Origin of the sequence: Shinella curvata (assembly GCF_022899935.1) — a bacterium.
Taxonomy (GTDB): Bacteria; Pseudomonadota; Alphaproteobacteria; order Rhizobiales; family Rhizobiaceae; genus Shinella; species Shinella curvata.
Map to the genome: position 1 here is coordinate 779,308 of NZ_JALJCJ010000002.1, position 222,568 is coordinate 1,001,875.

Annotated in this window: 224 protein-coding genes and 11 tRNA genes (2 of these 235 running past the window's edge); 132 read left to right on the forward strand and 103 right to left on the reverse strand. The window is 62.2% G+C overall.

Features of this window, described 5'->3' with window-relative positions:
* A protein-coding gene (locus MUU55_RS09835; protein ID WP_244760592.1) for a sodium-translocating pyrophosphatase crosses the window boundary here: on the forward strand, window positions 1-1,867 show its 3' portion. It extends 269 nt beyond the left edge of the window; the window shows 1,867 of its 2,136 coding nt (coding positions 270-2,136); its start codon lies beyond the left edge, outside the window; its stop codon occupies window positions 1,865-1,867.
* Between the two features lie 80 nt (window positions 1,868-1,947).
* Here MUU55_RS09835 and MUU55_RS09840 read toward each other — a convergent pair whose 3' ends face one another.
* Window positions 1,948-2,418, reverse strand: coding sequence for an outer membrane protein assembly factor BamE (locus MUU55_RS09840; RefSeq protein ID WP_244760908.1), 471 nt, complete (start codon window positions 2,416-2,418; stop codon window positions 1,948-1,950).
* A gap of 152 nt (window positions 2,419-2,570) precedes the next feature.
* Between MUU55_RS09840 and MUU55_RS09845 the strand changes: the two genes are divergently transcribed.
* The 6 genes from MUU55_RS09845 (at window position 2,571) to MUU55_RS09870 (ending at window position 7,039) form a co-directional block, all read left to right on the forward strand.
* Entirely contained in the window at window positions 2,571-3,125 is a 555-nt protein-coding gene (locus MUU55_RS09845) for a ubiquinol-cytochrome C chaperone family protein (protein ID WP_244760909.1), read from the forward strand.
* 20 nt (window positions 3,126-3,145) lie between these two features.
* Window positions 3,146-3,700, forward strand: a complete 555-nt coding sequence (locus MUU55_RS09850; RefSeq protein WP_244760593.1) for a YceD family protein — start codon at window positions 3,146-3,148, stop codon at window positions 3,698-3,700.
* Window positions 3,701-3,819: 119 nt separating this feature from the next.
* Window positions 3,820-4,878 (forward strand): phosphate acyltransferase PlsX, encoded by a 1,059-nt coding sequence (gene plsX, locus MUU55_RS09855; RefSeq protein ID WP_244760594.1) that lies wholly within the window; start codon window positions 3,820-3,822, stop codon window positions 4,876-4,878.
* 3 nt (window positions 4,879-4,881) lie between these two features.
* Window positions 4,882-5,853, forward strand: a complete 972-nt coding sequence (locus tag MUU55_RS09860) for a beta-ketoacyl-ACP synthase III (protein ID WP_244760595.1) — start codon at window positions 4,882-4,884, stop codon at window positions 5,851-5,853.
* Window positions 5,854-5,952: 99 nt separating this feature from the next.
* On the forward strand, window positions 5,953-6,291 hold the full coding sequence (locus MUU55_RS09865; RefSeq protein WP_244760596.1) for an integration host factor subunit alpha: 339 nt from the start codon (window positions 5,953-5,955) through the stop codon (window positions 6,289-6,291).
* A gap of 217 nt (window positions 6,292-6,508) precedes the next feature.
* Window positions 6,509-7,039, forward strand: a complete 531-nt coding sequence (locus tag MUU55_RS09870; RefSeq protein ID WP_244760597.1) for a MerR family transcriptional regulator — start codon at window positions 6,509-6,511, stop codon at window positions 7,037-7,039.
* A 150-nt stretch (window positions 7,040-7,189) separates the two neighbouring features.
* Here MUU55_RS09870 and MUU55_RS09875 read toward each other — a convergent pair whose 3' ends face one another.
* Window positions 7,190-7,462, reverse strand: coding sequence for a hypothetical protein (locus MUU55_RS09875; protein ID WP_342346051.1), 273 nt, complete (start codon window positions 7,460-7,462; stop codon window positions 7,190-7,192).
* A 454-nt stretch (window positions 7,463-7,916) separates the two neighbouring features.
* Here MUU55_RS09875 and MUU55_RS09880 point away from each other — a divergent pair, with 454 nt between their 5' ends.
* A complete protein-coding gene (locus MUU55_RS09880; RefSeq protein WP_244760598.1) occupies window positions 7,917-8,930 on the forward strand; it encodes a porin in 1,014 nt (337 codons plus the stop codon).
* Window positions 8,931-9,092: 162 nt separating this feature from the next.
* Here the strand turns inward: MUU55_RS09880 and MUU55_RS09885 are convergent, their stop codons facing one another.
* Window positions 9,093-9,344, reverse strand: coding sequence for a GlsB/YeaQ/YmgE family stress response membrane protein (locus MUU55_RS09885; RefSeq protein ID WP_244760599.1), 252 nt, complete (start codon window positions 9,342-9,344; stop codon window positions 9,093-9,095).
* Window positions 9,345-9,551: 207 nt separating this feature from the next.
* Here MUU55_RS09885 and MUU55_RS09890 point away from each other — a divergent pair, with 207 nt between their 5' ends.
* A complete protein-coding gene (locus MUU55_RS09890) occupies window positions 9,552-9,926 on the forward strand; it encodes a YbhB/YbcL family Raf kinase inhibitor-like protein (RefSeq protein WP_244760600.1) in 375 nt (124 codons plus the stop codon).
* A 112-nt stretch (window positions 9,927-10,038) separates the two neighbouring features.
* Here the strand turns inward: MUU55_RS09890 and MUU55_RS09895 are convergent, their stop codons facing one another.
* Window positions 10,039-10,344, reverse strand: coding sequence for a hypothetical protein (locus MUU55_RS09895; RefSeq protein ID WP_244760911.1), 306 nt, complete (start codon window positions 10,342-10,344; stop codon window positions 10,039-10,041).
* 273 nt (window positions 10,345-10,617) lie between these two features.
* Between MUU55_RS09895 and MUU55_RS09900 the strand changes: the two genes are divergently transcribed.
* Window positions 10,618-10,694, forward strand: a tRNA-Pro gene (locus MUU55_RS09900).
* A 262-nt stretch (window positions 10,695-10,956) separates the two neighbouring features.
* A complete protein-coding gene (locus MUU55_RS09905) occupies window positions 10,957-11,877 on the forward strand; it encodes a calcium-binding protein (RefSeq protein ID WP_244760601.1) in 921 nt (306 codons plus the stop codon).
* 269 nt (window positions 11,878-12,146) lie between these two features.
* Here the strand turns inward: MUU55_RS09905 and MUU55_RS09910 are convergent, their stop codons facing one another.
* The 6 genes from MUU55_RS09910 to MUU55_RS09935 all read right to left on the reverse strand — a co-directional run bounded on the left by MUU55_RS09910 (window position 12,147) and on the right by MUU55_RS09935 (window position 18,984).
* Window positions 12,147-13,019, reverse strand: coding sequence for an acyltransferase (locus MUU55_RS09910; RefSeq protein WP_244760602.1), 873 nt, complete (start codon window positions 13,017-13,019; stop codon window positions 12,147-12,149).
* 169 nt (window positions 13,020-13,188) lie between these two features.
* Window positions 13,189-14,310: a glycosyltransferase gene (locus tag MUU55_RS09915; protein WP_244760603.1), complete on the reverse strand. Its 1,122-nt coding sequence runs from the start codon at window positions 14,308-14,310 to the stop codon at window positions 13,189-13,191.
* Between the two features lie 40 nt (window positions 14,311-14,350).
* The gene (locus MUU55_RS09920) at window positions 14,351-15,586 is read right to left on the reverse strand and encodes an O-antigen ligase family protein (protein ID WP_244760604.1); all 1,236 of its coding nucleotides are present in this window, start codon (window positions 15,584-15,586) and stop codon (window positions 14,351-14,353) included.
* Window positions 15,583-17,157: an undecaprenyl-phosphate glucose phosphotransferase gene (locus MUU55_RS09925; RefSeq protein WP_244760605.1), complete on the reverse strand. Its 1,575-nt coding sequence runs from the start codon at window positions 17,155-17,157 to the stop codon at window positions 15,583-15,585. Before MUU55_RS09925 ends, MUU55_RS09920 begins: the two co-directional genes overlap by 4 nt.
* A gap of 79 nt (window positions 17,158-17,236) precedes the next feature.
* Complete coding sequence (locus MUU55_RS09930; RefSeq protein WP_244760606.1) at window positions 17,237-18,403, reverse strand: glycosyltransferase family 4 protein; 1,167 nt, start codon at window positions 18,401-18,403, stop codon at window positions 17,237-17,239.
* 5 nt (window positions 18,404-18,408) lie between these two features.
* Window positions 18,409-18,984, reverse strand: a complete 576-nt coding sequence (locus tag MUU55_RS09935) for a polysaccharide biosynthesis/export family protein (RefSeq protein ID WP_244760607.1) — start codon at window positions 18,982-18,984, stop codon at window positions 18,409-18,411.
* Window positions 18,985-19,196: 212 nt separating this feature from the next.
* Here MUU55_RS09935 and MUU55_RS09940 point away from each other — a divergent pair, with 212 nt between their 5' ends.
* Window positions 19,197-21,455 carry an exopolysaccharide transport family protein gene (locus MUU55_RS09940; protein ID WP_244760608.1) on the forward strand — a complete coding sequence of 753 codons (2,259 nt, stop codon included), beginning with the start codon at window positions 19,197-19,199 and terminating at the stop codon, window positions 21,453-21,455.
* Between the two features lie 10 nt (window positions 21,456-21,465).
* Here the strand turns inward: MUU55_RS09940 and MUU55_RS09945 are convergent, their stop codons facing one another.
* From MUU55_RS09945 to MUU55_RS09955, 3 genes are all read right to left on the reverse strand, one after another.
* Window positions 21,466-22,728, reverse strand: a complete 1,263-nt coding sequence (locus MUU55_RS09945; RefSeq protein WP_244760609.1) for a GNAT family N-acetyltransferase — start codon at window positions 22,726-22,728, stop codon at window positions 21,466-21,468.
* 182 nt (window positions 22,729-22,910) lie between these two features.
* Window positions 22,911-23,663: a metallophosphoesterase family protein gene (locus MUU55_RS09950; RefSeq protein WP_244760610.1), complete on the reverse strand. Its 753-nt coding sequence runs from the start codon at window positions 23,661-23,663 to the stop codon at window positions 22,911-22,913.
* Complete coding sequence (locus MUU55_RS09955) at window positions 23,660-23,878, reverse strand: DUF2842 domain-containing protein (protein WP_244760611.1); 219 nt, start codon at window positions 23,876-23,878, stop codon at window positions 23,660-23,662. The genes MUU55_RS09950 and MUU55_RS09955 overlap by 4 nt, the downstream gene beginning before the upstream one ends.
* Before the next feature lie 212 nt (window positions 23,879-24,090).
* Here MUU55_RS09955 and MUU55_RS09960 point away from each other — a divergent pair, with 212 nt between their 5' ends.
* Window positions 24,091-25,170 carry a COX15/CtaA family protein gene (locus MUU55_RS09960; protein ID WP_244760612.1) on the forward strand — a complete coding sequence of 360 codons (1,080 nt, stop codon included), beginning with the start codon at window positions 24,091-24,093 and terminating at the stop codon, window positions 25,168-25,170.
* A 3-nt stretch (window positions 25,171-25,173) separates the two neighbouring features.
* On the opposite strand, the gene MUU55_RS09965 is transcribed toward MUU55_RS09960, so the two are convergent.
* The 6 genes from MUU55_RS09965 to MUU55_RS09990 all read right to left on the reverse strand — a co-directional run bounded on the left by MUU55_RS09965 (window position 25,174) and on the right by MUU55_RS09990 (window position 29,739).
* The gene (locus MUU55_RS09965) at window positions 25,174-26,016 is read right to left on the reverse strand and encodes an aminoglycoside phosphotransferase family protein (protein ID WP_244760613.1); all 843 of its coding nucleotides are present in this window, start codon (window positions 26,014-26,016) and stop codon (window positions 25,174-25,176) included.
* On the reverse strand, window positions 26,013-26,945 hold the full coding sequence (argC, locus tag MUU55_RS09970) for an N-acetyl-gamma-glutamyl-phosphate reductase (protein ID WP_244760614.1): 933 nt from the start codon (window positions 26,943-26,945) through the stop codon (window positions 26,013-26,015). Before argC ends, MUU55_RS09965 begins: the two co-directional genes overlap by 4 nt.
* Before the next feature lie 71 nt (window positions 26,946-27,016).
* Complete coding sequence (gene speB / locus MUU55_RS09975) at window positions 27,017-27,970, reverse strand: agmatinase (protein ID WP_244760615.1); 954 nt, start codon at window positions 27,968-27,970, stop codon at window positions 27,017-27,019.
* Window positions 27,971-28,135: 165 nt separating this feature from the next.
* Window positions 28,136-28,612, reverse strand: a complete 477-nt coding sequence (gene rpsI, locus MUU55_RS09980) for a 30S ribosomal protein S9 (protein WP_023513728.1) — start codon at window positions 28,610-28,612, stop codon at window positions 28,136-28,138.
* Window position 28,613: 1 nt separating this feature from the next.
* A complete protein-coding gene (gene rplM / locus MUU55_RS09985; RefSeq protein ID WP_244760616.1) occupies window positions 28,614-29,078 on the reverse strand; it encodes a 50S ribosomal protein L13 in 465 nt (154 codons plus the stop codon).
* A 229-nt stretch (window positions 29,079-29,307) separates the two neighbouring features.
* Window positions 29,308-29,739: a PaaI family thioesterase gene (locus MUU55_RS09990; protein ID WP_244760617.1), complete on the reverse strand. Its 432-nt coding sequence runs from the start codon at window positions 29,737-29,739 to the stop codon at window positions 29,308-29,310.
* Between the two features lie 135 nt (window positions 29,740-29,874).
* Between MUU55_RS09990 and MUU55_RS09995 the strand changes: the two genes are divergently transcribed.
* A complete protein-coding gene (locus MUU55_RS09995) occupies window positions 29,875-30,696 on the forward strand; it encodes an enoyl-CoA hydratase (RefSeq protein WP_244760618.1) in 822 nt (273 codons plus the stop codon).
* A gap of 1 nt (window position 30,697) precedes the next feature.
* Here the strand turns inward: MUU55_RS09995 and MUU55_RS10000 are convergent, their stop codons facing one another.
* A complete protein-coding gene (locus MUU55_RS10000; protein ID WP_244760619.1) occupies window positions 30,698-31,534 on the reverse strand; it encodes an EamA family transporter in 837 nt (278 codons plus the stop codon).
* A 252-nt stretch (window positions 31,535-31,786) separates the two neighbouring features.
* Between MUU55_RS10000 and MUU55_RS10005 the strand changes: the two genes are divergently transcribed.
* The 4 genes from MUU55_RS10005 to MUU55_RS10020 all read left to right on the forward strand — a co-directional run bounded on the left by MUU55_RS10005 (window position 31,787) and on the right by MUU55_RS10020 (window position 34,527).
* Window positions 31,787-32,224 carry a CoA-binding protein gene (locus MUU55_RS10005; RefSeq protein ID WP_244760620.1) on the forward strand — a complete coding sequence of 146 codons (438 nt, stop codon included), beginning with the start codon at window positions 31,787-31,789 and terminating at the stop codon, window positions 32,222-32,224.
* Window positions 32,225-32,289: 65 nt separating this feature from the next.
* Entirely contained in the window at window positions 32,290-32,718 is a 429-nt protein-coding gene (locus MUU55_RS10010) for a CoA-binding protein (protein WP_244760621.1), read from the forward strand.
* Between the two features lie 116 nt (window positions 32,719-32,834).
* Entirely contained in the window at window positions 32,835-34,118 is a 1,284-nt protein-coding gene (locus MUU55_RS10015) for an O-acetylhomoserine aminocarboxypropyltransferase (RefSeq protein WP_244760622.1), read from the forward strand.
* Window positions 34,119-34,182: 64 nt separating this feature from the next.
* Window positions 34,183-34,527, forward strand: a complete 345-nt coding sequence (locus MUU55_RS10020; RefSeq protein WP_244760623.1) for a cupin domain-containing protein — start codon at window positions 34,183-34,185, stop codon at window positions 34,525-34,527.
* Window positions 34,528-34,548: 21 nt separating this feature from the next.
* Here the strand turns inward: MUU55_RS10020 and MUU55_RS10025 are convergent, their stop codons facing one another.
* The 3 genes from MUU55_RS10025 to ggt all read right to left on the reverse strand — a co-directional run bounded on the left by MUU55_RS10025 (window position 34,549) and on the right by ggt (window position 38,196).
* Window positions 34,549-35,118 carry a hypothetical protein gene (locus tag MUU55_RS10025; protein ID WP_244760624.1) on the reverse strand — a complete coding sequence of 190 codons (570 nt, stop codon included), beginning with the start codon at window positions 35,116-35,118 and terminating at the stop codon, window positions 34,549-34,551.
* An 8-nt stretch (window positions 35,119-35,126) separates the two neighbouring features.
* A complete protein-coding gene (locus MUU55_RS10030; protein WP_244760625.1) occupies window positions 35,127-36,377 on the reverse strand; it encodes a cytochrome P450 in 1,251 nt (416 codons plus the stop codon).
* 67 nt (window positions 36,378-36,444) lie between these two features.
* Window positions 36,445-38,196 carry a gamma-glutamyltransferase gene (gene ggt, locus MUU55_RS10035; protein WP_244760626.1) on the reverse strand — a complete coding sequence of 584 codons (1,752 nt, stop codon included), beginning with the start codon at window positions 38,194-38,196 and terminating at the stop codon, window positions 36,445-36,447.
* Between the two features lie 275 nt (window positions 38,197-38,471).
* Between ggt and clpP the strand changes: the two genes are divergently transcribed.
* The 6 genes from clpP (at window position 38,472) to MUU55_RS10065 (ending at window position 46,939) form a co-directional block, all read left to right on the forward strand.
* Complete coding sequence (gene clpP / locus MUU55_RS10040; RefSeq protein ID WP_244760627.1) at window positions 38,472-39,104, forward strand: ATP-dependent Clp endopeptidase proteolytic subunit ClpP; 633 nt, start codon at window positions 38,472-38,474, stop codon at window positions 39,102-39,104.
* 25 nt (window positions 39,105-39,129) lie between these two features.
* Window positions 39,130-39,495, forward strand: coding sequence for an MmcQ/YjbR family DNA-binding protein (locus tag MUU55_RS10045; RefSeq protein ID WP_244760628.1), 366 nt, complete (start codon window positions 39,130-39,132; stop codon window positions 39,493-39,495).
* A gap of 263 nt (window positions 39,496-39,758) precedes the next feature.
* Window positions 39,759-41,036: an ATP-dependent Clp protease ATP-binding subunit ClpX gene (gene clpX, locus MUU55_RS10050; RefSeq protein WP_244760629.1), complete on the forward strand. Its 1,278-nt coding sequence runs from the start codon at window positions 39,759-39,761 to the stop codon at window positions 41,034-41,036.
* Window positions 41,037-41,551: 515 nt separating this feature from the next.
* Window positions 41,552-43,978 (forward strand): endopeptidase La, encoded by a 2,427-nt coding sequence (gene lon / locus MUU55_RS10055; RefSeq protein ID WP_244760630.1) that lies wholly within the window; start codon window positions 41,552-41,554, stop codon window positions 43,976-43,978.
* Window positions 43,979-44,184: 206 nt separating this feature from the next.
* The gene (hupB, locus tag MUU55_RS10060; protein WP_023516583.1) at window positions 44,185-44,460 is read left to right on the forward strand and encodes a DNA-binding protein HupB; all 276 of its coding nucleotides are present in this window, start codon (window positions 44,185-44,187) and stop codon (window positions 44,458-44,460) included.
* A gap of 286 nt (window positions 44,461-44,746) precedes the next feature.
* The gene (locus MUU55_RS10065) at window positions 44,747-46,939 is read left to right on the forward strand and encodes an esterase-like activity of phytase family protein (protein ID WP_244760631.1); all 2,193 of its coding nucleotides are present in this window, start codon (window positions 44,747-44,749) and stop codon (window positions 46,937-46,939) included.
* 115 nt (window positions 46,940-47,054) lie between these two features.
* On the opposite strand, the gene MUU55_RS10070 is transcribed toward MUU55_RS10065, so the two are convergent.
* A complete protein-coding gene (locus tag MUU55_RS10070; protein ID WP_244760632.1) occupies window positions 47,055-47,519 on the reverse strand; it encodes a MarR family winged helix-turn-helix transcriptional regulator in 465 nt (154 codons plus the stop codon).
* 258 nt (window positions 47,520-47,777) lie between these two features.
* On the opposite strand from MUU55_RS10070, the gene MUU55_RS10075 reads away from it, so the two are divergent.
* The 4 genes from MUU55_RS10075 (at window position 47,778) to secD (ending at window position 55,704) form a co-directional block, all read left to right on the forward strand.
* A complete protein-coding gene (locus tag MUU55_RS10075; RefSeq protein WP_244760633.1) occupies window positions 47,778-49,046 on the forward strand; it encodes a metallophosphoesterase family protein in 1,269 nt (422 codons plus the stop codon).
* Window positions 49,046-52,516 (forward strand): ATP-binding protein, encoded by a 3,471-nt coding sequence (locus tag MUU55_RS10080; protein ID WP_244760634.1) that lies wholly within the window; start codon window positions 49,046-49,048, stop codon window positions 52,514-52,516. The genes MUU55_RS10075 and MUU55_RS10080 overlap by 1 nt, the downstream gene beginning before the upstream one ends.
* A 139-nt stretch (window positions 52,517-52,655) precedes the next feature.
* Window positions 52,656-53,072 (forward strand): hypothetical protein, encoded by a 417-nt coding sequence (locus MUU55_RS10085; protein ID WP_244760635.1) that lies wholly within the window; start codon window positions 52,656-52,658, stop codon window positions 53,070-53,072.
* Window positions 53,073-53,175: 103 nt separating this feature from the next.
* Complete coding sequence (secD, locus tag MUU55_RS10090) at window positions 53,176-55,704, forward strand: protein translocase subunit SecD (RefSeq protein WP_244760636.1); 2,529 nt, start codon at window positions 53,176-53,178, stop codon at window positions 55,702-55,704.
* 196 nt (window positions 55,705-55,900) lie between these two features.
* Here secD and MUU55_RS10095 read toward each other — a convergent pair whose 3' ends face one another.
* From MUU55_RS10095 to uxuA, 4 genes are all read right to left on the reverse strand, one after another.
* Complete coding sequence (locus MUU55_RS10095; RefSeq protein WP_244760637.1) at window positions 55,901-57,025, reverse strand: NAD(P)/FAD-dependent oxidoreductase; 1,125 nt, start codon at window positions 57,023-57,025, stop codon at window positions 55,901-55,903.
* Window positions 57,026-57,109: 84 nt separating this feature from the next.
* The gene (locus MUU55_RS10100) at window positions 57,110-58,060 is read right to left on the reverse strand and encodes a LysR family transcriptional regulator (RefSeq protein ID WP_244760638.1); all 951 of its coding nucleotides are present in this window, start codon (window positions 58,058-58,060) and stop codon (window positions 57,110-57,112) included.
* A gap of 400 nt (window positions 58,061-58,460) precedes the next feature.
* Window positions 58,461-59,237: an ABC transporter substrate-binding protein gene (locus tag MUU55_RS10105; protein ID WP_244760639.1), complete on the reverse strand. Its 777-nt coding sequence runs from the start codon at window positions 59,235-59,237 to the stop codon at window positions 58,461-58,463.
* A 114-nt stretch (window positions 59,238-59,351) separates the two neighbouring features.
* Window positions 59,352-60,536, reverse strand: a complete 1,185-nt coding sequence (uxuA, locus tag MUU55_RS10110) for a mannonate dehydratase (protein WP_244760912.1) — start codon at window positions 60,534-60,536, stop codon at window positions 59,352-59,354.
* Between the two features lie 167 nt (window positions 60,537-60,703).
* Between uxuA and MUU55_RS10115 the strand changes: the two genes are divergently transcribed.
* Complete coding sequence (locus tag MUU55_RS10115) at window positions 60,704-61,492, forward strand: SDR family NAD(P)-dependent oxidoreductase (protein ID WP_244760640.1); 789 nt, start codon at window positions 60,704-60,706, stop codon at window positions 61,490-61,492.
* A gap of 6 nt (window positions 61,493-61,498) precedes the next feature.
* On the opposite strand, the gene MUU55_RS10120 is transcribed toward MUU55_RS10115, so the two are convergent.
* The 6 genes from MUU55_RS10120 to hutI all read right to left on the reverse strand — a co-directional run bounded on the left by MUU55_RS10120 (window position 61,499) and on the right by hutI (window position 68,496).
* Complete coding sequence (locus tag MUU55_RS10120; protein WP_244760641.1) at window positions 61,499-62,485, reverse strand: aldo/keto reductase; 987 nt, start codon at window positions 62,483-62,485, stop codon at window positions 61,499-61,501.
* 84 nt (window positions 62,486-62,569) lie between these two features.
* Window positions 62,570-63,157 carry a HutD/Ves family protein gene (locus tag MUU55_RS10125; RefSeq protein WP_244760642.1) on the reverse strand — a complete coding sequence of 196 codons (588 nt, stop codon included), beginning with the start codon at window positions 63,155-63,157 and terminating at the stop codon, window positions 62,570-62,572.
* Between the two features lie 42 nt (window positions 63,158-63,199).
* A complete protein-coding gene (gene hutU / locus MUU55_RS10130) occupies window positions 63,200-64,876 on the reverse strand; it encodes a urocanate hydratase (RefSeq protein ID WP_244760643.1) in 1,677 nt (558 codons plus the stop codon).
* 17 nt (window positions 64,877-64,893) lie between these two features.
* Window positions 64,894-65,694 carry an N-formylglutamate deformylase gene (gene hutG / locus MUU55_RS10135; protein WP_244760644.1) on the reverse strand — a complete coding sequence of 267 codons (801 nt, stop codon included), beginning with the start codon at window positions 65,692-65,694 and terminating at the stop codon, window positions 64,894-64,896.
* A gap of 1 nt (window position 65,695) precedes the next feature.
* The gene (hutH, locus tag MUU55_RS10140; RefSeq protein WP_244760645.1) at window positions 65,696-67,231 is read right to left on the reverse strand and encodes a histidine ammonia-lyase; all 1,536 of its coding nucleotides are present in this window, start codon (window positions 67,229-67,231) and stop codon (window positions 65,696-65,698) included.
* A 41-nt stretch (window positions 67,232-67,272) separates the two neighbouring features.
* A complete protein-coding gene (gene hutI, locus MUU55_RS10145) occupies window positions 67,273-68,496 on the reverse strand; it encodes an imidazolonepropionase (protein ID WP_244760646.1) in 1,224 nt (407 codons plus the stop codon).
* A 115-nt stretch (window positions 68,497-68,611) separates the two neighbouring features.
* Between hutI and MUU55_RS10150 the strand changes: the two genes are divergently transcribed.
* Window positions 68,612-69,958, forward strand: a complete 1,347-nt coding sequence (locus MUU55_RS10150) for a formimidoylglutamate deiminase (RefSeq protein WP_244760647.1) — start codon at window positions 68,612-68,614, stop codon at window positions 69,956-69,958.
* A gap of 19 nt (window positions 69,959-69,977) precedes the next feature.
* Window positions 69,978-70,784 (forward strand): histidine utilization transcriptional repressor HutC, encoded by an 807-nt coding sequence (gene hutC, locus MUU55_RS10155; protein WP_244760648.1) that lies wholly within the window; start codon window positions 69,978-69,980, stop codon window positions 70,782-70,784.
* 2 nt (window positions 70,785-70,786) lie between these two features.
* On the opposite strand, the gene MUU55_RS10160 is transcribed toward hutC, so the two are convergent.
* The 3 genes from MUU55_RS10160 to MUU55_RS10170 form a co-directional block, all read right to left on the reverse strand.
* Entirely contained in the window at window positions 70,787-72,745 is a 1,959-nt protein-coding gene (locus tag MUU55_RS10160) for a CHASE2 domain-containing protein (protein ID WP_244760649.1), read from the reverse strand.
* A 241-nt stretch (window positions 72,746-72,986) separates the two neighbouring features.
* A complete protein-coding gene (locus MUU55_RS10165; RefSeq protein WP_244760650.1) occupies window positions 72,987-73,436 on the reverse strand; it encodes a DUF3597 domain-containing protein in 450 nt (149 codons plus the stop codon).
* Between the two features lie 235 nt (window positions 73,437-73,671).
* A tRNA-Val gene (locus MUU55_RS10170) sits at window positions 73,672-73,747 on the reverse strand.
* A 242-nt stretch (window positions 73,748-73,989) separates the two neighbouring features.
* Between MUU55_RS10170 and MUU55_RS10175 the strand changes: the two genes are divergently transcribed.
* The 26 genes from MUU55_RS10175 to MUU55_RS10300 all read left to right on the forward strand — a co-directional run bounded on the left by MUU55_RS10175 (window position 73,990) and on the right by MUU55_RS10300 (window position 98,812).
* Window positions 73,990-74,066: transfer RNA gene (locus tag MUU55_RS10175), tRNA-Asp, on the forward strand.
* Window positions 74,067-74,113: 47 nt separating this feature from the next.
* Window positions 74,114-74,190 (forward strand) — tRNA-Asp (locus tag MUU55_RS10180).
* A gap of 136 nt (window positions 74,191-74,326) precedes the next feature.
* Window positions 74,327-75,214: a prohibitin family protein gene (locus MUU55_RS10185; protein WP_244760651.1), complete on the forward strand. Its 888-nt coding sequence runs from the start codon at window positions 74,327-74,329 to the stop codon at window positions 75,212-75,214.
* Window positions 75,215-75,480: 266 nt separating this feature from the next.
* Window positions 75,481-75,846 (forward strand): NADH-quinone oxidoreductase subunit A, encoded by a 366-nt coding sequence (locus tag MUU55_RS10190; RefSeq protein WP_117371859.1) that lies wholly within the window; start codon window positions 75,481-75,483, stop codon window positions 75,844-75,846.
* Window positions 75,837-76,418 carry a NuoB/complex I 20 kDa subunit family protein gene (locus tag MUU55_RS10195; RefSeq protein ID WP_244760652.1) on the forward strand — a complete coding sequence of 194 codons (582 nt, stop codon included), beginning with the start codon at window positions 75,837-75,839 and terminating at the stop codon, window positions 76,416-76,418. Before MUU55_RS10190 ends, MUU55_RS10195 begins: the two co-directional genes overlap by 10 nt.
* An 18-nt stretch (window positions 76,419-76,436) precedes the next feature.
* Window positions 76,437-77,042 carry an NADH-quinone oxidoreductase subunit C gene (locus tag MUU55_RS10200; RefSeq protein ID WP_244760653.1) on the forward strand — a complete coding sequence of 202 codons (606 nt, stop codon included), beginning with the start codon at window positions 76,437-76,439 and terminating at the stop codon, window positions 77,040-77,042.
* Between the two features lie 48 nt (window positions 77,043-77,090).
* Window positions 77,091-78,281 (forward strand): NADH-quinone oxidoreductase subunit D, encoded by a 1,191-nt coding sequence (locus MUU55_RS10205; RefSeq protein ID WP_244760654.1) that lies wholly within the window; start codon window positions 77,091-77,093, stop codon window positions 78,279-78,281.
* A complete protein-coding gene (locus tag MUU55_RS10210) occupies window positions 78,281-78,517 on the forward strand; it encodes a hypothetical protein (RefSeq protein ID WP_244760655.1) in 237 nt (78 codons plus the stop codon). Before MUU55_RS10205 ends, MUU55_RS10210 begins: the two co-directional genes overlap by 1 nt.
* Window positions 78,518-78,533: 16 nt before the next feature.
* Entirely contained in the window at window positions 78,534-79,670 is a 1,137-nt protein-coding gene (locus tag MUU55_RS10215; RefSeq protein ID WP_244760656.1) for an NADH-quinone oxidoreductase subunit E, read from the forward strand.
* 11 nt (window positions 79,671-79,681) lie between these two features.
* Window positions 79,682-80,986, forward strand: coding sequence for an NADH-quinone oxidoreductase subunit NuoF (nuoF, locus tag MUU55_RS10220; RefSeq protein ID WP_244760657.1), 1,305 nt, complete (start codon window positions 79,682-79,684; stop codon window positions 80,984-80,986).
* A 4-nt stretch (window positions 80,987-80,990) separates the two neighbouring features.
* The gene (locus tag MUU55_RS10225; RefSeq protein ID WP_244760658.1) at window positions 80,991-81,665 is read left to right on the forward strand and encodes an NADH:ubiquinone oxidoreductase; all 675 of its coding nucleotides are present in this window, start codon (window positions 80,991-80,993) and stop codon (window positions 81,663-81,665) included.
* 116 nt (window positions 81,666-81,781) lie between these two features.
* Window positions 81,782-83,860 (forward strand): NADH-quinone oxidoreductase subunit NuoG, encoded by a 2,079-nt coding sequence (gene nuoG / locus MUU55_RS10230; protein ID WP_244760659.1) that lies wholly within the window; start codon window positions 81,782-81,784, stop codon window positions 83,858-83,860.
* Window positions 83,861-83,880: 20 nt separating this feature from the next.
* A complete protein-coding gene (gene nuoH, locus MUU55_RS10235) occupies window positions 83,881-84,924 on the forward strand; it encodes an NADH-quinone oxidoreductase subunit NuoH (RefSeq protein ID WP_244760660.1) in 1,044 nt (347 codons plus the stop codon).
* Window positions 84,925-84,961: 37 nt separating this feature from the next.
* Window positions 84,962-85,453 carry an NADH-quinone oxidoreductase subunit NuoI gene (gene nuoI / locus MUU55_RS10240; RefSeq protein ID WP_023513863.1) on the forward strand — a complete coding sequence of 164 codons (492 nt, stop codon included), beginning with the start codon at window positions 84,962-84,964 and terminating at the stop codon, window positions 85,451-85,453.
* 101 nt (window positions 85,454-85,554) lie between these two features.
* Window positions 85,555-86,169 (forward strand): NADH-quinone oxidoreductase subunit J, encoded by a 615-nt coding sequence (locus MUU55_RS10245; protein ID WP_244760661.1) that lies wholly within the window; start codon window positions 85,555-85,557, stop codon window positions 86,167-86,169.
* Window positions 86,170-86,196: 27 nt separating this feature from the next.
* On the forward strand, window positions 86,197-86,505 hold the full coding sequence (gene nuoK / locus MUU55_RS10250; protein ID WP_024270868.1) for an NADH-quinone oxidoreductase subunit NuoK: 309 nt from the start codon (window positions 86,197-86,199) through the stop codon (window positions 86,503-86,505).
* Between the two features lie 7 nt (window positions 86,506-86,512).
* Complete coding sequence (gene nuoL, locus MUU55_RS10255; protein WP_244760662.1) at window positions 86,513-88,510, forward strand: NADH-quinone oxidoreductase subunit L; 1,998 nt, start codon at window positions 86,513-86,515, stop codon at window positions 88,508-88,510.
* Window positions 88,510-90,021 carry an NADH-quinone oxidoreductase subunit M gene (locus tag MUU55_RS10260; RefSeq protein ID WP_244760663.1) on the forward strand — a complete coding sequence of 504 codons (1,512 nt, stop codon included), beginning with the start codon at window positions 88,510-88,512 and terminating at the stop codon, window positions 90,019-90,021. Before nuoL ends, MUU55_RS10260 begins: the two co-directional genes overlap by 1 nt.
* 15 nt (window positions 90,022-90,036) lie before the next feature.
* The gene (nuoN, locus tag MUU55_RS10265) at window positions 90,037-91,479 is read left to right on the forward strand and encodes an NADH-quinone oxidoreductase subunit NuoN (protein WP_244760664.1); all 1,443 of its coding nucleotides are present in this window, start codon (window positions 90,037-90,039) and stop codon (window positions 91,477-91,479) included.
* Between the two features lie 23 nt (window positions 91,480-91,502).
* Window positions 91,503-92,243: a biotin--[acetyl-CoA-carboxylase] ligase gene (locus tag MUU55_RS10270; protein ID WP_244760913.1), complete on the forward strand. Its 741-nt coding sequence runs from the start codon at window positions 91,503-91,505 to the stop codon at window positions 92,241-92,243.
* A gap of 15 nt (window positions 92,244-92,258) precedes the next feature.
* Window positions 92,259-93,926 (forward strand): ribonuclease J, encoded by a 1,668-nt coding sequence (locus MUU55_RS10275; protein WP_244760665.1) that lies wholly within the window; start codon window positions 92,259-92,261, stop codon window positions 93,924-93,926.
* A 54-nt stretch (window positions 93,927-93,980) separates the two neighbouring features.
* Complete coding sequence (gene mce, locus MUU55_RS10280) at window positions 93,981-94,385, forward strand: methylmalonyl-CoA epimerase (protein ID WP_244760666.1); 405 nt, start codon at window positions 93,981-93,983, stop codon at window positions 94,383-94,385.
* A 77-nt stretch (window positions 94,386-94,462) separates the two neighbouring features.
* Window positions 94,463-94,732, forward strand: a complete 270-nt coding sequence (locus MUU55_RS10285) for a DUF1467 family protein (protein WP_244760667.1) — start codon at window positions 94,463-94,465, stop codon at window positions 94,730-94,732.
* 716 nt (window positions 94,733-95,448) lie between these two features.
* Entirely contained in the window at window positions 95,449-96,777 is a 1,329-nt protein-coding gene (proS, locus tag MUU55_RS10290) for a proline--tRNA ligase (RefSeq protein WP_244760668.1), read from the forward strand.
* Window positions 96,778-96,813: 36 nt separating this feature from the next.
* On the forward strand, window positions 96,814-98,115 hold the full coding sequence (locus MUU55_RS10295) for a lipoprotein-releasing ABC transporter permease subunit (protein WP_244760669.1): 1,302 nt from the start codon (window positions 96,814-96,816) through the stop codon (window positions 98,113-98,115).
* A 10-nt stretch (window positions 98,116-98,125) separates the two neighbouring features.
* The gene (locus MUU55_RS10300) at window positions 98,126-98,812 is read left to right on the forward strand and encodes an ABC transporter ATP-binding protein (RefSeq protein ID WP_244760670.1); all 687 of its coding nucleotides are present in this window, start codon (window positions 98,126-98,128) and stop codon (window positions 98,810-98,812) included.
* 6 nt (window positions 98,813-98,818) lie between these two features.
* On the opposite strand, the gene MUU55_RS10305 is transcribed toward MUU55_RS10300, so the two are convergent.
* Genes MUU55_RS10305 through MUU55_RS10315 form a run of 3 tightly spaced genes read right to left on the reverse strand, consistent with a single transcriptional unit; the run spans window position 98,819 to window position 100,116 of the window.
* Window positions 98,819-99,256 (reverse strand): VOC family protein, encoded by a 438-nt coding sequence (locus tag MUU55_RS10305; protein WP_244760671.1) that lies wholly within the window; start codon window positions 99,254-99,256, stop codon window positions 98,819-98,821.
* Window positions 99,257-99,296: 40 nt separating this feature from the next.
* Window positions 99,297-99,875 (reverse strand): hypothetical protein, encoded by a 579-nt coding sequence (locus MUU55_RS10310; RefSeq protein ID WP_244760672.1) that lies wholly within the window; start codon window positions 99,873-99,875, stop codon window positions 99,297-99,299.
* A gap of 1 nt (window position 99,876) precedes the next feature.
* Entirely contained in the window at window positions 99,877-100,116 is a 240-nt protein-coding gene (locus MUU55_RS10315) for a hypothetical protein (RefSeq protein WP_244760673.1), read from the reverse strand.
* Between the two features lie 116 nt (window positions 100,117-100,232).
* Between MUU55_RS10315 and dnaE the strand changes: the two genes are divergently transcribed.
* Window positions 100,233-103,727 carry a DNA polymerase III subunit alpha gene (gene dnaE, locus MUU55_RS10320; RefSeq protein ID WP_244760674.1) on the forward strand — a complete coding sequence of 1,165 codons (3,495 nt, stop codon included), beginning with the start codon at window positions 100,233-100,235 and terminating at the stop codon, window positions 103,725-103,727.
* A gap of 42 nt (window positions 103,728-103,769) precedes the next feature.
* Here dnaE and MUU55_RS10325 read toward each other — a convergent pair whose 3' ends face one another.
* Window positions 103,770-104,168: a RidA family protein gene (locus MUU55_RS10325; RefSeq protein ID WP_244760675.1), complete on the reverse strand. Its 399-nt coding sequence runs from the start codon at window positions 104,166-104,168 to the stop codon at window positions 103,770-103,772.
* Between the two features lie 169 nt (window positions 104,169-104,337).
* Here MUU55_RS10325 and MUU55_RS10330 point away from each other — a divergent pair, with 169 nt between their 5' ends.
* On the forward strand, window positions 104,338-104,907 hold the full coding sequence (locus MUU55_RS10330) for a TetR/AcrR family transcriptional regulator (protein WP_244760914.1): 570 nt from the start codon (window positions 104,338-104,340) through the stop codon (window positions 104,905-104,907).
* A 162-nt stretch (window positions 104,908-105,069) separates the two neighbouring features.
* Complete coding sequence (locus MUU55_RS10335; RefSeq protein WP_244760676.1) at window positions 105,070-105,957, forward strand: tetratricopeptide repeat protein; 888 nt, start codon at window positions 105,070-105,072, stop codon at window positions 105,955-105,957.
* 64 nt (window positions 105,958-106,021) lie between these two features.
* Here the strand turns inward: MUU55_RS10335 and MUU55_RS10340 are convergent, their stop codons facing one another.
* From MUU55_RS10340 to MUU55_RS10350, 3 genes are all read right to left on the reverse strand, one after another.
* The gene (locus tag MUU55_RS10340; RefSeq protein ID WP_244760677.1) at window positions 106,022-107,335 is read right to left on the reverse strand and encodes a L,D-transpeptidase family protein; all 1,314 of its coding nucleotides are present in this window, start codon (window positions 107,333-107,335) and stop codon (window positions 106,022-106,024) included.
* Between the two features lie 131 nt (window positions 107,336-107,466).
* The gene (locus tag MUU55_RS10345) at window positions 107,467-108,813 is read right to left on the reverse strand and encodes a DNA polymerase IV (RefSeq protein ID WP_244760915.1); all 1,347 of its coding nucleotides are present in this window, start codon (window positions 108,811-108,813) and stop codon (window positions 107,467-107,469) included.
* Between the two features lie 123 nt (window positions 108,814-108,936).
* Window positions 108,937-109,227: a DUF3572 domain-containing protein gene (locus MUU55_RS10350; protein ID WP_244760678.1), complete on the reverse strand. Its 291-nt coding sequence runs from the start codon at window positions 109,225-109,227 to the stop codon at window positions 108,937-108,939.
* A gap of 141 nt (window positions 109,228-109,368) precedes the next feature.
* Between MUU55_RS10350 and MUU55_RS10355 the strand changes: the two genes are divergently transcribed.
* Together MUU55_RS10355 and MUU55_RS10360 are read left to right on the forward strand one after the other, a co-directional pair.
* Window positions 109,369-109,740, forward strand: coding sequence for a response regulator (locus MUU55_RS10355; protein WP_010065708.1), 372 nt, complete (start codon window positions 109,369-109,371; stop codon window positions 109,738-109,740).
* 15 nt (window positions 109,741-109,755) lie between these two features.
* A complete protein-coding gene (locus MUU55_RS10360; protein ID WP_244760679.1) occupies window positions 109,756-111,123 on the forward strand; it encodes a PleD family two-component system response regulator in 1,368 nt (455 codons plus the stop codon).
* A gap of 692 nt (window positions 111,124-111,815) precedes the next feature.
* Here the strand turns inward: MUU55_RS10360 and rpmG are convergent.
* The 6 genes from rpmG to topA all read right to left on the reverse strand — a co-directional run bounded on the left by rpmG (window position 111,816) and on the right by topA (window position 119,468).
* Window positions 111,816-111,983, reverse strand: a complete 168-nt coding sequence (rpmG, locus tag MUU55_RS10365; RefSeq protein ID WP_003547442.1) for a 50S ribosomal protein L33 — start codon at window positions 111,981-111,983, stop codon at window positions 111,816-111,818.
* 93 nt (window positions 111,984-112,076) lie between these two features.
* Complete coding sequence (locus MUU55_RS10370) at window positions 112,077-113,261, reverse strand: MFS transporter (protein ID WP_244760680.1); 1,185 nt, start codon at window positions 113,259-113,261, stop codon at window positions 112,077-112,079.
* Between the two features lie 13 nt (window positions 113,262-113,274).
* On the reverse strand, window positions 113,275-113,934 hold the full coding sequence (locus MUU55_RS10375) for an NUDIX hydrolase (protein ID WP_244760681.1): 660 nt from the start codon (window positions 113,932-113,934) through the stop codon (window positions 113,275-113,277).
* The gene (locus MUU55_RS10380) at window positions 113,931-114,404 is read right to left on the reverse strand and encodes a DUF983 domain-containing protein (RefSeq protein ID WP_244760682.1); all 474 of its coding nucleotides are present in this window, start codon (window positions 114,402-114,404) and stop codon (window positions 113,931-113,933) included. The genes MUU55_RS10375 and MUU55_RS10380 overlap by 4 nt, the downstream gene beginning before the upstream one ends.
* A 26-nt stretch (window positions 114,405-114,430) precedes the next feature.
* Window positions 114,431-116,782, reverse strand: coding sequence for a ribonuclease R (gene rnr, locus MUU55_RS10385; protein WP_244760683.1), 2,352 nt, complete (start codon window positions 116,780-116,782; stop codon window positions 114,431-114,433).
* A gap of 4 nt (window positions 116,783-116,786) precedes the next feature.
* Window positions 116,787-119,468 carry a type I DNA topoisomerase gene (gene topA / locus MUU55_RS10390; RefSeq protein ID WP_244760684.1) on the reverse strand — a complete coding sequence of 894 codons (2,682 nt, stop codon included), beginning with the start codon at window positions 119,466-119,468 and terminating at the stop codon, window positions 116,787-116,789.
* Window positions 119,469-119,788: 320 nt separating this feature from the next.
* Here topA and MUU55_RS10395 point away from each other — a divergent pair, with 320 nt between their 5' ends.
* Window positions 119,789-120,043 carry a hypothetical protein gene (locus MUU55_RS10395; RefSeq protein ID WP_244760685.1) on the forward strand — a complete coding sequence of 85 codons (255 nt, stop codon included), beginning with the start codon at window positions 119,789-119,791 and terminating at the stop codon, window positions 120,041-120,043.
* Here the strand turns inward: MUU55_RS10395 and dprA are convergent.
* The 4 genes from dprA to MUU55_RS10415 all read right to left on the reverse strand — a co-directional run bounded on the left by dprA (window position 119,975) and on the right by MUU55_RS10415 (window position 124,054).
* On the reverse strand, window positions 119,975-121,126 hold the full coding sequence (dprA, locus tag MUU55_RS10400; RefSeq protein ID WP_244760686.1) for a DNA-processing protein DprA: 1,152 nt from the start codon (window positions 121,124-121,126) through the stop codon (window positions 119,975-119,977). The two genes, MUU55_RS10395 and dprA, sit on opposite strands and share 69 nt — an antisense overlap.
* A gap of 2 nt (window positions 121,127-121,128) precedes the next feature.
* Complete coding sequence (gene plsY / locus MUU55_RS10405) at window positions 121,129-121,734, reverse strand: glycerol-3-phosphate 1-O-acyltransferase PlsY (protein ID WP_244760916.1); 606 nt, start codon at window positions 121,732-121,734, stop codon at window positions 121,129-121,131.
* A gap of 89 nt (window positions 121,735-121,823) precedes the next feature.
* Window positions 121,824-123,116: a dihydroorotase gene (locus tag MUU55_RS10410; RefSeq protein ID WP_244760687.1), complete on the reverse strand. Its 1,293-nt coding sequence runs from the start codon at window positions 123,114-123,116 to the stop codon at window positions 121,824-121,826.
* Window positions 123,113-124,054 carry an aspartate carbamoyltransferase catalytic subunit gene (locus MUU55_RS10415; protein ID WP_244760688.1) on the reverse strand — a complete coding sequence of 314 codons (942 nt, stop codon included), beginning with the start codon at window positions 124,052-124,054 and terminating at the stop codon, window positions 123,113-123,115. Before MUU55_RS10415 ends, MUU55_RS10410 begins: the two co-directional genes overlap by 4 nt.
* 172 nt (window positions 124,055-124,226) lie before the next feature.
* Between MUU55_RS10415 and MUU55_RS10420 the strand changes: the two genes are divergently transcribed.
* Window positions 124,227-125,873, forward strand: a complete 1,647-nt coding sequence (locus MUU55_RS10420) for an acyl-CoA dehydrogenase family protein (protein WP_244760689.1) — start codon at window positions 124,227-124,229, stop codon at window positions 125,871-125,873.
* On the opposite strand, the gene MUU55_RS10425 is transcribed toward MUU55_RS10420, so the two are convergent.
* Window positions 125,855-126,790 carry an AEC family transporter gene (locus tag MUU55_RS10425; RefSeq protein ID WP_244760690.1) on the reverse strand — a complete coding sequence of 312 codons (936 nt, stop codon included), beginning with the start codon at window positions 126,788-126,790 and terminating at the stop codon, window positions 125,855-125,857. The genes MUU55_RS10420 and MUU55_RS10425 overlap by 19 nt on opposite strands.
* A 182-nt stretch (window positions 126,791-126,972) precedes the next feature.
* Here MUU55_RS10425 and MUU55_RS10430 point away from each other — a divergent pair, with 182 nt between their 5' ends.
* Together MUU55_RS10430 and MUU55_RS10435 are read left to right on the forward strand one after the other, a co-directional pair.
* The gene (locus MUU55_RS10430; RefSeq protein WP_244760691.1) at window positions 126,973-127,131 is read left to right on the forward strand and encodes a hypothetical protein; all 159 of its coding nucleotides are present in this window, start codon (window positions 126,973-126,975) and stop codon (window positions 127,129-127,131) included.
* On the forward strand, window positions 127,128-127,454 hold the full coding sequence (locus tag MUU55_RS10435) for a DUF6105 family protein (protein ID WP_244760692.1): 327 nt from the start codon (window positions 127,128-127,130) through the stop codon (window positions 127,452-127,454). Before MUU55_RS10430 ends, MUU55_RS10435 begins: the two co-directional genes overlap by 4 nt.
* On the opposite strand, the gene ruvX is transcribed toward MUU55_RS10435, so the two are convergent.
* Complete coding sequence (gene ruvX / locus MUU55_RS10440) at window positions 127,400-127,885, reverse strand: Holliday junction resolvase RuvX (RefSeq protein WP_244760693.1); 486 nt, start codon at window positions 127,883-127,885, stop codon at window positions 127,400-127,402. The genes MUU55_RS10435 and ruvX overlap by 55 nt on opposite strands.
* Window positions 127,886-127,896: 11 nt before the next feature.
* On the reverse strand, window positions 127,897-128,193 hold the full coding sequence (locus MUU55_RS10445) for an alkylphosphonate utilization protein (RefSeq protein WP_244760694.1): 297 nt from the start codon (window positions 128,191-128,193) through the stop codon (window positions 127,897-127,899).
* 110 nt (window positions 128,194-128,303) lie between these two features.
* Here MUU55_RS10445 and MUU55_RS10450 point away from each other — a divergent pair, with 110 nt between their 5' ends.
* From MUU55_RS10450 to MUU55_RS10480, 7 genes are all read left to right on the forward strand, one after another.
* On the forward strand, window positions 128,304-129,008 hold the full coding sequence (locus MUU55_RS10450) for a metal-dependent hydrolase (protein ID WP_244760695.1): 705 nt from the start codon (window positions 128,304-128,306) through the stop codon (window positions 129,006-129,008).
* A gap of 105 nt (window positions 129,009-129,113) precedes the next feature.
* Complete coding sequence (gatC, locus tag MUU55_RS10455; RefSeq protein ID WP_244760696.1) at window positions 129,114-129,401, forward strand: Asp-tRNA(Asn)/Glu-tRNA(Gln) amidotransferase subunit GatC; 288 nt, start codon at window positions 129,114-129,116, stop codon at window positions 129,399-129,401.
* A 44-nt stretch (window positions 129,402-129,445) separates the two neighbouring features.
* The gene (gene gatA / locus MUU55_RS10460; protein WP_244760697.1) at window positions 129,446-130,927 is read left to right on the forward strand and encodes an Asp-tRNA(Asn)/Glu-tRNA(Gln) amidotransferase subunit GatA; all 1,482 of its coding nucleotides are present in this window, start codon (window positions 129,446-129,448) and stop codon (window positions 130,925-130,927) included.
* A gap of 240 nt (window positions 130,928-131,167) precedes the next feature.
* Window positions 131,168-131,242 (forward strand) — tRNA-Ser (locus MUU55_RS10465).
* Window positions 131,241-131,311, forward strand: a tRNA-Leu gene (locus MUU55_RS10470). Before MUU55_RS10465 ends, MUU55_RS10470 begins: the two co-directional genes overlap by 2 nt.
* Window positions 131,312-131,693: 382 nt before the next feature.
* Window positions 131,694-132,839, forward strand: a complete 1,146-nt coding sequence (locus MUU55_RS10475; protein WP_244760698.1) for a slipin family protein — start codon at window positions 131,694-131,696, stop codon at window positions 132,837-132,839.
* 124 nt (window positions 132,840-132,963) lie between these two features.
* Window positions 132,964-133,476: a GNAT family N-acetyltransferase gene (locus MUU55_RS10480; RefSeq protein WP_244760699.1), complete on the forward strand. Its 513-nt coding sequence runs from the start codon at window positions 132,964-132,966 to the stop codon at window positions 133,474-133,476.
* Window positions 133,477-133,523: 47 nt separating this feature from the next.
* Here MUU55_RS10480 and MUU55_RS10485 read toward each other — a convergent pair whose 3' ends face one another.
* From MUU55_RS10485 to MUU55_RS10500, 4 genes are all read right to left on the reverse strand, one after another.
* A complete protein-coding gene (locus MUU55_RS10485; RefSeq protein WP_117371813.1) occupies window positions 133,524-133,781 on the reverse strand; it encodes a YjhX family toxin in 258 nt (85 codons plus the stop codon).
* A 193-nt stretch (window positions 133,782-133,974) separates the two neighbouring features.
* A complete protein-coding gene (locus MUU55_RS10490) occupies window positions 133,975-134,877 on the reverse strand; it encodes an NAD(P)/FAD-dependent oxidoreductase (RefSeq protein ID WP_244760700.1) in 903 nt (300 codons plus the stop codon).
* Between the two features lie 84 nt (window positions 134,878-134,961).
* A complete protein-coding gene (locus tag MUU55_RS10495; RefSeq protein ID WP_244760701.1) occupies window positions 134,962-135,405 on the reverse strand; it encodes an RrF2 family transcriptional regulator in 444 nt (147 codons plus the stop codon).
* Between the two features lie 57 nt (window positions 135,406-135,462).
* Entirely contained in the window at window positions 135,463-135,768 is a 306-nt protein-coding gene (locus MUU55_RS10500; RefSeq protein WP_244760702.1) for a DUF1294 domain-containing protein, read from the reverse strand.
* Between the two features lie 129 nt (window positions 135,769-135,897).
* Between MUU55_RS10500 and gatB the strand changes: the two genes are divergently transcribed.
* From gatB to MUU55_RS10525, 5 genes are all read left to right on the forward strand, one after another.
* Window positions 135,898-137,400 (forward strand): Asp-tRNA(Asn)/Glu-tRNA(Gln) amidotransferase subunit GatB, encoded by a 1,503-nt coding sequence (gene gatB, locus MUU55_RS10505; RefSeq protein ID WP_244760703.1) that lies wholly within the window; start codon window positions 135,898-135,900, stop codon window positions 137,398-137,400.
* 4 nt (window positions 137,401-137,404) lie between these two features.
* Window positions 137,405-137,905, forward strand: a complete 501-nt coding sequence (locus MUU55_RS10510; protein WP_244760704.1) for a GNAT family N-acetyltransferase — start codon at window positions 137,405-137,407, stop codon at window positions 137,903-137,905.
* Between the two features lie 129 nt (window positions 137,906-138,034).
* Window positions 138,035-138,433: an NADH:ubiquinone oxidoreductase subunit NDUFA12 gene (locus MUU55_RS10515; RefSeq protein WP_244760705.1), complete on the forward strand. Its 399-nt coding sequence runs from the start codon at window positions 138,035-138,037 to the stop codon at window positions 138,431-138,433.
* A 74-nt stretch (window positions 138,434-138,507) separates the two neighbouring features.
* The gene (locus tag MUU55_RS10520; RefSeq protein WP_425314162.1) at window positions 138,508-138,948 is read left to right on the forward strand and encodes a DUF2155 domain-containing protein; all 441 of its coding nucleotides are present in this window, start codon (window positions 138,508-138,510) and stop codon (window positions 138,946-138,948) included.
* A gap of 2 nt (window positions 138,949-138,950) precedes the next feature.
* Complete coding sequence (locus tag MUU55_RS10525; RefSeq protein WP_244760706.1) at window positions 138,951-139,130, forward strand: hypothetical protein; 180 nt, start codon at window positions 138,951-138,953, stop codon at window positions 139,128-139,130.
* 2 nt (window positions 139,131-139,132) lie between these two features.
* Here the strand turns inward: MUU55_RS10525 and aat are convergent, their stop codons facing one another.
* From aat to MUU55_RS10550, 5 genes are all read right to left on the reverse strand, one after another.
* Entirely contained in the window at window positions 139,133-139,747 is a 615-nt protein-coding gene (gene aat, locus MUU55_RS10530; protein WP_244760707.1) for a leucyl/phenylalanyl-tRNA--protein transferase, read from the reverse strand.
* 13 nt (window positions 139,748-139,760) lie between these two features.
* Entirely contained in the window at window positions 139,761-141,107 is a 1,347-nt protein-coding gene (gene accC / locus MUU55_RS10535; protein ID WP_244760708.1) for an acetyl-CoA carboxylase biotin carboxylase subunit, read from the reverse strand.
* A gap of 10 nt (window positions 141,108-141,117) precedes the next feature.
* A complete protein-coding gene (gene accB / locus MUU55_RS10540; protein ID WP_244760709.1) occupies window positions 141,118-141,594 on the reverse strand; it encodes an acetyl-CoA carboxylase biotin carboxyl carrier protein in 477 nt (158 codons plus the stop codon).
* A 22-nt stretch (window positions 141,595-141,616) separates the two neighbouring features.
* Window positions 141,617-142,054, reverse strand: coding sequence for a type II 3-dehydroquinate dehydratase (aroQ, locus tag MUU55_RS10545; RefSeq protein ID WP_244760710.1), 438 nt, complete (start codon window positions 142,052-142,054; stop codon window positions 141,617-141,619).
* A gap of 146 nt (window positions 142,055-142,200) precedes the next feature.
* Window positions 142,201-142,962, reverse strand: coding sequence for a DsbA family protein (locus MUU55_RS10550; protein ID WP_244760711.1), 762 nt, complete (start codon window positions 142,960-142,962; stop codon window positions 142,201-142,203).
* A gap of 207 nt (window positions 142,963-143,169) precedes the next feature.
* Between MUU55_RS10550 and MUU55_RS10555 the strand changes: the two genes are divergently transcribed.
* On the forward strand, window positions 143,170-144,309 hold the full coding sequence (locus MUU55_RS10555) for a pyridoxal phosphate-dependent aminotransferase (RefSeq protein WP_244760712.1): 1,140 nt from the start codon (window positions 143,170-143,172) through the stop codon (window positions 144,307-144,309).
* A 75-nt stretch (window positions 144,310-144,384) separates the two neighbouring features.
* On the opposite strand, the gene MUU55_RS10560 is transcribed toward MUU55_RS10555, so the two are convergent.
* Both MUU55_RS10560 and MUU55_RS10565 read right to left on the reverse strand, forming a co-directional pair.
* Window positions 144,385-145,149 carry an SDR family oxidoreductase gene (locus MUU55_RS10560; protein ID WP_244760713.1) on the reverse strand — a complete coding sequence of 255 codons (765 nt, stop codon included), beginning with the start codon at window positions 145,147-145,149 and terminating at the stop codon, window positions 144,385-144,387.
* 132 nt (window positions 145,150-145,281) lie between these two features.
* Window positions 145,282-148,152, reverse strand: a complete 2,871-nt coding sequence (locus MUU55_RS10565) for an Rne/Rng family ribonuclease (protein ID WP_244760714.1) — start codon at window positions 148,150-148,152, stop codon at window positions 145,282-145,284.
* A gap of 634 nt (window positions 148,153-148,786) precedes the next feature.
* Between MUU55_RS10565 and MUU55_RS10570 the strand changes: the two genes are divergently transcribed.
* From MUU55_RS10570 to prfB, 3 genes are all read left to right on the forward strand, one after another.
* Complete coding sequence (locus tag MUU55_RS10570; RefSeq protein WP_244760918.1) at window positions 148,787-150,028, forward strand: N-acetylmuramoyl-L-alanine amidase; 1,242 nt, start codon at window positions 148,787-148,789, stop codon at window positions 150,026-150,028.
* 281 nt (window positions 150,029-150,309) lie between these two features.
* Window positions 150,310-152,760 (forward strand): penicillin-binding protein 1A, encoded by a 2,451-nt coding sequence (locus MUU55_RS10575; RefSeq protein ID WP_244760715.1) that lies wholly within the window; start codon window positions 150,310-150,312, stop codon window positions 152,758-152,760.
* A 98-nt stretch (window positions 152,761-152,858) separates the two neighbouring features.
* Window positions 152,859-153,990, forward strand: a protein-coding gene (gene prfB / locus MUU55_RS10580; protein ID WP_244760716.1) for a peptide chain release factor 2 whose coding sequence is annotated in 2 segments (ribosomal slippage) — window positions 152,859-152,927 and window positions 152,929-153,990 — 1,131 coding nt in all. Because the reading frame shifts where the segments join, the coding sequence is not laid out codon by codon here.
* 63 nt (window positions 153,991-154,053) lie between these two features.
* On the opposite strand, the gene MUU55_RS10585 is transcribed toward prfB, so the two are convergent.
* The 6 genes from MUU55_RS10585 to MUU55_RS10610 form a co-directional block, all read right to left on the reverse strand.
* Window positions 154,054-154,560 carry a hypothetical protein gene (locus MUU55_RS10585; protein WP_244760717.1) on the reverse strand — a complete coding sequence of 169 codons (507 nt, stop codon included), beginning with the start codon at window positions 154,558-154,560 and terminating at the stop codon, window positions 154,054-154,056.
* Window positions 154,561-154,593: 33 nt separating this feature from the next.
* Window positions 154,594-155,367 (reverse strand): NAD kinase, encoded by a 774-nt coding sequence (locus MUU55_RS10590; RefSeq protein WP_244760718.1) that lies wholly within the window; start codon window positions 155,365-155,367, stop codon window positions 154,594-154,596.
* Between the two features lie 138 nt (window positions 155,368-155,505).
* Complete coding sequence (locus tag MUU55_RS10595; protein ID WP_244760719.1) at window positions 155,506-155,796, reverse strand: hypothetical protein; 291 nt, start codon at window positions 155,794-155,796, stop codon at window positions 155,506-155,508.
* Between the two features lie 136 nt (window positions 155,797-155,932).
* On the reverse strand, window positions 155,933-156,223 hold the full coding sequence (locus tag MUU55_RS10600) for a hypothetical protein (protein ID WP_244760720.1): 291 nt from the start codon (window positions 156,221-156,223) through the stop codon (window positions 155,933-155,935).
* Window positions 156,224-156,551: 328 nt separating this feature from the next.
* Window positions 156,552-156,627, reverse strand: a tRNA-Thr gene (locus tag MUU55_RS10605).
* A 55-nt stretch (window positions 156,628-156,682) separates the two neighbouring features.
* A complete protein-coding gene (locus MUU55_RS10610) occupies window positions 156,683-157,630 on the reverse strand; it encodes a LysR family transcriptional regulator (protein WP_244760721.1) in 948 nt (315 codons plus the stop codon).
* A 128-nt stretch (window positions 157,631-157,758) separates the two neighbouring features.
* Between MUU55_RS10610 and MUU55_RS10615 the strand changes: the two genes are divergently transcribed.
* On the forward strand, window positions 157,759-158,382 hold the full coding sequence (locus MUU55_RS10615; RefSeq protein ID WP_244760722.1) for an FMN-dependent NADH-azoreductase: 624 nt from the start codon (window positions 157,759-157,761) through the stop codon (window positions 158,380-158,382).
* A 76-nt stretch (window positions 158,383-158,458) separates the two neighbouring features.
* Here the strand turns inward: MUU55_RS10615 and rlmB are convergent, their stop codons facing one another.
* Entirely contained in the window at window positions 158,459-159,334 is an 876-nt protein-coding gene (rlmB, locus tag MUU55_RS10620; RefSeq protein ID WP_244760723.1) for a 23S rRNA (guanosine(2251)-2'-O)-methyltransferase RlmB, read from the reverse strand.
* A gap of 205 nt (window positions 159,335-159,539) precedes the next feature.
* On the opposite strand from rlmB, the gene MUU55_RS10625 reads away from it, so the two are divergent.
* A tRNA-Tyr gene (locus MUU55_RS10625) sits at window positions 159,540-159,624 on the forward strand.
* Between the two features lie 25 nt (window positions 159,625-159,649).
* Window positions 159,650-159,723 (forward strand) — tRNA-Gly (locus tag MUU55_RS10630).
* An 8-nt stretch (window positions 159,724-159,731) separates the two neighbouring features.
* Here MUU55_RS10630 and MUU55_RS10635 read toward each other — a convergent pair.
* Window positions 159,732-160,421, reverse strand: coding sequence for a CatB-related O-acetyltransferase (locus MUU55_RS10635; protein WP_244760724.1), 690 nt, complete (start codon window positions 160,419-160,421; stop codon window positions 159,732-159,734).
* Between the two features lie 333 nt (window positions 160,422-160,754).
* On the opposite strand from MUU55_RS10635, the gene tuf (MUU55_RS10640) reads away from it, so the two are divergent.
* From tuf (MUU55_RS10640) to rpoC, 11 genes are all read left to right on the forward strand, one after another.
* Entirely contained in the window at window positions 160,755-161,930 is a 1,176-nt protein-coding gene (gene tuf, locus MUU55_RS10640) for an elongation factor Tu (protein ID WP_244760725.1), read from the forward strand.
* Between the two features lie 299 nt (window positions 161,931-162,229).
* Entirely contained in the window at window positions 162,230-162,886 is a 657-nt protein-coding gene (locus MUU55_RS10645; RefSeq protein WP_244760726.1) for a hypothetical protein, read from the forward strand.
* Between the two features lie 136 nt (window positions 162,887-163,022).
* A tRNA-Trp gene (locus MUU55_RS10650) sits at window positions 163,023-163,098 on the forward strand.
* 189 nt (window positions 163,099-163,287) lie between these two features.
* Window positions 163,288-163,488, forward strand: a complete 201-nt coding sequence (gene secE, locus MUU55_RS10655) for a preprotein translocase subunit SecE (protein ID WP_244760727.1) — start codon at window positions 163,288-163,290, stop codon at window positions 163,486-163,488.
* Between the two features lie 16 nt (window positions 163,489-163,504).
* Window positions 163,505-164,035, forward strand: coding sequence for a transcription termination/antitermination protein NusG (nusG, locus tag MUU55_RS10660; protein WP_064329841.1), 531 nt, complete (start codon window positions 163,505-163,507; stop codon window positions 164,033-164,035).
* 200 nt (window positions 164,036-164,235) lie between these two features.
* Entirely contained in the window at window positions 164,236-164,667 is a 432-nt protein-coding gene (gene rplK / locus MUU55_RS10665) for a 50S ribosomal protein L11 (RefSeq protein ID WP_023517311.1), read from the forward strand.
* A gap of 4 nt (window positions 164,668-164,671) precedes the next feature.
* A complete protein-coding gene (gene rplA, locus MUU55_RS10670; protein ID WP_244760728.1) occupies window positions 164,672-165,364 on the forward strand; it encodes a 50S ribosomal protein L1 in 693 nt (230 codons plus the stop codon).
* Window positions 165,365-165,707: 343 nt separating this feature from the next.
* A complete protein-coding gene (gene rplJ / locus MUU55_RS10675) occupies window positions 165,708-166,226 on the forward strand; it encodes a 50S ribosomal protein L10 (RefSeq protein ID WP_244760729.1) in 519 nt (172 codons plus the stop codon).
* A gap of 60 nt (window positions 166,227-166,286) precedes the next feature.
* Complete coding sequence (rplL, locus tag MUU55_RS10680) at window positions 166,287-166,664, forward strand: 50S ribosomal protein L7/L12 (protein WP_244760730.1); 378 nt, start codon at window positions 166,287-166,289, stop codon at window positions 166,662-166,664.
* 253 nt (window positions 166,665-166,917) lie between these two features.
* A complete protein-coding gene (gene rpoB, locus MUU55_RS10685) occupies window positions 166,918-171,057 on the forward strand; it encodes a DNA-directed RNA polymerase subunit beta (RefSeq protein WP_244760731.1) in 4,140 nt (1,379 codons plus the stop codon).
* 153 nt (window positions 171,058-171,210) lie between these two features.
* Complete coding sequence (gene rpoC / locus MUU55_RS10690) at window positions 171,211-175,422, forward strand: DNA-directed RNA polymerase subunit beta' (protein WP_244760732.1); 4,212 nt, start codon at window positions 171,211-171,213, stop codon at window positions 175,420-175,422.
* A gap of 137 nt (window positions 175,423-175,559) precedes the next feature.
* On the opposite strand, the gene MUU55_RS10695 is transcribed toward rpoC, so the two are convergent.
* Together MUU55_RS10695 and MUU55_RS10700 are read right to left on the reverse strand one after the other, a co-directional pair.
* Window positions 175,560-176,672: a helix-turn-helix transcriptional regulator gene (locus MUU55_RS10695; RefSeq protein ID WP_244760733.1), complete on the reverse strand. Its 1,113-nt coding sequence runs from the start codon at window positions 176,670-176,672 to the stop codon at window positions 175,560-175,562.
* A gap of 424 nt (window positions 176,673-177,096) precedes the next feature.
* Window positions 177,097-177,399 (reverse strand): transcriptional regulator, encoded by a 303-nt coding sequence (locus tag MUU55_RS10700; protein WP_244760734.1) that lies wholly within the window; start codon window positions 177,397-177,399, stop codon window positions 177,097-177,099.
* A gap of 548 nt (window positions 177,400-177,947) precedes the next feature.
* Between MUU55_RS10700 and rpsL the strand changes: the two genes are divergently transcribed.
* The 32 genes from rpsL (at window position 177,948) to MUU55_RS10860 (ending at window position 198,684) form a co-directional block, all read left to right on the forward strand.
* Complete coding sequence (gene rpsL / locus MUU55_RS10705; RefSeq protein WP_022719193.1) at window positions 177,948-178,319, forward strand: 30S ribosomal protein S12; 372 nt, start codon at window positions 177,948-177,950, stop codon at window positions 178,317-178,319.
* A gap of 57 nt (window positions 178,320-178,376) precedes the next feature.
* Entirely contained in the window at window positions 178,377-178,847 is a 471-nt protein-coding gene (gene rpsG, locus MUU55_RS10710; protein WP_023516514.1) for a 30S ribosomal protein S7, read from the forward strand.
* A gap of 30 nt (window positions 178,848-178,877) precedes the next feature.
* Complete coding sequence (gene fusA, locus MUU55_RS10715) at window positions 178,878-180,977, forward strand: elongation factor G (RefSeq protein WP_244760735.1); 2,100 nt, start codon at window positions 178,878-178,880, stop codon at window positions 180,975-180,977.
* A 66-nt stretch (window positions 180,978-181,043) separates the two neighbouring features.
* Entirely contained in the window at window positions 181,044-182,219 is a 1,176-nt protein-coding gene (gene tuf / locus MUU55_RS10720; protein WP_244760725.1) for an elongation factor Tu, read from the forward strand.
* Window positions 182,220-182,407: 188 nt separating this feature from the next.
* Window positions 182,408-182,716 carry a 30S ribosomal protein S10 gene (gene rpsJ, locus MUU55_RS10725; protein ID WP_003507767.1) on the forward strand — a complete coding sequence of 103 codons (309 nt, stop codon included), beginning with the start codon at window positions 182,408-182,410 and terminating at the stop codon, window positions 182,714-182,716.
* Between the two features lie 158 nt (window positions 182,717-182,874).
* Window positions 182,875-183,558: a 50S ribosomal protein L3 gene (gene rplC, locus MUU55_RS10730; protein ID WP_024270438.1), complete on the forward strand. Its 684-nt coding sequence runs from the start codon at window positions 182,875-182,877 to the stop codon at window positions 183,556-183,558.
* 12 nt (window positions 183,559-183,570) lie between these two features.
* Entirely contained in the window at window positions 183,571-184,191 is a 621-nt protein-coding gene (gene rplD / locus MUU55_RS10735; protein ID WP_244760736.1) for a 50S ribosomal protein L4, read from the forward strand.
* A complete protein-coding gene (locus tag MUU55_RS10740; RefSeq protein WP_117372286.1) occupies window positions 184,188-184,481 on the forward strand; it encodes a 50S ribosomal protein L23 in 294 nt (97 codons plus the stop codon). The genes rplD and MUU55_RS10740 overlap by 4 nt, the downstream gene beginning before the upstream one ends.
* 31 nt (window positions 184,482-184,512) lie before the next feature.
* Complete coding sequence (rplB, locus tag MUU55_RS10745; RefSeq protein WP_117372287.1) at window positions 184,513-185,349, forward strand: 50S ribosomal protein L2; 837 nt, start codon at window positions 184,513-184,515, stop codon at window positions 185,347-185,349.
* A 16-nt stretch (window positions 185,350-185,365) separates the two neighbouring features.
* Complete coding sequence (rpsS, locus tag MUU55_RS10750; protein ID WP_023517272.1) at window positions 185,366-185,644, forward strand: 30S ribosomal protein S19; 279 nt, start codon at window positions 185,366-185,368, stop codon at window positions 185,642-185,644.
* Between the two features lie 2 nt (window positions 185,645-185,646).
* On the forward strand, window positions 185,647-186,036 hold the full coding sequence (gene rplV / locus MUU55_RS10755; protein ID WP_117372288.1) for a 50S ribosomal protein L22: 390 nt from the start codon (window positions 185,647-185,649) through the stop codon (window positions 186,034-186,036).
* Window positions 186,036-186,767: a 30S ribosomal protein S3 gene (gene rpsC / locus MUU55_RS10760; protein WP_117372289.1), complete on the forward strand. Its 732-nt coding sequence runs from the start codon at window positions 186,036-186,038 to the stop codon at window positions 186,765-186,767. Before rplV ends, rpsC begins: the two co-directional genes overlap by 1 nt.
* 38 nt (window positions 186,768-186,805) lie before the next feature.
* A complete protein-coding gene (gene rplP / locus MUU55_RS10765; protein ID WP_117372290.1) occupies window positions 186,806-187,219 on the forward strand; it encodes a 50S ribosomal protein L16 in 414 nt (137 codons plus the stop codon).
* 12 nt (window positions 187,220-187,231) lie between these two features.
* Window positions 187,232-187,432, forward strand: coding sequence for a 50S ribosomal protein L29 (gene rpmC, locus MUU55_RS10770; RefSeq protein ID WP_024270441.1), 201 nt, complete (start codon window positions 187,232-187,234; stop codon window positions 187,430-187,432).
* A gap of 12 nt (window positions 187,433-187,444) precedes the next feature.
* Window positions 187,445-187,681: a 30S ribosomal protein S17 gene (gene rpsQ, locus MUU55_RS10775; RefSeq protein WP_117372292.1), complete on the forward strand. Its 237-nt coding sequence runs from the start codon at window positions 187,445-187,447 to the stop codon at window positions 187,679-187,681.
* A 248-nt stretch (window positions 187,682-187,929) separates the two neighbouring features.
* Window positions 187,930-188,298, forward strand: coding sequence for a 50S ribosomal protein L14 (rplN, locus tag MUU55_RS10780; RefSeq protein ID WP_117372293.1), 369 nt, complete (start codon window positions 187,930-187,932; stop codon window positions 188,296-188,298).
* Between the two features lie 12 nt (window positions 188,299-188,310).
* On the forward strand, window positions 188,311-188,622 hold the full coding sequence (gene rplX / locus MUU55_RS10785; protein WP_024270443.1) for a 50S ribosomal protein L24: 312 nt from the start codon (window positions 188,311-188,313) through the stop codon (window positions 188,620-188,622).
* The gene (rplE, locus tag MUU55_RS10790; protein ID WP_117372295.1) at window positions 188,615-189,172 is read left to right on the forward strand and encodes a 50S ribosomal protein L5; all 558 of its coding nucleotides are present in this window, start codon (window positions 188,615-188,617) and stop codon (window positions 189,170-189,172) included. The genes rplX and rplE overlap by 8 nt, the downstream gene beginning before the upstream one ends.
* Before the next feature lie 33 nt (window positions 189,173-189,205).
* Window positions 189,206-189,511 carry a 30S ribosomal protein S14 gene (gene rpsN, locus MUU55_RS10795; protein WP_244760737.1) on the forward strand — a complete coding sequence of 102 codons (306 nt, stop codon included), beginning with the start codon at window positions 189,206-189,208 and terminating at the stop codon, window positions 189,509-189,511.
* 12 nt (window positions 189,512-189,523) lie between these two features.
* Window positions 189,524-189,922 carry a 30S ribosomal protein S8 gene (gene rpsH, locus MUU55_RS10800; protein ID WP_117372297.1) on the forward strand — a complete coding sequence of 133 codons (399 nt, stop codon included), beginning with the start codon at window positions 189,524-189,526 and terminating at the stop codon, window positions 189,920-189,922.
* Between the two features lie 42 nt (window positions 189,923-189,964).
* Window positions 189,965-190,498, forward strand: coding sequence for a 50S ribosomal protein L6 (rplF, locus tag MUU55_RS10805; protein ID WP_244760738.1), 534 nt, complete (start codon window positions 189,965-189,967; stop codon window positions 190,496-190,498).
* A 12-nt stretch (window positions 190,499-190,510) separates the two neighbouring features.
* A complete protein-coding gene (gene rplR, locus MUU55_RS10810; protein WP_244760739.1) occupies window positions 190,511-190,873 on the forward strand; it encodes a 50S ribosomal protein L18 in 363 nt (120 codons plus the stop codon).
* Window positions 190,874-190,999: 126 nt separating this feature from the next.
* Window positions 191,000-191,566 carry a 30S ribosomal protein S5 gene (gene rpsE, locus MUU55_RS10815; protein ID WP_244760740.1) on the forward strand — a complete coding sequence of 189 codons (567 nt, stop codon included), beginning with the start codon at window positions 191,000-191,002 and terminating at the stop codon, window positions 191,564-191,566.
* 12 nt (window positions 191,567-191,578) lie between these two features.
* Window positions 191,579-191,782, forward strand: coding sequence for a 50S ribosomal protein L30 (rpmD, locus tag MUU55_RS10820; RefSeq protein ID WP_064329863.1), 204 nt, complete (start codon window positions 191,579-191,581; stop codon window positions 191,780-191,782).
* 11 nt (window positions 191,783-191,793) lie between these two features.
* On the forward strand, window positions 191,794-192,273 hold the full coding sequence (rplO, locus tag MUU55_RS10825) for a 50S ribosomal protein L15 (protein WP_244760741.1): 480 nt from the start codon (window positions 191,794-191,796) through the stop codon (window positions 192,271-192,273).
* 318 nt (window positions 192,274-192,591) lie between these two features.
* Entirely contained in the window at window positions 192,592-193,932 is a 1,341-nt protein-coding gene (secY, locus tag MUU55_RS10830) for a preprotein translocase subunit SecY (RefSeq protein ID WP_244760742.1), read from the forward strand.
* Window positions 193,929-194,513: an adenylate kinase gene (locus MUU55_RS10835; RefSeq protein WP_244760743.1), complete on the forward strand. Its 585-nt coding sequence runs from the start codon at window positions 193,929-193,931 to the stop codon at window positions 194,511-194,513. Before secY ends, MUU55_RS10835 begins: the two co-directional genes overlap by 4 nt.
* 228 nt (window positions 194,514-194,741) lie before the next feature.
* A complete protein-coding gene (gene rpsM / locus MUU55_RS10840) occupies window positions 194,742-195,110 on the forward strand; it encodes a 30S ribosomal protein S13 (protein ID WP_117372304.1) in 369 nt (122 codons plus the stop codon).
* A 242-nt stretch (window positions 195,111-195,352) separates the two neighbouring features.
* Window positions 195,353-195,742: a 30S ribosomal protein S11 gene (gene rpsK, locus MUU55_RS10845; protein WP_023513823.1), complete on the forward strand. Its 390-nt coding sequence runs from the start codon at window positions 195,353-195,355 to the stop codon at window positions 195,740-195,742.
* Between the two features lie 100 nt (window positions 195,743-195,842).
* On the forward strand, window positions 195,843-196,853 hold the full coding sequence (locus MUU55_RS10850) for a DNA-directed RNA polymerase subunit alpha (protein ID WP_117372305.1): 1,011 nt from the start codon (window positions 195,843-195,845) through the stop codon (window positions 196,851-196,853).
* 44 nt (window positions 196,854-196,897) lie between these two features.
* Entirely contained in the window at window positions 196,898-197,323 is a 426-nt protein-coding gene (gene rplQ / locus MUU55_RS10855; RefSeq protein WP_117372306.1) for a 50S ribosomal protein L17, read from the forward strand.
* A 161-nt stretch (window positions 197,324-197,484) separates the two neighbouring features.
* Window positions 197,485-198,684 carry a GGDEF domain-containing protein gene (locus MUU55_RS10860; protein ID WP_244760744.1) on the forward strand — a complete coding sequence of 400 codons (1,200 nt, stop codon included), beginning with the start codon at window positions 197,485-197,487 and terminating at the stop codon, window positions 198,682-198,684.
* Here MUU55_RS10860 and msrQ read toward each other — a convergent pair.
* Together msrQ and msrP are read right to left on the reverse strand one after the other, a co-directional pair.
* A complete protein-coding gene (msrQ, locus tag MUU55_RS10865) occupies window positions 198,681-199,328 on the reverse strand; it encodes a protein-methionine-sulfoxide reductase heme-binding subunit MsrQ (protein WP_244760745.1) in 648 nt (215 codons plus the stop codon). The genes MUU55_RS10860 and msrQ overlap by 4 nt on opposite strands.
* The gene (gene msrP, locus MUU55_RS10870; RefSeq protein ID WP_244760746.1) at window positions 199,328-200,269 is read right to left on the reverse strand and encodes a protein-methionine-sulfoxide reductase catalytic subunit MsrP; all 942 of its coding nucleotides are present in this window, start codon (window positions 200,267-200,269) and stop codon (window positions 199,328-199,330) included. The genes msrQ and msrP overlap by 1 nt, the downstream gene beginning before the upstream one ends.
* Window positions 200,270-200,470: 201 nt before the next feature.
* On the opposite strand from msrP, the gene MUU55_RS10875 reads away from it, so the two are divergent.
* Together MUU55_RS10875 and MUU55_RS10880 are read left to right on the forward strand one after the other, a co-directional pair.
* The gene (locus tag MUU55_RS10875) at window positions 200,471-201,877 is read left to right on the forward strand and encodes a DegQ family serine endoprotease (RefSeq protein WP_425314163.1); all 1,407 of its coding nucleotides are present in this window, start codon (window positions 200,471-200,473) and stop codon (window positions 201,875-201,877) included.
* Entirely contained in the window at window positions 201,874-203,187 is a 1,314-nt protein-coding gene (locus tag MUU55_RS10880) for a replication-associated recombination protein A (protein WP_244760747.1), read from the forward strand. Before MUU55_RS10875 ends, MUU55_RS10880 begins: the two co-directional genes overlap by 4 nt.
* On the opposite strand, the gene MUU55_RS10885 is transcribed toward MUU55_RS10880, so the two are convergent.
* Window positions 203,184-203,498 (reverse strand): DUF1883 domain-containing protein, encoded by a 315-nt coding sequence (locus tag MUU55_RS10885; RefSeq protein WP_244760748.1) that lies wholly within the window; start codon window positions 203,496-203,498, stop codon window positions 203,184-203,186. The two genes, MUU55_RS10880 and MUU55_RS10885, sit on opposite strands and share 4 nt — an antisense overlap.
* A 265-nt stretch (window positions 203,499-203,763) precedes the next feature.
* On the opposite strand from MUU55_RS10885, the gene MUU55_RS10890 reads away from it, so the two are divergent.
* Window positions 203,764-204,708, forward strand: coding sequence for an alpha/beta fold hydrolase (locus MUU55_RS10890; RefSeq protein ID WP_244760749.1), 945 nt, complete (start codon window positions 203,764-203,766; stop codon window positions 204,706-204,708).
* Window positions 204,709-204,815: 107 nt separating this feature from the next.
* Here the strand turns inward: MUU55_RS10890 and MUU55_RS10895 are convergent, their stop codons facing one another.
* The 10 genes from MUU55_RS10895 to MUU55_RS10940 all read right to left on the reverse strand — a co-directional run bounded on the left by MUU55_RS10895 (window position 204,816) and on the right by MUU55_RS10940 (window position 215,504).
* Window positions 204,816-204,992, reverse strand: coding sequence for a hypothetical protein (locus tag MUU55_RS10895; protein ID WP_244760750.1), 177 nt, complete (start codon window positions 204,990-204,992; stop codon window positions 204,816-204,818).
* A gap of 101 nt (window positions 204,993-205,093) precedes the next feature.
* A complete protein-coding gene (locus tag MUU55_RS10900; protein ID WP_244760751.1) occupies window positions 205,094-205,732 on the reverse strand; it encodes an alpha/beta hydrolase family protein in 639 nt (212 codons plus the stop codon).
* Between the two features lie 33 nt (window positions 205,733-205,765).
* Window positions 205,766-205,936 carry a hypothetical protein gene (locus tag MUU55_RS10905; RefSeq protein ID WP_244760752.1) on the reverse strand — a complete coding sequence of 57 codons (171 nt, stop codon included), beginning with the start codon at window positions 205,934-205,936 and terminating at the stop codon, window positions 205,766-205,768.
* A 58-nt stretch (window positions 205,937-205,994) separates the two neighbouring features.
* The gene (locus tag MUU55_RS10910; protein WP_244760753.1) at window positions 205,995-206,987 is read right to left on the reverse strand and encodes an endonuclease/exonuclease/phosphatase family protein; all 993 of its coding nucleotides are present in this window, start codon (window positions 206,985-206,987) and stop codon (window positions 205,995-205,997) included.
* A gap of 144 nt (window positions 206,988-207,131) precedes the next feature.
* Entirely contained in the window at window positions 207,132-207,746 is a 615-nt protein-coding gene (locus MUU55_RS10915) for a GIY-YIG nuclease family protein (RefSeq protein WP_244760754.1), read from the reverse strand.
* A gap of 280 nt (window positions 207,747-208,026) precedes the next feature.
* A complete protein-coding gene (locus MUU55_RS10920; RefSeq protein ID WP_244760755.1) occupies window positions 208,027-211,845 on the reverse strand; it encodes a vitamin B12-dependent ribonucleotide reductase in 3,819 nt (1,272 codons plus the stop codon).
* A 622-nt stretch (window positions 211,846-212,467) separates the two neighbouring features.
* Entirely contained in the window at window positions 212,468-213,049 is a 582-nt protein-coding gene (locus tag MUU55_RS10925) for a cache domain-containing protein (protein ID WP_244760756.1), read from the reverse strand.
* 182 nt (window positions 213,050-213,231) lie between these two features.
* Window positions 213,232-213,729 carry a xanthine phosphoribosyltransferase gene (gpt, locus tag MUU55_RS10930; protein ID WP_244760757.1) on the reverse strand — a complete coding sequence of 166 codons (498 nt, stop codon included), beginning with the start codon at window positions 213,727-213,729 and terminating at the stop codon, window positions 213,232-213,234.
* A gap of 112 nt (window positions 213,730-213,841) precedes the next feature.
* Complete coding sequence (locus MUU55_RS10935; protein ID WP_244760758.1) at window positions 213,842-214,684, reverse strand: universal stress protein; 843 nt, start codon at window positions 214,682-214,684, stop codon at window positions 213,842-213,844.
* Window positions 214,685-214,748: 64 nt separating this feature from the next.
* Window positions 214,749-215,504 (reverse strand): competence/damage-inducible protein A, encoded by a 756-nt coding sequence (locus tag MUU55_RS10940; protein WP_244760759.1) that lies wholly within the window; start codon window positions 215,502-215,504, stop codon window positions 214,749-214,751.
* A gap of 167 nt (window positions 215,505-215,671) precedes the next feature.
* Between MUU55_RS10940 and wrbA the strand changes: the two genes are divergently transcribed.
* Window positions 215,672-216,271 carry an NAD(P)H:quinone oxidoreductase type IV gene (gene wrbA / locus MUU55_RS10945; RefSeq protein ID WP_244760760.1) on the forward strand — a complete coding sequence of 200 codons (600 nt, stop codon included), beginning with the start codon at window positions 215,672-215,674 and terminating at the stop codon, window positions 216,269-216,271.
* 85 nt (window positions 216,272-216,356) lie between these two features.
* On the opposite strand, the gene MUU55_RS10950 is transcribed toward wrbA, so the two are convergent.
* The 12 genes from MUU55_RS10950 to MUU55_RS11005 all read right to left on the reverse strand — a co-directional run.
* Window positions 216,357-216,441 (reverse strand) — tRNA-Leu (locus MUU55_RS10950).
* An 85-nt stretch (window positions 216,442-216,526) separates the two neighbouring features.
* Window positions 216,527-217,606: a tyrosine-type recombinase/integrase gene (locus MUU55_RS10955; RefSeq protein WP_244760761.1), complete on the reverse strand. Its 1,080-nt coding sequence runs from the start codon at window positions 217,604-217,606 to the stop codon at window positions 216,527-216,529.
* Window positions 217,575-217,838, reverse strand: coding sequence for a hypothetical protein (locus MUU55_RS10960; RefSeq protein WP_244760762.1), 264 nt, complete (start codon window positions 217,836-217,838; stop codon window positions 217,575-217,577). Before MUU55_RS10960 ends, MUU55_RS10955 begins: the two co-directional genes overlap by 32 nt.
* On the reverse strand, window positions 217,831-219,099 hold the full coding sequence (locus tag MUU55_RS10965; RefSeq protein WP_244760763.1) for a DNA cytosine methyltransferase: 1,269 nt from the start codon (window positions 219,097-219,099) through the stop codon (window positions 217,831-217,833). Before MUU55_RS10965 ends, MUU55_RS10960 begins: the two co-directional genes overlap by 8 nt.
* Entirely contained in the window at window positions 219,096-219,638 is a 543-nt protein-coding gene (locus tag MUU55_RS10970; RefSeq protein WP_244760764.1) for a DUF3850 domain-containing protein, read from the reverse strand. The genes MUU55_RS10965 and MUU55_RS10970 overlap by 4 nt, the downstream gene beginning before the upstream one ends.
* Window positions 219,635-219,997, reverse strand: a complete 363-nt coding sequence (locus MUU55_RS10975) for a hypothetical protein (protein WP_244760765.1) — start codon at window positions 219,995-219,997, stop codon at window positions 219,635-219,637. The genes MUU55_RS10970 and MUU55_RS10975 overlap by 4 nt, the downstream gene beginning before the upstream one ends.
* Complete coding sequence (locus tag MUU55_RS10980; RefSeq protein WP_244760766.1) at window positions 219,984-220,874, reverse strand: phosphoadenosine phosphosulfate reductase domain-containing protein; 891 nt, start codon at window positions 220,872-220,874, stop codon at window positions 219,984-219,986. Before MUU55_RS10980 ends, MUU55_RS10975 begins: the two co-directional genes overlap by 14 nt.
* On the reverse strand, window positions 220,874-221,536 hold the full coding sequence (locus tag MUU55_RS10985; protein ID WP_244760767.1) for a hypothetical protein: 663 nt from the start codon (window positions 221,534-221,536) through the stop codon (window positions 220,874-220,876). Before MUU55_RS10985 ends, MUU55_RS10980 begins: the two co-directional genes overlap by 1 nt.
* The gene (locus MUU55_RS10990; RefSeq protein ID WP_244760768.1) at window positions 221,523-221,972 is read right to left on the reverse strand and encodes a hypothetical protein; all 450 of its coding nucleotides are present in this window, start codon (window positions 221,970-221,972) and stop codon (window positions 221,523-221,525) included. The genes MUU55_RS10985 and MUU55_RS10990 overlap by 14 nt, the downstream gene beginning before the upstream one ends.
* Before the next feature lie 38 nt (window positions 221,973-222,010).
* Window positions 222,011-222,235, reverse strand: coding sequence for a hypothetical protein (locus MUU55_RS10995; RefSeq protein ID WP_244760769.1), 225 nt, complete (start codon window positions 222,233-222,235; stop codon window positions 222,011-222,013).
* Complete coding sequence (locus tag MUU55_RS11000; RefSeq protein WP_244760770.1) at window positions 222,235-222,558, reverse strand: hypothetical protein; 324 nt, start codon at window positions 222,556-222,558, stop codon at window positions 222,235-222,237. The genes MUU55_RS10995 and MUU55_RS11000 overlap by 1 nt, the downstream gene beginning before the upstream one ends.
* Window positions 222,559-222,568 carry the final stretch of a hypothetical protein gene (locus MUU55_RS11005; RefSeq protein ID WP_244760771.1) on the reverse strand. It continues 476 nt past the right edge of the window, so the window shows 10 of its 486 coding nt (coding positions 477-486); its start codon lies beyond the right edge, outside the window; it ends in the stop codon at window positions 222,559-222,561. It abuts the gene before it with no gap.

The window sequence follows — 222,568 nt, forward strand, 5'->3', positions numbered from 1 at the left end:
CGGGTTTATCGGCATGCATGTGTCCGTCCGCGCCAATGTGCGCACGGCGCAGGCCGCGTCGGTCAGTCTGTCCTCCGGTCTCGACATCGCCTTCAAGTCGGGTGCGATCACCGGCATGCTGGTGGCCGGCCTCGCCCTTCTCGGCGTGTCCATCTACTACTGGATTCTCACCGGCGTTCTCGGCCAGGAGCCGGCCTCCCGCGAAGTCATCGATGCGCTCGTCGCGCTCGGTTTCGGCGCTTCGCTGATCTCCATCTTCGCCCGTCTCGGCGGCGGCATCTTCACCAAGGGTGCTGATGTCGGCGGCGACCTCGTCGGCAAGGTGGAAGCTGGCATTCCCGAAGACGATCCGCGCAACCCGGCGACCATCGCCGACAATGTGGGCGATAATGTCGGCGACTGCGCCGGCATGGCGGCCGACCTCTTCGAGACCTATGCGGTGACCGTCGTCGCCACCATGGTTCTCGCTGCCATCTTCTTTGCCGGCGCACCGATCCTGGCTTCCGCCATGATCTACCCGCTGGCCATCTGCGGCGCCTGCATCATCACTTCGATCATCGGTTCGTTCTTCGTCAAGCTCGGCTCGAACGGCTCGATCATGGGCGCGCTCTACAAGGGCCTCATCGTCACCGGCGTGCTTTCCATCGCGGGCCTTGCCGCCGCGACGTCGCTGACGATCGGCTGGGGTCCCATCGGCACGGTCGCCGGCAAGGAGATTACCGGCACGAACCTCTTCATCTGCGGCCTTCTCGGCCTCGTGGTGACGGCGCTCATCGTCGTGATCACCGAATACTACACGGGCACCAACAAGCGTCCGGTGAACTCCATCGCGCAGGCCTCGGTGACCGGTCACGGCACCAACGTCATCCAGGGCCTTGCCGTCTCGCTGGAATCGACGGCTCTGCCGGCGATCGTCATCGTCGGCGGCATCATCGCCACCTACCAGCTCGCCGGCCTGTTCGGAACCGGCATCGCGGTGACGGGCATGCTCGGCATTGCCGGCATGATCGTGGCGCTCGACGCTTTCGGTCCGGTGACGGACAATGCCGGCGGCATCGCCGAAATGTCCCATCTGCCACCGGAAGTGCGCAAGTCGACCGACGCGCTCGATGCCGTCGGCAACACGACCAAGGCCGTCACCAAGGGCTATGCGATCGGTTCGGCGGGTCTGGGCGCGCTGGTGCTCTTCGCCGCCTATTCGAACGACCTCGCTTACTTTGCGGCGAACGGTGACAAGTATCCCTACTTCGCCGATGTCGGCTCGATCTCCTTCGATCTCTCCAACCCCTATGTGGTGGCTGGCCTGATCTTCGGCGGTCTCATCCCGTATCTCTTCGGCGGTATCGCCATGACGGCCGTCGGCCGTGCGGCGGGGTCGATCGTCGAGGAAGTGCGCCGGCAGTTCCGCGAAAAGCCCGGCATCATGGCGGGCACCGAGCGTCCGGATTACGGTCGCGCGGTCGACCTTCTGACCAAGGCGGCGATCCGCGAAATGGTCGTGCCGTCGCTGCTGCCGGTGCTGGCGCCGCTCGTCGTCTATTTCGGCGTGCTGCTGATCTCCGGTTCTAAGGCCTCGGCCTTTGCGGCACTCGGCGCCTCGCTTCTCGGCGTCATCGTCAACGGCCTCTTCGTGGCGATCTCCATGACCTCGGGCGGCGGCGCCTGGGACAATGCCAAGAAGAGCTTCGAGGACGGTTTCGTCGACAAGGACGGCACGCGTCACCTGAAGGGTTCGGAAGCCCACAAGGCCTCCGTCACCGGCGACACCGTCGGCGACCCGTACAAGGACACCGCCGGCCCCGCCGTCAACCCGGCCATCAAGATCACCAATATCGTGGCCTTGCTGCTGCTCGCCGTTCTCGCCTGACCGGCATGGTGCTCAAAAGAAAACCGCGGGGAGCGATCCCCGCGGTTTTTTGATTCCGTTCCGGTCGAAAAGGCTCAGATTTACTTCTGAGCGCCGATTGCGTTCTGGATCATGCTGGCCGGGTTTGCGCCACCCTTCAGCAACTGGCCGAGGAAGGTCGTTTCCGCACCGCCCGTCGGCGTGACGCGGGCGATCATGTCGAAGACCTTGCCGTCCTGCAGCGTATAGTGCGCCAGGCGCTCCACATTGCCGTCCTTGTTGAAATAGACGGCGAGAATGCTCTGTTCGACGAGCTTCGGCTTCATGAAGGCGACCGGGCGGGTGCGCTTCTGCGAGACGTAGTAGAAGACCTCGTTGTCGAAGGTCGCAGTCGAGGATGGCGAACCCAGCGAAAGCAGAACCTGCTCGCGGGAGGAGCCGACGGGCGCAAGCGCGAGCGTTTCCTGGTCGACGACGTAACCCTGGTGCAGAACTTCGCCGGCGCCCTGGCAACCCGCGAGGATGGACGCGGAGAGGGTGGCGGCAATGGCGGCGTTACGCAACAGCTTCATCTTCACAGAATCTCTCTTCACAACATCCCAGGGACTATGATGGCCGCGCAGCCATTGCAATTCATGCCTGCTTCGGTAAACCAGCTTCGAGCCTCATGCAACATGACTTGCAATGGCTCCATGGTTTGAATCGGGCAAAACTAGGCTTTATGATGATTTTCGGCCTGTTCGGCAAAAAAAACGGCAACCGGCGCATCGTCGAAAAGCAGTACGCGACGCTTACAACGGCCGCGCGGCATCCCTATCTCTATGAAGCGCTTGAAGTTCCCGACACGGTGATGGGGCGCTTCGAGATGCTTTCGGCGGTGCTGATCCTCTACTTTCGCCGTACCCGGACAAGCGGTACGTCCGGTCAGGAGATCGCCCAGGAGATCGTCGATGCCTTTTTCGAGGACGTCGATCACTCGATTCGCGAACTAGGTGTCGGCGATGTCGGCGTGCCCAAGCGCATGAAGAAATTCGCCGGCATGTTTTATGGCCGGCTGGAATCCTATGCGGCAGCGCTCGACAGCGGCAACCGGGAAGGGCTCGCGGCGGCGCTCCGGCGGAACATCTATCCGGAGGCCGGTGAGGCCGCGCCCACCATGGCGGGCCTTGCAGGCTACCTCTTCGCCGCCGAAGCCGCGATGGCTGAAGTCGGCGACGATGACATAAAGGCGGGCGCGCTTGCGGTTGTTGAGCCCGGCCGCGACGAACACGCCGCCTGAGGGCGGCCGGAAGGCAAGTGATGAAGAAAGACGACGAACCGCCATTTTCCTATCCCGTCAAGGTCGCCCATATCTCGGCCAACGCGGTCGAGGTGAAATTGAGCGCGAACGACAGGGAGAGGATCGGCCTGGCCGACCTCTGGTCCGTGCTCGAGGTCAAGGCGCTCGAAGCGACCTTCACCGTTCAGCGTTGGAAGCGCGATGGCGTGCGGCTGAAGGGGCGCGTCACCGCGGATATCGTACAGGCCTGCGTGGTCACGCTTGATCCGGTCGAATCCCATATCGACGAGCCGGTCGAGGTTGTTTTCGTGCCGGAGGGTTCCAAACTCGCGCGGATGCCGGTCGCCATCGAGACAGGTGAGATGCTGCTGGACCCCAATGGGCCGGACGCACCGGAAATCTTCACCGGCGATACGATCGATGCCGGCGCGGTGGCCGCCGAATATGCCGCACTCGCCATCGACCCCTATCCCCGCAAGGCAAATGTCGACTTTTCCGGCCATATCGAAGGCACTGACAAGGACGACAAAAAACCGTCGCCTTTTGCCGTTCTGAAGGACTGGAAAAAAGACTGAACGGCTCTAAAAGTGGCCGATAATTCAGTTGTCACCCCCGCGAAAAGCGGTATTTTGGCCGAATTCCGCCCTGGCAGCCCGGCTGCCGGCCGGACATGAATCAAAAAGGCAAGGCACGCGTGGTCAGAATTTCCGTCGATGTCATGGGTGGCGATTTCGGCCCGAAGGTCGCAATCCCTGGCGCAGCCAAGGCCCTTGAGCGCCATCCCGACATCCGCTTCGTGCTGTTTGGCAATGCCGCCGAATGTGAACCGCTCCTGGCGCAATACCCCAAGCTGAAGGCCGCAAGCACCTTCCATCATTGTGACGTCGCCGTCGCCATGGACGAGAAGCCGAGCCAGGCCTTGCGCCGCGGCCGTGGCAAATCCTCCATGTGGCAGGCGGTCGATGCGGTCGCCAAGGACCAGGCCGACGTCGCGGTTTCCGCCGGCAATACCGGCGCGCTGATGGCCATGTCGAAGTTCTGCCTGCGCATGATGGCCAATATCGAGCGCCCGGCAATCGCCGGCATCTGGCCGACGCTGAAAGGCGAAAGCATCGTGCTCGATATCGGCGCCACCATCGGCGCAGACGCCAACCAACTCTTCGACTTCGCCCTGATGGGCGGCGCCATGGCGCGTGCTTTGTTCGAGGTCGACAAGCCGACGCTTGGTCTGCTCAATGTGGGCGTGGAGGAAATCAAGGGCCAGGAAGAGGTGAAGGCTGCCGGTCAGCTGATCCGCGAGGCCAATTTCGACACGATTGACTACTATGGCTTCGTGGAAGGCGACGATATCGGTCGCGGCACGGTGGACGTGGTGGTCACGGAAGGGTTTGCCGGCAACATCGCGCTCAAGGCTGCGGAAGGCACGGCGCGGCAGATCGCGGAGTACTTGCGTGCCGCCATGTCGCGCACATGGCTTGCCAAGCTCGGCTACATCCTCGCGAAAAGCGCGTTCGACCGCGTGCGCGAAAAGATGGACCCGCGCAAGGTGAATGGCGGCGTGTTCCTCGGCCTCAACGGCATCGTCATCAAGAGCCATGGCGGCACGGATGCCGAGGGTTTTGCCGCAGCGGTGGACGTCGGCTACGACATGGCCCGCAACGGCCTGAAACAAAAGATCGAAAACGATTTGCAGAAGTATCATGCCGGCCGTCCCGTTGAGGGCGCCGCCCAGGCCATGAGCGACGAGGAATAGAGAATGATCCGTTCAGTGGTCCGCGGTTTCGGGACAGCGCTTCCGAAGCGGGTGCTCACCAATGCCGAACTGGAAAGCATGGTCGACACGTCCGACGAGTGGATCGTGCAGCGCACCGGCATCCGCCAGCGCTACATTGCCGGCGAGGGGGAGACGACGGCCTCGCTGGGCGAGGGGGCCGCGCGCGCCGCACTCGACAAGGCCGGCCTGACGGCCGCCGACATCGATCTCATCATCGTCGCGACCTCGACGCCGGACAACACGTTCCCGGCGACGGCGGTCAACATCCAGAACCGCCTGGGCATGCACCACGGTTTTGCCTTCGACGTGCAGGCGGTCTGTTCCGGTTTCGTCTATGCGGTCACGACGGCGGATGCCTATATCCGCGGCGGTCTTGCCAAGCGCGTGCTCGTCATCGGTGCTGAAACCTTTTCACGCATCCTCGACTGGACGGACCGCACGACCTGCGTTCTCTTCGGCGACGGGGCCGGTGCCATCGTGCTGGAAGCCCAGGAAGGCGCCGGCACCAATGCCGACCGCGGCGTGCTGACGACACAACTGCGCTCCGACGGCGCGCACCGCGACAAACTCTTCGTCGATGGCGGCCCGTCCACGACGGGCACGGTCGGTCATCTGCGCATGGAGGGGCGCGAGGTCTTCAAACACGCCGTAGGCATGATCACCGACGTGGTCATCTCGTCCTTCGATGCGACCGGCTTCACGGCCGACGATATCGACTGGCTGGTACCGCACCAGGCCAACAAGCGCATCATCGACGGTTCGGCCAAGAAACTCGGCATTCCGCTCGAAAAAGTCGTCGTCACCGTCGATCAGCACGGCAATACGTCGGCCGCCTCGATTCCGCTGGCGCTCGCCGCGGCAGCGGGCGACGGGCGAATCAAGGAAGGCGATATCGTGCTTCTGGAGGCCATGGGCGGCGGCTTTACCTGGGGTGCGGTGCTGCTTCGCTGGTAAGGGCACGGCGTTGCCGTCGCGCCGCTTGACCACAGGGGGCAAGGACAATACTCTCCCGCCACTAACCATACGCTTTCAATAGGAAATCGGTGAGGAACGATGAGCGGCAAGACGGTGACACGTGCAGATTTGGCCGAATCGGTTTTCCGTAAGGTCGGCCTTTCCAGAACCGAATCGGCGGAACTCGTCGAAACCGTGATCGACGAGATCTGCAATGCCATCGTCCGGGGCGAGAGCGTGAAACTCTCCTCCTTCGCGACGTTCCAGGTGCGCGACAAGAATGAGCGCATCGGGCGCAATCCGAAGACCGGCGAGGAAGTACCGATCTCGCCACGCCGTGTCATGACCTTCAAGGCATCGAACGTGTTGAAGCAGCGGGTGCTGAAGCAGCATCTTTCGCGCAAGGCGAAGCAGAAGCCGGCTTCCCCCGCCTCCTGAGCCGAAGCCTCCATCGCCCAAAGCCGCGTTCCGGGCGGCAATCTTGTCGCGAAGGCGGGCGGCCGCTATCCGTTTCCTACCGAATTTGGTGGTTTTTGCGTCGATTGATGCTCCGCAAGCAATTTGAAACTTGAATATAGCCCGGCAAGCCGCTGAAATGAATACGATTCGGCAGAGCGTCTTTCGCCCGTCGCCGTAAGCTTTCATCGAGGACAGAATGGACAAGAGTCCGGACGCTTTCCGTACCATCAGCGAGGTCGCCGACGATCTCGATCTGCCGCAGCACGTGCTGCGCTTCTGGGAAACGCGCTTCACGCAGATCAAGCCGATGAAGCGTGGCGGAGGCCGGCGCTATTATCGTCCCGAGGACGTGGATCTCCTGAAGGGCATCCGTCATCTGCTCTACGATCACGGGTATACGATCAAGGGCGTGCAGAAACTGTTGAAGCTCAATGGCAACAGGTTCGTCGCGGCAATCGCCAGCGGTGATTTGGCGACCGTCGAGGCATTGGCCGCAGCCAGCCACGAGGAGCCGACGCCACCGAAGGCCGGAAGTGACGAGGACCAGATCGTCGGCCGCGCCAAGGCGCCAACCAGCCGGCGCTTCTTCTCCTTTGTCGGCGGTGGTGACGACACGCCGGAAATCTCGCTTGGCAAGACCAGTGTCGGCAAGGAAGACCGTGCCCTCCTCCAGGAGGCGCTCTACGATCTCCTCGAGTGCAAGCGGCTTCTCGACCAGGTCCGCTGAGGCGATTGGCAGGGACCGCGAAGCGCGCCACCTTGTGCCGTCACCGGTTTCCTTCTGAGGGAGCCGTATCCCGTCCAGCGAACGCCACAAACGGTGCTGGCGCGCTGATGACTGGGCCGAGCGATCGAAAGGGCCGTGGACGTCTCGTTGTTAGCCTTCGTCGCGCCACCCGACAGTTTTGGCGTCTTGTGCTCCGTTGTCCGGCGGTGGATTTGGCAGGCGATCGGGATCGGGAACCCAGCCTCTCGAGTAACCGTGGCCCATCATGCGCGAGGCCAGGGCGAGCTGGTTGCGCAGATGTCCGCAATCGGCAAGCAGGCCGGCAATAACGGCATGGGCATCGCCATCATATTTCTCCAGTGCCTGCTGTACGGCGCTGTCTTCCAGCGTCGGTTTCATCTCGTGCGGGGTGTTCGGTTGCATCTCGTTCTTCCGTTGAAAGGGCGGCCGGCCCTCATGAGTGTTCTTATTATGTTCCTGTTGTCCGTTCAGTCAAGCAGAGGTGCGGCAAGAGGAGGAGGGGAATCGATTGGTCACTTGGTCGGCTCCCGTTTGCCTGAATGTGTCATGAGAAATTCTACCAATGCGCGTGACGCTTCCTGTTATAATGTTGAAATAACTTCATAAAATTCACAAAAGTCCGTCATGAAAATGTCACATACGCGAAATGCGTGTCTTTCCGGCAACGCCTCGTCGGTCGCCGACCGTCACACTTCCGTCACAATTCGCTTTGGCGATTGAGACCATTCTCCGTCTGGGTAATTTCCCGGCAGCCGGCTGCGGGATTGCACTTCCGCCGCCCGGTGGCCGGGGCATCCGCGGGACAGATCGTTTTGCGGAGAGGGGCCCGGCCCAATGAATCTAACGGAGATTGAAAATGAACATCAAGGGCCTCCTCATCGGCTCGGCCGCCGCCCTCGTCACGGTTTCGGGCGCTCACGCTGCAGACGCGATCGTCGCTGCTGAGCCTGAGCCGATGGAATATGTTCGCGTCTGCGACGCGTTCGGCAAGGGTTACTTCTACATCCCGGGCACGGAAACCTGCCTCAAGATCGGCGGCTACGTTCGCATGGACGTCCGTGGCGGCGAACTTCTCGGCCTCAACGCCAACCAGGCAAACGGTTCGCTCGGCGACGAGTGGGATACGCGTTCGCGCTTTGACCTCCGCGTCTCGACGGCTTCGGACACCGAATACGGTGCGCTGAAGACCTACACCGAACTCCGCTTCAACTGGCGCCAGGGCAACAACACGACCGACGTCCGTCACGCCTATATCGACCTCGCGGGTTTCCGCGTCGGTAAGACGGAATCGGCGTTCATCACCTACACCGGCAATGCTGGCTCGGTTCTGATCGATGACCTCATCGACTTCGGTCCGGATGAAGCCAACGTCATCCAGTACAACTACAAGTCTGACAACGGCATCACGGCCATCCTTAGCCTTGAAGACTTCCCGGACGCAGGCAACGACTACGTTCCGAACATCGTCGCTGGCGTTGGCTACGAAGGCGAGACTTTCAAGGTGCGCGTGCTCGGCGGCTTCGATTCGAGCCTCGAAGAAGGCGCGATCAAGGCCCGCCTCGATGGTACGTTCGGCGGCATCTCGGCCTTTGTCATGGCTGGCTGGAACACCGAAGGCGCCTTCCGCAACGACTACGCAACGTGGGATGGCGACTGGGCTGTCTGGGGTGGCGTTTCTGCACCGGTCACCGAGCGCCTGACGTTCAACACGCAGCTTTCCTATGACGACAGCGAAACCTTCGTGGCCGCCGCCAACGTCGCTTTCACGGTCGTTCCGGGCTTCGTTGTCACGCCGGAAGTGGTCTACCGCGACCGCGAATCCGACGGCAATGCATGGGGTGGCATCGTCCGCTTCCAGCGTTCGTTCTAAGTTGGCCTGATCCTCCAGTCGGCTGACCGTCCGGCCTCCCGCAAAACGCGAGGCCGGGCACAGTTCTTAAGTCCCGGCCCGCTGGTCTGGCGGCCTCTTGTTGCCGACCCTACAGGCAGGCCGTCATTTTTTGAAATGCGCTGTTCGCGATCCTTGACCGATTTAGCGCCGTATGGCGCGCGCGATGGCTATAAGGACGCAGGCGCCGATAAAGCCGGCGACGAGATAGCCTAGCCATCCACCGAGGGAGACGCCGATCAGACCGAGCAGCAGGTTTGCGACCGCTGCGCCGACGATGCCAAGCACGATGTTCATCAGCACGCCCATGTTGCTTTTCATGAACATCTCGGCGAGCCAGCCGGCGATGCCGCCGATAATGATGGCTGCGATCCAGCCGATCCCTGCATCTTCCATTCCCGTCTCCTCACGCCTGATTGCTACCCATGTAAGTAGCCGGCGCGGAAATGCGCGAGAGGCAGAAAAGTTCCGCAAGGCCTGAAAAATACGGGCGAGGCGCTATGGAAGTCGTTAAAAAAATGACTGTCTATCTGCAATTTTGAGTCGCATTTAGATCGAGAAATCGCCTAGTCTGCCTCCGATCAACACATAATGGAGGCGTGCATGCGTATATTCCTGGCTGGCTTGATTTCTCTCGGCATGTGCTCCGCCGCATTTGCAGCCGACATGGCGGCGTCCTTCGACTGGGGGCCGACCAAAAAGTGCTTCGACGGCAAGTCTCCACCGTTCAAATTGTCAGGCGTGCCGGATGGAACGGTCAAGCTCGACATCCGCATGACGGACCTCAATGCGCCCGGCTTTTCACATGGCGGCGGAAAGGTGGCTTATAGCGGTCAGAAGACGCTCGCATACGGTGCCTTCCGATATAAAGGCCCATGCCCGCCCACCGGTCGACACAAGTACCGGTTTACGATCAAGGCACTGGACGCCAAGGGCAAGAAAATCGCCGCGGCGACCGCCACGAAATTGTTTCCCTAAAGCCGGGCGCGCAAGTGGCAGGCGCGTGACGTCGGACAGCCGGACCGCACACGGCCCGGCTGTCCGGATTGAGGCTGTTGCATTGCACGGCCGGAAGACGGCGCCGACGGAACTACTTGGTCGGCTTCACCAGTGAGACCACACGCGGCTTGGATGGCGCATCCAGCCACTCGATCCACGTGTCCCGTTCTTCGAGCGTGTCGAAAAACCGCCAAAGCTTGTATTCTTCGTCGGTGGTCTCGAGCATCTCGCCGATCGAGACGAGTTCAAGGGGAAGCGTCACTTCCGTGCCGTCGTAGCGAATGAAGTAGATGCCTTCGGCTGCGAGGCGGATGACCTGGCCGGTTCCATAGCTTCCATCGGGAGCATCGACCGTGAAGTACATGCCGGTCAGGGTATCGAAGATTTTGTCGGTCATAGGTTTCCAATGCCAGTCCTGAAAATGCGCAGCGTAAGAAGGTTGCGCAAGCGCACCGCAAACGCAAGAGCCCGCCGCAATGAACCATACTGCAACGCCGCGTGCCGGTTTGTTGCGGGCCGCACGCGCCGGCTGCCACACCATGCGTAAGCACAGCGCGGCCGCCGTCGCCAGCCCCCATGCTGCCTGCATGGATAATTCCCCACTTTTGTTCCCCGGGCATGTTTTTGGGCTTGCATCGAAATCCCCGAGACTATAGGGGTTTCGTCGGTCCGGAATGTAGCGCAGCCCGGTAGCGCACTTGACTGGGGGTCAAGGGGTCGTGGGTTCGAATCCCGCCATTCCGACCATTTTAACACCTTGAAAATCATGGTGTTCGCGCGAAGCACAGCCTTTGGCGCTATCCCTCCTGCAGCAGCATCAATGAATTCAGAGTATGGGTCTTTCCGCCGAATTTTGCAGAAAATTCGCCAGTCGAAGAGATAGCGCAACTCGTTCGCTTCGTAGGGCTTCCATCCTTCAATCGCGAGCCGCGGTACACCCAATAGGATCCGTTGCGCGCATTCGTTGCTTGCGCTAATACTATATTAGGAATCTACTTTGGAGGGTGTGATGGCTTCTATTAAGGTTGGCGGCGACTATTCAATCGACATGGCGGACTTCGATTTCTATGTAGGAGATTTGGAGTCCGCGAAGATCACAAAGTTCACCAGTACCTTGATCACCGGCACAATTGATGGAACCAAGATCACGATCAAAGGATCCGGTTTCCAGGCCGACAGCAACGGCGTTCCCGTGGCGGGTACGATCAAGAGCATCGGTGGCGTCGAGGGGGGCAAGACGGTGTTCTTGCTTTCCGGTGTTTCCATCTCGGTCCCGAAGATCTTGGATCTTGTCGAAAATGGAACGGCCGCAGCGGTAAAAGCTTTCGTGCAAAGCACTTTCAAAGGTGGTGACATCATTCACGGTGGCGCTTCGGACGACGTGATCCTGGGCTATGCCGGCGATGACAGCCTCTTCGGCGGCGGCGATGCGGACAAAATCTACGGCGGCTCCGGCAAGGATTACCTCAACGGCGGCGACGGCGCGGATATGCTGAACGGTGGTGCCGGCAATGATACGCTTCTGGGCGGTGTGGGCAACGATATCCTCAAGGGCAGTTCCGGCAACGACCTGCTGCAGGGCAGTGCCGGCGCCGACAGGCTCTGGGGTGGAGCGGGAGCGGATATCTTCCAGTTCAAATCGATCGCCAATTCCATGCTGACCAGCCAAGACACGATCTACGACTTTGCCCGTTCAGAGGGCGACAAAATCGACCTGAAGGCGATCGACGCCAATGTGAAGGTGGGCGGAAACCAGGCGTTTTCCTTCATCGGATCGGACGGCTTCCACAAGAAAGCCGGCGAGCTTCGCTACGAACACAAGTCGGGCGATACCTTTATACAGGGCGACGTGAACGGCGACGGCAAGATCGACTTCTCCGTCAAGGTGGATGCCCTCGTCAATTTTGCAAAGGGCGATTTCATCCTCTAGCGGCTGTCAGCGACAGCATCTGATCAAACCGCAGGTTGCTTGTACCTTCCATGCCCCGCCCCGAGCGGGGCATGTCGTTTCGCAGATTGGGCAGGTTGGGGCCTGCGAACGCCATACGCCGTGCGGGAAGCCAGCGTCTCGAGGCTCGCAGGAGCGAAATCGCTGGGCTGCGTATTCGAAAGAGGCGTGGCGGGAATGTTGGAGCCGCGGCTTGCAGGATCAGGCCGTTGTCCAGCGTTTTACGGTGAAGGAGCGGGCTGTCGCGCAATTTACTCCGCTGACGATTTCATCTCGTTGCGCAAACGCAGTATATATTGCTTTTCATCATCCATGATGACGGACCGTCGCTGCGTCCACGTCACGCGCTCCTTGATGACTTTCGCCGGGATACCGGCGACGGCGCATGCTTTGGGGACATCCTTCACGACGAGGGCCGCAGCGCCGACGATGGCGCCTTCTTCTATCGTGACATTCTTCATGACGCTCGCGCCGCGCCCCAGCCAGACCCTTCGCTTCAGCGTGATGTGCTTCGGCACGTTGTTGATGATCCGCATTGTATCGAGATCGACGATCCCGTGGCTGTCCGTCCCCTGCAGAAGAACGCCGTCAGACCACAGGCCGCCGGCGGCAATCGTCACGGTCGTCCGGCCAAGCGACAATTCACCGCCGCCGATATAGGTGTTTTCACCGATGGTGAGCGTGTTGCCGGCGTCCACCATTGTTGCGTTGAAGCGCATGATCCGCTCCGAAAACAAAACCGCCGTCTGGTTGTCGCCCCGAAGGGTGAACCTGATTTTCGAAGTGGGAGCAGGCACCCGAAAAAAGTAGAAATTGCAGTCCTTTATGGGCTTGGGAGCGGCAAATTTCACAACGGCCCTGATCGCCGACCAGGACCCGACCGGACACCATAGCCAACAATTCGTCGCCGGCTGCTTGCCTTTGGCGGAGAAATGGAAATGCTCCAGTTCTATCCGCTCATATTGGCAGTCGGGGAAGTCCTCTCCCCAAAGCAGAAGCGACCTGTCGGGAGCCGTGCCCTCCTGAAAGGCATGTTCGAACAACCTGTGCGCCGAAATCGGCTCGCCGGAAGCCTTGCGCCCCCCCAACGCGGCTTCGATCAGCCCACGTGCCGATTGTTTCATGCAATATGTCCTCCAGATGCCGACCAGATTGGGATAACGGCGCGTCGCCGCCATTGCAAGGCGGCAATCGCCATCTCTATTTCGGAACGTTCGCCATCGGTCCCGGCAAAGCCGACGGCGATGGAACCAATCGAGGCCCGTCATCGCGTCCGTGACGCTTCGTGGTGCTTCAGGCGATCAATCCGCGATAGATCGCTTCCGTCTCGCTGATCATGCGGTCCAGGCCGTAGTCGTGGCTGCGGGCGAGGGCAGCCCTGGTATGGCTGGCAAGGCGGTCTGTGTCGGTGAGGTGGAGCATCGCGGCGGCAAGGCGTTCCGGGTTGTCGTCGTTTTCCACCAACACGCCGTTCTCGCCGTCCTTCAGCACCATGGAGGCACCCCCGACATCCGTCAGCACCATCGGCTTGCCGGCGGCGGCAGCCTCCAGCATGACATAGGACATTGCCTCATAGCGACTTGGCATCGCCAGCGCGTCGATGGCGGCCATGGCCTGCGGGCCGGTGAAACGGGTGGTAAGGCAGATGCGGTCGGCAAAGCCGCTTGCTGCGATCCGTTGGCGAACCGTGTCTTCCATTTCACCGGTCCCCACCATCAGGAGATAGGCATTCGGCGCGCGTGCGGCGAGAAGCTGGAAGGCGGCGATCAGGCGTTCGGGGGCCTTCTGGTGGCAAAGACGGCCGACGAAGCCGAAGACGAGGGCGTCGGCGGGGATGGCCAGCGCGCTGCGCACGGCCTCGCGCATATCCGTTGGCGGTGTCCCGACGCCATTGACGACGATCGACAGCTTTTCACGGGGCATGCCCAGAGCGCGGGCGTGGGCGTATTCGTCGGCGGAGACGCAAATCAGCCGCTCGGTGAAGGCGCGGGCAAGGAGCCTTTCGATCGAGCCGTAGATCTTGCGGCCGAGATTGCCCAGGCCGGGATCCATGGTGCGAAAGGCGTGCGGCGTATAGACCCGCGCTATGGGACGGCCGGACAAGCGCAGCCGCGAAAGCGCGCCGGCCTTCGACGAGTGGCCGTGGATGATATCGAAAGGCCCCGCACGACGCACGACGGCGTTGAGCGACCGCCATGCTGCGAGATCCGAAGGTCCCGGCGAGCGCGCCATGGGGACGGAATGCACGCCGGCGAGGCCGAGCCCCCGCAGCTCTTCGACGAAACGTTCTTCGGCACGAACAGGCGAATAGACGGCATGCACGATATGGCCGCGTGCCTGCATACCACGGCACAGGTCGATGAAGTGCCGGCCGGAGCCGCCGCCGCTTGGCTCCAGCACCTCCATGAGACGCATTTGCCGCGGGTTCCTGTCCTGTAAGGGTGTCATGATGCGATCAGCCCGATCCGGTCTTTCTGTTGTGACGCTTTTCGAGCGCGATGCATCCCCAGAGCACGCCGATCTGCAGATAGGCGTGGCGCCAGTGGTCCGTGTCGATGACGAAGCCGATCGCCGTGTGTCCGACAACGGTGATGAAGGCGATCATGAGATAGGGTTGCCAGGGCCGGTTGCGCAGGAGCATTTTGAACCCCGCCCACAGGCTCCAGACGATGAGGGTTAAGTAGCAGGCAAAACCCAGCCAGCCGTAGGAGGTCAGCGATTTCAGCCAGATGTTGTGTTCGTCTTCGGGAAAGATCTGGCTGAACACCATGGGACCGATGCCGAGCGGCTTTTCCATCGCCATGAGGAAACCGATGCGATGGCGGTCGAACCGGCCGAGATGACCGCCGTCGTAGTCCTGCACGAGCTGCGTGCGACTGGAGAAGAGGTCGGCGACCTTGTCGAACTGAAGCGCGACAAGCAGCGCAATGATCATCAACCCGGCGGCCGAAAGGCTGAGGACCAGGATCTTCAGGCGAAAGGCACCCGTGCGCTCCTTGAGCAGCATGATGAAGACGAGGGCGACCACCGAGAAAAGGTAGAGTGCCCAGGCCGCGCGGGAAAAGGACAGGAACAGGCCGAGGGCGAGAATGAGAACGCCGACGATCTTCAGCGGTGCGCCAAGGATGCGGCCGGCGAGCAGCCCGTGCACGAGGTAGAGCGAGGGGGCAACGAGGAAGGGGCCAAAGACGTTCGGATCCTGGAAGGCGCCCTTGGCGCGGTCGTAGAGCGTGAAGGCCTCGCTGCCGGGAAAGGCATGGAAATAGCCGAGGATGCCGAGCAGCGAGGTGATGATGGCGCTGGCCACCCAGGCGCGGAAGATGAGGTCTAGCCGCTCGTGCCTGGCCTCGACGATGGAGGCGAAGAAGATGCTGGAAAGCGCCAGGAACAGCGAGACGGCGATATACATCGGGCCGACCGAAAGGTCATCCAGCATCGTCAGCGAGAGCATGCCGCCGACATTGAAAAGCAGGATGAGCACCACGAGGGGCGCGATGTAGCGCGAGATGCGCAGGCCGACGATCGCCCAGAGGCCGATGAGAGCGGCCATGAAGAGTTCATAGGGCGCAGGCTCGCTGATGACGAAGCCGGAGAGAAAGACGCCCACGGCCACCAGCATCGATCCCACGACGCCGAGGGCCGCAAGCTGCGGCCGGAAAGGCGGGGCATAGGGGAGGGCCGTGTCGCTCAATAGGCGTTTTCCGTGTTGAGCAGCCGGAAGGGCGTGAGCACCAGGATTTTCAGGTCCAGCCAGAGCGACCAGTTCTCGATGTAATAGAGATCGAATTCCGTGCGGAAGCGGATCTTGTCGTCATGGTCGATCTCGCCGCGCCAGCCGTTGATCTGCGCCCAGCCGGTAACACCGGGTTTGACGCGGTGGCGTGCGAAATAGCCTTCGACCACATCGACATATTTCCGGTCGTGCGATTGGGCCTGGATGGCATGCGGGCGCGGGCCGACGAGCGAGAGTTCCCCCTTCAGCACGTTGAAGATCTGCGGCAATTCGTCGATCGAGGACTTGCGGATGAAGCGTCCAACGGCGGTCACACGCGGGTCGCCCTTCGTCACCGCGGCGCGCGCCGTCGGATCGGAAAGGTGCGTGTACATCGAGCGGAACTTGTAGACCTCGATGACCTCGTTGTTGAAACCGTGACGCTTCTGCTTGAAGAGGATCGGGCCGGGCGAGGAAAGCTTTACGGCGAGCGCTGCACCAAGGAAGACCGGCCAGAGCAGCAGCAGCGCCACGACGGAGAAGAAAATGTCGAAGATGCGTTTTGCGACATTGTCCCAGTCGGCGATCGGCTTGTCGAAGATATCGAGCATCGGCAGGTTGCCGACCTGCGAATAGCTGCGCGGTCTGAAACGCAGACCCTTGGCATGGGCTGCAAGGCGGATGTCGACGGGCAGCACCCAGAGTTTCTTGAGGAGCGAGAGAATGCGCGCCTCCGCCGAAAGCGGCAGCGAGATGATCAGCATGTCGATGCGTGCGAGGCGGGCGAATTCGACGAGCTCGGCGACGTTGCCCAGCTTGGGATAGCCGGCGATGATCGAGGGGGAGCGGCGCTCGTCACGGTCGTCGAAGATGCCGCAGATGCGGATATCGTTTTCCGGCTGGTGTTCCAGCGTCCGGATGAGCTCCTTGGCGGGTTCGCCGCCGCCGACGATCACCGCGCGGCGCTCCATGGTGCCGTTGCGGGCCCAGCGGCGGATCGAATAGGCGATGATCTGGCGCTCGACGAGCAGGTAGACCGCACCGCCCGCAAACCAGGAGGCGAACCAGACGCGGGAATATTCCTCGCCGGACTTAAAGAAGAAGACGACGAGCGCCATTGCGCCGAAGGCGGCGGCCCATGCGGCAAGAATGCGCGGCGTCATGCGCCAGGGCGAACGCAGGGCCGGCACCTGGTAGGCGTCGGCCAGCTGCAACAGCAGAACGCCGACGGCCGAGCCACCGAACAGCACCGACAGGTAGAAGACGGTCATGTTCATGCCGGGCGCGCTGACATAGGCAAGGTGGATAGCGTAGCCGACCGTCAGCAGGGCGATGAATTCGAGCAAGCGCAGCAGGCCGATGATCATGCTCGGCGAATAGGTGTCCGCACGAAACTGTAGCGCGATCTTCTGGGCAAGCGGGTTCAGTTCGACCGTTCGGCCGCCGTCATAGTCCGACGGAGGACTGTTGGCCGCGATCGTCCGGATTTCGGAAACTTTCCGCCTCAGTTCTTCGGGATCGAAGGAGTCGGGTTTGTCGACATGGTTCATGGCACGCACCTGTAGGGGCTTTGTACCGGAGATAGCACGAAGCCCCTAAGAAACGTTTACGTGGCGGAAGGCTGGCCGCTCAGGGGGCGTATCGTTTTCCGCCAGCCTGGCCGGCGAGGATGTCGCGGTAGAGATCGAGCAACGAGGACGACATCGTCGATGCCGAGAACGTATTCTTGAAGGTCTGGGGCTCCGGCATGACCTTGTGGAACCAGTCGGGATCGTTGACGGCTTCCCGCATCACGTTGGCGAGCGAATCCGCATCGCCTGGCTCGGCAAGCGCGATGCTGTTCTGGCCGAGAACTTCCGGAATGCCGCCGACACGGCTCGCGATGACCGGTTTGCGCGCGGCAAGCGCTTCAAGCACGATATAGGGCATGGCCTCCGCGCGCGACGGCACGACGACGTTGCGGGTGAGAGCAAAGGCCTCGCGGGCGCGCATGGCGGGCATCATGGCGATGCGTCGGCCGAGCCCCCAGCGCAGCATCATATTCTCATACTTTTCCTTGTCCGGTCCGTCGCCGATCATCAGAGCGGAGAGCGGCCGGCCGACGAGGCGTTCCGTCCGAGCGAAGGCATCGACGAAAACGTCCGGCCCCTTCAGGTCGCGCAGCATGCCGATATAGAGGAAATCGACCGCATCCTCGCGTGGGTGCACGATCTCGAAATCCCGGTCATGGATGCCGTTGTAGATGCGTTCGGCGCGTTTGCGGGGCTTTCCCACCTTTGTGGCGTAAGCGTCGCGCTCGAAATCGCAGACGAAGACCAGGCTGTCGCCGAGCCGTTCGAGCAGCCGCTCCGCCGTCAGAATCGAAAGACCCGTGACGGTGCGGCGGTCGTAGTGCAGGCTGCCGCCATGCGGCGAATAGAGGCGGGCTACGCGATACCTGTTGACCCGCAGGGCTGAGCCGATGAGCCGGGCAATGGCGCCGCCTTTGGCGCCATGACCGTGCAACACATCCGGCTGCAAACTTTTGATTTCACGGTAACTATGCCTGAACGCCGCGATATCGCGCAGGCTGACGGCGCGGCTGATCGGCAGGCGGACGAGGCCAAGGGAAAGATAGGGACGGATCTCGTCGAACAGCGCATCCTCGAACGAGCCGCCCGTGAGGCTGTCACAGACGATGCCGACATCGTGCCCGGCCTTGGCATGGAATTCGGCGAGATCGCGCACATGGCGAAAGATCCCGCCGATGGGCGACCGGAAACAATGAATGATGCGCAGAGGCCCATCGTCCGCCATAACGCTCAGAACAGCCGTTCGCGGACGTAGATGGTGTCTCCGGCCAGCACGGGATCGGAGATGGAGACGCGGCCCGTGATGATCTTGCCGTTGATCTTGCGCGTGACGTCCACATCGCCCTGATTGGCGCGCGGAGAGAAGCCGCCGGCCACCGCGATGGCGTTCTGGATCGTCATGCCGGCGACATAGCTGTATTGCCCGGCCTGACCGACTTCACCCATGATATAGATGGATCGATAGCGGTCGACCTCGATGGAAACGTCGGGATCGCGAAGGTAGCCCTGTCGCAATTTCGTGGCGATAACCCGTTCGAGTTCCTGGATCGTCTGGCCGCGTGCAGGGACGGCGCCGACCAGCGGGAAGGCGATGTAGCCGGCCTGATCGATCGTATAGGTATTGCTGAGGCCGGGCTGTTCGAAGACGGTGACGCGCAGCCGATCGCCGCTGTCGAGACGATAGGGCTGGATGGTCGCCTCGTGGAAGGCCTTGGGGGCAGGGCGGTAGCCGCTGCAGCCCGAAACGGCCGGCACGATAAGTGCCAGCGCGAGCAGCATGCCCTTGTTGATCGTTGCGAACGTCATTCGCTTTCCCAATCCGGAAATCAGAAGTCTTGTGCCCGTTATCGATCCGTTAGGGTTAATGGCTGGTAAAGGATCGCACACGAACCGGATCAGGACGGAGACTTTTTCGCGAAACGGGTACGGGAAGGGGTCTCGGCAACCGGCGATAATTAACCCTTGCGTTACCATGTTTGTTTACCGTGCGGGCAAATCGTCGTGTTTGGAGCAGGGATATGTCGGGCGTTCACGAGAGCCAGCAGGATGTCGATATCGACCTTGGCAGCCTTTTCGGTGCGATCTGGCGTAACCGTATGCGCGTGCTGCTGGCGACCGTTGCCGGCGCGGGCATCGCCTTCGTCGGTGCGAGCCTCATCACGCCGAAATACAAGAGCGAATCCCGCCTTCTCATCGAAACGCGCGAGCCGGCCTTCACCACGGGCACGGACCGCACGCAGGGCCGTGAACAGCCGGCCTTCGACGAACTCGGCATCGCCAGCCAGGTGCAGCTCCTCAAGTCCGCCGATCTCGTCAAGCAGGTCGCGCGCAATATGAAACTGCATGAACTGGAGGAATTCGATGCGGCCGCCAAGCCGTCTGCGATTTCCGACCTCCTTGTGCTGCTGGGCGTGAAGAAGAGCCCGCTCGATCTCGCGCCGGAAGATCGCGTGCTGAAGGAATTCAACGAGAAGCTCGCCGTCTACCAGGTGGAGAAATCGCGCGTCATCGCCATCGAGTTCACGTCGAAAGACCCGGCACTTGCCGCAGCCATTCCGAACGAGATGGCCAAGGTTTATCTGTCGCTGCAGAGCGGCGCCAAGCTCGACACCAATTCCGAGGCGACGCGCTGGCTGGAGCCGGAGATCGCCAATCTGCGTGAAAAGGTGCGGGAGGCCGAGCAGAAGGTCGCCGAATACCGTTCGCAAGCCGACCTGCTGCCGACGGGCGAGAATTCCACTTTCGCGGTGCGTCAGCTGAACGACATTTCCACGGAACTGGCGCGCGTGCGCGGTGAACGCGCGACGGCCGAGGCGCGTGCGGAAGGCGTTCGCGCCGTGCTGAAGTCCGGCGGTGCGCCCGATACGTTGAGCGAGGTCGTCGGTTCGCAGATGATCCAGCGCCTGAAGGAAACCGAGGCGCAGATCCAGAGCCAGATTTCCGATCTTTCCACCTCGATGCTCGAAGGCCATCCGCGCCTCAAGGGGCTGCGTTCCCAGCTGGCGGGCATTCGCACGCAGATCAAGTCGGAAACGCAGAAGATCTTGTCGAGCCTGGAAAACGAGGCGAAGACCGCGCGGCTTCGCGAAACGCAGCTGACACAGCAGCTCAATACGGTGAAGGCCGATACGGCGCGCGCTGGCGAGGACGAGGTGGGTCTGAAGGCGCTGGAGCGTGAGGCGACGGCCCAGCGCCAGCTTCTCGAAACCTATCTCGCGCGCTATCGCGAGGCGACGTCACGCACCGACAACAATTCGACGCCGGCCGACGCCCGCATTATCTCCGCCGCCGTCGCACCCACGGAAGTCGATTTCCCGAAGATTATTCCCATCACCATCGTCGGTGGCATCGCCGGCTTTGCGCTGAGCTCCATCGTGATCCTGCTCGCCGAACTGTTCAGCGGCCGCGCGCTGAAGCCGATCGGTGGTGTTGCCGTCGCGTCGCGCCGACGCGAGGAGGAGGAGGTTGCGGTCGAGCCGGTCGTGGTCGAGGCAGCGGCGGATGAGCCGGCGGTCCGAAAGGTCCCGGTCAGCCGCCTGGACCCCGGCGCGGTCAAGGATATCCGGGCGCCCGCAAAATCCCTGCTGTCCGGCATTGAGTTGGAACCGGAGCCGGAAGAGGAAGAGGACGAGGAGGTCGCGCGGTCGTCGCTGGTCGATGCGATCGCCCTCGATGAGGAAAGCGATTTCTCCGTCGCTGCCGTTGCGCGCCATATCATCGAGAACAACATTTCCGTGGCGGTCTCGGTATCGCCATCGGGTGACAGCGGCTCGACGGCGACCGTCATGCTGGCCCGCCGCATCGCGGAAGAATACCGCAAGACGCTGATCATCGATCTCACCGGCTCGGCCTGCCCGACGCGACTCATGGCCCAGTCCACCCATGTGCCCGGGATCACGGACCTGCTGGTGGGCGACGCGGCCTTCAGCGAGATCATCCATGGTGACCGCCTGTCGAGCGCCCATATCATCCCGCGCGGCAATGCCAATATCAAGCGCGCCATGCGCGGCATAGACCGTCTCTCGATGGTGATCGATTCGCTGTCGGACGCTTATGACACGGTCATCGTGGAATGCGGCCCGGCGGAAGTCGAAGGCGTGCGCCGCCTGACACGCGATCGCGATACCGATATCATTCTGTCCATTCCGGATGCGGACGAAGACGCGATCGTGGATCTGATCGGCGCCTTCGGCGAGGCCGGCTATACCGAGATCGTGCTGATGACCGGCGAGGAGGGCGAACCGCCGCACTATCCGGGTCACCGGGTCGCCGCCTAGGGCGTTTCTGCTAGTCGACGTCTTCCGCGCGAACGAATTCCGTCTTGCCGGAGCGCATGCGCTGCAGGAACGAATAGACCTGCGGATTCTGTTTGATGATGCGCTTGGCACCGGCTTTCGCCCGGTGCACGGCCGCCACCGCCGTGCCGGCCACCGTCGTTGGCCAGAGCAGGTCGTGCTGCGGCGTTTCGATCGTGCACCAGGAGCGCTTGTAGGGCTGGTCGCCGATGCCGAAATCGAACAGGCGCACGCCCTCGCCGCAGAGCTTGCGGATCGCCAGATAGAACAGGAATTCCCCCGGGCTCGCATCGGCGGCGATCGTATCGTCGATCGAGCCGAACTGGCAGACCACGTGGTCGCCCTTGCGCGACAGGCCGGCGATCGCAACGATACGGCCTTCGTTCTCGCCCTTGAGGCGCACGGCATGGAGCTGAAGCGGATAGTTGCCATCAAGCGATGGCACCGCGACAAGCGTGCGGAAGAAGCTGCGCGTCTCCTCGTTGCGGAAGACGTCCGGAAGGCCCATCGTGTCGAACCGGGCGGCCTTCTGGCGGAAGAAGACTTCGAGCAGGGCGCGACTATCTTCCGCCGTCTCCGCCACGACATGCTCGTAACCGCCAAGCATTTCCAGCCGGCGCTCAGAGGTGCGGAATTTCTTGCGGCGACGCTTGGCGTTGACCTGCGCGAGCGTACGCTCGAAATCCTCGAAGAGTTCGAGCTGGAAGGCGGCATTCTGGTTCAGCGTCGCGGGGAGGTCGGCGAAGGAATTCGTCTCGCCACGCCAATCGAGCGGCACCTTCTCCAGCATGAAGAGATCGAAGTAACGCGAAAACTGGCCGCGCGCCTGTTCAAGCGCCTGGCGCAGGCGCGGCGGGGCGGCGAGGAAGCGGAATTCTTCGGTGTAGAGGCCCGTATTGATGTTGCTGAAGGCGGTGCCGAGAAAGCGCGCGATGCGCACCGGCCCATGGCGCATGATTTCGAGTGGGAGGATCAGATGGGTCTTGCCACCGGCAAACCCTTCGACGATCAAAAGCTTGCATGCGTGGGTCCCGGCCCAGGCACGGCACCAGTCGTAGCTCTGATGGAGCGACAGGTTGTTGTCCGCCTCCAGGGCGCGCCATTGGGCTTCCAGGGGCTCCATGCGGTCGTGCAGGCGGATGGAGAGGGGGACGAGCGAGGGCGTGCGCTCCTCGCCGGCAAGGATTCCCATATACCGGGTCGCGAGCTCGCGCTCTGACGGCATGATCTGGAAATTGAGTTGCATCGCTCCCATGGGGCGTCCCTAACATCCTGGCCAGCGGCCGCATCGCCGCGCTGTAACCATAGGCACTAGGCTTGGGAAAAGAGTTTAAATCCAGCGCCGGCGCCGGAGGGCCCCGGCAAAATTGGCAAGAGCGGTTAGCGATTTCATAACGGAAAAAGGAAAAGCCGAGGCGTTGGCGGACGAGCCGCGCGTCAGCGCAGCCAGCCCGTGGCAAGGGCACTTGCCCAGGCGTGCTGGTCGCGGCTTTCCGCGAGCCGGGCCATCGCCATATGATCATAGGCGACAAGGTGGAACGCCGCGTCCCACAATCCGTCCCTGTTTTCCAGGACCGCATAGCGCGCGTGCGGCGAGCCGGTTTCGACCTTGTGCGGCACGGGTGTGTCGTCGTCATAGGCGGGCGAGCCCACGCTGCCCGGATTGACGATCAGGCGCCCGTCAGGCAGACGAACCGCACGGGCAATATGCGTGTGGCCGCACAGCAGCACGGGGTTTGCGAAGTCTCCCGCCAGGCTTTCGATTCGTTCGATGGAGGCGAGCTGCATGCCGCCGTCGCTGGTGGCTTCGTCGAGCCAGTAGATCGTATCCGACGTCGGCGTGCCGTGGCAGAGAAGGATATCGTCCTGTGCGGTTCTGCGCGAGGGCAGGTCGGCCAGCCAGTTCAGGTGATGGGGGGCAAGCTGCTCGTGGGCGATGCGATCCCAATCGCCCATGTCAGCGCGCGGTTTTTCGAGGAGCCAGCGGTCGTGGTTGCCGGCAATGCACAGAATATCGGGCCGCGCCATGAGGATGTCGGCCGTGCGGGCCGCGTTGAGCGCGCCGCTCAGATGATCGCCGAGATTGACGATCCGTGTGATGCCGCGCCGCTCGATATCGGCCAGCACCGCCTCGAGCGCGAAATCGTTGCCATGGATGTCGGCGATGACCGCGATGCCTGTTTCGCTCATTCGTCACGCACCTTTTCTGGCTTTTCCATCCACTTGATGATCACCATCGCCGGCAGGATCCAGAGCAGGCCCGTCGCTGCGAAATAGAGAAGGTGGATATACCATGGCGACGCCCCAAGCGTCGCGGCGGCGACCGTGGTGGCAACCAGCGCATAAACCAGAACGAGGATGATGATCAGCACCGTTCCGATCAGTTTTCTGAGGCGAGGGGGCATTTTCGGTCTTTCGATCTCTGGCGCGGCAAAGCCGGCATAGGGGCGCGACGGCATGCCGCAAAGCTTCGGGCCTTGTTTTGCACGGCCCGGTCAGGCAAATCAACGCCGGAGCGAGACCTGTAAAAGCGCAAAACACGGTTTTGCAGGCAGGACTGCCAAGACCATCGACCTGAAACGGCCGCATACCGCCTTTCAGGAAAGGAGCCGAGACGATGAGCGCGACCACCGCGACCGCATACCGCAGCAACGACGACACGGATAGGACGGACCGCCACCGCCGCCAGGTGCGCCGGTGGCTGGGCTTCGTGCTGTTCACGCTGTTCGTGCTCGTGCTTGTCGGCGGCGCGACACGCCTGACCGAATCCGGCCTCTCGATTACCGAATGGAAGCCCATTCACGGCGTCATTCCGCCGATCACCGCGGCAGAATGGCAGGAGGAGTTCGACCTCTACAAGCGCATTCCGCAATATGAGCAGGTCAACAAGGGCATGACGGTCGACGAGTTCAAGACGATCTTCTGGTGGGAATGGGCGCACCGGTTGATCGCCCGCTCCATCGGCTTCGTCTTCGCCGTGCCGCTTGCTCTCTTCTGGTTGACCGGCCGCATCGAGAAGAGGCTGCGCTGGCCGCTCGTCGGCCTGCTGGCGCTCGGCGGTTTTCAGGGCTTCATCGGCTGGTGGATGGTATCGTCGGGCCTTGCGGATCGCGTCTCCGTCAGCCAGTACCGTCTCGCCACGCACCTCACTATCGCCTGTCTGATCTTCGCCTGGACCGTTTGGCTGATGCGGGCGCTCTCGCCGCACAGCGACGATGCGCCGCCAACCGAGGGCGCTCGCCGTATGGCCGGCATCATCGCCTGCATGGCGATCTTCCAGATCTATCTCGGCGCGCTGGTCGCCGGCCTCGATGCCGGTCTTTCCTACAACACCTGGCCGTTGATGGACGGCAGCGTCGTGCCCGGTGGGCTCTTCCTGCAGCAGCCCTGGTGGATCAATCTTTTCGAGAACCCGAAGACCGTGCAGTTCGTGCACCGTATCGGCGCCTATGTGCTTTTCGCACTCGTCGTGATCCACCTGATCTCGTCGTTGCGGGCCGCGCCGGAAACGACGCACACCCGCCGCGCCCTCGTGCTCTTCGGCCTCGTCTGTCTTCAGGCGACGATCGGCATCCTGACGCTGATATGGCAGGTGCCGCTCGGCTGGGCGCTGGCGCATCAGGGTGGGGCGCTCGTCGTGCTCGGCTTTGCCGTCGCCCATTGGCGCGGCTTTGCCGGCGAATATCCGAAGGATTAAAGATCAGACCTGTTTGAGGACATTCCGGATGGCGGCGGCGACGGCGAGTTCGTTGTCGCGTTCCTCCGCATTGTCGTCCTCGTCATGCCATGCGGCCGACAAGCAGCCATAGGCGACGCCGTAACGCAGGATGGTGCGGACGTCGCGCCCGAGCGTTTCGGCGAAAATCTCTGCCATCGCGGCAATCCGCTCCTCGCTGCGGGTCAGGTCGAAACGGTCAAGCGGGTTTGAGAACATGTTGGCGACATCGAGCGCGGCGTCGCCAATCAATCCGGCGGGGTCGATGATCAGCCAGCCGCGCGGGCCGTGGACGATGTTTTCGTGGTGTAGGTCGCCGTGCAGCGGCTTGATGTCCTGCTGATTGGCAATCAGCATCTCGGCGAATTCAGCCGCCTCGGCATAGGGACCGGGAATACCTCCTTTGCGATCCCGCTCGGCCTTGGCGAACAGGCTCACGAAATAGCGCTGTAGCGATTGCAGGCTTGCCGGCGGTGGCGTGTCGGATGGGCGGTGATATTCTCGCAGCACTGTAGCAGCGATGCGCGTTGCATCCTCGTCGCCGTGGATCTCCATGTGATCCCGGAGCGTCGTCCTGCCGGCATGTTCCATCAGAAGCATGTCAGCGGATCGAGCAAGCAGCCTGACGCAGCCGGTGCCGTCACGCCAGGTCAAAAAATCCGCGCCGCGCAGGCTGTCTTCCAGAACCTTCAGCTTGAGCTGCTTGACGATTGCTTCGCTACCGTCGGCAAGCTTCACGTCATAGACGTTGCCGGCAGGCGTATCGGCGATGAGGCGGGCGTCTTCGATCCGCCATTCGACCGGGAAGGGCGGGTGGCCAGTCGTCATGCCTTCAGCATCAGGTCCATGTTCTGGACGGCCGCACCCGAAGCCCCCTTGCCGAGATTGTCGAGCAGGGCGACGAGGTTGACATGCGGGCTGCCTGCCGTGCCGAAGACGTAGAGCTTCATGCGGTCCGTATCGGCCAGCTCCACGGCATTGACGCGGGCGAGGTTGGCGCTTTCCTTGAGATCGACGACCTCGACGATATCCTGGCCGGCATAGTGATCAGCCAGCGCGGCATGGATCGAACCGAGCGAGGCGTTATCGTTGAGGTCGGCGAGGTAGAGCGGCACCTGCACGATCATGCCCTGCGGGAATTTCCCGACGGAGGGCGAGAAGATCGGCGCGCGGTCGAGAAGGCCGTGCACCTGCATTTCCGGCACGTGCTTGTGCTTGAGCGTCAGGCCGTAAAGGAAGTGCGGCGCGTCGATGTGCTCGGGATGATTTTCATCCTCCATCTGCGCGATCATCTGCTTGCCGCCGCCAGTATAGCCGGAGACCGCGTTGACCGTGACCGGATAGTCCTGCGGCAGCAGGCCGGCGAGGCGCAGCGGCCGGATGAGGCCGATGGCGCCCGTCGGGTAGCAGCCGGGATTGGCGACATAGCGCGCATCCGCGATTTTCTTCGGCTGCGCCTTGTCCATTTCGGCAAAGCCATAGGCCCAGTCCGGGTGGACGCGGTGCGCCGTCGAGGTGTCGATGATGCGCACCGAATTGTTGCCCGAGACCATGGCGACGGCTTCCTTGGCCGCATCGTCCGGCAGGCAAAGGATGGCGACATCGGCGCTGTTGAGCAGGTCTTCGCGCAGCCGCGCATTGCGGCGCTCGGCTTCCGGAATGGACAAGAGTTCGACATCGTCGCGGCCGGCCATGCGGGTGCGGATCTGCAGACCCGTCGTGCCGTGTTCGCCATCGATGAAGATCTTCGGTTTCATCTCTCGTCCAATCCTGTTTTTGCCTTCGCGGCGGATATAGCCCCTTGTCCTGTCGTATTCAACGCCGCGTTTCAGCGTCGCTCCGCCAGCGCTTCGGCATGCAGGCCGAGCATGTACATGGCGATATTGGAGGCGGCGATGGCGGTGATGTCGGCATGGTCATAGGCCGGCGCGACTTCGACGACATCCGAACCGACGATGTTGAGCGCGCCGAGCTTGCGCAGCACCGAGAGGATGCGCGCGCTGGTCGGGCCGCCGGAGACCGGCGTGCCGGTGCCGGGCGCAAAGGCCGGGTCGAGGCAGTCGATATCGAAGGTCAGATAGGTCGGCTTGTCACCGACATGGTGGATGATCGCATCGGCGAGCTGGCCGGCGCTCATCTCCTCCACGTCGTAGCCATAGAGAATGCGGATGCCGCAATCCTCGGGCGCATGGGTACGGATACCGATCTGGATCGACGTCTCGGGGTCGATCAGCCCCTCACGAACGGCCGTGCCGACGAAGGAGCCGTGATCGATGCGGCCTTTCTCATCGGCCCAGGTATCCTGATGCGCATCGAACTGCACGAGGGAGAGGGGGCCGTATTTCTCGGCATGGGCGCGCAAGAGCGGCAGCGTGATGAAATGATCGCCGCCGAGCGTCAGCATATAGGCGCCGGATTTCAGGATCTTCTTCGCCTCGCGCTCGATGGTCGCCGGCGTCCTGGAGTGATTGCCGTAGTCGAGCAGGCAGTCGCCGTAGTCGATGACGGCCATGTCCTCGAACAGGTCGCGCTCGAAGGGATATTGCGGATCGTTGTCCATGATGACAGAGGCGCGGCGGATCGCCTGCGGCCCGAAACGCGTGCCGGGCCGGTTGGAAGTGGCGGCATCGAAGGGAATGCCCCAGACGACGGCATCGACATCCTTCAGCACCTTACTGTAGCGCCGGCGCATGAACGAGAGGATGCCCGCATGGGTCGGGTCCGATGCTGCACTCTTCAGCGATTTGGCGGTGATGGCGTGGTCGATGGACTTGTTGGCCAAGGTTCTGCTCCCGTTCTGTACGCCCCTCAGTGGCGCCCGACTGTTTCAGCAAAATGCCGCGTGGACGGCAAGAGCGGATTGTCGCACTTGGCGTGGGAACAAAGAAAAACCGGCCGCAGAGACTGCGACCGGTTCCAGATACGGATCGATCCGTTCGAAAAGCGATTAACGCTTGGAGAACTGGAACGAACGACGGGCCTTGGCCTTGCCGTACTTCTTGCGTTCGACGACGCGCGAGTCGCGGGTCAGGAAGCCGCCCTTCTTCAGGACCGAGCGCAGGCCCGGCTCGAAGTAGGTGAGTGCCTTGGAGATGCCGTGACGAACGGCACCGGCCTGGCCGGACAGGCCGCCGCCGGCAACGGTCGCGTCGATGTCGAACTGGCCGTCACGGGCAGCTGCGACGATCGGCTGCTGCAGGATCATCTGCAGGACCGGGCGTGCGAAGTAGGCTTCGAACGACTTGCCGTTGACGGTGATCTTGCCGGAGCCCGGCTTGACCCACACGCGGGCGACGGCGTCCTTGCGCTTGCCGGTGGCGTAGGAACGGCCCTGGGCGTCAACCTTCTTGACGTGAACCGGGGCGGAAGCGGCCGGAGCTGCAGCGGCGACGCCGAGGTCCTTGAGCGAGGAGAGGTCGGCCATATCAGGCGCTCCTTGTGTTCTTGCTGTTCAGCGCGGCGACGTCGAGGGTGACGGGCTGCTGGGCTTCATGCGGGTGGTTCGAGCCGGCGTAAACGCGCAGGTTCTTCATCTGGCGACGGCCGAGCGGGCCGCGCGGAACCATGCGCTCGACTGCCTTCTCGAGAACGCGCTCCGGGAAGCGGCCTTCGATGATCTGGCGAGCCGTACGCTCCTTGATGCCGCCCGGATAACCGGTGTGCCAGTAGTACTTCTTGTCGGAGTACTTCTTGCCGGTGAACACGACCTTGTCGGCGTTGATTACGATGATGTTGTCACCGTCGTCGACGTGGGGCGTGAAGGTGGCCTTGTGCTTGCCGCGCAGGCGGTTCGCGATGAGGGTAGCGAGACGACCAACAACGAGGCCTTCGGCGTCGATGAGGATCCACTTCTTCTCTACCTCGGCGGGCTTCTGTACGAAAGTACCCATGGGAGTAGCTCTTTCTTTAGGGTCCCGAAGCCTTGTGGGCTTGGGCGCTTCTTGTTGCTTGGTTTGGACCCTTGCAGGTGCCAAAAATCGAACGCGCCCCGTGGGGAGCGCGATCTGCGGCGGTGTATAAGCGAGACATAGCAGAGCGTCAAGAGATGGTGTCCGGGCGGCGTTAGTAATAATGCAGCAAAAACAATTGCTTATGATCAAGGTATTTTAATACCACAAATTATTGCGGTGGAATCGAATAGGTCGCGGTCGCATGCGCCACCAGATCGGCGTCGTCCGAACCGAAAATGGAGGCTTCCACGACGGCCAGCCGCTTGCCGAGCTTGAGGATCCGGCAGGTGCAGGAGAGCGGGCCGGGCTCGGGCTTGCGCAGGAAATTGATGTTGAGATTGGTGGTGACGGCGAGCGCCACCGGGCCGATATGGGCCAGCACCGCACACCAGGCGCCGACATCGGCAAGCGCGAAAAGGGTAGGGCCGGAAATCGTGCCGCCGGGGCGAAGGTGCCGCTCATTCGGTTCGAGGCGCATGGTGATGGTGCCGGGGCCGACCGCCATCACCTCGAACACTTTGCCATCCGTATGAAGCTGCGGAAAGTCGGCTTCGAGGAAGCGGTTCAGCGCTTCCGGGCTCATGATCGGCGTCAGGTCCATCGCGTGTCTCTCCTTTACGTCGTTTACAGACTGGTTTGCCTGCGGCCGCAAGCCCTCTGAAAGTCTATCTCCCCGTGCTTGAAACGATCCCGCGCGCGGCGTAGGACCGCAGACGACGCAAAGATGGAGGTGGATATGGCTGATGTGGTGGAATTCCGGAAAGACGGATCGGGCGCTCTGGTGCGGATGGAAAGAGCCGAACCGATCCTGCGGATCACGCTCAACAATCCGCCGGCCAACGCGCTTTCCATCGCCACAATGGAGGCGCTCGGCGAGGCGCTGGATGCCGCTGCAAAGGACGATGCGATCCGCATCGTCGTGCTGGCCTCCACCGGCAAGGTCTTTTCCGCCGGCCATGACCTCAAGGAGATGACCGCGCACCGCGAGGATGCCGATGGCGGCCGCGCCTTCTTCGAAAAGACCATGCGCATGGCGGCGGATATCATGTTGAAGATCGCCGCGCTGCCGCAGCCCGTCGTGGCCGAAATCGATGGTCTCGCCACCGCCGCAGGCTGCCAGCTCGTCGCCAGTTGCGACCTTGCGATCTGCACCGACACCTCAACCTTCTGCACGCCCGGCGTCAATATCGGCCTGTTCTGCTCGACCCCGATGGTCGCCGTCGTCAGGGCGGCCCATTCCAAGCAGGCCATGGAAATGCTGTTGACCGGCGAAACCATCGACGCCTCGACCGCCAAGGATTTCGGTCTCATCAACCGCATCGTGCCGCAGCAATATCTGCGCCAGATCATCGACAAATACGCCGCCGTCATCGCCGCCAAATCCCCGCAGGCGCTGCGCATAGGCAAGGCCGCCATCCGCGCCCAGGCCGGCCTGCCGGTGGCGGAAGCCTATGACGTGGCGGTCGCGACGATGGTGGAGAACATGATGGCGGATGACGCCAAGGAAGGCATCGGCGCTTTTTTGAACAAGCGTATGCCGGAGTGGGATCGCAAATAGCTCAGGCCAGCTTCAGCACCAGCACGCCGCAGGCAATCACGGCTCCCGCCACATAGCGCCAGATACTCGCGGTCTCCTTCAGGATGAACACTGAGATCAGCAGCGCAAAGAGGATGGCGGTTTCGCGTAGCGCCGCGACGGTGGCGACGGGGGCTTTGGTCATAGCCCAGAGCGCCAGGCCGTAGGAGGCGATTGAGCCGGCGCCGCCGAAGAGGCCGCGCGCCCAGTTGCGGCGAACATGGGTCCAGACGGCGGTGGTGCCGCGGCGGTAGATCGCCCATGAAAACAGCAGGACAGGCGGCAGCAGCGCCATCCAGAGCGTGTAGGAGATGGCGTTGCCGGAGGCACGGGCACCCGCACCGTCCACGAAGGTATAGGTGGCGATGACGATGGCGTTCGCCAGCGCCAGCAGGATGGCATGGCGGCCACCGTGGCGCGATTCGAAGGCAAGCGTCAGCACGCCGGCCGAGATGACGAGCACGCCGATCATCGCCGTCACGGTCAGGTGCTCGCCGAGCACCACGCCGCTCGTCATGGCCACGAGCAAGGGGGCGGTACCGCGCATCAGTGGATAGACGAGGCCGATATCGCCGGCCCGGTAGGCACCGGCCACCAGCTGGAAATAGGCAAATTGCAGGAAGGCCGAGACGAAGATGAACGGCCAGGCTTCCGGCTTGGGCAGGGGCACGAAGGGCAGGAAGAACAGGCCGACGGCACCCGCGCCGAGCGCGACCATCGCCGCGTCCAGCGACTTGTCCGTCCCGGCCTTGACGATGGCATTCCAGGTCGCATGCAGAGCCGCGCCGAACAGCACGAGAAAGAGAACGTCTAACGGCAATCTGGGACCTCGGAGGGGCAGGCGGGCGGGATGGGGAGTGATGTCTTCATCTGCCCAAAAACGCTGATTTGCAATCGCCATTTTTTACGATAATTGCGCTGGCGGGGGGCAAACAAGCCGGGAATGATCCGATTTGGCACAATCGGTGGTCGGAAGCGGGCGAAAGCGCGGTCGTCTTGTTTAGGGTTCTGCGCTAGAATGAGGTCGCAAAAGAGAAGTGAGAAACGGTCGCAAACGCCGGAGGAGGCTGCGATGAACCACGATCGCTATCCCGACAGCTACATCCGCACTATCCTGTCATCCGTACACACCATTGCCGTGCTCGGCGCTTCGCCGAATGACGGCAGGCCGAGCCATGGCGTGATGGGGTTCCTGCTCGGTAAAGGGTATCGCGTTATTCCGGTCAATCCCGGCCACGCCGGCAAGACTATTCTCGGCCAGACTGTCTACGCGCATCTTGCCGATATCCCCGAGGCCATCGACATGGTCGACGTGTTTCGCGCGGCGAACCAGCTCGATGCTGTCGTCGACGAGGTTCTGGCAATGAAACCGATGCCGAAAGTGTTGTGGGGCCAGTTCTCCGTGCGCGACGATGCGGCGGCGGCGCGGGCGGAAGCGGCGGGCATCCAGGTTGTCATGGATCGCTGCCCGGTGACCGAATATCCGGTGCTGATGCTGAAGGCGTCCTGACGTCTGTCAAATCTTGACTTCACCCAACGTTACCCCAATTCTCCCCGGAGAAACGGGGCAGCGCCATGAATCACGATTCCTATCCGGACTACTATATCGCCGACATCCTGCGTTCCACGAAGGTCATAGCGCTTGTCGGCGCCTCACCGAATCCGGAACGCCCGAGCCATCGGGTCATGGCTTTCCTGCTGCGCAAGGGCTACCGCGTCATTCCGGTCAATCCCGGCCAAGCCGGCAAGGAAATCCTCGGCCAGCCGGTCGTCGCGCGCCTTGCCGATATCGTCGAGCCGATCGACATGGTGGACGTGTTTCGCGCGGCGGATGCGCTGCCGGATCTCGTCGATGAGGTTCTGGCGCTGTCTCCGCTGCCGAAGGCGATCTGGGGCCAGCTTTCCGTGCGTCATGACGCGGCGGCGGCAAAAGCGGAAGCGGCCGGCATCAAGGTGGTGATGGATCGCTGCCCGGCCATCGAATATCCGCGACTCGTGGCCTGAAGTCTTCGGTCGCGAAAAGCGCTTTGTCGCACCGGCGCGTTTCCGGAAAATCTTTCTTTGACCGGCCCTTAGCTCTCTGAAATAGTGCCCCGACTTTAGCCAGGGAGGGTTATTTCATGACGAAGAACAAGCCAGGATTTTCCACACTCGCCGTACACGCCGGCGCCCAGCCGGACCCCACGACCGGCGCGCGCGCGACGCCGATCTACCAGACGACCAGCTTCGTTTTCAACGACACCGATCACGCCGCCTCGCTCTTCGGCCTGCAGGCCTTCGGCAATATCTACACCCGCATCATGAACCCGACGCAGGCCGTGCTCGAAGAGCGCGTCGCTGCCCTTGAAGGCGGCACGGCCGCACTCGCTGTCGCCTCGGGCCACGCCGCCCAGCTCCTCGTCTTCCACACGATCATGCGTCCGGGCGATAATTTCATCGCGGCGCGCCAGCTCTACGGCGGCTCGGTCAACCAGTTCGGCAATGCCTTCAAGAGCTTCGACTGGCACGTGCGCTGGGCCGATGCCGCCGATCTTGCAAGCTTCGAAAGCCAGATCGACGACAAGACCAAGGCGATCTTCATCGAGAGCCTGGCCAATCCCGGCGGCACGTTCGTCGATATCGCCGGCATTGCCGAAGTGGCGCATCGCCACGGCCTGCCGCTGATCGTCGACAACACCATGGCGACGCCCTATCTCGTGCGCCCGCTGGAACATGGCGCCGACATCGTCGTGCATTCGCTGACCAAGTTCATGGGCGGCCACGGCAATTCCATGGGCGGCGTCATCGTTGATGGTGGCACCTTCGACTGGACGGCATCGGGCAAGTATCCGGCCCTCTCCGAGCCGCGCCCGGAATATGCCGGGATGGTTCTGCATGCGACCTTCGGCAATTTCGCCTTCGCGATCGCCTGCCGCGTGCTCGGCCTGCGCGATTTCGGTCCCGCCATCTCGCCGTTCAACGCCTTCCAGATCCTCAATGGCATCGAGACGCTGCCGCTTCGGATGCAGCGTCATTCCGACAACGCGCTTGCTGTGGCCAAGTGGCTGAAGTCCAACGACAAGATAGCCTGGGTCAACTATTCCGGCCTGGAGGATCATGCCAACCATGCGCTGCAGCAGCGCTATTCGCCGAAGGGCGCGGGCGCCGTCTTCACCTTCGGCCTGAAGGGTGGTTACGAGGCCGGCAAGCGTTTCGTCGAAGGACTGGAAATGCTGTCGCACCTCGCCAATATCGGCGACACGCGATCGCTGGTCATCCACCCGGCCTCCACCACGCACCGCCAGCTGTCGGAAGAGCAGCAGGTCGCTGCCGGTGCCGGCCCTGACGTCGTGCGCCTGTCGATCGGCATCGAAGACGCCGCCGACATCATCGCCGATATCGAACAGGCACTGGCCAAGGCCTGATTTCAAAATCCCCCTGCGGGCGGCCCTCGGGCCGCCCGTTTCATATCAGCGAGCGGACAAAAGCATGAGCACGGTAAAATCCTTCGATACGACGGGCGTCACCCCGGAAGAGGGCCGCCCGGCCGCCGACCGGCTGATCGCAGGCGACCCGGTCTTCACCACCTGGAATATCGAGGAAGCCGAGGGCGGCATCTATGCCGGCATCTGGCAATCGACGCCGGGCAAGTGGCGCATCCAGTATGACGAGTGGGAATATTTCCATATCCTCGAGGGCCACTCGATCGTCGTCTCTGAAAACGGCGAAACCACCCACCTGAAAGCCGGCGACCGCCTGATCCTGAGGCCCGGCTTCAAGGGAACCTGGGAAGTCGTTGAAACGACTCGCAAGGACTACGTCATCCGCGTCTAGGGTGCGTCTTGCTCTTGCGTGCTAGGGCGTTGCCTGTAGCGGGAAGAAATTGGCCAAGAACGTCGCGATACCCAATGTCCCGGCGAGCGATAAGCATATGAGGCCGTAGGTGTCGAAAGGCCGCGTCGGCCGCAGCCTGCTGCGGCCTGACTTGGCCTGGTAGAGCAGGAAGGCCGTCAACAAGACGAGCACGATTGTCACGCCGATATGTGGTCGGTGGGTGAAGAGACCCATGTGGCTAAGGAGCGTGAGTGGCATCGGAACACCGACGGCGAACCCTGTCAGCATGCGGCCCATACCTGATGGCTCCGTGCCGGATGGCGGGCGAAAAAAGCGCGCCACGCCGCCGCCGATCGATGTCAGAACAACCAGACACAGATACGGAAAAGAAAGGTCCCAGGCCAAACTGCCCTGATCTGTGGACGTCGTGAAGACGACCCAGAGCGCGAGATTGGCGCCGACAAGGACTGGGAACGTCCACTCATCGCCGCGCGACCTCAGAAAGCCGGAGGCCAGCGTGGCAATGGGAACGAAGAGATGGACCGCGACGAGGATCGCACCGATGATGAGGATATTGTCGCTCTGCGCCACTCAGCGTCTCACCATTCCAGCTCCAGCGCCTCCAGTCCGTGGAAGTGATAGACATCCTTCACCACGGGTTTTTTAGCGATCTTCAGGCCTGGCAGGCGCTTGAAGAGGATCGGCAGGGCGATGTTGAGCTCCAGCCGTGCCAGCGGCGCGCCGATGCAGAAATGGATGCCGGCGCCGAAGGAGAGGTTGGCGCCTTCGTTGCGGTCGGGCTTGAAGGTCAGCGGATCGGAGAATTTCTTCGGGTCGAGATTGGCGGCGGCCAGGATCATCGCGACCTTGTCGCCGCGGCGGAACTGGATGCCGTCGAGTTCGACGTCTTCAAGCGCGAAACGGTCGAAGATATGGACGGGAGCGGAGATGCGCAGGCATTCCTCCACCGTGCGTTCCGTCGCCTTTTCGTCGGCGAAGAGCACGGCAGGGTCGGCATTGTTTTCCAGGATGGTGCGCACGGCGTTGCCGATCTGGTGCACCGTCGCCTCGTGGCCGGCATTGAGCAGCACGATGGTCGTCGAGATCAACTCGTCCTCGGTCAGCAGCTGGCCGCGATGTTCGGTGTGCACCATATGCGAGAGCAGGTCGTCGCGCGGCTCCGCACGGCGCTCGGCGATGACGCTGCGGACGTAGTCGGAAAATTCCTGGGCCGCTTTGTCGGCGTTCAGCTCGTCCTTTTCCGTGCGGCCGAACATGTACATGCGCACATAGGCGTGCGACCATTTCAGGAGCTGCGGCCCCATCTCGTCGGGAATGCCGATCATGCGGGCGATCATCGTCACCGGCAGGATGTCGGCGAAGGCGGCGAGAAGCTCCACTTTGCCGTCCTTCTCGAAGCGGTCGATAGCCTCATGGCAAAGTGCTTCAATTTCCGGCGTCAGCTTCTCGATCACGCGCGAGACGAAGGCGCGGTTGACGAGGGTGCGCAGGCGGGTGTGCTCCGGCGGCTCCAGCTCGAGCAGCGACCAGGCCTCGGCGGCGTCGAAATGCTTGAGGTGCGTCTGCGGCTCGGGCGAACCGAGTTCTTCGCGCGTCGCCACATGAAGAATCTGCCGGCCGAAACGGCGGTCGCGCAGCAGGCCGTTCACATGGTCATAGCCCGTGAAGAACCAACGCTTCTGCTCTTCCCACCAAAAGGTGGGACAGTGCGCATGCAGGGCCGCGTAGACCGGGTTCGGGTCGCGGTAGAAATCGGGATTGCGGCCGTCGAGCGAGACGCGGCGGCTGGCGGGATCGATGGAGAGGAAGGGGAGATGTGTCGTCGTCATGATGCCCAAGACCTAGCGGATTTCGCCGCGCCGTGAAAGCGCGGCGATCCCGTGGTCAACAGCCGTGTCACTGTCCGAGTGCCACACCCTCCCGGCGGGGATCGGCCGCGCCCTTGAGGCCATCGGCTGTCAGTTCGATCGCATGCAGGCCGGAATTCATGTCGCTTGCCTTGACCTCATAGCCGAGCGCCTTCAGCGGCTCCGAAAACTTTTCCGCATCTGTTCCGGCTTCGAGATCGTAGGGGCCGAAGCGATTGATGAGGTGAGGCATGGCGACGATGCCGCCGACATCCATGCCCCAGTCGATATAGGCGATAAGGGCCTGCGCGACGTAGCCGATGATCTGGCTGCCGCCGGGCGAACCGATGGCGAGCAGCGGCTTGCCATCCTTCATCACGATGGTCGGCGACATCGAGGAGCGCGGGCGTTTGCCGGGCTCGACGCGGTTGGCGACGGGCATGCCCTCGTCATGGGTCTTGAAGGAGAAATCGGTCAGTTCGTTGTTGAGCAGGAAGCCGTTGGTCATCAGCCGCGAACCGAAACCGTTCTCGATGGTCGTCGTCATCGAGACGACATTGCCCTGTTTGTCGACGATGACGAAATGGCTGGTAGAGGGGAGTTCGATCGCCGCATCGCGGCCGAAATTGAAGGCGTGGTCCCATTCCGGCTTGCCCGCCGTGACGGCGTCCTTGTCCAGCGCCTTGTCGCCGTCGAGCAGCTTGGCGCGTTCGCCGAGATAGGTCTTGTCGAGGAGGCCCTTGATCGGCGAGGGCACGAAATCCGTATCGGCGAGGTAACGTTCGCGGTCGGCGAAGGCGAGGCGCTGGGCGTCGCCGATCAGCCGCCAGCTTTCCGGATTGTCCTTGCCGAGTGCTTTCAGGTCGAAGTTTTCCAAGATGCCAAGCATCTGGCCGATCGCGACGGCACCGGAGGAGGGCGGTCCCATGCCGCAGATATCGAGCGCCCGGTAGCGGACGCAGACGGGGCGCCGTTCCTTCACACGGTAATTCGCAAGATCGGCAAGCGACAGGACGCCGGAATTCTTGCCCGACATGCGCACCGTATCGACGATCGCTTCGGCGATCGGGCCGCTGTAGAAGGCCGAAGCGCCATCCCTAGCGATGGCGGAAAGCGTTTCGGCATAGGCGGGATTTTTCAGGATCGTGCCTGCAGTGAGCGGCGCGCCGTCGGCGCCGAAGAAATAGGAGGCGGTCGCCTCGAAGGTCTTGAGCTTGTCGCCCTCCGTTGCGATCAGCCTGGCAAGGCGCGGAGAAACGGCGAACCCGTCTCGCGCGAGCTTTTCAGCCGGCGAGAAAAGCTCTTTCCAGTCCTTGTGGCCCCAGCGCTTGTGCGCCTCCTGCAGCAGCATGACGGTGCCGGGCGTGCCGACCGAACGGCCTCCGACCACGGCGTCGAAGAACTGCATCGGTTCGCCCTTGTCGTCGAGGAAGAGTTTTGGCGTGGCATCGCCAGGCGCGGTTTCGCGACCGTCGAGGGTGAAAAGGCGCTTCGCCTCCGCATCGTAGTAGACGAGGAAGGCGCCGCCACCGAGGCCTGAGGACTGCGGCTCGACGAGACCAAGCACCGTTTGCACCGCGATCATCGCATCGATGGCGCTGCCGCCGGCGGCCAGAACCTTTTCGCCGGCCTCGGCCGCCAGCGGATGGGCGGCCGCCACCATATGCTCCTTGGCGGTCGTGATCTTCGCCGCCGCGAGGCCGGTCGCGCCTTCCGGCGCCACGGTGTCGGAGGCCTGCTGGGCAGGGGCCGCCGTCGATGTCAGAACGAGAAGCCCGAGGGCGACGAGGGATCGTTTCATGGTGATTGCCTCCGCTGGGAGGCATATAGTGCGGGCAAGTGCAAAGGGGAGGCAAGACGGCGCGCGGAATTCACGCTTTCTTCACCCTGACAGCGCTTGCGTTGTGGAAATCGTCGCCCGACGTTGCGTGAGTTAACCGCATTCTCGCATACAGCGCCGCAAAACATGGCGCCGTCTTGAAGTCCGATACCCTGACACTCTATGTAGGGAGGACGAAACTTGCTGATTCCCAACGCTTGGCGAGGGTTTCAGGGCACTTGAGATGAAGGATCGATATGAGAAATCCCGTAGATACCGCCATGGCTCTGGTGCCGATGGTCGTCGAGCAGACCAACCGCGGCGAGCGTTCCTACGACATCTATTCGCGTCTCCTCAAGGAACGCATCATCTTCCTCACCGGTCCGGTGGAAGATCACATCGCAACGCTCGTCTGCGCGCAGCTTCTCTTCCTCGAGGCCGAAAACCCGAAGAAGGAAATCGCGCTCTACATCAATTCGCCGGGTGGCGTCGTCACCTCGGGCATGGCGATCTATGACACGATGCAGTTCATCAAGCCTGCCGTGTCGACGCTCTGCATCGGCCAAGCCGCCTCGATGGGCTCGCTGCTGCTGGCCGCCGGCCACAAGGACATGCGCTTCGCCACACCGAACGCCCGCATCATGGTTCACCAGCCCTCGGGCGGTTTCCAGGGGCAGGCGTCCGACATCGAGCGCCATGCCAAGGACATCCTCAAGATGAAGCGCAAGCTGAACGAGGTCTATGTCAAGCATTGCGGCCGCACCTATGAGGAAGTCGAGCAGACGCTCGACCGCGACCACTTCATGAGCGCCGACGAGGCGAAGGACTGGGGTCTGGTCGACCGCGTCATCACCAGCCGCGAGGCGCTCGAAGGACCGGACGCGGCGTAATCCGCGTTCACTGCTGCAGGGCCAAATGACGCTCGACGACTACAACGCTTTCTGCGCTTCGCTCCAGGCCACGACGCATGTCGTACAATGGGGCGGGGCGCATGTCTGGAAGGTCGGCGACAAGGTTTTCGCTATTGCCAGCTGGAGCGAGGCGGCGGGCCTCGGGGTTACGTTCAAGGTGACGGAGCTCGCCTACGACATTCTGCGCGAGCAGCCGGGGTGCCGCCCGGCACCCTATCTCGCTTCGCGCGGCATGAAGTGGATTCAGCGGCAGACGGGCGAATCGGTTGATGACGAGGCCCTGTGTGACTATCTAAGGGAAAGCCATGGTTTGGTGGCGGCGAAGTTGACGCGCAAGGCCCGTGCCGATCTTGGCTTAATGCACGAATGAACGCAATCGCGTGATTTGTAATGATCGCGGGCTTTATCCCCGCCACAAAGCCGGTAATATTGGCCGTTAATGCTATGTTGATTTGTGACAGCTTAGCATTCGGTGTTTAAACGGGGAATGCGTTGCAACCGGTTCAAGGGCGTCGCCCGGGCCGGTCAGTACCCCTGGAGCCTTTGAAGGGTGCCAAGTGCCTCCGACAAGGGTGGTTTGAGTGGTCCGGCCATCTTCGCGAGAGATGAACGGCGTGCTGGAAGGAAAGTGATATGAGCAAGGTCAGCGGCAGCAACGGCGGCGACTCCAAGAATACCCTTTACTGCTCCTTCTGCGGCAAGAGCCAGCACGAGGTCCGCAAGCTTATTGCCGGACCGACCGTGTTCATCTGCGATGAATGCGTTGAATTGTGCATGGACATCATCCGCGAGGAGAACAAGACCTCGATGGTGAAATCCCGTGACGGCGTTCCCACGCCGCAGGATATCATCAAGGTCCTCGACGAATATGTCATCGGCCAGCAGCAGGCCAAGCGCATCCTGTCGGTTGCGGTGCACAATCACTACAAGCGTCTGGCGCATGCCGCCAAGGGCTCCGACGTGGAACTGGCCAAGTCGAACATCATGCTGGTCGGCCCGACGGGTTGCGGCAAGACGTACCTTGCCCAGACGCTCGCCCGCATCATCGACGTGCCGTTCACCATGGCCGATGCCACGACGCTCACCGAAGCCGGTTATGTCGGTGAAGATGTCGAAAACATCATCCTGAAGCTTCTTCAGGCCGCCGACTACAATGTCGAGCGTGCGCAGCGCGGCATCGTCTATATCGACGAAGTCGACAAGATCTCGCGCAAGTCCGACAACCCGTCCATCACCCGTGACGTTTCGGGCGAGGGCGTGCAGCAGGCGCTTCTGAAGATCATGGAAGGCACGGTTGCCTCGGTGCCCCCGCAGGGTGGCCGCAAGCATCCGCAGCAGGAATTCCTGCAGGTCGACACGACGAACATCCTGTTCATCTGCGGTGGCGCCTTTGCCGGCCTCGACAAGATCATCTCCGCTCGTGGCGAGAAGACCTCGATCGGCTTCGGCGCGATGGTTCGCTCGCCGGAAGATCGCCGCGTCGGCGAGGTCCTGCGCGATCTGGAGCCGGAAGACCTAGTCAAGTTCGGCCTCATCCCGGAATTCATCGGCCGTCTGCCGGTTCTGGCGACGCTGGAAGACCTCGACGAGGATGCGCTGATCCAGATCCTCTCGGAGCCGAAGAACGCGCTGATCAAGCAGTACCAGCGCCTGTTCGAGATGGAAGACGTGGAGCTGACCTTCCACGAGGATGCTCTGCGAGAAATCGCCAAGAAGGCGATCGTCCGCAAGACCGGCGCCCGCGGCCTGCGCTCGATCATGGAAAAGATCCTGCTCGACACGATGTTCGAACTGCCGACGCTGGAAGGCGTTCGCGAAGTGGTCATCTCCGACGAGGTGGTCCGCGGTTCGGCCCGTCCGCTCTACATCTACTCGGAGCGCTCCGAGGAGAAGGCCAACGTTTCGGCCTGATCGATCCAAAACCGTTCAGGAAGGACCCGCCGTCGGCGGGTCTTTTCGTTTGAAGCACTAGAGTTTGTCCGGAAAAGTGGGAACCGGTTTTCCGAAAAGACAAACGAAAACAAAAAAGCTAGAGCAGGTTCGGTTCAATCCGGACCGAACCTGCTCTAGCGACAATTCGTGACTGGTCGCCTTGGCCTTAAAAGGTCATGATGATGAACCTTCCACTGCTTCGACAAGGCGTTGCGAAACGTTACCAGTCAAGCGAAGATGGAAGACTTCGATTCTGTGTCTCGCGTAGGCTCCGGCAGCTTTGCCGGAGGAAGGCCGCAAGTTCCGCGACAGCGCGGAAGACTAGACTTCCTGTCGTTGGTTCGTCTTGTTCGCAGTGGAGTGGGGCACTCCGCAACCGGGCTTGAAAATGCGTCAACCGCACGCCACTTGTGGATGGAAAAGATCGCCGGCCCGGTGTCCCCAAACACCGATTGGACCGGTTCCCGGAAACGGGACGTTTGAAAGGAAATGACATGACGAAGAAGACGTCTGCGCCGCACGATTCCACGGCCTTCCCGGTCCTGCCCCTGCGCGACATCGTGGTGTTCCCGCACATGATCGTGCCGCTGTTCGTCGGTCGCGAAAAGTCGATCCGTGCGCTGGAAGAAGTGATGGGCACCGACAAGCAGATCATGCTTGCCACCCAGATCAACGCTTCCGACGACGATCCGGAGACCGACGCCATCTACCGCATCGGCACCGTCGCGAACGTTCTCCAACTCCTGAAGCTGCCCGACGGCACCGTCAAGGTTCTGGTCGAGGGCCGCGCGCGCGCCGAGATCGACGGCTATACCGACCGTGAAGAATTCTACGAGGCGATGGCCCATGTGCTGGCCGAGCCGGAGGAAGACCCGGTCGAGATCGAAGCGCTGTCGCGCTCGGTCGTTTCCGAGTTCGAGAACTACGTAAAGCTCAACAAGAAGATTTCGCCCGAAGTCGTCGGTGCCGCGAGCCAGATCGAGGATTACTCGAAGCTCGCCGACACGGTCGCCTCGCACCTCTCCATCAAGATCGTCGAGAAGCAGGAAATGCTCGAGACGACGAGTGTCAAGCTGCGCCTGGAAAAGGCGCTCGGCTTCATGGAAGGCGAGATTTCGGTCCTGCAGGTCGAAAAGCGCATCCGCTCGCGTGTAAAGCGCCAGATGGAGAAGACCCAGCGCGAGTACTACCTCAACGAACAGATGAAGGCGATCCAGAAGGAGCTCGGCGACGGCGAAGACGGCCGCGACGAGATGGCCGAACTGGAAGAGAAGATCTCCAAGGTCAAGCTTTCCAAGGAAGCTCGTGAAAAGGCTGACGCGGAACTCAAGAAGCTGCGCCAGATGAGCCCGATGTCGGCGGAAGCCACCGTCGTGCGCAACTATCTCGACTGGCTGACGGGCATCCCGTGGGGCAAGAAGTCGAAGATCAAGACCGACCTCAACGCTGCGGAAAAGGTTCTCGACGAGGATCATTTCGGCCTCGACAAGGTCAAGGAGCGCATCGTCGAATATCTCGCCGTGCAGGCCCGTTCGACCAAGATCAAGGGCCCCATCCTGTGCCTCGTCGGCCCTCCGGGCGTCGGCAAGACGTCGCTTGCCAAGTCGATCGCCAAGGCGACCGGCCGCGAATATATCCGCATGGCGCTCGGCGGCGTGCGTGACGAAGCCGAAATCCGCGGTCACCGCCGCACCTATATCGGCTCGATGCCCGGCAAGGTCATCCAGTCGATGAAGAAGGCGAAGAAGTCCAACCCGCTCTTCCTGCTCGACGAGATCGACAAGATGGGCATGGATTTCCGCGGCGACCCGTCTTCGGCCCTGCTCGAGGTGCTGGATCCGGAACAGAACTCGACCTTCATGGATCACTACCTGGAAGTCGAATACGACCTGTCCAACGTCATGTTCGTGACGACGGCGAACACGCTGAACATTCCGGCGCCCCTGATGGACCGCATGGAAGTGATCCGCATCGCCGGCTATACGGAAGAAGAAAAGCTGGAAATCGCCAAGCGGCACCTGCTGCCCAAGGCGATCCGCGACCACGCGTTGCAGCCGAAGGAATTCTCGGTCACCGATGGCGCGCTGATGGCGGTCATCCAGCAGTACACCCGTGAAGCGGGTGTGCGTAACTTCGAGCGTGAACTGATGAAGCTCGGCCGCAAGGCTGTGACCGAGATCATCAAGGGCAAGGCGAAGAAGGTCGAGGTCACGGCTGAAAACATCCATGACTTCCTCGGCGTTCCGCGCTTCCGCCACGGCGAAGCCGAGCGTGAGGATCAGGTCGGTGTCGTCACGGGTCTTGCCTGGACGGAAGTCGGCGGCGAATTGCTCACCATCGAAGGCGTCAGCCTGCCGGGTGGCAAGGGCCGCATGACGGTCACGGGCAACCTGAAGGACGTGATGAAGGAATCGATTTCGGCAGCGGCGTCCTACGTCCGCTCGCGCGCCGTCGATTTCGGTATCGAGCCGCCGCGCTTCGACAAGACCGACATCCACGTGCACGTGCCGGAAGGTGCGACGCCGAAGGATGGTCCGTCGGCCGGTATCGCCATGGCGACTGCCATCGTCTCCATCATGACCGGTATTCCGGTCTCGAAGGATATCGCGATGACGGGTGAAGTGACGCTGCGCGGCCGGGTCCTGCCGATCGGCGGCCTGAAGGAAAAGCTGCTCGCCGCACTTCGCGGCGGCATCAAGAAGGTGCTGATCCCGGAAGAGAACGCCAAGGATCTGGCGGACATTCCCGACAACGTGAAGAACAGCATGGAAATCGTGCCGGTCTCACGCATGGGTGAGGTCATCGAGCATGCGCTGCTGCGCAAGCCCGAGCCGATCGAATGGGACAGCGCCGCAGCCGATGCAGCCCGCGTTCCGGCCGTCGAATCGACCGACGACGGCACCGGCGCCATCGCGCATTGACAGCCGGATGCCGGGCGGAACGCCCGGCCTTTTGGGGCAAAACAGCAAAAGACCGGCCTCGCGGCCGGTCTTTTTCGTTGAAAAACGTGTGTAAACCCCGGATTCTCAGGGGATTGCGGCGAAATATTCTTGCGAGACGGGGGGCGATGCGTATTCTGCCCCCGACTTGTATGAGTCGTTTCAAACCGTATGAAAGGGGTGGAAACATGAACAAGAATGAACTCGTATCCGCGGTCGCCGAGAAGTCTGGCCTCTCCAAGACGGACGCAGCATCGGCTGTCGACGCCGTTTTCGAGACGATCCAGGGCGAACTCAAGAACGGTGGCGACGTTCGTCTCGTCGGTTTCGGCAATTTCTCCGTTTCGCGTCGTGAAGCTTCGAAGGGCCGCAACCTTTCGACCGGCGCCGAAATCGAGATCCCGGCTCGCAACGTGCCGAAGTTCTCGGCCGGCAAGGGCCTGAAGGACGCCGTCAACGGCTGATCCCAAACCGATGCATCCCTGGGCTTTCGAGCTCCTGGTTCGCATTGTGTCGCAGATCTGAAGTTCCGCAGCGTCCCGGACGCGTTTTCGCGACGCGTGGCGCAGCAGGGCAGAGCGGTCATCCACTCCGCCGCAAATCCTGAATTTCAGGCTCGGGGTCCGGTTCTTCCGGGCCCCCTTTTATTTGGTGCCGAGGGTAGCGGAACCGTCGCCAAACTGTCATGCGCCTGTAACACGAAAGCCTCAGAACCGCTCGGTTCCAAGAAACCGGATTCCGGAGGATTTCATGAAAACCCGTTCGCTCACCGCCGCGCTGGCAGCGGTTCTCGCCGCATCGGTGGCCTCTGCCGCCAGCGCCGAGCCTGTATTCAATCGTATTGCCTCCTTCGCCGTTGCCGACAACCTGCCCGAAGGCAAGGACAAGGCCACGCCGACCTCGGCGGAAATCATCGCCGCCTCCGAAGACGGCAACACGCTCGTCTATTCCGACAGCCCGAACAAGGCGATCGGCATCATCGACATCACCGACGCCAAGGCCCCGAAGGCCGGTGGCTCGGTCACTTTCGAAGGTGAGCCGACGTCGGTTGCCGTTGCCGCGGGCAAGGCGTTCGTTGCCGTCAACACGCGCGAAAGCTACGTCAAACCGTCGGGCGTGCTGGCACAGGTCGATCTCGCCTCGAAAAAGATCGACGCGACCTGCGATCTCGGTGGCCAGCCGGACTCGATTGCGCTGAACAAGGACAAGACGCTCGCTGCCATCGCCATCGAGAACGAGCGCGACGAGGAGTTCAATGACGGCGACCTGCCGCAGATGCCGGCCGGCGACCTGGTTCTCGTCTCGCTCAAGGACGGTGTGGTCGATTGCGGTTCGCTGAAGCGCGTCACGCTGACCGGCCTCGCTGACGTTGCGGGCGATGACCCGGAGCCGGAATTCGTCTCCTTCAACAGCCTCGACGAGGTTGCGCTGACGCTGCAGGAAAACAACTACATCGTCATCATCGACGGCAAGACCGGCACTGTGAAGAGCCATTTCTCCGCCGGCACGGTCAACCTTGAAGGCATCGATACCAAGAAGGACGGTGCGCTGAAGTTCACCGGCGAGATGAAGGACGTCGCGCGCGAGCCTGACGCCGTGAAGTGGCTGGACGACAACCGCCTGGTCGTTGCCAATGAAGGCGACTGGAAGGGCGGCGCACGCGGCTTCACCATCTTCGACAAGGATGGCAAGGTTCTCTACGAGAATGGTGCTGCCTTCGAGCGCGAGATTGCCAAGCTCGGCCACTACCCGGACAAGCGCAACAAGAAGGGTATCGAGCCGGAAGGCCTTGAGGCCGCCAAGTTCGGCGATGACAACCTGTTCTTCGTGCTTGCCGAGCGTGCCTCGGTCGTCGGCGTCTACAAGGATACCGGTGCCGAGCCCGAGCTGCTTCAGATCCTGCCGTCGGGCATCAGCCCGGAAGGCGCTGTTGCCATCCCCGGCCGCAACCTGCTGGCAACCGCCAATGAAGTCGACCTCGTCGAGGACGGCGGCGCGCGCTCGCATGTCATGCTCTATGAGCGTGGCGAAGGGGAAGCCGCCTATCCGCAGATCGTATCGACCGAGAAGGATGGCGAGCTGATCGGCTTCGGTGCTCTCTCGGGCCTCGCGCCGGTCAAGGACAAGCCGGGCATGCTCGTGGCCGTCAACGACAGCTTCTACGCCTCGCAGCCGACGATCTTCACGATCGACGCCACCGCGAAGCCGGCGAAGATCATCGATGCGCTGCGCATCACCCGCAACGGCGCGGCTGCCCAGAAGCTCGACAGCGAAGGCCTGACGCCGGATGGAGAAGGCGGCTACTGGCTTGCCAACGAGGGCGATGCCGACAAGCTTTACGCCCATGCCATCATCCATGTGAACGAGAAGGGCGAGATCGACAAGGAAATCGCCATTCCCGCCGAACTGCGCGCCCATGAAAAGCGCTTCGGCTTCGAAGGCATCACCAGCGTCGGCGAAGGCGACGACCTGACGCTGTGGATGGCCGTGCAGCGCGAATGGGCCGACGACGAGAAGGGCTTTGTGAAGCTCGTCTCCTACAAGCCGTCGTCCAAGGAATGGGGCGCCGTGCGCTACCCCCTCGAAAAGACGGAAAGCGGCTGGGTCGGTCTTTCGGAAATCACCGCAAACGGCGACCACGCCTATATCATCGAGCGTGACAACCTGATCGGCCAGGCGGCCAAGCTGAAGAAACTCTACCGCGTGGCTCTGGCCGACCTGAAGCCGGCAAAGCTCGGCGGCGAACTGCCAGTCGTGAAGAAGGAAGAGGTCCGCGACTTCATCCCGGACCTCAAGGCCAACAACGGTTATGTCGTCGACAAGGTCGAGGGCTTCACCATCGACGCCGCCGGCAACGGCTTCGTCGTGACCGACAATGACGGCGTCGACGATTCCTCCGGCGAAACGCTGTTCTTCGGCATCGGCCCGATCAACGCCATGTAAGGATCTGCCACCCGGTGCTTCCTCCAGCAGGGGAGGCGCCGGGTGCCTCGTTCAAGCACAAGAAAAAGGCCGGGATCCTGCGATCCCGGCCTTTTCGATTCTCATAATGTTCAAACTAGCTGACAGCTTGCAGTGGACGGGGTGCTGCCGGCTCGGCATCGCCCGCGTTTTTGTCTCGTTCCCGTTGCAGCTCGTCGGTCTTCTCGCTGAGACAGCGGATGATTTCCTTCATGTGCTGCTTCTGATCTTCGGTCAGGACGTTGAAGATCGCCTCGATCGTCTTGTGCTGCGGCTGCTGGGCGGCCGAAATGACGGTCCGGCCCATATCCGTAATCGAGACGATCTTGGCACGGCGGTCCTTGGGATCGGGGTCGCGCTTGACCAGCTTGTCGCGCTCGAGCCCATCGATCGCCTCCGTCACCGTACGGGGTGCGAAACCAAGGGCGCAGGCAATATCCGTCGACCGCTGCGGGCCCTGGCATTCCAGAAGAAGCAGGAACTTACTGCGGGCGAGCGACACGCCTTCGTCCATCATGCACTCATTCACCAGGCGGCTCACCTGATGGTAGAGTTTGAACATGCCTTGGGAGATTTCTATCGTGCTACTCATGAGGTGGAATATAGGTATTATGAGGGACCATGTCAAATGATCACGAAGTTTTTCGGATAATTTGATCATATATATTGAACGATCACTGTAAATGCGAACGGTCATGCAGCCAGCATTATTCATGGCTTTTCGCCGCCCTTTTCGGGGTGGGGTGATTTCTCCCTGAATAACGGCGCCCTGCGGCTCGCAAGCATTGACCCGGAGAAGGGGGGAGGCGATTGTCCCGCCATGCCCTTCCGCTTCCTTCACACCGCTGACCTGCATCTCGATTCGCCGCTTTCGTCACTGGCACTGCGCAATGCGGATCTCGGCGATCTCGTGCGCGGCGCGACGCGCAAGGCCCTGTCGCGTATCGTCGATCTTGCGATCGTGGAGACGGTCGATGCAGTCCTGATCGCCGGCGACCTCTATGACGGCGCCCAGACGTCCATGGCGACGGCGCTCTTCCTGATGGGAGAAATGCGGCGGCTGGAAGCGGCCGGCATCCGCGTCTTCCTCATTCGCGGCAATCACGACGCACAGTCGCAGATCACCCGCGAACTGACCTTTCCGCCGAATGTGCATCTCTTCGACGGGCGGGGAAAACCGGTCAGAGCCGGCGCACTGGCGAACGGTCGTGAAATCCATGTGCACGGCATCAGCTTCGCCCAGCCGCATGCCCCGACCTCGCTGCTGCCGACCTTTCGCGCACCCGTCGCGGACGCCGTCAATATCGGCATGCTGCATACGAGCCTTGCCGGCGGCAGCCGCCACGATCCCTATGCGCCGACAAGCGTCGCGGACCTTGCCGCCCACGGCTTCGACTATTGGGCGCTCGGCCATATTCACCAGCGGCGCGTGCATCAAGAACGGCCGTGGATCGTCATGCCCGGCAATCCGCAGGGGCGCGACATCAATGAAGGTGGCGTCAAGGGTGTTACCATTGCGACCGTCGGCGAGGATGGCGTCATCACCTGCGAGGAGCGTCCTGTCGCAGTTGCGGTTTTCCAGCGCCTCTCGGTCGATCTTTCGAAAGTAGAAGACTGGCATGGCATGCTCGATCGCACGGAGGCGGTGCTTTCCGAAGCCCGGGGGTTGGCAGGCGGTGCCCACCTCGTCGTGCGCCTCACCATGGCCGGGACCACCGCACTCGCCTGGCGTTTGCGCCGTGACGAGGACCTGCTGCTTGCCGAAGTGCAGAACCTGGCCTCTTCGCTCGGCGAATGCTGGATCGAGGCCGTGGAACTTGCTACCGCAGCGCCGCTCACGGGTGCCGGTGCCGATGCGGGGCCGATCACCGAGCTGGCAGGGCTGATCCGCGAGGATGTCGTGACGACCCATGCCTATCGCGCGGAACTGCGCGAGACACTGGCGGATGTGCTGCGCCAGTTGCCGAAGGAGGCGCGCAGCCTGTTGGCAGGCGACGAGGCCGAGGAGGACGCTTTGCTCTCGGCTCTCGCGCTCGATGGATCGGATATCGTGCTGGCGCGCCTCGGCGGCGAAAGCGAGAAGGCCTGATGCGTCTCGACCGTCTTGAGCTCGTCCGCTATGGCAAGTTTACCGAGCGCAGCCTCGATTTTGGCGCCGCACGGCCGGGCAAACCGGATTTCCACCTCGTCTACGGCCCCAACGAGGCCGGCAAGTCGACGCTGTTTTCCGCCTATCTCGACGTGCTCTTCGGTATCGAGCGAACCAGCGCCTATGGCTTCCTGCACCCCTATGCGCTGATGCGCGTCGGCGGCCGGTTCTCCATCGGCACGGAACACCACGAAGCCTATCGTCTGAAGCGTAATCAAGGCTCGCTTGTCACCATCGATGACCGGCCCTTGCCCGACACGCTCTTTGCCTCCGTGCTCGGCAGTATGGATCGCAATGCCTACCGCACCATGTTCTCGCTTGACGACGAGAGCATCGAGAGGGGTGGGGAGGATATTCTGAAGAGCGAAGGCGAACTGGGCGCCATGCTGTTTTCCGCAAGCTCCGGTCTCTCCGACATGGTCACGAGCCTGACGGCCTTGAAGAACCAGGCCGACGAATTCTATCGCCCGGCCGGCCGGCGGCACGGTCTCTCCACGCTGAAAGCCGAAATCGAGGCGCTGGCGGCCGAGCGCAAGGCGCTCGACGTCGCCGCGCGCGACTATGGTATTCTGGTGCGTGAACGCGACGCCGCCGCCGAACGTCACGACACGGCGACCGCCGCGCGAGCGGCCGCTCGGGCCGCCCTCCAGCAAGCCGAACGGTACCTGACCGCCTTGCCCACCCTCGCACGGCTGCGGGCGCTGCGGGCAGAGCTCGGCGGTTTCGACCTTGGCAAGGCGCCGCCTGCCGCCTGGCGCGGGTTGATCGGCGATCTTGCCCGCGAGGAGGCGGAGATCGCCGCCCGTGCGGCGCGCGTGCTTGCGGAACGGGAACGATGCGTTGCGGAACGGGCCGGGTTTGCGCAAGACGATGTGGTCCTGGCGGCGGAGGCCGACCTTGTCACGCTGTCCGGGTCCGCGCTGGAGGCGCGCTTCCGCACCGCGGCGCTGGACCTCGCATCCCGCACCATCGATCGCGACAGGCTCGTGGTGACGATCGCCGCCAGCATGCTGGCCTTCGGTCTGCCGGCGCAGACCGACCCGACCGACATCCTGCTGCCCACCGGTCTTGCGGATCGACTGACGAGCCTTCTTGCCCGCCGCGCGGCGCTCGTCGAACGCATGGCGACGGCTAGACGCGAGTTGTCCGATGCGGAAAGCGCGCAGGAGACCGCATGCGAGAAGGCGGGCGTTTTTGCCGAAATAGACGCTGTCGGCGAAGACGACATGCAGTCTGCGCTTTCCGTCGCCTTGCGCGCCGCCCGCGCTGGCGATCTACCGGCCCGCCGGCGGGAGGCCAGGCGTCTCCTCGCTCTCGCACGGCAGGAGGCGGAGGCGGCAACGGCGCGCCTGACGCCCTGGTCGGGCACGGCGGAGGCGCTGGAGGGCATGAATGTTCCGACAGCTTCGGCTTTGGAGGACCTGCGCAGGCGGCACGAGGCGGCGGCCGAAGCACTTCGCCGGCATCGCGAACAGGTTTCCGTTGCCGATCGGGAAGCCGCATCGGGCAAGGCCATGCTGGCCGCGCTGGAAAAGGCCACCGGCGCGGCGGGCGAGGAACATGCCGGGCATCTTCGCCAATTGCGAGACGCGGCTTGGCAGACCCACCTCGGCAATCTCGGCCGTGACACGGCTGCCGCCTTTGCGGCTCGTATGCAGGACGACGACCGTGCCAGCGACGCCCGGCTGCGCAATGCCGACCGCCTTTCGGAGATTCGCCTGCTGGAGCGTTCCGTAGCCGAAGGGGCCGCGCGGCTTGGGATTTTGGCGAGCGAGACTGGGCGGTTGCATGAGATCGTGGCGGGGATCAAGGCGGAGATCGCCGCGCTTGCCAGAATCTGCGGCCTTCCTGATGACATCACGCTTCAGGATCTGACCACATGGCTGGGCCGGCGCGCCGTGGTCCTGGAGAAGGCAGAGGTTCGCGCTCGCCAGGAGATCGAAACGGAGCTTGTCGCGGTTGAGGCGCGTGACATATCGGTGCGGCTCGTACACTTTCTGGCGAATGGGGTGGCGGAGGGCGCGACCTTCGAGGAAACGCTCTTTCTTGCCGAGGACACGCATGAGGCCCTGAAGGCGGAGCGTTCGCGCCGCGTTGCGGCGGGTGAGCAACTTGCCCGCGCGAAGGCGGATGTCGAGGCGCGTCGCACGGCCGTCGAGGAGGTGCGTGCGGCCGAGGCGGCTTGGCAGGAGACCTGGCAGCAGGCGATTGCCGGGACATGGCTGGAAACGGACGCAGCACCCGCGGAGCCGGAGCATATAGCTGCCTTGCTGCCGGGATTGCAGACGCTGGCGCAGAATGTCGAGCGCCGCCGGGAATTCGATCACCGTATTGCGGCTATGCAGCGGGATCGAGAGGACTATGGCAGCCATGCGCGCCGGCTCGCCGACACGCTTTCGCAACCCTTCGATGCGGACGATCCGCTTGCGACCGTCGCCGCCATCGGTCGTCGGCTTGCCGAAGCGAAATCGGTTCGTGACCGGGCGCAGGCCATCGACGACAGGTTGGTGGGGCTGGACGAAGAGGAGAGGGCGCTCGACGAGCGTCGCGACGTGCTCGATGCGCGACTGGGCGAAATCTTCGCGTTTCTCGGCTGCGACAGTCTCGCAAGCGCGGAAATCCTGCTGGATGCCCATCGCCGGCGCGATGACCTGCACGCCCGCATCATCGATGTCGGGCGCGACATCGTCCAGCAGATGCGCGCGGGCACGCTCGACGAGGCGGAAGCGCTGCTGGCGGCGGTCGACGAAGCTCAGCTCGTAGCCGAGAAGGTCGATCTCGCCGCACGGCTCGATGAACTCGACAGGCAAGTCGAGGAGCAGCACATGGCGCGGGCGCGGGCCGAGGAGGCGCTGGCGAAGGTTGCCGGCAGCGATGCGGCGGCGGCGCTGGAGGAGCGTCGGCGTACCGCGCTGGTCGATCTCGCCGAGAAGTCGCGGCGATATCTTGCGACACGCGCCGGCATCCTGGCGGCAGAGCAGGCGCTGCGACTCTATCGCGAGCGCCATCGCAGCGCCATGATGGAGCGCGCTTCGAAAACCTTTCGCGACATCACCGGCGGCGAATATGCCGGTCTCTCGACGATGTTGGAGAAGGAGGGCGAGTTCCTCGTCGCCAATGCGGCCTCCGGGGCCTCCAAGCTGGCAAAAGACCTCTCGAAAGGTACGCGCTTCCAGCTCTATCTCGCGTTGCGCGTCGCGGGCTATCACGAGATCGCCGCCAGCCGCGAGATTGTGCCCTTCATCGCCGACGATATCATGGAGACCTTCGATGACGGGCGTGCCCTGAATGCGCTCAGGGTGATGGGCGACATGGCGACGGGCGGGCAGGTCATCTACCTCACGCACCACCAGCATCTCTGCGATCTCGCACGCGAAGCCTGCCCCGACGTGACGATCCACCATCTCTGAAGGCTGAAAGATCAGGCGTGGCAAGGGACCGTTAACCCCTGAACTTGACTTGGCAGGACGTAAATGGTTCTTGGCGCACCATCGGCATTGCTGCGAACCTTGCTTCGCGCCGTGCCCGCCTTCGAAGAAACGGACGGGAATGACTTGTAGAACCGGCAAAGAGGCAAGGGTGTGGGAGCGGGGTGTTGCACCCGTCAGCTTCCTCGTGCTGCTCTTTACCGTGTTGCTCTCGCAGTTCTCGCTACCGGAAGATGCCCCGCGCCATCCCCAGCGCACGGCCGCCGAAGGCGGCGTGGCGCCGTCGCCGCTGTCCGCGGCGGGTGACGAGCTGTGGTTTCCGGCCAATGGTCATGCCGAACGGCGGATCGCCAAGGCGAAGACCGGCCTGCCGGAAGGCGAGGGCGCCGGCAAGGCGCTCGTTCCCGGCACCGGCCTTCTGCTTTACCCATTCGAAGTCGCCTCGAATAGGGCCGCCGTCCTTGTCGATGACAGCGCGCCCGCATCCGATCATCCCGCGTCTTTCCGCAGTCGTGCGCCTCCGGCCTTTGCAGCCTGAGGCCTTGCGGCGCTGAAGCGCCGCGCCATCGATTGAAATTCCGATCCCATGGAGGGCGCCGGCTTGTGTCGCGCCTTTCCCGCAGTTGAAATGGAACAACCCCATGAAAACCTCCAAATGGGCATTGTTTGTCTCCACCGTCATCATCCTTTTCGGGATGCTGGCGGCCGTGCCGAACGTGCTGACGTCTGAGCAGCAGGCGAAATACGGGCGCTACCTGCCCGCCAACCCGGTCACCCTCGGTCTTGACCTGAAGGGCGGCTCGCACCTTGTACTTGAGGTGGATTCCGCCGCGCTCCGCAAGGCGCGCATGGATTCGCTCCTGAACGATACGCGCGCCATCCTGCGCACCGCCGGCGAGCGCGCTTCGGCCGCTCGCCTCAACGGCACCACCCTGACGGTCACGCTGCCCGACCAGGCCGCGCTCGACAAGGTCCTGCCGGAAGTGCGCAAGCTCGCAGCGCCGACCTCGACGCTCGGCTTCGGCGGTGGGTCGTCGGATATCGACGTCGCAAACAGCGGCCTCGTGATCAATGTCACGCTGACGGAGGCCGGCATCAACGAGCGCATGTCGGCTGCCGTCGAGCAGAGCCTTGAAATCATCCGTCGCCGCGTCGACCAGGTTGGCGTTGCCGAACCGCTCATCCAGCGTGTCGGCGGCGACCGCATCCTCGTGCAGCTGCCGGGCCTCCAGGATCCGACGCGCCTGCGCCAGCTGCTTGGCTCGACCGCCCAGATGAGCTTCCACATGGTCGACCAGACCGTGGATCCGAACAGCGTCGCTCCGCGCGGCGTGCTCATTCTGCCCGGCGCCAACGACAACAACAAATATGCCGTCGAAGAGCGCGTCGCGATCTCCGGCGACCGTCTGGCCGACGCCAAGGCCGGCTTCGACCAGCGCACGAGCGAGCCGATCGTTTCCTTCAGCTTCGATTCGACCGGCGCACGCCAGTTCGCCGAGATCACGCAGGCCAATGTCGGCAAGCCCTTCGCCATCGTTCTCGACGGCAAGGTGCTGACCGCACCCGTCATCCGCGAGCCGATCATCGGCGGCCAGGGCCAGATCTCCGGCAATTTCAATCCGCAGGAAGCGACCGTTCTTTCGGCGCTCCTGCGCTCCGGCGCCCTGCCGGCGCCGCTCACCATCATCGAAGAGCGCACCGTCGGCCCGAACCTCGGCTCCGACTCGATCCGCATGGGTCTCTATACCGGTCTTGCCGGCCTTGCCGCCGTCGTGGTGCTGATGCAGGTGCTCTACGGCTCCTGGGGTATCATCGCCAATCTCGGCCTCGTGCTGCACACGATCCTGACGATCGGCCTGCTCGGCATTCTCGGCTCGACGCTGACGCTGCCCGGTATCGCCGGTATCATCCTCGGCATCGGCATGGCCGTGGACGCCAACATCCTCATCAACGCCCGTATCCGTGAAGAGACGGCAGCGGGCGCGGGGGCCATGAAGGCGCTCGATGTCGGTTTCAACAAGGCCTATGCGACCATCGTCGACGGTAACATGACGACCATGGTCGGCATGATCCTGCTCTTCATGTTCGGTTCGGGTCCGGTGCGCGGCTTCGCCATCACCATGATCATCGGCCTTGCGATCTCGATGTTCACCTCCATCACCTTCGTGCGTTTCCTGATGCGCGAGGCCGTGATCCTGCGGAAGATGAAGAAGATCGAAATCCATTCGATCTTCGGCAAGGTCTGGGAAATCCCGACCTTCTCCTTCATGCGCGGCCGCTATATCGCCATCGCCATGTCGGCCTTCATCTCGACGAGCTCGGTCATCCTGTTCTTCACGCCAGGCCTCAACTACGGCATCGACTTCGTCGGCGGCATTCAGGTGGAGGCGACCTCCAAGACGCCGATCGACCTTGCGCCGCTGCGTGAGAAGATGGAAGGCCTTAACCTCGGCGAAGTGGCGCTGCAGGAATTCGGCCAGGGCACGTCCGTGCTCGTTCGCGTCCAGCGTCAGCCGGGTGGCGAAGAGGTGCAGACCGCGGCCCTCCAGAAGATTCGCGATGGCGTTGCCGAAGTGATCCCGGATGCGAGCTTCGAGCGCACGGAAGTCGTCGGCCCGACGGTGTCCACCGAGCTTGCCCGTTCCGGCTTCCTCGCCGTCGGTCTCGGCATGCTGGCGATCCTGATCTACATCTGGTGGCGTTTCGAATGGCATTTTGCCGTGGGCGCCATCGCGACGCTGATCCTCGATATCACCAAGATGGTCGGGTTCTTCGCGCTGTTGCAGATCGACTTCAACCTGACGGCCATCGCCGCCGTGCTGACGCTGATCGGCTACTCGGTCAACGACAAGGTGGTGGTGTACGACCGCATGCGCGAGAACATGCGCAAGTACAAGACGATGCCGTTCTCGGAATTGATCGACCTGTCGATCAACCAGGTGGTGATGCGATGCATCTTCACCTCGGTCGCCGTCGCAGCCTCGCTGCTGCCTATGGCGATCTGGGGTGGCGATACGGTCAAGCCTTTCGCCTGGCCGATGCTGTTCGGCGTCATCGTGGCGACGACCTCGTCGATCTATATCGGCGGCCCGATCCTGCTGTTCCTCAATCGCTACTGGAAGGATCGCAGCGCAACGCGCCCGGCCGGTACGCCGGCAACGGAAGCTTGAAACCAGAACGGGCGCCCTTGAGGCGCCCGTTTCGTTTAAAGGATTTGAACCGCAACCTCTCCGTCGTCATCCTCGGGCTTGCCCCGAGGATCCACGCGGCGAACTCAGCGCGTGTGGATGGATCCTCGGGGCAAGCCCGAGGATGACGGAGAGGGGACGCATGGCAAAAGGGCGCCTTAGAGGCGCCCTTCCCATTTCAGGAAAACCGCAAGGGGCTGAACGTCTCCGCCGCAATACCTTCGCGAGCAATCGGCTCCGGCACAGAGCTGCCGGTGAGAAGCGCGGCGGCGAGGCTTCCGAGGGCGGGGGAGGTCAGGATGCCATAGCCGCCCTGTCCGGCGAGCCAGAAGAAGTTTTCGGCATCCTTTGCCGGACCGATAATGGGCAGGCGGTCCGCGGAAAAACTGCGCAGACCGGCCCAGCTCTTGAAGATGCGGCGCACATTGAGCGTGGTCGCCTCCTCGACATAGTGGGCGGCATAGGCGACGTCGAGCTCCTCCGGCTGGACGTCGGCCGCCTCGCACGGCGTGGCGTCGGCAGGCGAGGCGAGCAGGCGGCCGCCCTCCGGCTTGAAGTAGAAAGTGTCTTCGATCTCGTTGATTTCGGGCAGGCGGCTGGCGTCGATGCCGTCGGGCAGGTCGACAGTGATGGCGGTGCGCCGGTGCGGCACGATGCCGAGCGGAGCGACACCGCAAAGGGTGGCGACCGTATCCGCCCAGCCCCCGGCGGCATTGACGATGGTGCCGGCAGCGATTGTCTCTTCGTTCGTCTCGATGAGCCACTGATTGCCGATATGGCGGGCGCCGGTCAGCTGCCGCTTTTCGAGGATCTGCGCACCGTGGCGGCGTGCATGACGGGCATAGGCCTGCAGCAGGGCATCGACCTCGATGTCCCAGTATTCAGGGTCGAAATAGGCAGCGGCAGCAAAGGTAGGTTTGAGCATCGGCGCACGGGCAAGCATTGCTGCCTCGTCCAGCCATTCGACGGGGATGCCCAAGGCCTTTGCCTGCTCGAAGCGCTCTCGCACCAGTGCCACCTTATCCTCGGTCCCGAGGATGATGCTGCCGCGTTCGATGAGCAGCGGCACATCGGCAAAACCGCGGGGCGGGTCCATCAGGAAGGTATGGCTGGCGCGGGCGAGCGCATTCACCAGCGGCGCATTGTCCCGCAGCGTGAATTCCGCCGCCGAGCGGCCGGTGCTGTGATAGCCGAGCGCGTCCTCCCGCTCCAGCACGACGACGGAGCGGTGAGGGCTCAGAAAATAGGCAAGCGAAATGCCGGCGATGCCGCCGCCGATGATCGCGATGTCGAAAGTCTGCATGGCCCCTCCAGTGTCTCGAAGGGATAGGCCTAAGCAAGCTGGTGCCATTTTTCAAATTTATAGCGATGACGGCCGATATCAGTTCTATTGATGTGGCTCGCCCCAGCGCCATGGCGGCACATCTGTGATATGGGTGAGAAAGGCGCGCTCGGCCGGATTGAGCGCGGAGCCGGGGTTGGTGATGCGAAAGGTTTCCGTCACCGGCAGGTCGTCATAGGGCGGCAATTGCCAGAGTTCGCCGGCGCTGAGCGCTGCCCCGGTGAGGTGTGCCGGCAGCATGCCGATGCCCGCATTGGCGACGACCAGCCGAAGAACCTCCTCCACGTTGAAGGCAAGCGCGCGCACCTGTTGGCCGAAGGAGCCGACGGCGCGCACCGCCGTCACCGGTCCCATATGCGGTCCGCCGAGCACATCGGCAAGGAAGCTGACATAGGGCTCGCCGCGCAGGTCCTCGAGCTTGGCGTCCAGTGCGCCGAACAGCCGGTGCCCGCGGCCGCAATAGAGGGCGTAACGCTCATAGCAGAAGGGCACCTTCTCCAACCCATCCGGAATGATGCCGTCGGAAAGGCCAAGCGTCGCAACGCCGCGCTCCACCGAGCGGATGACATCCGTCGTCGTCTCGATCGTCACACCGACGGTGACACGCGGATGCAGCCGGAAGAAATCGGCGATCGCCCGGTCCCAGACGGGGTTCATGGCGTGGCTGACGGCGTGGATGGTGATGTGGCCGGATACATCCTCACCAGAGGATACCATGGCCTCCGGCAGGCGCACGATAGCGGAAAATATGTCGTGACACAGGGCATGCAGCCGTTCGCCGGCTTCCGTCAATTCGAAACGGCCGGGGCTACGGTCGATCAGTCGGTGGCCGACGGATTGCTCCAGTCGCTTCAGCGCCATGCTGACGGCTGGCTGCTGCAGAAGCAGCCGGTTTGCGGCGCGCGTTATGGAGCCTTCCTCCACCACCACGACGAAGGTGCGCAGCAGGTTCCAGTCGAGGTTGTGAGCAAAGCGTTCGAGGCGATTTATCGGCATGCGTGTAGTTAGGATGACAGCTCAATGAGAGGCAAGTGGAGCCTGCTTAGAGCGGTCAAGAATGTGATCGACGATGGCATTTTTTCTCGGAACCAATTTTGTTTCCGGCGCATTGGGCCCCCTGAAAGAAGGGGAAATGCCATATGTGGGAACGGTTTAGCACCAGCGGACTCGCGGGGTCCTATGTCGACGAGCTCTCGGCGGCGGGCGTCCAGGCTCGCATGGATTTCCGGCCGAGACGGGCGCTCGACCCGTTTCCCTTCCTTGTCAGCCCGATAGACGATCACGATTCCGAACCGTTCATTTCGACCGCCTATCGCATGACAGGAAGTACAGGAAACGCCCGGCCAAGATCGTGAAGCTGAAATGAAAAGGGGCGGCCGAAGCCGCCCCGAAGCCCTTACTTCATCGTGTAGATATCGATCGAGAAATATTTGTCGTTGATCTTCTTGTAGGTGCCGTCTTCGCGGATTTCCTTCAGAGCAGCGTTCAGCTTTTCACGAAGATCGTTGTCTTCCTGCCGCACCGCGATGCCGACGCCATCGCCGACGAACTTCTTGTCGGTGACCGGCTCGCCGATCAGCTCGCAGCAGGCCTTGCCGTCATCGTTCTTGGTGACCCAGTCGAGCAGCGGGATCATGTCGCCGACCTGCAGGTCGAGGCGGCCGTTTGCCATGTCGAGGTTCACCTCGTCCTGTGTCGGATAGAGCTTGAGGTCGGCATCCGGATAGACGGCTGCGGCAAAATCGGCCTGCGTCGTGCCGCTTTGCGCGCCGATCGTCTTGCCCTTCATGCCCTCATTGGTGAAATCGGTGATGCCGGAGTTTTTTGGGGCGGCATGGGTCATGGCTGCGAGATAGTAGGGGTCGGTGAAGTTGACCTGCTTCTTGCGCTCTTCGGTGATGAACATCGAGGCGATGATCATGTCGTATTTCTTGGCGAGAAGACCGGGAATGATGCCGTCCCAATCCTGGCCGACGACTTCGCATTCCACCTTCATCTTCTCGCAGAGCGCAAGCCCGATCTCCACGTCGAAGCCACCGAGCTTGCCGTTGGAATCCTGGAAGTTGAAGGGCGGGTAGGCGCCCTCCGTGCCGATCTTCAGCGTCTCGGCCGAAGCCTGGGCGGAGAGAAGCGTGGAGCCTGCGAGCGCCAGTGCGAGCAGCATTCTTTTCATGGTCGTTCCCCTGTAGTGATTGTGACCGATGGCAAACGGTAACGTGGGCGTGCGCATAAACGAAATAGATAGTCCTGATGTTCGCTATCATTTTGGTTTATGTTGAAGGCAGTCTCAAGCCACCATGAACCGGGAGACGCCCCGCATCACGCCGCGCAGTTCCGCAAGGCCCTTCAACCGGCCGATCAGCGAATAACCGGGGTTGATGCGCGCCTTGCCGATATCGTCGGCCAGCAGATGGCCGTGGTCCGGCCGCATGGGGATGCGCCAGTCGGCGCGGCCTTCGGCCTTGCGCCGGTTCTGCTCCTCCCGCAGGGCGATGACGACCTCGACCATATCTGTCGAGCCGTCGAGATGGTCGGCCTCGTGGAAGGAGCCGTCGGGCTCGCGGGTGACATTGCGCAGATGGCTGAAATGAATCTGCGGGCCGAATTCACGCACCATGGCCGGCAGGTCGTTGTCCGCACGCACGCCATAGGAGCCGGTGCAGAAGGTTAGGCCATTTGCCGGGCTCGGCGCTGCGGCCAACAGGGCGCGTGCGTCCCCGGCGCAGGAGACGACGCGCGGCAGGCCGAAGAGCGAAAAGGGCGGATCGTCCGGATGAATGCAGAGCCGCGCGCCGACATCTTCCGCCACGGGAACGATTTCTCGCAGGAAGGCGGCAAGGTTTTCGCGGAGGGTTTCGGCGTCGATGCCCTGGTATTCATCGAGTGCCTGTCGAAAACTCTCGCGGTCGTAGCTGCGCTCGGTTGCGGGCAAGCCGGCGATCAGGTTGCGCTCGATCGTCGCCACCTGCTCTTCGGAGAGAGAGGCGATGCGCTGCTCGGCCGCGTGAATGGCTTTGGCGGAATAGTCCTTCTCCGCGTTCTTGCGCCTCAGCACCAGAAGGTCATAGGCTGCGAAGTCCACCGCGTCGAAACGCAGGGCGAAGCCGGTCGAGGGCATGCGGTACAGGAGGTCGGTGCGTGTCCAGTCGCAGACGGGCATGAAATTGTAGCAGATCGTCGTGACGCCGGCTTTGGCGAGGGCGCGGATCGTATCCTTATAGGCGCCGATATATTTGGACCGCTCGGGCGCGGCGATCTTGATCGAGTTGTGTACCGGAATGCTCTCGACCACCGACCAGGTAAGACCCGCCGCCTCGATGCCCCCCTTGTAGGAAAGGATATCATCAAGCGGCCAGGCGGAACCGTCATAGATATGGTGAAGGGCGGAGACGATGCCTGTAGCGCCCGCCTGCTTGATGTGATCCAGCGGGACCGGGTCCCTCGGGCCGTACCAGCGAAAGCATTCTTCCATCATCGCCCGCTCCTTCGGATGTCATATGGTTTGGATCACAGATTGAGAGATGACTCAATCTTTGCACAAAGGCCTGCAGCCGGCTGAAAAGATTCCGCTTTCCGCCTGGCATTGACATCGTTGAGGCGCGTCGCTCAACCTTTGCCGGAAACGGGAGGGAGGAAGAAATGGCGCGGGACTTCGAAGGCAAGGTGGTGCTGGTCACGGGCACGAGCGGTATCGGTCGCGCCGCGGCGATCCGGCTGGCGGAGGGTGGCGCTGCCGTGTTTGCGCTGGGCATCGACGAGAAAGCGAATGCCGAGCTGGAAGCGATCGCCGCCGGCCGCAACCTGACAATCCTCGTCCGGCGCGTGGATGTTTCACTTGCCGATGCGGTCGGCGCCGCCGTGGCGGAGCTGGAAAGCCTGCTCGGCGGGCTCGATATCATCGTCAATTCCGCGGCCGTGCACCCCTATGGCACTGCAGTGACGACGGATGCGGAAACGTTTGCCCGGTGCATGGCCGTCAATGTCGGCTCGATCCACCTGACGGCCCATTTCGGCGTGCCCTTGATGGTGAAACGCGGCGGCGGAGCAATCGTCAACATTTCCTCCGTGCAGGGCCATGCCTGCCAGAAGGGCGTGGCCGCCTATGTCGCGAGCAAGGGTGCAATCCACGCCCTGACGCGGGCGATGGCGCTTGATCATGCTGCGGAAGGGGTTCGGGTAAATTCGGTCAGCCCCGGCTCCGTGCGTACGCCGATCCTGGAGCTTGCGGCCCGCACCTTCGACGGAGCGGACGCGGATATCGAGGCGGTTTTCACGCGGTTCGGCGCGTCGCACCCGCTCGGGCGCATCGGCGAGCCCGAAGAGGTGGCGGAGATGGTGGCCTATCTCGCCTCCAGCCGCGCCGGCTTCGTCACCGGCGCGGATTTCATCATCGACGGCGGCCTGACGGCCGGCATCGGGGTTGCCTGAGTCCGCTTACCAGCGGTCGTGAACATGCGGGGCGACGAGACGGTAGTAGATCTCGCGCGTCGCTTCCATCACGTTCTCCGGGATGGCCGGAAGGCCGGCCGCCCTCGCGTTGGCCTCAGCCTGCCCGGCATTGCGGGCGCCGGGAATGACGACGCTGACGGCGTCCGCCATCAGGATCCAGCGCAGCGCGAAGGCCGCCATGGTCTGGCTTGCCGGCACCAGCGCACGGATTTCCTCCACCGCCTGCAGGCCGGTCTCGAAAGGCACGCCCGCAAAAGTCTCGCCGACATCAAAGGCATCGCCGTTGCGATTGAAGTTGCGGTGGTCATCGGCGGCAAAGGCGGTGTCGCGCGTGATCTTGCCGGAGAGCAGGCCACTGGCCAGCGGCACACGGGCGATGACGGCGACATTCCTGCGCGCCGCCTCCTTGAAGAACAGCTGCGCCGGACGCTGACGGAAGATGTTGTAGATGATCTGCACGCTGACGACGCCCGGATATTCGATCGCCTTCAGGGCCTCCTCGACCTTCTCGACACTGACGCCGTAATTGGCGATCTTGCCGGCGGCCTTGATCTCTTCCAGCGCGTGGAAGACCTCGGGGCGGTAGTATACATCCGTCGGCGGGCAATGCAGCTGCACGAGGTCGAGGCGTTCGACGCCTAGGTTTTTCAGGCTGCGGTCGATGAAGCCTTCGAGGTTTTGCTTGTTGTAGCCGTCGGCGACATGCGGCGAGAGCCGGCGGCCGGCCTTGGTGGCGACCATCGGACGCTGGCCGCCGCGATCCTTCAGCACATCGGCGATGATCTTTTCCGAGCGGCCGTCGCCATAGACGTCGGCGGTGTCGATGAAGCTCATGCCGGCATCGAGCGCGGCATTGAGGGCGGCGCGACCGTCGGCCTCGCTGACGTCACCCCAGGCGCCGCCGATCTGCCAGGCGCCGAAGCCGATATCCGTGGTGGTAAAACCCGTGCGGCCGAATTTGCGATGTCTCATGAAAATGTCTCCCGGCAAAAATTGATGTGCCGGGAGGTAGCACTCCGCAGGGGTGCGGACAAGGAAATCGCTTGCGCCGATCGCTCAGGCGGGAGTGATTTCTACCAGATAGAAGGCCGTCGTCTCGCCAGCGGCAAGCACATCGGCTTTCTCCGAGCCGCCGAGCACCAGGGCATCGAGCGGCTGGAGACCGATGAGGCCTTCCGTCGTGGAAACGCCGAGCGGTTCGAGCGCCAGCAGCAGGCGTTCGCCTGAAGATGACGGAAGCGCCATCGAGCCTGCCACGACATGATGCGTGAGCGTATGACCGAAGACACCCCGCCGCGTCATCACGTTGAGATCGGTGATCGGGCCATTGGTCAGGCGCGCCGTGGTGGGCGCATCGGCCGGGAAGGGCAAAGGGGCGGAGGCCGGCGTCAGCAGCCGGTCGCCCAGACCTTCGATAGAGAGATCCATGCCATCGCCTGACAGCACCGCCAGCGTGCGGTCGATGCCGGGAAAGACCGAGAACGGCCCGTCGCTCGCCACCGTCGCCATGCTGACACGCCAGCCGAAATCCGAAAGGCCGGCGCCTTCCGGATGGACGATCACCTCGACCGTCTCGCCGCCGCCGTTCTTCCACGGCATGCGGCGATGATCGCTGTTGCGGAGAAGCCGGGCTTTCTTGTGCATGTCGTTCTCCTAAAACCGCTGCACACTTTTAGGCGACATGCGTCAGTTGCCCAGGATGCCCGGCAGGCGCAGACCCTTTTCCTTCGCGCAATCGAGCGCGATGTCGTAGCCCGCATCGGCGTGACGCATGACGCCGGTTGCCGGGTCGTTCCACAGCACGCGGCCGAGGCGCTCGGCTGCCGCATCCGTACCGTCGGCGCAGATGACGACGCCCGAATGCTGCGAGAAGCCCATGCCGACGCCGCCGCCATGGTGGAGCGACACCCAGGTCGCGCCCGACGCGGTGTTGAGCAGCGCGTTGAGCAGCGGCCAGTCGGACACGGCGTCGGAACCGTCCTTCATCGATTCCGTCTCGCGGTTCGGCGAGGCGACGGAGCCCGAATCGAGGTGGTCGCGGCCGATGACGATCGGGGCCTTGAGCTCGCCGTTCTTGACCATTTCGTTGAAGGCGAGGCCGAGGCGGTGACGGTCACCGAGGCCGACCCAGCAAATGCGTGCCGGCAGGCCCTGGAAGGCGATGCGCTCGGCGGCCATGTCGAGCCAGTTGTGCAGGTGCTTGTTGTCGGGCAGCAGCTCCTTGACCTTTGCGTCGGTCTTGCGGATGTCTTCCGGATCGCCGGAAAGGGCCGCCCAGCGGAACGGGCCGATGCCGCGGCAGAACAGCGGGCGGATATAGGCCGGCACGAAGCCCGGGAAGGCGAAGGCGTTTTCGAGGCCTTCTTCCTTGGCGACCTGGCGGATGTTGTTGCCGTAGTCGAAGGTCGGGATGCCCATGTCCTGGAAGGCGATCATTGCTTCGACATGTTCGCGCATCGAGGCGCGGGCGGCCTTTTCGACGGCCTTCGGGTCGCTTTCGCGCTTTGCCTTCCACTCAGCCATCGTCCAGCCCTTCGGCAGGTAGCCGTTGATCGGGTCGTGGGCGGAGGTCTGGTCGGTGACCATGTCGGGGCGGATGCCGCGACGGACCATTTCCGGCAGGATTTCGGCGGCGTTGCCGAGCAGGCCGACGGACTTGGCCTCGCCGGCCTTCGTCCAGCGGTCGATCATGGCGAGCGCCTCGTCGAGCGTCTCGGCCTTTTCGTCGATGTAGCGGGTGCGCAGGCGGAACTCGATCGAATCCGGGTTGCACTCGACGGCAAGGCAGGAGGCGCCGGCCATGACGGCGGCGAGCGGCTGGGCGCCGCCCATGCCGCCGAGGCCGCCGGTCAGAACCCACTTGCCCTTGAGGTCGCCGTTATAGTGCTGGCGGCCGGCTTCCACGAAGGTCTCGTAGGTGCCCTGAACGATGCCCTGGCTGCCGATATAGATCCACGAGCCGGCCGTCATCTGGCCGTACATGGCAAGGCCCTTCTTATCCAGCTCGTTGAAGTGGTCCCAGGTCGCCCAGTGCGGCACGAGGTTGGAGTTGGCGATCAGCACGCGCGGCGCATCCTTGTGCGTGCGGAAGATGCCGACGGGCTTGCCGGACTGCACGACCAGCGTCTCGTTTTCTTCGAGATCGCGGAGCGAGGCGACGATCTTGTCGAAATCGGCCCAGGTGCGGGCGGCGCGGCCGATGCCGCCGTAGACGACCAGTTCATGCGGGTTTTCCGCAACGTTCGGATCGAGGTTGTTCATCAGCATGCGCAGCGGCGCTTCCGTCATCCAGCTTTTGGCGGTGAGCTCGGTGCCGGTGGCGGCGCGGATTTCGCGGATGTTGTGGCGGGGATTGGTGGTCATTGGCTGGTTCTCCCGGATCAGCGTGAAAGGGTGGAGGCGAGCGCCTCGAGACGGTTCAGGATGTCTTTCAAAGGAATGCGCAGTCGCGCGGCCTTCTCCTCGTCGAGGGCGAAGGGCGGGACTTCCGTGGCGAGATGGCTGACTTGCGCCAGTTCCATCTGGATGGCGTGCACGCCGGTTGCCGGCTTGCCGTAGTGGCGGGTCGTCCAGCCGCCCTTGAAGCGGCCGTTGAGAATGCTGGTATAGCCCTCGGCCGCGGCGCAGGCCTCATAGGTCGCCGTTTCGATCGCCTTGTCGCAGGTGCGGCCCATATCGGTGCCGACGTTGAAATCCGGCAGCCGGCCTTCGAACAGGAAGGGGATCAGCGAGCGGATCGAGTGGCAATCGTAGAGGATCGCCACGCCATGGATCGCCTTCACCCGCTCGATTTCGGCGGCAAGGGCCGCGTGGTAGGGCGCGTGAAAATTGGCGAGCCGATAGGCGATGTCCGCCTCGGTCGGTGCCGCACCGTCCTTCCAGATCGGCTTGCCATCGAAATCCGTTTCGGGAACGAGGCCAGTGGTGTTCTGGCCGGGATAGAGGCTGACGCCGGCCGGATCGCGGTTGGCGTCGATGACATAGCGGTGGAACGTGGCGCGCACCGTCGTCACGTTCGGCAACAGGCCGTCGTAAAGACGCTCGATGTGCCAGTCCGTATCGGCGAGGATGCGGCCGTTGTCGTTGAGGCGTTCCCAGATATCGGCCGGGACATCCGTGCCGGTATGCGGAAAGGCGAGAATGACGGGCGAGGTGCCCTGGTGGAGTTCGAACAGCGCCATCTTATGCCTCCAGCACGGGCAGGATGCCCTTCGTCACGGAAGCGGCGAGCGCGCCCGAGGAGACGAAGGTGCTGGCGGCGGCAAGATCCGGCGCCATGTAGCGATCTTCCTCCAGCGTTGCCACGACGGTGCGCAGCGCCGCCACGACCTTCTGCAGTTCCGGGCTGGTGGTGAGCGGCGCGCGGAAATCGATGCCCTGCGCGGCAGTCAGCGCCTCGATGCCGATGATGGCGGACAGGTTTTCCGTCATGCGCAGCAGGCGGCGCGCACCGTGGCAGGCCATGGAGACGTGGTCTTCCTGGTTGGCGGAGGTCGGCGTCGAATCGACCGAGGCCGGATGCGCCATCTGCTTGTTCTCGCTCATCAGCGCGGCCGAGGTGACTTCCGCGATCATCAGGCCGGAGTTGAGGCCCGGCTTCTTGGCGAGGAAGGCCGGCAGGCCGAAGGAGAGGGCGGGATCGACCAGCAACGCAATGCGGCGCTGGGAAATCGCACCGATTTCGCAGACCGCAATGGCGATCTGGTCGGCGGCGAAGGCGACAGGCTCGGCATGGAAGTTGCCACCCGAGACAACGCTGTTGTCCGAGAGAACGAGCGGGTTGTCCGTCACGGCATTGGCTTCGATTTCCAGCGTTCGGGCGGCCGAGCGCAGAAGGTCGAGGCAGGCACCGTCCACCTGCGGCTGGCAGCGGATGCAGTAGGGATCCTGCACGCGCTCGTCGCCGGTAATGTGGCTTTCGCGGATGACGGAGCCGGCAAGCAGGGCGCGCAGCGAGGCGGCGGCATCGATCTGGCCCTTGTGGCCGCGCAGCGTGTGGATGTCCGGGTGGAAGGGCGCGGAGGAGCCCATGGCGGCATCGGTGGACAGCGCGCCGGTGGCAAGGGCCGCCTGTGCGGCGCGATGGGCGCGAAAGAGGCCGGCAAGCGCAAGCGCGGTCGAGACCTGTGTGCCATTGATGAGGGCAAGGCCCTCCTTGGCGGCAAGCACGACGGGCGCAAGGCCGGCCTTGGCGAGCGCTTCACCGCCGCGCAGCCGTTCGCCGGCATAGAAGGCCTCGCCTTCGCCGAGCATCACGGCCGTCATATGGGCGAGGGGGGCGAGGTCGCCGGAGGCGCCGACAGAACCCTGTTCCGGAATGACCGGGATGACACCCTTGGCCTGCATGGCTTCGAGGAGGCGTACGATCTCCATGCGCACGCCGGAGGCGCCGCGACCGAGCGATATCAGCTTGAGCGCCATGATCAGGCGCACGATGTTTTCGGCGAGCGGTTTGCCGACGCCGCAGCAATGCGACAGGATCAGGTTGCGCTGAAGCGTCGCCACGTCAGCGGAAGCGATCTTGATCGAGGCGAGTTTGCCGAAGCCGGTGTTGATGCCGTAGACCGGTTCGTCGCCGGCGGCGATTTCCGCGATGCGGGCGGCGGCTTTCTGGATGCCGGCGTCGAAGGACGAATCGAGCTTTGTGGCCTCGCCCGTCCAGTAGATGGATTCAAGCGTTTTCAGGGGCACGGAGCCCGGGTGAAGGGTGATCGTCATGGTTCATTTCCCGATGCAGCCTGCGGCTGCGCAAAGAGCGATTATTGTCCGCTGCGGATACGGGCAAACATGGGGTTGAAGCCCATGCGATAGACCAGTTCCGCCGGCCTGCCGATGTCCCAGAGGACGAAATCGGCCCACTTTCCGGCTTCAAGCGTCCCCACTTCATCGACCAGACCCAGCGCGCGCGCAGCCTCGCGCGTCGTGCCGGCAATGCAATCCTCGACGGTCATGCCGAAGAGGGTTGCCGCCATGTTCATGGTCAGAAGCAGAGAGGTGAGCGGCGAGGTGCCGGGATTGCTATCGGTGGCGACGGCCATTTTCACGCCGTGCTTGCGGAAGAGATCGACCGGCGGCTTCTTCGTCTCGCGGATGAAGTAGAAGGCGCCCGGCAGAATGACGGCGACGGTGCCGGCCTTGGCCATGGCGGCAGCACCCGCATCGTCGGTATATTCGAGGTGATCGGCCGACAGTGCGCCGTAAGAGGCGGCAAGGGCTGCGCCGTGCAGGTTGGAAAGCTGGTCTGCGTGCAGTTTTACGCGCAGGCTATGCGCCTTGGCGGCATCAAAGACCCTTGCCATCTCTTCGGTCGAAAAGGCGATACCCTCGCAGAAGCCGTCGACGGCATCGGCAAGCCCTTCGGCTGCGACCGCTGGCAGCATCTCGTTCACGACCTTGTCGATATAGGCAGTCTTGTCGCCGTTCATTTCCGACGGCAGCGCATGAGCACCGAGGAAGGTGGTGCGAACGGTGACGTCGCGCTCTTCAGCGACCCGGCGGGCGGCGCGCAGCGACTTCAGTTCGTTTTCTGTGTCGAGGCCGTAGCCCGACTTCAGTTCGACGGTCGTCACACCCTCGGCGATCAGCGCGTCGAGGCGGGGCAGGGTCTGGCGCACGAGGTCGTCCTCGCTGGCGGCGCGCAATGCCTTGACGGACGAGACGATGCCGCCGCCGGCCCGCGCGATCTCCTCATAGGAGGCGCCGGCAAGGCGAAGCTCAAATTCGTGGGCGCGGTCGCCGGCATGAACCAGGTGGGTGTGGCAGTCGATGAGGCCCGGCGTAATCCACCGGCCTTCGCAATCGATCGTTTCCGCAGCGGTGAATTCGGCTGGCAGGTCGGCTTCGGGGCCGGCAAAGGCGATGCGGCCGTCAACGACGGCGATAGCGCCGCTTTCAACGATGCCGAGGCCCGGCAGGCTCTCCTTCAGTGTCGCGAGCCGTGCATTGCGCCAGACGCGGGCCGTGTTCTTTTCCGTTGCCGTCATGGTGATTGCCTCTTCCCTGTGATGGAGATAATGTATATACATAATAACGCCGGACGCAAGCGCCAATTTACCGAGCGGGCGTCGGCATCGACAAACGGGAAGGGAGGGGCGGGCCATGGCCGTCATTCATGCAAAGCAGGCGTTGCTTGCCAATGGTTGGGCGCAGGATGCGCGGATCGCGATCGAAGGCGGCCGCATCGCATCGCTGGAAACCGGTGCCGCCGCACAGGCAGGCGACGAGCGCCACGACACGATTGTCGCCGGCATGCCCAACCTGCACAGCCACGCATTCCAGCGTGGCATGGCGGGGCTCGCGGAAATGCGCGGGCCGGGCAGCGACAGTTTCTGGAGCTGGCGCAATGTCATGTACCGCTTCGCGCTTTCCATGACGCCCGACGATGTGGAGGCCGTAGCCGCCCAACTCTACGTCGAGATGCTGGAGGCCGGCTTCACCCGCGTCGGCGAATTCCACTATCTGCACCACGACAAGGATGGTGGCCACTATGCAGACATCGCCGAGATGGCCGCGCGCATCGCCTCGGCTGCCTCCGAGACCGGCATCTCGCTGACGTTGCTGCCCGTCTTCTATGCGCATGCCGGCTTCGGCGGCACCGCGCCGGGCGAGGGGCAGCGCCGGTTCATCAACGACCGTGAATCCTACGTCCGCCTGCTGGAGCGTTGCCGTTCGCTGACGGATGCGTTGCCGGCGGGCATCACCGGCGTTGCCCCGCATAGTCTGCGCGCCGTGACGCCGGACGAGCTTTCCGCCGTCGTGGCGATGGCTGGCGACAAACCGATCCACATCCATATTTCCGAGCAGGTCAAGGAAGTCGAGGACAGCATCGCCTGGTCCGGGCGCCGGCCGGTCGAATGGCTGCTCGACAACCAGGATGTCGATGGCCGCTGGTGCTTCATCCACGCCACGCACATGACGCAAGCCGAAACGCGCGGCATGGCGCAGGCCGGCGCCATTGCGGGCCTTTGCCCGATCACCGAAGCCAATCTCGGCGACGGCACGTTCCCGGCATCGGAATTCTTTTCTGACGGCGGCCGCTTCGGCGTCGGCTCTGATTCCAATGTGCTGATCGGTTTGCCGGATGAGTTGCGCCAACTCGAATATTCGCAGCGCCTGCTTCACCGCGCCCGCAATGTACTGGCCGCGCCCGGCGGCTCCACCGGCCGTGCGCTTTTCGACGGTGCGCTTGCCGGTGGTGCTGCGGCGCTTGGCGGGAAGGCGGGAATCACGGCCGGCAACGCGGCCGACTTCGTCAGCCTCAAAACCCGGCACGGCCTTGATCTTTCCGCGGATATGTTGCTCGACAGCTGGATCTTCGCCAACGGCGCGGATGTCGATTGCGTCTGGGTGAATGGCCGCAAGCAGGTCGAACGCGGCCGCCATGTGGCGCGAGAGGCGATCGGCCGACGCTTCACCGCAACCATGCGGGCGCTTGCCGAGGCTTGAGCCCGCATCGAAAGGCGCTATGACTTTCCCACCGGGCGATTCCGCGCCCGGCAAGCCGGAGGCCATCATTTCCACCGACGAGGACACGACGCGAACCGAAGCCAGAGAGCCTTCGCTGCACCGCCGCATCCTGGAGGATGTGGAAGGCAGGATTCTCTCGGGCGAGTGGCCGCCGGGCCACCGCATTCCTTTCGAGCACGAACTGACAGAGTATTACCAGTGCTCGCGCATGACGGTGAACAAGGCGATCACCGAACTCGTCAAGCGCGGCCTCATCGAGCGCCGGCGCAAATCGGGCAGCTATGTCACACATCCGCACGCCCAGTCCGCCGTGCTGGAAATTCACGACATTCGCCTCGAAGTCGAATCGCTCGGCCTGCCTTATCGCTATGAACGGCGCACGCGTATCGACCGTGCGGCGAAGGCGGGCGACCGCCGCCTGATGGAGCTTGCCGATTCAGCACGGGTGACGGAGATCTCTGTCCTTCATTTCGCGGGCTCCCAGCCGTTCTGCCTGGAGGAGCGCCTGATCAATCTTGCGGCGGTGCCGGAGGCTCTTGAGGAAACGTTCGACGATCTCTCTCCCGGCGCCTGGCTGATGAGCCGCGTGCCGTGGAGTGCCGCCGAGCACCGCATCCGCGCCGTCGGCGCCGATGCCCGTACCGCCGAACTGCTGGCGATTGCGCCGGGCACGGCCTGCCTCGTTGTCGAGCGCCGCACCTGGAGCGGCGGCGCCTACATCACCCATGTGCGGCTGACCTATCCGGGCGAAAAACACGAACTCGTTGCCGAATTCGCCCCGAACCATCCCAAGCAGATCGCCTGACGTCAGGCGCCGCCGGCAAACTGTTCCGCCCTGATCGTTTCGTAATACGGGGCGAGTGTCGGGTTCGCCTGGGGCAGCGTATCGAAGGACGGATCGTCCGCTGTCAGGTGCCCGGCATATTTATCCTCGATGAAGCGTGCATGCGTTGCCTTTGCCTCATCCGGCAGGTTGCGCACCGCGGTGAAGACGGGGGCGGCGCTCGTGCGGCCTTTCACGGTGATGCGGTCGAGTTCGAGCACGGCGAAATGCGGGGCGGCGAGCTGTGCCGTGCGCTCGCCGATCAAGAGCGGCACGCCGTAGTTCTTCGAAGCGCCTTCGAGACGTGAGGCGAGATTCACCGCGTCGCCCAGCACGGAATAATCGAATCGCTGGGAAGACCCCATGTTGCCGACCACGCAATCGCCGGTGTTGATGCCGATGCCGATGCGCAGCGCGTAATAGGCGGCGCCGACGGCTGCCGCCTCCGCGCGAAGCTCGATATTGAGCGCCTTCATGGCATCGAGCATGTCGAGCGCCGCCGCGACGGCATGCTGGGCATGCTCGTCATCGTCGAGCGGCGCGTTCCAGAAGGCCATCAGGCAGTCGCCGATATATTTGTCGATCGTTCCACCATGCTTCAACACGATGTCGGAGAGCGGGGTCAGCAGCCGGTTGATCAGCGTCGTCAACTGCTCCGGATCGTCCTTGAGGGCTTCGGCGATGGTGGTGAAGCCGCGCACGTCGCAGAACAGGATGGAGAGGATGCGCCGTTCGCCACCGAGCTTCAGCTGCGACGGATCGCGCGCCAGCCGCTCGACGAGGGCCGGCGACAGATATTGCGAGAACGCGCGCACGATTTCGCGCCGTTGCCGGCGCTCCTCCGCATAATCGAAGGCCGTCTGGCCCACGGCGACGAAGAGCAGCGCGAGCGTGGGACCAACCGGCGAAACGAAAACATTGGCCTCCCGGATCAGAACGAAGCTGAGCAAGCCGAGGAGCAAGGTGGCGAAGAGACTGAGCGCGACCGTTTCCCAGCGCGTCGCGCGGCGTACGAAAACGGCGGATATCAGCGCGGCAAGCGCAATGGCGCCGATGGCGGCCGGCGGGCCGGCCTGCCGGATAGCGGCCCCCGCCGTCAGGTTGTCGAAGATCGTCGCCTGAATTTCCGCCCCGGGCACCAGTTGGCCGGTATGCACGGTATAGGAGGTCGCGAAGGCGTCCGCGCCTCCCGAATTGATGACGGGCGCATTTTGCAGGCTGAGGCCGACAATCACCACGCGGTCCTTGAACGTATCCTTCGGCAGCATGTTTTCCGGATCGAGCGCCTGATAGTAGGAGACCGTCGGATAGCTGCGCGAGGGGCCGAAGGATTGCAGCAGCTTGCCGTCGGGCGAGACCGCCGCCCGTCCGGCAATGCGGGCGAGCGATCGTGCGAAACCGTCCTCGTAACGCGGCAATTCCCGGAAAACCCCGTCGCCGCCAAGCGTTATCGAGGCGATGCCGGTCACGGCACCGGTCGCGGTGAAGGCGGGAAGTGGCGTGATGCGCAGCAGCTGGTCGGCTTGCGGCGTGACGATCATGCTCTCGTCTCCCGCCAGCACGACATCCGGGCCGAGCGCCTTCGCGAGGGCCGCGTCAGAAGCCGGATTGGAGGGCTCGGCGAAGATGATGTCGAGGCCGATGGCGGTGGCCCCGGCCCGGCGAAGGCCTTCGATCAGGCGGGCATGCAGCTCGCGTGGCCAGGGCCATTGCGCGTTGATTTCGGCAAGCGAAGGCTCGTCGATCGCCACAATGATCGGGCTGTCCGCCGGCGGACCGGGTGCATCGAGCGTCGAAAGATAGTCGAAGGCGCGCAGATCCGCGAGCGACCAGGCGGGAAGCCGCGCCAGCGCCGAGACGAGCGCGATGACCGCGAGGGTCAGCATCGCCAGCCGCCGCGAGCGCTGCGACCAGCGGCCTGGAAGACGAACGGCAAGGGTCATGCGGCGCTCCCGGCCAGGAAAGGGAGGGCAGCGGCTTCGAGCCGGCTGGACGGGGGCGGGAGGTTGTACATGCCGCCAGCACTCGCCATCCCCCCGGAAAAGTCAAGCGGTCCGGCACGGCTTTCCGGGCGCGCATCGTGGTAAACCAGCCCAATGCAGACGAGGCCGGATCACCTTAAGCGATGATCCGGCCCCGCAATGTCTGAGGCGCACCGGTTTTATCGGCGGGCCCTTTCGTCGATCAGTCCAGCAGATCGGCAGGAACCTTGCCGCCGTTCTCGGCAAGGGCCTTCATCAGCGCCTTGTGGAGCCAGACGTTCATGGTGGCGGAATCGCTCTTGTCGCCCGTATAGCCGAGTTCGTCCGCAAGCTCCTTGCGGGCGGCAAGGCTGGAGTCGAGATCAAGAGCCTTCATCATGTCCACGATGGAACGCCGCCAGTCGAGCTTCTGGCCGTTTTTCTTGACGGCAGCATCCATGATGGCGGCGACATCGACCGGAGCGGCGCCGGCCGCCTTGTTCTCCGCCGGTGTCGCGACCGATTCCTTGCTCGTCGTCGATGTTGCGGAGACATCGGCGGTCACCGGCTTGACGGCTTCGGCCGTGACCGTCTCCCTGGAGGCGGTTTCAACGGGCGCGTCCTGCGCTGCCTTGCCGAAGAGCTTTTCCTTGATGGAACTAAAGATACCCATATGTGACTCCCTGTTGATCTTTGCCGCCGCTGACCCGGCATCAGGGAATAATAGGGAGCGTGTCCGTCATTTCAATGAACCCTGTCGCGCGGTGGCGCTTGCCGGTGGCGTGGCGTCGAGAGGCGCCGGTTCGATGCGGTCGACGGGCATCTTGCCAATCATGCGGACAAGTATAGGGGGAACGTCAAAGCGCCCTTAGAGGGCTCTGCATCTGACCGGAAATTCTGGGAGATAATGGTGGGCGATGACGGACTCGAACCGCCGACATCCTCGGTGTAAACGAGGCGCTCTACCAACTGAGCTAATCGCCCGCCGCGTTGGTGGCTGTGATCTATGCGGAACCGGATCGAACCGCAAGAGGCAATCGTGAAGTTTTTCGCATTTTTTTGAACGGCCCCATGGAGATGCAAATGGGTGTGGAAACATTTCGCACCGCGTCATTGTTTTGTCTTGAAACCTGCTTGACACCCAAACACGAACCCCGTAGTTAGCCGCTCATCGAACGGCTCAAGGCCGCTCGGGACGGGTGGTTCACCCGGACGCTTTCGAGGATGCGGGTGTAGCTCAGTCGGTTAGAGTGCCGGCCTGTCACGCCGGAGGTCGCGGGTTCGAGCCCCGTCACTCGCGCCACTCGAAAGGCCGGATGATCATTCGGGACCGCAAGGTCCACAAGATGCGCGGGTGTAGCTCAGTCGGTTAGAGTGCCGGCCTGTCACGCCGGAGGTCGCGGGTTCGAGCCCCGTCACTCGCGCCATTCTTTCTTTTTCTCCGGGTAGTTGCCGTTTTTTCCTCACGTAACGCGTCACGTGTCGATTCCCACTTTTCGTCCCGAATGTTTTCGGCCCCTCCTTCGTCTTCGTATAGCTTGCCTGATCGAAGAGGGGATTCGCATGCGTTACGTCACCATGGCTCTGTCCGGTTTTGCGGCGCTTGTCGCGCTCAGCATTCTCTTTGGTTCGTGGTTCACCATCGATCAGGGCGAGCGCGGCGTGATTCTGCGCTACGGTGCCGTTTCGGGTACGGCAGATCCTGGCCTCGGCTTCAAATTGCCGCTGATTGATTCGGTGGTGCGAATCTCCGTGCAGTCCAAGGCGATCGTCTATGAAAAGATGGAGGCTTATAGCCGCGACCAGCAGCCGGCCGATATCCGCCTTTCCGTGAACTATCGAATCCCCGCCGATCGTGTGGAGACGGTCTATGCCAACTACGGCGGCGAGGACGGGCTGCTTTCCCGCCTGATCGAGCGCAAGGTTTTCGAGGAAACGAAGACCGTGTTCGGCCGTTTCAATGCGGTGACGGCCATTCAGGAGCGCGGGCGGTTGAATTCCGAGGTTGCTGCCGCGATCCAGGAAGGCATTGCCGGGCCGGTGCTGATCGAAAGCGTGCAGATCGAGAACATCGACTTTTCCGAAGCCTATGAGGCGAGCATCGAGCAGCGCATGCTGGCGGAGGTCGAGGTGCAGCGCCTGCGCCAGAACGCCGAGCGAGAAAAGGTGCAAGCCGAGATCACGGTGACGCAGGCGCGCGCCCAGGCCGATGCCCGCCGCGCCGAGGCGCAGGCGCAGGCCGATGCGGTGCGTCTTGCCGCGCAGGCTGAGTCGGAGGCGATCAAGCTCCGGGGCGAGGCAGAGGCCGAGGCAATCAAGGCACGCGGCGATGCATTGAAAGACAATCCCGGTCTCGTTTCGCTGACGCAGGCGGAGAAGTGGGATGGGCAGTTGCCCCGCACCATGCTGCCCGGCGGCTCGGTTCCCATGCTCAATCTGAATGCGAACTAGCGGATGACGTGTCGTTTTCTTCGCAGCTGCGGCGAAACGTCTCGCAGCCGGGCCGTCATGAAATCGTAACGATTTAAATGGGCTCGGCTCCCGCCTTTCGAGGTCGCCGGGAAAAGAACACAATGATTACGGCGAAAGCCGGACAAAGCCTTGCGCAGACACGCTCGCTGCGCTAACGACATGGCGTTGCAACATACTTTCTCGGCTTGCAGGTCTTGGACCAACAGGCGTCTCTCCGGCGCCGACAGCAGGCAGGATGGACGCCAATGACTGAACTTCTCGGTTCCTATCTCCCGATCGCCATCTTCATCGGTATCGCGCTCGTTATCGGCATTGCACTGCTGGTCGCGCCGTTTGCCGTCGCATACAAGGCACCCGATTCGGAAAAGCTTTCCGCTTACGAGTGCGGCTTCAATGCGTTTGACGATGCGCGCATGAAATTCGACATCCGTTTCTATCTGGTGTCGATCCTCTTCATCATCTTCGACCTCGAAGTCGCGTTCCTGTTCCCGTGGGCTGTGTCCTTCGGTGAGCTCGGCTGGTTCGGCTTCTGGTCCATGATGGTCTTCCTTGGCGTGCTGACCATCGGCTTTATCTACGAATGGAAGAAGGGAGCACTCGAATGGGAGTAGCTCATACAAGCAACACGCTCGTTGCCCCGCAGGCGAAGGGGATCATCGATCCCAATACCGGCAAGCCCATCGGCAGCAACGATGCCTATTTCGGCGAGATCAACAATGAGCTCGCCGACAAGGGGTTCCTGGTCACCTCGACGGACGAGCTCATCACCTGGGCCCGCACCGGCTCGCTGATGTGGATGACCTTCGGTCTTGCCTGCTGCGCCGTGGAAATGATGCAGCTGTCGATGCCGCGTTACGACGTCGAGCGTTTCGGCTTTGCGCCGCGCGCCTCGCCGCGCCAGTCAGACGTGATGATCGTTGCCGGCACGCTGACCAACAAGATGGCGCCCGCGCTCCGCAAGGTCTACGACCAGATGCCCGAGCCGCGTTACGTCATCTCGATGGGCTCCTGCGCCAATGGCGGCGGCTACTATCATTATTCCTATTCGGTGGTGCGCGGCTGCGATCGCGTGGTGCCGGTCGACATCTACGTACCAGGCTGTCCTCCCACGGCGGAAGCGCTCCTTTACGGCGTGCTCCTGCTGCAGAAGAAGATCCGCCGGACCGGTACGATCGAACGTTAAGGGCAGGGGACTTTAGACATGAGCGAAGCCCTCCAGGAGCTTTCCTCCTACATCGGCGAAGCGGCCGGCGATCTCGTGATCGCCTCCGACATCGCCTATGGCGAACTCACGCTGAAGACGGACGGTGCGCGCATCCTCGATCTTCTGACCTTCCTGCGCGATGACGTGCAGTGCGGTTTCGTCAATCTCATCGATGTCTGCGGCGTCGACTGGCCGGCGCGCGCCGAGCGTTTCGACGTGGTCTATCATCTGCTGTCGCCGCGCCAGAATCAGCGCGTGCGCGTCAAGGTCGCGACCGGCGAGGACGTTCCCGTTCCCTCGGCTTTCTCGGTCTATCCGGGCGCCGACTGGTTCGAGCGCGAAGCCTACGACATGTACGGCATTCTCTTCACCGGCCATCCGGACCTGCGCCGCATCCTCACCGACTACGGTTTCGAGGGACATCCGTTGCGCAAGGATTTTCCGACGACCGGTTTCGTGGAGGTGCGTTATGACGACGAGGTCAAGCGCGTCGTGTACGAGCCCGTCGAACTGAAGCAGGAATTCCGCAACTTCGACTTCCTCTCTCCCTGGGAAGGCACCGATTACGTGCTGCCGGGCGACGAGAAGGCGAAGACGAACTGATTTTGGGTCGGGCGACCCGTTAGGGCGCCGGCCTCTGGAGCAAGCGGCATGAACGAGCACAACGTTCGCAATTTTAATATCAACTTCGGCCCGCAGCATCCCGCGGCGCACGGGGTTCTCCGTCTGGTTCTCGAACTCGACGGCGAAATCGTCGAACGTGTGGATCCGCATATCGGCCTGCTGCATCGCGGCACCGAGAAACTGATCGAGACGAAGACCTATCTTCAGGCCGTGCCCTATTTCGACCGCCTCGACTACGTGGCACCGATGAACCAGGAGCATGCCTTCGCGCTCGCAGTCGAAAAGCTGACGGGTACGGAGGTGCCGATCCGCGGCCAGCTGATCCGCGTGCTCTATTCGGAAATCGGCCGTATCCTGTCGCATCTGCTCAACGTCACGACGCAGGCCATGGACGTCGGTGCGCTGACGCCGCCGCTCTGGGGCTTCGAAGAGCGCGAGAAGCTGATGGTGTTCTATGAACGTGCCTGCGGCGCGCGCATGCACTCGGCCTATATCCGTCCGGGCGGCGTGCACCAGGACCTGCCGCACGAGCTGGTGGAAGACATCGGCAAGTGGATCGACCCGTTCCTGAAGACCGTCGACGATATCGACGAGCTGCTCACCGGCAACCGTATCTTCAAGCAGCGCAACGTCGATATCGGCGTCGTGAAGCTGGAAGACTGCTGGGCCTGGGGCTTCTCGGGCGTCATGGTGCGCGGTTCGGGCGCTGCCTGGGACCTGCGCCGTTCGCAGCCTTACGAGTGCTATTCCGACCTCGACTTCGACATTCCGATCGGCAAGAACGGCGACTGCTACGACCGGTACGTCATCCGCATGATCGAGATGCGCGAATCGGCCAAGATCATGCGCCAGTGCGTCAACCGCCTGCTTGGCGACGCGAAGGTGGGTCCGGTCTCGTCGGTCGACGGCAAGATGGTTCCGCCGAAGCGCGGCCAGATGAAGCGTTCGATGGAAGCGCTCATCCATCACTTCAAGCTCTACACCGAAGGCTACCACGTGCCAGCCGGCGAAGTGTACGCGGCCGTCGAGGCGCCGAAGGGCGAGTTCGGCGTCTATGTCGTCGCCGATGGCACCAACAAGCCCTATCGTTGCAAGATCCGTGCGCCGGGTTATGCCCACCTGCAGGCCATGGATTTCATCTGTCGCGGCCACCAGCTCGCCGACGTTTCGGCGATCCTCGGCTCCCTCGACATCGTGTTCGGCGAGGTTGACCGCTGATGCCGAAAGTTGCCTTCGCCGCCATCGTGCTTCTCGTTGCCACCGCTGCCCATGCGCAGGAAGCGGATGTGAGCAACGCTGCCAAAACGATGGGTCAGCTCGTGAGCGAAGGCTACGAAATCAAGGCGGCGGCGCCGAACGGCAGCCGCTACGTCATCTTCATGCAGAATGACAAGTCGGCCTATGCCTGCGAATTCGTCAATACGACGAACACGCAGTGCAGGTCGATCAACTGAGACAAGGCGTTACAGAATGTCCGTTCGTCGACTAGCCGATGACAATGTCCAGCCCGCCAGCTTCGCCTTCACCAAGGAGAACGCGGCCTGGGCAAAGGCAACCATCAACAAGTATCCGAAGGGCCGCCAGCAGTCCGCCGTGATCCCGCTTCTCATGCGGGCGCAGGAGCAGGACGGCTGGGTCACCAAGGCGGCGATCGAATCCGTGGCCGACATGCTGGATATGGCCTATATCCGCGTGCTCGAAGTCGCGACGTTCTACACCCAATTCCAGCTGCTTCCGATCGGTACCCGCGCCCATATCCAGGTCTGCGGCACCACGCCCTGCATGCTGCGGGGCTCGGAAGACCTGATCAACGTCTGCAAGAAGCGCATCCACCCCGAGCCCTTCCACCGCAACGAGAGCGGTACGCTCTCCTGGGAAGAGGTCGAGTGTCAGGGCGCCTGCGTCAACGCGCCGATGGTCATGATCTTCAAGGACAGCTTTGAGGACCTGACGCCGACGCAGCTCGAGCACATCATCGACCGTTTCGACGCCGGCAAGGGCGCGACCGTCGAGACCGGTCCGCAGATCGAGCGCATCTTCTCCGCGCCGGCCGGTGGCCTCACCAGCCTCAATGAGCCGGACGCTCCGGTCAAGAAGACGACGACCCGTGCCAAGAAGGCCGACGAGGACAGCGTCAGCGTTCCCCCGTCGAATGCCGCCAAGCCGAAGACGGACGCCGTCGAGACCGATCCCAAGCTGAAGACCCCGGCAAACGCCAAGGCCGAAGCTGCCGCCAACACCAAGGCAAAGGGCGACACGCGCGCTGAAGGCGGCGAAGCCGCCGCCAAGCAGCCGGTCGCTGCTGCCGTCGGCAAGCCCTCGTTGGAGGACAAGAACCGCCCGGCTGGCATCGAACGCCCGGCGACGCTTGACGACCTCAAGCTCATCTCCGGCGTCGGCCCGAAGATCGAAGGCATTCTGCACGAACTCGGCATCTTCACCTTCGCGCAGGTTGGCGCGTGGAAGAAGGCCGAGCGCGAATGGGTCGACGGCTACCTGAACTTCAAGGGCCGCATCGAGCGCGACGACTGGGTCAAGCAGGCCAAGGCGCTCGCCAAGGGCGGTGAAGCGGAATACATCCGCGTTTTCGGCAAGAAGCCGCGGTAAAGAGGTGAACCATGCTTAAAGACCAGGATCGCATCTTCACCAATATCTACGGCACCAAGGACAGGTCGCTGAAGGGCGCCATGGCCCGCGGCCATTGGGACGGCACCAAGCAGCTGCTCGAAAAGGGCCGCGACTGGATCATCAACGAGGTCAAGGCTTCGGGCCTGCGCGGCCGCGGCGGCGCCGGCTTCCCGACCGGCCTCAAGTGGTCCTTCATGCCGAAGGAATCGGACGGGCGTCCGCATTATCTCGTCGTGAATGCCGACGAATCCGAGCCCGGCACCTGCAAGGACCGCGATATCCTGCGCCATGATCCGCACACGCTGATCGAAGGCTGCGTCGTCGCCTCCTTCGCCATGGGCGCGAACGCGGCCTATATCTACGTGCGCGGCGAATTCATCCGCGAGCGCGAGGCGCTGCAGGCGGCGATCGACGAGTGCTATGACGCGGGCCTGCTCGGCAAGAACAACAAGCTCGGCTACGACATCGACATCTATGTCCACCACGGCGCCGGCGCCTACATCTGCGGCGAAGAAACCGCGCTGCTCGAAAGCCTTGAGGGCAAGAAGGGCCAGCCGCGCCTGAAGCCGCCGTTCCCGGCCAATATGGGCCTCTATGGTTGCCCGACGACCGTCAACAACGTCGAGTCCATCGCCGTGACCCCGACGATCCTGCGTCGTGGCGCCGGCTGGTTCTCCTCGTTCGGCCGTCCGAACAATGTCGGCACCAAGCTGTTCATGATGTCGGGCCACGTCAACACGCCCTGCACGATCGAAGAGAGCATGGGCATCTCCTTCAAGGAGATGGTCGAAAAGCACGGCGGCGGTATTCGTGGCGGCTGGGACAACCTGCTCGCCGTCATCCCCGGCGGCGCATCCTGCCCGGTCGTCAAGGCCGAGGACATGATGAACGTCACGCTCGACTTCGATGGCCTGCGCGAGGTGAAGTCTTCGTTCGGTACCGGCGGCATGATCATAATGGATCGCTCCACCGACATCATCAAGGCGATCTGGCGCATCTCGGCCTTCTTCAAGCATGAGAGCTGCGGCCAGTGCACGCCGTGCCGTGAAGGCACGGGCTGGATGATGCGCGTTATGCAGCGCATGGTTACTGGCAACGCCCAGAAGCGTGAAATCGACATGCTGTTCGATGTCACCAAGCAGATCGAAGGTCACACGATCTGCGCCCTCGGCGACGCAGCCGCATGGCCGATCCAGGGCCTCATCCGCAACTTCCGCCCCGAAATCGAGGCGCGTATCGACCAGTATACCGCCAATGCCATGGACCATGGCGCGGTGCTGGAAGCAGCGGAGTAAGACGATGACGAAGCCGGCCGGACAGGATGCGAATGCGACCAACGTCCCGCCGGCCGAAGCCTCCGGCGCCGATCCCTTCGGGTTCTCGCCGTGGCTGAAGCAGATGCCGGATGTGTCGCGGCACCCGCTGATGGCAAATCCGGTGACGGCGATTGCGGCGACCACCGCGCTCGGTTTCAGCATTGCAGGCCAGATGGCCGGGATGATGCTGAGCGTCATGCAGACAGCGGCGGAGCAGGCGAAGGCGGCGATAGATGAAGCGGCCGAACAGGTCGCGAAGGCGGAAGCCGAAGTAGGGAAGGTTGAGCCTGTCAAGGCGAAGCCGGAGCTGAGGGTGGTTCCGAAGGCGCCGGTGGCAAAGGCGGAAGCGCCAGTTGCCGAGCAGAAGGTAAAGGTGGCGCGGAAGTCGAACGCGACGCCGAAGGCGGTGGAAGCCAAGCCGGTGCGCAAGGCGCCGGCGGCGAAGCCCGCCAAGACCGATGACCTGAAGGTGATTTCAGGGATCGGGCCGAAGCTGGAGCAGGTGCTGAACGGCATGGGCTTCAAGCGTTACGCCGACATCGCGGCCCTCACAGCCGATGATGTGGCAAGGATCGAAGCCGAACTCGGGTTCAGCGGGCGTATCGCCCGCGATGGCTGGGTAGAGCAGGCAAAGACGCTGGCAAAGGGCAGGGGCTGACCCCACCGGACCCGGCAGACGGAACAAAGGCGAAAGGGAAGGGCGAAAGCCCGAACGGACGCTGGAGAAAAGGCGCTGGCGAGACACGGTTTTCGTGTCAAAGCGGGAATTGAGATATGGCAAAGCTGAAAGTCGACGGAAAAGAAATCGAAGTCCCGGATCACTTCACACTGCTTCAGGCGTGTGAGGAGGCCGGCGCCGAAGTTCCGCGCTTCTGTTTCCACGAGCGGTTGTCGGTTGCCGGCAACTGCCGCATGTGCCTCGTCGAGGTGAAGGGTGGCCCGCCGAAGCCGGCAGCCTCCTGCGCCATGGGCGTGCGCGACCTGCGTCCCGGCCCGAACGGCGAAGCGCCCGAAGTCTTCACGACCACGCCGATGGTCAAGAAGGCGCGCGAAGGCGTCATGGAATTCCTGCTCATCAACCATCCCTTGGATTGCCCGATCTGCGACCAGGGTGGCGAATGCGACCTGCAGGACCAGGCAATGGCCTTCGGCATCGACAGTTCGCGCTATTCGGAAAACAAGCGCGCGGTCGAGGACAAGTATATCGGCCCGCTCGTCAAGACGATCATGAACCGCTGCATTCACTGCACGCGTTGCGTTCGTTTCACGACGGAAGTGGCCGGCATCACCGAGCTCGGCCTGATCGGCCGCGGTGAAGACGCCGAGATCACCACCTATCTCGAGCAGGCGATGACCTCGGAGCTGCAGGGCAACGTGGTCGACCTTTGCCCGGTCGGCGCGCTGACCTCCAAGCCCTTCGCCTTCACGGCCCGTCCGTGGGAACTGAACAAGACCGAATCGATCGACGTCATGGACGCTGTCGGCTCGGCCATCCGCGTCGATACGCGTGGCCGCGAAGTCATGCGCATCCTGCCGCGCATCAACGAAGAGATCAACGAAGAGTGGATCTCCGACAAGACCCGCTTCATCTGGGACGGCTTGAAGACCCAGCGCCTCGACCGCCCCTATGTCCGCAAGGACGGCCGTTTGCAGCCCGCCACCTGGGCTGACGCCTTCGGCGCCATCAAGGCCGCTGTTGCCGGCATCTCGGGCGACCGCATCGGTGCGATCGCCGGTGACCTTGCCTCCGTCGAGGAAATGTTCGCGCTCCGCGAACTGATGGCCTCGCTCGGTTCGAAGAATATCGATTGCCGCCAGGACGGTTCGCAGCTCGACCCGTCGCTCGGCCGCGCCAGCTACCTGTTCAACCCGACCATCGAAGGCATCGAGCAAGCCGATGCGCTGCTCATCGTCGGCGCCAATCCGCGCCTCGAAGCCGCCGTGCTCAACGCCCGCATCCGCAAGCGCTGGCGCATGGACAACTTCCCGATCGGCGTGATCGGCGAACAGGCTGAGCTGCGCTACGGCTACGACTATCTCGGCGCCGGCACGGACACGCTGTCTGGCCTCATCGACGGCTCGGTCAAGTTTGCGGCCAAGCTGAAGAAGGCCGAGCGTCCGATGATCATCATCGGCCAGGGCGCCCTGTCGCGTGCCGATGGCCTCGCTGTTCTCTCGGCCGTTTCGGCGCTTGCCGACAAGGTCGGTGCGGTCAAGGCGGACTGGAACGGTCTGGCCGTTCTGCACACCGCGGCTTCGCGTGTCGGCGGCCTCGACCTCGGCTTCGTGCCGGGCGAGGGCGGCAAGACCGCAGCCGACATGCTTTCGGGCACAGACGTGTTGTTTCTGCTCGGCGCCGACGAAATGGATTTCGCCAAGAAGTCGGCCTTCACGGTCTATATCGGCTCGCATGGTGACAACGCGGCGCATGTCGCCGACGTCATCCTGCCGGGCGCGACCTACACCGAGAAGTCGGGCACCTGGGTCAACACCGAAGGCCGCGTTCAGATGGGCAACCGCGCCGGCTTCGCACCGGGCGATGCCCGCGAGGACTGGGCAATCCTGCGTGCGCTTTCCGACGTGCTCGGCAAGAAGCTGCCGTTTGATTCGCTTCTCCAGCTGCGCGCAAAACTCTATGCCGCGCACCCGCATTTCGCGGCGATCGACGAGATCGCAGCGGGCGAAATCGCCGATCTCTCGGCCCTTGCGAAAAAAGGCGGGACGATGGCGAATTCCGGGTTTGCGTCTCCGATCAAAGACTTCTATTTGACGAACCCGATAGCGCGCGCCTCCGCGGTCATGGCCGAATGCTCGGCGCTTGCCCGCAACAATTTCAAAGCCGCGGCGGAATGAGCGCGAAGGAATAAGACGTTATGGACGCTTTCATTTCGACCTACGTTTGGCCCGGCCTGATCATGGTGGCGCAGTCGCTGCTGCTTCTGGTCGCGCTTCTGGTCTTCATCGCCTACATTCTTCTGGCCGACCGCAAGATCTGGGCCGCCGTTCAGCTGCGCCGCGGCCCGAACGTCGTCGGCCCCTGGGGTCTGTTCCAGTCGTTTGCCGACCTCCTGAAGTTCGTTTTCAAGGAGCCGGTCATCCCGGCGACGGCCAACAAGGTGATCTTCCTTCTGGCCCCGCTCGTCTCCGTGACGCTGGCGCTCGCCACCTGGGCTGTCGTGCCGCTCAATAATGGCTGGGTCATCGCCAACATCAATGTCGGCATCCTCTACATCTTCGCGATCTCTTCGCTCGAAGTGTACGGCATTATCATGGGCGGCTGGGCTTCGAACTCGAAGTACCCGTTCCTCGGCGCGCTGCGTTCAGCCGCACAGATGGTGTCCTATGAAGTGTCGATCGGTTTCGTCATCGTCACCGTTCTGCTTTGCGTCGGTTCGCTGAACCTGACGGATATCGTGATGTCGCAGAGCGACGGTCTCGGCACGCGCCTCGGCCTGCCTGCCTCGTTCCTCGACTGGCACTGGCTGGCGCTGTTCCCGATGTTCGTCATCTTCTTCATCTCGGCGCTCGCCGAGACGAACCGCCCGCCTTTCGACCTGCCGGAAGCCGAATCCGAACTCGTCGCCGGCTTCATGGTCGAATATGGCTCGACCCCGTACATGATGTTCATGCTCGGCGAATACGCCGCCATCTGCCTGATGTGCGCGCTGATGACGATCCTGTTCCTCGGCGGCTGGCTGCCTCCTGTCGACGTCTGGTTCCTGAACTGGGTGCCGGGTATCATCTGGTTCATCCTGAAGGCATCCTTCGTCTTCTTCATGTTCGCGATGGTGAAGGCCTTCGTGCCGCGCTACCGCTACGACCAGCTCATGCGTCTCGGCTGGAAGGTCTTCCTTCCGATCTCGCTGGCCATGGTCGTCATTACCGCATTCGTGCTGAAGCTCATGGGGACCGCATGACGATCGCGCCCCGCCTCAGCAGCATTGGAGCTTGAAAATGGCTAGTCTCTCACAAGCCGTAAACTCGCTGTTCCTCAAGGAATTCGTCGGCGCGTTCTTTCTGTCGATGCGCTACTTCTTCCGCCCGAAGGCAACGGTGAACTATCCGTTCGAGAAGGGCCCGGTCTCTCCGCGCTTCCGCGGCGAACACGCGCTGCGCCGCTACCCGAACGGTGAAGAGCGCTGCATCGCCTGCAAGCTGTGTGAAGCGATCTGTCCTGCTCAGGCCATCACCATCGAGGCGGGTCCCCGCCGCAATGACGGCACGCGCCGCACGGTGCGTTACGACATCGACATGGTGAAGTGCATCTATTGCGGCTTCTGCCAGGAAGCCTGCCCGGTCGACGCCATCGTCGAAGGTCCGAACTTCGAGTTCTCGACCGAGACGCGCGAAGAGCTCTACTACGACAAGCAGAAGCTCCTCGAGAACGGCGATCGCTGGGAGCGGGAAATCGCCCGCAACATCGCGATGGACTCGCCTTACCGCTGATCGGCGGAAGGCATACTGAATTTCAAGTGCCTGACGAGTGCGTTCGTCAGGCTTCGACGGGGAGGGGGGACCTTCTCCGGGGAAGACGAAAAGGCACCAAAATGGGTCTGCAGGCTCTATTCTTCTATATCTTCGCCTTTGTGGCGGTGGCGTCCGCCTTCATGGTGATCGCGTCCAGGAATCCGGTCTATTCCGTGCTGTTCCTGATCCTCACCTTCTTCAACTCGGCGGGCCTGTTCCTCCTGACGGGCGCCGAGTTCCTGGCGATGATCCTGCTGGTCGTCTATGTCGGCGCCGTTGCGGTTCTCTTCCTCTTCGTCGTCATGATGCTCGACATCGATTTCGCCGAATTGAGGGCAGGCGCCCTGGAATACGCACCGGTCGGCGCGCTGATCGGCATCATCCTGGCGATCGAGCTGGTCGTCGTCGTTGGTGGCTCGACGCTCTCGCCGGAGATCGCCGCCAATGCGTCGATGCCGATCCCGCCGGTCGCGGAACGCCAGAACACCGCCGCCCTCGGCGACGTGCTCTATACGAACTACGTCTACTTCTTCCAGATTGCCGGCCTCGTGCTGCTCGTCGCCATGATCGGTGCGATCGTGCTGACGCTGCGCCACAAGCCGCACATCAAGCGCCAGAACATCTCGCAGCAGGTTGCCCGCACGCCGGAAACCGCCGTCGAGGTGGTCAAGGTGAAGCCCGGTCAGGGCATCTGAGGCAGCGCGGGACCAAGGAAAAGAAAAATGGAAATCGGTATTTCCCACTATCTCACCGTCAGCGCCATCCTCTTCACTCTCGGCGTTTTCGGCATCTTCCTGAACCGGAAGAACGTCATCGTCATCCTGATGTCGATCGAGCTGATCCTGCTGTCGGTCAACATCAACATGGTGGCGTTCTCGCACTTCCTGAACGACATCGTCGGCCAGGTCTTCGCGCTGTTCATTCTGACCGTCGCAGCTGCGGAAGCGGCCATCGGTCTTGCAATTCTCGTCGTCTTCTACCGCAACCGCGGTTCGATCGCCGTCGAAGACGTCAATATGATGAAGGGTTGATCGGGTCATGGATACCATCATCAAGGCAATCGTCTTCCTTCCGCTCACCGGCTTCCTGATCGCCGGCATCGGCGGCAATGCCATCGGCGCCAAGGCGTCGGAATATGTCACGTCCGGCTTCATGATCATCGCCGCCGCGCTGTCCTGGATCGTCTTCTTCGACGTCGCCATGGGCGAGACGGAGATGGTCAAGGTTTCCGTGCTGCGCTGGATCCAGTCCGGTGGCTTCGATGTCGAATGGGCGTTCCGCGTCGATACGCTGACGGCCGTCATGCTGGTCGTCGTCAACTCCGTCTCGACGCTGGTGCATGTCTATTCCATCGGCTACATGCATCACGACCCGCATCGGCCGCGCTTCTTCGCCTATCTCTCGCTCTTCACCTTCGCCATGCTCATGCTGGTCACGTCGGACAATCTGCTTCAGATGTTCTTCGGCTGGGAAGGCGTGGGTCTGGCGTCCTATCTCCTGATCGGTTTCTGGTACAAGAAGCCGTCGGCCTGCGCCGCCGCCATGAAGGCCTTCATCGTCAACCGCGTCGGTGACTTCGGCTTCGCGCTCGGCATCTTCCTGGTCTTCGTGCTGTTCGGCTCGATCAATTTCGAGACGATCTTCGCGACCGCCGCGACCTACCTGCCGGCTGAGGGTGCAGCAGACGCCGCCGAACCCGTCATCAATCTTTTCGGCATGACGCTCGACAAGTCGCACGCCCTGACCGCCACCTGCCTGCTGCTCTTCATGGGCGCGATGGGCAAGTCGGCGCAGTTCCTGCTGCACACCTGGCTGCCGGACGCCATGGAAGGCCCGACCCCGGTTTCGGCCCTCATCCATGCCGCGACCATGGTCACCGCCGGCGTCTTCCTCGTCGCCCGCATGTCGCCGCTGTTCGAACTGTCGCACACCGCGCTCATGGTCGTGACGCTGGTCGGTGCCATCACCGCCTTCTTCGCAGCCACCGTCGGCCTCGTGCAGAACGACATCAAGCGCGTCATCGCCTATTCGACCTGCTCGCAGCTTGGCTACATGTTCGTGGCGCTCGGCATCGGCGCCTATGGCGCCGCGATCTTCCATCTCTTCACGCACGCCTTCTTCAAGGCCCTGCTGTTCCTGGGTGCGGGCTCCGTCATCCACGCCGTCGATGGCGAGCAGGACATGCGGTACATGGGCGGCCTGCGCAAGCACATCCCCGTGACCTTCTGGATGATGACGATCGGCACGCTCGCGCTCACCGGCGTCGGCATCCCGGGCACCATCATCGGCTTTGCCGGCTTCTTCTCGAAGGACGCGATCATCGAATCGGCTTTCGCGTCGCATAGCCCGGTCGCCGGCTTCGCCTTCGTGATGCTGGTCATCGCCGCGCTCTTCACGAGCTTCTATTCCTGGCGCCTGGCCTTCATGACCTTCTTCGGCAAGCCGCGCGCCTCCGCAGATGTCATGCACCACGTGCACGAATCTCCGGCCGTGATGTTGATCCCGCTCTATCTGCTGGCTGCCGGCGCCGTCGTTGCGGGCGTGATTTTCGTGGAGTATTTCTACGGCCACCACTACGACGAATTCTGGCAGGGCGCGCTCTTCACGGGTGCTGAAAATCACCTCGTGCATGAGTTCCACAATGTGCCGAAGTGGGTGAAGTGGAGCCCGTTCGCCGCCATGGCCATCGGCTTCGTCACCGCCTGGTACATGTATATCCGTTCGCCGGAAACGCCGAAGGCACTGGCCGAGCAGCATCGTGGTCTCTACCAGTTCCTGCTCAACAAGTGGTACTTCGACGAACTCTACAACTTCCTCTTCGTGCGCCCTGCCATGTGGCTCGGCCGTACGCTGTGGAAGAAGGGTGACGGCGCCGTCATCGACGGTCTCGGCCCGAACGGCATCGCCGCTCGCGTCGTCGACGTCACCGACCGCGTCGTGCGCCTGCAGACCGGTTACCTCTATCACTACGCATTCGCGATGCTGCTGGGTATTGCAGCACTCGTTACCTGGATGATGCTCGGGAGCTCCCTCTGATGACCGATTGGCCCATTCTTTCAGCGGTCACCTTCCTGCCGCTCGTCGGCGTGGCGCTCCTGCTCCTGACGCGGGAAGACAGCCCGTACGGCCGCCGCAACATCCTGAACGTCGCGATGCTGACGACGGTCGTCACCTTCCTGTTGTCGCTGTTCATCTGGATCGGGTTCGATTATTCGAACCCGGGCTTCCAGATGACGGAAAGGCATGAATGGCTCGGCACCGGCATTGCCTACCATCTCGGCGTCGACGGCATCTCCATTCTGTTCGTCATCCTCTCGACCTTCCTGATGCCCTTCTGCGTCCTCGCAAGCTGGCATTCTGTCGAGAAGCGCCTGAAGGAATACATGATCGCCTTCCTGCTTCTGGAAGTGTTCATGGTCGGCGTCTTCGTCTCGCTCGATATCGTTCTCTTCTACGTCTTCTTCGAAGCGGGCCTCATTCCGATGTTCATCATCATCGGCGTGTGGGGCGGCAAGGATCGCGTCTACGCATCCTACAAGTTCTTCCTCTACACGCTGCTCGGCTCTGTGCTTATGCTGCTCGCCATCATGGCGATGTACTGGCAGGCCGGCACGACCGACATCACGGAGTTGCTCGCCTACAACTTCCCGGCCCATATGCAGACCTGGTTGTGGCTCGCCTTCTTTGCCTCGTTCGCGGTGAAGATGCCGATGTGGCCGGTCCATACCTGGCTTCCCGACGCGCACGTTCAGGCGCCGACGGCAGGTTCGGTCATCCTGGCCGGCGTGCTGCTGAAGCTCGGCGGCTACGGTTTCATCCGTTTCTCGCTGGCCATGTTCCCGCTCGCGTCGGACTATTTCGCCCCCTTCGTCTTCGCGCTGTCCGTCATCGCCATCATCTACACGTCGCTGGTGGCGCTGATGCAGGAAGACATCAAGAAGCTGATCGCTTATTCGTCGGTAGCCCATATGGGCTATGTCACGATGGGCATCTTCGCAGCGAACGAGCAGGGGCTTCAGGGCGCCATCTTCCAGATGCTCTCGCACGGCATCGTTTCCGGCGCGCTCTTCCTTTGCGTCGGCGTGGTCTATGACCGGCTGCACACCCGCGAGATCACGGCCTATGGCGGTCTCGTCAACAACATGCCGAAATATGCCGTCGCCTTCATGATCTTCACCATGGCGAATGTCGGCCTTCCCGGCACGTCGGGTTTCGTGGGGGAAATCATGACACTGGTCGGCGCCTTCCGCGCCAACACCTGGGTTGCGCTGTTCGCCACCACCGGCGTCATCCTCTCGGCCTCCTATGCGCTCTGGCTCTATCGCCGGGTGATCTTCGGTGCGCTCGAGAAGGAAAGCCTGAAATCGCTGCTCGACTTGTCGGGCCGTGAAAAGGCGCTGCTCTACCCGCTGGTGATCCTGACGATCTTCTTCGGTGTCTATCCGGCGCCGGTCTTCGATGTGACGGCGGCTTCGGTCGACGCGCTTCTCAATCAATACTCCGCGGCTCTGCAAGCGGCGCAATCCGTTGCGCTCTCGGCGAACTGAGGACGGGACCAGACAATGACTGCTGATACACTTCTCGCCAGCCTTCAGCTCTCGACGCCCGAGATCATTCTCGCCGTCGGCGGCCTGGTCCTGCTGATGATCGGTGTGTTCTCGGGCGAACGCTCGGGCACCACCGTCACCGGCCTTGCCGTTGCCGTCCTCATCATCGCCGGCCTCTGGCTGGTGCTCGCGACCGGCGAAGGCCAGGCCTACGGCGGCGCCTTCGTCTCCGACGCTTTCGCCAAGTTCATGAAGGTGCTGGCCCTGATCGGCTCGATCACCGCGATGGTGATGACCGTCGGCCACGCCCGCTCCGAACAGCTCGATCGTTTCGAGTTCCCGGTTCTGATCGTGCTGTCGACGCTCGGCATGCTCTTGATGATCTCGGCAAACAGCCTGCTGTCGCTCTATCTCGCGCTGGAACTCCAGTCGCTCGCGCTCTACGTGGTTGCCGCGATCAACCGCGATAGCCTGCGCTCGACGGAAGCCGGCCTCAAGTATTTCGTGCTCGGCGCGCTTTCCTCGGGCATGCTGCTTTACGGCATGTCGCTGGTCTATGGTTTCACCGGCCATATCGGCTTCCAGGACATCGCAGCTGCGCTGACCGCCGAAGGCCGTTCGCTCGGCCTCGTCTTCGGCCTGGTGTTCATCCTTGCCGGCCTTGCCTTCAAGATTTCGGCCGTGCCGTTCCACATGTGGACGCCTGATGTCTACGAAGGTGCGCCGACCCCGGTTACGGCCTTCTTCGCCGCAGCGCCGAAGGTTGCGGCCATGGCCATGCTGGTGCGCATCGTCATCGAAGCCTTCCAGCCCGTCGTCGCCGACTGGCAGCAGGTCATCGTCTTCATCTCGATCGCTTCCATGCTGCTCGGGTCCTTCGCCGCCATTGGCCAGAAGAACATCAAGCGCCTGATGGCGTACTCCTCGATCGGCCATATGGGCTATGCGCTGGTTGGTCTCGCCTCCGGCTCCATGGCCGGTGTGCGCGGCGTCGCGCTCTATATGCTGATCTACATGGTCATGACGCTCGGCACCTTCGCCATCATCCTGGCCATGCGTCGCAAGGAAGGCGAGAATGTCGAAGAGATCAGCGATCTCGCAGGCCTGTCCTCGACCAATCCCTTCATGGCGACAGTGCTGACGATCCTGATGTTTTCGCTCGCCGGCATCCCGCCGATGGCAGGCTTCTTCGCCAAGTATTTCGTTTTCATGGCGGCCATCGAGGCGCAGCTTTATGCACTCGCCATCATCGGCGTGCTCTCCTCGGTCGTCGGCGCGTACTATTATCTGCGCGTCATCAAGGTGATGTGGTTCGACGAGGCGACCGGTGAATTTGCCCGCACGGCGGGCGAACTGAAACTGGTCTTCGGCATCTCCGGCCTCTTCGTGCTCGGTTACGTGCTGATCGGTGGCCCGATCGGCAATGCCGCCGAAGCTGCGGCGCGGACCTTCTTTTGAGCAGGTCCGATAGCGCGGGCCTGATGTCGCTCGACGACTTCAGGCACGAGGCGCTGGCCGAAGTCGGCTCGACCAATACGGAATGCCTGGAGCGCGCCCGAAAGGGCGCGCTTTCCGGTCTCTGGATCACCGCCGATCGTCAGGTGGATGGACGGGGCCGGCGCGGTCGCGCCTGGTTTTCCGAGCCCGGCAATCTCTATGCCTCGCTGCTTTTGATCGAAGCGGCACCGATGGAACGGCTCGGCTCGCTGCCGCTCGCCGTTGCCGTCGCCGTGCAGGATGCGGTCAGCCGCGTCATGCCGCTCAATGGGCCGGAAGTTCTGGTCAAGTGGCCGAACGACATCCTCATCGAGCGCCGCAAGATCTGCGGCATCCTGATCGAGGGGGAAACGCTGCCCGATGGCCGGCACGGTCTGGTCATCGGCATTGGCATCAATGTTGCCGTGGCGCCGGATGCCGGTCTCTATCCCGTGGCGACCCTGCGCGATTTCGGCGTATCGGCTTCTCCTGACGAGCTTTTCGCCTATCTCTTCCAGTCGATGGCCGAGACGCTGTCGCTGTGGAACCGCGGACGCGGCATTGCCGCCGTCATGGAGCGCTGGAAGCAGGTAGCCGGCGGCATCGGGGAAAATATAACGGTCAACCTTCCCGACCGTTCTATTTCCGGGCGCTTTGCCGGAATTGATGATACAGGTTTCCTCAAGCTGGAGACGGAGGACGGCGGCACGCGACTGATCGCGGCCGGCGACGTGTTTTTTGGATAGGATTTTTTAAAGCCGATGGCAAAAGAAGACGAACTGGTATTCCTGCCGCTTGGCGGCGTCGGTGAAATCGGCATGAACCTGGCGCTCTATGGCTATGGCCCGAAGACCAGCCGGCAGTGGATCATGGTCGATTGCGGCGTCACCTTCCCGGGACCGGACCTGCCGGGCGTCGATCTGGTGCTGCCCGATATCCGTTTCCTCGCGGAGGAGCGCAAGAACCTCAAGGGCATCATCATCACGCATGCGCATGAAGACCACTACGGCGCGCTGAACGATCTCTGGCCGGGCCTCAACGTGCCGGTCTATGCCTCGCCGTTCACAGCCGGCATGCTGGAAGCCAAGCGCGACTATGAGAAGAGCCGTGTCGAAATTCCGGTGACGATTTTCAAGCAGGGCGATCGCATCAATGTCGGCCCCTTCGAGATCGAGGCGATTGGCGTCAATCACTCCATTCCCGAGCCGATGTCGCTGGCGATCACGACGCCGCTCGGCACCGTCATCCATACCGGCGACTGGAAGATCGACCTCGATCCATCGCTCGGCCCGCTGACCGACGAGACCCGCTTCCGCAAACTCGGTGATGAAGGCGTGCTGGCGCTCATCTGCGACAGCACCAATGCGGTGCGCGATGGCGTGTCGCCGTCCGAGCACGAGGTTTCGGAAAGCCTGACCAAGATCATCGAAAGCGCCGAGGGCAGGGTGGGCATCACCACGTTCTCGTCGAATGTCGGTCGCATCCGGTCCATCGCCAAGGCTGCGGAAGCCGCTGGCCGCGAGGTGCTGCTGCTCGGCAGTTCGATGAAGCGTGTAACGAATGTCGCGCGCGACATCGGCCTGATGGAAGGTTTGAAGCCGTTCATCGAGGAAGACGAATTCGGCTATATCCCGCGCGACAAGGTCGTGGTCATCCTGACGGGCAGCCAGGGTGAGCCGCGCGCGGCCCTTGCCAAGATCGCCCGCGACGAGATGCGTAATGTTGCCTTCACGGATGGCGACACGATTATCTTCTCCTCGCGCGCCATTCCCGGCAACGAGAAGGCGATCAACGACATCAAGAACGGCCTGATCGAGCAGGGCATCAACGTCATTACCGACGCCGAGGCGCTGGTGCACGTTTCCGGCCACCCGCGCCGCCACGAACTGCAGCAGATGTATGGCTGGACGCGTCCGAAGATGGTCGTGCCCGTTCATGGCGAGGCCGCGCACCTGACGGCGCATGCCGAGCTCGCTGAACAGTCCGGCATCGGCGAAGTGCCGCGTGTGCGTAACGGCGATATGCTGAAGCTGGCCCCGGGCGAGCCCGAAGTTGTCGACCACGCGCCGTTTGGCCGGATCTTCAAGGACGGCAACCTCATCGGCGACTACGAGGAAATGGGCATCGGCGACCGTCGCAAGCTCGCCTTCGTCGGTCATGTCGCCGTGAGCGTCCTGCTCGACAGTCGCTACGACTTCCAGGGCGATCCGGAAGTCGAGCCCTTCGGTCTGCCGCAGTTCGACGACGAAGGCGAGGATATGGGCGACACGCTCTATGACGCCGTGCTCGGCGCCGTCGAAAGCATTCCGCGCGCCCGCCGCAAGGATCTCGAAATGGTGCGCGAGGCAGTGCGCCGCGCGGTGCGTTCCACGGCCAACGAAATCTGGGGCAAGAAGCCCGTGGTTACGGTTTTCCTGACGAAAGTCTGATTCCTTGCCGCCGCGCCGGGTGCTACCGGTGCGGCAATCAGAAGAGGAAATGTCATGCTGGGGCGGGTCAACCACATCGCTATCGCCGTGCCGGATCTGGCTGCGGCGACCGCAACCTACCGCGACACGCTGGGCGCCAAGGTGTCCGATGTGCAGGCCTTGCCGGAGCACGGCGTGACGATCGTGTTCGTCGAATTGCCGAACACCAAGGTGGAACTGCTCGAACCGCTGGGTGAGAATTCTCCCATCTCCGCGTTCCTCGAGAAGGCGCCGTCCGGCGGCATCCACCATATCTGTTACGAGGTGGACGACATCCTCCTCGCACGGGATAAACTGGTGGCGAGCGGTGCACGCGTGCTGGGTGACGGCAATCCCAGAACCGGCGCGCATGGCAAGCCGGTGCTCTTCCTGCATCCGAAGGATTTTTTCGGCACGCTGGTCGAGCTCGAAGAGGTGTGACAGCACGCCGCCATCTGGCCGTTTGAACTTCGCCGGCAACGAGCGTAAAAGACCCGCTGTCGCACGAGGGGTCTTTCATGCAGGTGTTTTCTTACTTCGCCGTCTATTTCATCGTCTGGTGGATGACGCTTTTTGCCGTGCTGCCCTTCGGGCTGAAGACGCAGGCCGAGGCAAACGAGGTGGTGCCCGGCACGGTGGAAAGCGCCCCGGCGCGTTTCCGCGGCGGTCGCATCATGCTTTTGACGACGGTTGTCTCCGCGGTGATCTATGGCGCCTGGTATGTGCTTTCGGTACGCCTCGGTTATGGCCTCGACTCCCTTCCGCAGTTCTACCCGAACTACGAGTAGGCGAGGCCACATAGGTTAACGGCCTCTTCAGCGGCTTGGGTAAGGCATTTCCCTCTTCCCGCTTTTTGCGAAAAAGACTTCCTTTTGCGCTTTGTCTAAAAGCTTGTTGAACAATCCCGTTTGGCTTGTCCGGCAAGCCGAAATGCATGCCTTTTCGCTGAGTCAGCCTTGCTTAACGTGAGGCGGAGTGACGCAGGGGGCTTGCACGGAGATTTTTGGCGAACCGATTTCGTCGGGGAGCAGAGCGGTCAGGAAATCCAATTGGAAATAAGCAAAAAAAAACAAGGCTAAAAGCCTTGTTTTGCAGGTATCGCGTGATCTTTATCCGTTGTGCGGTGGCAGCGTCTACGCGCGCCTAAGATCTGATCCTCCCAAGACTTGACCGCGAAAATGGCTGGAATTTGCACTTCCTGCCTGTTTTGTGGCCTGAAACTAGCCCAAACGTTGGGCGTTGTCATCCGCTTTTTTTGCATTTTTGCTACAGTGGAATAAAATTTTTCCATTGACAACTTATGCGCAATTTCCGTTATTGGCGCCCCCATTTTTCTGCCACAATCGGCAGGTCCGCCACGAGCGGTGGACAGTGCTTCGCGCCCCGACGCCGGCTTGGCCTGCCGGGTTTCCTTCCGTTGGCGAAGCGTTTATGAACGCGTGAAAATCAACGTCATTTTGCCCGATTCCCGGAATAGGGCGGATCAGTCACACCGGAAACCGATATGCGCCTTTCCCGCTTCTTCCTGCCCATCCTCAAGGAAAACCCCAAGGAGGCAGAAATCGTCTCCCACCGGCTTATGCTGCGTGCGGGTATGGTCAAGCAACAATCCCAGGGCATCTATACCTGGCTGCCGCTGGGAAAGCGCGTTCTCGACAAGGTGAATGCCATCATCCGCGAGGAGCAGAACCGCTCCGGCGCCGTCGAGTTGCTCATGCCGACGCTGCAGTCCGCCGAACTCTGGCAGGAAAGCGGCCGCTATGACGCCTATGGCAAGGAAATGCTGCGCATCAAGGACCGCCAGGAGCGGCCGATGCTCTACGGCCCGACCAACGAGGAAATGATCACGGACGTCTTCCGCTCGTTCGTGAAGTCCTACAAGGATCTGCCGCTCAACCTTTATCATATCCAGTTGAAGTTCCGTGACGAGATTCGTCCGCGCTTCGGCACCATGCGCTCGCGCGAGTTCCTGATGAAGGATGCCTATTCCTTCGACCTGAACCGCGAGGGCGCCGTGCATGCCTACAACCGCATGTTCGCGGCGTATCTGCGCACTTTCTCGCGCATGGGCCTGCGCGCCATTCCGATGCGTGCCGATACCGGCCCGATCGGTGGCGATCTCAGCCACGAATTCATCATCCTCGCGGATACCGGAGAGTCGGAAGTCTTCTGCCACAAGGACTTTTTGAACTTCGACATTCCCGGCCTCGACACGAATTTCGATGACGTTGCCGGTCTCAAGGGCATTTTCGACAAGTGGACCTCGCGTTACGCGGCGACCTCCGAGATGCACGACGCGCCCGCGTTCGAGGCGATACCGGAAGGCGAGCGGCTTTCGGCCCGCGGCATCGAAGTCGGCCATATCTTCTATTTCGGCACGAAATATTCCGAAGCCATGGGCGCCAAGGTTCAAGGCCCCGATGGCAAGGAGCACACCGTGCATATGGGCTCCTACGGCATCGGCCCGACGCGCCTCGTGCCCGCGATCATCGAGGCCTCGCATGACGAGAACGGCATCATCTGGCCGAAGGCGGTCGCACCTTTCGAGGCCATCGTCATCAACATGAAGTCGGGTGATGCCGCCTGCGACGCGGCCTGCGAGACGATCTATGGCGCGCTTCTGAATGCCGGCATCGACGTGCTTTATGATGACAAGGACGAGCGCGCCGGCGCGAAGTTCGCGACGGCCGACCTCATCGGTGCTCCGGTGCAGGTCATTGCAGGCCCGCGCGGCGTCGCCAATGGCGAAGTCGAGATCAAGGATCGCAAGACCGGCGAACGCGAGACGCTGACCATCGAGGCCGCGATCAACCGTCTGACGTCAGGCAATTAATGCGGCGCGTCCACGCCGAGGGAACAGGGAGACAGCATGGCTGACGCAGCGAGCGGGGCGACAGAGGCCCAGGCCTTCAAGAAGAGCCGCCCGTTCTCCGCTTTCGAGCGGATGGTCGCCTGGCGCTATCTGCGCTCCCGGCGCAAGGAAGCCTTCATCTCGGTCATTGCCGGCTTCTCCTTCATCGGCATCATGCTCGGCGTGGCGACGCTCATCATCGTCATGGCGGTGATGAACGGTTTCCGCACGGAGCTGATCTCACGCATCCTCGGCATCAACGGACACATGATCATCCAGCCGATCGACACACCGTTGAACGACTACGGCAAGCTGTCCGAGCGTCTTGCCGCCGTGCCCGGCGTCACGATGGCCATCCCACTCGTGGAGGGCCAGACTTTGGCGCAGGGCACGGCTGGCGGCGGTTCGGGCGCGTTGGTCCGCGGCATCCGCGCCGATGACCTAGCCAAGATGAAGTCCGTCTCCGATCATATCAAGGAAGGCGATCTCGTCGGTTTTGCGTCCGGCGGTGGCGTTGCCATCGGCTCGCGCATGGCAGAGCAGCTCGGCCTCAGCGCCGGCGGCCAGATCACGCTAGTCGCACCGGAAGGCGACGTCACGCCGCTCGGCGTCAATCCACGTGTGAAAACATACACGGTCTCGGCGATCTTCGAGATCGGCATGTCGGAATATGATGCGTCGATCATCTACATGCCGCTGGAAGAAGCGCAGCTCTACTTCAATTCCGAAGGGGTCGTTCAGTCGATCGAGCTTTTCGTCTCCAATCCCGATGATATCGACAATCTGCGCCAGCCCGTCGAGGCCGCCGCCGAACGGCAGATCTTCATCACCGACTGGCGCCAGCGCAACCAGACCTTCTTCTCGGCCCTGCAGGTCGAGCGCAACGTCATGTTCATGATCCTGACGCTGATCGTGCTCGTCGCCGCGCTCAACATCATCTCCGGCCTGATCATGCTGGTGAAGGACAAGGGCAGCGACATCGCGATCCTTCGTACCATGGGCGCGACGTCCGGCTCCATCATGCGCATTTTCTTCATGACGGGGGCAGCCATCGGCACGGTCGGCACCTTCGCCGGCGTGCTGCTGGGCGTCATCGTCTGCCTGAACGTCGAATCGATCCGCCAGTTTTTCTCGTGGATATCGGGCACGACCCTGTTCAATCCGGAACTCTATTTCCTCAGCCAGCTCCCGGCCGACATGAATGCCGGCGAGACGGTTTCCGTCATCCTGATGGCGCTGGCGCTTTCCTTCCTCGCGACGATTTTCCCCGCCTGGCGTGCCTCCAAGCTCGATCCGGTTCAGGCTCTCAGGTACGAATAGGAACACCCGCATGGCTGCGCGCGTCGCTTTGGAACTTAAGGGCATCGAACGGCACTACGGCCAGGGAGAGACCGTGCTGTCGATCCTCAAGGGAGCGGATTTTACGCTGAAAAGCGGTGAGACCGTGGCACTCGTCGCCCCCTCGGGCACCGGCAAGTCGACGCTGCTGCATGTCGCAGGTCTGCTCGAGAAGCCCGATGCCGGCGATGTTCTCATCAACGGTCATTCCTGCGCCGGCCTTTCCGACGACCAGCGCACGGCGATCCGCCGTGGTGAGATCGGCTTCGTCTATCAGTTCCATCACCTGTTGCCGGAATTCAGCGCGCTCGAAAACATCATGATGCCCCAGCTGATCGGTGGCCTGTCCAAATCCGAGGCACGCGAGCGCGCCGCCCAGCTGCTCGACTATATGCGCATCGGTCACCGCGCCGATCACCGCCCGTCCGAGCTGTCCGGCGGCGAGCAGCAGCGAGTTGCGATCGCCCGTGCGGTCGCCAACGCACCGCTCGTTCTCTTCGCCGACGAACCGACAGGCAATCTCGACCCGGAAACGGCAGGCTATGTCTTTGAAGCGCTGGAGGCGCTTGCGCGCCAGTCCGGTCTTGCGGCACTCATCGCGACCCACAACCATGAACTCGCCGGCCTGATGGATCGCCGAGTCACGATCGAGGATGGGCTCGTCAAGGAACTGGCATAAGGCGGCTCAGGCCGCCAGATCCAGGCTTTCGGCCTTGCGTTCGACAAGCGCCCAGATGTGCCCGAACGGGTCGAAGAGCGATGCCACGCGTCGATCGAGAACATCCCGCTGCACCGCGTCGCGGATCACGGCGCCGGATCGCGAGGCTCGCTGCACCGCGTGTTCGATATCGCCGACATTCAGCGTGAAAATCGCGCTGACCGATCCTGCCACCTTGGGAAAGAACGGCCCGCCATAGGAGGGATTCTGCTCGCGCCGCGGATTGGAACCCGCGACGGCAACCGGCGTGGCGCCGAAGCGCATGGCAAAGCCCATCAGCACGCCATCGAGGCGATAGGGCTCTATCACCTCGGCGCCGAAGGCGGCGACGTAAAAATCGGCAGCCTCCTGTTCTCGTCCATGTTCGACAAACAGGGAAATCTCGATGCTGATCTCATTGCTCATCGCGCGCTCCTTTCCGGTGGTGTTTCCGGATGGCTTGACATCACTCGTCCAGTCCGCAGATCGAGCGGGCAATGCCGTCCTGCCAGTCCTTGAGCAGAACGAATTGCGCCTGGCCGGCGACAGGACGACCGTTGCTCTTGCCCTTGCCGGTCAGGACGTTGAGGTCGCATTCGCTGCCGCCGTCAGGATTGAGCGTATCATAGGAAGAATAGGTATAGCCGGCGACGATGAAGTCGAAATTGCGGTAGGCTATGGTGAGCGACTGGCGCCAGCGGTCGCGGCCGACCGAATCGTTCTTGGTCGTCAGGGTGAAGGAGCCATTGGCGAGCGCGGCGACCTCCGGCTCCTGGCCATACATGGTGAGATTGCCCCAGACGGAATTCGGCAGCGACCGGACCAGCGTCAGCCGGTTTTCCTCGGGCTTGGCGAGATAGACGTAGAGCCCGTTGTCGTCGCCGCTGTCGTCACCCGGCGTGGCGATGACGGCCAGATCCGCCGCGCCGTCCTTGTTCCAGTCGCCGGTCGCCATGGCGACAATCCGGTCTGCCGGAAAGTCGGCGGCCAGCGCAGCGGCGGGCAGGGCAATCGAAAACACGACGGCGGCGGCAAGCAACTTCATCTCATTTCCTCCATGGAGTGGAGGCGACCTTATTGCGCGCGGCAGCATCGGTCCAGAGGGGCTGTGGAAAGCTGTTGACATGAGAACAATAATAGAACAAAATAAAAACATAAAAGGAAAGGGAGCCAAAATGACTGATTTTCTTCGTGACTTTGCTGCATTCACCTCCATGGCCCTGTTCGTCGCCAGCTTCTCCGTTCTTCTCTTCGGAATCTGACATTTCCATCTCTTCGTTGAGCATTCTTGTCCGCTGCGCGCCGCTGGCGCGTGGAAAGCGGGTGCAACGCCAAGAACCGTCTGGACGAGACGGGTCCGAATCCGTTTAAGCTCTTTCTTCTGATCGGAAGGAAGTTTGACATGGCGGAAATGGTGCAGGCGACGGTTGGCGAAGGGATCGCGGAGACGCCGGAATTCGTGCATCTGCGCGTGCATTCGGCCTTTTCGCTTCTCGAAGGCGCCTTGCCGATCAAGAAGATCATCGGCAAGGCGATATCCGATCAGCAGCCGGCGATTGCCATCACCGATACGAACAATCTGTTCGCTGCGCTCGAGTTTTCGCAGAAGGCCGTCGGCGATGGCATCCAGCCGCTCATTGGTTGTCAGCTGTCGATCGACATGGAGGACGAAGGTGAGGGCGAGCGGCGCGGCGGGCAGGCCCAGCTGCAGAAGCTGCCCTCTATCGTCGTTCTTGCTGCGAGCGATGCCGGCTATGCGCGCCTTGTCGAGTTTGTCAGCCGCGCCTATCTGGGCGGCGAGAGCGGGCAGGCGATCCGCATTGCCCATAGCTGGCTCGAGGAGGGTACCGACGGGCTGATTGCGCTGACGGGCGCGCGCGGCGGCCCGATCGACATGGCCTATCTTGCCGGGCAGCCCATTGTCGCGAAGGCGCGGCTTCATGCGCTGAAGCGGGTTTTCGGCGATCGGCTGTATCTTGAGCTGCAGCGTCACGGGCGCTACGACAAGCAGCACGAGCGCCGCATGGTTGAGCTCGCCTATGCGGAAGATGTGCCGCTGGTCGCGACCAACGAACCGTTCTTCCCGGCGCCTGATGACTACGATGCCCATGACGCGCTGATGGCGGTGGCACACAATGCCATGGTGTCGGACGATAATCGCTTTCGCCTGTCGCCGGATCATTATCTCAAGAGCCGCAAGGACATGGCAAAACTCTTTGCCGATCTGCCGGAGGCCCTGGAAAACACGATCGAGATCGCGAAACGCTGCTCTTTCGTCTTGAAGACGCGCGGGCCGATCCTGCCGCGCTTCACGGGGGCGACGGACGATCCGGAGGAGGCGGAACGCGCCGAATCGGCAGAACTGCGCCGCCAGTCCGTGGAGGGGCTGGAGAACCGCATGGCGCTGCTCGGCCTCTCGCCGGGCTATACGGAGCAGGATTATCGCGAGCGGCTGGATTTCGAGCTCAGCGTCATCGAGCGCATGAAGTTTCCCGGTTACTTCCTGATCGTTGCCGACTTTATCAAGTGGGCCAAGCAGCAGAACATTCCCGTCGGGCCGGGCCGTGGCTCGGGTGCGGGTTCGCTCGTCGCTTACGCGCTCACGATCACCGATGTCGATCCGCTGCGTTTCTCCCTGCTCTTCGAACGCTTCCTCAATCCGGAACGCGTTTCGATGCCCGACTTCGACATCGACTTCTGCCAGGACCGCCGCGAAGAGGTGATCCGCTACGTCCAGCAGAAATACGGCCGCGAGCAGGTGGCGCAGATCATTACTTTCGGTTCGCTACAGGCCCGCGCGGCACTTCGCGACGTCGGCCGCGTGCTCGAAATGCCCTATGGCCAGGTCGACAAGATCTGCAAGCTCGTGCCGAACAATCCGGCCAGCCCGACGCCGCTCTACAAGGCGATCGAGGAGGAGCCGAAGCTGCAGGAAGAGGCGGAGAAGGAGCCGGTCGTCGCGCGCCTGCTCGATATTGCCCAGAAGATCGAAGGCCTCTACCGCCACGCCTCCACGCACGCCGCCGGTATCGTGATCGGCGACCGACCGCTGTCGCAGCTTGTGCCGATGTACCGCGATCCGCGCTCCGACATGCCCGTCACCCAGTTCAACATGAAGTGGGTGGAGCAGGCCGGTCTGGTCAAATTCGACTTTCTCGGCCTGAAGACGCTGACCGTCCTGAAGACTGCCGTCGATTTCATCCGCAAGCGCAATATCGAAGTGCATCTCGAAAGCCTGCCGCTGGACGACCTGCTTACCTACGAGATGCTGTCGCGCGGCGAGACGGTCGGCGTGTTCCAGGTGGAAAGTGCCGGCATGCGCAAGGCGCTGATCGGCATGCGGCCGGACTGCATCGAGGACATCATCGCGCTCGTGGCGCTCTACCGTCCCGGCCCGATGGAGAACATTCCGGTCTACAACGCCCGCAAGCACGGCGAGGAAGAGATCGAATCGATCCATCCGACGATCGACCATCTGCTCAAGGAAACCCAGGGCGTTATCGTCTACCAGGAACAGGTGATGCAGATCGCCCAGGTTCTCTCGGGCTATTCGCTCGGCGAGGCCGATCTTCTGCGCCGCGCCATGGGCAAGAAGATCAAGGAGGAGATGGACAAGCAGCGCGCCCGTTTCGTCGATGGCGCGGTCAAGAACGGCGTGTCCAAGCCGCAGTCCGACCTGATCTTCGACCTGCTCGCCAAATTCGCCAACTACGGCTTCAACAAGTCGCACGCCGCCGCCTACGCCATCGTCTCCTATCAGACCGCCTATCTAAAGGCGCATTACCCGGTCGAGTTCCTGGCCGCGTCGATGACCTACGATATGTCCAACACGGACAAGTTGAACGATTTCCGGCAGGATGCAGGCCGTCTCGGGATCGCTGTCATTCCACCCTCGGTGCAGACGTCCTTTGCGCATTTCGAGACCGGCGAGAGCCGCATCTATTACGCGCTCGCCGCCATCAAGGGGGTGGGCGAAGCGGCGGTGCAGCATATCGTCGAGGTGAGGGGCAACGCCCCCTTCAAGAGCCTCGAGGATTTCTGCACGCGCATCGATCCGAAATTCGTCAACCGCCGGGTTTTCGAAAGCCTTATCGTTGCCGGCGCCTTCGATTGTTTCGGCCATGACCGCGCCGCCATGATCGCCGGCCTCGACCGTCTGCTGGGGGCGGCCCAGCGCGCGCAGGAGAACAAGACGAGCGGGCAGGGCGACATTTTCGGCATGGGCGCTGCGACCGGGCCGGAGGTCATCACGCTGCCCGCCTATACGCCCTGGCTTGCCTCGGAGAAGCTCCACCGCGAATTCCAGGTGCTCGGCTTCTATCTCTCGGCGCACCCGCTCGATACCTATGCGCCGCTTCTTGCGAAGATGCGCGTCCAGACCTTCGGCGATTTCGCCGCCGCCGTGAAGCGCGGCGCGACGGCCGGCCGGCTTGCCGGTACGGTCACCTCCAAGCAGGAGCGCAAGACCCGCACCGGCAACAAGATGGGCATCGTCGCCTTCTCGGATTCTTCCGGCCAGTTCGAGGCCGTGCTGTTTTCCGAAATGCTCAACCAGTATCGCGACCTGCTGGAGCCCGGCAAATCGCTGGTCATGACCGTGCAGGCGGAAGAGCGCCCGGAAGGCATCGGCCTGCGCATCCAGACGCTGCGCTCGCTGGAGGAGGAGGCGCTCCAGACACAGAAGGCGCTGCGCGTCTATGTCCGTGACAGCGGCCCGCTGCGCTCCATCGCCGCCCATCTCAACACGAAGGGCGACGGCCTCGTCTCCTTCATCGTCATCAAGGACAATGGCCAGCGCGAAATCGAGGTGGAGCTGAACGAACGCTTCCGCATCTCCCCCGAAATCGCCGCCGCCCTGCGTTCGGCGCCGGGCGTGCTGGATGTGGAGCTGGTCTAGGCACGGGAGTTCAGCGAAAAACCCGTGTTCTGCCGCAGCCTATCAAGCAGCGGTCGGAATGCGGGCGATGACCTTGATCTCGAAATCGAAGCCGGCAAGCCAGCTCACACCGATGGCCGTCCAGTTGGGATAGGGCCGTGTGGTGAAAATCTCCTGCTTGACGGTCATGATCGCGCCGAACTGGTTTTCGGGATCCGTATGGAAGGTTGTGACGTCGACGATGTCGTCGAAGGTGCAGCCGGCTGCTGCGAGCGTCGCCTTGAGGTTGCGAAAGGCGAGACGCACCTGGCTCTCGAAATCGGGTTCCGGTGTGCCGTCGCTGCGGCTTCCGACCTGTCCGGAGACGAACAGAAGATCGCCGGAGCGGATGGCTGCCGAATAGCCGTGGTCGTCATAGAGGGCGTGTCGATCCGCCGGAAAAATCGCTTCGCGCGTGGGCATAGGTGGTCTCTCTTCTCATCTGCGCGGTCGGCACGGGAGAACTTCACGGTGACCGCAATTTCGTATACGTTACGTATATGAAATTGGTCTTCGAAGGCTGGAATGTCAAGTTCATATACGGTGCGTATATGAAAAAGGAGTTTCGGGAGTGAACAAGCGTCTCGCGCTGATGGAAGAAAACCGCACGAAGCTGATCGGCGCGGCGCGAAAAGCCTTTGCCGAAAAGGGCTATTCCGCGGCTTCCATGGATGACCTGACCGCGGCGGTCGGCCTGACTCGCGGCGCGCTCTATCATAATTTCGGCGACAAACGCGGCCTTCTCGCGGCTGTCGTCCACCAGATCGATACGGAAATGGCGTTCCGCGCCAAAGCGATCGGAGAGGGCGTCGCAGGCGACTGGAACGCCCTTCTGGCTGAAGGCATTGCTTACATCGAGATGGCGCTCGATCCGGAGGTACAGAGGATCGTCCTGCTCGATGGTCCCGCTGTGCTGGGGGATCCCTCGCAGTGGCCAAGCCAGAGCCATTGTCTGGAAGTGACGCGAATAAAGGTCGAGCGTCTGATCGCCGATGGCATCGTGAAGCCGGTGGATGCCGAGGCCGCTGCGCGGCTGCTCAGCGGCACCGCGCTGAATGCCGCGCTTTGGGTCGCAGCAAGCGACAATCCGAAGGATGTGCTGCCGAAGGTGATCGAGGCGTTCGAGGCGTTTGCCACGGGCCTGTTGGCGCGTCCCGCCTGAACGTCACCATGGAAAAGACGCGCCGCACATCTTGACCTTGGTGGAAGGCTATACAAGTTCCTGAGCTGTCACCGTAAAGAAGGGAGCGGGAAGGTTCCGATGCGATTGCAAACTGTTGTTGTGTGCGGTCTTTTCGCTGTTTGGGGGCTTCCGTCATTTGCCATGGCCGAACGTGCGACGATCGTTATCGAAGAACAAGTCGCACCGACCGACGACGCCCAATTGCGCAAGCGTGTCGCAGTGATGAGCGGCAGGCTGGAAGACGACAGCATCCAGTTCAGCGGTACGGACGCCATGGCCGAATTGAAGGCGCTTCGCGCCTATGTCGGCAAAAGGGACGATCTTTTAAGCGAACGTCGCCAGATCCTGTCGATGATCGGCCGCGTCACGTCCCGTTCGTCGCTCTTGCCTTTTGAGGATGGTATTGATGCTCTGGCCGAGCTGATGACCTTGACCGAAGGAGACGACCGTCCCGCCGGCCGCCGGCTTGGGGATCGCTATCTCTATGCCGAACTTCTGGGCGCCTATGCCGCCATTCCCGGCAACAGTGCGAGCCACGCCCTTTCCGCCGAGCAATACGGTAAGGCCGCCCTCATGGCCGACCACTATGATGGTTACAGTGACGACCAGCGCGCAGGCGTGCGCCAGAAGCAGGCCTTCGAACTGCACGAGGCCAAGCGATACGAGGAGGCATACGCCCTCAATCTGGATGTGCTGGCCCGCGGCGAGAAAATCTACGGCAAGAGCCATCCAAATCTTACGACCGTGCTGACCAATCTCGCACAGAACCTGCATGCCATGGGGCGCAAGCAGGAGGCCGAGCCCTACCTTGTCCGCGTGCTGGCGATTGCCGAGGCGGAGAACGATCTCGAGACCGTGCAGGACCTGCTGTTCCAGCGGGGCGTGCTTGCCTATGAGCTCGGCCGCAAGGAGGATGCGAAGTCTTTCATGGTGACCCGGATCGACCGTCTGCGGGCCGCGGGTGAGGAAGCCCGGCTCGCTACGGCCGAAGAGGACTATGAAGAATTGTTGCAGCGTATCGGCGAGTAAGGAAATGAAAAAGCCCACCCTGCCGGATGGCGGATGGCCTTGAAGAGAGGGGCGGTGCAGGTGATCAGTTGATGACCGTTACCGACGATTTCTTCTTTTTCTTGGATTTCTTGCCGCCTTCGACGGCGCCGGCATCCGCCTTCTGCACCTTGCGCGTCACGGTGATGAAGTCCGTACCGTCGCCCGTTTCCGGGCCAAGGCCGGTGTCGGAGATCGACAGCGAGGCGCCTTCTCCCATCAGTTCGGAGATGCGCAGGCGCGTGTCGGCGGGAATGTCCAGCCGGTCCAGCGTCTTCGTCAACGCGTCGGGCTGCGTCGCGTCCGCCTCCGTGGTGATGCCGAGGCGCTTCATCGTCGCGCTGGGAAGCTGGTTGTCGACACTCATGCCGAACCAGTCCGCCTTGCCCTTGTCGCTATCGACGTCGCGGGCGAGCAGGAAATGGGTGCCGAGCGCGATTTCGGGATTGCGGATGGTGATGGCGGCCTCGACCAGCGGCTTGAACTTCTGGCGCACGAGGATCTGGCCGTTCGGCGGCGCGCCCTTGCCGGCCTTGGCATAGACGGCGGTCAGGAGCTCCGGCGTCACCATGCCGTCCTCGTTTAGGCCCTCGGCAAGCTGGAAGGCGCGGATGGCGATCACGGTCTGCTTGCCGTGCAGTCCGTCCGCAACGCCGGCATCATAGCCCAGCGAGGTCAGCAGCGTCTGCAGGTCGATCATCATCTCGCGGTCGCCGCGGCGGGTGATGAGGATGCGGATCGGGTCCTGCTCGGTCTTCTGCACGATAGGTGTCAGGACTTCCGGCTTCGGATCGGTCATCGCGACCTCGACAGCCTTGTCTCCGGCCTCCATCAGGCCGGGCCGCAAGCCCGCCTCGGAAAGAATCGGCGTATCGGGCACGACGACGACGGGCTTGAACAGCGCGGCATGAACAATTTCCTGCGGCGCGATCTCACGATCCGTGATGAGCACATGGCCGCCGCGCCGCGTCACGCTGAACAGTGTCTTTGCGAAATCGTTGGGCAGGCGCACGCAGCCATGCGAGGCGGGATAGGAGGGCACGCTGTTGGAGGCGTGCAGCGCGATACCCGACCAGGTCAGCCGCTGCATGAACGGCATCGGCGCGCTGTCATAGAGGTTGGAGAAGTGCGTGCGCTTCTTCTCCAGGATCGAGAATATGCCGGTCGGCGTCGAATGGCCGGCCTTGCCGGTGGAGACATGCGAGGTGGCGACAACCACGTCGCCATCGTAGATTTTCAGTTCCTGCAGATCTTTCGACACGATGATCTGGAGCGGCCCTTCGAGCGTGCCCGCAAGCGCGGTACCGCAGCTCAGCAGCAGGCCAAGTATGCTCATGCCAGTCGCCAGGCGAAACTTCATGTTACCCATCCGTACGCAATACAAACCGACGGCAAGCGTAGTGCATCCGATTTAAGGAAGGCTTGATGCACCCGGCCGATCCCCCGATCTGTGCCAACCCGATGCAGTGAAGAACGCCGGTCTGTCGGGATTTATTCGGTGGGGTCGTCGATTTTTCCGGCGGTCTTGAAAGTCAACTTTCCGTGAAAGCGGTCGGGACCGGATTTCCCGAATGTGTATCCCGTTTCCACGCTCGCCTTGCCAAATTTGTCGCGCAGCGTATTCATCGCGGCCTCCGCTGCGGCGCGACGACTGGCGGCGGGATCGACGAGATCGGGCGGATCGGCCCGGCCGGGATCGGTGAGATCGCTGACGCCGATGCCGATCAGGCGGTATTTCGTGCCATCCGTCTCCTTGCGCAGAAGCTCGATGCCGGTGCGGAAGATCCGGTCGGCGAGCATGGTGGGGTCTTCGAGCCTGCGGTTGCGCGTGCGGCCTTTGAAATCGGCCGTCTTTAGCTTGAGCACGACGGTGTGACCGGCAATGCCGGATTTGCGCAGGCGCGCCGCAACCTTCTCACTGAGGCGGCGCAGATGCGCGACGAGATCGTCATAGTTCGAGAGGTCGTCGAAGAACGTGGTCTCGGATGATACGCTCTTTGCCGCGTCATTCAGGTGCACTTCGCGGTCGTCCTGACCGCGCGAGAGATGGAAAAGCCGCTTGCCCATCACGCCGTAACGGCGCATCAGGTCGGTTTCCTCCATGGTCTGGAGTTGCCCGACGCTGCGGATGCCGTCGCGCTCCAGCGTCTCTGCGAAGGCCTTGCCGACCCCCCAGATGAGCCGCACGGGCTTGTCCTTCAGGAAATCCAGCGCCTCTTTTTCACCGATGACGGAAAAGCCGCGCGGCTTGTTGAGATCCGAGGCCACCTTGGCGAGGAACTTGCAATAGGACAGGCCGACGGAGATGGTGATGCCCACCTCCTTTTCTACACGCTGGACGAAGCGGGCGAGCACGCGGGCCGGGGGATCGTGATGCAGGCGCTCCGTACCCTTCAGTTCCAGAAAGGCTTCGTCGATGGAGAGCGGCTGCACCAGCGGCGTCAGTTCCTGCATCATGGCACGCACTTCGCGGCCGACCTTGACGTATTTTTCCATGTCCGGTGGAATGACGATGGCGTTGGGGCAGGCTTCCAGCGCCTTGAACATCGGCATGGCCGAGCGCACGCCGTGAATGCGCGCGACATAACAGGCGGTGGAGACGACCCCACGCTTTCCGCCGCCGATGATGACGGGTTTGTCGGCAAGCTCGGGATTGTCGCGCTTCTCCACGGCGGCATAGAAGGCGTCGCAATCGATATGCGCCAGCGTCAGGTCATAGAGTTCGTCGTGGTAGACGAGGCGTGGGCTACCGCAGGCCCGGCATCGGCGCAGGTTCGCAGGCTGCCCGGTCAGGCAGTCGCGACAGAAGCCCGGTAAACGCGTGGCGGCGGTGCTCATCATCAAGAACAAACATTGAACATCGCGACATTAGTGCCTAAGTTCACGAGTCTCAAGTGTCACCGGGGCTGAATGCATGACCGTACACAGACAGACGTCTAAGCGTTGTCTGGCGCTGATGGCTCACCAGTCGGCGGGGCCGGACAGCACAGCGTGGGCATGCATAACCGCTTCCGGCTTTGTGCCGGTCGCGTCACAGAAGGTCAGCAGATCCGGCTCGTGGCTCATGAGGAAATCGACGATGCCGGCGAGAAAACCGGGATCGTTGACGGCGTTGCGGACATCGGAAGGCGCAACGCCCGTCAGTGCGAGAAAACGCGACAGAAGCTCCGGTTCGCCGGCAAGCCAGCCGAGGATGGCGACAGCGGTTGTTTCCGCGCCCTCGGTCGAAGGTGTATCTTTTTGGCTTTTCATCGTTTTTCCCCGGGAAATTTACCTTTTAATCAACCAAGTGACGCTAACGTGGCTGCGGTCAGGCTGGGTGATTTCGGCTTTGCCGCAACTTATCCATCTCCCGGTGGGTTGCAAGGCCGGTCACAGGAACAGGGACGCGCGATGCCCAAGCAGGTCATGATTGTCGAGGACAATGAGCTCAACATGAAGCTCTTCCGGGACCTCATCGAGGCATCCGGCTACACGACCATCCAGACCCGGAATGGTATGGAAGCCCTTGATCTTGCGCGGAAATACCGCCCTGATCTGATTTTGATGGACATCCAGCTTCCGGAGGTTTCCGGCCTCGAAGTCACCAAGTGGCTGAAAGAGGACGACGAGCTTCACGTCATTCCCGTCATCGCGGTCACGGCTTTTGCGATGAAGGGCGACGAGGAGCGCATCCGGCAGGGCGGCTGCGAGGCCTATGTCTCCAAACCGATTTCCGTGCCGAAATTCATTGAGACGATCAAAACCTATCTCGGCGACGCGTGAGGCAGGGGCGCGATCATGACTGCACGCATCCTCGTCGTCGATGATATTCCCGCCAATGTGAAGCTGCTCGAAGCACGGCTTCTGGCGGAATATTTTGACGTCCTGACGGCCGAGAACGGCTATGAGGCGTTGTCGATCTGCGAACGCACCCAGGTAGACCTCATCCTGCTCGACATCATGATGCCCGGCATCGACGGGTTCGAGGTTTGCGAGCGGCTGAAGGCCAACCCGCGCACTGCGCATATCCCCGTCGTCATGGTGACGGCACTCGACCAGCCGTCCGACCGGGTGCGCGGCCTGAAGGCCGGCGCCGATGATTTTCTGACGAAGCCGGTCAATGACCTGCAGCTCATGTCGCGGGTGAAAAGCCTTGTGCGCCTCAAGACGCTGACGGACGAATTGCGCATGCGCGCGACGACGGCGCGTGCGATCTCCCTGGAGGAGGGGCTCGACAGCAATTTGGGTGACGAACCTGGCGACGTTCTGCTTGTCGACGGACGCGCGAGCTCCCAGGAGCGCATTGCACGGGCCCTGAAGCCTATCGCAGACGTCACCAGCATCTCCGATCCGCAGGCGGCCTTGTTCCAGGCCGCCGAGAGCAATTACGAGCTCGTCATCGTCAACGCCAATTTCACCGACTACGATCCGCTGCGCCTTTGCTCGCAGCTGCGCTCGCTGGAGCGCATGCGCTTCCTGCCGATCCTGCTGATCGCGGAGCAGGGCGATGACAGCATGATCGTGCGCGCGATGGATCTCGGCGTGACGGACTACCTGATACGGCCGATCGACCCGAACGAGCTGATTGCCCGCAGCCTCACGCAGATCCGCCGTAAACGCTGCAACGACCGTTTGCGTGCCAGTGTGCGCCAAACGATCGAGCTGGCCGTGACGGACGGCCTGACGGGCCTGCACAACCGCCGCTACCTCGACAACCACATGAAGCTTCTGATCGACCGCGCGACAGCTCGCGGTCGCCCGCTCTCGGTCTGCATCACGGATATCGACCGCTTCAAGCTGGTCAACGATACCCATGGCCACGATGCCGGCGACGCGGTGCTGCGTGAATTCGCCAATCGCGTCCGCTCCGCCGTGCGCGGCGCCGATTTAGCCTGCCGCTATGGCGGGGAGGAGTTCGTGCTGGTCATGCCGGATACGCCGGCGGATTTGGCGGCGGGGGTCGCGGAGCGTCTTCGGATGATCGTCGAGCGGGAGCCATTTCGCATTCCCGGAACGGACGCGCTGCTGCAGATCACGGCCTCGATGGGGACGGCTTCCATCCTGCCGGAAGGCGACAGCCCGGATGCTTTGCTGAAGCGCGCCGATACCGCGCTCTACGAGGCCAAGCGCTCCGGCCGCAACCGCGTCGTGGCGGCCGCCGCCTGAGTCGCGCCGAGCAGCCCTCTGTCCCGATTTTGTCCACAGGCATGATGTAGTCTGATCAAACGCTTGATTCCTCGGGCATTTGACCGCGTTGTGATCTTTCGCCACGGGGCGATTGATTAACACCCGTAAGCCGCAGGGCTGTAGCGAAATTTAGCCATAAATCGTACCATTTGTTTTTGGCAATAAATTTCAATAGTTTGCGCCGGGTGCAATCTTGCCGTGCGAAGCTGCGTAATTTCGCTTTGGTTGAGTTCATTGCACGCAATGATTGCTTTTCGGTGGTGGCCTATTGTTGTCTTCTATAACGTAAGTGCCGCGGGCTGAAACAATCGGGCGCTCGCAGGTTAACTATGACACAAGGAGTCTTGATGGAAACGTTAAGAATTCGTTGATTTTTTTTCTTTTTGGCGCGATGCTCAACTCATGGGCGGCAAACAAGCCCGCACAACCGGTTACCCCATGATGCTAGGTCCGCCGCATCTCCTGGGTCGTGGGGTCGGTCGGTCGGTTGCGACAAATACGGAATCCTCGTGCCGTCGTCGTTTCTGACCGACCCCCGTTCAACGCCGCTCCCCTCGAGGGGGCGGCGTTTTTGATTCCAACGACTGACAGGTTGCAATGCCAGGCCACAAAAGGAAAGGCGCCGGACGTTTCCGCCCAGCGCCTTTGCGAACCTGAGAAGGCTCCCAAGATTACTTGATCTTGGTTTCCTTGAATTCGACGTGCTTCTTCGCGACCGGATCGTACTTCGTCTTGGTCATCTTGTCGGTCATCGTGCGGCTGTTCTTCGTCGTTACGTAGAAGAAACCGGTGTCGGCCGTCGACAGCAGCTTGATCTTGATGGTGGTAGCCTTGGCCATGGTCGTCCTGCCTTTATCAAAAACGAAGCCGCGGACAGCCAGTCTGCTCCACGGCTTAAATCTGGGCGGAAACTACAAATCGCGCCCGAAAAGTCAACCCCGTTTCGGCCGGAAAACGATCCGGCCCAGGGAAAGTACGAGGTAAAAGCCGAAGAACGCGACGATTGCCCAGGCAAAACCGTCATTGCCGGAGACATCCATCGCCGCGCCGATCGCCTGCGGGCCGACGACCGTGCCGACGGCATAGCAGAAGATGAAGGCCGCATTGGCCGCTGCGAGGTCCGCGCCGACGAGTCGCGAGCCGAGATGGCTGAGGCCGACCGTATAGAGGCCTGCCACGCAGCCGCCCCATAACAACAGCACGATGGCCATCAGAAGCCAGTTCTGCGACACCCAGGGCAGCGACAGCGCGCCGATGAGGCCGATGACGGCCATGATGGTGAGAAGGCGCCGGCGATCCTTCATGCGGTCGGAGAGCATGCCCAGCGGGATTTGGAACGCCATGTTGCCGATGCCCATGACGGTCAAGAGGAGGGCCGCCTGTGGTTCGCTGAAGCCGGCCCGCGTGGCGTAGATCGGGAAGAGCGACAGGCCGCCGACTTCCACCGCACCGAAGATGAAAACGGCCGCCGTCGCGGTCGGCACGAGAAGGATGTAGCGCATGAAATGCAGCTCCGGCTTCTCGTCGATGACAGGGCTTTCGCCACGGGCGATAAAGATGGGGATGGCGGCGACCAGGATGATCGCGGCACCGACCGCAAACGGCCGCACGCCGTCGCTGCCGAGAATGGAGAAGAGCAGGGGGCCGGTGGCAAAGCCCAGAGACAGCACCGTTGCGTAGATGCCGAGCACCAGGCCGCGACGGCGCGGCGGTGCGGCGGCGTTGATCCAGAATTCCGACAGGATGAACAGCGTGGTGATCGCGCCGTGGAAGACGAGGCGCAACGGGAACCACAGCCAGAAATTCTCGATATAGTAGAAGCCAAGGCCGCTGATCGCAGACAGCAGGATCGCCAGAAGCATCGTGGTCGACGTGCCCCAGGCGTGCGCCAGGCGGGTGGTAAAGGGCGCCGCGGCCATGGCGGCGATGCCGGCCATGGCGGAATTGATGCCGATCATCGTGGGGGAGATGCCGCGCTTCTCCATGATGATGGAGAGCAGCGGGAGGCCGAGCCCGATGGCGATGCCGACAGCGGAAATGGCGGCGACGGCTGCGATGAGGGATCGCCAGTGGATATGTTCCACCGGGCCGGAGGTGCCGGATTGCGGCTGCGTCATATGCGATCGACCCTTAGAGCAGATCCCGGAGGAAGTGTCCGCGCTTGTTGCGATAGAGCGGCGCCGGCCTTCCGAAGGGGAGAGACTTGTCTTCCTGAATGCTTTTTTGAAGCTCTTCAAGGATCAATACGGTTATGTCGGGCATCTCGATGCCCTTATGATCAAAAATATCCACCCAGCGCACATCCTCAAGTTCGTGGCTGGCCGCTGCGCCGGCGGGATCGATGTTCGCTTCATCGGCAAAGAGCGTGAAGAAGCGTGTATCGAACCGGCGCACCATGCCGGCCGGCGTGATGGCGCGGGCGAGAAACCGCAGTTTCGAGAGATCGGGCCGGAAGGGCAGGCCGCCCGCAAGCGGCGCCTCGGCTGGCGCGCCGACGGTGATGCCCGCTTCTTCGTAGAGTTCTCGCAGGGCCGCGACCGCAAGCGCCCTCAGCCGCGAACCGGAACAGCGCGGCACCCGCACCGCCATGCGCTCGAGCGCCAGAGGGTTCAGCGGATTGGCGACGGAAACGAGGCGATCGCTCGCGTCGCGCCGGCCACCGGGAAAGACATAGACGTCGGGCATGAAGACATGTTTGCTGCTGCGTTTGCCGACAAGCACCCGCACATTCGCGCCCGACCGGTCGAGAAGCAGGATGGAGGCAGCGTCGACGGGCCGCACAGGCGTCATACGGTTTTGTCGCTATAGGCGGGTGTTTCGTCTGCGCCGGCATCGGGTTTGTCGCCGAAGCCGTGCATCTTGACGGCCCATTGCAGGCCGATCGTGCCGCCCTTGATAGGCTGCATCAGGATGAGGGAAAGGATAATGGTGATCGGCGCCCAAATGGCGAGGTGCTGCCAGGTGGTGAGTGGCCAGACGAGGTCGGTTGCCATATAGCCGCCGACGACGATGTGGCCGACGATGGTGATGACAAGATAGGGCGGCAGGTCGTCGGCGCGCTGATGCGTATAGTCCTCACCGCAGGCCGCGCAGTTCTCGACCGGCTTGAGGAAGGACTTGAACAGGCGACCGGTGCCGCAGGCCGGGCAGCGGTTGAGCAAACCGCGCTTGATGGCGCGGCCGACCGGCCGCTCCACCGTGCCGCTGCTTGCGGTGTCGCCGAAATGCAGCGTTCTGCCGTCGGTTTCGTTCGCCTGCATGTCCTGTCCTTCCTTGTCGGAACTGTTCAGCGTCGCCCACGCGGCGGGCGTGTGCCCGGTTGACGCCGCGTTTCGCCGCCCTTGCGCCGTCCCGATTTGTGAAAAGAACGCACCGCCGTCGGCATCTTGCGTCCTTCGCTGATCATGTCGAACCGCAGTGCGCCGGCGAGCGGCACCGCTTCCGCGAGCTTGACGCGCACCGTATCGCCGAGGCGGTAGCCGAGCCCGGTCTTTTCACCGGACAGGGCCTGATGGGCCTCGTCGTAGATATAATAATCGCGTCCGAGCATAGATATAGGCACGAACCCGTCGGCACCATATTCGGGCAGGGTGACAAAAAGTCCCGCCTTGGTGACGCCGGAGACGCGGCCGTCGAATTCCTCGCCGACACGCTCGGCAAGATGGTGTGCGATCAGCCGGTCGACCGTGTCGCGCTCGGCCGCCATGGCACGGCGCTCGAAGGTCGAGATTTCGGCAGCGATATCGTCGAGCACGGCTTCCTCGTCCGGCGTGATGCCGCCTTCGCCGAGCCCGAGCGAGCCCACCAGCGCACGATGCACGATCAGGTCCGCATAGCGGCGGATCGGCGAGGTAAAGTGGGCGTATTTCATAAGATTGAGGCCGAAATGGCCGATATTCTCGGGGCTGTAGATCGCCTGGCTCTGCGAGCGCAGCACCATCTGGTTGACCATCTCCTGGAACGGCTGGTCCGCCACCTTCGCGAGGATGCCGTTGAAATGGTTCGAGCGCATGTTGCCGCCCTTGACGAGCGATATGTCGAGCGTCTGCAGGAACTCGCGCAGCACCTCCTGCTTGGCGAGCGAAGGAGCATCGTGCACGCGGTAGATCAGGGCCTGCTTCTTTTTCTCAAGCGTTTCGGCGGCCGAGACATTGGCCTGGATCATCATCTCTTCGATGAGCTTGTGCGCATCGAGCCGCGGCGGCACGAAGACCCGGTCGACGGTGCCGTCGGTTTTCAGCAGGATTTTCCGCTCGGGCATATCGAGTTCGAGCGGCTGGCGGCGGTTGCGGCCGACCGTCATGATCTTATAGGCCTGCCAGAGCGGCTTCAGGATCGTCTCGAGGATCGGGCCTGTCTTGTCGTCAGGCGCGCCGTCGATCGCTGCCTGCGCCTGCTGATAGGAGAGCTTGGCCGCGCTCTTCATCATGATGCGGTGGAAGGTGTGGCTCGCCTTGCGGCCCTCATGCGAGAAGACCATGCGCACGGCGAGCGCCGGCCGGTCGACACCTTCCTTCAGCGAGCAGAGATCGTTGGAAATGCGCTCCGGCAGCATGGGCACAACGCGATCCGGGAAATAGACAGAGTTGCCGCGCTTCTGCGCCTCGCGGTCGAGCGCCGATTTCGGACGGACATAATAGCTGACATCGGCAATCGCGACGGTGACGATCACGCCGCCCGGATTGTCCGGCGAGGTGTCCGGCTCGGCATAGACGGCGTCGTCGTGGTCCTTCGCGTCGGCCGGGTCGATGGTGATGAGGGGGAGGCTGCGCCAGTCCTCGCGGTGCGCCATGGTGGCAGAGCCGGCAGCTTCCGCCTCGCGGATGACCGCATCCGGGAAGATGTGGGGAATGCCATGGGCGTAGATAGCGATCATCGAGATCGCCTTTTCCGAGGCGACGGAACCGACCACGCTCTTGACCTGCGCGCGCGGTAGACCATAGCGGCCCATGCGCACGACATCGATTTCCACGAGATCGCCATCCTTGGCGCCCGCCGTGAACTGCGCCTCGACGTCCATTTCGTCGCCACGCCGGTCGATCGGCATGATACGTCCCGCGCCGCCCGGCATGGTGCGGAACACGCCCATGCCGGAATTCTTCTTCTTGTCGAGAACCTTGATGACGCGGCCCGTATAGGCCGGGCCGCCGCGCTCCTTGGCGGGGAAGATTTTTGCCAGAACCCGGTCGCCGAGGCCGGCGACGGGTGCCTTGTCCTTGCGCGCGCCGCTTGACTGGCGGATCAGCACGGCTGGCGCCACGCCGGCATCATCGAGCCATTCCGCCGGGCGGCCGATCAGCTCGCCGTCGACGTCGCGCGTGGTGATGTCGAGAACGGTGACGGGGGGAAGGGCGCCGGGGCGCACCAGCGACTTGCGCCGTTTTTCGAGGAGGCCATCCTCCTCGAAGGATTTCAGCAGTGCCTTCAGTTCGACGCGCGTCTCGCCCTTCAGGCCGAAGGCCTTGGAGATTTCGCGTTTGGAGGCCTGTTCCGGGTGATCGGCGATGAAGCGTAACAGCACGTCGCGTGGCGGAATGGCGCCGTGGATGATCGGCGTCTCGTCCGCAGGCGTTGCCTCACGGCCCGCGCGGCCGGGCCGTTTCGTTTGTCCTGCCCGGCTGCGTGGTTCCTTGCTCATGTCGTCAGGCCTTCTTCGCCTTTGCTGCAGCCTTGGGCTTGGCCGCAGCCTTCGCCTTCGGCTTTGCGGCCTTTGTCTCGTCGGACTTGGTCTCGCTGGATTTGGCGGCCTTCGTGGTCTTCGCCTTGGCGGGAGCCTTGGCCTTGCCGCCCTTGGCGGGCATCTTGCCGGCCTTTTCGGCGATCAGCACGAGGGCTTCTTCCATCGTCACGCTGTCGGCGGCCTTGCCCTTCGGCAGGGTGGCGTTGACCTTGCCCCAGTTGACATAGGGGCCGTATTTGCCGTCGCGTACCGTGATCGGGCCGCCATCGGGATGATCGCCCAACGTCTTCAGCGCCGCCGGCGTGCCGCGCGCGCGACCGCCAGGACCCTTCGAGGCCTTGTCGGCAATGACGGTGACAGCGCGGTTCAGGCCGATCGAGAACACGTCCTCGACGGTTTCCAGATTGGCGTAGCTACCGTCATGCAGCAGGAACGGCCCGTAACGACCGAGGCCCGCCGAAATCATCTTGCCGGATTCCGGATGCTGTCCGATATCGCGCGGCAGGGAAAGCAGTGCCACGGCCTTCTCGTGGTCGATACTGGCCGGCGTCCAGCCCTTCGGCAGGCTCGAACGCTTCGCCTCCTTGCCGTCGCCACGCTGGACATAGGGTCCGAAACGGCCGGAGCGCAGGGTGATCTCTTCGCCCGTATGCGGATCCTTGCCGAGGCTCTGCGGCTCGTTGGAGGCGGCGGCTTCGGCGTCCGAGCCATTGTCGGCTGAAAGCTGGCGGGTGAAGTTGCATTCCGGATAATTCGAGCAACCGACGAAAGCGCCGAACTTGCCGAGCTTCAGCGAAAGCTTGCCGGTGCCGCAGACCTGGCAGGTGCGCGGATCGCTGCCGTCTTCGCGCTTCGGGAAGACGAGCGGTGCCAGTTCCTCGTTGAGTGCGTCGAGCACGTTGGTGACGCGAAGCTCCTTGGTATCCTCGATCTGCGCAAAAAAGTCCTTCCAGAAATCGCGGAGAACCTGCTTCCAGTCGAGTTCGCCGGCGGAAATCTTGTCGAGCTTCTCTTCGAGATCGGCGGTGAAGTCGTATTCGACATAGCGCGTGAAGAAGCTTTCGAGGAAGGCCGTCACGAGGCGGCCCTTGGCTTCCGGGATCAGCTTGCGCTTGTCGATGACGATATATTCGCGGTCACGCAGCGTGGCGAGCGTCGCGGCATAGGTCGACGGGCGGCCGATGCCGAGCTCTTCCATCTTCTTGATGAGCGAGGCTTCGGAATAGCGCGGCGGCGGTTCGGTGAAGTGCTGGGTCGCATTCACCTTCTGCTTGGCGAGCTTTTCCTGAGCGTTGATCTCGGGCAGGCGGCCGTCATCGTCGCCATCGTCGGACTGCTCGCCGTCCTCCTTCTGGTCGGTATAGGCGGCGATGAAGCCGTCGAAGCGGATGACGGAGCCCGTGGCACGCAGGCCGGCCTTGCGGCCGCCATTGTCCGCCTCGATCTCGACGGTCGTGCGCTCGATTTCGGCTGAAGCCATCTGGCTCGCGATGCCACGCTTCCAGACGAGGTCATAGAGCTTCAGCTGGTCGGGATCGAGATAGCGCTTCAACTGATCCGGCGTGCGGTCGAAGGAGGTGGGGCGGATTGCCTCGTGCGCTTCCTGGGCATTCTTCGCCTTGGTGGAATAGATCCGGGCCTTTTCCGGCACGTAGCGTGCGCCGAACTGCTCGGCGACGGCCTTGCGGGCGGCGTCGATCGCCTCGGGCGCCATCTGCACACCGTCGGTACGCATATAGGTGATCAGACCGACCGTCTCGCCGCCGATATCGATGCCCTCATAGAGCTTCTGCGCCACCTGCATGGTGCGCGAGGCCGAGAAGCCGAGCTTCGACGATGCGGCCTGCTGCAGTGTGGAGGTGGTGAAGGGCGGTGCGGGGTTACGCTTCGTGGGTTTGGCTTCGACGCTCTCGACGCGGTAGGCCGCGCCCTCGAGCAGCGTGCGCAGGTTGGTCGCTTCGTCGCCATTGCCAACGGCGCGCGGCGCCAGCCGCTTGCCCTCGGCCGAAACGAGGCGGGCCTCGAACTCGTCGCCGCGCGGCGTCTTCAGGAGCGCCGAGATGTTCCAGTATTCTTCCGAGACGAAACGCTCGATCTCCGCTTCGCGGTCGCAGACGAGGCGCAGCGCGACAGACTGCACGCGGCCGGCCGACCTGGCACCCGGCAGCTTGCGCCACAGCACGGGCGAGAGGTTGAAGCCGACGAGATAGTCAAGCGCACGGCGAGCGAGGTACGCATCGACGAGCGGCGTATCGATATCGCGCGGGTTGCGCATCGCCTCGAGCACGGCCGACTTGGTGATGGCGTTGAAGACGACGCGCTGGACCGGCTTGTCGCCAAGGACGCGCTTCTTCTTCAACACGTCCAGCACATGCCAGGAAATCGCTTCACCTTCGCGATCCGGGTCGGTTGCGAGGATAAGTCCGTCGGACTCCTTCAACGCGTCGGCGATGTCCTTCATGCGCTTGGCGGAGGCACTGTCGACCTCCCAGGACATTTCGAAATCCTCGTCCGGGCGCACCGAACCGTCCTTGGCCGGCAAGTCGCGCACATGGCCGAAGGAGGCCAGAACTTTATAGCCAGGGCCAAGATACTTGTTGATCGTCTTGGCCTTGGCGGGCGATTCCACAACTACAACATTCATCGTCATTTTCTCTGATACCACGCGCCGCGGCTTGTCTCACGCGGTGAAGGGCGCATCCCGCGCCGGAAAGTCGTGTTTCGACATGAACAGGGAAAGCGTTCGGGTCAAGAGGTAGGGGTGAAATTAGTGGTATGCAACGCGATGCAATCAAAAAGGGAAAATTTAGGTGTTGCACCAATAGATGCAACCCGTGTAGTCTGAACTACAACTGATGCGAGAGTATTCAGTTGTTGCAATTGCAGATAATCATTGTATCGTCTCCTAGGTATGGGAATCGCAACTTCTGGATGATTCCGAGTCGTGGATGCAAGGGAGACGCCATGAGCCCAAAGCCCGCCAAACCCGCCTTGCCGCCCCATACGGCGGAAGAGAACATCGCCTATATCAGACAGATGCTGGGTGAGTTGCGCACCGTCGCCGCCAATGAGGGGGCCGATATGCTGCGCTATCTGATCGAGATGGCCTATGTCGAGGCTGGTGACATTCAGTCCGGCCAGCGGCCGTTCTCAATCCGGCATAATCGAGACGCCGCCACCGGCATGTCGCTGAAGGCGACCGGCAAGGTCAAGTTCTAGGAGAACGAGATAGACGGTCGCCGCGTCGATGCCCGTGTGGCGGATGATCTCGTCGATCTCGGCCGGCACCTGGCTCAAAGCTCCGGCAATCCTCTCCCGGTCGCCGTCGCTGGGCGGTAGTCGCAGGGCCGATGGTGTATCCTCGGCAGGTTCCCGGACATCGGGGCGAGGGGAGAAGAGATCGGGCTCGGCCAGCGGCCGCAACCCTTCCAGTACGTCTTCGGGCGTTGTGGTGATCGTCGCGCCATCCTTCAGCAGGCCGTTGGTGCCTTCGCAGCGCAGGTCGAGCGGCGAACCGGGCACCGCAAACACCAGTCTGCCGAAATCCGCGGCATTGCGCGCCGTGATCAACGAACCGGAACGCACCGCCGCCTCGACCACCACAAGGCCGAGCGCCATGCCGGCGATCAGCCGGTTGCGCCGGGGGAAGTCGCGGGCGCGTGGTTCCCAGCCGAACGGCATTTCACTGACGGCGAGGCCTTCGCCATCGGTGAGTTCATTCAGCAGGCCAATATTTTCCGGCGGATAGGGTTTGTCGAGGCCACCCGCCATCGCTGCGATCGTGCCGGTCTCCAGGCTGGCCCGGTGGGCAGCGGTATCGATGCCGCGCGCCAGGCCGGAAACGATGGAGTAACCGGCGCGGCCGATATCCCGCGCCACAAGCCCTGCGAATTTCATGCCCGAGATCGAGGCGTTGCGCGCGCCGACGATGCCGACGGCCGGTGCCGATGTCACCTTGCGGTTGCCCTTGGCGGCAAGAAGCGGCGGAGCACCGTCGATCTGGCGCAGCAGCGGCGGATAGTCCGGCTCGCCGATACCGATGAACGTGGCGCCGTGCCGCTCGGCAATTTCCAGTTCGCGTTCTGCTTCGGCCTTCGAAGCCACGCGGATGCTGCGGGAGGCACCACCGCGGCGGGACAGTTCCGGCAGCATGTCCAGCGCGGTCTCGGCGCTGCCGAAATGATTGATCAATTCTCGAAAGGTGACCGGACCGACATTGTCGCTGCGGATGAGCCGCAGCCAGGCGATCCTCTGTTTTTCCGTCAGCGCAATTCCCCTTGTCCTTGCGCTGCGGTCGTCCATGGCTACCCCTTGCTGCCGATCTTGCTTTCCGTGCCGCTCAGGAGGCGGCTGATATTGGCGCTGTGTTTCCACCAGGTGATGATGGTGAGCACGAGAAAGAGCAATGCCACCTTCTCGTGACCGAGAAACCACAATACAACCGGGGAAGCCGCCGTTGCAACCAGTGCTGAAAGCGAAGAGTATCGGGTGATATAGGCAAGGCCGATCCAGACGGCCGCGAAGACCGCGAGCATGACCGGTACGAGACCCAGCAGCAGGCCGACATAGGTCGCAACCCCCTTGCCGCCCTTGAAGCCGAGCCAGACCGGGAAGAGGTGGCCGAGGAAGGCGGCAAAGCCGGCGGCGATCCCAGCATCGAGCCCCCAGCGTGAGGCAATAGCCGCAGCAGCGGTGCCTTTGAGAGCGTCGAGCAGCAGCGTCGCGGCGGCAAGCTTCTTGTTACCGGTGCGCAGCACGTTGGTTGCGCCGATATTGCCCGAGCCGATCTGGCGCACGTCGCCAAGCCCTGCCATGCGGGTGAGGATCAGGCCGAAGGGAATGGAGCCGAGAAGATAACCGAAGGCGAGGGCGGCAAGGGTCGGCAGCGCGCCGAATTGCCAGGTGAAGATGTCGGACACGTGGTTCTCCCCCGAGATTTCATTGCGGCGGGCGCCGGTAAGGCTAATGCGGGGCGGCGTCCCTTCCGCCCCGAAATGCATCAGCCCAGCGAATGCACCCGTTCGCCGGCAACATAGGTGCTAACCGCGCGTCCCGTAAAGCGGGCATCTTCGAACGGCGTGTTCTTCGAGCGCGAGACAAAGCGTTCCTTCGTGGCAAGCCAGGGCTCGTCGGGATCGATCAGCACGATATCGGCCGCAGCCCCCGGCGCCAGCGTGCCGGCGTCGAGCCCAAAAATCTTTGCCGGGCGCGTCGAGAGTGCATCAATGAGGCGCATCAGCGGGACTTCGCCGCTGTGATGCAGCCTCAGCGCTGCCGCCAGCATGGTTTCGAGACCGATGGCGCCATCCGCCGCATCCGCGAAGGGCAGGCGCTTGGTGTCGACGTCCTGCGGGTCGTGCGAGGAGACGATGATGTCGATCTCGCCGCGGGCCAGTGCATCAACCATCGCCTTGCGGTCGTCCTCGCCGCGCAGCGGCGGAGAGAGCTTGAAGAAGGTGCGGTATTCGCCGATGTCGTTCTCGTTCAGCGTCAGGTGGTTGATCGACGCAGCGCAGGTGACGTTGGCGCCGCGCTCGCGGGCGATCTTCACAGCCTCGGCCGATTCCGGCACCGAGATCTGCGCCGCATGATATTTGCCGCGCGTCAGCCCGGCGATACGCAGGTCCCGTTCTAGCGGGATCAGCTCGGCTTCGCGCGGGGATCCGGAAAGGCCGAGCCAGCTTGCCAGCAGGCCCTCGTTCATCACACCGCCCGCGCCGAGATGCTTGTCGCGGGTTTCGAGGGCGATGACGCTGCCGAATTCGCGCGCATAAGTCATGGCGCGACGCAGCACCTGTGCATTGTGGATCGGGTTGCGGCCATTGGTGAAGGCGACGGCGCCGGCGGCCTGAAGCAGGCCGAACTCGGTCATCTCCTCGCCGGCAAGGTGCTTGGTCAGCGCTGCGGCGGGATGGATGTTGACGATCGCCTTGTCGCGCGCGTTCTTCAACACGAATTCGACCAGCGCGATGTCGTCGATGACGGGGTCGGTATCCGGCATCATGATAAAGGTGGTGACGCCACCGGCCGCGGCGGCGCGCGAGGCGGATTCGATGGTCTCGCGGTGTTCCGCGCCGGGCTCGCCGACGAAGACGCGGGCATCGACCAGGCCGGGGGCGGCGATCATGCCGCGGCCATCGACGATCTCAGCGCCTTCGGGCGCACCCTGGTTCTGCGCTCCGGCACCGATCGCGGCAATCCTGCCGTTTTCGATGACGATGGAACCCTTTTCATCGAGATTGCGCGAGGGATCGATGATGCGGAGATTTTTCAGGACGGTCGTGCGGGTCATGCGCTGACACCCTGGTTCTGCGAAACGAGAAGCATTTCCATGACGGCCATGCGGACGGCGACACCCATTTCGACCTGCTGTTCGATCACGCTCTGCGGACCGTCGGCGATCTCGGAGGCGATTTCGACGCCGCGGTTCATCGGGCCGGGGTGCATGACGAGCGCATTTTCCTTGGCCGCCTTCAGCTTTTCCGCGTCGAGGCCGTAATAGTGGAAATATTCGCGCACCGAGGGCACGAAGGCGCCGGACATGCGCTCGCGCTGCAGGCGCAACATCATGACGACATCGGCGTCCTTCAGGCCTTCCTCCATGGAGTGATAGACTTCCGCGCCCATGTCGGCGATGCCGGACGGCAGAAGCGTGGCCGGCGCGACGACCCGCACGCGGGCGCCCATGGCATTGAGCAGCAGGATGTTCGAGCGCGCGACGCGCGAATGCAGCACGTCGCCGCAGATGGCGACGATGATACGCGAGAGTTTGCCCTTGGCGCGGCGGATGGTCAGCGCGTCAAGCAGCGCCTGGGTCGGATGTTCATGCTGGCCGTCGCCGGCATTCACCACCGCGCAGGAAACCTTTTGCGCCAGAAGCGCGGCGGCGCCGGCGGAGGAGTGGCGCACCACCAGCACGTCGGGATGCATGGCGTTCAGCGTCATCGCCGTGTCGATCAGCGTTTCGCCCTTCTTCACCGAGGAATTGCCGACCGACATGTTCATCACGTCGGCGCCGAGCCGCTTGCCGGCCAGCTCGAAGGAAGATTGCGTGCGGGTGGAGGCTTCGAAGAAGAGATTGATCTGCGTCAGGCCGCGAAGCGTCGACGTCTTCTTTTCCCGCTGCCGGGAGATTTTGACCGCCTCGTCGGCGCGGTCGAGCAGCAGGGTGATCTCCTGCTCTGTCAGACCCTTGATGCCGAGAAGGTGGCGATGCGGAAAGAAGTCCATGGAACTCCGCCTCAACTGTCGTTGGATACGCGGGGTCTATAGAGCCTCGGTTCCGCTGCGGCAAGGCGAAGCGGCCGGCGTTTCGCGCATTCCCACGCTTTTGTGTTCGCAACGGTGCCGCGCGGCCGAACGCCCCGTTTCGCCCGCTCGCGACTTGGGCTAGAACCCGCTCATGACTCGTGACACCGAACAGAAACTCGCCGATCTCAACCAGCCGCCGCTCTGGTCGGGCATCAACGCCTATCGCTCCGATCCGCTTCTGGTGGATGCCACCGATGCGATGCCGAAGGGCCTGCGCGACGAGTTCGATGCGATCGGTCGCTATGTGACGTCGCCCGAAGCGCAGGAACTGGCGCGCATGGCCAACGAGAGTGCTCCGCAATTGCGCACCCATGGGCCGCGCGGTGAGCGTCTCGATGTCGTCGACTACCATCCGGCCTGGCATGCGCTGATGCGCCGCTCGATGGCGAGCGGGCTGCATTCCTCGCTCTGGGAAAACGTCGCCGAGGAGCAGGGCCGGGCGCACAAGGCGCGCGCCGTGCGCTTCTACCTGACGGCGCAACTCGAATGCGGCCATCTCTGCCCGCTGACGATGACCAGTGCATCGGTTGCCGCCCTGTCCGCCTCGCCGCAGGTGCAGCGCGAATGGGGCCGGAAAATCCTGTCGCGCAAATACGACAGCACCAACAAGCCGGCCATGCAGAAGAGTGCCATCACCATCGGCATGGGCATGACGGAAAAGCAGGGCGGCACGGATGTGCGCGCCAACACCTCCAGGGCCGAGCGCGTTGGCGAGGGCATTTACCGGCTGACGGGCCACAAATGGTTCATGTCGGCGCCGATGAGCGACGGTTTCGTCATGCTGGCGCAGACGCGGGAGGGCGTCGGCTGCTTCCTCGTGCCGCGCCTGCTCGAGGACGGCGCCAGCAACGGCCTGCGCTTCCAGCGCCTGAAGGACAAGATCGGCAACCGCTCCAACGCGTCTTCCGAAGTGGAGTTCTCCGATACGTTCGGCTTCCTGCTGGGCACGCCCGATGCCGGCATCCGCACCATCCTCGACATGGTGACGCTGACGCGGCTCGACTGCGCGCTTGCCTCGGCCGGCATCATGCGCGCCTCGCTTGCCGAGGCCGTGCACCACACACGTGGCCGGCAGGTATTCGGCAAGCCGCTCGTCGCACAGCCGATCATGACGCGCGTGCTCGCCGACATGGCGCTCGATGTTGCAGGCGCCACCGCCCTTTCGCTGCGTCTGGCGGAAGCCTTCGACAAGGCGCGCGACAGTGCGGAAGATGCCGCCTATGCCCGCATCATGACGCCGGTGGTGAAATACTGGTGCTGCAAGATCGCGCCTGCGCTCATCTATGAAGCCATGGAGTGCATCGGCGGCAGCGGTTATGTCGAGGAACGGCCGATTGCGCGACATTACCGCGAGGCGCCGGTCAATGCGATCTGGGAAGGTTCCGGCAATGTCATGGCGCTCGATCTGATGCGTGTCATCGGCCGGGGCAGGGATCTGTTCGAAATCCTCTTCACCGGGCTTGCCCGTGATCTTGGTTCGGCCGGCAAGAAGACGGTGGACGTGCTGCGCGCCTGCCTATCGCTCTGCGAACGGGATGAGGGCGCTGCCCGCATGCTGGTCGAGCAGCTGGCGCTCGCCGCCGCTGCGGCCGAGCTCTACCGCGCCGGTGCGGGCCGTGTTGCCGATGCCTTCCTTGAAACGCGTCTCGCCTCGGGCTGGCGCTCGACCTACGGCATGCTCGATTCGCGCTTCGATTCGGCTTACATCGTCGATCTGCTTTATCCGCCGGCCAGATAGGCCGTCGTCGCCAGCACCACCGGAATGGTGAAGAAGGAGGCGATCGTCTGCAATGTTGCGACGGCGGCGTAGAGCGGCGCGTCGCCGCCCATCTGCTTGGCCAGCACATAGCCGTTCATCGCCGTCGGCACGCTCGCCCCCATCGCGATCGTCAGAAGCTGTTCGCCGCGCATGCCGAGCGCATAGGCGGCACTCGTCATCACCAGCGGCATGAAGACGAGTTTCAGAACGACCGGCAGCAGCGTCAGCGGGCGTGGCTTCAGCGCATCGGCAAGCTTCAGCCCGGCGCCCACCATGATAAGGCCGAGGCTGAGCGACGTGTCCGCCACCATTTCGACGGTCTGCATCAAGGGCTTGTAGATTTCGATCCCGAGCAGGTTGATCGCGACGCCCAGCACCGAGCCGATGATCATCGGGTTGGTCAGGATTTTATGCGCAAAAGTCTTCAGGCTGCGCGTGCCGCCGCCGAACCAGACGAGCATGCCGATATTGTAGAGATTGATCGGGATGATGATGAGCGTGGCCACCAGGGCGACCAGCGCGAGGCTCTGCGTGCCGTAGAGCTTTTCGGCGATGGCGAGTGCGATGAAGGCATTCCAGCGTGTCGAGGTCTGGAAAACCGACGTGAAGGTTGGCCCCGCGACGCCGGCTGCGCGAAAGAGCGGCCAGCACAAGGCCAGCACCAAGGCGATGAAGGTCACCGAGCCGATCGAGCCAAGCGCGATATCGCCTGCGGCCATGCCTGAGAACTCCGCATTGGCAAGCGTCGTGAAAAGCAGCGACGGGAACAGCACGAAGAAACCGAGCTGTTCGAGCCCGCTCCACATATCGCGGTCGATCATCCGCCAGCGCTTGAGCAACGCTCCCAGCACGACGAGCAGGAAGACGGGCAGGATGCTTTCGAAGATGGGGAGCATGGAACCGGATCGGGAGAGGCGGAGATATCAGCTCATTCCACGCGGCGAGCGCCATGGCAAGAGGCGGGTCGATCGTCACCCATGTGGAAATTAACCTTAATGAATGGTTTACGTTGCGCGAGGTGGGTTAACGGGTGAAGGTGCCGTTCACTTGGTATTAACCATGCGAGTGAGTGCAAGCCATGGCCAATACGGCCCGGATTTCGGTCATGACGACCCTGTTTTCCTGCGTCACGGTGGACATCGTGGTGCCGCTCGTCGTGCTTGCGGCGGGTGTTGCTGTCAGTGAAGCCCTTTTCGCTGCCGCCGATCTCCTTACGGCGAAGAGGAGGGCGGCATGAAGTGGTTCCTGATCCTGTGGGCAGGCCCCATCGCGTTTCTGGGAAGCTGGTACGGGCTTTCCTATTACGACATGAGTTTCGGCTTTTTCATGCTGACGCGCGAGACGCATGATCTGGTGTTCCAGATCTATGGTCAGATCCTCGGTATTCCACCGGAAGACCTGCCGCCGCTGGTGCTGCGCGCCATCGTCGTCGACAGTATCTTCGTGCTTGCCATTCTCGCTTTTCGCCGTCGCAAGCAGATCATGGCCTGGTGGCAGGCCCGCCGTCAGTCTTCGCCGGCTGTTCTTGCCAGAGACGACAGCCTGTCGAGCGCGCCCTGAAGAATGAAGGAGGCGGCGGCCGAATCGATGCGCTCGGCCCGCTTCTTGCGCGAAACATCCATTTCGATCAGCGTGCGTTCCGCGGCCACCGTCGACAGCCGCTCGTCCCAGAAGACGAAGGGGATGTCGGTTTTATCCGCCATGGAGCGTACAAAGGCGCGCGTCGCCTGAACGCGCGGGCCGGCGCTGCCGTCCATGTTGACAGGCAGGCCGATGACGAAGGCCACAACCTTCTCCTTTGCGGCAAACCCCAGCAGCGTCTCCGCATCCTGCGTGAATTTAACCCGTTTCAGCACTGGCCGCGGCGTCGCCAGCCGGCGGCCGAGATCGGACACCGAGAGCCCGATCGTTTTGGTGCCGAGGTCGAGGCCGGCGATCGGCTGGCCGGGCAGGAGGCTTTGCGCCAGGTCTTCCAGTGTCAGCGTCGCCATGGCCGAACCTCTCAGCGCTTGCGGACGAATTCGGTGCGCAGCACCAAGCCGCGGATCGTCTCGTGCCGGCAGTCGATTTCTTCCGGGTTGTCGGTGAGGCGGATCGTCTTGATGACGGTGCCCTGCTTCAATGTCTGGCCGGCGCCCTTCACCTTCAGGTCCTTGATGAGCACGACCGAATCGCCATCGGCCAGCACATTGCCGCCGGCATCGAGCACCACGTTTTTCGCGGCCTTTTCCGCAGCGATTTCGGAGGCCGGGCGCCATTCGCCTGTCACGTCGTCATAGATATAGTCGTCGTCGCTCATGGCGGAATTCCCTCAATTTCGTAAAGCCACGCTTATAACGATCCCGCGACGGATGGAAACGCCCTTCACCGGGACTATATTGCCTCGCGAATCCCAAATGGAGAACAATCATGGAAATCACCTGGCTCGGCCATTCCGCCTTCCGCATCGAAACGGCGAAGGCGAAGATCCTCATCGACCCGTTCTTCACCGGCAATCCGGCCTTTGACGATGCAACCCGCAAGGACGCCGTCGCAGGCCTCACGCACGTCTTGCTCACCCACGGCCATGGCGACCATGTAGGCGATACGATCCAGATCGCTAAAGAAACCGGCGCAACGGTGCTCGCCAATGCCGATCTCGCCGCCTGGCTCGGCGCGAAGGGCGTCGAGAAGGTCGATATGGGCAATACCGGCGGCACCGTGCATTTCGACGGTTTCTCCACGACCTTCGTCAACGCCTTGCATTCCTCCGCGCAGATCACCGAAGACGGCACCTCCCATTCGCTCGGCAACGCCAACGGCCTCGTGCTGCATTTCGAGGACGAGCCGACACTCTACCATATGGGCGATACCGACATCTTCTCGGACATGGCGCTGATCCACGAACTGCATCAGCCGGAGATCGGCCTTGTGCCGATCGGCGACCGTTTCACCATGGGCGGTGCCGTTGCTGCCCTTGCCTGCCAGCGCTTCTTCAAGTTCGACACGGTCATTCCCTGCCACTACGGTTCCTTCGGCATCATCGACCAGACGGCCGATCTCTTCGTTCAGGCGATGGATGGCGCATCCTCGAAGATCGAGGTGCCGAAGTCCGGCGGTGTGGTGACGCGTTAAGCGGCAGGAAAACGGGCGAGGGGGCGTGGAACGGGCCATTCCCCCGTTGCGCCTCCGGGGCTTGGTCAGTATAGCGGGTATGAAATTTCCTGTCGGAGACCATCCATGTCCGTAGATCTAGCCACCGTGAAGCGCGTCGCGCGCCTTGCCCGCATCGCCGTCAGCGAGGAAGAGGCAAACCGCATGACCGGCGAGCTGAACGGTATCCTCGGCTTCGTCGAGCAGCTTTCCGAAGTGAATGTCGAGGGCGTCGAGCCGATGACCTCCGTTACGCCGATGGAGATGCGCAAGCGCCAGGACGTCGTCAATGACGGCAACAAGGCCGATGCCGTCGTCGCCAATGCGCCGGCCACCGACCGCAACTTCTTCCAGGTGCCGAAGGTCGTCGAATAAGTCCGCCTTTGCCGTCCGCGCCGTCCGCTTCCGAAAGTAGTTCCATGACCGACCTTACTCGCCTCACCATTGCCGAAGCCCGCGAAAAGCTCTCCGCCAAGGAGATCAAAGCCGTCGAACTGACGGACGCGTATCTTTCTGCGATCGAAGCGGCCAATCCGGCGATCAACGCCTATGTCACCGTGACGCCGGAAAAGGCGCGCGAGATGGCAAAAGCCTCCGACGGCCGCATCGCCGACGGCAAGGCCGGCGCGCTGGAAGGCATTCCGCTCGGCATCAAGGACCTGTTCGCCACCGACGGCATCCATACGCAGGCTTGCAGCCACATCCTCGACGGCTTCAAGCCGAAGTATGAGTCGACCGTCACCCAGAACCTCTGGAACGACGGTGCCGTCATGCTCGGCAAGCTGAACATGGACGAGTTCGCCATGGGCTCCTCCAACGAGTCGTCCTACTACGGTGCCGTCAAGAACCCGTGGCGCGCGCAGAACTCCAACGCCGATCTCGTGCCTGGCGGCTCCTCCGGCGGCTCGGCTGCTGCCGTCGCCGCCTTCCTCTGCGCTGGTGCGACCGCAACCGATACCGGTGGCTCGATCCGTCAGCCCGCCGCCTTCACCGGCACCGTCGGCATCAAGCCGACCTATGGCCGCTGCTCGCGCTGGGGCATCGTCGCCTTCGCCTCTTCGCTCGATCAGGCCGGCCCGATCGCACGCGACGTGCGTGACGCCGCGATCATGCTGAAATCGATGGCGAGCGTCGACGCCAAGGACACGACCTCCGTCGATCTGCCCGTGCCGGATTACGAAGCCTCGCTCGGCCAGTCGCTGAAGGGCATGCGCATCGGCATTCCGCGCGAATACCGCGTCGACGGCATGCCGGAAGAGATCGAAGCGCTCTGGCAGCAGGGCATCGCCTGGCTCAAGGACGCCGGTGCCGAGATCGTCGATATCTCGCTGCCGCACACCAAATACGCCCTGCCGGCCTACTATATCGTAGCCCCGGCCGAGGCATCGTCGAACCTCGCCCGTTATGACGGCGTGCGCTACGGCCTGCGCGTCGATGGCAAGGACATCGTCGACATGTACGAGAAGACCCGCGCCGCCGGTTTTGGCACCGAGGTCAAGCGCCGCATCATGATCGGCACCTACGTTCTGTCGGCCGGTTACTACGACGCCTATTACCTGCAGGCCCAGAAGGTCCGCACGCTGATCAAGCGCGACTTCGAACTGGCCTTCAACGCCGGTGTCGATGCGATCCTGACCCCCGCTACCCCGTCCTCGGCCTTCGGCATTGCCGACGAGGATCTGGCGTCGGATCCGGTCAAGATGTACCTGCAGGACATTTTTACCGTCACCGTGAACATGGCCGGCCTGCCGGGCCTGTCGGTTCCCGCCGGTCTCGACCACAAGGGCCTTCCGCTCAGCCTCCAGCTTATTGGCAAGCCGTTCGACGAGGAAAGCCTCTTCAAGACGGCCCATGTCATCGAGCAGGCCGCCGGCCGTTTCACGCCGGCCAAGTGGTGGTAAGGGGCGCCTCCGCCCCATAAACCACCCATCCGCAAAGTTGTGTCGTAACGGCAACACTTGCCGTTACGGAAACCTGCGCGTGCCGTTTTCCGCTTGAACCTTTTCCATTACGCGAATAAACGCGCCCTCCCGGTCGTTCAGCCGGTGCGGAATGTCAACGGATGGAGTTTTTTCGCTCCTCCCGCGCGAGGCGGCCCTGCCGTCGTCGTGTACGGATGCCCCGCACCAGAAAGACCGTTTGCGGACCTAGCTCAGTGGTAGAGCGCCGGACGAGAAGCCCGGAGGTCGCGGGTTCGATTCCCGTTGTCTGCTCCATTGGATAGCTCAGTGGTAGAGCATCAGATTTAGATTCTGAAGTCGAAGGTTCAAATCCTTCTCCAACAGCCTTCCAAGCTGTCGCTTAATCCGGTCCGGGGACCGGACTGCGGACGGCAGACCGAGGTGGGGCCGCAAGGTCTCTCTTCGGAAAGCCCGACGCCGGACATGTGCGGTCCGGTTGCCGGTGACGATCAAGTCGCCTTTCGGCCAGCGATGGAGCAGCGCTCCAAAGCCCGCCGCAAGGCTGCGCGGTCCTCTCCCGGAAACTCGCCGCCGATGGCCGTCAGCCGGTCTCCGGATCATCGCATTCGCATGCCCCGCCTGCAGGTTTCCCGGGCGATCAGAGGGTTCAAGGAAACTGGCGGCGGAAAGGCTGCTGATGAAACAGCAACCCTAGCGAAAGGACAATCGGTTCGTGACGTAGCGTATGACCGAAGGAGTAAGACCCATGACGATGTTTCTCGATATGATTTTGGGGCGCAAGCGCGTCCTCGTGAAGGCCAACGAGCGGGTGCTCGCCCTCTACAAGGGCGCGGTTCTCGGCATTTTCGGCGCGGGCGAACACAGCCTGCCGAACCGCCGCGGGCTGCTTGAGCTTGAGCGTCACGATATGAACCGACCGGTTTTCGCGTCGGCCTACGAGAAGCCGTTGTTCGATGGTCTGCCGGAGGTCGCACAGCGTGAACTGACGGTCATCCGCACAACGGCCCGGGAAATCGCGGTCGTCGAGCGCGACGGCGAGCTCTACACGGTGCTGGCGCCGAACCAGAAGCTCGTGGTCTGGAACGCCGCCGGTCCGTGGACCGAGGCGCGTGTCGACCTGACGGAACGGCTCGACATCGATCCGGAGCTGATGCGCCGGCTGACGCGCGCCCGCCGCACGGAGCTGACGACCGCCTTCCTCGTCAATGACGGTCAGGTTGGTTTGCTCTTCGTCGATGGCACGCACCAGCGCATGATGGAGCCGGGCATGCATGCCTTCTGGAACGTCGGCAAGACGATCCAGGTGCGTGTGGTGGACCTGAAGCGCCAGTCGCTCGACGTGACCGGTCAGGAACTGCTCACCCGTGACAAGGTCACGATCCGGGTGAACATTTCCGCCGAATACCGCGTCGCCGATCCGCTGAAGGCCGTGTCTGATGTGAAGGACTTCGCTGATGCGCTGTACCGCGCGCTGCAGTTCGCCTTCCGCCAGACGCTCGGCACGCTGACGCTCGACCAGATCCTGGAACGCAAGGTGACAGTGAATGCGGAAGCCGCCGAGAAGGTGCGCGCCGACATGGCCGCCATCGGGGTCGAGGTCTCGGCCATCGAGCTCAAGGACGTGATCCTGCCGGGCGAGATGCGCGATATCCTGAACCAGGTGGTTGCTGCTGAAAAGCAGGCCGAGGCCAATGTCATCCGTCGTCGTGAGGAAACGAACGCCACCCGTTCGCTTCTCAACACGGCAAAGGTGATGGCCGAAAACCCGGTCATGCTGCGGCTGAAGGAGCTGGAAGCTCTCGAAGCCATTGCCTGCAAGGTCGAGCGCCTGACCATCCACAACGGGACGGCAGGCCTGATGAACGACCTCGTGCAGCTGCGCGACAAGTAAGAGATCGCCCGGTCGAAAGATCGGGCGGTTTCGTTTTCGGCCCTATCATCTCCGTGGATAGCCTTTCGTCTCCCTCGCCAAGACGGCTGCGCAATGCTTTCATGGACTGGGAAAGGGCCGATGCATGATCACTGTTCGCAATGCCCGTGGGGAAGACGTTCCGGAACTCGTCGAGATCGGCGTGAGAGCCTGGGGGCAGGCCGTCGTCGGTGTCGTTGATCTTCAGGTGCGCAGCGAACATGCCCGCAATGCCTTCCAGCAATTCCTCGTCGAAAAGTGGCTGCGCGTCAGCGTCGTCGAAAGTGAGGGCGTGCTGGCCGGTTGGGCTTCGCGCGAGGCGCTGGACGACGAGATCAGCGATCTCTGGGTCGATCCGCCCCAGCAGAAGAAGGGGCTTGGTTCCGCGCTTCTTGCCGCCATGGAGGCGGAAATCGCCGCCGCCGGTTTCGAGGCGGCACGGCTTCAGACCCATGCGCGCAACACGGCCGCCGTCGGCTTCTTCCAGAAGCATGGCTATTCGGTGAACTGGCTTTCGGTCGACTATTCCGAACGTCTCGACCGCGACGTGGAATCGGTCGGCCTGCGCCGGCAACTCGTTGCCGATGAACCGATCGGCTATGGGCCGGGCGGGTTTTAGAGGAGGCGCGGCTTTCGCCACGCCTCCCGTCTGTCATTGCCCCATTTTCATTGATTGTCGAGCTGCGACCGCACCAGAACCAGGCCGCGTTGCGTGATGCGGTAGGGCCTGCCGCCGGAGGAGGCGATGCAGCGCCGGCGTTTCAGCTTGCGGAAAAGGTCGAGGTCGAGTCCGCCGGCACGCCAGCCGTCTCGTGTGATGCAGGCGACGGTGATGATCTTGCGGTTGTCGTCTTTTTCGATGTCGATCCTGCCGCCCTGGGCGAGCAGGTGGAGAATGCGCTGTTCGGCGCGCGAAATGTCCATTGTCTTGAGTGTCCGTCGGGCGTTCGAATGAACGCGAAAAAACGATCCGCCACCGAAGGGGTGGCAGGGTTCAGCGTTTTTTCGACCCTGCGCGCAAGCGTGATGCGGGCAGGGCCCTCAGCAGGTCTCAGACGAGTTGGACATCAAAACTCCATTTACGGACGCCCCGAAATAGCCGGCGCGTCCGTAAAGGTCAATGCGCGGGCCAGATCAGCGAGTGGTGCAGGAAGACGGCGGTCTTCACGCCGTTGGCCGAGGCGAGCGAGATATTGGCCGCACCGAGCGCGATATCGCCGGCTGCGTAGAGGCCGGGCAGGGAGGTCTGGCCCATATCGTCGGTGTGCAGAATGTTGCCGATCGGCGTTTCCTTCAATTTCAGGCCGCGATCATCCGGGATCGTGCTGCGCACCCGCGCTTCGGGTGCAACGAACAGCGCCTTGACGAGGGTGGGAATGCCGGGGCCGGTCTCGACGGACAGCAGGCCGCGGGGACCATCCGAGATGGCGGTGACACGGCCGGGGCGGAGTTTCACATTCCGCGCCTCGAGCACGGCCAGATCCTTCTCGTCGGGCTCCGGGACTTCATTGGTGAAGAGCGTGACATTGCCCCAGTCGGCGACGACCGCCGCAAAACGTGCGGCCTCGGAGGTGCGCGCCAGCACGCCGACCGGCCCGCCGCCGACCTCGTAGCCGTGGCAATAGGGGCAATGCAGCACCGTCTTGCCCCAGCGTTCCGCAAGGCCGGGAATATCGGGCAGCTGATCCTCGAAGCCGGTGGCGAGCAGCACGCGACGCGCGTCGATCCGCCCGCCGTCGCCTGTCATCACCGAAAAGGCGTCCCGCTCTCCGTCCAGCCTTTCGGCCGGCACATCGCGGAAAGTGACGGTCTCGTAGGCGGCAAGCTGGCGGCGGGCATCGGCGAGGATGTCGCCGCCCGGCCGCCCATCCTGCGCGAGGAGGCCGTGCGAATGGGCGGCAAAGCGGTTGCGCGGCAGGCCGGTGTCCAGAATGGTGATGCGGCGGCGGGCGCGGGCAAGCTGCATGGCGGCGGACAGGCCGGCAAAGCCCCCGCCGATGATGATGGCATCTTCGGTCATGGTGGATCCTTTCGATGGAACGTGCGGCACCGTTCGCCCGGTGGCTGCAGGGCGTTCAATGCAGGTTTTGGGATTTGGCTGCCGTCAGCCGGTATCGGCCCGGCAATGCTTTGCCGCCACCCGAAAATCGGCGGCGAGATCGGCGAGCGTCGTGCCGGCAAAACGCGCCATCAGGATCGCCTCGGCATCCTTCAGGGCATCACCGATCACCCGGTTGACGGATTTTTCGACCACGCAGCCCGGCATTTCCGTCGCCGGGCCGATCTGGAAGACGATCGGCTCGCCGAGCGCGTTGTAGATGTCGAGCAGCGAGATATCGGACAGTGGCTTGGCAAAATGCCAGCCGCCGCCATGGCCGCGGCCGGATTGCACGATGCCGGCATCGCGAAGCCCGGCCATGGTGCGGCGTACGACGACGGCATTGGTATCGAGGCAGAGCGCGAGATCGTCCGAGGTCATCGGCATTTCGCGTTCGGCCATATGCATGAGTGCGTGGAGCACGGCGGAAAGGCGGCTGTTTCTTTTCATGTAACAATAATAGTTACGAATCGTGCCGCATGTCAACACGGGCCGGGCGGAGGGATGTCAGCCGGCTTGCAGCATGTGGACGATGGTGGGGCCAAAAATGAGCCCCATGGGGGCAAGAACGGCGTGCAGAATCAGGATCGTCATCAAATATGAGCGAAACGGTTCCTTGCGCGTCTTGTGCCTCAGCAGGCGTTGCGCGGCAACGGCGCCGAGACTGCCGCCGAAGAAGGCGAATTGCAGCAGGCTTGCTTCGGAAACACGCCAGCCGCCATTCCGCGACGCATCTTTGTCCCGCCAGAAAAGGCAGAACGTCACGACGTTGAGGAGAAGGAAAATGATCAGAAGCGCTGTCGTCGTGTTCATGATGCGGTTTTAGCCGGCCATCCTTGCGACTTGGCTAACGACGGTGCTGCGCATCCGCTGAAAACCTTGCGCCGCCTGCCCATATGTTCTACCGAGACAGCACCGAAGACACCACAGCAAGAGCCGAAAATGACCCTCGTCGACGTCCGCACCCCTGATCCGAAACGCTTCATCCCCGGCGCCACCGGCGATTGGGAAGTCATCATCGGCATGGAGGTGCACGCGCAGGTCCTTTCGAATTCGAAGCTGTTCTCCGGCGCCTCGACGGAATTCGGCAAGGCGCCGAACGCCAATGTATCGCTCGTCGATGCCGCCATGCCCGGCATGCTGCCGGTCATAAACGAGGAATGCGTCAAGCAGGCCGTGCGCACCGGCCTGGGCCTGAAGGCGCAGATCAACCATCGCTCGATCTTCGACCGCAAGAACTACTTCTATCCGGACTTGCCGCAAGGCTACCAGATTTCGCAGTTCAAGGATCCGATCGTCGGCGAGGGCCAGATCGTCATCTCGCTCGGCCCCGACCGTCAGGGCAATTTCGAGGACATCGAGATCGGCATTGAGCGCCTGCATCTCGAGCAGGACGCCGGCAAGTCGATGCACGACCAGCATCCGACCATGTCCTATGTCGACCTCAACCGTTCGGGCGTCGCGCTGATGGAGATCGTCTCCAAGCCGGACATGCGCTCGTCGGATGAAGCCAAGGCCTATATGACGAAGCTGCGCTCCATCGTGCGCTATCTCGGCACCTGCGACGGCAACATGGACGAGGGCTCCATGCGCGCCGACGTCAACGTCTCCGTGCGCCGTCCGGGCGAAGGTTTCGGCACGCGCTGCGAAATCAAGAACGTCAACTCCATCCGCTTCATCGGCCAGGCCATCGAATACGAAGCCCGCCGCCAGATCGGCATTCTGGAGGATGGCGGTTCCATCGACCAGGAAACCCGTCTTTTCGATCCGGGCAAGGGCGAGACGCGCTCCATGCGCTCGAAGGAAGACGCGCACGACTACCGCTACTTCCCCGATCCGGACCTGCTGCCGCTGGAATTCGACAATGCGTTCGTCGCGTCGCTGCTCGCCGATCTGCCGGAGCTGCCCGACGACAAGAAGATCCGTTTCGTCAAGGATTTGGGCCTCTCGGTCTACGACGCCTCGGTGCTCGTCTCGGAAAAGGCGATTGCCGACTATTACGAGGCCGTGGCCGCCGGCCGCGATGGCAAGATTGCCGCCAACTGGGTCATCAACGACTTGCTGGGTGCCTTGAACAAGGACGGCAAAGCCATTGAAGAGACTCCGGTTTCGCCCGATCAGCTCGGCGGCATCATCGATCTCATCAAGGACGGCACGATCTCCGGCAAGATCGCCAAGGACCTGTTCGAAATCGTCTGGAACGAGGGCGGTAACCCGGCCGAGATCGTCGAATCCCGCGGCATGAAGCAGGTGACGGACACCGGCGCCATCGAGAAGGCCGTCGACGAGATCATCGCTGCCAATCCCGATCAGGTCGCCAAGGTTCTCGCCAAGCCGACACTGGCCGGCTGGTTCGTCGGCCAGGTCATGAAGGCGACGGGCGGCAAGGCCAATCCGCAGGCCGTTCAGGCGCTGGTCAAGGCCAAGCTCGGCATCGAGGAGTAATCCCGTGTACTTCGTCCGCACGGCCTCCGAGCGCGATCTGGCGAAAGTCAGCGCGCTGCTGGCCGAGACGTGGCATGCGACCTATGACATGCTCTACGGGATCGACAAGGTAAACGAGATCACCGCGCGTTGGCATTCGGTGCCGGCGCTGAAGGCGAAGCTCGAGCGTAAGGACAGCGAGTTCGTCGTCGCCGACAATGGGCGGGAACTGGCCGGCATGGGCTATGTCGCCATGTCGAAGGATCGACCGAAGAAAGCCTTCCTGCACAATCTCTATGTGCTGCCGCGCCATCAGCGGCAGGGCATCGGTCGCGACATGTTCGCCGAACTCGAAACCTGCTTTCCCGACGCGAACGCCATGCTGCTGGAGGTCGACCCGCGCAATGACGCCGCAGTGGCCTTCTATCAGGCGCACGGTTTTATCAAGGTCGGCGAGGCCAGGCATACGGCCGACAGCGTTTCCGGCGTGCCGCTGGATGTCTACGAGAAGCCGCTTGGCGGCTGAACCGCGGCGAAAAGCCGTGGGCGAAGGCGCGGGAATCGCTGGACATTCGGCACCCGCCGCGCCATAAGCGGAAGAAATATTCAGTCTCGGGCCACATCCCAAGCGTGGCCCTGCCAAGGACGCCAGCCCATGAGCCTTCTCAAGCAGATTTTCACCTGGTGGAACGGTCAGACGATCGGCACCCGTTTTCACACCTGGCGTTTCGGCACCAAGGTCGGCCAGGACGAACTCGGCAACACCTATTATCAGGGTGGCGGCAAGGATTCCGAGGGCCGCACGCGCCGCTGGGTGATCTATAACGGCTATGCCGATGCCTCCGCTATCCCGCCGGGCTGGCACGGCTGGATGCACCACCGTACGGATGTTTCCCCGGCCGACGAAAAGTATCAGGCACGTGAGTGGCAGAAGCCGCACCGCCCGAACGGCACCGGCACGGCGCAGGCCTACCGTCCGCCGGGTTCGATCGCGGTTGCCGGCGAGCGTCCGCGCGTGACGGGCGATTATGATGCCTGGACGCCGGGCAACTGATACCGATTTGGCCACATTTCGCCGGTAGCTCCAAGCAATCGGCGATGCCGGTTCAGATCGCAGGAGACGGCTTCATGACATCAGGATTTTCGAAGGTGAACGCCGGACGGCGGTTCCTGGCGGGTGTGCTTGCAGCTGCGGCTGCCGGCCTTGCCATGGCGCCCGTTTCGTCCGAGGCCGCCCGCGTCGAAAATCCGGTCGCCGCTTTCTCCGGCATTGACAAGATCACCGGCCGCATCACCAATTTCGACGTCTATATCGGCGAGACCGTCCAGTTCGGCGCACTGCAGGTGACGCCGAAGGTCTGCTACAGCCGTGACGATACCGAAGCCCAGAAGGTTACGTCCTTCGTCGAAGTCGACGAAATCACCCTCGACCGGAAAATCCGCCGCATCTTCACCGGCTGGATGTTCGCCGACAGCCCCGGCCTCAACGCCGTCGAGCACCCCGTCTATGACGTCTGGCTCGTCGAGTGCAAAGGCAAATCGGACGTGCCGCCGCCGGAAGACGGCTAACCGTGCTAAAGATCATTCGATATGGTTTGATCGCTTTTGCCGTTGTTTTTGTTGTTTTCGTCGGCGTCGCTCTCGTGGCGTTGTCTCACATAAACGATCATATCGACCGTTGTGCCGACACCAGTTCGGGCAAATACATTTTCGATCCTGATCAGCGTCAGGCGGAATGCTCTCAAGATTAAGATTAAAACGGCAGATGCGGTGACGCCAGCGCGTTGGCCAGCATGTCCTCATACTCGATCTTCGGCACATCGATCGCACCGAATGTCTTCAGGTGCTCCGTCGTGAACTGCGTATCGAGCAGGCGGAAGCCGTGGGTTTTCAGGCGCTCCACGAGATGCACGAGGCAGATCTTTGATGCGTTCGTGCGGCGGGAAAACATGCTTTCGCCGAAGAAGGCTGCCCCCAGCGAGACGCCGTAGAGGCCGCCGACGAGCGTTTCGCCATCCCAGGCTTCCACGGAATGCGCATGGCCCATGCGGTGGAGCGTGCCATAGAGCGATTTGATCTTGGCGTTGATCCAGGTCGATGGCCGGTCGGGTGCGGCTTCAGCGCAGGCGGCGACCACGGCGTCGAAGGCGGTATCGAAACGGATGTCGAAGGGTTTTTGGCGGATCGTCTTGGCGAGGCTGCGCGAGACGTGGAAGTCATCGAGCGGGATCACGCCCCGCATGTCCGGCTCGACCCAGAAGAGTTCCGGGTCGTCGGCCGAATCGGCCATCGGAAAGAGCCCGATGGAATAGGCGCGCAGAAGCAGTTCCGGGGTTATTTCCGGGTGCCGGCTGCGCCGCCCTGCCATGACCGACGCCGCCTCAGGCGTCGGTCTTGCTGGCTAGGTAATTTTCCAGCCAGTGGATGTCATAGTCGCCGTTTGCGATGTCCTGGTTGCCGATGAGGTCCTGGAACAGTGGCAGCGTCGTCTTGATGCCGTCGATGACGAACTCGTCGAGCACGCGGCGCAGGCGCATCATGCATTCGACGCGGGTGCGGCCGTGCACGATGAGCTTGCCGATCAGGCTGTCGTAGTAGGGCGGGATCTTGTAGCCCTGATAGGCGCCCGAATCGACGCGAACGCCGAGACCACCCGGTGCATGGAAATGCGTGATCGTGCCCGGGGAGGGAACGAAGGTGCGCGGATCCTCGGCATTGATGCGGCACTCGATGGCATGGCCCGAGAAGACGATGTCTTCCTGGCGCACCGACAGGCCGCCGCCGGAGGCAACGCGGATCTGCTCGTGCACGAGGTCGATGCCGGTGATGGCTTCGGTGATCGTGTGCTCCACCTGAAGACGGGTGTTCATTTCGATGAAATAGAACTCGCCGTTTTCGTAGAGGAATTCGACCGTACCGGCGCCGCGGTATTTCAGCTTCTTCATGGCGTCGGCGCAAATCTGACCGATCTTCATGCGCTGTTCGACATTGAGCGCCGGGGAATTGGCTTCTTCCCAGACCTTTTGGTGGCGGCGCTGAAGCGAGCAGTCGCGCTCGCCCATATGCACCGCATTGCCCATGCCGTCGCCCATGACCTGGATTTCGATATGACGCGGCTTGCCGAGGTACTTTTCCATATAGACGGCGTCGTTGCCGAAGGCGGCGAGCGCTTCGGAACGGGCGGTCGAGACGGCCTCTTCAAGGTCGGCCTCGGTCTTGGCGACCTTCATGCCGCGGCCGCCGCCGCCGGCGGTGGCCTTGATGAGGACCGGGAAGCCGATCTGCCGAGCGATTTCCAGCGCGTCCTCGGGCTTCACTTCGCCGTCGGAGCCGGGAACGACGGGAATGCCGAGTTCCTGCGCCGTCTGCTTGGCGGTGATCTTGTCGCCCATGATGCGGATGTGTTCCGCCGTCGGGCCGATGAAGGTGATGCCGTGCGCGTCGAGGATTTCCGCGAACTTGGCATTCTCCGACAGGAAGCCGTAGCCGGGATGCACGGCGTCGGCGCCGGTGATCTCGCAGGCGGCGACGATCTGATGAATGTTCAGGTAGCTCTCGCGCGACGGCGGCGGGCCGATGCAGACGCTCTCGTCGGCAAGGCGCACATGCATGGCGTCGGCATCGGCCGTCGAATGCACGGCGACCGTGGCGATGCCGAGCTCCTTGCACGCCCGAAGGACGCGAAGGGCGATTTCGCCGCGGTTGGCAATGAGGACTTTGGAGATCATGGGACCCGCCTTATTCGATGATGACAAGCGGTTCGCCGTATTCGACCGGGCTTGCGTCCGACACGAGAATTTCGGTGACCTTGCCCGAGCGCGGCGCGGGGATCTGGTTCATCGTCTTCATGGCTTCGATGATCAGGATGGTCTGGCCTTCCTTGACCGTCGCGCCGACTTCGATGAAGGCGCGTGCACCCGGAGCGGGCGACAGGTAGGCGGTGCCCACCATCGGCGCCGTCACGGCGTTCTTGTTGTTGCGCGCGTCAGCGGGGGCAGCAGCAACCGCTGCGGTGGCGGTGACAGCCGCCGGTGCGGCGAAGGCCGGAGCGGCCGCTGCGATCGGCGCCTGGACGTATTGCGGCGTGCCGGCGCGCGAGACGCGGATGCGCAGGTCGTCCTGCTCCACTTCGATCTCGGTCAGGTCCGTCTCGTTGAGGATGTTGGCGAGATCGCGGATCAGAGCCTGATCGATGCCGTGTTTCTTGTCAGCCATGGGATTGAGCCTCTGGTTCTTCTTATGTCGTGATGGATGAAAGCGCATGCAGTGCGAGGACATAGCTCTGCGCGCCAAAACCGCAGATGACACCCTTCACGGCGGGCGCGATCATCGATTTGTGGCGGAATTCCTCGCGGGCATGCACGTTGGAAAGGTGCAGTTCGACCACCGGGATCTTGATGGCGCGGATGGCGTCATGCAGGGCGATCGAGGTGTGGGTATAGGCACCGGCGTTGATGGCGATGCCGGCAGCGACGTCGCCGGCCTCGTGGATCCAGTCGACCAGATCGCCTTCGTGGTTCGATTGGCGGAAATCGACGGCAAAACCCAGCTTCTCGCCCTCTGTCTTGCACAGCACTTCGATATCGGCGAGCGTCTGGCCGCCATAGATACCGGGCTCGCGCTTGCCGAGGGCGTTCAGGTTGGGGCCGTTGAGCACGAAAAGGGGTAAAGCCATTCGCAATTCCGCATGCTGGATGAAGGACTACCTATAGACCGGCGGTTTCCGTGAGGAAAGCCCCAAGGTACTGGGGTTTTCCGGTCATGAGGGCGTGTCCACAAGCAGCAAGGCCTGAACAGGCCAGCATGGCAAGAAGATGGCGGTTACGAGCAGCTTGCCTTGCCGCAGGCGCGGACATTGGCAATCTTCGCCCGAAGATCATCCGCACCGACGGCGCCGAACACCATCTCGTTGCCGAGAACGTAGGACGGCGTGCCGGTGATGCCCAGGTCGTTTGCCAGCGAATAGGCTTCGCGCACGGCGTCGTCGTGCGGCTTTTCAGTCATAGTCTTGCGGATGTCGGCTTCCGAAACACCCATGGTGGAGGCGAGCGCAATGGCGCTTTCTTCCGTCGCGCGTCCTTCGGTTCCGAGCAGCGTGCGGTGGAACTCTCCGTATTTTTCCGGCGCGAGATCGCGGAAGGCGGCGCTCACCTTGTGGGCGGCGAGCGAATCGGGACCGAGGATCGGCAGTTCCTTCAGGACGAAGCGGACGTTCTTGTCCTCCTTCAGGATGTCATCCATGTCGGAGAGGGCACGCTTGCAGTAGCCGCAGTTGTAATCGAAGAACTCGACAATGGTGACGTCGCCATCCGGGTTACCGAGCGCGATATCGTAGGGCGAGTTGTAGATCGCCTTTTCGTTGTCGGTGATGGCCGACTTGGCCTTGGCCTGCTGCTGCTCTTCCTGCTTCTTTTGCAGCGCTTCCTGCACGTCGAGCAGGATTTCCGGATTCTCGACGAGATATTCCTTGATGAATTCGCCGATCTCTTTCTTCTGCGCATCGTCGAGAGCGAGAGCGGGAAGGGGCGCTGCGGCCGCGAAAAGAAGAGCCACGGTGGCCGCAAGCTTCGTCTTGAATGTCATGTCTGTGCTGTCCTCGTCGTGATGCGCCGCAGAAGTGCCATTGCCGGCGCCACCGCGTCAATGCGGGGTGGGCGCTTTCAACGACCTTATGAGTGGTAAGGCGCAAACGATAGGGAAAAAGCGGCGGATTTTCGGCCCTCGCGGGATTGTGAAGGCTGGCATCTTGCGGCAGGAAGACCACAACCCAGAAACCGGAAGACAAGCCCCATGAAACTTTCCCGCCGCGGCGCCGTCGAACCCTTTCACGCCATGGACGTGCTCGCCGAGGCGACGAAGAGCCGCGCCGCCGGACGACCGGTGATTTCCATGGCCGTCGGCCAGCCCGTGCATCCGGCCCCCGAAGCCGCCCGCGAGGCCGCGCGCAAGGCGCTGGAGATCGGCCGTATCGGCTATACAGATGCGCTCGGTCTCTTGTCGCTGCGCCAGGCCATTTCGAATTTCTACCGGAGCCATCACGGCGTGTCCGTCGATCCCGGCCGCATCGCCATCACGACGGGCTCGTCGGCGGGCTTTAATCTGGCCTTCCTCGCGCTCTTTGATGCCGGCGACCGCGTCGCCATCGCGCGTCCCGGTTATCCGGCCTATCGCAACATTCTCGCGGCGCTCGGCATCGAGACGGTCGAGATCAAGGTGAATGCCGAAAACGGCTTTACCCTGACGCCGCAGGCGCTGGATGCTGCCGGCAAGATCGATGGCGTGCTGCTCGCCAGCCCCGCCAATCCGACCGGGACCGTCACAGGCCGCGAAAACCTCGCAGCCCTCTCAGCCTATTGCCGCGACAATAACATCGCCTTCATCTCCGACGAAATCTACCACGGCCTGACCTTCGTCGGCGAAGAGGCTACGGCGCTCGAATTCGGCGACGAAGCTGTGATCATCAACTCGTTCTCGAAATATTATTGCATGACCGGCTGGCGCATCGGCTGGATGGTGCTGCCGGAAAAGCTGGTGCGCCCCGTCGAGCGCATCGCCCAGAGCCTTTACATCTCCGCGCCGGAACTGTCGCAGATCGCAGCGGAGGCGGCGCTTGGCGCCGAGGCGGAGCTGAACGTCTATCGCGACGCCTACCGTGTGAACCGCGATTTCCTGGTGAAGCGTCTGCCGGAAATCGGCCTTCTCATCGCGTCACCGATGGATGGCGCCTTCTATGCCTATGTCGATGTCAGCCGCTTCACAAATGACAGTATGGCTTTTGCCCGCCGCATGCTGGCCGAGACGGATGTGGCGGCCACGCCCGGCATCGACTTCGACCCCAGGGATGGCCACCACACGATGCGCTTCTCCTATGCCGGCTCCTTCGAGGAGATGAACGAGGCGGTCGACCGCCTCGCGCGCTGGCTGGCCTGAGACCGAAAAGCGATTCCGTTTCAGCGCCTTGCAGCGGGAAACGGAATCGATCTGTCAGAGACCTGAATCGCTTTCTCAGACCCTGTTGATCGACACACCGCCATCGACCAGCATGGCCGTGCCGGTGGTGAAGCTCGATGCGTCTGAGCAGAGGAAGAGAGCGGCTTCCGCGATTTCTTCCGGCGCTGCGATGCGCTTGAAGGCGTTGAGCCCGGCGACGAACTGCCGGGCTTCCGGTGTATTCGCAACGTGCCGCCCCATTGGTGTGTCCGTCGCGCCCGGCAACAGCGCATTCACGCGAATGCCCTTCGGGCCATATTCCGATGCAAGCACCTGCACGAGGCCGACGAGACCGGACTTCGAGGCGGCATAAGCGGCAAGGCCCGGAAAGCCTGCCGTGTAGCCGACAAAGGTGGAGGTGAAGACGAGGCTGCCGCCGCCGCGCGCTTCCATCGCCGGTAGCTGGTATTTTGCGGCCAGAAAACCGCTCGTCAGATTGACGGTCAGCACATCCTGCCATTCCTGCCCGGAAAGCGCCGGTAGCGGTCCGACCGGACCGGTCGTGCCGGCATTGTTGAAGGCGATGTCGACGCCGCCGAATTCCGCTTGCGCCGCCTCGACCAGTGCCCGGTGATGCGTCTCCTCGCCGACATCGCCGGGCAGGGCGATCACGGCACCGCCTTCCGCACGGATCTCATTTGCCACGTCATCGAGCCGTTCCCGACCGCGGGCGGACAGGACGACCTTCGCGCCGTGGCGGGCGAAGAGCAGGGCGGCCGCGCGGCCGATGCCGGAGCTGGCGCCGGTAATGATGGCGACCTTGTTGTCTAGGCGGGTCATGGATGTCTCCTTGCTGGTTTCTGACGACCGCCGATGTCGCAGAAGGCCGACCGGGCAACCACCCGATTCCCGCGCAAACGAAAAAGGCCCGGTAAAACCGGGCCTTTCGAATTCTGCAACGCAAGCCGTTGCTCAGAAGAAGCCGCGGCGCTGCCACCAGCCGCCCTTCTTGGGTTTGTCGGCCTCTTCTTCCGCAGCGGCTTCCTTCGTCGTGGACGACTTCACCACCGGTTCGGATGCGATCTTGTTGATGTCGCGGTTGCCACGAGCGGGCTTGGCGGCGTCTTCGAGATCGGCGGCGGCTTCCTCGACGGCCGGTTCGACCGGCGTCGTTTCTTCCACAACGGCTGCCGGCTGCGCTTCGATTTCCACGCGGGCCGCTTCGTCGGTCGTCACCTCTTCGGCGACGGCCTTGGCGCGGCTCTTGCGGGCGCGCTTCGGCTTGGCCGGCGCCTCTTCGGCAACGGCTTCGACCGGGGTTTCCTCAGCGACGACAGCGACTTCCGCTACCTCGGCTTCAACGGCGACGCTCTCTTCGGCTTCGCCCTCGTCACCATCGTCATCGCCTTCACCCGATGCTTCGACAGCACCGTCTTCTGGACGATTGCGACGGCCGCCACGCTTGCCACGGCGGCGACGCTTGCGGCGATCGCCGGCATCATCAGAGGCTTCGGCAGACTTCGGCGCTTCAGCACCGTCGTCGCCCTCTGCATCGACATCGTCTTCTTCAAGGGCATCTTCGTCGCCGGCCTGTTCGCCACCGAAGGAGGCGGTGTCGGCACCTTCGCCATCGCGGCCACGGCCACGGCGACGACGGCGGCGCTTGCGCTTGTTGTTGCGGCCGTTCTCATCCGAAGAGGCGGAGGTCTGGGCAGCCGGCGCAGCCGCGGCCGGACGTGCTGCTTCTTCCTCTTCTTCGTCGATCTCGTCCTCGATCACGACGTCGTCGTCTTCGGGCTCCGGCTCGAAATGCAGGATCTGTTCGATCTTGACCGGGTTCTCGACGGCTTCGCCACGATCGATCGCAAAATGCTGCGCGCCGACATGGGCATCGGCCTCGATGATGATGGCGACGCCGAAGCGGCCTTCATAATCGATGATCGTGCCGCGCTTGTGGTTGAGCAGGTAGAGCGCGATGTCGGGCGTCGTGCGGACGCTGATATTGTGCGTGGTGTTCTTGAGGAGATATTCCTCGATGCCGCGCAGTACATGCAGCGCCACCGACGACTGCGAGCGCACATGGCCCGTGCCGTTGCAGTGCGAGCAGACCTGCATGGTCGATTCGAGAACCGAGGCGCGGATGCGCTGGCGCGACATTTCGAGCAGGCCGAAATGCGAGATGCGGCCGACCTGGATGCGTGCGCGGTCGTTCTTGAGATGGTCCTTCAGACGCTTCTCGACCGAACGGTTGTTGCGCTTCTCCTCCATGTCGATGAAGTCGATGACGACGAGACCGGCGAGGTCGCGCAGGCGCAGCTGGCGCGCCACTTCTTCCGCGGCTTCCAGGTTCGTCTGGAGAGCGGTCTCCTCGATCGAGTGTTCACGCGTCGAACGGCCGGAATTGACGTCGATCGAAACGAGCGCTTCGGTCTGGTTGATGATGATGTAACCGCCGGACTTCAGCGTCACCTGCGGCTGCAGCATGCGGTCGAGCTGGGCTTCGATGCCCGAGCGCGAGAAGATGGGATGCACGTCGCGATAGGGCTGAACGACCTTCGCATGGCTCGGCATCAGCATCTTCATGAAGCCCTTGGCTTCACGATAGCCTTCTTCACCGGCGACGACGATCTCGCTGATGTCCTTGTTGTAAAGGTCGCGGATCGAGCGCTTGATGAGCGAGCCTTCCTCGTAAACGAGGGTCGGCGCGGTCGATTGCAGCGTCAGCGTGCGGACGTTTTCCCACAGGCGCATCAGGTATTCGAAGTCGCGCTTGACCTCGACGCGGGTGCGGTTGGCACCGGCGGTGCGCAGGATGACGCCCATGCCCTGCGGCACTTCGAGGTCGCGGGCGATTTCCTTCAGGCGCTTGCGGTCCTGCAGGTTGGTGATCTTGCGGGAAATCCCGCCGCCACGCGCCGTATTCGGCATCAGGACGGAGTAGCGGCCGGCCAGCGACAGATAGGTGGTGAGAGCCGCACCCTTGTTGCCGCGCTCTTCCTTGGCGACCTGCACGAGCAGGATCTGCCGGCGCTTGATGACTTCCTGGATGCGGTACTGCTTGCGCGGCTTGCGCTGAACGCGATCCGGAACCTCTTCCATCGCGTCTTCGGCGCCGACGGATTCGATGACTTCCTTTTCTTCGCCGTGATGATCGTCATCATCGTCGTCGTCATCGCGACGACGGCTGCGCTTGCGGTCGGAGGGCTCGGAGATTTCGTCGGTATCGACGGCCATGGCCATCGCGCCGCCCGGCGTTTCGTCGTCGCTGCCTTCGGCAGAAGCGGCTGCTTCGTTCGCTTCAGCAGCCGGCGCGTCCTCGGTCTTCACCTTGGCCTTGCGCGTGCGGCGCGGCTTCTTCGGCTTTTCAGCCGGTGCTTCTTCAGCAGTGAGATCGGCGGAGGCCTCGACGACTTCGGGTTCGGCAGCGGCTTCGACCGCTACTTCCTCAATGGCGGCGACAACTGCGACTTCGGTTTCCGTTTCAGCCGGCGATTCGCTTGCCTCGGAACGGTCGTTTGCCGTCTCGACATGTTCGATATCGTCGTCGCGGCGGTGCTCTTCGGCTTCCGCCCTCAGCAGGGCCTGACGATCGGCCAGCGGGATCTGGTAATAATCCGGATGGATTTCGGCGAAGGCCAGGAAGCCGTGGCGGTTGCCGCCGTAATCGACGAAGGCCGCCTGGAGCGACGGTTCGACGCGCGTGACCTTGGCAAGGTAGATATTGCCGCGGATCTGCTTCTTGTGTTCGGATTCGAAGTCGAATTCTTCTATGCGGTTTCCGCGTACGACAACGACGCGCGTCTCCTCGGAGTGAGACGCGTCGATAAGCATTTTCTCTGCCATGTAGATTGAGCTCCTCGGCGCAGCCGCAATCCTGGCGGCAAGCTGTACCCTGAAACGGGTGAGCCGGGGGAGGAGGGGGATGCGCCGGATAAGTAAGTTCCCGTTAGGCCCCGGTGAGGGGTAAGCGGACGGAGGAAGGCCGGAGCGCGAGCGTCCCGGTGCCTGTTACCCTCTGAAAGCGTCCGCTGCGTCAACATCAACGTCCAACGAGAATGCCAGTGCCATAGACCCTGAAGGTCCGATGAAATTGCCCTTTGGTAAGGGCGTTTGGTGGAAATCCACCTTGACTGTTCCGGCCACCGCCGGTTTACGCGATCTGTTCGGCCGGGAAAAAGCGTATGTGACGGCGGATGAGGCCCCGGTCCGGCGCCAAGCCCCGAAGGAGTGGCTGCCTGCCCAGGACGATTCTATCCCGTCTGGTCTTTTTCCCTGACTTTGCTTTTATGGCGGATATGTCACAATGGCAAGGGAAAAGCCAAAAGCGTCATAATCTTGATGGATTTGCCATGATGTGTCGGGCGTTGTGGCGGCACGCCTTCCGGCAAGCTTTGGTTAACCATATGGAGGCATCTATGAGGCCTGTCCTCGGCCGCGCCGCGCGGTTTTCACGCGTTTGAACGGACTGCCAGTGGTGATGCTACGCCTTCTCTCGGAAAAATCACTCCGTCGCGCGACGGGCGCGTTCGCTGTTTTGCTGGCACTCGCCGTTGCCGCGCCGGCTCTTGCCGTGTCCGCCACGGCTGCGCCGCTCCTGGCTTTTTCCGCGCGTATTGCCGGCGACGACGCCCGCACGCGCCTGATCATCGATTTCGACCGCAAGCCCGACTTCAAAGTCCATTATGTCGCCAACCCTTACCGCGTGCTGATCGATCTGCCGGAGACGGATTTCGGCATCAAGCCGGAACAGCTCGAAGCGCGTGGCATCTTTTCGGAAATTCGCTACGGCACCATGGCTGAGGGACGCTCGCGCATCGTGCTGACGGCGGAGAAGCCGATCACCGTGGTGCTTGCCGAGGTGCAGGAAGAGCAGGGGGCTGCGAGCTACCGTCTCGTCATCGATGCCGCGATCGTCAAGAAGGAGGCGTTCCAGGCGCAGATGGAAAAGCAGAGCTGGCAGGAGGCGGCCGCGCCTGAAAACGTCGAACAGAAGCCTGTTATGCTGCCGGGCGGCAATTCTGAAGGGCCCTTCGTCATTGCCGTCGATGCGGGCCATGGCGGTATCGACAATGGCGCGCGCGGCGGCGTGACGAAGACCGAGGAAAAACACGTCACGCTGGCTTTCGCCAGGGCGCTTGCCGATGCGCTCAACGCGCTGCCGGACACCAAGGCGATCCTGACCCGCGACAAGGATGAGTTCCTGTCGCTTTCCCAGCGCGTGCAGCTTGCCCGCAACGAGGGCGCGAACCTCCTCATCTCCATTCATGCCGATACGCTGAAGCAGAAGGATACGCGCGGCGCGACGGTCTACACGATCTCCGACAAGGCGTCCGACAGCCTTGCCGCCAGCCTCGCCGAACGTGAAAACCTGTCCGATCAGATCGCCGGCATCGCCTTTGTCGACGAGCCGGCCGAGGTTGCCGACATCCTGCTCGACCTGACGCGCCGCGAGACGCAGGCATTTTCGATCAATCTGGCGCAGAGCGTCGTCAGTACCTTCAAGAACGAGGTGCTGTTGATCAACAACCCGCACCGCCATGCCGGGTTCCGCGTGCTGACGGCGCCCGACGTGCCCTCGATCCTTCTCGAACTCGGCTTCATGTCGAACAAGGAGGACGAGCAGCTGCTGATCGATCCGGCCTGGCAGAAGAAGGTCGCCGGCCTCGTCGCGAAGGCCGTCGGCGAGTATCGCGCGACCGTCGCCTCGAACGGCGGTTAAGCCTTTCCGGCAATTGCGCGGGCGAGACCCGACGGAACATGCTAATGTCCTGCCTGTGCCGGAAAAGTGACAGCGGCCGCCATTGTGCGGTGGCGAAGCCGGGATGCATGCTGTAAGCCCTATTTTCCTCACATTCCGATCGCTAGACGGGTGCGGGAAATGTGGGGACGACTCGTCTTCGGCAGGGTATGGCAGCGGTCGTTTTGGACCGTGGCGACGCAAGTCCGGGCGGCAGGTCTGCCCGATGAAATTAAAAGACATAAGGCATCGGTAACTGGCTCATGATCAGACTGATTGGATATTTCTTCGGGATCGGCGCCGTGGCGTTCCTCGGCGTGGCGGCAGCGGTCGCTCTCTATCTGGGAAGTGTCACCAAGGATCTTCCCGATTATGAAGTCCTCAACAGCTATGCACCGCCGGTGACGACGCGCATGCACGCCGGCAACGGCGCGCTGATGGCCGAATATGCCCGCGAGCGCCGGCTCTACCTGCCGATCCAGGCAATCCCCGACCGGGTGAAGGCCGCTTTCCTCTCGGCTGAAGACAAGAATTTCTACCAGCATCCCGGTGTCGACGTGACGGGCCTGTTCCGCGCCATCATGGTCAACCTGCAGAATTTCGGTTCCGGCCGCCGTCCGGTCGGTGCGTCGACGATCACCCAGCAGGTGGCGAAGAACTTCCTGCTCTCGTCCGACCAGACGATCGACCGCAAGGTCAAGGAAGCGATCCTCTCGTTCCGCATCGAGCAGGCCTATTCCAAGGACCGCATCCTCGAGCTTTATCTCAACGAGATCTTCTTCGGCCTGAATTCCTACGGCATTGCCGGCGCGGCACTCACCTATTTCGACAAGTCGGTCACCGAGCTGACGATCGCCGAAACCGCCTATCTCGCCGCCCTGCCCAAGGGGCCGTCGAACTATCATCCCTTCCGCCGTACGGAAGCCGCCGTCGAGCGCCGCAACTGGGTGATCGATCGTATGGTCGAGAACGGCTACGTCACCAAGGCGGATGGCGAGGAGGCGAAAACCCAGCCGCTCGGTGTGACGCCACGCCACCGCGGCACCTATCTCTTCGCGTCGGACTATTTTTCTGAGGAGGTTCGTCGTCAGATCATCGAGCGTTACGGCGACAACGCGCTCTATGAAGGCGGCCTTTCCGTCCGCACGTCCCTCGATCCGCGTATCCAGATCGCGGCCCGCAAGTCCCTGCAGCACGGCCTGATCACTTATGACGAACGCCGCGGTTTCCACGGCCCCATCAAGACGATCGAGATTGGCGGCGACTGGGGTGTAGAGCTTGCCAAGATCGATCCGTTCTCCGACGTGCCGGAATGGAAGCTCGCCGTCGTGCTCGCCGTCGATGACGGCGGCGCCGATATCGGCCTGCAGCCGAGCAAGGAAGCCTCTGGCAAGGTCGTGGAGCAGCGCGTGACGGGCCGCATCGAGGCCAAGGCCATGAGCTGGGCCTACCGCTCGGCCAAGGGCGACCGCAAGACGGCGAAATCGCCGGCGGGTGTCTTCAATGTCGGTGACGTCGTCTATGTCGAGCCGACCGAAGACAGCAATGTCTACCGCCTGCGTCAACCGCCGAAGGTCCAGGGCGGCCTCGTCGCCATGGACCCGCATACCGGCCGCGTGCTTGCCATGGTCGGCGGCTTCTCCTACGGCCAGTCGGAATTCAACCGCGCGACGCAGGCGATGCGCCAGCCGGGCTCGTCCTTCAAGCCCTTCGTCTACGCCGCTGCCCTCGACAACGGCTATACGCCCGCCTCGGTGATCATGGACGCGCCGATCGAGATCGTCGCCGGCGGCCAGGTCTGGCGCCCGCAGAACTACGGCGGCGGCTCGGCCGGCCCGTCGACGCTGCGTCTCGGCATCGAGCGTTCGCGCAACCTTATGACGGTTCGCCTGGCCAACGACATGGGTATGAACCTCGTGGCCGAATATGCCGAGCGTTTCGGCATCTACGACAAGATGTATCCGGTGCTCTCCATGTCGCTGGGGTCGGGGGAGACCACCGTCCTGCGCATGGTTTCGGCCTATGCGGTACTGGCGAACGGCGGCAAGCAGATCAAGCCGTCGCTGATCGACCGAATCCAGGATCGCTACGGCAAGACGATCTTCCGCCACGAGGAACGCACCTGCGAGAACTGCAACGCCAATGACTGGGAAAACCAGGAAGAGCCCGTTCTCACCGACAACCGCGAGCAGGTTCTCGATCCGATGACCGCCTACCAGATCACCTCGATGATGGAAGGTGTCGTCACGCGTGGCACGGCCGCCGGCAAGATCAAGCTCGACCGCCCGACGGCGGGCAAGACCGGCACGACCAACGACGAGAAGGATGCCTGGTTCGTCGGCTACACGCCGGATCTCGTCGCTGGCCTCTATATCGGTTTCGACAATCCGGCGCCGCTTGGCCGCGGTGCGACCGGCGGCTCGCTCTCCGCGCCGATCTTCAACGAGTTCATGACCGCAGCGCTTGATGGCACGCGGCCGACGAAGTTCATCGTGCCCGAGGGCATGCAGTTCATCGCCGTCAACCGCAAGACGGGCATGCAGGCGAACGAAGGGGATCCCGACACGATCATGGAAGCCTTCAAGCCAGGTACCGGCCCGGCCGACGTCTTCTCGGTCATCGGCGGCGAGGAATATGCCAGCCCCGAGGAAATCCTGAAGAGCTCGCCGCAGGCCAACCAGGCGGTTACCGGCGGCAGCGGCGGCCTGTTCTGATCCATCATCATCTCGGAGGAGGGCGGGCGCGGGGCTTTACATCCGTGCCCGCCCTCTCTATTTCGAGGCCACCGAAACAAAGCATTGAAGAAACGGACATGCGCGCGGAAATCGAGAACATTGTCGACGAAATCAAGCAGGCCATAAGCCTGCTGAGGAGGCATCTTTGACTGGGATCAGGCGGTAAGACGACTGGACTGGTTGAACAACAAGGCAGAGGATCCCAACCTCTGGAACGATGCCCAGGAAGCCCAGAAGCTGATGCGCGAGCGCCAGCAGCTGGACGAAAGCATCAATGGCGTGCGCGCCATCGAGCAGCAGCTCAAGGACAATATCGAACTCATCGAACTCGGTGAGGAAGAGGGCGATGCCGACATCGTCAAGGACGCCGAAGACGCCCTGAAGGCCGTCAAGGTCGAGGCCGCGCGCAAGCAGGTCGAGGCCATGCTTTCGGGCGAGGCGGATACCAACGACACCTATCTCGAAGTGCATTCCGGCGCCGGCGGCACGGAAAGCCAGGACTGGGCGAACATGCTTCTGCGCATGTATACCCGCTGGGCGGAGCGCTCGGGCTACAAGGTGGAGCTTCTGGAAATCCACGACGGCGAAGAAGCCGGCATCAAGTCCGCGACGCTGCTCGTCAAGGGCCACAATGCCTATGGCTGGCTGAAGACCGAGTCGGGCGTACACCGTCTCGTGCGCATTTCGCCCTATGACAGCAATGCGCGCCGTCATACCTCGTTCTCGTCGATCTGGGTCTATCCGGTCATCGACGATTCGATCACCATCGACATCAACGAGAGCGACTGCCGCATCGACACCTACCGTTCCTCGGGCGCCGGCGGCCAGCACGTCAACACGACCGACTCGGCCGTGCGCATCACGCACATCCCGTCGGGCATCGTCGTTGCCTGCCAGCAGGAGCGCTCGCAGCACAAGAACCGCGCCAAGGCGTGGGACATGCTGCGTGCCCGTCTCTACGAGGCCGAACTGAAGAAGCGCGAAGAAGCGGCCAATGCCGAAGCGGCCTCCAAGTCCGATATCGGCTGGGGCCACCAGATCCGCTCCTACGTCCTGCAACCCTACCAGCTGGTCAAGGATCTGCGCACAGGCGTCGAGAGCACCGCGCCCTCTGATGTTCTTGACGGTGAACTCAACGAGTTCATGGAAGCAGCCCTTGCTCATCGCGTGAACGGTGGCGCCGATGCCGTCGTGGACGACCTCGGCTGATATTCGGGACCTGAAATGAAGAACGGGCGCCTCGGCGCCCGTTTGCGTTTGCAGTCGAGGCGCTCAGTTCGTCGCGCGCTCGATCCTGATCTCGCCAAGATCGTCGATCAGCACGGTCCAGCTCTCGGACTCGGCCGCCTTCGGGTCCGTCTTCAGATAGACCGTGGCAAAGAGACCGGGCTGCGCGGTGACGCCGGAGGAGTTTTCCGGCCGAATATCCGTCACATAGGGTTTGAGCGCGGAAAACTCTTCGAGCACCGTCGAGGAGGCAATCTTCGGCCCTTCGGCCGTCGCCTCGATCTGCTGAAGGTGGATGTGTGCCGTGCTGTCCGGCTGGCGTACGGCGATCAGCTTGTAGTAGCCGCGGCGAAGGGTATCGGGTTTGCCTGTCTCGGCGGTCTCAGGTTTGGCGGTCGCCGCAGCATCGCTGTCATTCTCCATGGGCTCTTCCCAGAAGCCGGTGCTCACCACAAAGGTGATCGCCTCGGAGACGGGCGAATCTTCTTCGGCGAGGGCCGGTGAGCCCGCGAGCAGAAGGACGGCGAGGGTGGCGCATAGATGCCGCTTCATGGGCAAAACTCCTGTCCCGGACGAGAGAGGGTGTCAGTAATCGAATTGTTCGGCAAGAATCCGGTCGGACCAGGAATGATCGGGATCGGAGAGGATGCGTGCCGACAGTCCGGCCGATTCCGCGATCTGCACCGATGTGACGGACTTGACCTCGGTATTGTCGGCCACGGCATTGACCGGCCGTTTATCCGCTTCCAGCACGTCGATCTTGACCGCCACCTTGTTCGGCAGCAGGGCGCCACGCCAGCGCCGGGGACGGAAAGGGCTGACCGGTGTCAAGGCGAGCAGCGGTGCCTCCAGCGGCAGGATGGGGCCATGGGCGGAGAGATTGTAGGCGGTGGAGCCGGCCGGGGTGGCGAGCAGCAGGCCGTCGCAGATCAGCTCCTCCAGCCGTACGCGGCCATCGACGGTAACGCGCAGTTTCGCTGCCTGATAGGACTGGCGGAAAAGATAGACCTCGTTGATGGCGAGTGCCCGGCGCTCCTGACCGCTTGCGTCGCTCGTGATCATCTCCAGCGGCCGGAACACGTTTTCGACCGCGCCCTCGATGCGCTCAGGAAGATTTTGCGTGTCGTAGCGGTTCATCAGGAAGCCGATGGAGCCACGGTTCATGCCGTAGACCCGCTTGCCGGTGTTCATGGTGGTGTGCAGCGTCTGAAGCATGAAGCCGTCGCCGCCGAGTGCGACGATGACATTGGCTTCTTCCGGATCGGCATTGCCGTAGAGGGCGATGAGTTCGCTGCGCGCGTCCTGCGCTTCGGGCGCCTGGGAGGCGACGAAGGAAAGGGAGTTCAATTCACGCGCCATGCCGCCGATCCGCGTCCTCAATCTATGCCTTGCGCCCGCGCGGGATGCGCAAGGCCGGTCTTTGTCGCATGCCTTTATGGCATGCGCATCTGAAAAATGTGACGATGACGGATGATTGCGACAGCCACATGCCGCCGGTCAGGCCTTGGATGCGCCCGCCCGCGCCTCAAGCGCTTTCAAGGCCGCTTCTCCGGCGGCGGCGGCCTCGAAGGGGTTGGGAAATGGCCCGATCAATGGCCGAGTGACGCCGCGGAATGTCAGGGCGTAGAAGAACTTGCCGTCGGAGCGCTTCTCGATCTTCACTTTCGATACCGCTTCGTTGCCTGCTGTCACCGTAAAAACCCCTTGCCAAAATGCTTGCGAGCGAACATCGGACGGGCCTGCCGTCACTTCTTTCGCGAAGCGGAAATGATGGTGCCGGAGAGGCATCCATCTGAGTTGTCAAAGTAAGTTCACCGCGCGCCGCTCGATGTCAAGCGCGGTGAACATGCCGCTTCTCTCGTCTCGTTTCCATCGCACGAAGGCGCCGGTGGACGGCCTGCCGGCGTATTGCAGCGTCGGAGAATCAGGAAACCTCTGGCGTCCGATTCGGGTTGTCGATGGGGTCCAGCGAGGCGTGGACCCACAGGACTCCGGCTTCAACCGTGAATTTGAAGCGAACCGGATGCGGGTGTTGCGGTGCTGCGGTACGCATGACGCGCGTCGTCTCGATGAAGTCCTCAGACAGGACCCGTATATAGTGGCCCCCGATGATATCCACGCGAATGTAGACATCGCTTACGCTCTTTGCGGCCTGCACAAGGGCCTTCAGTGGTTGCCACTCCAGCTTGCTGTCCTCGTGGCTTGGGTTGTCCATGTCTTGATTCCCGGAAGTCGTTCATGAAATTCGCCGAAGCGTGTCCCAGAGCGACACGCAATTCGGTCGCCCTTATAGCACAAAGGCGCCTATCATGCCGCATCCCATGTCACAACACAGGTCGACCCAAACGCACATCCGACCACCCAATTGTAAGAGGTGCTGTGGCCAATCGCTGGAACGGGACTGGTTCGCGGCATGGTGGGTCGCCGGAGCGGATATAAGCCGACACGTCGGGGAAACCAGCAGGCTCAAGGAGAGATTGCTTCGCTGACGCCGCTGCTGATAGCCGTGGTGAACGGGGGGAACGGCGTCAAGCAAACAAAAATGGTGCCCCCACCAGGACTCGAACCCGGGACCCCCTGATTACAAATCAGGTGCTCTACCAACTGAGCTATAAGGGCACGCAATGCGAGGGAGTTAGCATATTTTCCGGCGGAGTAAAGCGAAAAGGGTGGATCAGATCGACCAGTTGCTGTCATCGGCCGGTTTGGGCACGATTTCCTGGCAGCGATGCATGGAGCGCGGCAGGTTTTCGGCGAGGTGGTCGATCAGCGCGCGTACCGCCGGCAGCATTCCGTGCCGGGAGGTGAAGACGGCGTGTACCGTTGCCTCCGCGGAAGACCATTCCGGCAATACAGGCGTCAGCAGGCCGTTGCGGAAGCCGCGCTCGACGATGATATCGGGCAGCAGGCCGAGGCCGATGCCCTCGATCGTCGCGCGTTCCAGCACGGAAAAGTCCGAACAGGTGAGGACCGGCGAGAGGGAGACGTCGTGCACTTCTCCGCTTGAATGGAAAAGCGTCCAGATCGCGCGTGGATTGTTCTCCTGCATGGAGAGCGTCGGAATGCGACCGATCGTGTCGAGGTCGATGGGACCGTAGCGTTCCAGAAAGCGCGGGCTTGCGGCAAGGTAGCGGCGCGTGCCGCCGAAGCGGCGCACGATCAACGACTGGTCCGTGTCATAGCTTTCTCGCACGCGCAGCGCGACGTCGATTCGTTCCTCGATCAGATCGACCGGCCGCCCCGTGGTGAGAATCGAAAGGCGCACCAGAGGATAGCGTTTCAGGAAGCCTGGCAGCACGTCGGCCATCATGGGAGCGAAGCCTGACGGCATCGACAGGCGGACCGTGCCCGCCGGCTCGGCCTTGGCGACGGCGACGACGGCCTCCGCAGCCTCCACTCCGGATAGCACGGCTTCGCAGCGCTCGTAGAAGGATTGGCCGATATCGGTAATCGAGAGCTTTCGCGTGGAACGCTCGATGAGGCGCACGCCGAGTTGCTCCTCAAGGGCCGCGACGCGTTTGCTGATCTTCGATTTTGGTACCGACAGCGCATTGGCCGCCGCGGTGAAGCCCTTGTGACGCACGACGGCGGCGTAGAGCGCGAGGTCGTTCAGGTCCTGCATGACATGTCTCCGATTGCAGGTGATTATTGTTTCCCTCGTGAAACAGTCAATTGTTTTTTTGCCGTCTAATCGGGTGATTGTTTTCAAGACATATATCTAGCACCCAATTCAAACAGAGGTGCTGACCCATGAACGTCCTCCATATCGACTCCGGCATTCTCGGAGATCATTCCGTTTCCCGCCGCCTGACCGCCGCCGTCGCAGCCCAGATCAAGGCCGAGCAGCCGGGCGCAACCGTGACCTACCGCGATCTCGTCTCCAAGCCGCTGCCGCATCTTTCCGGTGCCCACCTGATGGCTGCCAATGCCGAGCCGGACCAGGTCGATGCGCAGATCGCCGCCGACAATGCGGAAGGCAAGATCGTGCTCGACGAGTTTCTGGCCGCCGATACGATCGTCCTCGGCGTACCTATGTACAATTTCTCCCTGCCCAGCCAGCTCAAGGCCTGGATCGACCGCGTCGCCGTCGCCGGCAAGACGTTCCGCTATTCGGCCGAAGGCCCGGAGGGGCTGGCCAAGGGCAAGAAGATCATTATCGTTTCCACGCGCGGCGGCCATTACAGCGCTGGACCGGCAGCCGTGATGGATCATCAGGAAAGCTATCTTCGCACTGTGCTCGGCTTCCTCGGCGTCACGGATATAGAGATCATCCGCGCCGAAGGCCTCAACCTCTCGGCCGACTCGAAGGTCCAGGCGATCTCCGAAGCCGAGCGCACGATCACCGATCGTAACGTTCTGAAGCGCGCGTCCTGAGCGGGATCATATTGCCCAAACACGAAGGCCCGCCGGCATTCACCGGCGGGCCTTCGTGTTTTCGCCAGGCCCGCGTTCAGCCGAGAAGGTGACGCTGGGTGGCATAGAGTGCGATCGCCGCGGCATTCGATACGTTGAGCGACTTGATGGCACCAGGCATGTCGAGGCGCGCGAGAGCCTTGCAGGTGGCGCGCGTCTTCTGGCGCAGGCCCTTGCCCTCGGAGCCCATCACCAGCGCGATGCGCTGGCCGGAGAGCGTGCCCTCCAGCGGGGCCGGGCCTTCCGAATCGAGCCCGATCGTCAGGAAGCCGAGCTTGTGCAGCTCTTCCAGCGCGTCCGAGAGATTGGTGATCTGGATATAGGGAATGAGCTCCAGCGCGCCGGAGGCGGTTTTGGCGAGCACGCCCGATTCCGTCGGCGAGTGGCGCTGGGTGGTGATGACGGCGCCCGCATTGAAGGCGACGGCCGAGCGCATGATGGCGCCGACGTTGTGCGGGTCGGTCACCTGGTCGAGCACGAGCAGCAGCGGGCTATCCTTCAAGGCCTCCAGTCGGCGGACCGGCAGGGGACGGGTTTCGAGCATCACGCCTTGGTGGATCGCCTCCGGGCCGAGGACCTTGTCGAGATCGGAGGGCAGCACGGTTTCGACCGGATAGGGCAGGGTCGAGAAATCCGCCAGCTCCAGGCGCTGGGCGGCGTTGAGGCTCACCGAGAGCTTGATGATCTTCCGCTCGGGATTGTCGAGCGCCGCGCGCACCGTGTGCAGGCCATAGAGATAGACCTGGTCCGGGGCGACCGCCGGTGCTTTCCAGCCGTCGGCCGGCTTGCGACGACGGTCGTCCTTCGGCGTCGGGATCTCGCCGCGTTCGCGCTTGTGGTCGCGATGCGCCCGGCGGAGTTTTGCATAGTGGGTGTCTTTTGCGGACTTGCCGCCGGTGTCGTCTTTGCTCATGGCGCCTTATAGGCCTAGAGCGCGGGGCGCGCAAATGGCGGCCGTCCACAGGTCGGGGCGGCCACTGACATTTTTCGTAATTTTTTCCGTGACGTCGTGTTGACAGGATGAATTGTGCCCGTCATATACGCCGCCAGATCGAAGGCGCCGCCGACAAGGCACTGCCCGCCGATCGAAACTGGTCGCTTGATCCCGATAGAATAATGGAGGGATGCCCGAGTGGTTAAAGGGGACGGACTGTAAATCCGTTGGCTCAGCCTACGTTGGTTCAAATCCAACTCCCTCCACCATTCTGTTGCACGGATCAAGACCCCCGCGGGTATAGCTCAATGGTAGAGCAGCAGCCTTCCAAGCTGAATACGCGGGTTCGATTCCCGCTACCCGCTCCAAGTAATCCTCATTTCTTTACTGTCTTTTCCGGTCGTTCTCCCGACGGCTTTTTCGGAAGAGCTTTCGTGCGCTCAAGGATGGCCTTTGCCGATTCGGCGGGGGACGCCAGGTCGAACGCATCGAGCTCTGCGGGGTCGAGAAGCCACCATCGGCTTGCAAGCAGTGCGCCGATCGTCTCTTCGGGAAAGCGGTAGCGGATGATCTTCGCCGGCACGCCGCCAACGATCGCGTAGGGCGGCACGTCTTTTGTGACGACCGTGTTGGCGCCGATGATTGCGCCCGTGCCGATGCGAACGCCCCGTAGCACCGTCGCCTTGGTGCCGATCCAGACGTCATGCTCAAGAATGGTCGGTGGCCGTTTGCGGATCCTTACCGGCTTCCACAGCTCTCCAATGTAGCCGGGTACCCCGATGAACCGGTTGCGATGGGTCAGAAACTCGTGGCTGCTGATGAGATTGTAGTCGTGATGAGGCGGTCCGATTTCGGCATCTCTCGCGATGGCGCAATAGCGGCCTATTTTCGTGCCGTATCCGATATAGGAATATGCCTGGATGTAAGTCCAGGCGCCGATTTTGCTCTTCTTTCCCAGAAACACGCCGCGGCCGACAGAATATTTACCCCCGCCCTGCGCGTCGCGAAGCCGAAGACCATGTTTTATTCTGTTGAAGAGGCGCGATAGTATCGTTTTAAAGGTCATTGTTGTTCGGCGGCCAGCATCGTTGTCCAGGAGTTTCGGATTTCTCCTATCATGGTGCCGTTGCGCAAGGCTAGCGGTCGGAACTTCCGGAACGAAAAACAGGACGCCTACTGTTGCGAAAACGCCGGGGTCACCTATCTATGCCCATGGTGAAAGCAATTAAACGATTGTGTTGCTTTGACAATAAGGCCCCGACAGGCTGTTCGGTCCCGGTTGCCGGGGCCGGCGCCCGCTCGCGCATTTAAGGCTTGCGCAATCGTTGTGAAAGTCTTAAATGCCCGCCAAACCGGACGGGCCGGTTAGCCCAACTTTCGTTCAGTAGGAAATAAAGAGATGGCAAAGAGCAAGTTTGAGCGCAACAAGCCTCACGTAAACATCGGCACGATCGGCCACGTCGACCACGGCAAGACGTCGCTGACGGCAGCGATCACGAAGTACTTCGGCGAGTTCAAGGCGTACGACCAGATCGACGCCGCTCCGGAAGAAAAGGCGCGCGGCATCACCATCTCGACGGCACACGTCGAATACGAGACGCCGAACCGTCACTACGCCCACGTCGACTGCCCCGGCCACGCCGACTACGTCAAGAACATGATCACCGGTGCTGCCCAGATGGACGGCGCGATCCTGGTTTGCTCGGCTGCTGACGGCCCGATGCCGCAGACCCGCGAGCACATCCTGCTCGCTCGCCAGGTTGGCGTTCCGGCAATCGTCGTGTTCCTCAACAAGGTCGACCAGGTTGATGACGCCGAACTCCTCGAGCTCGTCGAGCTGGAAGTTCGCGAACTTCTGTCGTCCTACGACTTCCCGGGCGACGACATTCCGATCGTCAAGGGTTCGGCTCTGGCCGCTCTCGAAGATTCGGACAAGAAGATCGGTGAAGACGCGATCCGCGAGCTGATGGCCGCTGTCGACGCCTACATCCCGACGCCGGAACGTCCGATCGACCAGCCCTTCCTGATGCCGATCGAAGACGTGTTCTCGATCTCGGGCCGCGGTACGGTTGTGACCGGCCGCGTCGAGCGTGGTATCGTCAAGGTTGGTGAAGAAGTCGAAATCGTCGGCATCCGCCCGACGTCGAAGACGACGGTTACCGGCGTTGAAATGTTCCGCAAGCTGCTCGACCAGGGCCAGGCCGGCGACAACATCGGCGCACTGGTTCGCGGTGTTAACCGTGACGGCGTCGAGCGTGGTCAGATCCTGTGCAAGCCGGGTTCGGTCAAGCCGCACAAGAAGTTCATGGCTGAAGCCTACATCCTGACGAAGGAAGAAGGCGGCCGTCATACGCCGTTCTTCACGAACTACCGTCCGCAGTTCTACTTCCGCACGACGGACGTGACGGGTATCGTTTCGCTGCCGGAAGGCACGGAAATGGTCATGCCGGGCGACAACGTCACGGTTGCCGTTGAACTGATCGTTCCGATCGCGATGGAAGAAAAGCTGCGCTTCGCGATCCGTGAAGGCGGCCGTACCGTCGGCGCAGGCATCGTCGCCTCCATCGTCGAGTAATTTCGGGCTTTGCCTGAAAAAAGAGCCCTGCGGGAAACCGCGGGGCTCTTTTGTTTGTGACGTCTTCGAAATGCCCGGCTTGTTTAGCGCGCGGCGATATCTCGCCAGTTCTGGGGATGGAGATGGGGAGCCGCAGGGGGTAGGTTTGCCAGGTCGCTTCGAGCGACTGGTCCCGGTCACCGAGCCTGGACCCGGCGCCTGGGGATCATGTGATCCCGTGTTCGTGCGGGCGTCCCAGCGTGTGGCAGATACGAGGTCGTGCCGCGCGCATCGAGGCAACCACGAGATGGGTGCGTTCCATGAAGGTGTCATTTTTCGGCGCGGCGCGCACGGTGCTCGCGTTCTCTACGATTCTGTTGATTCCACCGGTCGGGGCGAGGGCGGCTGATTCGTTGCTCATCTGGTCACCGACGAAGATTTCCAGTTACGCCTATCGTCTGCGCATGGGCGTAAAGGCGGCGACGGGCAATCCGGTAAGCGGCGGTGTCGATTTCTCGGTCGCCGCGTCGTCTGCGGGCCGCATCAATGCGACACGCGACAATGCGCGGTTCTGGGCCGAAATGCGCGGGCAGGGAGGCTCCGGAGCGGAGCGTACAGTCACGGCCGGCTACAATCCCGCAACGGGCCGCGCTTCGGCAAGCGCCGGCATCACGCGGCGCTGGATGGCGTCTCCATCCGTCGATCTCGTTCTTGCACCGTCCGTATCAGCCGAATCGCACACGCGGCATGGCTACGACGGTTCGGTGCGCATCACGCAGAGGACGCTGATCCAGCTGCCCGGTTCGGGAACCTCTCTTCTCGCCACAGGAACGGCGGCGCGCGGACAGCGGCGCATCGGAACGGAGATCAGGGTGGAGCAGCGTGTCTTCGAGGGGCTCGATGTCGCGGCGTCCGTGCGCAGGCAGGACGCCGGCGCGGTCGGCGCCGTGAAGGCGACGTTCCGCGTCAGCTGGTAATGGAGCGCCCGGTGGGGATTGGGCGGTTAAGCTGTGAAAAAATCTCGTCTTTGGACTTGCAAAGTCGGTCCGCGCGCCGTAAAGACCCCATGCCTTGCCGGGCACGCGGCGTTTCGCCCGGATACGGTAGGCATATAGGGGTATAGCTCAGTTGGTAGAGCGGCGGTCTCCAAAACCGCAGGTCGTCGGTTCAAGCCCGGCTGCCCCTGCCATTTCATCCGGACAGCGCGGACCACTTGCAGCGTCGGTGATGGTGGCATGACGGTCGGACCGTCTAGATTCGTTAAAAGTTTGGTTGCCTCTTGTGAAAAAGAGAATCGGGCTTTATGTAGGGCAAAACAGACACGCGGTGCGTGGGGCTGATAGTTCAGCTTTACGCGCCGTAATGGCGTGGACATTCAATGGCATCGAAAACGAATCCGATTGCGTTTCTGCAGCAGGTACGCTCCGAAACGAAGAAAGTGACTTGGCCCTCGCGGCGTGAGACCGTGATCTCGACGATCATGGTTTTCGTCATGGTCTTCCTGGCTGCGGTGTTCTTCTTCGCTGCGGATCAGTTGATGGGCTGGCTGATTGGCCTCGTCCTCGGCGCTGCCGCTTGATCGGTTGGAGATGAACATGGCTTCCCGTTGGTACATCGTCCACGCGTATTCGAATTTCGAGAAGAAGGTCGCTGAGGACATCGAGAACAAGGCTCGCCAGAAGGGCCTTGATCACCTGTTCGAGAAGATCCTCGTGCCGACCGAAAAGGTCGTTGAGGTGCGTCGCGGCCGCAAGGTCGATTCCGAGCGCAAGTTCTTCCCCGGCTACGTGCTGGTGCGGGCGAACCTGACGGACGAAGCGTACCACCTCATCAAGAATACGCCGAAGGTCACGGGCTTCCTCGGTTCCGACAACAAGCCGGTTCCGATCCCGGACAGCGAAGCCGAGCGCATCCTGTCGCAGGTTCAGGATGGTGTCGATCGTCCGAAGCCCTCGGTCTCCTTCGAGATCGGCGAGCAGGTTCGTGTTTCCGACGGTCCGTTCGCGTCGTTCAACGGCACGGTTCAGGACGTCGACGAGGAGCGTTCGCGCCTCAAGGTGGAAGTGTCGATCTTCGGTCGCGCCACCCCTGTCGAGCTGGAATACGCCCAGGTCGAGAAAATCTGATTTTTGGTGATGCCCTAGGGCGTTGCTTCAAGAAAATCCAATCCTCTTCGAGGGTTGGTGGCGGAAGTTTCCGCCGCTCGCGTGGAAGGGAAGGGCGCCTAAGCCGGGTGTCAGAAGACCGCACCACGCAACCGCAGCCGCCGGTCTTATGATCGGCATCATGGATCGGGAAACCGGTCGTATTCTGAAAGGCAGAGAAAATGGCTAAGAAAGTTGCAGGCCAGCTCAAGCTTCAGGTCAAGGCAGGATCGGCAAACCCGTCCCCGCCGATCGGCCCGGCGCTTGGTCAGCGTGGCATTAACATCATGGAATTCTGCAAGTCGTTTAACGCGGCTACGCAGGAAATGGAAAAGGGTATGCCGATCCCGGTCGTCATCACCTACTACCAGGACAAGTCCTTCACCTTCGTCATGAAGCAGCCGCCGGTGACCTACTTCCTCAAGAAGGAAGCCAAGATCACCTCGGGCTCCAAGACCCCGGGCAAGGGCGCGACGGTCGGCAAGCTCACCAAGGCTCAGATCAAGTCGATCGCCGAAGCCAAGATGAAGGATCTCAACGCCGCCGATATCGAAGGCGCAATGGCAATGGTCGAGGGTTCTGCCCGCGCCATGGGCCTGGAAGTGGTAGGTTAATTCCATGGCCAAGATCGCAAAGCGCATTCAGAAGATCCGTGAAGGCATCGACCCGACCAAGCTGGTCGCCCTTTCGGACGCAATCGCTCTCGTCAAGGAGCGCGCTGTCGCCAAGTTCGACGAAACCGTCGAAATCGCGATGAACCTCGGTGTTGACCCGCGTCACGCTGACCAGATGGTCCGCGGCGTCGTCAACCTGCCGAACGGCACGGGCCGTGACGTTCGCGTCGCCGTCTTCGCTCGTGGCGCCAAGGCTGACGAAGCCAAGGCTGCCGGTGCTGACATCGTCGGTGCGGAAGACCTGCTCGAAATCGTCCAGGGCGGCAAGATCGACTTCGATCGCTGCATCGCGACCCCGGACATGATGCCGCTCGTCGGCCGTCTCGGTAAGGTTCTCGGCCCGCGCGGCATGATGCCGAACCCGAAGGTCGGTACCGTCACCATGGACGTCACCGGCGCCGTCAAGGCATCCAAGGGCGGTGCAGTCGAGTTCCGCGTCGAGAAGGCTGGTATCATCCACGCCGGCATCGGCAAGGCTTCCTTCGACGCCAAGGCTCTGGAAGAAAACATCAAGGCTTTCGCTGACGCCGTCGTCAAGGCGAAGCCGACGGGCGCAAAGGGCAACTACGTCAAGCGCGTTGCCATTTCGTCGACGATGGGCCCGGGCGTCAAGATCGACCCCGCGACCGTTTCCTAATACCGGTCCGGCTCCGGCCGCACCGAAACAGAATTCCCGGCCTTGTCTGGCCGGGAATTTCCGGGCCAAAAGCCCGGAACTCCTGTCCGAGATTGCAGGTGGTTATGCCTTAATCACTTTGCCTGCATGAGACGGGGTGAGACCTGGATTTCTTCAGCGTCGGATGACGCGGAATTCGGTTCGAACCTACCTTACCTTGTGTCGCGGCCGACAGGTCGAGCGCGGGGGGACAGGATCCTCGAGCGTCGCTCGGGATCAGCTTTTTAAGATGATCCCTGGCGGCAAAGGTAAACCCGGCAGGTCCCGTGAGAAGTCACGGTCCTGTCAACTGGAGATAGGCACAGTGGAAAGAGCGGAAAAACGCGAATTCGTCACGGAGCTGAACGAAGTCTTCAAGGCTTCCGGTTCGGTTGTCGTGGCCCGCTACGCCGGCATCACCGTTGCACAGATGAACGATCTTCGTACGAAGATGCGTGCAGCTGGTGGTACCGTCAAGGTCGCGAAGAACCGCCTGGCCAAAATTGCCCTTCAGGGTACGGAGTCGGAAGGGATCACGGATCTCTTCCAGGGTCAGACGCTCATTGCTTACGCAAATGATCCGATGATTGCTCCCAAGGTAGCCATGGATTTCGCCAAGACCAACGACAAGCTCGTTGTTCTCGGTGGTGCCATGGGTGCGACCACGCTCGACGCAGAAGCAGTCAAGTCGCTCGCGACCCTGCCTTCGCTCGACGAGCTTCGCGGAAAGCTCCTGGGTCTGCTTGCAGCCCCGGCTACGCGCGTCGCTACGGTCGTTGCAGCACCGGCAAGCCAGCTTGCCCGCGTGTTCGCAGCCTATGCCAAGAAGGACGAAGCCGCTTGAGGCGGTTTTTCGCTGTAAATCAAACTTACCAGTTCGAACCGAACAAAAGGAAATACGAAAATGGCTGATCTCGCAAAGATCGTAGAAGACCTGTCCGCCCTCACCGTTCTGGAAGCTGCTGAGCTTTCGAAGCTTCTCGAAGAGAAGTGGGGCGTTTCGGCTGCTGCTCCCGTAGCAGTTGCTGCTGCTGGCGGCGCTGCTGCTGCTGGCCCGGTCGAAGAAGAAAAGACCGAATTCGACGTTATCCTCGTTGACGCCGGCGCCAACAAGATCAACGTCATCAAGGAAGTCCGCGCCATCACCGGCCTGGGCCTCAAGGAAGCCAAGGACCTCGTCGAAGGCGCTCCGAAGGCTGTCAAGGAAGCCGTCTCCAAGGGCGAAGCTGCTGATCTCAAGAAGAAGCTTGAGGAAGCCGGCGCCAAGGTCGACGTCAAGTAATATCGGAATGCGGTGGGAGAGGGTTTCGACCCTCTCCCATTGATGATTCCTCCGAACTGATTACCCAAAAGCCGCAAAAACGGCTTTTGGGTAATGGGTTCTTCAAGAGGATGGTCTTCCTCCAGGCGACAGGGCAATCCGGCCCGTGGCCTGACAGCAAGACGAGATTGAACCAACCCATTGGTCGACGGGATCGACTGGCCAGCGAACCCCGTCTGTTGCAGGCCCGGATGCAAATTTTGAAGGAGCGACGATGGCTCAGACCCTTTCGTTTAACGGTCGTAGGCGCGTACGCAAGTTTTTTGGTAAAATCCCCGAAGTCGCAGAAATGCCGAACCTCATCGAGGTTCAGAAGGCATCCTACGACCAATTCCTGATGGTTGAAGAGCCCACCGGCGGTCGTCCGGACGAGGGCCTTCAGTCGGTTTTCAAGTCGGTCTTCCCGATCACGGACTTCTCCGGCGCTTCCATGCTCGAATTCGTTTCCTACGAGTTCGAACAGCCGAAGTTCGACGTTGAGGAATGCCGTCAGCGCGACCTGACCTATGCAGCGCCCCTCAAGGTGACGCTGCGCCTCATCGTGTTCGATATCGACGAGGATACCGGCGCGAAGTCGATCAAGGACATCAAGGAACAGAACGTCTACATGGGCGACATGCCGCTCATGACCGACAACGGCACGTTCATCGTCAACGGCACCGAGCGCGTCATCGTTTCCCAGATGCACCGTTCGCCGGGCGTGTTCTTCGATCACGACAAGGGCAAGAGCCACTCTTCCGGCAAGCTGCTCTTCGCTGCCCGCGTCATCCCGTATCGCGGTTCCTGGCTCGACATCGAGTTCGACGCCAAGGACATCGTGCATGCGCGCATCGACCGTCGCCGCAAGATCCCCGTCACCTCGCTCCTCATGGCGCTTGGCATGGACGGCGAAGACATCCTGTCGACCTTCTACACGAAGTCGCTCTACCAGCGTGACGGCAAGGGCTGGCGCGTTCCGTTCAATCCCGACGCGCTGAAGGGCCAAAAGGCCGTCGCGGATATGATCGACGCCGACACCGGTGAAGTGGTTGTCGAAATCGGCAAGAAGCTGACGCCGCGCCTGCTCAAGCAGCTCTCCGAAAAGGGCCTCAAGGCTCTCAAGGCAACCGACGAGGATCTCTACGGCAACTATCTGGCCGAAGACATCGTCAACTACACGACGGGCGAGATCTACCTCGAAGCCGGCGACGAGATCGACGAGAAGACCCTTCCGGTCATCCTGTCGGCTGGTTTCGACGAAATCCCGGTTCTCGACATCGACCATATCAATGTCGGTGCCTACATTCGCTCGACGCTCGCCGCCGACAAGAACGAGAACCGCCAGGACGCCCTGTTCGACATCTACCGCGTCATGCGTCCGGGTGAACCGCCGACCATGGATTCGGCCGAAGCCATGTTCAACACGCTGTTCTTCGATGCGGAGCGTTACGACCTCTCCGCTGTTGGTCGCGTGAAGATGAACATGCGCCTCGACCTCGACGTTGCCGACACGGTCCGCACGCTGCGCAAGGACGACATCCTTGCCGTCGTGAAGATGCTGGTCGAGCTGCGCGACGGCAAGGGCGAAATCGACGACATCGACAACCTCGGCAACCGCCGTGTTCGTTCGGTCGGTGAGTTGATGGAGAACCAGTACCGTCTCGGCCTGCTGCGCATGGAGCGCGCGATCAAGGAGCGCATGTCCTCGATCGAGATCGACACGGTCATGCCGCAGGACCTGATCAACGCGAAGCCGGCTGCCGCCGCGGTTCGTGAATTCTTCGGGTCCTCGCAGCTCTCGCAGTTCATGGACCAGGTGAACCCGCTGTCGGAAATCACCCACAAGCGCCGTCTCTCGGCTCTTGGCCCGGGTGGTCTGACCCGCGAGCGCGCCGGCTTCGAAGTGCGCGACGTTCATCCGACCCACTACGGCCGTATTTGCCCGATCGAAACGCCTGAGGGACCGAACATCGGTCTGATCAACTCGCTTGCGACCTTCGCCCGCGTCAACAAGTACGGCTTCATCGAAAGCCCGTACCGCAAGATTGTGGACGGCAAGGTCACGACGGATGTGGTCTACCTCTCCGCCATGGAAGAGGCCAAGTACCACGTCGCGCAGGCCAACTCGCCGCTGGAAGGCGACAACTCCTTCGCTGAAGAGTTCGTCGTTTGCCGTCACGCCGGCGAAGTCATGCTCGCGCCCCGCGACCAGATCAATCTGATGGACGTTTCGCCGAAGCAGCTCGTTTCGGTTGCGGCCGCGCTCATTCCGTTCCTCGAGAACGACGACGCGAACCGCGCGCTCATGGGCTCGAACATGCAGCGTCAGGCCGTGCCGCTCCTGCGTGCGGAAGCTCCGTTCGTCGGCACCGGCATGGAACCGATCGTTGCCCGTGACTCGGGTGCTGCGATCGCGGCTCGCCGCGGCGGCGTCGTCGACCAGGTCGATGCGACCCGTATCGTTATCCGCGCCACCGAAGACCTCGATCCGTCGAAGTCGGGCGTCGATATCTACCGTCTGCAGAAGTTCCAGCGCTCGAACCAGAACACCTGCGTCAACCAGCGTCCGCTGGTCACCGTCGGTGACGTTCTGAACAAGGGCGACATCATCGCGGACGGTCCGTCGACCGACCTCGGCGACCTGGCACTCGGCCGCAACGCGCTCGTCGCGTTCATGCCGTGGAACGGCTACAACTACGAAGACTCGATCCTGATGTCTGAACGCATCGTCTCCGACGACGTGTTCACGTCCATCCACATCGAAGAATTCGAAGTCATGGCCCGCGACACCAAGCTGGGCCCGGAAGAAATCACGCGCGACATCCCGAACGTTTCGGAAGAGGCGCTGAAGAACCTCGACGAAGCCGGTATCGTTTACATCGGTGCAGAGGTTCAGCCGGGCGACATCCTGGTCGGCAAGATCACCCCGAAGGGCGAAAGCCCGATGACGCCGGAAGAAAAGCTCCTGCGCGCCATCTTCGGTGAAAAGGCCTCCGACGTTCGCGACACCTCCATGCGCATGCCGCCCGGCACCTTCGGTACGGTCGTCGAAGTTCGCGTCTTCAACCGCCACGGCGTGGAGAAGGACGAACGTGCGATGGCGATCGAGCGTGAAGAGATCGAGCGTCTGGCGAAGGACCGTGACGACGAGCAGGCGATCCTCGACCGTAACGTCTACGGTCGTCTGGTCGACATGCTGCGCGGCCACGTGGCCGTTGCCGGTCCGAAGACCTTCAAGAAGGGCACCGAGCTTTCGAACGCCATCATCTCCGAATATCCCCGCTCGCAGTGGTGGATGTTCGCAGTCGAGGACGAGAAGGTTCAGGGCGAAATCGAAGCGCTCCGCGGCCAGTACGACGAATCCAAGTCGCGCCTTGAACAGCGCTTCATGGACAAGGTCGAAAAGGTCCAGCGCGGCGACGAAATGCCCCCGGGCGTCATGAAGATGGTCAAGGTCTTCGTCGCTGTGAAGCGCAAGATCCAGCCGGGCGACAAGATGGCCGGCCGTCACGGCAACAAGGGTGTCGTCTCGCGCATCCTGCCGATCGAGGACATGCCGTTCCTCGAAGACGGTACGCATGTCGATATCTGCTTGAACCCGCTGGGCGTGCCTTCGCGCATGAACGTCGGCCAGATCCTCGAAACCCACCTTGCCTGGGCTTGCGCCGGCATGGGCAAGAAGATCGGCGATCTGCTCGACGAGTATCGCAAGACCATGGACATCTCGGACCTGAAGCGCGAGCTGACGGAAGTCTACGAGAGCGAAGCCAAGGACGAAGTCGCCCATTTCGACGACGACGCCCTGGTCAAGCTCGCCGAGCAGTCCCGCAAGGGTGTCTCGATCGCAACGCCGGTCTTCGACGGTGCGCATGAACCCGACGTCGCCAGCATGCTCGAGCGTGCGGGCCTCAACTCTTCCGGCCAGTCGGTTCTGTACGACGGCCGTACGGGTGAAGCCTTCGACCGCAAGGTCACCGTCGGCTACATGTACATGATCAAGCTGAACCACCTCGTGGACGACAAGATCCACGCCCGTTCGATTGGTCCTTACTCGCTCGTGACCCAGCAGCCGCTGGGTGGCAAGGCGCAGTTCGGCGGCCAGCGCTTCGGGGAAATGGAGGTCTGGGCGCTCGAAGCCTACGGCGCCGCCTACACGCTGCAGGAAATGCTGACCGTGAAGTCGGACGACGTCGCGGGCCGCACCAAGGTGTACGAGGCGATCGTTCGCGGCGACGACACGTTCGAGGCGGGCATTCCGGAGAGCTTCAACGTTCTCGTCAAGGAAATGCGCTCGCTCGGTCTGTCGGTCGAACTCGAGAACTCCAAGGTCGATCCGAACGCGGAAGCCGGCCAGCTTCCCGACGCGGCAGAGTGATCTGATCGGGTGCGCGCCATCAGGCGCGCACCGTTTCCGCCTCCCGCCTGTTCGGCAGGGGGCGGCTCATCCGTTTCAAGCAGCCTGCGGCACCCGGGTATCGCCGCAATTGGCTGCTAAGCAGAGGGCCATTGGCCCACGAAGGAGATAGGCATGAACCAAGAGGTCATGAACCTTTTCAACCCGCAGGTGCCTGCGCAGACGTTCGACTCCATCCGTATCTCGATCGCGTCGCCGGAAAAGATCCTGTCGTGGTCGTACGGCGAGATCAAGAAGCCGGAAACCATCAACTACCGTACGTTCAAGCCGGAACGCGACGGTCTCTTCTGCGCGCGCATCTTCGGGCCGATCAAGGACTACGAGTGCCTGTGCGGCAAGTACAAGCGCATGAAGTACAAGGGCATCATCTGCGAAAAGTGCGGCGTCGAAGTCACGCTGTCGCGCGTTCGCCGTGAGCGCATGGGCCATATCGAGCTCGCCGCGCCCGTTGCCCATATCTGGTTCCTGAAGTCGCTTCCCTCGCGCATCTCGACGCTGCTCGACATGACGCTGAAGGATGTCGAGCGCGTTCTCTATTTCGAGAACTACATCGTGACCGAGCCGGGCCTGACCGCGCTCAAGGAAAACCAGCTTCTCTCTGAAGAAGAGTACATGATCGCCGTCGATGAATATGGTGAAGACCAGTTCACGGCGATGATCGGCGCCGAGGCCATCTATGAGATGCTCGCCTCGATGAACCTCGAGAAGATCGCTGGCGATCTGCGTTCGGATCTGGCCGAGACCACGTCCGATCTGAAGCAGAAGAAGCTGATGAAGCGCCTGAAGATCGTCGAGAACTTCATGGAATCCGGCAACCGTCCGGAATGGATGATCATGAAGGTCGTTCCGGTGATCCCGCCGGACCTGCGTCCGCTCGTTCCGCTTGACGGCGGTCGTTTCGCGACGTCGGACCTCAACGACCTCTATCGCCGCGTCATCAACCGCAACAACCGTCTGAAGCGCCTCATCGAGCTGCGCGCACCGGGCATCATCATCCGTAACGAGAAGCGCATGCTTCAGGAATCGGTTGACGCCCTGTTCGACAACGGCCGCCGCGGTCGCGTCATCACCGGCGCCAACAAGCGCCCGCTGAAGTCGCTGTCCGACATGCTCAAGGGCAAGCAGGGCCGCTTCCGCCAGAACCTGCTCGGCAAGCGCGTCGACTATTCCGGCCGTTCGGTCATCGTGACCGGTCCGGAACTCAAGCTGCACCAGTGCGGCCTGCCGAAGAAGATGGCGCTCGAACTGTTCAAGCCGTTCATCTATGCCCGCCTTGACGCCAAGGGTTTCTCCTCGACCGTCAAGCAGGCCAAGAAGCTCGTTGAAAAAGAGAAGCCGGAAGTCTGGGATATCCTCGACGAGGTCATCCGCGAGCATCCGGTTCTCTTGAACCGCGCACCGACGCTGCACCGCCTGGGCATCCAGGCCTTCGAACCCACGCTGGTCGAAGGCAAGGCCATCCAGCTGCACCCGCTCGTCTGCACGGCCTTCAACGCCGACTTCGACGGCGACCAGATGGCTGTTCACGTTCCGCTCTCGCTGGAAGCCCAGCTGGAAGCGCGCGTGCTCATGATGTCGACGAACAACATCCTGCATCCGGCGAACGGCGCACCGATCATCGTTCCGTCGCAGGACATGGTTCTCGGTCTCTACTATCTGGCGATCATGAACCAGAACGAGCCGGGCGAAGGCATGGCCTTCTCCGACATGGGCGAACTGCACCATGCGCTCGAAAACAAGGTCGTCACCCTGCATGCCAAGATCCGCGGTCGCTTCAAGACCATGGATGCCGACGGCAATCTGGTGTCGAAGATCTATGAAACGACGCCCGGCCGCATGATCATCGGCGAACTCCTGCCGAAGAACGTCAACGTGCCGTTCGAGACCTGCAACCAGGAAATGACCAAGAAGAACATCTCCAAGATGATCGACACGGTCTACCGTCATTGCGGTCAGAAAGACACGGTCATCTTCTGCGACCGCATCATGCAGCTCGGCTTTGCCCATGCCTGCCGCGCCGGCATTTCGTTCGGCAAGGACGACATGATCATTCCGGAAACCAAGGCGAAGATCGTCGGTGACACCGAAACCCTGGTCAAGGAATACGAGCAGCAGTACAACGACGGCCTGATCACTCAGGGTGAGAAGTACAACAAGGTCGTCGACGCCTGGGGCAAGGCCACCGAAAAGGTCGCCGAAGACATGATGGCCCGCATTAAGGCCGTCGAGTTCGACGCCGAAACCGGTCGTCAGAAGCCGATGAACGCGATCTACATGATGTCCCACTCGGGCGCCCGCGGTTCTCCGAACCAGATGCGCCAGCTGGGCGGCATGCGCGGCCTCATGGCCAAGCCGTCGGGCGAGATCATCGAAACGCCGATCATCTCGAACTTCAAGGAAGGCCTGACCGTGAACGAGTACTTCAACTCGACGCACGGCGCCCGTAAGGGTCTGGCAGACACCGCCTTGAAGACCGCGAACTCCGGTTACCTGACCCGCCGTCTCGTCGACGTCGCGCAGGATTGCATCGTCACGCATGTCGACTGCGGCACCGACAAGGGCCTCACGATGACGGCGATCGTCGATGCCGGTCAGGTCGTGGCTTCGATCGGTACCCGCGTTCTGGGTCGTACCGCGCTTGACGATATCGATCATCCGGTCACGGGTGCGCGCATCGTCGATGCCGGCAAGATGATCCTTGAGTCGGATGTCATCGAGATCGAGAAGGCTGGTATCCAGTCGATCCGTATCCGCTCGGCACTGACCTGCGAAATCCAGACCGGCGTCTGCGGCGTCTGCTACGGTCGCGACCTTGCACGCGGCACGCCCGTCAACATGGGCGAAGCTGTCGGTGTCATCGCGGCACAGTCGATCGGCGAGCCGGGCACCCAGCTCACCATGCGTACCTTCCACCTGGGCGGCACGGCGACCGTGGTCGACCAGTCGTTCCTGGAAGCATCGTATGAAGGCACGGTGCAGATGAAGAACCGCAACATGCTGCGCAATTCCGATGGCGCACTCGTCGCGATGGGCCGCAACATGGCGGTCACCATTCTCGACGAGCGTGGCGTGGAACGTTCCTCGCAGCGCGTTGCCTACGGTTCGAAGATCTTCGTCGATGACGGCGACAAGGTGAAGCGCGGCCAGCGTCTCGCCGAGTGGGACCCCTACACCCGTCCGATGATGACGGAAGTGGAAGGTACCGTTCACTTCGAAGACGTCGTCGACGGCATCTCGGTTCTGGAAATGACCGACGAATCCACCGGCATCACCAAGCGTTCGGTCATCGACTGGCGCTCGACGCCGCGCGGTACGGACCTGAAGCCGGCCATCGTCATCAAGGACAAGAATGGCGCCGTCGCCAAGCTGTCCCGCGGTGGCGAAGCCCGCTTCCTGCTCTCGGTCGACGCGATCCTGTCGGTCGAACCGGGTCAGAAGGTCTCCCAGGGTGACGTTCTTGCCCGCTCGCCGCTGGAAAGCGCCAAGACCAAGGACATCACCGGTGGTCTGCCGCGCGTTGCCGAACTGTTCGAAGCTCGTCGTCCGAAGGACCACGCCGTCATCGCTGAGATCGATGGTACCGTCCGCTTCGGCCGCGACTACAAGAACAAGCGCCGCGTGCTGATCGAGCCGTCGGAAGACGGTGTCGAGCCGGTCGAGTACCTGATCCCGAAGGGCAAGCCCTTCCACCTTCAGGACGGCGACTATATCGAAAAGGGTGACTACATCCTCGACGGTAACCCGGCACCGCACGACATCCTGGCGATCAAGGGCGTGGAAGCACTCGCTTCCTACCTCGTGAATGAAATCCAGGAAGTCTACCGACTGCAGGGCGTTGTGATCAACGACAAGCACATCGAGGTGATCGTTCGCCAGATGCTGCAGAAGGTGGAGATCACGGATGCCGGCGACTCGACCTACATCGTCGGTGACAACATCGACCGTATCGAGCTGGAAGACGTCAACGATCAGCTGATCGAAGAGGGCAAGAAGCCGGCATATGGCGATCCGGTCCTCCTCGGCATCACCAAGGCGTCGCTGCAGACCCCGTCGTTCATTTCGGCCGCTTCGTTCCAGGAGACCACCAAGGTTCTCACGGAAGCTGCGATCGCCGGCAAGACCGACGGCCTGCAGGGCCTCAAGGAAAACGTCATCGTCGGTCGCCTCATCCCGGCCGGTACCGGTGGCACGATGACCCAGATCCGCCGCATCGCGACGGCCCGCGACGAGATGATTCTCGACGAGCGCCGCAAGTCGACGGGCGCCGGCGTCGCAACCCCGATGCTGGCGGACCTCGCCGGCGGCGAGGGCGCCGCAGCCGAGTAAGGCTGGGTCTCACGAAAATGAAAACGCCGGGCCCTGTGCCCGGCGTTTTGTTTTGAAGACGCCCGTTGAGAGCGCTTTGTCGAGAGTATTGTGGACTAGCGTTTTGAAAGCGCTGAAGTGTCCGGCGACCCGTTCGCTCAGCCGTTCCGGGGAGAGGCCGAAGGGGGCAAGGCGTATCGATCGACGACGGAGAGGCGGCGGACAAGGTCGCTTTGCCCGGAGCTCCCGGTTTTCGCATAAACGACCTTGGCGGTACTGCGCACCGTTTCGTAGGAAATCTGAAGGCGTTTGGCGATCTCGGGGAGGGGCAGTCCCTTCTGGATTTCGATGGCGATGCGTGCCTCGCCGCGGGTCAGATCGTAGAGCCCTTTCAGAATGCGCAGATCGTCCACGGCGGTCGCCGAGGGCTGAGCGATCAGCACGATGGCTGTGCCTTGCGGTGAAAAATCGAGTGCATGTCCGAAGAGGGGGATGACATGCACGATGCAGGCCTGCTCTTCTTCCGTCGCCGGCAGCGGAACGGATTTGATGCGGTCATGACCGGTGATCTCCGACAATGCCTGGTAAAGCAGCCGGTTGGCGCCATCGTCCCGCAGGAGGATACGATCCTGGGCGCGGATGGACACCCGGCCGCGTGCGGCCATGAACAGGGGATTCGTCGACAGCACGCGCCCGTTGCCCTGCACGATGGCTGCGGGTGCACCTATGGCATGCAGTCCGGTCGTCAGGAGGTCGGCCTTTTGCTGATCCAGTTCCGTGGCGAGCAGGAGACTGCGTGCGATATGCGGCCGCAGCGCGTTCAGAAGACGGACCGTCTCGTTGCTGATCGGGCCGCTGGTGAGGCGCTGCTCGAAACAGACACTGATCTCGATATCCTCCGGGCCGCTGATCAGCGTCGCGGTCGCACATCCCAGACCACGTGGAACCAGAAAATCGCGATAGATCGGCAGGTCACGCCGCTCCTCGGCGGTAAAGAGATCGGCGTCGCGCACGAAGGAGAACTGCCCTTCGCGGTTGGCCTTCTCAAGCCTGATGTTCTTGGCGGCCCAGCCTTCTGCCGCGAACTCCTCAATGACCTCCATGAAGCCGGCGGTTCCGATCCACCGGCGCTCGCCGGCGGCCTGCCAGGTAAGTGCGCCGCCCCAGAAGTCGCAGCTATGTGCGATCGTGGAAACGACATTCGGCCACCGTTCCTTAAAAACCGCCGCTTCGTAGATCCTGCTGATGAGTTCGGATTCAAGTGCTTCCATGAACATTCCGGCATCGCTTGGGTCGGGTTCGGGTTACATCGCCAGTGCGATATGGTGGGGTATTTTGCGAGAAAAACAAACGGCCATCGGCCGCAACGCTATTTGCACGGCGCCTTCGGATCGAAAAACCTCATGCGAACGGCGTGGCCGGCATTTTTTAGACGACCCTTCCCCCATTTGGGGGGCAAGTGTCTTCCGTTTCGGTGGTAACGGATTCTGCGAACAGTTCGATGAAATTGCGCTGCCCCAGCGGCGAGGCCAGTGGCGTTGGTTGTCGGGATCGCCGGCAAGTCACCAATCGAACATGCGCAGGGTGCGGAGCTGCGCTCGCCGCAGATCACGGGGCTGATCTGGCTGAGCGCTTCGCTTCGTTCAAGGCGCGTCGGCGCAGGCATTGCTCTCTCAATGCCTGCGCCATTTTTCTTCAGGCAAAGCGAATGATCGCGACCTCGCCCTCAAGCGCACCCTTGTAGGCCGAAGCGTGCGGCTCGTCGTCGGGCTGCCCCGTCAGTGTGCCGATCTGGTCGAGGTCCGCTTCGAGGAAGCCTTCTTCCGAAAGGGCATTGAGCGCTTCGCGTACGGCACTGTCGTCATCGGGCGCGCGCAGCATGACATGGATGTCGATGCCCTCGGCGCCTTCGCGCTCGTAGGCCTTGCCGATGATGATGAAGACCATGGGCTCGTCGGGCGTGTTGTTGTCGTTGTCGTTGTCGGCGCTGGACGCCATGGCGGGCTCCTTTCGGGTCAATGATACCAGCTCTATAAAGGGTAGGGCGGCAAGACCCAATGACAAAATACGGCCGGACCGACTCACCCGATGGGAATCAGCGGATGCATCCGCGCCGGCGCGACTCTTTCCGGTTGATTCCGTCTTCAGGCTTTCTTAATGTTCTTGAGCGAGAGCATATGGCGCCGAAAGCCCCGTCAACGGGGTAGGGAAGGCCGCCGGAAGCCCTGCTTCTCAGGCAGGCCAGCCATTCCCGGCCGGGATTCTTTCGCCTCGCCCCTTGACCTTTTGCCCTCGAGCCAGTAGACCGCACGCCATCAGAGCCTATGTGAGGCTGGCTGGTTCGGAATGACTCGTTCTGAAGTTCGCCTCAAACAGGGCTCGACGCACGTTGAGAACATGAATGCTGCACGCATGACGCGGTTATAATGCGTCCTCTGCCTATTGAGGTCATCCGCGGAAGCGGATCGGCCTTTTATTGCGCATGAACACGCGTGTGGCCACCTATCGCCCGCAAGGGTAATGAGACACGATTAAGGGATGGGTCTATGCCTACCGTAAACCAGTTGATCCGCAAGCCGCGCCAGGCGTCGGTTAAGCGCAACAAGGTTCCTGCTCTGCAGGAAAACCCCCAGAAGCGCGGCGTTTGCACCCGCGTCTATACGACGACCCCGAAGAAGCCGAACTCGGCTCTGCGTAAGGTCGCCAAGATCCGCCTGACCAATGGCTTCGAAGTCATCGGTTATATCCCGGGCGAAGGCCACAACCTGCAGGAACACTCTGTCGTCATGATCCGTGGCGGCCGCGTAAAGGACTTGCCGGGCGTGCGTTACCACATCATTCGCGGCGTTCTCGACACCCAGGGCGTCAAGAACCGCAAGCAGCGCCGCTCCAAGTACGGCGCGAAGCGTCCGAAGTAATACAGTAACCAGCGCCATTTCGCTGGCCAGATCATTCAAGATTGAGAGACAAAAAGTATGTCCCGTCGCCATAGAGCAGAAAAGCGCGAGATCAACCCGGACCCGAAGTTCGGCGATCTCGTTGTCACCAAGTTCATGAACGCCATCATGCTGGACGGCAAGAAGTCCGTCGCCGAAACGATCGTTTACGGCGCCTTCGATGTCGTTCAGGGTAAGGCAAAGGCCGATCCGCTCGGTGTGTTCCATTCCGCTCTCGACAACGTCGCGCCGCACGTCGAAGTGCGTTCGCGTCGCGTTGGTGGTGCGACGTACCAGGTTCCGGTCGATGTCCGTCCGGAGCGCCGTCAGGCTCTCGCAATCCGTTGGCTGATCGCAGCTGCCCGCAAGCGTAACGAGACGACCATGGTCGAGCGCCTTTCCGGCGAACTCATGGACGCAGCGAACAATCGCGGCAGCGCAGTGAAGAAGCGCGAAGACACGCACAAGATGGCTGACGCCAACCGTGCATTCTCGCACTACCGCTGGTAACCGAAACTAACGTCTCGAAAGGAGTCCGAAATGGCTCGCGAATATAAAATCGAAGACTACCGTAATTTCGGTATCATGGCGCATATCGACGCCGGCAAGACGACGACGACCGAACGCATCCTCTACTACACCGGCAAGTCCCACAAGATCGGCGAAGTCCATGACGGCGCCGCTACGATGGACTGGATGGAGCAGGAGCAGGAACGCGGCATCACGATCACGTCTGCTGCCACCACGACCTTCTGGAAGGGCCGTGACGGCAAGACCCGCCGCTTCAACATCATCGACACCCCCGGCCACGTCGACTTCACCATCGAAGTCGAACGTTCGCTGCGCGTTCTCGACGGTGCGATCGCTCTTCTCGACGCCAACGCCGGCGTTGAGCCGCAGACGGAAACCGTCTGGCGTCAGGCTGAGAAGTACAACGTTCCGCGCATGATCTTCTGCAACAAGATGGACAAGACCGGCGCGGACTTCTACCGTTCGGTGTCCATGATCAAGTCGCGTCTCGGTGCGATCCCGGTCGTCATGCAGCTGCCGATCGGCGCTGAAAGCGACTTCAAGGGCGTCATCGACCTGATCGAGATGAACGCTCTCGTCTGGCGCGACGAATCGCTCGGCGCCCAGTGGGACGTCGTCGAAATCCCGGAAGACCTGAAGGCCCAGGCCGAAGAATACCGCGAGAAGCTGATCGAGACCGTCGTCGAAATCGACGAAGCCGCGATGGAAGCCTATCTCGAAGGTAACTACCCGGACAACGACAAGATCCGCGAACTCGTTCGCCGCGGCACCATCGACGTGAAGTTCCACCCGATGTTCTGCGGTACCGCGTTCAAGAACAAGGGCGTTCAGCCGCTGCTCGACGCCGTCGTCGATTACCTGCCGTCCCCGGCAGACATCCCGGCGATCAAGGGCATCGACGTCAAGACGGAATTGGAAATCGAACGTCACGCTGATGACGCAGAGCCGCTTTCCATGCTCGCATTCAAGATCATGAACGACCCCTTCGTCGGTTCGCTCACCTTCGCCCGCATCTATTCCGGCAAGCTCGAAAAGGGCACGTCGGTCATGAACACGGTCAAGGAAAAGCGCGAGCGCGTCGGCCGCATGCTGCAGATGCACTCCAACTCGCGTGAAGACATCGAAGAAGCCTATGCAGGCGACATCGTTGCTCTCGCCGGCCTCAAGGACACGACGACGGGCGACACGCTCTGCGATCCCCTGAAGCCTGTTATCCTCGAGCGTATGGAATTCCCGGAACCGGTTATCCAGATCGCGATCGAGCCGAAGACGAAGAACGACCAGGAAAAGATGGGCCTCGCCCTCAACCGCCTGGCCGCCGAAGACCCGTCCTTCCGCGTCAAGACCGACGAAGAGTCCGGCCAGACGATCATCGCAGGCATGGGTGAACTTCACCTCGACATCATCGTCGACCGCATGCGTCGCGAGTTCAAGGTCGAAGCAAACGTCGGCGCTCCGCAGGTTGCTTACCGTGAGACGATCACGCGTAAGACCGAAAAGGACTACACGCACAAGAAGCAGACCGGTGGTACCGGCCAGTTCGCCCGCGTGAAGCTCGTGTTCGAACCGAACCCGGATGGCGAAGATTTCCTCTTCGAATCCAAGATCGTCGGCGGTGCTGTTCCCAAGGAATACATCCCGGGCGTTCAGAAGGGTATCGAAAGCGTTCTATCCTCGGGTCCGCTCGCAGGCTTCCCGATGCTCGGCGTCAAGGCGACGCTCATCGACGGTGCCTTCCACGACGTCGACTCCTCGGTCCTCGCCTTCGAAATCGCATCGCGTGCCTGCTTCCGTGAAGCCTCGCGTGAAGCCGGCGCCCAGCTGCTCGAGCCGATGATGAAGGTCGAAGTCGTAACGCCGGAAGACTATGTCGGCGACGTTATCGGCGACCTGAACTCCCGTCGTGGCCAGATCCAGGGCCAGGAATCGCGCGGCGTCGCCGTCGTGATCTCTGCCAACGTGCCGCTGGCCAACATGTTCAAGTACGTGGACAACCTGCGCTCGATGTCGCAGGGCCGCGCCCAGTACTCGATGGTCTTCGACCACTATGCGCCGGTTCCGTCGAACGTCGCGCAGGAAATCCAGGCAAAGTACTCCGGTCAGAAGTGACCGGGGTAACCCCTTAAAAAGTTTGTATGAATTTCCCCTCGCGGGATCACGAATGGAGAGCCGGAAATGGCAAAGAGCAAGTTTGAGCGCAACAAGCCTCACGTAAACATCGGCACGATCGGCCACGTCGACCACGGCAAGACGTCGCTGACGGCAGCGATCACGAAGTACTTCGGCGAGTTCAAGGCGTACGACCAGATCGACGCCGCTCCGGAAGAAAAGGCGCGCGGCATCACCATCTCGACGGCACACGTCGAATACGAGACGCCGAACCGTCACTACGCCCACGTCGACTGCCCCGGCCACGCCGACTACGTCAAGAACATGATCACCGGTGCTGCCCAGATGGACGGCGCGATCCTGGTTTGCTCGGCTGCTGACGGCCCGATGCCGCAGACCCGCGAGCACATCCTGCTCGCTCGCCAGGTTGGCGTTCCGGCAATCGTCGTGTTCCTCAACAAGGTCGACCAGGTTGATGACGCCGAACTCCTCGAGCTCGTCGAGCTGGAAGTTCGCGAACTTCTGTCGTCCTACGACTTCCCGGGCGACGACATTCCGATCGTCAAGGGTTCGGCTCTGGCCGCTCTCGAAGATTCGGACAAGAAGATCGGTGAAGACGCGATCCGCGAGCTGATGGCCGCTGTCGACGCCTACATCCCGACGCCGGAACGTCCGATCGACCAGCCCTTCCTGATGCCGATCGAAGACGTGTTCTCGATCTCGGGCCGCGGTACGGTTGTGACCGGCCGCGTCGAGCGTGGTATCGTCAAGGTTGGTGAAGAAGTCGAAATCGTCGGCATCCGCCCGACGTCGAAGACGACGGTTACCGGCGTTGAAATGTTCCGCAAGCTGCTCGACCAGGGCCAGGCCGGCGACAACATCGGCGCACTGGTTCGCGGTGTTAACCGTGACGGCGTCGAGCGTGGTCAGATCCTGTGCAAGCCGGGTTCGGTCAAGCCGCACAAGAAGTTCATGGCTGAAGCCTACATCCTGACGAAGGAAGAAGGCGGCCGTCATACGCCGTTCTTCACGAACTACCGTCCGCAGTTCTACTTCCGCACGACGGACGTGACGGGTATCGTTTCGCTGCCGGAAGGCACGGAAATGGTCATGCCGGGCGACAACGTCACGGTTGCCGTTGAACTGATCGTTCCGATCGCGATGGAAGAAAAGCTGCGCTTCGCGATCCGTGAAGGCGGCCGTACCGTCGGCGCAGGCATCGTCGCCTCCATCGTCGAGTAAGTCTTAAGGCCCCAGGCCGCTGAAATAGGAAGGGCAGGATCACATCCTGCCCCTCCGGTCTTTGAAAATTTAGCGGACTGGCCTTTCGGCAATTGAATTTTCGTGCGCGTTCCTTTATGGGAACCGCAGAATCAAAAAGCGCGTATTCCCCAAGAGAATCGCGAATAACGAACTAAGGAAAAAGTCGTATGAACGGCCAGAACATCCGCATCCGCCTCAAGGCGTTTGACCACCGGATCCTTGATGCCTCCACGCGTGAAATCGTGTCGACGGCAAAGCGCACCGGCGCAAGCGTCCGCGGTCCCGTTCCTCTCCCGACCCGTATTGAAAAGTTCACCGTCAACCGTTCGCCCCACGTGGACAAGAAGAGCCGTGAACAGTTCGAGATGCGCACCCACAAGCGCCTGCTCGACATCGTAGATCCGACGCCGCAGACGGTCGATGCTCTCATGAAGCTCGACCTTGCGGCCGGTGTGGACGTAGAGATCAAGCTCTAAGTCCTGGCGCAAGCCGAATAACAAGGAAGGTACGTGGCGAAAGCCGACGTCTTCTAAAAACGGGAAACCCGACGGCCTCAGAGCCCGAGTGGAATCCTTAAACCAAGAGGCATGACGGGACGTCACGATCCCGCCAGGACTTCTAAGAGGATTGAACCATGCGTTCAGGTGTGATTGCACAGAAAGTAGGGATGACTCGCGTCTATAATGACGCAGGTGAGCACATCCCTGTAACAGTACTGCGACTGGACAACGTCCAGGTCGTTGCTCAGCGTACGCAGGACAAGAACGGCTACACGGCTGTTCAGCTCGGCGCCGGCTCTTCCAAGGTGAAGAACACGGCAAAGGCTCTGCGCGGCCAGTTTGCTGCCGCAAGCGTCGAGCCCAAGGCCAAGCTCGTTGAATTCCGCGTTTCGGAAGACAACCTCATCGAAATCGGCGCGGAACTCACCGCCAGCCATTTCGTCGCCGGCCAGCTGGTCGACGTTACCGGCACCACGATCGGTAAGGGTTTTGCCGGTGCCATGAAGCGCCACAACTTCGGCGGTCTTCGTGCAACGCACGGTGTTTCCGTTTCGCACCGTTCGCACGGTTCGACCGGTAACAACCAGGATCCGGGCAAGGTCTGGAAGGGCAAGCGCATGGCTGGTCACATGGGCCAGACGCGCGTCACCACCCAGAACCTCGAAGTCGTCTCCACGGACGAAGAGCGCGGTCTCATTCTCGTCAAGGGCGCAGTCCCGGGCTCCAAGGGCGCCTGGATCGTTGTTCGCGACGCCGTCAAGTCCGGCACCCCGTCCGACGCTCCGCGTCCGGCCGCCGTGCGCGCCGCAGCTAAGTAAGGGAGCCTGATCATGGATCTCAAAGTCACGACCCTCGCAGGGAAGGACGCCGGCAAGGTCTCCGTTTCCGACGCGATCTTCGGCCTCGAGCCGCGCGAAGACATCATTGCCCGCGTCGTTCGCTGGCAGCTCGCCAAGAAGCAGCAGGGCACGCACCAGTCGCTGACGCGCGCTGAAGTTTCGCGCACCGGCGCCAAGATGTACAAGCAGAAGGGTACGGGCCGCGCTCGTCACCATTCGGCGCGCGCTCCGCAGTTCCGCGGCGGTGCCAAGGCTCACGGCCCGGTATCGCGCAGCCACGCGCATGACCTGCCCAAGCAGGTTCGCGCTCTCGGCCTGCGCCATGCCCTCTCGGCCAAGATCAAGGCTGACGACGTCATCATCGTTGACGACCTCGTTGCCTCGGAAGCCAAGACGAAGGCTCTGCTCGGCGTGTTCGCGTCGCTCGGTCTCACCAATGCCCTCTTCATCGGCGGCGCTGAACTTGACGGCAACTTCAAGCTCGCAGCACGCAACATCCCGAACGTGGATGTTCTGCCGATCCAGGGCATCAACGTTTACGATATCCTGCGCCGCGGCAAGCTCGTGCTCTCCAAGGCTGCTGTAGAAGCCCTCGAGGAGCGGTTCAAATGACGGATCTTCGCCACTACGATGTGATCGTATCTCCTTCGATCACCGAAAAGTCGACGCTGGTATCCGAAAACAACCAGATCGTCTTCAACGTCGCCAAGCGCGCCTCCAAGCCTGAAATCAAGGCTGCCGTGGAAGCTCTCTTCGGCGTCAAGGTCACGGCTGTGAACACGCTCGTCCGCAAGGGCAAGGTTAAGCGTTTCCGCGGCTTCGCCGGCCGGCAGGGAGATGTCAAGAAGGCTATCGTCACGCTTGCTGACGGTCAGTCCATCGACGTCTCCACCGGGCTCTAATCGAGCAGTCGGCTAAAGAGGAAACAAGAAAATGGCATTGAAAAGCTACAACCCGACCACTCCGAGCCAGCGCCAGCTGGTCATCGTCGACCGGTCCGGCCTTTATAAGGGCAAGCCCGTCAAGGCTCTGACCGAAGGTCTCTCCAAGAGCGGTGGTCGTAACAACCTCGGTCGCATCACGGCCCGCTTCATCGGCGGCGGTCACAAGCGTACCTACCGTCTCGTCGACTTCAAGCGTCGCAAGTTCGACGTCGAAGGCACGGTCGAGCGTCTGGAATACGACCCGAACCGCACGGCGTTCATCGCTCTGGTGAATTATGCCGACGGCGAGCAGGCCTACATCCTGGCCCCGCAGCGCCTGACGGCCGGCGACAAGGTCATCGCCTCCACCAAGGCTGTTGACGTCAAGCCCGGCAACACCATGCCGCTGCAGTACATCCCGGTTGGTTCGATCGTTCACAACGTCGAAATGAAGCCGGGCAAGGGCGGTCAGATCGCCCGTTCGGCCGGTACCTTCGTACAGCTGGTCGGTCGTGACCAGGGCATGGCGATCCTTCGCCTGAACTCGGGCGAACAGCGCCTGGTTCACGCGTCCTGCCTCGCAACTGTCGGCGCCGTTTCCAACCCGGATCACGGCAACATCAACGACGGTAAGGCTGGTCGTACGCGTTGGCGCGGCAAGACCCCGCATAACCGCGGCGTCGTCATGAACCCGGTCGACCACCCGCACGGCGGTGGTGAAGGCCGTACCTCCGGTGGTCGTCACCCGGTATCCCCGTGGGGCAAGCCCACCAAGGGCAAGCGTACCCGCTCGAACAAGTCGACCGACAAGTTCATCATGCGCTCGCGCCACTTGAAGAAGAAGTAAGAGAGGTTAGTCAGAAATGGCTCGTTCAGTATGGAAAGGCCCGTTTGTTGACGGCTATCTTCTCAAGAAGGCTGAGAAGGTTCGTGAAGGCGGTCGCAGCGAAGTTATCAAGATCTGGAGCCGTCGCTCCACGATCCTGCCGCAGTTCGTTGGACTGACCTTCGGCGTCTACAATGGCAGCAAGCACATCCCGGTTGCTGTCAACGAAGACATGGTCGGCCACAAGTTTGGTGAATTCGCTCCGACCCGGACCTATTACGGTCACGGTGCGGACAAGAAGGCGAAGAGGAAGTAACGATGGGTAAGGCTAAAGCCGAACGCCGGCTGAAGGATAACGAGGCGCAGGCCATCGCGCGCACGATCCGCGTCAGCCCCCAGAAGCTCAACCTGCTTGCTGCGCTCATCCGCGGCAAGAAGGTGGACCGCGCTCTCGCCGAGCTCGAGTTCTCGCGCAAGCGTAGCGCCGAGACCGTCAAGAAGACGCTCGAATCCGCGATCGCCAACGCAGAAAACAACCACGACCTCGACGTCGACTCCTTGATCGTCGCTGAGGCCTATGTCGGCAAGTCGATCGTCATGAAGCGTTTCCACGCTCGTGGCCGCGGCCGTGCATCGCGGATCGAGAAGCCCTTCTCGCATCTGACGATCGTCGTCCGTGAAGTCGAAGCCAAAGGGGAGGCCGCATAATGGGCCAGAAGATTAATCCGATCGGTTTCCGCCTCGGCATCAACCGTACCTGGGACAGCCGTTGGTTCGCCGACAACGCCGAATACGGCCAGCTGCTCCACGAAGACCTGAAGATCCGCGCTTTCGTCATGGAAGAGCTGAAGCAGGCCGGTATCGCCAAGGTCGTCATCGAGCGTCCGCACAAGAAGTGCCGCGTCACGATCCACTCGGCTCGCCCGGGTCTGATCATCGGCAAGAAGGGTGCAGACATCGAGAAGCTCCGCAAGAAGCTTTCCGAGATGACGAACTCCGAAACGCACCTCAACATCGTTGAAGTGCGCAAGCCGGAAGTCGACGCAACGCTCGTCGCTCAGTCGATCGCCCAGCAGCTCGAACGCCGCGTGGCTTTCCGCCGTGCGATGAAGCGCGCTGTTCAGTCGGCGATGCGTCTTGGCGCCGAAGGCATCAAGATCACCTGCGCCGGCCGCCTCGGCGGCGCGGAAATCGCTCGTACCGAATGGTACCGCGAAGGTCGCGTTCCGCTTCACACGCTGCGTGCAGACATCGACTACGGTACGGCTGAAGCCGAAACCGCATTCGGCATCTGCGGCATCAAGGTCTGGATCTTCAAGGGCGAAATCCTTGAGCACGATCCGATGGCCTCTGAGCGTCGCGCAAGCGAAAGTGACAGCCAGGGTCCCGCAAGCCGTGAACGCGGCGATCGCGGCGACCGTCGTCGTGAAAACGCGTAACAGTCGCGTTTGGCAGCCAATATCGGAGAAGTAAAAAAATGTTGCAGCCAAAGCGTACCAAGTACCGCAAGCAGTTCAAGGGCCGCATCAAGGGTGTCGCCAAGGGCGGCTCCGACCTCGCTTTCGGCGAGTTCGGCTTGAAGGCTCAGGAACCGAATCGCGTGAACGCTCGCGAGATCGAAGCGGCTCGCCGCGCGATCACCCGTTACATGAAGCGTGCCGGCCGTGTGTGGATCCGCGTGTTCCCCGACGTCCCGGTCACCGCGAAGCCCACGGAAGTCCGCATGGGTAAGGGTAAGGGTTCGGTCGAATACTGGGCGGCCAAGGTCAAGCCTGGCCGTATGATGTTCGAGATCGACGGTGTATCCGAGGAAATCGCGCGTGAAGCGCTCCGCCTCGGCTCGGCCAAGCTCTCGGTCAAGACGCGCTTCGTACAGCGCATTGCAGAGTAAGGAGCGAGCGTCATGAAAGCCGCAGACGTCAAGGCGCTGAGCGCCGACCAGCTGAACGAAGAGCTTGCCAAGCTGAAGAAGGAGCAGTTCAACCTGCGCTTCCAGAAGGCCACCGGCCAGCTTGAGAAGACCTCGCGCATCAACGAAGTCCGCAAGGACATCGCACGCGTCAAGACCATTGCCCGCCAGAAGGCGGCAGAAGCCAAGGCCTAAGGACCAAGAAATATGCCGAAACGCATTCTGCAGGGCACTGTTGTCAGCGACAAGAACGACAAGACTGTTGTCGTTCGCGTCGAACGCCGTTTTGCCCATCCCCTGCTTCAGAAGACCGTTCGCCGGTCGAAGAAGTACAAGGCGCATGACGAAACCAACCAGTACAAGGTCGGTGACGTCGTTTCCATCCAGGAATGCGCCCCGATCTCCAAGGACAAGCGCTGGACCGTCGTAGCGGCCCAGGCTTAATTCAGCAGTTTTCGCGCCCGGCCCTTGCGTCTGGCGCGAAAACCTGTATGAAGCAGCGCAAGGACGCTCGGAATCACGAGCGTCTTTTGCTTTGAGCGCACGGAAGGTCCGTCGGTTCGCCGAAGGGAAACCACCCTGGCAACACATCTTCCCGCGCGAAGACATGAATTTCCATATGCTGGAACAGGGGGCCTTTCCTTGATCGGGATTGGCCCAACCGGTCTGGTGAAACAAGAAGGCGACCTGACATGATTCAGATGCAGACTAACCTCGACGTGGCGGATAATTCCGGCGCACGTCGTGTCATGTGCATCAAGGTGCTGGGCGGCTCCAAGCGCAAGTACGCTTCGGTCGGCGACGTTATCGTCGTCTCGATCAAAGAAGCTATTCCGCGCGGCCGCGTGAAGAAGGGTGACGTGATGAAGGCGGTTGTCGTGCGCACCGCCAAGGACATCCGCCGCCCCGATGGCAGCGTCATCCGTTTTGACAGCAACGCCGCTGTCCTGATCGACAATAAGAAAGAGCCCATCGGCACCCGTATCTTCGGACCGGTTCCGCGCGAACTCCGCGCCAAGAACCACATGAAGATCATCTCGCTGGCTCCCGAAGTACTCTAAGGAGCGATGGCTATGCAGAAGATCCGTAAAGGCGATAAAGTCGTCGTACTCACCGGCAAGGACAAGGGCCGCACCGGTGAAGTCGTACAGGTAATGCCGAAGGAAGACCGTGCGGTCGTCAAGGGTATCAACCTGGTGAAGCGTCACCAGCGTCAGACCCAGACCCAGGAAGCCGGCATCATCACCAAGGAAGCTTCGATCCACCTGTCGAACATCGCGATCGCCGACCCCAAGGACGGCAAGCCGACCCGCGTCGGTTTCAAGGTCGAAGGCGACAAGAAGGTTCGTGTAGCAAAGCGTTCGGGAGTGTCGATCGATGGCTGACACCAAGTATGAGCCCCGGCTCAAGAAGGAATATGTCGAGCGTATTCGTGCGGCGCTGAAGGAGCAGTTCTCCTACGCCAACGAGATGCAGATCCCGAAGCTCGACAAGATCGTGATCAACATGGGCGTGGGCGAAGCCACGGGCGACTCCAAGAAGCCGACCGTTGCCGCAGCCGACCTCGCAGCGATCGCCGGCCAGAAGCCGGTCATCACGCGCGCTCGCAACTCCATCGCGGGCTTCAAGGTCCGTGAAGGCATGCCGATCGGCGCGAAGGTCACCCTGCGCGGCGCCCGCATGTACGAATTTCTGGATCGCCTCGTGAACATCGCGCTGCCCCGCGTACGCGACTTCCGTGGTCTGAACCCGAAGTCCTTCGATGGCCGTGGCAATTTTGCCATGGGTATCAAGGAGCACATTGTGTTCCCTGAGATCAACTACGACAAGGTTGATCAGATGTGGGGCATGGACATCATCGTTTGCACGACGGCACCGACGGACGACGAAGCACGCGCTCTTCTGAAAGAGTTCAGCTTCCCGTTCCGCGCCTGACCGTAACGACAAGCGTAAAGAAGGATTACTGTTATGGCTAAAACCAGCGCAGTCGAGAAGAATAACCGCCGTCGCAAACTGGTCGCCAGCCAGGCTGCAAAGCGTGCAGCCCTCAAGGCGATTATCCAGAACCAGTCTCTTCCGATCGAAGAGCGCTTCAAGGCAACGCTCAAGCTTGCCGAGCTGCCGCGCAATGGTTCGAAGACCCGCATCCGCAACCGTTGCGAAGTAACGGGCCGTCCGCGCGCCTTTTATCGCAAACTCGGTATGTCGCGTATTGCGCTTCGTGAACTGGGCAATTCCGGCAAGGTGCCGGGCATTGTCAAGTCGAGCTGGTAAGGAGACGGGTACATGGCAATGACTGATCCCCTGGGCGATATGCTCACCCGTATCCGCAACGGCGCCGCACGCCGCAAGTCGAGCGTTTCCACGCCGGCTTCCAATCTGCGCGCCCGCGTTCTGGATGTCCTTCAGGCTGAAGGCTACATCCGTGGATATTCGGAAGTCGAATTCGGCAACGGCAAGTCCGAGCTGAACATCGAACTCAAGTACTACGAAGGCGCGTCCGTGATCCGCAAGATCGACCGCGTCTCCAAGCCGGGCCGCCGGGTCTATGTCTCGGTCAAGTCCATCCCGCAGGTCGCGAACGGCCTCGGCATCACCATCCTTTCGACCCCGAAGGGCGTGATGGCCGATCACCAGGCACGCGAACAGAACGTTGGTGGCGAGGTTCTTTGCTCGATCTTCTAAGATCGAGCAAGGATCTCCATAACGAACAGACAGGATATAAAAATGTCTCGTATCGGTAAGAAGCCCGTTCAGGTTCCCGCTGGTGTCACCGCGACCGTTGACGGTCAGAAGGTCACCGCAAAGGGCCCGAAGGGCGAACTGTTCTTCGTCGCAAACGACGAAGTTTCGGTAAAGCTCGAAGACAACGCCGTTGTCGTCCAGCCGACCAGCCAGTCGAAGGACGCTCGTTCCAAGTGGGGCATGTCCCGCACGATGGTCGAGAACATCTTCAAGGGCGTCAAGGACGGCTACGAGCGCAAGCTCGAAATCAACGGCGTCGGTTACCGCGCGTCGCTGCAGGGCAAGAACCTGCAGCTGGCACTCGGCTTCAGCCATGACGTCGTCTACCAGACGCCGGAAGGCATCACGATCGCTGTTCCGAAGCCGACTGAGATCATCATCTCCGGCATCAACAAGCAGCAGGTCGGCCAGGTCGCTGCGGAAATCCGCGAGTACCGTGGCCCCGAGCCCTACAAGGGCAAGGGCGTCAAGTACGCGGAAGAACGCATCGTCCGCAAGGAAGGCAAGAAGAAGTAAGGATCACGCGAAATGGCTAGCACCAAAGAAGCTCTCGTGCGCCGCGCCAACCGCGTGCGCCGTACCCTCAAGGCGGTGGCCAACGGCCGTCCGCGCCTGTCGGTTCATCGCTCGTCGAAGAACATCTACGTACAGGTCATCGACGACGTTGACGGCAAGACCCTTGCGGCTGCCTCCACGCTCGACACCGATCTGCGTTCGTCGCTGAAGACGGGCGCTGACACGGCAGCAGCCGCTGCCGTCGGCAAGCTCATTGCCGAGCGCGCAGTCAAGGCCGGCGTCAAGGACGTCGTCTTCGACCGTGGCGCCTTCCTCTATCACGGTCGCGTCAAGGCTCTCGCCGAAGCCGCCCGTGAAGGTGGTCTGAACTTCTGATCACTCGGCCGGGCACTTCGGTGCCCGCCGATCACTCAGTAGGGTATTGGTCGCTTCCATTTCCTGAATGGGGGCGGCTTTCGACAATCTGCCGATTGCACCCGGAAAAGAAAAAGGAAAAGGACAATGGCACAGGAAAAGCGCGGTCGTGACGACCGCCAGAACCGCGAAGAGCGCGACAGCGAGTTTGTCGACAAGCTCGTCGCGATCAACCGCGTCGCGAAGGTCGTCAAGGGCGGCCGTCGTTTCGGTTTTGCAGCTCTCGTCGTCGTCGGCGACCAGAAGGGCCGTGTCGGCTTCGGCCATGGCAAGGCTCGTGAAGTTCCGGAAGCTATCCGGAAGGCCACGGAAGCTGCCAAGCGCGACCTGATCTTCGTACCGCTGCGCTCTGGCCGCACGCTGCACCACGATGTGCACGGCCGTCACGGCGCCGGCAAGGTGCTGCTGCGTTCGGCCAAGGCCGGTACCGGTATCATCGCCGGTGGCCCGATGCGCGCTGTCTTCGAAACGCTCGGCGTTCATGACGTCGTCGCCAAGTCGACCGGCTCCTCGAACCCGTACAACATGATCCGTGCGACGTTCGACGCCCTCAAGAGCCAGATGCACCCGAAGGACATCGCAGCTCAGCGCGGCATGAAGTACGCCACGCTGCAGGCTCGCCGTACGTCTGCCGGCGTCTCTGCCGAAGAATAAGGAGCACTGATCATGGCTAAGAAAGAAACCGCCAAGAAGACGGTGACTGTCGAGCAGATCGGCAGCCCCATCCGCCGTCCGGCCATCCAGCGCGCAACGCTCGTCGGCCTGGGCCTCAACAAGATGCACCGGGTTCGCACACTGGAAGACACGCCGTCTGTCCGTGGCATGATCCGTGCCGTCCAGCACCTCGTTCGCGTCGTCGAAGAGAAGTGAGGGGATAGATCATGAAACTGAATGAAATCAAGGACAACGAAGGCTCCTCGAAGAGCCGCAAGCGCCTCGGCCGCGGTATCGGCTCGGGCTCCGGCAAGACCGGTGGTCGCGGTGTCAAGGGTCAGAAGGCTCGTTCGGGCGTTGCCATCAACGGCTTCGAAGGCGGTCAGATGCCCATCTACCGTCGTCTGCCGAAGCGCGGCTTCAACAACATCTTCGCGTCTGACTTCGTCATCGTGTCGCTCGGCCGCGTTCAGCAGGCCATCGACGCCGGCAAGCTCGATGCCAAGGCGACTGTTGATGCAGCTGCTCTGAAGGCAGCCGGTGTTATCCGTCGCGAAAAGGACGGCGTGCGCGTTCTGGCCGACGGCGAACTGAAGGCCAAGGTTGCCTTCGAAGTCGCCGGCGCTTCCAAGCCTGCGATCGAAAAGATCGAAAAGGCTGGCGGCTCGATCAAGCTGCTGGTGGCAGCCGCAGAAGCCGCCGAATAATTCGACATTTAATCGCCCGGTGTGCTTCACACCGGGCGATTTTGCTCCCATATGTGAGCCTCACGACGACAGACGGATTCTCAAATCCGCATCGTTATCCGGAATTAAAACCAGGGTGAGGCCGGGATTGCTTGACAATCCGCGTTTCAACCGGTTTAGGCTCCATCCGCCCGATTTGCTGCAACGGCAGGCGGGCACGACCAATTTCAGCATCGGCGTGACCGGTCCGGGGAGGGCAGGGCGCGGGTGCCAAACGGATCAGCCATTCCGGACCTGGCCGGGCTTCACCGCCGCCGGATCGGCTACGCGGAGAAATGCATGGCTTCGGCAGCGGAACAACTTGCCTCTAATCTGAACTTCTCGACTTTCGCCAAGGCGGAAGACCTGAAGAAGCGTCTCTGGTTCACGCTGGGCGCGCTGCTCGTCTATCGTCTCGGCACTTACATCCCGTTGCCGGGCCTCAATCCCGAAGCTTTTGCCCAGGCCTTTCGTGGCCAGGCGGGTGGTATCCTCGGCCTGTTCAACATGTTCTCCGGCGGCGCCGTCGAGCGCATGGCGATCTTCGCTCTCGGCATCATGCCGTACATCTCCGCGTCGATCATCGTGCAGCTGATGACCTCCGTCGTGCCTTCGCTGGAACAGCTGAAGAAGGAAGGCGAGCAGGGCCGCAAGATCATCAACCAGTACACCCGTTACGGCACGGTGCTGCTCGGCACGCTGCAGGCTTACGGCATCGCCGTCGGCCTCGAGAGCGGGGCGGGACTGGTCAACGATCCCGGCTGGTTTTTCCGAATCTCTACCGTCATCTCGCTGCTCGGTGGCACCATGTTCCTGATGTGGCTGGGTGAACAGATCACCTCGCGCGGCATCGGCAATGGTATTTCGCTGATCATCTTCGCCGGTATCGTCGCCGCCCTGCCGGGCGCGCTGGCCGGTACGCTGGAACTTGGACGCACGGGCGCCCTGTCGTTCGGCGTGATTCTCGCCGTCGTGCTGATGGCTGTCGTCGTCATCGCGCTTATCGTCTTCGTCGAGCGCGCCCAGCGTCGTCTGCTGATCCAGTATCCGAAGCGCCAGGTCGGCAACCGCATGTTCCAGGGCGATACGTCGCACCTGCCGCTGAAGCTCAACACCGCGGGCGTCATCCCGGCAATCTTTGCCTCGTCGCTGCTGTTGCTCCCGGCAACGCTGGCCGGCTTCTCGAACACGTCGGAGCTGCCGGCCTGGGCGACCGCCGTCATCGCATCGCTTGGTCACGGCCAGCCGCTGTACATGGTGCTCTACGCCGCGATGATCGCCTTCTTCGCCTTCTTCTACACGGCCATCGTCTTCAATCCGAAGGACACGGCCGATAACCTGAAGAAACATGGCGGCTTCATCCCCGGCATCCGTCCGGGCGAGCGCACCGCCGAATATATCGACTACGTGCTGACCCGTATCACGGTCATCGGCGCTGCCTATCTGATGTTCGTCTGCATTCTTCCCGAAATCCTGATCTCGCAGACCGGGGTGCCGTTCTACCTTGGTGGTACGTCGCTTTTGATTGTTGTCAGCGTGACCCTCGATACTGTAGCACAGATACAGGGTCACCTGATTGCTCAGCAGTATGAGGGGCTGATCAAGAAGTCGAAGCTGCGTGGAGGAAAGAGGGGACGATGAGACTGATTTTTTTGGGACCGCCGGGGGCCGGCAAAGGAACCCAAGCCAAGCTCCTGACGGAAAAGTATGGCATTCCGCAGCTTTCCACGGGTGACATGCTTCGGGCGGCCGTTGCCGCCGGCACGGATGTCGGCAAGCGTGCCAAGGCCGTCATGGACGCCGGCCAGCTTGTGTCTGACGCGATCGTCAACGAAATCGTGTCCGATCGAATCGATTCGCCCGACTGTGCCAAGGGCTTCATCCTGGATGGTTATCCGCGCACGGTTCCCCAGGCGCAGGCCCTCGACCAGATCCTCGCCGGCAAGGGCATCGCGCTTGACGCCGTCATCGAGCTGAAGGTCGATGAGGACGCGCTGGTCAAGCGCATGGAGAATCGCGTTGCCGAAACCATCGCCGCCGGCGGTACGGTTCGCTCCGACGACAATCCGGAAGCTTTCAAGCGTCGCCTCACGGAATACCGCGAGAAGACCGCTCCGCTGTCGAACTACTACGCTTCGACGGGCAAGCTTCAGACGGTCGACGGCATGGCCAATGTCGACAAGGTGACCGCCGAGATCGGTGGAATCCTGGAGAACGCCTGATATCAGGCAAAAAGGAACGGTCGGGGAGTTGACTTTTTCGGCCGATTCCCCTTAAGACAGCGCCAACTCGCGACATCAACCTTGCGATCGGCGCGGACTTCCAAGAACGAAGTCCGGGTGCGGTCGTTTTCGACGTGTCCCGAACATCAATTGAGTCGCGGTCGTTTCGGCCGTATCGAATGAAGAAAACCACTTGCCGGATGGCAACTGGAAGCAAGGAGAACAGGCGTGGCACGTATCGCTGGCGTCAACATCCCGACCGCGAAGCGCGTAGTCATCGCGCTGACCTATATCCACGGGATCGGCCCGAAATTCGCACAGGAAATCATCGAGAAGGTCGGTATCCCGGCTGATCGTCGCGTGCACCAGCTCACGGACGCAGACATCCTGCAGATCCGCGAAACCATCGACCGTGACTACCAGGTCGAAGGTGACCTGCGTCGCGAAACCTCGATGAACATCAAGCGTCTCATGGACCTCGGTTGCTACCGTGGTCTGCGTCACCGTCGTGGCCTTCCGGTCCGCGGTCAGCGCACGCACACCAACGCCCGTACCCGCAAGGGCCCGGCGAAGGCCATCGCAGGCAAGAAGAAGTAATTTCCCGGAAACGGGGAGCAGGAGGCTGGCGCTTCGCGCCGGCCTCTTTTGAGTTTCGAGCGGGGCCTTGTCTTTCATCAAGAGGTCCCGGTCGGTGGAGCTGCTGGCACTACGGCAGTGACGATATCGCCGCAGACGTACCTTCGGGCCGTTTGCAAATTCTATTCAGGGCAGGGGTTTCGTCCCGGCCCGGTGGAGCCGCTGGCATTACGGCGGTGTAGAGATCAACGAAAGGACTATCCATGGCCAAGGAAGCCGCACGCGTCCGCCGTCGCGAACGCAAGAACATCACCTCGGGTGTTGCTCACGTCAATTCTTCGTTCAACAACACGATGATCACCATCACCGACGCACAGGGCAACGCCATTGCCTGGTCGTCGGCCGGTGCAAAGGGCTTCAAGGGTTCGCGTAAGTCGACCCCGTTCGCTGCCCAGATCGCTGCTGAAGACTGCGCCAAGAAGGCCCAGGAACACGGCATGAAGTCGCTGGAAGTCGAAGTCTGCGGTCCGGGTTCGGGCCGTGAATCGGCTCTGCGCGCCCTCCAGGCTGCCGGCTTCATGATCACGTCCATCCGCGACGTGACCCCGATCCCGCACAACGGTTGCCGTCCGCGCAAGAAGCGCCGCGTCTGATCATCGCATTCGAACAACCAGGAAAGCCGGTCGGCTTTCCTGGATCTTCAGGGCTCGGCCGCCACGATTGGATGGTGGCGGCGAACGGAAGGCAAAACATATGATCCAGAAAAACTGGCAGGAACTGATCAAGCCGAACAAGGTGGAATTCACCTCCTCTGGCCGCACCAAGGCAAGCCTTGTTGCCGAGCCGCTGGAGCGTGGCTTCGGCCTGACGCTCGGCAACGCGCTGCGTCGCGTTCTCCTGTCGTCGCTGCGCGGTGCGGCTGTTACCGCCGTGCAGATCGACGGCGTCCTGCACGAGTTCTCGTCTATTCCGGGTGTCCGCGAAGACGTGACCGATATCGTGCTCAACATCAAGGAAATCGCCATCAAGATGGATGGCGACGATTCCAAGCGCATGGTTGTCCGCAAGCAGGGCCCGGGCGTCGTAACGGCTGGTGACATCCAGACGGTCGGCGACATCGAGATCCTGAACCCGAACCATGTGATCTGCACCCTCGACGAGGGCGCGGAAATCCGCATGGAGTTCACGGTCAACAACGGCAAGGGCTACGTCCCGGCCGATCGTAACCGTTCCGAAGATGCTCCGATCGGCCTCATCCCGGTCGACAGCCTCTACTCGCCGGTCAAGAAAGTGTCCTACAAGGTGGAAAACACCCGTGAAGGCCAGGTTCTCGACTATGACAAGCTGACCATGTCCATCGAGACTGACGGCTCCGTCACCGGCGAAGATGCGATCGCGTTTGCAGCCCGCATTCTTCAGGACCAGCTCTCGGTTTTCGTCAACTTCGACGAGCCGCAGAAGGAAGCCGAGGAAGAATCGGTCACCGAACTGGCGTTCAACCCGGCGCTCCTCAAGAAGGTCGACGAACTGGAACTTTCCGTCCGTTCGGCGAACTGCCTGAAGAACGACAACATCGTCTACATCGGCGATCTCATTCAGAAGACCGAAGCCGAAATGCTTCGCACTCCGAATTTTGGTCGCAAGTCGCTCAACGAAATCAAGGAAGTTCTCGCTTCCATGGGCCTGCACCTCGGCATGGAAGTGCCGGCATGGCCGCCCGAGAACATCGAAGATCTCGCCAAGCGCTACGAAGACCAATACTAACCATCAAACGGCAGGCAACAGCCTGCATGTGAAGGAGACCCGAGATGCGCCACCAGAATTCCGGTCGCAAACTCAACCGTACTGCCAGCCACCGCAAGGCGATGTTCGCCAACATGGCTGCTTCGCTCATCTTGCATGAGCAGATCGTAACGACGCTGCCCAAGGCGAAGGAAATTCGCCCGATCGTCGAAAAGCTCGTCACGCTGGGCAAGCGCGGCGACCTGCACGCTCGTCGTCAGGCGATTTCGCAGATCCGTGACGTTGCCGTTGTTTCGAAGCTGTTCGACGCGATCGCAACCCGCTACGCCAGCCGCAACGGTGGCTACCTGCGCATCATGAAGGCCGGCTACCGCCACGGCGACAACGCCCCGCTCGCCGTCATCGAGTTCGTTGAACGCGATGTCGACGCCAAGGGTGCAGCCGACAAGGCCCGCGTTGCCGCTGAAGCAGAAGCTGCCGAAGCCGCATAAGCACTGATCGTTCGATCCGAACGGTTTGAAGCCGGACGCTCTCAGCGTCCGGCTTTTTCTTTGCGTGAAATTCTGGCCGCAAGATTTTGGAAACCATGTCCCTAGGCATAGTTTTCAGGCCTTGCCCCTAAAATTCGCGGGAGTTTAATCGAGTCTGATCAATGAGCGAGAACTTCGCATTCCTGCTGCCGGTGGTCCTCACCCTGTTCGGCGTGGCGTTTCTCGTCGTCGGCCGCTTCGGCAATCGCGCCGCCCTTTTCTGGGGCGCCGGTTATCTCTGCGCGGGGCTTGGCTTCCTTGCGCCCCTTTTGGAGGTCATCGTGCCGGTGCCCGTCGTCGCAATGGTGGCGGATGCGGCGTTCCTCATAGCCTTCCTGCTCTACAGCCACGGGCTCGTCACGCATTTCGATGCGCCTAGGCTTGTCGGTCTGCGCCTGATGATCGCTGGGATTGCCTATACGGGTACGACCTACGCGGTCCTGATCGCGGGCAGCCTGCGCTACGAACTGTTCATCAACGACATCGCATGCAGCCTGATGATGCTGGTTGCGACGCTCTCGTCCTGGCGCCGGCCGCGCAATTGGGTCGATCGCTCCCTGCTGGGTGCCGTGATCTTTGTGATGCTGGAGACGACCGTTCGGACGATTGTCTTCTTCATCATGGCCGGAACGTTGGCGATGGGCGAATTCATCGGTTCGAGCTATGCCTATATCATGCAGATAACGTCGACCATCGGCGCGCTTGTCATGGCCCTGACGGCGCTGTCTTCCGTCGCGCTGCGCATTGTCGAGCGGCATCGCAAGGCGGCCGAGGAAGATCCCCTGACCGGTCTGCTCAACCGCCGTGGCTTTGACCAGTTCATCCGCGAACGCGGTCGTGTCGCCGGGAAAGAGGCGGCGGTCATTGTTGCGGATATCGACTGGTTCAAGTCGGTGAACGACCACTATGGCCATGCCGCGGGCGACGATGTTATCCGCGAGGTGGCGGCACTTCTACGGACGCTGTCCTGGCCGGAGGCCGCCGTTGCGCGTTTCGGCGGGGAGGAATTCATCGCCTACTTGCCGAATTGCCGCCTGCAGGACGCGCATACGCTGGCAAACACGGTTCGTCTTGCGCTGTCAGAGCGTGATCTCCGCAGCATCGGTATCGACCGCGCGATCACGGCGAGCTTCGGTGTCGCCGTTTCCGCCGCCGGCGATCACACGATCCACGACGCCATCAGCCGCGCTGACCGGCTGCTTTACCTCGCCAAGAGCAGCGGCCGGAACCGCGTGATCAGCAACGCCGCGGAGGTGTCTGCTGTATCCGCTCCGAAACTCTTCGTCGTGAAAGACGATGGCGAAGTGCTGAGCCGCCGTTAGGCTGAGCGCTCGCTTTCTCTCAGAGCCGGTTCTGGCGGCCTCCGCTTTCTACCGCGCAGCATCGGCCGGATCGGCCTATAGGCGAGAAGCACCGCCACCAGCGCGATATAGGTCCAGGGTTCCAGTCCCACGACCTTAACCGACATGGCGAAGTGCAGTGCACCGGCTGCGGCGATGATATAGACCAGCTTGTGCAGCTTCACCCAGCGCGGCCCGAGCCTGCGGATCGACCAGTTGTTGGAAGTCAGTGCCAGTGGAATGAGCATCACGAAAGCGCCCATGCCGATGGTGATGAAGGGCCGTCTCACGATGTCCACGAGAATGGCGGAAAAATTCAGGTACTGGTCCAGCACCATGTACGTCAGGAAGTGCATCAGCACGTACCAGAAGGCCAGCAGCCCGAGCGCCCGGCGATAACGGATCCAGTTGATACCGAGGAGATCGCGCAGCGGCGTGATCGCCAGCGTGGCGACGAGGAAACGCAGCGCCCAGAGCCCCAGCAGATGTTCGAACTCCTTCACGGGATTGCCCGGCAGGCGTCCCGTGGCGCCGAGCCAGAAGCCGTAGGCCGCGGGCACGAATCCGGCTGCATAGAGCAGCCAGATCGAGGCGGCGTGGTATTTGCGGGGCAGGGCGGGCAGCATCAGTAGTTCGCCCTGAGATCCATGCCGCTATAGAGGCTGGCGACCTCGTCGGCATAGCCGTTGAAGGGCAGGGTCGGCTGGCGGTTCGCGCCGAAGAACCCGCCTTCGCCGATGCGATTTTCGCTCGCCTGGCTCCAGCGCGGATGATCCACTTCCGGATTGACGTTGGCATAGAAGCCGTATTCGTTCGGTGCGGAAATGTTCCAGGTCGAGGGGGGCTGCTTGTCGGTCAGCGTGATCTTCACGATCGACTTGATGCCCTTGAAACCGTATTTCCAGGGCACGACGAGCCGGATCGGCGCGCCGTTCTGGTTCGGCAGCGTCTTGCCGTAGACGCCGACGGCGAGGATGGCGAGCGGATGGCGGGCCTCGTCGAGCCGCAGGCCCTCGACATAGGGCCAGGGCAGCGACTGGAAGTAACCCGATTGCCCCGGCATTTCCTCCGGCCGAACCACCGTCTCGAAGGCGACGTATTTGGCGTCGCCCAGCGGTTCCACCTTGTCGAGCAGGGCTGACAGCGGAAAGCCGACCCAGGGAATGACCATCGACCAGGCCTCGACGCAGCGCATGCGATAGACCCGATCCTCCAGCGGCATGGCCAGCAGTTCCTCGAGGCCGAATTCCTTCGGCTTGCCGACCAGCCCGTCCACCTTCACCGTCCACGGCGTCGGCTTGAAATTTTCCGAGTTTGCCGCAGGGTCGCCCTTGCCCAGGCCGAACTCATAAAAATTGTTGTAACTCGTCACATCCTTTTCAGGCGTCAGCTTCTCATTGACCGTGTAGGGGCTCTTGGAAGACTTCAACGCTTCGCCGAATGCCGGGGAGCCTGCTGCGGCGAGCGCGCCACCGGCCGCGGCCGCGAGAAAGCCGCGGCGGTTCAGGAACCAGCGCTCGGACGTGATTTCGGAAGAAGCGATGCGCGGGGGGCGGTAAAGAGACATGACGGGGCTCGATTTGTTTGGTTGTTTCCCTGCTTCTACGTAAAGGCGGAGCATGTTGTTTCAACGGCCGTGAATATTTCTTGCGACCACTTTTTCGTGCGTACGACGTGAGGCAGCGCGAGTGGCTACGATCGCAAAGTTTGCCTTTTTTCCTGCGAAATCCTATCTGATCGTGGCGCGGAAACGAAGGAGACTCAATCGATGACGCATATCCGCATTCTGCTTGCCGCCCCGCTTGCCATGGCCCTCGCGCTGATGACGCCCGCCATGGCCGAGGAGCGCACCGTGCCGCAATCGCGCACGGAAATGCAGCTCTCCTTTGCGCCGCTGGTCAAACAGGTCGAAAACGCTGTCGTCAACGTCTATGCCGAGCGCGTCGTCGAGCGCCGCTCGCTGTTCGACGGCGATCCCTTCTTCGAAGAATTCTTCGGCCAGCAGATGCCGAACCGCAGCCAGAAGCAATCCTCGCTCGGCTCGGGCGTCATCGTCGGCGCCAAGGGTATCGTGGTCACGAACAACCATGTCATCGAGGGCGCAAGCGACATCAAGGTGGCGCTGGCCGATGGCCGCGAATATGAAAGCACCGTGGTGCTGAAAGACGAGCGCGTCGATCTCGCTGTCCTGAAGATCAAGGTGGAGGGTGACTTCGCCACGCTGCCGCTCGGCGACAGCGACGGCGTGGAGGTCGGTGATCTCGTGCTCGCCATCGGCAACCCGTTCGGCGTTGGCCAGACTGTGACGAGCGGCATCGTCTCGGCACTCGCCCGCAACCAGGTCCGTTCTGGCGATTTCGGTTTCTTCATCCAGACGGACGCGTCGATTAATCCCGGCAATTCCGGCGGTGCGCTCATCAACATGAACGGTGAGCTGATCGGCATCAACACCGCGATCTTTTCGCGCGGCGGCGGCTCGAACGGCGTCGGCTTCGCCATTCCGGCCAATCTCGTGAAGACCTTCATCGCCAGCGCCGAGAACGGCAGCGCCAGCTTCGATCGTCCCTTCGTCGGTGCTACCTTCGAGGCGGTGACTTCCGAGGTTGCCGAAGCGCTTGGTCTCGACCGTGCGCGTGGTGCGCTGATTTCAAGGGTTCAACCCGACAGCCCGGCAGAAAAGGCCGGCATGAAGCCGGGGCAGATCGTAACGGCCGTCAACGGCATCCCCGTCGAGCATCCCGATGCGCTGGGCTATCGCCTCACCACCGTCGGCATCGGCGGCACGGCGCGCATCACGGTCGTCAGCAATGGCAAGCCGCAGGATCTGACGCTCTCGCTTGATCGCGCGCCGGAAACGACGCCGCGTGATGAACGCCTGATCGAAGGTCGCAATCCCTTCTCCGGCGCGGTTGTCGCCAATCTCTCGCCGCGCGTGTCCGAGGAGCTGCGCATGCCGGCCGGGCAGGGCACGACGCACGGCGTCGTCGTTACCGAGGTCAATCGCGGTTCGCCGGCCGCGCGCATCGGCCTCCAGCCGCGTGACATCATCATCGAGCTCAACGGCACCGCCGTCACCACTACCGAAACGCTCGCCAAGCTTACCGGTGAAGACCCGTCGATCTGGCGCGTCGAGATTGAGCGCGACGGCCAGCGCATCCGCCAGTTCTTCCGATGAGCGATCTCTTCGCCCCGCATGAGCCGGAGGACATGAAGGCGAAGCGGCCGCTGGCCGATCGCCTGCGTCCCCGCACGTTGGGCGAAGTCTCCGGCCAGGAACACCTGACCGGCCCCGATGGCGTGCTCTCGCGCATGATCGAGGCGGGTTCGCTCGGCTCGATGATTTTTTGGGGACCGCCCGGCACGGGCAAGACGACGGTGGCGCGGCTGCTATCAGGCGAAACGGGCCTCGCCTTCGAGCAGATTTCGGCGATCTTCTCCGGTGTCGCCGATCTCAAGAAGGTGTTCGAGGCGGCCCGCGCGCGCCGCATGGGCGGCCGCCAGACGCTGCTGTTCGTCGACGAGATCCATCGTTTCAACCGTGCCCAGCAGGATAGTTTCCTGCCGGTCATGGAAGACGGCACGATCGTGCTCGTCGGCGCGACGACGGAAAACCCGTCGTTTGAACTCAATGCCGCTCTCCTGTCGCGTGCCCGCGTGCTCACCTTCAAGCCGCATGACGAAACGAGCCTGGAAGAGCTTTTGAAGCGTGCCGAGGCGGTCGAGGACAAGCCGCTGCCGCTGGATGAGGAGGCGCGCGCCTCTCTGTTGCGCATGGCCGATGGCGACGGCCGCGCCGTGCTGACCCTGGCCGAGGAAGTATGGCGCGCCGCCCGCGCCGGCGAGACCTTCGGGCAGGACGATCTCTTCCGCATCGTGCAGCGCCGTGCGCCGGTCTATGACAAGTCGCAGGACGGCCACTACAACCTCATCTCCGCCCTGCACAAGGCCGTGCGCGGTTCCGATCCCGATGCTTCGCTCTACTATCTCACGCGTATGCTCGATGCCGGCGAAGACCCGCTCTTCCTCTGCCGTCGCATGGTGCGCATGGCGGTCGAGGATATCGGCCTTGCCGATCCGCAGGCGCTCGTCGTCTGCAATGCGGTGAAGGATGCCTATGATTTCCTCGGCTCGCCGGAGGGGGATCTGGCGCTGGCGCAGGCCTGCGTCTATCTCGCCACCGCGCCGAAATCGAACGCCATCTACACCGCCTACAAATCGGCCATGCGCGCGGCGAAGGAGCACGGCTCGCTGCTGCCGCCGAAACACATCCTCAACGCCCCGACCAAGCTGATGAAGGGCGAGGGCTATGGCGACGGATATCGTTACGACCACGATCAGCCGGATGCCTTTTCAGGCCAGGACTATTTCCCGGAAAAGATGGGGCGCCGGACCTTCTACGATCCGCCGGAGCGCGGCTTCGAGCGCGAACTGCGCAAGCGGCTCGACTGGTGGGCGAAACTGCGCAAGGAGCGCGGTGAGAATTAAGCGGCGCTGAAGCGCTGTGCCGGCTTTTGCGGGGCGAGCGGCACGACCTTGATCGATGATTGTGCCTTGCCCGGATGTCCTTCCATATCGACTACCACATGCCAGTGGCCGCTCTCCGGGATCTTCAGCCGGATCGGCGATTGCTTGGCGACGCCGCCGAGGAATTTGTGCTGGCGCGCATTCTTGAACAGATCGAAATTGGCGTGGTTCATCAGGCGGACATTGGCGACGGCCGACAGCGTGATCTCGACGACGGTTCCGCCACGTTGCAGATCGAGATCGTAATGGGTGTAGGAGAAGCTGTGCGTCATGGCCGGCCCGGATGCATGTGGTGTAGCGCTAATATGCACCCGTATCCGTTAAAGTTCTCTTCCTCTGCTCCTCCCGTTTCACGAGGCCGTATTCCTTATATTTCAAAGATATAGGCCGAAATCCGGAATCGATTCCGCAGCGCCTTGATTCAGTTTGCGAGGTACGCGGCCGAAAATTTTCCTCGCCCTGTCGGCATGCAGCGATCATGGGCGTCCTTGGTGCATGAAGCCGGCTAGGCGCCGGTCGAAAACCGAGGAGAGAGACATGCCGAAGATGACCGTCATAATCCTTTTGACCGCAGCGCTTGCCGCCTTTGCACCCGCCGCAGTGCAGGCCGAGGAGATCAAGGAAAACCCGTTGCAGAGCATTGTCGGCAAGCCGGACAAGGCCGGACACCTGTCGGTCAACGGCATCGACTACTATTATGAAATCCGTGGCAAGGGCGAACCGCTGCTTCTGCTACATGGCGGCCTCGGCCAGATCGAGATGTTCGGCGAAAACCTCAAGACCTTGCAGGAGAAGCGCCAGGTCATCGGCGTCGATCTGCAGGGTCACGGCCGCACGCCGCTCGGCAACCGGCCGATCGATATTCCGGCGATCGGCGCGGATATGGCCGAACTCGTCGCCCGGCTCGGCTACGATCAGGTCGATGTCCTCGGCTACTCCTTTGGCGGCGGCGTCGCGCTGCAGATGGCCGCGCAGGCGCCGGACAAGGTGCGCCGCCTTGTGATCGCCTCCGCACCCTTCGCCCGCAACGGGTTCTTTGCGGAAATGCTGCCGCAGCAGGCGGCCGTATCAGGCGCCATGGCGGACATGATGAAGGAGACGCCGATGTATAAATCTTATGTTGCGGTGGCGCCCGATGCCTCGCAATTCCCCAAGCTGCTCGACGCCATGGGGGCCGCCATGCGCGAGCCCTATGATGCCTCCGATGCGGTCGCAAAACTCTCCATGCCCGTCATGTTGATCTACGGCGACAGCGATATGATCCGGCCCGAGCACATGGTCGAGTTTTACCAGAAGCTCGGCGGCGGTTTGCGGGATGCCGGCTGGATGCGGGAAAACATGTCGAAGAACCGCCTCGCCATCCTGCCCGGCCTGACGCATTACGAAACCTTCGCCGCCCCCGCGCTCGTCAGCGCCGCCCTGCCGTTCCTCGATGGCGAGACCGGCGCGCAGAGCTATGCCGGTCAGGTCCGCGGCAATTGAAAACACCGAAGCCCGGATGCGGGAAACGCATCCGGGCTTCGGTCCGTCCGTGAGGCCGTCGTGCCGGCGGGGCCGCGCGTCGAGCAACCCCTGTCGAGGGGCTCCGCTCAGCGGCAGACGCGGACGTGTTTGATGATCAGGTTGCCGTAATAGTCGTAGGACTTCACCTTCTTGATGAAGCAATGCGGCTGGTAGCCGTAGCTGTAGGAGCCGGCCTGCGAAGGGGCGGCGAACGAGGCGACCGATGCGAGGGCAATGGCAGTGATGAGGAGGATGTTGCGCATGGTCTGATCCCTTCGGGTTCGGTTGCGGATGGCTCGTTGCATCCAGTAACCGGACTTTCGCATGAAGGGGCGATGCCCGCTGTTCCGCGCGGAACAGCAGTCTAGCGCAGCGTCTCCGTCCACGCCTTCACCGTCCTTGCCATGGTGGCGAGGTGGTCGGCGGCGGAGAAGCCGGAAACGCTTTTGCGCGGTTTCAGGTCGTGATCGCCGTCCTCAAGCCAGAGCATACGGATGCGCTGCGGCAGACCATAATCCGGCACCTCCTCCTTCGTGCCGAAAGGATCGCGTGTTCCCTGGCAGATCAGAGCCGGTGTTTTCAGGTCCATCAGATGCGCGGTGCGCAGCTGTGCCGGTTTCTCCGGCGGGTGGAAGGGGTAGCCGAGGCAGAGGAGGCCGGCGACCTTGCCGTCGGCATGCAGCCCATCCGCCACCATGCTGGCGACACGCCCGCCCATCGACTTGCCGCCGATCACCAGCGGTCCCCGAGCGCCGAGCGCTATGACGGCGGCCACGAATTCCGGGTTCAGCGTCTCGGCCCTCGGCGGTGGCTTGCGGCTGCCGTCGATGCGGCGCGCGGCCATGTAGGAAAATTCGAAGCGGGCGATCCGCAGGCCTTCGGTTGCGAACGCTGCGGTTGCCGCGTTCATCGCCGTCGAATCCATCGGCGCGCCGCTGCCATGGGCGAGCAGCAGGGTGACCGGCGCATCCTCAGGGCCATCGAACAGGAAAGATGGGCTCATGCTGTCGTCATATCCATCTGGCCGGTGACCACTTCACTTGGCATGGTTCTTCACCTCGCCGGGCGCGATTGGGTCGCTGGCCGGAAAGGTCTCTTCCAGCGCCTCTTCAAGATAATCGTCCTGTTCCGCCTTGGCGGCCTTGTCCTGCTGCTGGGCGCGCTCCTTTTCGAGCGAGGCTTTCGGGCTGTTCTTTTCCGTCGGCATCGTCTTCTCCCGCGTTGCGTCCTCTGAAAGATAGGGTGTTTTTCCCGGAGGGCGAGGGTCAGGTTTCCGGCATGGCAAGTTCGGCGATCACGGGCAAATGGTTCGAACCGAAGGCCGGGCCGACACGATGGCTGCGCACCGAAATATCCGGCGAAACGGCGACATGGTCGATCGTGGCGCCGATATAGGCGAGCCGATCGAGCTTCAGGCTGAAGCGCGTGACCGGTTGCAGCCAGCCGCCGGCTGTGGAGGCGAGGCCTGCCTGCCGCAGGAAGCCGCGATAGAAGGGCGACCATGTCGGTGTGTTCCAATCGCCGGCGACGATGACGGGCGCGCGCTGGAGATCGCCCTTCACGGCATCGGCCGCCGCCGAAAGATAGGCATTGCGGTCGCGCCATTGCCAGAGCCGGCGCGGCGTTTCCGGATGGAAGGCATAGAGGAAGAGCGGTTTGCCGCGCATGTCGAGCTCGAGCCGTAGCGGCTGCTTGTAGGCCTTCGGCTCGGTGAAAGCACGTTTCAGTTCGGTTTCCGCGCGGATCGGCAGGGTGGAATAGACCTTGATACTGTCGCGCGACAGGGCCTCTGCCCCGCTCTCATAGGGAAAGAGGCCCGCGGCGGAGAGGGCAGCCGCCCAGCGCCCCGTGGCTTCCTGCAGGACGACGATATCGGGTTTCTCCTGCCGCAGCAGGTCGATGAAAACGGCGGGCTCTTCCGGATTCTGGACGAAGAGATTGGCGGTCAGCACCTTCAGGCCGCCGCCGGCCGCGGAGGGGCGAGCAGTCGGCACATCGAAGGCCGGGATGAGAGCGATGGCGAGGCCGACAAGCGCAATCACGATCGCCTTCAGCCGCCCCGTGAAGAGAGCCGCAACCGCCAGAAGCAAGCCGGCAGCCACGACATAGGGCCAGGCAAAAGTGAGGAGATCGACCAGCCAGAACCGGTCGGCGGCAAGCACGACGATGCTGACGGCGAAGAGATAGGCGATGACGCCCGGCAGGACGAGGACGCGGTAAGCCATGGCAATCGGCCCGCGGCGCGGTGCTGTCAGCATCGACTGTTCCTTCTGCATCACGGGATTCGGTTCAGATCGATTCCCGTAACGGGAGGGATGCATTTAACCTGTGCGTCTGCGCGCTGCAATGACAAGAGGCCTTCTGCAAAACGTGCGATGGTGCAAGCGCTCAAAGGAAGTGGGCTACGGTTGCTTTATCAAATGCGATACGCCCTCCCATCGAGGATTCAATGCCTCGATAAAGCCGATTTTCCGTTGCCTCGGCCATTTCTGGATGGCTTTTTGGCGAATGATGGCATCGTCGAGTGTCTCATGCTCTTCAATCCAGACAATCGTTTCCATTTGGCGCGCGGATGCGACGCTGGCGGTCGACTTTCTTTGGCGTTTGAGAATGACATCAGGAAGGTTGGTATCCGCTTTGACTATCAGGGCGTTTCGAGGCGGTGAGGAGACAATGTAGACGTAGGCTTTTTGCTCGCACTCTCCGCCTTCTTGGTTGAAAGAAGAGGCGTCACTTTCGGAAAAGCCGACGGCCGATAAACGCTGCCTTTCCGCATGCTTCGCCTCTATCAATTTGATGTCGGCTCGTATTGCCGCTTCATCGAGATGAAGCCCCTCAGGCGGGATCGGTATCCCGTGTTGTGCTGCATTTTCGAGACACAAGCGCTCGCTGGGAAACGACGACATCGACCGCCCGATCTGATCACGGCCCATTTGGTCGTAAAGCTCCCAATGCCAACCCAATGCGGTTTTGAACGTTCTGATGCGTTCCGCGAAACGCCCCTTTGTCCCGGACATATGGTGCCCCCTCTCATTTCGAGTATTCGCGCAATGGTGGCAAAAGGTTGACTGATTGGACGAAGGTGTCAAGGCATTCGCAATGGTAAGTGGTTGATATTTGAGGGGGCGGGCGTGCGGTTGTATGTTCTTCGAAAATACCCCTGATTTTGACTTATTTGAAATGCACCGGATACACCTAATGATTGAATTTCGGCATTTTTTGACGAACAAGAAAATCGCAAAAAAATACCCCGGCGAATGCCGGGGTATTCGTTGAAGCTTCGGTCGCTTCTAGATATTAGCTGCACCCGCTCGTGGCGCCGCAGGTGTCGCACTTCTCGCAGGTGCCGTTGCGGACCATCGTGAAGTTCTGGCACTCCGAGCACATGTTGCCCGTGTAGCCCTGCGCGATGGAGCGCATGCGGCGTTCGTTTTCCAGCTTCTTGGCGTCGGCCTTGGCGGTGGCGGCTTCGGCGGCGGCCTTGTCGGAGAAGAGGGCGGTGATGCCCTGTTCTTCGGCTTCCTCGGCAGCGTCGTCGGCCATTTCCTCGGCGAGTTCGGCGGCGCGCTCCTCGTAATCGCGCTTGAAGGCGACGATCTCGTGGGTGCTGGCGGCGACCGTCGGCTCCAGCTTGCGGGCGGCGTTGCCGGCGAAGGCCGTCACGTTACCCGTCGAGGCTGCCTTGGCGGGAGCGGCGGTGGCTGCACCCTTCGGCTCGGAGAGTTGACGCTCGGTCTGGCCGCCCTGGATGAGCGTCGGCTTGTGGCCGCGCGTCCAGCCGGTCGAGAACGGGTTGGTCTTGCCTTCCTGGATGCCCTTGCCGAGCGCGGTGTTGGAGAAGTCCGACTGGTCGACATGCGCGAGGTCATGGCGGCCGAGATAGGAGACGGCCAGTTCGCGGAAGACGTAGTCGAGGATCGACGTGGCATTCTTGATCGCGTCGTTGCCCTGAACCATGCCGGCCGGCTCGAACTTGGTGAAGGTGAAGGCCTCCACATATTCTTCGAGCGGCACGCCGTACTGCAGACCCAGCGAGATGGCGATGGCGAAGTTGTTCATCATCGCACGGAAGGCAGCACCTTCCTTGTGCATGTCGATGAAGATTTCGCCGAGGCGGCCATCACCGAATTCGCCGGTGCGCAGATACACTTTGTGACCACCGACGACAGCCTTCTGGGTGTAACCTTGGCGGCGGTTCGGCAGTTTTTCACGGTCGCGAACGACGCGTTCGATGATGCGCTCGACGATCTTTTCAGTGACCGTGACGGCCTGGGCGGCAGCGGGGGCTGCGACCAGCGCTTCGATTGCATCGTCCTCGTCCTCTTCGTCCTCGATCAGCGAGGCGTTGAGCGGCTGGGAGAGCTTCGAACCGTCGCGGTAGAGGGCGTTGGCCTTCAGCGCGAGCTTCCAGGAGAGCATGTAGGCGTTCTTGCAATCCTCGACGGTCGCCTCGTTCGGCATGTTGATCGTCTTGGAAATGGCGCCCGAGATGAACGGCTGGGCGGCCGCCATCATGCGGATGTGGCTTTCGACCGAGAGGTAACGCTTGCCGATCTTGCCGCAGGGATTGGCGCAATCGAACACGGCGAGGTGTTCGGCCTTGAGGAAGGGCGCGCCTTCCAGCGTCATCGCACCGCAGACATGGATGTTGGCGGCTTCGATTTCCTTCTTCGTGAAGCCGATATGCTCCAGCAGGTTGAAGGACATGTCGGAGAGCTGGGCGTCCGAAACCTTCAGCACGTCCTTCAGGAAGTCGGCGCCGAGCGTCCACTGGTTGAAGGCGAACTTGATGTCGAAGGCGGACTTCAGGCCGGCATTGACGGGTTTGATCTTGTCGTCCGGGAAACCCTTTGCCTTCAGCGAGCCGGGGTTGACGGCCGGCGCCTGGTTGAAGTTGCCATGACCGACGGCATAGGCCTCGATCTCGGCGATCTGGCTTTCCGAGTAGCCGAGCGTGCGCAGCGCTTCCGGCACGGCGCGGTTGATGATCTTGAAGTAGCCGCCGCCGGCGAGCTTCTTGAACTTGACGAGCGCGAAGTCGGGTTCGATGCCGGTCGTATCGCAGTCCATGACGAGGCCGATCGTGCCGGTCGGCGCAATCACGGTCGTCTGGGCGTTGCGGTAACCATGCTTTTCGCCGAGAGCGACGGCTTTGTCCCAGGCAGCCTTGGCATGGACGATCAGCGTCTGGTCCGGGCACTCGTCATGGATGAGGGCGACCGGGTTGACCGAGAGGGCCTCATAGCCGGTGGTCTCACCGTAAGCTGCGCGGCGATGGTTGCGCATGACGCGCAGCATGTTGTCGCGGTTCGGCGCGAAGTTCGGGAACGGGCCGAGCTCGCTCGCCATTTCGGCCGAGGTCGCATAGGAGACGCCCGTCATGATCGCGGTCAGCGCACCGGCGATGGCGCGGCCTTCCGTCGAGTCGTACGGGATGCCCGAGGACATCAGCAGGCCGCCGATATTGGCGTAGCCGAGGCCGAGCGTGCGGTATTCGTAGGAGCGTTCGGCGATCTGGCGCGAGGGGAACTGCGCCATCATTACGGAGACTTCGAGCACGACGGTCCACAGGCGCACGGCATGTTCGTAGTCGGCGATGTTGATGTTCTTCGTGGCCGCATCCTTGAACTGAAGCAGGTTCAGCGACGCGAGGTTGCAGGCCGTGTCGTCGAGGAACATGTATTCCGAGCACGGGTTGGACGCGCGGATCGGGCCTTCGGCCGGCGAGGTGTGCCAGTCGTTCATCGTCGTGTTGAAGTGCAGGCCCGGATCGGCCGATGCCCAGGCGGCGTAGGAGATCTGCTCCCAGAGGTCGCGGGCCTTCAGCGTCTTCATGACCTTGCCGTCCTTGCGGGCGGTCAGGTTCCAGTCGCCGTCGTTCTCGACGGCGCGGAGGAAGTCGTCCTTCAGCGAGACGGAGTTGTTGGAGTTCTGGCCGGAGACGGTGAGGTAGGCTTCCGAATCCCAGTCGGTGTCGTAGGTCTTGAACTCGAGGTCCTTGTAGCCCTGCTTGGCGAACTGGATGACGCGCTTGATGTAGTTTTCCGGAACCTGGCTCTTCTTGGCAGCGCGGATCTCGCGCTTGAGGGCCGGGTTTTCCGCCGGGTCATAGCAACGGTCGCCTTCGGCCGAGCAATTGACGCAGGCCTTCATGATGGCCTTGAGGTGGCCGGCAACGATCTTCGAACCGGTGACGAGGGCCGCCACCTTCTGCTCTTCCTTGACCTTCCAGTTGATGTAGGCCTCGATATCCGGATGGTCGATATCGACCACGACCATCTTGGCCGCACGGCGCGTCGTGCCGCCCGACTTGATGGCGCCGGCTGCGCGGTCGCCGATCTTGAGGAAGCTCATCAGGCCGGACGAGCGGCCGCCGCCCGAAAGCTTTTCGCCTTCGCCGCGCAGATGCGAGAAGTTGGAGCCGGTGCCGGAGCCGTACTTGAAGAGGCGGGCTTCACGCACCCACAGGTCCATGATGCCGTTCTCGTTGACGAGATCGTCTTCGACCGACTGGATGAAGCAGGCATGCGGCTGGGGATGTTCGTAGGACGACTTGGACTTGGTCAGCTTGCCGGTGAAGGGGTCGACATAGAAATGGCCCTGGCCGGGGCCGTCGATGCCATAGGCCCAGTGCAGGCCCGTGTTGAACCACTGCGGGCTATTCGGGGCGACGCGCTGGGTGGCGAGCATATAGGCAAGCTCGTCCTTGAAGGCAGCAGCGTCTTCTTCCGATGCGAAATACTTGCCCTTCCAGCCCCAGTAGGTCCAGGTGCCGGCGAGGCGGTCGAAAACCTGGCGGGCGTCGGTTTCCGAGCCGAAACGCTCACCCTCGGGGAGCTTCGCCAGGGCATCGGTGTCGGGCACGGAGCGCCACAGGAAAGAGGGAACGTCGTTCTCCTCGACCTTCTTCAGGCGCGCGGGCACGCCGGCCTTGCGGAAGTACTTCTGCGCGAGGATGTCGGCGGCGACCTGGGAGAACTGCGCGGGCACGTCGATATCGGCCAAGCGGAAGACGATGGAGCCATCCGGGTTCTTGATCTCGCTGGTCGCCTTGCGGAATTCGATCTCCGCATAGGCCGACTGGCCGGGTTTGGTGAAACGACGTTCTATGCGCATGTCCGTTGTCCTCTGTGCCGCATCCTGCCTTCAAAACAGGGCGCAATTATCCCCGTCCGGCCGCAATGCCTTGCAGCCAGCCCAAATCTTCAGTCCGTGCGGGAAGCCCGATTGATTTCGGGATCCTGTATCTTGTGCTGAGTTTAGCTGCAAACACTAAATATAGTATCAACAGCTTCTTTTTTCCAGTCCCACCAATTGCGATGACGCTTCAGGAAATCATGCGCAAACACCCTCGTGCAGCGAGCGGATCATCCACCCGGCCACATGCGCATGGGAACGCGATTTCGTGATGAGAACCGACCTCGTAACTACACGGTTCAGTCGCCGCCGCAACTAGGTTTTCATTAACCTCATCACCCCGATTCCCGTCAAGGGCTGGTTTGTGAACGAAGTTTGAACCCTATATCTTGTGCCTGCTGCCTGTGGAAAATGGGGACAGTGCCGGATGCCTGAAAAATCAGCGGCTTCCGGGCGAAAGGTGAGGTGGCGAGACGCAGCGCTGTGGAAAAGCGAAAAAAATCACAGGTAAAAATGCGGGTTTTTTTCACCCCCCGACTTCAAGCAATAGCCATGGAAGGGGACTTGTGATCCGTGGATAAAGTGATTCTCGCCCGTGGCGTCAGAGCGCGTCCAGATTGACGCCCACGGTGATGGCACCGATGATTTCGCCGGTCTTCGGGTCGCGGATGGGAAGGCTCGCCTGCGACTGCATGAGCTGGGTCGATTCATCCCGCTCCGCCTCCTCGATATGCACCAGGCCGGCGCCAAAACTCTTCAGCCATTTGGCCTCGTCGCCCTGCCAGTAGTCGGAGGTGATGTCGCTTTGGCCGACATTGAGGCCGCGATTGTCCATGACGAAGATTTCGGTGATCAGGCCCTCGGCCGCGCGCTGCTGGCCTTTCAGATAGAGCGACAGCGGGTTGGACAGCGTCGTATCGATCAGCGGCCGCTTGGCGCTCAGGAGTTCGGTGCGCCAGCGTGCGTCGAGATTCTGGATTTGCGCCTGGTTCAGACGGGCGTGCACCGCATTCTGGGCGATGACGGCATTGATGATGGCGGGCTCGCTCAGCCAGGGGCGTATATTGGCCTCGACATAGTCGGCGACGGCGGTAATGCGGATATCCTGCTGTGCACCGGCTGGCCCTGCCGGGAGCAGGGCTATGGCACAGGCCGCCGCCATTGCCGGCCATCGATAGGGCATGAGTGTTCCGCGCCTCCCATCGCCGATCCGATCGGCGAACATAAGAACTATCTTTTGCAGGCATTGCGGAAAGATTAAGCCGGCGAAGTGATGCACACCCTCCGCCGGCTTTTTATGGAAATTCGTCAAATCAACGTGTTGCGGCGCAACTCTCGATCGGTTTGCCGCAGCCTTCCGGCACGTCAGCCGCGCGTGCCCTTGGCGATCGGCTCCTGATAGGTGAAGCCCATGTCCCAGGGGAAGTAGATCCAGGTGTCCTGGCTGACCTCGGTGACGAAGGTATCGACCAGCGGTCGTCCCTTCGGCTTGGCATAGACGGCGGCGAAATGCGCCTTTGGCAACATGGCGCGCACCTGGGCGGCGGTCTTGCCGGTGTCGGTCAGGTCGTCGACGATGAGAATGCCTTCGCCACCGTGCTGGGTCAGTTCGGGTGCGATGCCCTTGAGGACATGCATGTCGCCCTGCGAGACATAGTCGTGGTAGGAGGCGACGCACACCGTCTCGATGAGGCGGATGTTCAGTTCGCGCGAAATGACGGCGGCCGGCACGAGACCGCCGCGGGTGATGCAGACGATCGCCTTCCATTCACGGTCGCCATCCGCCAGCCGCCAGGCAAGCGCGCGCGCGTCGCGGTGGAACTGGTCCCAGGATACGGGAAAGGCTTTGTCGGGCAGCGACATGACGGGACTCCTGCTAGGCGGAAAAAGAAGATTCCTTCTTTCTAATCCACTTCGCCGGTCAAGAAAATGATCGCCCGGTCATGCAAACCGGGCGATCCACAGGCAAGTCCGCCTATCGAGACATCAGAACCGGCACGCGCGCGCCGCGCATCATGGCGCTGGTCACGCCGCCGAACAGGCGCTGGCGCAGCCGTGAATGGCTGTAGGCGCCCATGACGATGAGGCCGGCGTCGATTTCCGTGGCCCGGCGGTTGAGCGTTTCGGCGACCGAATGATGGGCCGACGAGCCCGATGCGACGGAAATTTTCACGCCATGGCGGGCAAGGGTGGTCGCAAGTTCCGCCCCGCAATAGTCGGCCGACTGCATGCTGTTGTCGGGTGGATCGATGGTGAAGATCTCGACCTCCTTGGCCGCCGTCAGGAAGGGCAGGGCGTCGAAGGCGGCGCGGGTCGCCTCGCGCGAGCCGTTCCACGCGAGCAGCACGCGGTCGATCGGCTCGGGACCGGCCGGCGCATTGGAGACGAGATAGACGGGGCGGCCGCTCTCATAGAGCAGGTCCTCGATATCCTCGCGTGCCGGGCCGTCCAGATCGGGATCGAACTGGCCGGCAAGCACGATGTCGGCGGCACGCGCGCTGTCGATGACACCGGCCGAGGCATAGCCGGCAGAGCCTGTAAAAAGCCGCCATTCGTAGGAGATGTCATCACGTTCGCAGCGTGCGCGAAATGCCTGCTCGACGGCGCGGGATTGTTCGCGGGCGCGCTCCTGAAGCTGGAGGACGGCGTTCGGATCGGGATATTCCATCGGTGCGATCAGCGTCACGACGACGGGCGCTTCCGCGTGGATGCCGATGACATGCCCACCGGTGCGGCGCGCCAGCGCCAGCGCGTGATCCGTGACTTTTCCGGCGTCCTCGGCGGCGCTCAGCACCGCCACGATGGTCTTGTAGGTCATTGCGGCCTCCTGTCTGGTTCTGCGTCAGCATCCCCTCGCCGAGACCGGAAAACCTTGATCAGGATCAAGACGCGGCCTTGGCCGCCGCGATTTCGGCGATCATCGCCATGATATCACGTTCGGCCGCTTCCGCCGGTGCTTCTGTCCGACTGCGGATGACGATTTCCGTCGAGAAGCGGTTTTCCGAAAAGCGCGGATAGGAGCCGATGCTGGTTTCCGGATGGTTCTTTTGGATTGCCGCGAGCGCGCTGCCGATATCGCCTTCGCCGAAGGGCGAGGCGACGGAACGCGAGAGCATCGGCTTGCCGCCTTCGAGCCTGGGCACGACATTGCCGAGCATGGCGGTAAAGACCTGCGGCACGCCGGCCATCACATAGACATTGCCGATATGGAAGCCCGGTGCCGTGGAAACGGCGTTTTCGATATGCTCCGCTCCCTGAGGCATACGCGCCATGCGCTGGCGAGCCTCATTGAACTCGACACCGCGTCTCTCATACATCGCGCCGAGCAGCTGCATGGCGAGGGGATCGTGCAGGCAGGGCACGCCGAAGGCCTTCGAGAGTGCATCCGCCGTGATGTCGTCGTGCGTCGGGCCGATGCCGCCGGATGTGAAGACATAGGTGTAGCGGGCGCGCAGCGCATTCAGCGCCGCGACAATATCGTCTTCCTCGTCGCCGACGATGCGCACCTCTTTGAGGTCGATGCCGGCGAGGAAAAGCATGTCGGCGAGCTGGCCGATATTCTTGTCCTTGGTGCGCCCGGAGAGGAGTTCATCGCCGATGGCGAGCATGGCGGCGGTGGCGATCTCGGTGGAACTCATGGGCGCTTCCTGGATCTCGTACGGGAATGCCGACCGATCGGGAAGGCATTGTCAATGGCGGGTGAACAGTCTGTCGACCGGGCAGCTTCTGACGCCGCTCCCCCAAAGTGCTACATCCAAGCCCACGCCGCGATCAAGCGGAAAGCCTTTTCGAACAGGAGACGACGATGGCGAAAGTACTGGTTCTCTATTATTCGGCCTACGGCCATATCGAAGCGATGGCCTATGCAGTCGCCGAAGGCGCGAAGTCTGCCGGTGCCGACGTGACCGTCAAGCGCGTTCCGGAACTGGTATCGGAAGAGGTCGCCAAGGCTTCCTATTACAAGATGGACCAGAAGGCCGAGATCGCCAAGGTGGACGAACTCGCCGATTACGACGCCATCATCGTCGGCGCCGGCACGCGCTTCGGCACGGTCGCCTCGCAGATGCGCAATTTCTGGGATCAGACGGGTGGCCTGTGGGCGGCCAGCAAGCTGGTCGGCAAGGTCGGCTCGGTCTTCACGTCGTCCGCCACCCAGCATGGCGGCCAGGAATCGACCATCCTCGGCTTCATCCCGACCCTGCTGCACCACGGCCTCGTCGTCGCGGGCCTGCCCTATGCCTTCCAGGGCCAGATGGGCGTGGACGAAATCAAGGGCGGCTCGCCCTACGGCGCCTCGACGATCACCGACGGCGACGGCTCGCGCCAGCCTTCGCAGGTCGAACTCGACGCCGCCCGCTTCCAGGGCGCGCATGTCGCCAAGATCGCGGCAAAGCTTTCGGCCTGACGTTCTCCTGAAGCGTCGCTGAAAAAGAGGGTGCGGCCAGCGTCAGGGGCCGCGCCCTTTTTATTGTCCAGAATTTTCTGGAAGGTGGTGCGGGCGGCGGGGATCGAACCCGCACAGCCAAGGCCGAGAGATTTTAAGTCTCTTGCGTCTACCAGTTTCGCCACGCCCGCTTGCGTTTCTTTTCAGATACTTAAGTCGTTTCGTCAAGGTCGTGTTTTGCAAAACATTTCCTTGGTTTTGCAAAACGTTGTTCGGCTACTGTTCCTCCTGCGACAAGCGCTTGCGGTTGAAGGCCTGCGTTACCTTTGCTTCGTTCTCGACGTGACGGGTGTAGTGGACGCCCATCCTTTCCGACTTATCGCCCAGTGCCGCTGCCACTTGGCCGGTATCGGCTCCCCTCCGTCTGAGGTCTGCCGCATAGGTTACCCTAAGCCCATGAAGTGTCGTCCCGGAACCAATCTTCCCAGCCCGCTCAAGGTCTCGTAGGAAATGGCTGACATCGGTCTGCATATGAACCTCGGTCGGCCATAGTGTCCCATCGGATCGCGTGACTATCCGCAAGGACGTAATATCTAAAGAGCCGAGCCAGTTTTGCAGCTCGATCGCAGCCGGCACCCACAAAATCTCCCCATTCTTTTTCGTGACGGTCCGGAAGCACATGCCGAAGGACGGATCGACTTGATATTCCCGCCATCCGAGCTTGTGGATGGTCTGCCCGCGAAACCCGGCGTATCGCGCCAGATAGAGCACCGTCGCTATGTGCTTTGGCGCCTCAGAGAGGGCGGTTTCCACTTCCTGCGCAGTCCACTCCCTATTGGCGTTCTTGTTGGTCTTGTTGGCCTTATCGAGACCCATGGCAGGGTTATGCGTCATCTTCCGACGCTTCACGGCCTGAGAGAACATTGAGGAGAGGGCTGAAACCATCAGGTCAGCGAATCGGGGCCATTTGGCTGAAGCGCATTCGTCTCGAAGATCATAAATGTCGGCCTGGGTAATGTCCTCAAGCGGAGCGTCATATGCTTTCTTCAGGTAGGCAAATGCTCTCGAATAGCTCTTCTGCGTCGCCTCGGCCAAAGTCTTATATTTTGGGCATTCCGTCTCAAACCAGAAGATTAGCTCGCCAAGCGATCCTGGAACGTATTTGCGCCCCGCTCGAAGGCGAGGCGCGTTGTAGGCAGCCATGAACGCAGGATCGCGGTCGAGCTTCTTCATAAGGTCCGTACGTGACCCCTCGAACCCGCCTAGCAGCTTTTGTTTAGTCTCTCTGTCGTAGACGTACCACTTACCTCGGGCGCAGACGATGTTAAGCCCGGCGAGCTTCACCTTCACCACCATTCAGATAATCCACCAGTCGTCTTTTCGGAGCGCTTTGTCTGTTAGGGTCGATGGAAGACAGCCATTCGTCAAGGCGCTGGCGAAGATATCGCTCCCCCCTTGTGGATTCTGTGTAGCGGAGAGGCTTGACCGGGCACACCTTCTTGAACGTCTCAGGGCAGCAGCCGCAATATGCAGCGGCTGTTTTCAGGTCCATCGCCGCCGGCCAATATGGCATCGTGGCTTCACCCATCGCCGCGCTCCTTCTCCAGAGCGTCGCGGCCGGCGGTCAGCGGATCCCCGAAACCTGAATCACCTGATTGATCGTCAGCTCTTGCCCGTTCACCCAGAAGAGGCCGGGAATGTCCGCTGGAGCGACGTGCTTGCCCTGCGCCTTCAGAGCTTCGATCGCCATCTGTAGCGGGTTCTTGGACGGTTCGCTCGGCGGGTTGAAATGCACTGTCATGGCTATCTCCGTGCGGTTGCCCCGATACGTTATCACGGCCATCCGGTTTGTCGCCGCCTCCCATATTGCGGAGGGCAGAGGCTCCAGTTGCAGTTATGGGGGTGCAGTTGCCGCAGACGGTCGAGAGACCGCCGGGGAAGAACGGACCCATGCGGCCAGTGCCGCCGCAGGCCGGGCAATCCCGCTCGTCGATCGTGTCGAGATATGCGCCGATCACTTCGGCCGCGACTTGCGGGACGATGGCATTGCCGTAGGCGCGCAGCTTTCCCACTCGGGCGGGAACCCCATGAGCCAGCAGACGAATTCCGGGTTCAAAGCGCCTGGCTTTGCCGTCTGGTCCGACAAGCCATCGGCTACCAGCCGCAGCGTAACTTGCGCCTTGGTCCCATCCGGTTTCTTGCCCGTCATCGACGTTCCATGCGGTACGGTTTGCCCGCCGCTCGGCAATGTGGGGGTCGGCCACATCGACGCCACTGCGGTTTGAATGTTCATTCCTCCGGCCCGGCCCTGCCGGCCCGCCCCGGTTGAGGCGCTGGTGTGTGGCGTCGGCCACAAACCAAAGTCGATCTCTTCTATGGGGCGCATCGACGGCACAAGCCGGGACAACGGCCGCCCCGCAGGTGTAGTCGATTCCTTCCAGGTCAGAATGCACTCCGTCGAGCCAATCCTTTCCAACCGCAGCCGCAACCTGCTCTCCCATGACGACAGCGGGCGTTCTGGCACGGATGAGTGAAAAGAAGACCGGCCAGAGGTGGCGTTCGTCTTCCTTGCCTTCGCCCTTGCCTGCGACAGAGAACGGCTGGCAGGGGCAGGAACCAGTCCAAAGAGGTCTGTCGTCGGGCCATCCTGCCAGTCTTGCAGCGAGGCTCCATCCTCCGATGCCTGCGAAAAAATGGCATTGCGTATAGCCGATGAGGTCGTCGGGCTGGACATCCACGATGCTCCGTTCGTCAACGTCACCGGGCGCGATATGGCCGGCGGCAATAAGGTTTCGCAGCCACTGCGCGGCGTACGGGTTGATCTCGTTGTAGTAGGCGGACGGGATCATTCGCCGCCCCCGTTTCCAGACGCAGCTATGGCGGCTCGGATCGCCGCGCGCGGGTCGTCGTGATAGATCTCGGCGATGACGCGCTCGTGCGGTTCGGCCTGCCAATGCCCGATCACGCTCCAGCCGATGTCGCAATCGTCGCCGCCGGTCGGGATGTTGAAGCAGCGCAAGTCCCAGCTTTCGTGCTGGATGGCGTCGAGCAGGGTGCCGTCCCCCATCGGCGCGCGGTATCGCTCGCAGCATTCGAGAATGTAGCCGCAGGGATCGCCGTCATGGGCAGGCCTGCCGCAGCATTCCACCGGCTCAAGGCTCAATACGGCATAGCCTTCCGGCAAACCGAAGCCCGCCGACAGGATGTGCGTGATGCGGCGTAGCTCGCTGGAGCCGCTGAATAGCTGCGTTTCCGGCGAGAAATCGCGAAGATCAAGAACGTCACCAACGGCAAAGTTCCGATCATTCCGGCGAAACTCGAAGGTCTTCCGCTTATCCTGGACGTCACGGAACTGCTCGGTCCAGCATTTGAGGACATGAGTTTTCATTCTCCGCCTCCGGAAGCACTGAGGGCGTCCTCGGGCCGCCGTGAGTACCAGGTGGTCTCTTCCGGGCCGACGATCGAATAGGAATGCTGGCAGAGCCGGAGCATCAGGCGCGCGGCGAGGTTCTCGGCGCGGCCCGTGATGTATGCCTCGCTGGCCGGGAAGCGCGGATAGTTGATGAAGCCGACACGCACGCCGGCCTCCTCGCCGCCCGTGTAGATGTAATCTACCGGCTCGACGGTGACGCAGGCGCCGTTCTCCATGCACCATTCCCGGCAGACCTGCTTAGCTTGCTGGTGGTCGCCAGCAATGAAGATATCGACGCGAACGGTACGCGCAGTTCTGAGGTCAGGCAGCATCATCGAAGGTCACCTCGCAGCTTTCCTCGCACCCGCCCCCAACGTCGAGTTCAAGGCCATGGAAAAGGTCGATCTGGTAGACACGCGCGTCGTCTTCAGCCGGCTCGAAGTTGCCTTCGGCGGCAAGCCGGCGAATATCGGCAACGGTCAGGCGGTCGCGGAAGAACCGTTTTGGCTCGTTGCGCGGATTGGCGCCTGCCATCGGATAGGTAGCCTCCATGCGCTCGAAGAAATCGTAAGCGTCTGGGGTCTCCGCCATGATGGTCAGGTGCTTGCGCAGCGACTTTTTCCAGCACGTGCGGCAATTGCCCTGGTAGCCCTTGAGCTTGAGCCTGAATGATTGCCGATCCCAAGCGCCGTTCACATCGGCCTTGCGGTGCGGCCACGGGGCAACCATAGGGTAAACGATACGCTTGGCGCGTGCGCTCGGGTTCATTCGATCCCCTTCATCAGACCGAATGCCAATCGCCGTGTCATAGCTCCCGGCCGACCATCCAAGAGTGCGGACATAGGCGGTAATTGCCCGCTCTTTGAGTTCGCGGGTGCAGTGGATGAAGCCGGGACCAGGAATGCCGTGCTTCGCGATCATTGCCTCGAAGACCGACCCATCCCGGCAGGCAGTATCGAAGTTGACGACGCGGGCCGTCACACCCTTCCCGTGGCGCGGATCCGTGACGGCTTCCACCCAGATAACATTCCATCCCCAGGCACTGTCGCATTGCTGAACGAAGGATAGCGTCTCTTCGTTTTCCAAGCCGGTGTTGGCGAAGACGGTGACGATCTCGTCGTACTGGTTGCTCCAACGCTCATGGATGAGTTTGGTCATCAGCGCCGAGGTCTCGCCGCCGGAAAAGCTGATGAGAAGGCGTCGTGGCTCCATCACTCGACCCCCTTCGTGCCACTGGCGGAGCCATCGGCTGAGCCTTTACGGGTGGAGAGGGCGGAAATCAGCGTCTTGATGTCCCGGTCCCGCTGTGAAACATCCTTCGTCGGCACACGGTTTACCTGCTGGAGCAAGCGACACATGGCTTGCCCGACCTCTTCGCCCTCTTCGGATTGGATGAGCGAAGAGCGGGGAGGGTGGGCTCGTGAAGAGGCGTCTCCGAAAACGAGCGGGCGCTGAAAATCATCGCGATCCTGAGACGGCATGACCGTAGCCGACTGACGCACCTTCAATTTTGCCAGTTCATGCTCAGAAATCCACGCCACCGGCTCGCTCGCTACCGCCGGGACATCGACAAGGGCGGAGCGCCACACGCTTGCTTCCTCGTCGCTTGTCAAGGTTGTCCGAGCGTATTCGATGAAGCCGTGAAAGGCTTTTGGCCTGTAGCGGTAAAGTTCGTGAGCAGTCAGCGCGGACAGAACGTCCTCTATGGCCTTCTCTCGGATATTCTCAGCCCGAAGGACCAGAACCGGAATTTCTCCATTCGGTCCACGAGATGCGATGCGAGCGGCTGCTATCATGGCCTCTTCGAGGGTCGGTATCCTCTCGATGCGCACGCCCTCGACCATCTCGTCGGTTACTCGCTCAGTCTTCTGCATTGCCGCCTCCAATAAGGGCGCGGGCGCGGGAGGCCAGTACCGCCTCGTCGATCAGCGCGCGTTGGGTTGACCAGTCGAGCGAAGCCGTATCGCCGGCACCACCGCACATTTTGAAGCGCTCTTCGAATTCGAGGATTTCTTCCAGACGGTCTTCGGAGAGCGGCTTGATCTCGTGATCGCCGGCCAGCACCTTCTCCAGCGCCGCGATCCTCGCGTCCTTCTTCGCCATCTCCCGCTTCATCGCCTCTGCCTGGCGGGCGAGATCGAGGACTGTGTCGGCGTCGTAGATCGCACGATATTCAAAGCGAGGTTCGCGCTTGAACATATCGGTCGCCTCTTCCTGTCCGCAAAGCCTCCAAGGCGTGCCAGACACGGTTGCGTCACGATATTCGTAGCGAGGGCGGCTCTGGTATCCGCACGGCGTCACGCCTTCCATCGCCTTAGCTATGCTGTCTACGGGGGAGGAGGGGGAGGTCATGCTTCACCTGCCTTCCGCATTAGGAATTTCTCCGGGCCAAATGAGTTGACCGCTTCCGCGAGGATCATCGCGCGCTTCTGCGAATATCCGTCAGACCCGCAATCCACGATGAAGCCATCCGCGAGGACGACGCAGAACACAGTTGCGCCGCCGCAATCCGAATGGATTTGTCGATGAGCGACGAGAGCAAGAGGACTGCGCAAGGTTTCGATGTCGGTCATCACGAGATTATCCCGCCGCGCTGGTGGAGCATCATGGCGAAGTTTGCCACGTCGATCGGGTCACCCTTTTCGATATGCTCGCGAAGAAGCTGCGACAGGAACTCCTTTGAGCATTCGTCTTCGCGATCCCATCCGCCGCGCCCCTCAAGGCGCTTCTGAGCGAGTTTCACCTTCATCGCCATAGCGAATTGATCGACAGCGTAGTTGTCGCGATACTCACTGGTGTTGTGGAACCACAATCCAGAACGGTGCTGCGGGAGTGGGATTTCACACTTTCCGTAGGGTTCGCCACAGCAAGGATTGGCTTTGCAACGCTCGGTCATCTACACGCCC

Coding starts and splice junctions, on each gene's coding strand:
- MUU55_RS09840 (WP_244760908.1), bottom strand. CDS start 2,418: ATGAAGCTGTTGCGTAACGCCGCCATTGCCGCCACCCTCTCCGCGTCC.
- MUU55_RS09845 (WP_244760909.1), top strand. CDS start 2,571: ATGATTTTCGGCCTGTTCGGCAAAAAAAACGGCAACCGGCGCATCGTC.
- MUU55_RS09850 (WP_244760593.1), top strand. CDS start 3,146: ATGAAGAAAGACGACGAACCGCCATTTTCCTATCCCGTCAAGGTCGCC.
- MUU55_RS09860 (WP_244760595.1), top strand. CDS start 4,882: ATGATCCGTTCAGTGGTCCGCGGTTTCGGGACAGCGCTTCCGAAGCGG.
- MUU55_RS09865 (WP_244760596.1), top strand. CDS start 5,953: ATGAGCGGCAAGACGGTGACACGTGCAGATTTGGCCGAATCGGTTTTC.
- MUU55_RS09870 (WP_244760597.1), top strand. CDS start 6,509: ATGGACAAGAGTCCGGACGCTTTCCGTACCATCAGCGAGGTCGCCGAC.
- MUU55_RS09875 (WP_342346051.1), bottom strand. CDS start 7,462: ATGCAACCGAACACCCCGCACGAGATGAAACCGACGCTGGAAGACAGC.
- MUU55_RS09880 (WP_244760598.1), top strand. CDS start 7,917: ATGAACATCAAGGGCCTCCTCATCGGCTCGGCCGCCGCCCTCGTCACG.
- MUU55_RS09885 (WP_244760599.1), bottom strand. CDS start 9,344: ATGGAAGATGCAGGGATCGGCTGGATCGCAGCCATCATTATCGGCGGC.
- MUU55_RS09890 (WP_244760600.1), top strand. CDS start 9,552: ATGCGTATATTCCTGGCTGGCTTGATTTCTCTCGGCATGTGCTCCGCC.
- MUU55_RS09895 (WP_244760911.1), bottom strand. CDS start 10,344: ATGACCGACAAAATCTTCGATACCCTGACCGGCATGTACTTCACGGTC.
- MUU55_RS09905 (WP_244760601.1), top strand. CDS start 10,957: ATGGCTTCTATTAAGGTTGGCGGCGACTATTCAATCGACATGGCGGAC.
- MUU55_RS09910 (WP_244760602.1), bottom strand. CDS start 13,019: ATGAAACAATCGGCACGTGGGCTGATCGAAGCCGCGTTGGGGGGGCGC.
- MUU55_RS09915 (WP_244760603.1), bottom strand. CDS start 14,310: ATGCGTCTCATGGAGGTGCTGGAGCCAAGCGGCGGCGGCTCCGGCCGG.
- MUU55_RS09925 (WP_244760605.1), bottom strand. CDS start 17,157: ATGAACCATGTCGACAAACCCGACTCCTTCGATCCCGAAGAACTGAGG.
- MUU55_RS09930 (WP_244760606.1), bottom strand. CDS start 18,403: ATGGCGGACGATGGGCCTCTGCGCATCATTCATTGTTTCCGGTCGCCC.
- MUU55_RS09935 (WP_244760607.1), bottom strand. CDS start 18,984: ATGACGTTCGCAACGATCAACAAGGGCATGCTGCTCGCGCTGGCACTT.
- MUU55_RS09940 (WP_244760608.1), top strand. CDS start 19,197: ATGTCGGGCGTTCACGAGAGCCAGCAGGATGTCGATATCGACCTTGGC.
- MUU55_RS09945 (WP_244760609.1), bottom strand. CDS start 22,728: ATGGGAGCGATGCAACTCAATTTCCAGATCATGCCGTCAGAGCGCGAG.
- MUU55_RS09950 (WP_244760610.1), bottom strand. CDS start 23,663: ATGAGCGAAACAGGCATCGCGGTCATCGCCGACATCCATGGCAACGAT.
- MUU55_RS09955 (WP_244760611.1), bottom strand. CDS start 23,878: ATGCCCCCTCGCCTCAGAAAACTGATCGGAACGGTGCTGATCATCATC.
- MUU55_RS09960 (WP_244760612.1), top strand. CDS start 24,091: ATGAGCGCGACCACCGCGACCGCATACCGCAGCAACGACGACACGGAT.
- MUU55_RS09965 (WP_244760613.1), bottom strand. CDS start 26,016: ATGACGACTGGCCACCCGCCCTTCCCGGTCGAATGGCGGATCGAAGAC.
- argC (WP_244760614.1), bottom strand. CDS start 26,945: ATGAAACCGAAGATCTTCATCGATGGCGAACACGGCACGACGGGTCTG.
- rpsI (WP_023513728.1), bottom strand. CDS start 28,612: ATGGCCGACCTCTCCTCGCTCAAGGACCTCGGCGTCGCCGCTGCAGCT.
- rplM (WP_244760616.1), bottom strand. CDS start 29,078: ATGGGTACTTTCGTACAGAAGCCCGCCGAGGTAGAGAAGAAGTGGATC.
- MUU55_RS09990 (WP_244760617.1), bottom strand. CDS start 29,739: ATGGACCTGACGCCGATCATGAGCCCGGAAGCGCTGAACCGCTTCCTC.
- MUU55_RS09995 (WP_244760618.1), top strand. CDS start 29,875: ATGGCTGATGTGGTGGAATTCCGGAAAGACGGATCGGGCGCTCTGGTG.
- MUU55_RS10005 (WP_244760620.1), top strand. CDS start 31,787: ATGAACCACGATCGCTATCCCGACAGCTACATCCGCACTATCCTGTCA.
- MUU55_RS10010 (WP_244760621.1), top strand. CDS start 32,290: ATGAATCACGATTCCTATCCGGACTACTATATCGCCGACATCCTGCGT.
- MUU55_RS10015 (WP_244760622.1), top strand. CDS start 32,835: ATGACGAAGAACAAGCCAGGATTTTCCACACTCGCCGTACACGCCGGC.
- MUU55_RS10020 (WP_244760623.1), top strand. CDS start 34,183: ATGAGCACGGTAAAATCCTTCGATACGACGGGCGTCACCCCGGAAGAG.
- MUU55_RS10030 (WP_244760625.1), bottom strand. CDS start 36,377: ATGACGACGACACATCTCCCCTTCCTCTCCATCGATCCCGCCAGCCGC.
- ggt (WP_244760626.1), bottom strand. CDS start 38,196: ATGAAACGATCCCTCGTCGCCCTCGGGCTTCTCGTTCTGACATCGACG.
- clpP (WP_244760627.1), top strand. CDS start 38,472: ATGAGAAATCCCGTAGATACCGCCATGGCTCTGGTGCCGATGGTCGTC.
- MUU55_RS10045 (WP_244760628.1), top strand. CDS start 39,130: ATGACGCTCGACGACTACAACGCTTTCTGCGCTTCGCTCCAGGCCACG.
- clpX (WP_244760629.1), top strand. CDS start 39,759: ATGAGCAAGGTCAGCGGCAGCAACGGCGGCGACTCCAAGAATACCCTT.
- lon (WP_244760630.1), top strand. CDS start 41,552: ATGACGAAGAAGACGTCTGCGCCGCACGATTCCACGGCCTTCCCGGTC.
- hupB (WP_023516583.1), top strand. CDS start 44,185: ATGAACAAGAATGAACTCGTATCCGCGGTCGCCGAGAAGTCTGGCCTC.
- MUU55_RS10065 (WP_244760631.1), top strand. CDS start 44,747: ATGAAAACCCGTTCGCTCACCGCCGCGCTGGCAGCGGTTCTCGCCGCA.
- MUU55_RS10070 (WP_244760632.1), bottom strand. CDS start 47,519: ATGTTCAAACTCTACCATCAGGTGAGCCGCCTGGTGAATGAGTGCATG.
- MUU55_RS10075 (WP_244760633.1), top strand. CDS start 47,778: ATGCCCTTCCGCTTCCTTCACACCGCTGACCTGCATCTCGATTCGCCG.
- MUU55_RS10080 (WP_244760634.1), top strand. CDS start 49,046: ATGCGTCTCGACCGTCTTGAGCTCGTCCGCTATGGCAAGTTTACCGAG.
- MUU55_RS10085 (WP_244760635.1), top strand. CDS start 52,656: ATGACTTGTAGAACCGGCAAAGAGGCAAGGGTGTGGGAGCGGGGTGTT.
- secD (WP_244760636.1), top strand. CDS start 53,176: ATGAAAACCTCCAAATGGGCATTGTTTGTCTCCACCGTCATCATCCTT.
- MUU55_RS10095 (WP_244760637.1), bottom strand. CDS start 57,025: ATGCAGACTTTCGACATCGCGATCATCGGCGGCGGCATCGCCGGCATT.
- MUU55_RS10100 (WP_244760638.1), bottom strand. CDS start 58,060: ATGCCGATAAATCGCCTCGAACGCTTTGCTCACAACCTCGACTGGAAC.
- MUU55_RS10105 (WP_244760639.1), bottom strand. CDS start 59,237: ATGAAAAGAATGCTGCTCGCACTGGCGCTCGCAGGCTCCACGCTTCTC.
- uxuA (WP_244760912.1), bottom strand. CDS start 60,536: ATGGAAGAATGCTTTCGCTGGTACGGCCCGAGGGACCCGGTCCCGCTG.
- MUU55_RS10115 (WP_244760640.1), top strand. CDS start 60,704: ATGGCGCGGGACTTCGAAGGCAAGGTGGTGCTGGTCACGGGCACGAGC.
- MUU55_RS10120 (WP_244760641.1), bottom strand. CDS start 62,485: ATGAGACATCGCAAATTCGGCCGCACGGGTTTTACCACCACGGATATC.
- MUU55_RS10125 (WP_244760642.1), bottom strand. CDS start 63,157: ATGCACAAGAAAGCCCGGCTTCTCCGCAACAGCGATCATCGCCGCATG.
- hutU (WP_244760643.1), bottom strand. CDS start 64,876: ATGACCACCAATCCCCGCCACAACATCCGCGAAATCCGCGCCGCCACC.
- hutG (WP_244760644.1), bottom strand. CDS start 65,694: ATGGCGCTGTTCGAACTCCACCAGGGCACCTCGCCCGTCATTCTCGCC.
- hutH (WP_244760645.1), bottom strand. CDS start 67,231: ATGACGATCACCCTTCACCCGGGCTCCGTGCCCCTGAAAACGCTTGAA.
- hutI (WP_244760646.1), bottom strand. CDS start 68,496: ATGACGGCAACGGAAAAGAACACGGCCCGCGTCTGGCGCAATGCACGG.
- MUU55_RS10150 (WP_244760647.1), top strand. CDS start 68,612: ATGGCCGTCATTCATGCAAAGCAGGCGTTGCTTGCCAATGGTTGGGCG.
- hutC (WP_244760648.1), top strand. CDS start 69,978: ATGACTTTCCCACCGGGCGATTCCGCGCCCGGCAAGCCGGAGGCCATC.
- MUU55_RS10160 (WP_244760649.1), bottom strand. CDS start 72,745: ATGACCCTTGCCGTTCGTCTTCCAGGCCGCTGGTCGCAGCGCTCGCGG.
- MUU55_RS10165 (WP_244760650.1), bottom strand. CDS start 73,436: ATGGGTATCTTTAGTTCCATCAAGGAAAAGCTCTTCGGCAAGGCAGCG.
- MUU55_RS10185 (WP_244760651.1), top strand. CDS start 74,327: ATGCGTTACGTCACCATGGCTCTGTCCGGTTTTGCGGCGCTTGTCGCG.
- MUU55_RS10190 (WP_117371859.1), top strand. CDS start 75,481: ATGACTGAACTTCTCGGTTCCTATCTCCCGATCGCCATCTTCATCGGT.
- MUU55_RS10195 (WP_244760652.1), top strand. CDS start 75,837: ATGGGAGTAGCTCATACAAGCAACACGCTCGTTGCCCCGCAGGCGAAG.
- MUU55_RS10200 (WP_244760653.1), top strand. CDS start 76,437: ATGAGCGAAGCCCTCCAGGAGCTTTCCTCCTACATCGGCGAAGCGGCC.
- MUU55_RS10205 (WP_244760654.1), top strand. CDS start 77,091: ATGAACGAGCACAACGTTCGCAATTTTAATATCAACTTCGGCCCGCAG.
- MUU55_RS10210 (WP_244760655.1), top strand. CDS start 78,281: ATGCCGAAAGTTGCCTTCGCCGCCATCGTGCTTCTCGTTGCCACCGCT.
- MUU55_RS10215 (WP_244760656.1), top strand. CDS start 78,534: ATGTCCGTTCGTCGACTAGCCGATGACAATGTCCAGCCCGCCAGCTTC.
- nuoF (WP_244760657.1), top strand. CDS start 79,682: ATGCTTAAAGACCAGGATCGCATCTTCACCAATATCTACGGCACCAAG.
- MUU55_RS10225 (WP_244760658.1), top strand. CDS start 80,991: ATGACGAAGCCGGCCGGACAGGATGCGAATGCGACCAACGTCCCGCCG.
- nuoG (WP_244760659.1), top strand. CDS start 81,782: ATGGCAAAGCTGAAAGTCGACGGAAAAGAAATCGAAGTCCCGGATCAC.
- nuoH (WP_244760660.1), top strand. CDS start 83,881: ATGGACGCTTTCATTTCGACCTACGTTTGGCCCGGCCTGATCATGGTG.
- nuoI (WP_023513863.1), top strand. CDS start 84,962: ATGGCTAGTCTCTCACAAGCCGTAAACTCGCTGTTCCTCAAGGAATTC.
- MUU55_RS10245 (WP_244760661.1), top strand. CDS start 85,555: ATGGGTCTGCAGGCTCTATTCTTCTATATCTTCGCCTTTGTGGCGGTG.
- nuoK (WP_024270868.1), top strand. CDS start 86,197: ATGGAAATCGGTATTTCCCACTATCTCACCGTCAGCGCCATCCTCTTC.
- nuoL (WP_244760662.1), top strand. CDS start 86,513: ATGGATACCATCATCAAGGCAATCGTCTTCCTTCCGCTCACCGGCTTC.
- MUU55_RS10260 (WP_244760663.1), top strand. CDS start 88,510: ATGACCGATTGGCCCATTCTTTCAGCGGTCACCTTCCTGCCGCTCGTC.
- nuoN (WP_244760664.1), top strand. CDS start 90,037: ATGACTGCTGATACACTTCTCGCCAGCCTTCAGCTCTCGACGCCCGAG.
- MUU55_RS10270 (WP_244760913.1), top strand. CDS start 91,503: ATGTCGCTCGACGACTTCAGGCACGAGGCGCTGGCCGAAGTCGGCTCG.
- MUU55_RS10275 (WP_244760665.1), top strand. CDS start 92,259: ATGGCAAAAGAAGACGAACTGGTATTCCTGCCGCTTGGCGGCGTCGGT.
- mce (WP_244760666.1), top strand. CDS start 93,981: ATGCTGGGGCGGGTCAACCACATCGCTATCGCCGTGCCGGATCTGGCT.
- MUU55_RS10285 (WP_244760667.1), top strand. CDS start 94,463: ATGCAGGTGTTTTCTTACTTCGCCGTCTATTTCATCGTCTGGTGGATG.
- proS (WP_244760668.1), top strand. CDS start 95,449: ATGCGCCTTTCCCGCTTCTTCCTGCCCATCCTCAAGGAAAACCCCAAG.
- MUU55_RS10295 (WP_244760669.1), top strand. CDS start 96,814: ATGGCTGACGCAGCGAGCGGGGCGACAGAGGCCCAGGCCTTCAAGAAG.
- MUU55_RS10300 (WP_244760670.1), top strand. CDS start 98,126: ATGGCTGCGCGCGTCGCTTTGGAACTTAAGGGCATCGAACGGCACTAC.
- MUU55_RS10305 (WP_244760671.1), bottom strand. CDS start 99,256: ATGAGCAATGAGATCAGCATCGAGATTTCCCTGTTTGTCGAACATGGA.
- MUU55_RS10310 (WP_244760672.1), bottom strand. CDS start 99,875: ATGAAGTTGCTTGCCGCCGCCGTCGTGTTTTCGATTGCCCTGCCCGCC.
- MUU55_RS10315 (WP_244760673.1), bottom strand. CDS start 100,116: ATGCTCAACGAAGAGATGGAAATGTCAGATTCCGAAGAGAAGAACGGA.
- dnaE (WP_244760674.1), top strand. CDS start 100,233: ATGGCGGAAATGGTGCAGGCGACGGTTGGCGAAGGGATCGCGGAGACG.
- MUU55_RS10325 (WP_244760675.1), bottom strand. CDS start 104,168: ATGCCCACGCGCGAAGCGATTTTTCCGGCGGATCGACACGCCCTCTAT.
- MUU55_RS10330 (WP_244760914.1), top strand. CDS start 104,338: ATGGAAGAAAACCGCACGAAGCTGATCGGCGCGGCGCGAAAAGCCTTT.
- MUU55_RS10335 (WP_244760676.1), top strand. CDS start 105,070: ATGGCCGAACGTGCGACGATCGTTATCGAAGAACAAGTCGCACCGACC.
- MUU55_RS10340 (WP_244760677.1), bottom strand. CDS start 107,335: ATGAAGTTTCGCCTGGCGACTGGCATGAGCATACTTGGCCTGCTGCTG.
- MUU55_RS10345 (WP_244760915.1), bottom strand. CDS start 108,813: ATGAGCACCGCCGCCACGCGTTTACCGGGCTTCTGTCGCGACTGCCTG.
- MUU55_RS10350 (WP_244760678.1), bottom strand. CDS start 109,227: ATGAAAAGCCAAAAAGATACACCTTCGACCGAGGGCGCGGAAACAACC.
- MUU55_RS10355 (WP_010065708.1), top strand. CDS start 109,369: ATGCCCAAGCAGGTCATGATTGTCGAGGACAATGAGCTCAACATGAAG.
- MUU55_RS10360 (WP_244760679.1), top strand. CDS start 109,756: ATGACTGCACGCATCCTCGTCGTCGATGATATTCCCGCCAATGTGAAG.
- rpmG (WP_003547442.1), bottom strand. CDS start 111,983: ATGGCCAAGGCTACCACCATCAAGATCAAGCTGCTGTCGACGGCCGAC.
- MUU55_RS10370 (WP_244760680.1), bottom strand. CDS start 113,261: ATGACGCAGCCGCAATCCGGCACCTCCGGCCCGGTGGAACATATCCAC.
- MUU55_RS10375 (WP_244760681.1), bottom strand. CDS start 113,934: ATGACGCCTGTGCGGCCCGTCGACGCTGCCTCCATCCTGCTTCTCGAC.
- MUU55_RS10380 (WP_244760682.1), bottom strand. CDS start 114,404: ATGCAGGCGAACGAAACCGACGGCAGAACGCTGCATTTCGGCGACACC.
- rnr (WP_244760683.1), bottom strand. CDS start 116,782: ATGAGCAAGGAACCACGCAGCCGGGCAGGACAAACGAAACGGCCCGGC.
- topA (WP_244760684.1), bottom strand. CDS start 119,468: ATGAATGTTGTAGTTGTGGAATCGCCCGCCAAGGCCAAGACGATCAAC.
- MUU55_RS10395 (WP_244760685.1), top strand. CDS start 119,789: ATGAGCCCAAAGCCCGCCAAACCCGCCTTGCCGCCCCATACGGCGGAA.
- dprA (WP_244760686.1), bottom strand. CDS start 121,126: ATGGACGACCGCAGCGCAAGGACAAGGGGAATTGCGCTGACGGAAAAA.
- MUU55_RS10410 (WP_244760687.1), bottom strand. CDS start 123,116: ATGACCCGCACGACCGTCCTGAAAAATCTCCGCATCATCGATCCCTCG.
- MUU55_RS10415 (WP_244760688.1), bottom strand. CDS start 124,054: ATGGACTTCTTTCCGCATCGCCACCTTCTCGGCATCAAGGGTCTGACA.
- MUU55_RS10420 (WP_244760689.1), top strand. CDS start 124,227: ATGACTCGTGACACCGAACAGAAACTCGCCGATCTCAACCAGCCGCCG.
- MUU55_RS10425 (WP_244760690.1), bottom strand. CDS start 126,790: ATGCTCCCCATCTTCGAAAGCATCCTGCCCGTCTTCCTGCTCGTCGTG.
- MUU55_RS10430 (WP_244760691.1), top strand. CDS start 126,973: ATGGCCAATACGGCCCGGATTTCGGTCATGACGACCCTGTTTTCCTGC.
- MUU55_RS10435 (WP_244760692.1), top strand. CDS start 127,128: ATGAAGTGGTTCCTGATCCTGTGGGCAGGCCCCATCGCGTTTCTGGGA.
- ruvX (WP_244760693.1), bottom strand. CDS start 127,885: ATGGCGACGCTGACACTGGAAGACCTGGCGCAAAGCCTCCTGCCCGGC.
- MUU55_RS10445 (WP_244760694.1), bottom strand. CDS start 128,193: ATGAGCGACGACGACTATATCTATGACGACGTGACAGGCGAATGGCGC.
- MUU55_RS10450 (WP_244760695.1), top strand. CDS start 128,304: ATGGAAATCACCTGGCTCGGCCATTCCGCCTTCCGCATCGAAACGGCG.
- gatC (WP_244760696.1), top strand. CDS start 129,114: ATGTCCGTAGATCTAGCCACCGTGAAGCGCGTCGCGCGCCTTGCCCGC.
- gatA (WP_244760697.1), top strand. CDS start 129,446: ATGACCGACCTTACTCGCCTCACCATTGCCGAAGCCCGCGAAAAGCTC.
- MUU55_RS10475 (WP_244760698.1), top strand. CDS start 131,694: ATGACGATGTTTCTCGATATGATTTTGGGGCGCAAGCGCGTCCTCGTG.
- MUU55_RS10480 (WP_244760699.1), top strand. CDS start 132,964: ATGATCACTGTTCGCAATGCCCGTGGGGAAGACGTTCCGGAACTCGTC.
- MUU55_RS10485 (WP_117371813.1), bottom strand. CDS start 133,781: ATGGACATTTCGCGCGCCGAACAGCGCATTCTCCACCTGCTCGCCCAG.
- MUU55_RS10490 (WP_244760700.1), bottom strand. CDS start 134,877: ATGACCGAAGATGCCATCATCATCGGCGGGGGCTTTGCCGGCCTGTCC.
- MUU55_RS10495 (WP_244760701.1), bottom strand. CDS start 135,405: ATGAAAAGAAACAGCCGCCTTTCCGCCGTGCTCCACGCACTCATGCAT.
- MUU55_RS10500 (WP_244760702.1), bottom strand. CDS start 135,768: ATGAACACGACGACAGCGCTTCTGATCATTTTCCTTCTCCTCAACGTC.
- gatB (WP_244760703.1), top strand. CDS start 135,898: ATGACCCTCGTCGACGTCCGCACCCCTGATCCGAAACGCTTCATCCCC.
- MUU55_RS10515 (WP_244760705.1), top strand. CDS start 138,035: ATGAGCCTTCTCAAGCAGATTTTCACCTGGTGGAACGGTCAGACGATC.
- MUU55_RS10520 (WP_425314162.1), top strand. CDS start 138,508: ATGACATCAGGATTTTCGAAGGTGAACGCCGGACGGCGGTTCCTGGCG.
- aat (WP_244760707.1), bottom strand. CDS start 139,747: ATGGCAGGGCGGCGCAGCCGGCACCCGGAAATAACCCCGGAACTGCTT.
- accC (WP_244760708.1), bottom strand. CDS start 141,107: ATGATCTCCAAAGTCCTCATTGCCAACCGCGGCGAAATCGCCCTTCGC.
- accB (WP_244760709.1), bottom strand. CDS start 141,594: ATGGCTGACAAGAAACACGGCATCGATCAGGCTCTGATCCGCGATCTC.
- aroQ (WP_244760710.1), bottom strand. CDS start 142,054: ATGGCTTTACCCCTTTTCGTGCTCAACGGCCCCAACCTGAACGCCCTC.
- MUU55_RS10550 (WP_244760711.1), bottom strand. CDS start 142,962: ATGACATTCAAGACGAAGCTTGCGGCCACCGTGGCTCTTCTTTTCGCG.
- MUU55_RS10555 (WP_244760712.1), top strand. CDS start 143,170: ATGAAACTTTCCCGCCGCGGCGCCGTCGAACCCTTTCACGCCATGGAC.
- MUU55_RS10560 (WP_244760713.1), bottom strand. CDS start 145,149: ATGACCCGCCTAGACAACAAGGTCGCCATCATTACCGGCGCCAGCTCC.
- MUU55_RS10565 (WP_244760714.1), bottom strand. CDS start 148,152: ATGGCAGAGAAAATGCTTATCGACGCGTCTCACTCCGAGGAGACGCGC.
- MUU55_RS10570 (WP_244760918.1), top strand. CDS start 148,787: ATGCTACGCCTTCTCTCGGAAAAATCACTCCGTCGCGCGACGGGCGCG.
- MUU55_RS10575 (WP_244760715.1), top strand. CDS start 150,310: ATGATCAGACTGATTGGATATTTCTTCGGGATCGGCGCCGTGGCGTTC.
- MUU55_RS10585 (WP_244760717.1), bottom strand. CDS start 154,560: ATGAAGCGGCATCTATGCGCCACCCTCGCCGTCCTTCTGCTCGCGGGC.
- MUU55_RS10590 (WP_244760718.1), bottom strand. CDS start 155,367: ATGGCGCGTGAATTGAACTCCCTTTCCTTCGTCGCCTCCCAGGCGCCC.
- MUU55_RS10595 (WP_244760719.1), bottom strand. CDS start 155,796: ATGCCTCTCCGGCACCATCATTTCCGCTTCGCGAAAGAAGTGACGGCA.
- MUU55_RS10600 (WP_244760720.1), bottom strand. CDS start 156,223: ATGGACAACCCAAGCCACGAGGACAGCAAGCTGGAGTGGCAACCACTG.
- MUU55_RS10610 (WP_244760721.1), bottom strand. CDS start 157,630: ATGCAGGACCTGAACGACCTCGCGCTCTACGCCGCCGTCGTGCGTCAC.
- MUU55_RS10615 (WP_244760722.1), top strand. CDS start 157,759: ATGAACGTCCTCCATATCGACTCCGGCATTCTCGGAGATCATTCCGTT.
- rlmB (WP_244760723.1), bottom strand. CDS start 159,334: ATGAGCAAAGACGACACCGGCGGCAAGTCCGCAAAAGACACCCACTAT.
- MUU55_RS10635 (WP_244760724.1), bottom strand. CDS start 160,421: ATGACCTTTAAAACGATACTATCGCGCCTCTTCAACAGAATAAAACAT.
- tuf (WP_244760725.1), top strand. CDS start 160,755: ATGGCAAAGAGCAAGTTTGAGCGCAACAAGCCTCACGTAAACATCGGC.
- MUU55_RS10645 (WP_244760726.1), top strand. CDS start 162,230: ATGAAGGTGTCATTTTTCGGCGCGGCGCGCACGGTGCTCGCGTTCTCT.
- secE (WP_244760727.1), top strand. CDS start 163,288: ATGGCATCGAAAACGAATCCGATTGCGTTTCTGCAGCAGGTACGCTCC.
- nusG (WP_064329841.1), top strand. CDS start 163,505: ATGGCTTCCCGTTGGTACATCGTCCACGCGTATTCGAATTTCGAGAAG.
- rplK (WP_023517311.1), top strand. CDS start 164,236: ATGGCTAAGAAAGTTGCAGGCCAGCTCAAGCTTCAGGTCAAGGCAGGA.
- rplA (WP_244760728.1), top strand. CDS start 164,672: ATGGCCAAGATCGCAAAGCGCATTCAGAAGATCCGTGAAGGCATCGAC.
- rplL (WP_244760730.1), top strand. CDS start 166,287: ATGGCTGATCTCGCAAAGATCGTAGAAGACCTGTCCGCCCTCACCGTT.
- rpoB (WP_244760731.1), top strand. CDS start 166,918: ATGGCTCAGACCCTTTCGTTTAACGGTCGTAGGCGCGTACGCAAGTTT.
- rpoC (WP_244760732.1), top strand. CDS start 171,211: ATGAACCAAGAGGTCATGAACCTTTTCAACCCGCAGGTGCCTGCGCAG.
- MUU55_RS10695 (WP_244760733.1), bottom strand. CDS start 176,672: ATGGAAGCACTTGAATCCGAACTCATCAGCAGGATCTACGAAGCGGCG.
- MUU55_RS10700 (WP_244760734.1), bottom strand. CDS start 177,399: ATGGCGTCCAGCGCCGACAACGACAACGACAACAACACGCCCGACGAG.
- rpsL (WP_022719193.1), top strand. CDS start 177,948: ATGCCTACCGTAAACCAGTTGATCCGCAAGCCGCGCCAGGCGTCGGTT.
- rpsG (WP_023516514.1), top strand. CDS start 178,377: ATGTCCCGTCGCCATAGAGCAGAAAAGCGCGAGATCAACCCGGACCCG.
- fusA (WP_244760735.1), top strand. CDS start 178,878: ATGGCTCGCGAATATAAAATCGAAGACTACCGTAATTTCGGTATCATG.
- tuf (WP_244760725.1), top strand. CDS start 181,044: ATGGCAAAGAGCAAGTTTGAGCGCAACAAGCCTCACGTAAACATCGGC.
- rpsJ (WP_003507767.1), top strand. CDS start 182,408: ATGAACGGCCAGAACATCCGCATCCGCCTCAAGGCGTTTGACCACCGG.
- rplC (WP_024270438.1), top strand. CDS start 182,875: ATGCGTTCAGGTGTGATTGCACAGAAAGTAGGGATGACTCGCGTCTAT.
- rplD (WP_244760736.1), top strand. CDS start 183,571: ATGGATCTCAAAGTCACGACCCTCGCAGGGAAGGACGCCGGCAAGGTC.
- MUU55_RS10740 (WP_117372286.1), top strand. CDS start 184,188: ATGACGGATCTTCGCCACTACGATGTGATCGTATCTCCTTCGATCACC.
- rplB (WP_117372287.1), top strand. CDS start 184,513: ATGGCATTGAAAAGCTACAACCCGACCACTCCGAGCCAGCGCCAGCTG.
- rpsS (WP_023517272.1), top strand. CDS start 185,366: ATGGCTCGTTCAGTATGGAAAGGCCCGTTTGTTGACGGCTATCTTCTC.
- rplV (WP_117372288.1), top strand. CDS start 185,647: ATGGGTAAGGCTAAAGCCGAACGCCGGCTGAAGGATAACGAGGCGCAG.
- rpsC (WP_117372289.1), top strand. CDS start 186,036: ATGGGCCAGAAGATTAATCCGATCGGTTTCCGCCTCGGCATCAACCGT.
- rplP (WP_117372290.1), top strand. CDS start 186,806: ATGTTGCAGCCAAAGCGTACCAAGTACCGCAAGCAGTTCAAGGGCCGC.
- rpmC (WP_024270441.1), top strand. CDS start 187,232: ATGAAAGCCGCAGACGTCAAGGCGCTGAGCGCCGACCAGCTGAACGAA.
- rpsQ (WP_117372292.1), top strand. CDS start 187,445: ATGCCGAAACGCATTCTGCAGGGCACTGTTGTCAGCGACAAGAACGAC.
- rplN (WP_117372293.1), top strand. CDS start 187,930: ATGATTCAGATGCAGACTAACCTCGACGTGGCGGATAATTCCGGCGCA.
- rplX (WP_024270443.1), top strand. CDS start 188,311: ATGCAGAAGATCCGTAAAGGCGATAAAGTCGTCGTACTCACCGGCAAG.
- rplE (WP_117372295.1), top strand. CDS start 188,615: ATGGCTGACACCAAGTATGAGCCCCGGCTCAAGAAGGAATATGTCGAG.
- rpsN (WP_244760737.1), top strand. CDS start 189,206: ATGGCTAAAACCAGCGCAGTCGAGAAGAATAACCGCCGTCGCAAACTG.
- rpsH (WP_117372297.1), top strand. CDS start 189,524: ATGGCAATGACTGATCCCCTGGGCGATATGCTCACCCGTATCCGCAAC.
- rplF (WP_244760738.1), top strand. CDS start 189,965: ATGTCTCGTATCGGTAAGAAGCCCGTTCAGGTTCCCGCTGGTGTCACC.
- rplR (WP_244760739.1), top strand. CDS start 190,511: ATGGCTAGCACCAAAGAAGCTCTCGTGCGCCGCGCCAACCGCGTGCGC.
- rpsE (WP_244760740.1), top strand. CDS start 191,000: ATGGCACAGGAAAAGCGCGGTCGTGACGACCGCCAGAACCGCGAAGAG.
- rpmD (WP_064329863.1), top strand. CDS start 191,579: ATGGCTAAGAAAGAAACCGCCAAGAAGACGGTGACTGTCGAGCAGATC.
- rplO (WP_244760741.1), top strand. CDS start 191,794: ATGAAACTGAATGAAATCAAGGACAACGAAGGCTCCTCGAAGAGCCGC.
- secY (WP_244760742.1), top strand. CDS start 192,592: ATGGCTTCGGCAGCGGAACAACTTGCCTCTAATCTGAACTTCTCGACT.
- MUU55_RS10835 (WP_244760743.1), top strand. CDS start 193,929: ATGAGACTGATTTTTTTGGGACCGCCGGGGGCCGGCAAAGGAACCCAA.
- rpsK (WP_023513823.1), top strand. CDS start 195,353: ATGGCCAAGGAAGCCGCACGCGTCCGCCGTCGCGAACGCAAGAACATC.
- MUU55_RS10850 (WP_117372305.1), top strand. CDS start 195,843: ATGATCCAGAAAAACTGGCAGGAACTGATCAAGCCGAACAAGGTGGAA.
- rplQ (WP_117372306.1), top strand. CDS start 196,898: ATGCGCCACCAGAATTCCGGTCGCAAACTCAACCGTACTGCCAGCCAC.
- MUU55_RS10860 (WP_244760744.1), top strand. CDS start 197,485: ATGAGCGAGAACTTCGCATTCCTGCTGCCGGTGGTCCTCACCCTGTTC.
- msrQ (WP_244760745.1), bottom strand. CDS start 199,328: ATGCTGCCCGCCCTGCCCCGCAAATACCACGCCGCCTCGATCTGGCTG.
- msrP (WP_244760746.1), bottom strand. CDS start 200,269: ATGTCTCTTTACCGCCCCCCGCGCATCGCTTCTTCCGAAATCACGTCC.
- MUU55_RS10875 (WP_425314163.1), top strand. CDS start 200,471: ATGACGCATATCCGCATTCTGCTTGCCGCCCCGCTTGCCATGGCCCTC.
- MUU55_RS10880 (WP_244760747.1), top strand. CDS start 201,874: ATGAGCGATCTCTTCGCCCCGCATGAGCCGGAGGACATGAAGGCGAAG.
- MUU55_RS10885 (WP_244760748.1), bottom strand. CDS start 203,498: ATGACGCACAGCTTCTCCTACACCCATTACGATCTCGATCTGCAACGT.
- MUU55_RS10890 (WP_244760749.1), top strand. CDS start 203,764: ATGCCGAAGATGACCGTCATAATCCTTTTGACCGCAGCGCTTGCCGCC.
- MUU55_RS10895 (WP_244760750.1), bottom strand. CDS start 204,992: ATGCGCAACATCCTCCTCATCACTGCCATTGCCCTCGCATCGGTCGCC.
- MUU55_RS10900 (WP_244760751.1), bottom strand. CDS start 205,732: ATGAGCCCATCTTTCCTGTTCGATGGCCCTGAGGATGCGCCGGTCACC.
- MUU55_RS10905 (WP_244760752.1), bottom strand. CDS start 205,936: ATGCCGACGGAAAAGAACAGCCCGAAAGCCTCGCTCGAAAAGGAGCGC.
- MUU55_RS10910 (WP_244760753.1), bottom strand. CDS start 206,987: ATGCTGACAGCACCGCGCCGCGGGCCGATTGCCATGGCTTACCGCGTC.
- MUU55_RS10915 (WP_244760754.1), bottom strand. CDS start 207,746: ATGTCCGGGACAAAGGGGCGTTTCGCGGAACGCATCAGAACGTTCAAA.
- MUU55_RS10920 (WP_244760755.1), bottom strand. CDS start 211,845: ATGCGCATAGAACGTCGTTTCACCAAACCCGGCCAGTCGGCCTATGCG.
- MUU55_RS10925 (WP_244760756.1), bottom strand. CDS start 213,049: ATGCCCTATCGATGGCCGGCAATGGCGGCGGCCTGTGCCATAGCCCTG.
- gpt (WP_244760757.1), bottom strand. CDS start 213,729: ATGTCGCTGCCCGACAAAGCCTTTCCCGTATCCTGGGACCAGTTCCAC.
- MUU55_RS10935 (WP_244760758.1), bottom strand. CDS start 214,684: ATGACCTACAAGACCATCGTGGCGGTGCTGAGCGCCGCCGAGGACGCC.
- MUU55_RS10940 (WP_244760759.1), bottom strand. CDS start 215,504: ATGAGTTCCACCGAGATCGCCACCGCCGCCATGCTCGCCATCGGCGAT.
- wrbA (WP_244760760.1), top strand. CDS start 215,672: ATGGCGAAAGTACTGGTTCTCTATTATTCGGCCTACGGCCATATCGAA.
- MUU55_RS10955 (WP_244760761.1), bottom strand. CDS start 217,606: ATGGTGGTGAAGGTGAAGCTCGCCGGGCTTAACATCGTCTGCGCCCGA.
- MUU55_RS10960 (WP_244760762.1), bottom strand. CDS start 217,838: ATGGGTGAAGCCACGATGCCATATTGGCCGGCGGCGATGGACCTGAAA.
- MUU55_RS10965 (WP_244760763.1), bottom strand. CDS start 219,099: ATGATCCCGTCCGCCTACTACAACGAGATCAACCCGTACGCCGCGCAG.
- MUU55_RS10970 (WP_244760764.1), bottom strand. CDS start 219,638: ATGAAAACTCATGTCCTCAAATGCTGGACCGAGCAGTTCCGTGACGTC.
- MUU55_RS10975 (WP_244760765.1), bottom strand. CDS start 219,997: ATGATGCTGCCTGACCTCAGAACTGCGCGTACCGTTCGCGTCGATATC.
- MUU55_RS10980 (WP_244760766.1), bottom strand. CDS start 220,874: ATGGAGCCACGACGCCTTCTCATCAGCTTTTCCGGCGGCGAGACCTCG.
- MUU55_RS10985 (WP_244760767.1), bottom strand. CDS start 221,536: ATGCAGAAGACTGAGCGAGTAACCGACGAGATGGTCGAGGGCGTGCGC.
- MUU55_RS10990 (WP_244760768.1), bottom strand. CDS start 221,972: ATGGAAGGCGTGACGCCGTGCGGATACCAGAGCCGCCCTCGCTACGAA.
- MUU55_RS10995 (WP_244760769.1), bottom strand. CDS start 222,235: ATGACCGACATCGAAACCTTGCGCAGTCCTCTTGCTCTCGTCGCTCAT.
- MUU55_RS11000 (WP_244760770.1), bottom strand. CDS start 222,558: ATGACCGAGCGTTGCAAAGCCAATCCTTGCTGTGGCGAACCCTACGGA.